The 226643-nt window shown below is 69.1% G+C and carries 210 protein-coding genes, 9 tRNA genes, 1 other RNA gene, 1 pseudogene and 1 riboswitch (2 of these 222 cut by a window edge); of the genes and pseudogenes, 88 read left to right on the forward strand and 133 right to left on the reverse strand.

Going from position 1 to position 226643, the window contains the following annotated elements; genetic code table 11:
- From MNQ95_RS00805 to MNQ95_RS00815, 3 genes are all read right to left on the reverse strand, one after another.
- A protein-coding gene (locus MNQ95_RS00805; RefSeq protein WP_241953523.1) for an N-acetylmuramoyl-L-alanine amidase crosses the window boundary here: on the reverse strand, positions 1–969 show its 5' portion. The gene continues 591 nt to the left of window position 1, outside the view; 969 of the gene's 1560 nt are visible here — the first part of the coding sequence; it begins with the start codon at positions 967–969; its stop codon lies off the left edge, out of view.
- A gap of 81 nt (positions 970–1050) precedes the next feature.
- Entirely contained in the window at positions 1051–1530 is a 480-nt protein-coding gene (gene tsaE / locus MNQ95_RS00810; RefSeq protein WP_162409072.1) for a tRNA (adenosine(37)-N6)-threonylcarbamoyltransferase complex ATPase subunit type 1 TsaE, read from the reverse strand.
- Positions 1527–3023 (reverse strand): NAD(P)H-hydrate dehydratase, encoded by a 1497-nt coding sequence (locus MNQ95_RS00815; protein ID WP_241953524.1) that lies wholly within the window; start codon positions 3021–3023, stop codon positions 1527–1529. Before MNQ95_RS00815 ends, tsaE begins: the two co-directional genes overlap by 4 nt.
- A gap of 102 nt (positions 3024–3125) precedes the next feature.
- Between MNQ95_RS00815 and queG the strand changes: the two genes are divergently transcribed.
- From queG to MNQ95_RS00835, 4 genes are all read left to right on the forward strand, one after another.
- Positions 3126–4214: a tRNA epoxyqueuosine(34) reductase QueG gene (gene queG / locus MNQ95_RS00820; protein WP_162409068.1), complete on the forward strand. Its 1089-nt coding sequence runs from the start codon at positions 3126–3128 to the stop codon at positions 4212–4214.
- 126 nt (positions 4215–4340) lie between these two features.
- Entirely contained in the window at positions 4341–5696 is a 1356-nt protein-coding gene (gene xseA, locus MNQ95_RS00825; protein ID WP_162409066.1) for an exodeoxyribonuclease VII large subunit, read from the forward strand.
- Positions 5697–5813: 117 nt separating this feature from the next.
- Positions 5814–6971, forward strand: coding sequence for a glycosyltransferase family 4 protein (locus tag MNQ95_RS00830; protein WP_241953525.1), 1158 nt, complete (start codon positions 5814–5816; stop codon positions 6969–6971).
- Positions 6952–7533 (forward strand): phosphatase PAP2 family protein, encoded by a 582-nt coding sequence (locus tag MNQ95_RS00835; RefSeq protein ID WP_425605690.1) that lies wholly within the window; start codon positions 6952–6954, stop codon positions 7531–7533. Before MNQ95_RS00830 ends, MNQ95_RS00835 begins: the two co-directional genes overlap by 20 nt.
- A 67-nt stretch (positions 7534–7600) precedes the next feature.
- On the opposite strand, the gene MNQ95_RS00840 is transcribed toward MNQ95_RS00835, so the two are convergent.
- The 11 genes from MNQ95_RS00840 to rpoE form a co-directional block, all read right to left on the reverse strand.
- Complete coding sequence (locus MNQ95_RS00840; protein ID WP_241953526.1) at positions 7601–8491, reverse strand: carbon-nitrogen hydrolase family protein; 891 nt, start codon at positions 8489–8491, stop codon at positions 7601–7603.
- Positions 8488–9099: a GNAT family N-acetyltransferase gene (locus MNQ95_RS00845; RefSeq protein ID WP_241953527.1), complete on the reverse strand. Its 612-nt coding sequence runs from the start codon at positions 9097–9099 to the stop codon at positions 8488–8490. The genes MNQ95_RS00840 and MNQ95_RS00845 overlap by 4 nt, the downstream gene beginning before the upstream one ends.
- A gap of 38 nt (positions 9100–9137) precedes the next feature.
- Positions 9138–9869 carry a DNA repair protein RecO gene (recO, locus tag MNQ95_RS00850; protein WP_241953528.1) on the reverse strand — a complete coding sequence of 244 codons (732 nt, stop codon included), beginning with the start codon at positions 9867–9869 and terminating at the stop codon, positions 9138–9140.
- Between the two features lie 27 nt (positions 9870–9896).
- On the reverse strand, positions 9897–10820 hold the full coding sequence (gene era, locus MNQ95_RS00855) for a GTPase Era (RefSeq protein WP_238390285.1): 924 nt from the start codon (positions 10818–10820) through the stop codon (positions 9897–9899).
- 26 nt (positions 10821–10846) lie between these two features.
- The gene (gene rnc, locus MNQ95_RS00860; protein ID WP_162409052.1) at positions 10847–11542 is read right to left on the reverse strand and encodes a ribonuclease III; all 696 of its coding nucleotides are present in this window, start codon (positions 11540–11542) and stop codon (positions 10847–10849) included.
- Positions 11526–11906: a DUF4845 domain-containing protein gene (locus tag MNQ95_RS00865; RefSeq protein ID WP_162409050.1), complete on the reverse strand. Its 381-nt coding sequence runs from the start codon at positions 11904–11906 to the stop codon at positions 11526–11528. The genes rnc and MNQ95_RS00865 overlap by 17 nt, the downstream gene beginning before the upstream one ends.
- Before the next feature lie 75 nt (positions 11907–11981).
- A complete protein-coding gene (gene lepB, locus MNQ95_RS00870) occupies positions 11982–12782 on the reverse strand; it encodes a signal peptidase I (protein WP_162409048.1) in 801 nt (266 codons plus the stop codon).
- A gap of 87 nt (positions 12783–12869) precedes the next feature.
- Positions 12870–14663, reverse strand: a complete 1794-nt coding sequence (gene lepA / locus MNQ95_RS00875; protein WP_241954455.1) for a translation elongation factor 4 — start codon at positions 14661–14663, stop codon at positions 12870–12872.
- Positions 14664–14815: 152 nt separating this feature from the next.
- Complete coding sequence (locus MNQ95_RS00880) at positions 14816–16354, reverse strand: DegQ family serine endoprotease (RefSeq protein WP_241953529.1); 1539 nt, start codon at positions 16352–16354, stop codon at positions 14816–14818.
- A gap of 121 nt (positions 16355–16475) precedes the next feature.
- Entirely contained in the window at positions 16476–17327 is an 852-nt protein-coding gene (locus tag MNQ95_RS00885) for a sigma-E factor negative regulatory protein (protein WP_241953530.1), read from the reverse strand.
- A complete protein-coding gene (rpoE, locus tag MNQ95_RS00890; protein ID WP_162409042.1) occupies positions 17324–17953 on the reverse strand; it encodes an RNA polymerase sigma factor RpoE in 630 nt (209 codons plus the stop codon). The genes MNQ95_RS00885 and rpoE overlap by 4 nt, the downstream gene beginning before the upstream one ends.
- 292 nt (positions 17954–18245) lie before the next feature.
- Between rpoE and MNQ95_RS00895 the strand changes: the two genes are divergently transcribed.
- Positions 18246–20327 (forward strand): 3-hydroxyacyl-CoA dehydrogenase NAD-binding domain-containing protein, encoded by a 2082-nt coding sequence (locus MNQ95_RS00895; protein ID WP_241953531.1) that lies wholly within the window; start codon positions 18246–18248, stop codon positions 20325–20327.
- Positions 20328–20407: 80 nt separating this feature from the next.
- Here MNQ95_RS00895 and MNQ95_RS00900 read toward each other — a convergent pair whose 3' ends face one another.
- The 14 genes from MNQ95_RS00900 to MNQ95_RS00965 form a co-directional block, all read right to left on the reverse strand.
- Positions 20408–21490, reverse strand: a complete 1083-nt coding sequence (locus MNQ95_RS00900; protein ID WP_241953532.1) for a DUF4380 domain-containing protein — start codon at positions 21488–21490, stop codon at positions 20408–20410.
- A gap of 10 nt (positions 21491–21500) precedes the next feature.
- Positions 21501–22085, reverse strand: coding sequence for a hypothetical protein (locus tag MNQ95_RS00905; protein ID WP_241953533.1), 585 nt, complete (start codon positions 22083–22085; stop codon positions 21501–21503).
- A 37-nt stretch (positions 22086–22122) separates the two neighbouring features.
- Complete coding sequence (locus MNQ95_RS00910) at positions 22123–22476, reverse strand: PilZ domain-containing protein (protein ID WP_162409034.1); 354 nt, start codon at positions 22474–22476, stop codon at positions 22123–22125.
- On the reverse strand, positions 22473–23435 hold the full coding sequence (locus MNQ95_RS00915; RefSeq protein ID WP_241953534.1) for a DNA polymerase III subunit delta': 963 nt from the start codon (positions 23433–23435) through the stop codon (positions 22473–22475). The genes MNQ95_RS00910 and MNQ95_RS00915 overlap by 4 nt, the downstream gene beginning before the upstream one ends.
- Positions 23432–24106 (reverse strand): dTMP kinase, encoded by a 675-nt coding sequence (gene tmk / locus MNQ95_RS00920; protein WP_241953535.1) that lies wholly within the window; start codon positions 24104–24106, stop codon positions 23432–23434. The genes MNQ95_RS00915 and tmk overlap by 4 nt, the downstream gene beginning before the upstream one ends.
- On the reverse strand, positions 24103–25224 hold the full coding sequence (gene mltG, locus MNQ95_RS00925; RefSeq protein ID WP_425605691.1) for an endolytic transglycosylase MltG: 1122 nt from the start codon (positions 25222–25224) through the stop codon (positions 24103–24105). Before mltG ends, tmk begins: the two co-directional genes overlap by 4 nt.
- Before the next feature lie 36 nt (positions 25225–25260).
- Complete coding sequence (locus MNQ95_RS00930) at positions 25261–26619, reverse strand: aminodeoxychorismate synthase component I (protein WP_241953536.1); 1359 nt, start codon at positions 26617–26619, stop codon at positions 25261–25263.
- 130 nt (positions 26620–26749) lie between these two features.
- Positions 26750–27988 (reverse strand): beta-ketoacyl-ACP synthase II, encoded by a 1239-nt coding sequence (fabF, locus tag MNQ95_RS00935; protein WP_241953537.1) that lies wholly within the window; start codon positions 27986–27988, stop codon positions 26750–26752.
- Positions 27989–28141: 153 nt separating this feature from the next.
- The gene (gene acpP / locus MNQ95_RS00940; protein WP_162409022.1) at positions 28142–28381 is read right to left on the reverse strand and encodes an acyl carrier protein; all 240 of its coding nucleotides are present in this window, start codon (positions 28379–28381) and stop codon (positions 28142–28144) included.
- A 181-nt stretch (positions 28382–28562) separates the two neighbouring features.
- On the reverse strand, positions 28563–29315 hold the full coding sequence (gene fabG / locus MNQ95_RS00945) for a 3-oxoacyl-ACP reductase FabG (RefSeq protein WP_162409488.1): 753 nt from the start codon (positions 29313–29315) through the stop codon (positions 28563–28565).
- Positions 29316–29384: 69 nt separating this feature from the next.
- Complete coding sequence (gene fabD / locus MNQ95_RS00950) at positions 29385–30326, reverse strand: ACP S-malonyltransferase (protein WP_241953538.1); 942 nt, start codon at positions 30324–30326, stop codon at positions 29385–29387.
- 189 nt (positions 30327–30515) lie between these two features.
- A complete protein-coding gene (locus MNQ95_RS00955; protein WP_241953539.1) occupies positions 30516–31496 on the reverse strand; it encodes a beta-ketoacyl-ACP synthase III in 981 nt (326 codons plus the stop codon).
- A 91-nt stretch (positions 31497–31587) separates the two neighbouring features.
- Entirely contained in the window at positions 31588–31782 is a 195-nt protein-coding gene (gene rpmF / locus MNQ95_RS00960) for a 50S ribosomal protein L32 (protein ID WP_052629941.1), read from the reverse strand.
- A gap of 97 nt (positions 31783–31879) precedes the next feature.
- Positions 31880–32401, reverse strand: a complete 522-nt coding sequence (locus MNQ95_RS00965; RefSeq protein WP_162409016.1) for a YceD family protein — start codon at positions 32399–32401, stop codon at positions 31880–31882.
- 120 nt (positions 32402–32521) lie between these two features.
- Here MNQ95_RS00965 and MNQ95_RS00970 point away from each other — a divergent pair, with 120 nt between their 5' ends.
- Positions 32522–33088: a Maf family protein gene (locus MNQ95_RS00970; protein WP_162409015.1), complete on the forward strand. Its 567-nt coding sequence runs from the start codon at positions 32522–32524 to the stop codon at positions 33086–33088.
- Positions 33089–33103: 15 nt separating this feature from the next.
- Here MNQ95_RS00970 and MNQ95_RS00975 read toward each other — a convergent pair whose 3' ends face one another.
- Genes MNQ95_RS00975 through MNQ95_RS00985 form a run of 3 tightly spaced genes read right to left on the reverse strand, consistent with a single transcriptional unit; the run spans position 33104 to position 37890 of the window.
- Positions 33104–34927 carry a glycosyltransferase 87 family protein gene (locus tag MNQ95_RS00975; RefSeq protein ID WP_241953540.1) on the reverse strand — a complete coding sequence of 608 codons (1824 nt, stop codon included), beginning with the start codon at positions 34925–34927 and terminating at the stop codon, positions 33104–33106.
- Positions 34928–34952: 25 nt separating this feature from the next.
- Positions 34953–35990 carry a glycosyltransferase family 2 protein gene (locus MNQ95_RS00980; protein WP_241953541.1) on the reverse strand — a complete coding sequence of 346 codons (1038 nt, stop codon included), beginning with the start codon at positions 35988–35990 and terminating at the stop codon, positions 34953–34955.
- 34 nt (positions 35991–36024) lie between these two features.
- Entirely contained in the window at positions 36025–37890 is a 1866-nt protein-coding gene (locus MNQ95_RS00985; RefSeq protein WP_162409012.1) for an ArnT family glycosyltransferase, read from the reverse strand.
- 44 nt (positions 37891–37934) lie between these two features.
- Here MNQ95_RS00985 and MNQ95_RS00990 point away from each other — a divergent pair, with 44 nt between their 5' ends.
- From MNQ95_RS00990 to MNQ95_RS01005, 4 genes are read left to right on the forward strand one after another with little or no spacing between them, the layout of a single operon-like run.
- A complete protein-coding gene (locus MNQ95_RS00990) occupies positions 37935–38891 on the forward strand; it encodes an AAA family ATPase (RefSeq protein ID WP_162409010.1) in 957 nt (318 codons plus the stop codon).
- Complete coding sequence (locus MNQ95_RS00995; RefSeq protein WP_241953542.1) at positions 38891–39847, forward strand: DUF58 domain-containing protein; 957 nt, start codon at positions 38891–38893, stop codon at positions 39845–39847. Before MNQ95_RS00990 ends, MNQ95_RS00995 begins: the two co-directional genes overlap by 1 nt.
- Positions 39844–41802, forward strand: coding sequence for a transglutaminase TgpA family protein (locus MNQ95_RS01000; protein WP_241953543.1), 1959 nt, complete (start codon positions 39844–39846; stop codon positions 41800–41802). The genes MNQ95_RS00995 and MNQ95_RS01000 overlap by 4 nt, the downstream gene beginning before the upstream one ends.
- A 16-nt stretch (positions 41803–41818) precedes the next feature.
- The gene (locus MNQ95_RS01005) at positions 41819–42361 is read left to right on the forward strand and encodes a Slp/YeaY family lipoprotein (protein ID WP_241953544.1); all 543 of its coding nucleotides are present in this window, start codon (positions 41819–41821) and stop codon (positions 42359–42361) included.
- A gap of 536 nt (positions 42362–42897) precedes the next feature.
- Here the strand turns inward: MNQ95_RS01005 and MNQ95_RS01010 are convergent.
- The 4 genes from MNQ95_RS01010 to dnaX all read right to left on the reverse strand — a co-directional run bounded on the left by MNQ95_RS01010 (position 42898) and on the right by dnaX (position 46848).
- Positions 42898–43248, reverse strand: coding sequence for a histidine triad nucleotide-binding protein (locus MNQ95_RS01010; RefSeq protein ID WP_162411585.1), 351 nt, complete (start codon positions 43246–43248; stop codon positions 42898–42900).
- A gap of 534 nt (positions 43249–43782) precedes the next feature.
- Positions 43783–44379, reverse strand: coding sequence for a recombination mediator RecR (gene recR / locus MNQ95_RS01015; protein WP_241953545.1), 597 nt, complete (start codon positions 44377–44379; stop codon positions 43783–43785).
- Positions 44380–44472: 93 nt separating this feature from the next.
- Positions 44473–44793, reverse strand: a complete 321-nt coding sequence (locus MNQ95_RS01020) for a YbaB/EbfC family nucleoid-associated protein (RefSeq protein ID WP_162411583.1) — start codon at positions 44791–44793, stop codon at positions 44473–44475.
- A 3-nt stretch (positions 44794–44796) separates the two neighbouring features.
- Positions 44797–46848 (reverse strand): DNA polymerase III subunit gamma/tau, encoded by a 2052-nt coding sequence (dnaX, locus tag MNQ95_RS01025; protein ID WP_241953546.1) that lies wholly within the window; start codon positions 46846–46848, stop codon positions 44797–44799.
- A 143-nt stretch (positions 46849–46991) separates the two neighbouring features.
- Between dnaX and MNQ95_RS01030 the strand changes: the two genes are divergently transcribed.
- Positions 46992–47084 (forward strand) — tRNA-Ser (locus tag MNQ95_RS01030).
- A gap of 306 nt (positions 47085–47390) precedes the next feature.
- The gene (locus MNQ95_RS01035) at positions 47391–48284 is read left to right on the forward strand and encodes a BRCT domain-containing protein (protein WP_162411539.1); all 894 of its coding nucleotides are present in this window, start codon (positions 47391–47393) and stop codon (positions 48282–48284) included.
- A gap of 380 nt (positions 48285–48664) precedes the next feature.
- Here the strand turns inward: MNQ95_RS01035 and MNQ95_RS01040 are convergent, their stop codons facing one another.
- Complete coding sequence (locus tag MNQ95_RS01040; RefSeq protein ID WP_241953547.1) at positions 48665–48883, reverse strand: polyprenyl synthetase; 219 nt, start codon at positions 48881–48883, stop codon at positions 48665–48667.
- A 531-nt stretch (positions 48884–49414) separates the two neighbouring features.
- On the opposite strand from MNQ95_RS01040, the gene MNQ95_RS01045 reads away from it, so the two are divergent.
- Both MNQ95_RS01045 and MNQ95_RS01050 read left to right on the forward strand, forming a co-directional pair.
- The gene (locus tag MNQ95_RS01045) at positions 49415–49945 is read left to right on the forward strand and encodes a hypothetical protein (RefSeq protein WP_162411537.1); all 531 of its coding nucleotides are present in this window, start codon (positions 49415–49417) and stop codon (positions 49943–49945) included.
- A gap of 143 nt (positions 49946–50088) precedes the next feature.
- Positions 50089–50343 (forward strand): hypothetical protein, encoded by a 255-nt coding sequence (locus tag MNQ95_RS01050; protein ID WP_241953548.1) that lies wholly within the window; start codon positions 50089–50091, stop codon positions 50341–50343.
- Between the two features lie 540 nt (positions 50344–50883).
- On the opposite strand, the gene MNQ95_RS01055 is transcribed toward MNQ95_RS01050, so the two are convergent.
- From MNQ95_RS01055 to MNQ95_RS01070, 4 genes are all read right to left on the reverse strand, one after another.
- Positions 50884–51363, reverse strand: coding sequence for a hypothetical protein (locus tag MNQ95_RS01055; protein WP_241953549.1), 480 nt, complete (start codon positions 51361–51363; stop codon positions 50884–50886).
- A gap of 951 nt (positions 51364–52314) precedes the next feature.
- Entirely contained in the window at positions 52315–53226 is a 912-nt protein-coding gene (locus MNQ95_RS01060; RefSeq protein WP_241953550.1) for a bifunctional GNAT family N-acetyltransferase/nucleoside diphosphate kinase regulator, read from the reverse strand.
- Between the two features lie 135 nt (positions 53227–53361).
- Positions 53362–53838, reverse strand: a complete 477-nt coding sequence (locus MNQ95_RS01065; protein ID WP_241953551.1) for a GNAT family N-acetyltransferase — start codon at positions 53836–53838, stop codon at positions 53362–53364.
- A 100-nt stretch (positions 53839–53938) separates the two neighbouring features.
- Positions 53939–54286 carry a DUF6404 family protein gene (locus MNQ95_RS01070; protein WP_241953552.1) on the reverse strand — a complete coding sequence of 116 codons (348 nt, stop codon included), beginning with the start codon at positions 54284–54286 and terminating at the stop codon, positions 53939–53941.
- A gap of 599 nt (positions 54287–54885) precedes the next feature.
- Here MNQ95_RS01070 and MNQ95_RS01075 point away from each other — a divergent pair.
- The gene (locus tag MNQ95_RS01075; RefSeq protein ID WP_241953553.1) at positions 54886–56040 is read left to right on the forward strand and encodes a hypothetical protein; all 1155 of its coding nucleotides are present in this window, start codon (positions 54886–54888) and stop codon (positions 56038–56040) included.
- A gap of 528 nt (positions 56041–56568) precedes the next feature.
- Entirely contained in the window at positions 56569–57972 is a 1404-nt protein-coding gene (locus tag MNQ95_RS01080) for a metal-dependent hydrolase family protein (RefSeq protein WP_241953554.1), read from the forward strand.
- Positions 57973–58247: 275 nt separating this feature from the next.
- Here MNQ95_RS01080 and MNQ95_RS01085 read toward each other — a convergent pair whose 3' ends face one another.
- From MNQ95_RS01085 to MNQ95_RS01110, 7 genes are all read right to left on the reverse strand, one after another.
- Positions 58248–58970 (reverse strand): response regulator, encoded by a 723-nt coding sequence (locus MNQ95_RS01085; protein ID WP_241953555.1) that lies wholly within the window; start codon positions 58968–58970, stop codon positions 58248–58250.
- A gap of 13 nt (positions 58971–58983) precedes the next feature.
- A complete protein-coding gene (locus tag MNQ95_RS01090) occupies positions 58984–61617 on the reverse strand; it encodes a sensor histidine kinase (protein WP_241953556.1) in 2634 nt (877 codons plus the stop codon).
- 32 nt (positions 61618–61649) lie between these two features.
- A complete protein-coding gene (gene kdpC / locus MNQ95_RS01095) occupies positions 61650–62273 on the reverse strand; it encodes a potassium-transporting ATPase subunit KdpC (protein ID WP_241953557.1) in 624 nt (207 codons plus the stop codon).
- 9 nt (positions 62274–62282) lie between these two features.
- On the reverse strand, positions 62283–64361 hold the full coding sequence (kdpB, locus tag MNQ95_RS01100) for a potassium-transporting ATPase subunit KdpB (protein WP_241953558.1): 2079 nt from the start codon (positions 64359–64361) through the stop codon (positions 62283–62285).
- Positions 64362–64371: 10 nt separating this feature from the next.
- Positions 64372–66078: a potassium-transporting ATPase subunit KdpA gene (gene kdpA / locus MNQ95_RS01105; protein ID WP_241953559.1), complete on the reverse strand. Its 1707-nt coding sequence runs from the start codon at positions 66076–66078 to the stop codon at positions 64372–64374.
- Entirely contained in the window at positions 66071–66205 is a 135-nt protein-coding gene (locus tag MNQ95_RS15805; RefSeq protein ID WP_277884372.1) for a hypothetical protein, read from the reverse strand. The genes kdpA and MNQ95_RS15805 overlap by 8 nt, the downstream gene beginning before the upstream one ends.
- A gap of 310 nt (positions 66206–66515) precedes the next feature.
- Positions 66516–67157 carry a trypsin-like serine protease gene (locus tag MNQ95_RS01110; protein WP_338423346.1) on the reverse strand — a complete coding sequence of 214 codons (642 nt, stop codon included), beginning with the start codon at positions 67155–67157 and terminating at the stop codon, positions 66516–66518.
- A 617-nt stretch (positions 67158–67774) separates the two neighbouring features.
- Here MNQ95_RS01110 and MNQ95_RS01115 point away from each other — a divergent pair.
- Positions 67775–69115: an ABC transporter permease gene (locus tag MNQ95_RS01115; protein WP_241953560.1), complete on the forward strand. Its 1341-nt coding sequence runs from the start codon at positions 67775–67777 to the stop codon at positions 69113–69115.
- A gap of 10 nt (positions 69116–69125) precedes the next feature.
- The gene (locus MNQ95_RS01120; protein WP_241953561.1) at positions 69126–70349 is read left to right on the forward strand and encodes an ABC transporter permease; all 1224 of its coding nucleotides are present in this window, start codon (positions 69126–69128) and stop codon (positions 70347–70349) included.
- 102 nt (positions 70350–70451) lie between these two features.
- Here the strand turns inward: MNQ95_RS01120 and MNQ95_RS01125 are convergent, their stop codons facing one another.
- Entirely contained in the window at positions 70452–72953 is a 2502-nt protein-coding gene (locus tag MNQ95_RS01125) for a glycoside hydrolase family 9 protein (RefSeq protein WP_241953562.1), read from the reverse strand.
- A gap of 554 nt (positions 72954–73507) precedes the next feature.
- Here MNQ95_RS01125 and MNQ95_RS01130 point away from each other — a divergent pair.
- The 3 genes from MNQ95_RS01130 to MNQ95_RS01140 all read left to right on the forward strand — a co-directional run bounded on the left by MNQ95_RS01130 (position 73508) and on the right by MNQ95_RS01140 (position 76197).
- On the forward strand, positions 73508–74584 hold the full coding sequence (locus MNQ95_RS01130) for a sensor histidine kinase (RefSeq protein ID WP_241953563.1): 1077 nt from the start codon (positions 73508–73510) through the stop codon (positions 74582–74584).
- The gene (locus tag MNQ95_RS01135; RefSeq protein ID WP_241953564.1) at positions 74581–75342 is read left to right on the forward strand and encodes a LytR/AlgR family response regulator transcription factor; all 762 of its coding nucleotides are present in this window, start codon (positions 74581–74583) and stop codon (positions 75340–75342) included. The genes MNQ95_RS01130 and MNQ95_RS01135 overlap by 4 nt, the downstream gene beginning before the upstream one ends.
- Positions 75343–75648: 306 nt before the next feature.
- Complete coding sequence (locus MNQ95_RS01140; protein WP_241953565.1) at positions 75649–76197, forward strand: ester cyclase; 549 nt, start codon at positions 75649–75651, stop codon at positions 76195–76197.
- 183 nt (positions 76198–76380) lie between these two features.
- Here the strand turns inward: MNQ95_RS01140 and MNQ95_RS01145 are convergent, their stop codons facing one another.
- The 3 genes from MNQ95_RS01145 to MNQ95_RS01155 all read right to left on the reverse strand — a co-directional run bounded on the left by MNQ95_RS01145 (position 76381) and on the right by MNQ95_RS01155 (position 78303).
- On the reverse strand, positions 76381–77067 hold the full coding sequence (locus MNQ95_RS01145; RefSeq protein WP_241954457.1) for a hypothetical protein: 687 nt from the start codon (positions 77065–77067) through the stop codon (positions 76381–76383).
- Positions 77068–77222: 155 nt separating this feature from the next.
- Positions 77223–77492 (reverse strand): coiled-coil domain-containing protein, encoded by a 270-nt coding sequence (locus MNQ95_RS01150; RefSeq protein ID WP_162411528.1) that lies wholly within the window; start codon positions 77490–77492, stop codon positions 77223–77225.
- A gap of 439 nt (positions 77493–77931) precedes the next feature.
- Positions 77932–78303, reverse strand: coding sequence for a YciI family protein (locus MNQ95_RS01155; protein WP_241953566.1), 372 nt, complete (start codon positions 78301–78303; stop codon positions 77932–77934).
- Positions 78304–78526: 223 nt separating this feature from the next.
- Here MNQ95_RS01155 and MNQ95_RS01160 point away from each other — a divergent pair, with 223 nt between their 5' ends.
- Both MNQ95_RS01160 and ffs read left to right on the forward strand, forming a co-directional pair.
- Entirely contained in the window at positions 78527–79747 is a 1221-nt protein-coding gene (locus MNQ95_RS01160; RefSeq protein ID WP_241953567.1) for a DUF418 domain-containing protein, read from the forward strand.
- Positions 79748–79966: 219 nt separating this feature from the next.
- Positions 79967–80063, forward strand: an RNA gene (ffs, locus tag MNQ95_RS01165) — signal recognition particle sRNA small type.
- 135 nt (positions 80064–80198) lie between these two features.
- On the opposite strand, the gene MNQ95_RS01170 is transcribed toward ffs, so the two are convergent.
- The 8 genes from MNQ95_RS01170 to MNQ95_RS01205 form a co-directional block, all read right to left on the reverse strand.
- A complete protein-coding gene (locus tag MNQ95_RS01170) occupies positions 80199–81089 on the reverse strand; it encodes a TolB family protein (protein ID WP_241953568.1) in 891 nt (296 codons plus the stop codon).
- A 206-nt stretch (positions 81090–81295) separates the two neighbouring features.
- Positions 81296–82336, reverse strand: coding sequence for a Vgb family protein (locus MNQ95_RS01175; RefSeq protein ID WP_162411525.1), 1041 nt, complete (start codon positions 82334–82336; stop codon positions 81296–81298).
- Positions 82333–82824 (reverse strand): molybdenum cofactor biosynthesis protein MoaE, encoded by a 492-nt coding sequence (locus MNQ95_RS01180; RefSeq protein ID WP_162411524.1) that lies wholly within the window; start codon positions 82822–82824, stop codon positions 82333–82335. Before MNQ95_RS01180 ends, MNQ95_RS01175 begins: the two co-directional genes overlap by 4 nt.
- 1 nt (position 82825) lies before the next feature.
- On the reverse strand, positions 82826–83071 hold the full coding sequence (locus MNQ95_RS01185) for a MoaD/ThiS family protein (RefSeq protein ID WP_202922912.1): 246 nt from the start codon (positions 83069–83071) through the stop codon (positions 82826–82828).
- Positions 83068–83505, reverse strand: a complete 438-nt coding sequence (gene moaC / locus MNQ95_RS01190) for a cyclic pyranopterin monophosphate synthase MoaC (RefSeq protein WP_241954327.1) — start codon at positions 83503–83505, stop codon at positions 83068–83070. Before moaC ends, MNQ95_RS01185 begins: the two co-directional genes overlap by 4 nt.
- A gap of 72 nt (positions 83506–83577) precedes the next feature.
- Positions 83578–84600 (reverse strand): GTP 3',8-cyclase MoaA, encoded by a 1023-nt coding sequence (gene moaA, locus MNQ95_RS01195; RefSeq protein ID WP_162411521.1) that lies wholly within the window; start codon positions 84598–84600, stop codon positions 83578–83580.
- Entirely contained in the window at positions 84597–85355 is a 759-nt protein-coding gene (locus MNQ95_RS01200) for an MBL fold metallo-hydrolase (RefSeq protein ID WP_241953569.1), read from the reverse strand. The genes moaA and MNQ95_RS01200 overlap by 4 nt, the downstream gene beginning before the upstream one ends.
- Positions 85355–86107: a 3-deoxy-D-manno-octulosonic acid kinase gene (locus MNQ95_RS01205; RefSeq protein ID WP_162411519.1), complete on the reverse strand. Its 753-nt coding sequence runs from the start codon at positions 86105–86107 to the stop codon at positions 85355–85357. Before MNQ95_RS01205 ends, MNQ95_RS01200 begins: the two co-directional genes overlap by 1 nt.
- A 31-nt stretch (positions 86108–86138) precedes the next feature.
- On the opposite strand from MNQ95_RS01205, the gene MNQ95_RS01210 reads away from it, so the two are divergent.
- Positions 86139–87188: a glycosyltransferase family 9 protein gene (locus tag MNQ95_RS01210; RefSeq protein WP_241953570.1), complete on the forward strand. Its 1050-nt coding sequence runs from the start codon at positions 86139–86141 to the stop codon at positions 87186–87188.
- A 31-nt stretch (positions 87189–87219) separates the two neighbouring features.
- Here MNQ95_RS01210 and MNQ95_RS01215 read toward each other — a convergent pair whose 3' ends face one another.
- Positions 87220–87627, reverse strand: a complete 408-nt coding sequence (locus tag MNQ95_RS01215; protein ID WP_241953571.1) for a DUF6165 family protein — start codon at positions 87625–87627, stop codon at positions 87220–87222.
- Between the two features lie 112 nt (positions 87628–87739).
- Positions 87740–87830 (reverse strand) — tRNA-Ser (locus MNQ95_RS01220).
- A gap of 188 nt (positions 87831–88018) precedes the next feature.
- Between MNQ95_RS01220 and MNQ95_RS01225 the strand changes: the two genes are divergently transcribed.
- Complete coding sequence (locus MNQ95_RS01225) at positions 88019–88723, forward strand: PP2C family protein-serine/threonine phosphatase (RefSeq protein ID WP_162411516.1); 705 nt, start codon at positions 88019–88021, stop codon at positions 88721–88723.
- 21 nt (positions 88724–88744) lie between these two features.
- Here MNQ95_RS01225 and dnaQ read toward each other — a convergent pair whose 3' ends face one another.
- The 3 genes from dnaQ to MNQ95_RS01240 are packed head-to-tail and all read right to left on the reverse strand — an operon-like array spanning position 88745 to position 90618.
- Positions 88745–89482, reverse strand: a complete 738-nt coding sequence (dnaQ, locus tag MNQ95_RS01230) for a DNA polymerase III subunit epsilon (protein WP_241953572.1) — start codon at positions 89480–89482, stop codon at positions 88745–88747.
- Between the two features lie 6 nt (positions 89483–89488).
- On the reverse strand, positions 89489–89941 hold the full coding sequence (gene rnhA / locus MNQ95_RS01235) for a ribonuclease HI (RefSeq protein ID WP_162411514.1): 453 nt from the start codon (positions 89939–89941) through the stop codon (positions 89489–89491).
- Between the two features lie 20 nt (positions 89942–89961).
- Positions 89962–90618 carry a hypothetical protein gene (locus tag MNQ95_RS01240; protein WP_241953573.1) on the reverse strand — a complete coding sequence of 219 codons (657 nt, stop codon included), beginning with the start codon at positions 90616–90618 and terminating at the stop codon, positions 89962–89964.
- 11 nt (positions 90619–90629) lie between these two features.
- Between MNQ95_RS01240 and gloB the strand changes: the two genes are divergently transcribed.
- Entirely contained in the window at positions 90630–91391 is a 762-nt protein-coding gene (gene gloB / locus MNQ95_RS01245) for a hydroxyacylglutathione hydrolase (RefSeq protein ID WP_241953574.1), read from the forward strand.
- Positions 91388–92578: a lytic transglycosylase domain-containing protein gene (locus MNQ95_RS01250; RefSeq protein ID WP_241953575.1), complete on the forward strand. Its 1191-nt coding sequence runs from the start codon at positions 91388–91390 to the stop codon at positions 92576–92578. The genes gloB and MNQ95_RS01250 overlap by 4 nt, the downstream gene beginning before the upstream one ends.
- 171 nt (positions 92579–92749) lie before the next feature.
- On the opposite strand, the gene MNQ95_RS01255 is transcribed toward MNQ95_RS01250, so the two are convergent.
- The 8 genes from MNQ95_RS01255 to tig all read right to left on the reverse strand — a co-directional run bounded on the left by MNQ95_RS01255 (position 92750) and on the right by tig (position 101733).
- Entirely contained in the window at positions 92750–94726 is a 1977-nt protein-coding gene (locus tag MNQ95_RS01255; protein WP_162411510.1) for a peptidyl-prolyl cis-trans isomerase, read from the reverse strand.
- Between the two features lie 184 nt (positions 94727–94910).
- Positions 94911–94987, reverse strand: a tRNA-Asp gene (locus MNQ95_RS01260).
- Positions 94988–95035: 48 nt separating this feature from the next.
- Positions 95036–95110: transfer RNA gene (locus tag MNQ95_RS01265), tRNA-Val, on the reverse strand.
- Between the two features lie 11 nt (positions 95111–95121).
- Positions 95122–95394: an HU family DNA-binding protein gene (locus tag MNQ95_RS01270; protein ID WP_162411509.1), complete on the reverse strand. Its 273-nt coding sequence runs from the start codon at positions 95392–95394 to the stop codon at positions 95122–95124.
- 212 nt (positions 95395–95606) lie between these two features.
- Positions 95607–98078: an endopeptidase La gene (gene lon, locus MNQ95_RS01275; protein WP_241953576.1), complete on the reverse strand. Its 2472-nt coding sequence runs from the start codon at positions 98076–98078 to the stop codon at positions 95607–95609.
- A 180-nt stretch (positions 98079–98258) separates the two neighbouring features.
- Positions 98259–99548 (reverse strand): ATP-dependent Clp protease ATP-binding subunit ClpX, encoded by a 1290-nt coding sequence (clpX, locus tag MNQ95_RS01280; RefSeq protein ID WP_162411507.1) that lies wholly within the window; start codon positions 99546–99548, stop codon positions 98259–98261.
- 151 nt (positions 99549–99699) lie between these two features.
- Entirely contained in the window at positions 99700–100323 is a 624-nt protein-coding gene (gene clpP, locus MNQ95_RS01285; protein ID WP_425501380.1) for an ATP-dependent Clp endopeptidase proteolytic subunit ClpP, read from the reverse strand.
- Between the two features lie 114 nt (positions 100324–100437).
- A complete protein-coding gene (tig, locus tag MNQ95_RS01290; protein WP_241953577.1) occupies positions 100438–101733 on the reverse strand; it encodes a trigger factor in 1296 nt (431 codons plus the stop codon).
- 269 nt (positions 101734–102002) lie between these two features.
- Between tig and MNQ95_RS01295 the strand changes: the two genes are divergently transcribed.
- The 6 genes from MNQ95_RS01295 (at position 102003) to MNQ95_RS01320 (ending at position 103702) form a co-directional block, all read left to right on the forward strand.
- Positions 102003–102079, forward strand: a tRNA-Pro gene (locus tag MNQ95_RS01295).
- 36 nt (positions 102080–102115) lie between these two features.
- Positions 102116–102192 (forward strand) — tRNA-Arg (locus MNQ95_RS01300).
- Between the two features lie 34 nt (positions 102193–102226).
- Positions 102227–102303: transfer RNA gene (locus tag MNQ95_RS01305), tRNA-His, on the forward strand.
- Positions 102304–102387: 84 nt separating this feature from the next.
- Positions 102388–102463: transfer RNA gene (locus MNQ95_RS01310), tRNA-Lys, on the forward strand.
- Positions 102464–102555: 92 nt separating this feature from the next.
- Positions 102556–102641 (forward strand) — tRNA-Leu (locus tag MNQ95_RS01315).
- A 302-nt stretch (positions 102642–102943) separates the two neighbouring features.
- Positions 102944–103702 (forward strand): Bax inhibitor-1/YccA family protein, encoded by a 759-nt coding sequence (locus tag MNQ95_RS01320; RefSeq protein ID WP_241953578.1) that lies wholly within the window; start codon positions 102944–102946, stop codon positions 103700–103702.
- A gap of 83 nt (positions 103703–103785) precedes the next feature.
- On the opposite strand, the gene MNQ95_RS01325 is transcribed toward MNQ95_RS01320, so the two are convergent.
- The 4 genes from MNQ95_RS01325 to grxC all read right to left on the reverse strand — a co-directional run bounded on the left by MNQ95_RS01325 (position 103786) and on the right by grxC (position 107086).
- Positions 103786–105108, reverse strand: coding sequence for a Na+/H+ antiporter NhaC family protein (locus MNQ95_RS01325; RefSeq protein WP_241953579.1), 1323 nt, complete (start codon positions 105106–105108; stop codon positions 103786–103788).
- 131 nt (positions 105109–105239) lie between these two features.
- Positions 105240–106244, reverse strand: coding sequence for an isocitrate dehydrogenase (locus MNQ95_RS01330; RefSeq protein WP_241953580.1), 1005 nt, complete (start codon positions 106242–106244; stop codon positions 105240–105242).
- A gap of 150 nt (positions 106245–106394) precedes the next feature.
- Complete coding sequence (locus MNQ95_RS01335) at positions 106395–106796, reverse strand: carboxymuconolactone decarboxylase family protein (protein WP_241953581.1); 402 nt, start codon at positions 106794–106796, stop codon at positions 106395–106397.
- Positions 106793–107086 (reverse strand): glutaredoxin 3, encoded by a 294-nt coding sequence (grxC, locus tag MNQ95_RS01340; protein WP_241953582.1) that lies wholly within the window; start codon positions 107084–107086, stop codon positions 106793–106795. Before grxC ends, MNQ95_RS01335 begins: the two co-directional genes overlap by 4 nt.
- Before the next feature lie 152 nt (positions 107087–107238).
- Here grxC and MNQ95_RS01345 point away from each other — a divergent pair, with 152 nt between their 5' ends.
- The 6 genes from MNQ95_RS01345 (at position 107239) to MNQ95_RS01370 (ending at position 116767) form a co-directional block, all read left to right on the forward strand.
- Complete coding sequence (locus MNQ95_RS01345) at positions 107239–108879, forward strand: M48 family metalloprotease (RefSeq protein ID WP_425605692.1); 1641 nt, start codon at positions 107239–107241, stop codon at positions 108877–108879.
- 90 nt (positions 108880–108969) lie between these two features.
- Positions 108970–109659: a phosphate regulon transcriptional regulator PhoB gene (gene phoB / locus MNQ95_RS01350; RefSeq protein ID WP_241953583.1), complete on the forward strand. Its 690-nt coding sequence runs from the start codon at positions 108970–108972 to the stop codon at positions 109657–109659.
- An 85-nt stretch (positions 109660–109744) separates the two neighbouring features.
- Positions 109745–111091 carry a phosphate regulon sensor histidine kinase PhoR gene (phoR, locus tag MNQ95_RS01355; protein WP_162411544.1) on the forward strand — a complete coding sequence of 449 codons (1347 nt, stop codon included), beginning with the start codon at positions 109745–109747 and terminating at the stop codon, positions 111089–111091.
- A gap of 22 nt (positions 111092–111113) precedes the next feature.
- Complete coding sequence (gene ppk1 / locus MNQ95_RS01360; RefSeq protein ID WP_162411497.1) at positions 111114–113222, forward strand: polyphosphate kinase 1; 2109 nt, start codon at positions 111114–111116, stop codon at positions 113220–113222.
- A gap of 52 nt (positions 113223–113274) precedes the next feature.
- Positions 113275–114813 carry an exopolyphosphatase gene (gene ppx, locus MNQ95_RS01365; protein ID WP_241953584.1) on the forward strand — a complete coding sequence of 513 codons (1539 nt, stop codon included), beginning with the start codon at positions 113275–113277 and terminating at the stop codon, positions 114811–114813.
- Positions 114814–114988: 175 nt separating this feature from the next.
- A complete protein-coding gene (locus MNQ95_RS01370; protein WP_241953585.1) occupies positions 114989–116767 on the forward strand; it encodes a vWA domain-containing protein in 1779 nt (592 codons plus the stop codon).
- 37 nt (positions 116768–116804) lie between these two features.
- Here MNQ95_RS01370 and MNQ95_RS01375 read toward each other — a convergent pair whose 3' ends face one another.
- The 3 genes from MNQ95_RS01375 to MNQ95_RS01385 form a co-directional block, all read right to left on the reverse strand.
- Entirely contained in the window at positions 116805–117749 is a 945-nt protein-coding gene (locus MNQ95_RS01375) for an aspartate carbamoyltransferase catalytic subunit (protein ID WP_162411494.1), read from the reverse strand.
- Between the two features lie 117 nt (positions 117750–117866).
- Complete coding sequence (gene ruvX, locus MNQ95_RS01380; RefSeq protein ID WP_162411493.1) at positions 117867–118340, reverse strand: Holliday junction resolvase RuvX; 474 nt, start codon at positions 118338–118340, stop codon at positions 117867–117869.
- Complete coding sequence (locus tag MNQ95_RS01385) at positions 118333–118902, reverse strand: YqgE/AlgH family protein (protein ID WP_162411492.1); 570 nt, start codon at positions 118900–118902, stop codon at positions 118333–118335. Before MNQ95_RS01385 ends, ruvX begins: the two co-directional genes overlap by 8 nt.
- A 78-nt stretch (positions 118903–118980) precedes the next feature.
- On the opposite strand from MNQ95_RS01385, the gene MNQ95_RS01390 reads away from it, so the two are divergent.
- A complete protein-coding gene (locus MNQ95_RS01390) occupies positions 118981–119541 on the forward strand; it encodes a DNA-3-methyladenine glycosylase I (protein ID WP_241953586.1) in 561 nt (186 codons plus the stop codon).
- A 68-nt stretch (positions 119542–119609) separates the two neighbouring features.
- On the opposite strand, the gene MNQ95_RS01395 is transcribed toward MNQ95_RS01390, so the two are convergent.
- The 3 genes from MNQ95_RS01395 to MNQ95_RS01405 form a co-directional block, all read right to left on the reverse strand.
- On the reverse strand, positions 119610–120284 hold the full coding sequence (locus MNQ95_RS01395; RefSeq protein ID WP_162411543.1) for a YitT family protein: 675 nt from the start codon (positions 120282–120284) through the stop codon (positions 119610–119612).
- Between the two features lie 259 nt (positions 120285–120543).
- A complete protein-coding gene (locus tag MNQ95_RS01400; protein ID WP_241953587.1) occupies positions 120544–121674 on the reverse strand; it encodes a PilT/PilU family type 4a pilus ATPase in 1131 nt (376 codons plus the stop codon).
- Between the two features lie 50 nt (positions 121675–121724).
- Positions 121725–122762 carry a type IV pilus twitching motility protein PilT gene (locus MNQ95_RS01405; RefSeq protein WP_162411489.1) on the reverse strand — a complete coding sequence of 346 codons (1038 nt, stop codon included), beginning with the start codon at positions 122760–122762 and terminating at the stop codon, positions 121725–121727.
- A gap of 113 nt (positions 122763–122875) precedes the next feature.
- On the opposite strand from MNQ95_RS01405, the gene MNQ95_RS01410 reads away from it, so the two are divergent.
- From MNQ95_RS01410 to MNQ95_RS01425, 4 genes are all read left to right on the forward strand, one after another.
- The gene (locus tag MNQ95_RS01410; protein WP_241953588.1) at positions 122876–123556 is read left to right on the forward strand and encodes a YggS family pyridoxal phosphate-dependent enzyme; all 681 of its coding nucleotides are present in this window, start codon (positions 122876–122878) and stop codon (positions 123554–123556) included.
- Between the two features lie 43 nt (positions 123557–123599).
- Positions 123600–124439, forward strand: coding sequence for a pyrroline-5-carboxylate reductase (proC, locus tag MNQ95_RS01415; RefSeq protein WP_241953589.1), 840 nt, complete (start codon positions 123600–123602; stop codon positions 124437–124439).
- Complete coding sequence (locus MNQ95_RS01420; protein ID WP_241953590.1) at positions 124436–124906, forward strand: DUF4426 domain-containing protein; 471 nt, start codon at positions 124436–124438, stop codon at positions 124904–124906. Before proC ends, MNQ95_RS01420 begins: the two co-directional genes overlap by 4 nt.
- Positions 124907–125107: 201 nt before the next feature.
- On the forward strand, positions 125108–125530 hold the full coding sequence (locus tag MNQ95_RS01425; RefSeq protein ID WP_162411486.1) for a hypothetical protein: 423 nt from the start codon (positions 125108–125110) through the stop codon (positions 125528–125530).
- Positions 125531–125646: 116 nt separating this feature from the next.
- Here the strand turns inward: MNQ95_RS01425 and MNQ95_RS01430 are convergent, their stop codons facing one another.
- The 11 genes from MNQ95_RS01430 to MNQ95_RS01480 form a co-directional block, all read right to left on the reverse strand.
- Complete coding sequence (locus MNQ95_RS01430) at positions 125647–126501, reverse strand: pirin family protein (RefSeq protein ID WP_162411541.1); 855 nt, start codon at positions 126499–126501, stop codon at positions 125647–125649.
- A gap of 124 nt (positions 126502–126625) precedes the next feature.
- Positions 126626–127291, reverse strand: a complete 666-nt coding sequence (locus MNQ95_RS01435; protein WP_241953591.1) for a DUF2306 domain-containing protein — start codon at positions 127289–127291, stop codon at positions 126626–126628.
- Positions 127292–127306: 15 nt separating this feature from the next.
- Positions 127307–128668 (reverse strand): NAD-dependent succinate-semialdehyde dehydrogenase, encoded by a 1362-nt coding sequence (locus MNQ95_RS01440; protein ID WP_241953592.1) that lies wholly within the window; start codon positions 128666–128668, stop codon positions 127307–127309.
- 112 nt (positions 128669–128780) lie between these two features.
- Positions 128781–129626 (reverse strand): ABC transporter permease subunit, encoded by an 846-nt coding sequence (locus MNQ95_RS01445; RefSeq protein ID WP_162411483.1) that lies wholly within the window; start codon positions 129624–129626, stop codon positions 128781–128783.
- Positions 129623–130534, reverse strand: a complete 912-nt coding sequence (locus tag MNQ95_RS01450) for an ABC transporter permease subunit (RefSeq protein WP_162411482.1) — start codon at positions 130532–130534, stop codon at positions 129623–129625. Before MNQ95_RS01450 ends, MNQ95_RS01445 begins: the two co-directional genes overlap by 4 nt.
- Positions 130531–131664 (reverse strand): ABC transporter ATP-binding protein, encoded by a 1134-nt coding sequence (locus tag MNQ95_RS01455; protein WP_241953593.1) that lies wholly within the window; start codon positions 131662–131664, stop codon positions 130531–130533. Before MNQ95_RS01455 ends, MNQ95_RS01450 begins: the two co-directional genes overlap by 4 nt.
- A gap of 65 nt (positions 131665–131729) precedes the next feature.
- Positions 131730–132872 (reverse strand): polyamine ABC transporter substrate-binding protein, encoded by a 1143-nt coding sequence (locus MNQ95_RS01460; RefSeq protein WP_241953594.1) that lies wholly within the window; start codon positions 132870–132872, stop codon positions 131730–131732.
- 194 nt (positions 132873–133066) lie between these two features.
- Complete coding sequence (locus tag MNQ95_RS01465; protein ID WP_241953595.1) at positions 133067–134209, reverse strand: polyamine ABC transporter substrate-binding protein; 1143 nt, start codon at positions 134207–134209, stop codon at positions 133067–133069.
- Between the two features lie 58 nt (positions 134210–134267).
- Positions 134268–135647: an aspartate aminotransferase family protein gene (locus MNQ95_RS01470; RefSeq protein WP_162411081.1), complete on the reverse strand. Its 1380-nt coding sequence runs from the start codon at positions 135645–135647 to the stop codon at positions 134268–134270.
- A 23-nt stretch (positions 135648–135670) separates the two neighbouring features.
- Positions 135671–137059: a glutamine synthetase family protein gene (locus MNQ95_RS01475; protein ID WP_162411082.1), complete on the reverse strand. Its 1389-nt coding sequence runs from the start codon at positions 137057–137059 to the stop codon at positions 135671–135673.
- On the reverse strand, positions 137056–137841 hold the full coding sequence (locus MNQ95_RS01480; protein WP_162411083.1) for a gamma-glutamyl-gamma-aminobutyrate hydrolase family protein: 786 nt from the start codon (positions 137839–137841) through the stop codon (positions 137056–137058). Before MNQ95_RS01480 ends, MNQ95_RS01475 begins: the two co-directional genes overlap by 4 nt.
- Positions 137842–138029: 188 nt before the next feature.
- On the opposite strand from MNQ95_RS01480, the gene MNQ95_RS01485 reads away from it, so the two are divergent.
- From MNQ95_RS01485 to MNQ95_RS01495, 3 genes are all read left to right on the forward strand, one after another.
- Positions 138030–139415 (forward strand): glutamine synthetase family protein, encoded by a 1386-nt coding sequence (locus tag MNQ95_RS01485; protein WP_241953596.1) that lies wholly within the window; start codon positions 138030–138032, stop codon positions 139413–139415.
- A 261-nt stretch (positions 139416–139676) separates the two neighbouring features.
- The gene (locus tag MNQ95_RS01490) at positions 139677–140957 is read left to right on the forward strand and encodes an NAD(P)/FAD-dependent oxidoreductase (RefSeq protein WP_277884373.1); all 1281 of its coding nucleotides are present in this window, start codon (positions 139677–139679) and stop codon (positions 140955–140957) included.
- Between the two features lie 93 nt (positions 140958–141050).
- Positions 141051–141512, forward strand: a complete 462-nt coding sequence (locus MNQ95_RS01495; protein WP_162411086.1) for a bacteriohemerythrin — start codon at positions 141051–141053, stop codon at positions 141510–141512.
- Positions 141513–141617: 105 nt separating this feature from the next.
- On the opposite strand, the gene MNQ95_RS01500 is transcribed toward MNQ95_RS01495, so the two are convergent.
- Positions 141618–142880 carry an MFS transporter gene (locus MNQ95_RS01500; protein WP_241953597.1) on the reverse strand — a complete coding sequence of 421 codons (1263 nt, stop codon included), beginning with the start codon at positions 142878–142880 and terminating at the stop codon, positions 141618–141620.
- Between the two features lie 339 nt (positions 142881–143219).
- Between MNQ95_RS01500 and MNQ95_RS01505 the strand changes: the two genes are divergently transcribed.
- Together MNQ95_RS01505 and MNQ95_RS01510 are read left to right on the forward strand one after the other, a co-directional pair.
- On the forward strand, positions 143220–144419 hold the full coding sequence (locus tag MNQ95_RS01505; protein ID WP_241953598.1) for an efflux RND transporter periplasmic adaptor subunit: 1200 nt from the start codon (positions 143220–143222) through the stop codon (positions 144417–144419).
- Between the two features lie 86 nt (positions 144420–144505).
- A complete protein-coding gene (locus tag MNQ95_RS01510) occupies positions 144506–147667 on the forward strand; it encodes an efflux RND transporter permease subunit (protein ID WP_241953599.1) in 3162 nt (1053 codons plus the stop codon).
- Between the two features lie 66 nt (positions 147668–147733).
- On the opposite strand, the gene MNQ95_RS01515 is transcribed toward MNQ95_RS01510, so the two are convergent.
- The gene (locus tag MNQ95_RS01515) at positions 147734–148030 is read right to left on the reverse strand and encodes a hypothetical protein (RefSeq protein WP_202922887.1); all 297 of its coding nucleotides are present in this window, start codon (positions 148028–148030) and stop codon (positions 147734–147736) included.
- A gap of 185 nt (positions 148031–148215) precedes the next feature.
- On the opposite strand from MNQ95_RS01515, the gene MNQ95_RS01520 reads away from it, so the two are divergent.
- From MNQ95_RS01520 to MNQ95_RS01530, 3 genes are all read left to right on the forward strand, one after another.
- The gene (locus MNQ95_RS01520; RefSeq protein WP_162411090.1) at positions 148216–148425 is read left to right on the forward strand and encodes a hypothetical protein; all 210 of its coding nucleotides are present in this window, start codon (positions 148216–148218) and stop codon (positions 148423–148425) included.
- 193 nt (positions 148426–148618) lie between these two features.
- A complete protein-coding gene (locus MNQ95_RS01525) occupies positions 148619–149050 on the forward strand; it encodes a hypothetical protein (protein WP_241953600.1) in 432 nt (143 codons plus the stop codon).
- A 111-nt stretch (positions 149051–149161) separates the two neighbouring features.
- Positions 149162–150022 carry a PA4780 family RIO1-like protein kinase gene (locus MNQ95_RS01530; protein WP_241953601.1) on the forward strand — a complete coding sequence of 287 codons (861 nt, stop codon included), beginning with the start codon at positions 149162–149164 and terminating at the stop codon, positions 150020–150022.
- A 383-nt stretch (positions 150023–150405) separates the two neighbouring features.
- On the opposite strand, the gene MNQ95_RS01535 is transcribed toward MNQ95_RS01530, so the two are convergent.
- The 4 genes from MNQ95_RS01535 to dapA all read right to left on the reverse strand — a co-directional run bounded on the left by MNQ95_RS01535 (position 150406) and on the right by dapA (position 153862).
- The gene (locus MNQ95_RS01535; protein ID WP_241953602.1) at positions 150406–151143 is read right to left on the reverse strand and encodes an rRNA pseudouridine synthase; all 738 of its coding nucleotides are present in this window, start codon (positions 151141–151143) and stop codon (positions 150406–150408) included.
- Positions 151144–151221: 78 nt separating this feature from the next.
- Positions 151222–152160, reverse strand: coding sequence for a transporter (locus MNQ95_RS01540; RefSeq protein ID WP_241953603.1), 939 nt, complete (start codon positions 152158–152160; stop codon positions 151222–151224).
- A gap of 102 nt (positions 152161–152262) precedes the next feature.
- Positions 152263–152937 carry a membrane protein YczE gene (gene yczE, locus MNQ95_RS01545; protein ID WP_241953604.1) on the reverse strand — a complete coding sequence of 225 codons (675 nt, stop codon included), beginning with the start codon at positions 152935–152937 and terminating at the stop codon, positions 152263–152265.
- Positions 152938–152959: 22 nt separating this feature from the next.
- The gene (dapA, locus tag MNQ95_RS01550; protein ID WP_241953605.1) at positions 152960–153862 is read right to left on the reverse strand and encodes a 4-hydroxy-tetrahydrodipicolinate synthase; all 903 of its coding nucleotides are present in this window, start codon (positions 153860–153862) and stop codon (positions 152960–152962) included.
- Positions 153863–154125: 263 nt separating this feature from the next.
- Here dapA and MNQ95_RS01555 point away from each other — a divergent pair, with 263 nt between their 5' ends.
- Together MNQ95_RS01555 and MNQ95_RS01560 are read left to right on the forward strand one after the other, a co-directional pair.
- Entirely contained in the window at positions 154126–154821 is a 696-nt protein-coding gene (locus MNQ95_RS01555; protein ID WP_241953606.1) for a CHAD domain-containing protein, read from the forward strand.
- Positions 154822–155181: 360 nt separating this feature from the next.
- On the forward strand, positions 155182–156516 hold the full coding sequence (locus MNQ95_RS01560; protein ID WP_241953607.1) for a tyrosine/phenylalanine carboxypeptidase domain-containing protein: 1335 nt from the start codon (positions 155182–155184) through the stop codon (positions 156514–156516).
- A gap of 530 nt (positions 156517–157046) precedes the next feature.
- On the opposite strand, the gene MNQ95_RS01565 is transcribed toward MNQ95_RS01560, so the two are convergent.
- Both MNQ95_RS01565 and MNQ95_RS01570 read right to left on the reverse strand, forming a co-directional pair.
- The gene (locus tag MNQ95_RS01565; RefSeq protein ID WP_241953608.1) at positions 157047–158549 is read right to left on the reverse strand and encodes an aldehyde dehydrogenase; all 1503 of its coding nucleotides are present in this window, start codon (positions 158547–158549) and stop codon (positions 157047–157049) included.
- A gap of 244 nt (positions 158550–158793) precedes the next feature.
- Positions 158794–159342: a cupin domain-containing protein gene (locus MNQ95_RS01570; RefSeq protein ID WP_162411100.1), complete on the reverse strand. Its 549-nt coding sequence runs from the start codon at positions 159340–159342 to the stop codon at positions 158794–158796.
- Positions 159343–159494: 152 nt separating this feature from the next.
- On the opposite strand from MNQ95_RS01570, the gene aptA reads away from it, so the two are divergent.
- The 6 genes from aptA (at position 159495) to MNQ95_RS01600 (ending at position 166310) form a co-directional block, all read left to right on the forward strand.
- Positions 159495–160859: an omega-aminotransferase AptA gene (gene aptA, locus MNQ95_RS01575; protein ID WP_425605693.1), complete on the forward strand. Its 1365-nt coding sequence runs from the start codon at positions 159495–159497 to the stop codon at positions 160857–160859.
- 220 nt (positions 160860–161079) lie between these two features.
- On the forward strand, positions 161080–162198 hold the full coding sequence (gene ald / locus MNQ95_RS01580) for an alanine dehydrogenase (protein ID WP_162411102.1): 1119 nt from the start codon (positions 161080–161082) through the stop codon (positions 162196–162198).
- A gap of 381 nt (positions 162199–162579) precedes the next feature.
- Complete coding sequence (locus MNQ95_RS01585) at positions 162580–163872, forward strand: DUF445 domain-containing protein (protein ID WP_425605694.1); 1293 nt, start codon at positions 162580–162582, stop codon at positions 163870–163872.
- A gap of 314 nt (positions 163873–164186) precedes the next feature.
- The gene (locus tag MNQ95_RS01590) at positions 164187–164555 is read left to right on the forward strand and encodes a response regulator (protein ID WP_162411103.1); all 369 of its coding nucleotides are present in this window, start codon (positions 164187–164189) and stop codon (positions 164553–164555) included.
- A gap of 39 nt (positions 164556–164594) precedes the next feature.
- A complete protein-coding gene (locus tag MNQ95_RS01595; RefSeq protein WP_241953609.1) occupies positions 164595–165443 on the forward strand; it encodes a cyclic di-GMP-binding domain-containing protein, MshE-related in 849 nt (282 codons plus the stop codon).
- A gap of 81 nt (positions 165444–165524) precedes the next feature.
- Positions 165525–166310, forward strand: coding sequence for an EAL domain-containing protein (locus tag MNQ95_RS01600; protein WP_241953610.1), 786 nt, complete (start codon positions 165525–165527; stop codon positions 166308–166310).
- Positions 166311–166346: 36 nt separating this feature from the next.
- On the opposite strand, the gene rlmKL is transcribed toward MNQ95_RS01600, so the two are convergent.
- The 3 genes from rlmKL to MNQ95_RS01615 all read right to left on the reverse strand — a co-directional run bounded on the left by rlmKL (position 166347) and on the right by MNQ95_RS01615 (position 169726).
- The gene (gene rlmKL / locus MNQ95_RS01605; RefSeq protein WP_241953611.1) at positions 166347–168602 is read right to left on the reverse strand and encodes a bifunctional 23S rRNA (guanine(2069)-N(7))-methyltransferase RlmK/23S rRNA (guanine(2445)-N(2))-methyltransferase RlmL; all 2256 of its coding nucleotides are present in this window, start codon (positions 168600–168602) and stop codon (positions 166347–166349) included.
- Positions 168603–168692: 90 nt separating this feature from the next.
- The gene (locus MNQ95_RS01610) at positions 168693–169223 is read right to left on the reverse strand and encodes an alpha/beta hydrolase (RefSeq protein ID WP_162411107.1); all 531 of its coding nucleotides are present in this window, start codon (positions 169221–169223) and stop codon (positions 168693–168695) included.
- Positions 169220–169726 (reverse strand): MOSC domain-containing protein, encoded by a 507-nt coding sequence (locus tag MNQ95_RS01615; RefSeq protein WP_238390403.1) that lies wholly within the window; start codon positions 169724–169726, stop codon positions 169220–169222. The genes MNQ95_RS01610 and MNQ95_RS01615 overlap by 4 nt, the downstream gene beginning before the upstream one ends.
- 24 nt (positions 169727–169750) lie before the next feature.
- Between MNQ95_RS01615 and MNQ95_RS01620 the strand changes: the two genes are divergently transcribed.
- The 3 genes from MNQ95_RS01620 (at position 169751) to MNQ95_RS01630 (ending at position 172057) form a co-directional block, all read left to right on the forward strand.
- Complete coding sequence (locus tag MNQ95_RS01620) at positions 169751–170320, forward strand: N-acetylmuramoyl-L-alanine amidase (RefSeq protein WP_162411108.1); 570 nt, start codon at positions 169751–169753, stop codon at positions 170318–170320.
- A 286-nt stretch (positions 170321–170606) separates the two neighbouring features.
- Positions 170607–171530: an acyl-CoA thioesterase II gene (gene tesB / locus MNQ95_RS01625; RefSeq protein WP_241953612.1), complete on the forward strand. Its 924-nt coding sequence runs from the start codon at positions 170607–170609 to the stop codon at positions 171528–171530.
- Positions 171531–171532: 2 nt separating this feature from the next.
- Positions 171533–172057 (forward strand): hypothetical protein, encoded by a 525-nt coding sequence (locus tag MNQ95_RS01630; RefSeq protein ID WP_162411110.1) that lies wholly within the window; start codon positions 171533–171535, stop codon positions 172055–172057.
- Positions 172058–172097: 40 nt separating this feature from the next.
- Here the strand turns inward: MNQ95_RS01630 and MNQ95_RS01635 are convergent, their stop codons facing one another.
- A complete protein-coding gene (locus tag MNQ95_RS01635) occupies positions 172098–172679 on the reverse strand; it encodes an EF-hand domain-containing protein (RefSeq protein WP_241953613.1) in 582 nt (193 codons plus the stop codon).
- A gap of 167 nt (positions 172680–172846) precedes the next feature.
- On the opposite strand from MNQ95_RS01635, the gene MNQ95_RS01640 reads away from it, so the two are divergent.
- Entirely contained in the window at positions 172847–173584 is a 738-nt protein-coding gene (locus tag MNQ95_RS01640; protein WP_241953614.1) for an arginyltransferase, read from the forward strand.
- 64 nt (positions 173585–173648) lie between these two features.
- The gene (locus tag MNQ95_RS01645; protein WP_241953615.1) at positions 173649–174857 is read left to right on the forward strand and encodes an endonuclease/exonuclease/phosphatase family protein; all 1209 of its coding nucleotides are present in this window, start codon (positions 173649–173651) and stop codon (positions 174855–174857) included.
- Positions 174858–174887: 30 nt separating this feature from the next.
- Here MNQ95_RS01645 and purT read toward each other — a convergent pair whose 3' ends face one another.
- Positions 174888–176078, reverse strand: coding sequence for a formate-dependent phosphoribosylglycinamide formyltransferase (purT, locus tag MNQ95_RS01650; protein WP_241953616.1), 1191 nt, complete (start codon positions 176076–176078; stop codon positions 174888–174890).
- 172 nt (positions 176079–176250) lie between these two features.
- On the opposite strand from purT, the gene MNQ95_RS01655 reads away from it, so the two are divergent.
- The 9 genes from MNQ95_RS01655 (at position 176251) to MNQ95_RS01690 (ending at position 180814) form a co-directional block, all read left to right on the forward strand.
- Complete coding sequence (locus MNQ95_RS01655; protein ID WP_162411115.1) at positions 176251–177126, forward strand: SPFH domain-containing protein; 876 nt, start codon at positions 176251–176253, stop codon at positions 177124–177126.
- A gap of 10 nt (positions 177127–177136) precedes the next feature.
- A complete protein-coding gene (locus MNQ95_RS01660; protein WP_241953617.1) occupies positions 177137–177412 on the forward strand; it encodes a hypothetical protein in 276 nt (91 codons plus the stop codon).
- A 2-nt stretch (positions 177413–177414) separates the two neighbouring features.
- Positions 177415–177594: a type II toxin-antitoxin system antitoxin gene (locus MNQ95_RS01665; protein ID WP_162411117.1), complete on the forward strand. Its 180-nt coding sequence runs from the start codon at positions 177415–177417 to the stop codon at positions 177592–177594.
- A complete protein-coding gene (locus MNQ95_RS01670; protein ID WP_162411118.1) occupies positions 177591–177770 on the forward strand; it encodes a DUF4177 domain-containing protein in 180 nt (59 codons plus the stop codon). The genes MNQ95_RS01665 and MNQ95_RS01670 overlap by 4 nt, the downstream gene beginning before the upstream one ends.
- A 12-nt stretch (positions 177771–177782) precedes the next feature.
- Positions 177783–177905 (forward strand): hypothetical protein, encoded by a 123-nt coding sequence (locus MNQ95_RS15810; RefSeq protein ID WP_274379416.1) that lies wholly within the window; start codon positions 177783–177785, stop codon positions 177903–177905.
- Positions 177906–177929: 24 nt separating this feature from the next.
- Positions 177930–178745 (forward strand): CPBP family intramembrane glutamic endopeptidase, encoded by an 816-nt coding sequence (locus tag MNQ95_RS01675; RefSeq protein WP_241953618.1) that lies wholly within the window; start codon positions 177930–177932, stop codon positions 178743–178745.
- Positions 178742–179338, forward strand: coding sequence for a PH domain-containing protein (locus MNQ95_RS01680; RefSeq protein WP_241953619.1), 597 nt, complete (start codon positions 178742–178744; stop codon positions 179336–179338). The genes MNQ95_RS01675 and MNQ95_RS01680 overlap by 4 nt, the downstream gene beginning before the upstream one ends.
- Positions 179339–179347: 9 nt before the next feature.
- Complete coding sequence (locus MNQ95_RS01685; protein WP_241953620.1) at positions 179348–180151, forward strand: M15 family metallopeptidase; 804 nt, start codon at positions 179348–179350, stop codon at positions 180149–180151.
- Between the two features lie 93 nt (positions 180152–180244).
- Positions 180245–180814: a cytochrome b gene (locus tag MNQ95_RS01690; RefSeq protein ID WP_241953621.1), complete on the forward strand. Its 570-nt coding sequence runs from the start codon at positions 180245–180247 to the stop codon at positions 180812–180814.
- Here MNQ95_RS01690 and MNQ95_RS01695 read toward each other — a convergent pair.
- From MNQ95_RS01695 to MNQ95_RS01720, 6 genes are all read right to left on the reverse strand, one after another.
- Entirely contained in the window at positions 180795–181469 is a 675-nt protein-coding gene (locus tag MNQ95_RS01695; RefSeq protein WP_241953622.1) for a DNA-3-methyladenine glycosylase family protein, read from the reverse strand. The genes MNQ95_RS01690 and MNQ95_RS01695 overlap by 20 nt on opposite strands.
- A gap of 2 nt (positions 181470–181471) precedes the next feature.
- The gene (locus MNQ95_RS01700; RefSeq protein ID WP_241953623.1) at positions 181472–181834 is read right to left on the reverse strand and encodes a DUF423 domain-containing protein; all 363 of its coding nucleotides are present in this window, start codon (positions 181832–181834) and stop codon (positions 181472–181474) included.
- Between the two features lie 107 nt (positions 181835–181941).
- A complete protein-coding gene (locus tag MNQ95_RS01705; protein ID WP_241953624.1) occupies positions 181942–183102 on the reverse strand; it encodes a polyketide cyclase in 1161 nt (386 codons plus the stop codon).
- Positions 183103–183383: 281 nt separating this feature from the next.
- Positions 183384–183527 (reverse strand): transcriptional regulator, encoded by a 144-nt coding sequence (locus MNQ95_RS15860; RefSeq protein ID WP_162411125.1) that lies wholly within the window; start codon positions 183525–183527, stop codon positions 183384–183386.
- 8 nt (positions 183528–183535) lie between these two features.
- The gene (locus MNQ95_RS01715) at positions 183536–184177 is read right to left on the reverse strand and encodes a response regulator (protein WP_162411126.1); all 642 of its coding nucleotides are present in this window, start codon (positions 184175–184177) and stop codon (positions 183536–183538) included.
- Positions 184174–185370, reverse strand: coding sequence for a sensor histidine kinase (locus MNQ95_RS01720; protein ID WP_162411127.1), 1197 nt, complete (start codon positions 185368–185370; stop codon positions 184174–184176). The genes MNQ95_RS01715 and MNQ95_RS01720 overlap by 4 nt, the downstream gene beginning before the upstream one ends.
- Before the next feature lie 148 nt (positions 185371–185518).
- Between MNQ95_RS01720 and MNQ95_RS01725 the strand changes: the two genes are divergently transcribed.
- The 5 genes from MNQ95_RS01725 to MNQ95_RS01745 all read left to right on the forward strand — a co-directional run bounded on the left by MNQ95_RS01725 (position 185519) and on the right by MNQ95_RS01745 (position 188572).
- Positions 185519–186115, forward strand: a complete 597-nt coding sequence (locus MNQ95_RS01725) for a GNAT family N-acetyltransferase (protein WP_162411128.1) — start codon at positions 185519–185521, stop codon at positions 186113–186115.
- Positions 186116–186122: 7 nt separating this feature from the next.
- Positions 186123–186896: a septum site-determining protein MinC gene (gene minC, locus MNQ95_RS01730; RefSeq protein ID WP_241954332.1), complete on the forward strand. Its 774-nt coding sequence runs from the start codon at positions 186123–186125 to the stop codon at positions 186894–186896.
- 72 nt (positions 186897–186968) lie between these two features.
- A complete protein-coding gene (minD, locus tag MNQ95_RS01735; RefSeq protein ID WP_162411129.1) occupies positions 186969–187778 on the forward strand; it encodes a septum site-determining protein MinD in 810 nt (269 codons plus the stop codon).
- A gap of 2 nt (positions 187779–187780) precedes the next feature.
- Positions 187781–188035, forward strand: a complete 255-nt coding sequence (gene minE, locus MNQ95_RS01740) for a cell division topological specificity factor MinE (protein WP_162411130.1) — start codon at positions 187781–187783, stop codon at positions 188033–188035.
- Positions 188036–188095: 60 nt separating this feature from the next.
- Entirely contained in the window at positions 188096–188572 is a 477-nt protein-coding gene (locus MNQ95_RS01745) for a hypothetical protein (protein ID WP_241953625.1), read from the forward strand.
- 141 nt (positions 188573–188713) lie between these two features.
- On the opposite strand, the gene MNQ95_RS01750 is transcribed toward MNQ95_RS01745, so the two are convergent.
- Together MNQ95_RS01750 and MNQ95_RS01755 are read right to left on the reverse strand one after the other, a co-directional pair.
- Complete coding sequence (locus MNQ95_RS01750) at positions 188714–190000, reverse strand: sensor histidine kinase (protein WP_241953626.1); 1287 nt, start codon at positions 189998–190000, stop codon at positions 188714–188716.
- Positions 189993–190700 carry a response regulator transcription factor gene (locus MNQ95_RS01755; RefSeq protein ID WP_162411133.1) on the reverse strand — a complete coding sequence of 236 codons (708 nt, stop codon included), beginning with the start codon at positions 190698–190700 and terminating at the stop codon, positions 189993–189995. Before MNQ95_RS01755 ends, MNQ95_RS01750 begins: the two co-directional genes overlap by 8 nt.
- 197 nt (positions 190701–190897) lie before the next feature.
- Between MNQ95_RS01755 and MNQ95_RS01760 the strand changes: the two genes are divergently transcribed.
- From MNQ95_RS01760 to MNQ95_RS01770, 3 genes are all read left to right on the forward strand, one after another.
- Positions 190898–191668 (forward strand): phosphatase PAP2 family protein, encoded by a 771-nt coding sequence (locus tag MNQ95_RS01760; RefSeq protein ID WP_241953627.1) that lies wholly within the window; start codon positions 190898–190900, stop codon positions 191666–191668.
- Positions 191665–193320: a phosphoethanolamine transferase gene (locus tag MNQ95_RS01765; protein WP_162411135.1), complete on the forward strand. Its 1656-nt coding sequence runs from the start codon at positions 191665–191667 to the stop codon at positions 193318–193320. The genes MNQ95_RS01760 and MNQ95_RS01765 overlap by 4 nt, the downstream gene beginning before the upstream one ends.
- Before the next feature lie 84 nt (positions 193321–193404).
- Positions 193405–195414 (forward strand): M2 family metallopeptidase, encoded by a 2010-nt coding sequence (locus MNQ95_RS01770; protein WP_241953628.1) that lies wholly within the window; start codon positions 193405–193407, stop codon positions 195412–195414.
- A 233-nt stretch (positions 195415–195647) separates the two neighbouring features.
- Here the strand turns inward: MNQ95_RS01770 and MNQ95_RS01775 are convergent, their stop codons facing one another.
- Positions 195648–196073, reverse strand: coding sequence for a hypothetical protein (locus MNQ95_RS01775; protein WP_162411137.1), 426 nt, complete (start codon positions 196071–196073; stop codon positions 195648–195650).
- A gap of 22 nt (positions 196074–196095) precedes the next feature.
- A complete protein-coding gene (locus MNQ95_RS01780) occupies positions 196096–197328 on the reverse strand; it encodes a multidrug effflux MFS transporter (protein ID WP_425501370.1) in 1233 nt (410 codons plus the stop codon).
- Between the two features lie 336 nt (positions 197329–197664).
- Positions 197665–197784: riboswitch (glycine riboswitch) on the forward strand.
- A gap of 46 nt (positions 197785–197830) precedes the next feature.
- Here MNQ95_RS01780 and gcvP point away from each other — a divergent pair.
- Together gcvP and MNQ95_RS01790 are read left to right on the forward strand one after the other, a co-directional pair.
- On the forward strand, positions 197831–200707 hold the full coding sequence (gcvP, locus tag MNQ95_RS01785) for an aminomethyl-transferring glycine dehydrogenase (protein WP_241953629.1): 2877 nt from the start codon (positions 197831–197833) through the stop codon (positions 200705–200707).
- A 226-nt stretch (positions 200708–200933) separates the two neighbouring features.
- A complete protein-coding gene (locus MNQ95_RS01790) occupies positions 200934–202460 on the forward strand; it encodes a S1 family serine peptidase (RefSeq protein WP_241953630.1) in 1527 nt (508 codons plus the stop codon).
- A gap of 93 nt (positions 202461–202553) precedes the next feature.
- Here the strand turns inward: MNQ95_RS01790 and MNQ95_RS01795 are convergent, their stop codons facing one another.
- Entirely contained in the window at positions 202554–202814 is a 261-nt protein-coding gene (locus MNQ95_RS01795) for a hypothetical protein (RefSeq protein WP_241953631.1), read from the reverse strand.
- A 138-nt stretch (positions 202815–202952) separates the two neighbouring features.
- A complete protein-coding gene (locus MNQ95_RS01800; RefSeq protein ID WP_241953632.1) occupies positions 202953–204917 on the reverse strand; it encodes a TIR domain-containing protein in 1965 nt (654 codons plus the stop codon).
- 221 nt (positions 204918–205138) lie between these two features.
- On the opposite strand from MNQ95_RS01800, the gene MNQ95_RS01805 reads away from it, so the two are divergent.
- The 3 genes from MNQ95_RS01805 (at position 205139) to MNQ95_RS01815 (ending at position 209208) form a co-directional block, all read left to right on the forward strand.
- Positions 205139–206086: an aminotransferase class IV gene (locus MNQ95_RS01805; RefSeq protein WP_241953633.1), complete on the forward strand. Its 948-nt coding sequence runs from the start codon at positions 205139–205141 to the stop codon at positions 206084–206086.
- On the forward strand, positions 206083–206832 hold the full coding sequence (locus MNQ95_RS01810; RefSeq protein WP_241953634.1) for a sulfotransferase: 750 nt from the start codon (positions 206083–206085) through the stop codon (positions 206830–206832). Before MNQ95_RS01805 ends, MNQ95_RS01810 begins: the two co-directional genes overlap by 4 nt.
- A 204-nt stretch (positions 206833–207036) precedes the next feature.
- Positions 207037–209208 carry a catalase gene (locus tag MNQ95_RS01815; protein ID WP_241953635.1) on the forward strand — a complete coding sequence of 724 codons (2172 nt, stop codon included), beginning with the start codon at positions 207037–207039 and terminating at the stop codon, positions 209206–209208.
- 78 nt (positions 209209–209286) lie between these two features.
- Here MNQ95_RS01815 and MNQ95_RS01820 read toward each other — a convergent pair whose 3' ends face one another.
- On the reverse strand, positions 209287–210651 hold the full coding sequence (locus tag MNQ95_RS01820) for an amino acid permease (RefSeq protein ID WP_241953636.1): 1365 nt from the start codon (positions 210649–210651) through the stop codon (positions 209287–209289).
- Between the two features lie 189 nt (positions 210652–210840).
- Between MNQ95_RS01820 and MNQ95_RS01825 the strand changes: the two genes are divergently transcribed.
- A complete protein-coding gene (locus tag MNQ95_RS01825) occupies positions 210841–211233 on the forward strand; it encodes a hypothetical protein (RefSeq protein ID WP_425605695.1) in 393 nt (130 codons plus the stop codon).
- On the opposite strand, the gene MNQ95_RS15865 is transcribed toward MNQ95_RS01825, so the two are convergent.
- The 14 genes and pseudogenes from MNQ95_RS15865 to MNQ95_RS01890 form a co-directional block, all read right to left on the reverse strand.
- Positions 211230–211373, reverse strand: a complete 144-nt coding sequence (locus MNQ95_RS15865; protein WP_425605696.1) for a hypothetical protein — start codon at positions 211371–211373, stop codon at positions 211230–211232. The two genes, MNQ95_RS01825 and MNQ95_RS15865, sit on opposite strands and share 4 nt — an antisense overlap.
- Before the next feature lie 75 nt (positions 211374–211448).
- The gene (locus MNQ95_RS01830; protein WP_241953637.1) at positions 211449–212060 is read right to left on the reverse strand and encodes a GIY-YIG nuclease family protein; all 612 of its coding nucleotides are present in this window, start codon (positions 212058–212060) and stop codon (positions 211449–211451) included.
- 215 nt (positions 212061–212275) lie between these two features.
- Positions 212276–212854 (reverse strand): annotated as a pseudogene (locus MNQ95_RS01835) (alpha-ketoglutarate-dependent dioxygenase AlkB family protein); the annotation flags it as partial.
- Between the two features lie 2 nt (positions 212855–212856).
- On the reverse strand, positions 212857–216168 hold the full coding sequence (locus MNQ95_RS01840) for an error-prone DNA polymerase (protein ID WP_162411150.1): 3312 nt from the start codon (positions 216166–216168) through the stop codon (positions 212857–212859).
- Positions 216165–217631, reverse strand: coding sequence for a Y-family DNA polymerase (locus MNQ95_RS01845; protein WP_162411151.1), 1467 nt, complete (start codon positions 217629–217631; stop codon positions 216165–216167). The genes MNQ95_RS01840 and MNQ95_RS01845 overlap by 4 nt, the downstream gene beginning before the upstream one ends.
- Before the next feature lie 9 nt (positions 217632–217640).
- Positions 217641–218273, reverse strand: coding sequence for a translesion DNA synthesis-associated protein ImuA (gene imuA, locus MNQ95_RS01850; RefSeq protein WP_162411152.1), 633 nt, complete (start codon positions 218271–218273; stop codon positions 217641–217643).
- Position 218274: 1 nt separating this feature from the next.
- A complete protein-coding gene (lexA, locus tag MNQ95_RS01855) occupies positions 218275–218931 on the reverse strand; it encodes a transcriptional repressor LexA (protein WP_162411153.1) in 657 nt (218 codons plus the stop codon).
- A gap of 84 nt (positions 218932–219015) precedes the next feature.
- Positions 219016–220233: a glycoside hydrolase family 5 protein gene (locus tag MNQ95_RS01860; RefSeq protein ID WP_241953638.1), complete on the reverse strand. Its 1218-nt coding sequence runs from the start codon at positions 220231–220233 to the stop codon at positions 219016–219018.
- A gap of 265 nt (positions 220234–220498) precedes the next feature.
- The gene (locus MNQ95_RS01865; protein WP_241954333.1) at positions 220499–221908 is read right to left on the reverse strand and encodes a glycoside hydrolase family 30 protein; all 1410 of its coding nucleotides are present in this window, start codon (positions 221906–221908) and stop codon (positions 220499–220501) included.
- Positions 221909–222028: 120 nt separating this feature from the next.
- Positions 222029–224368, reverse strand: coding sequence for a patatin-like phospholipase family protein (locus MNQ95_RS01870; protein ID WP_241953639.1), 2340 nt, complete (start codon positions 224366–224368; stop codon positions 222029–222031).
- A gap of 253 nt (positions 224369–224621) precedes the next feature.
- Positions 224622–225155 (reverse strand): DUF4199 domain-containing protein, encoded by a 534-nt coding sequence (locus MNQ95_RS01875; protein WP_241953640.1) that lies wholly within the window; start codon positions 225153–225155, stop codon positions 224622–224624.
- A 206-nt stretch (positions 225156–225361) separates the two neighbouring features.
- Positions 225362–225817, reverse strand: coding sequence for a helix-turn-helix transcriptional regulator (locus tag MNQ95_RS15815; protein ID WP_162411156.1), 456 nt, complete (start codon positions 225815–225817; stop codon positions 225362–225364).
- A gap of 115 nt (positions 225818–225932) precedes the next feature.
- Positions 225933–226190: a hypothetical protein gene (locus MNQ95_RS01885; RefSeq protein WP_241953641.1), complete on the reverse strand. Its 258-nt coding sequence runs from the start codon at positions 226188–226190 to the stop codon at positions 225933–225935.
- Positions 226187–226643, reverse strand: the final stretch of a protein-coding gene (locus tag MNQ95_RS01890) for a glycoside hydrolase family 94 protein (RefSeq protein ID WP_241953642.1). The gene runs 8180 nt beyond the window's last position; 457 of the gene's 8637 nt are visible here — the last part of the coding sequence; the start codon falls outside the window, past its right edge — the gene reads right to left on this strand; the stop codon is at positions 226187–226189. Before MNQ95_RS01890 ends, MNQ95_RS01885 begins: the two co-directional genes overlap by 4 nt.

The raw sequence follows: 226643 nt of genomic DNA on the forward strand, positions 1-226643 counted from the left end.
CGATTCGCGCACCAGGAATGCCTTCAGGCCCGGGATCGCATTGACCTGGCGCGCCAGTTCGCGGGCCATCGCCAGGGTGACGTCCTTCTCGCGCTTCCCGGTGGGTCCGATCGCGCCTGGATCCTGGCCACCGTGGCCAGCGTCGATGGCCACCACCAGCGTGCGCATGCCGGCGGCGGAAATCGACGGACGCGGCAGCGGGGCGACGGGGCCGGACGTCACCGGCGCGGGCGTGGCCACCACCGGAGCGGGCACGGTCACCGTGCTCATGCTGGCCACGGCCGGCGTGCTCATCCCGGGGGCAGCGGTTGTTGCGCGCCCCTCGAGGATCGCCTGCGGCGATGCGGCCGGAACCGTTGCCGGCGTCGGAGCGGGGGAAGTGTCTGCCGGGCGGTTGAGGGCCTGGGCGACCTGTGCCGTCAGCAGCGCCGTGGCACGGGCGGCTTCCTCGCGCGGATCCTGGGCCGGAGCCGTGGCGACCGCGGGGGCGCCAGTCGCCGGCACGGACGTCGGCGTCGGGACCGGAGTGACCGGGACCGGCGCGGGGGTCGCGGCAACCACCGGACTATCGCCGGGCCACTCGATCAACAGGCGCGCACCGCCGCTGGAGGGCTCCATGCGCAGCGGCAGGGCAGCCACTGGCGCGGCGAGTTCGAACACGATGCGCAGCGTGCCCGGCACGGGCTGGCCGGTACGCACGGACGTGACCACGCCGGCCGGCGCCGGCAGCTTCAGCCCGCGCGCGGCCTGGGAATCGGGAAGGTCAAGCACGAGCCGGTGCGGTCCGGCGAGCGAGAGGGTCTTGTACTGGCCGGCGCCCTGCAGCTGGACCTCGGCGCGGGTGCCGGTGGCGCCCTGCTCCAGCGCCACCGCACTGACCTGGCCAGCCTGGACGGTGCCGGCAAACGACAGCGCGGCGAGCACGAAGCCCACCGTCCACCGTCCGAACCGGTCTATCCCTTGGCGCATGGCCGGGATTCAAGCACCATGCTCCAAGGATTGCAAGCCCTTTTCCCTTAATAATCCGGGACCTGGACTACCTTCCTAGGGTCACTCGACAGAAAGGCCCTGCAACCGACCGGTTTCGGCGACGGAGGCCAGCCAACCACCGCCCGCGAGGGTCCCGGCCTCCAGCCTTGCACTCCGCCCGGCCCCGTCCATCGCCAGATGCACGTGGAGGTCGGCCAGCGGCAGCGCCGCCGCGCCCCGCTCGGGCCATTCGACCAGCCACAGGGTGGCTTCGTCCCCGTCCAGGCCGAGGAAATCGAGCTCGCCCGCGTCACCGATCCGGTACAGGTCCAGATGCCACGCCTCCCCGCCCGGGACCGGATAACGCTCGACCAGCGTATAGGTCGGGCTGCGGATCGGTCCGTGCACCCCGAGTTCGCGAAGCAGCGCGCGCGCCAGCGTGGACTTGCCGGCGCCCAGGTCGCCATGCAGGTGCACCACCGCAACGGGCGGGCGCGTGCTGGCGAGTGCTCGCCCGAGCACCGCCGTGGCATCGGCGTCGACCAGTCCGAATCGCATCATTCGTCCCCCGGATTTGCGAAATGCCGCAGCCATGGCAGCAGGTCCGATGGCATCAGCCCGCGTTGCCCGCCGTGCGCGGCCGCGGCATCGCCCGCGAGGCCGTGCAGCAACGCACCCGCACAGGCCGCCTCGAAAGCGGGCAGGCCCTGCGCGCGCATCGCCGCGATCGTCCCGGTCAGCAGGTCGCCCATGCCGCCGGTGGCCATGCCGGGATTGCCCGCAGCCAGCACGCAGGGAACCTGGCCGGGCGCACCGACCAGCGTGCCTGCGCCTTTCAGCACCACGGTGCAGGCGTAGCGCTCGACAAGGCGCGCGAGTGCGGCGAAACGATCCCGCTGGACAGTGGAGGTATCGGTGCCGAGCAGGCGCGCCGCTTCGCCCGGGTGCGGGGTGAGGATGGCATCGGCCGGCACCGGCAACGCGCGCGACGCGGTCGCGAGCAGGTTGAGCGCATCGGCGTCGAGCACCAGTGGACGTCCACTTGCGAGCACGCGCCGGAACAGCGCGCCGCCCCACTCATCCTGGCCAAGCCCGGGACCGCAGGCGACCACGCCGGCCGCTTCGAGCATGGGTGCGAATTCGCCGGTGCCTTCGACGGCACGCGCCATCACCTCCGGGCATCGCGCCACGATCGCCGGCACGTGCCCGGCACGGGTGGCGACGCTGGCCAGGCCGGCACCACCCCGCAATGAAGCCTCGGCGCAGAGCACGATCGCACCGCCGCCGCCATGATCGCCACCGACGCACAGCACGCGGCCGGACTGGCCCTTGTGGGTATCGCGACGACGCCGAGGCAGCCATGCGCGCAAGGCTGGCGCGGCCAGCAACGCAGCGGCAGCGGGCGCCGAGCCTTCGTACCGCGTCGCATCGACCTCGAGCGGATCGAGCAGCAGTTCGCCGGCGTGGTCCAGCGCCGCACCGGTATGCAGACCGGCATGGGCGACGATGAACTGCAGCGTGCACTGCGCGTGGATCGCCGCGCCGGGCGCACTGCCACGGTCGGCGTCGATGCCGCTGGGCACGTCGAGCGAGAAGACCGGCGCTCCCGTGTCGTTGAGCGCCTGGATCAGCGCCGCCGTGCCGTCGCGGGGTGCCTGCGCCAGGCCGATGCCGAACAGCGCATCGACGATCACGTCGGCGTCGTCCAGCCCTGCCGGGAACACATCGACGTGGCCACCAATCGCCACGTACTCGGTGCAGGCGCGCTGGGCCAGCGGCGTGCGCGGACCGCCGTCGGCCGGATGGACCACGCGCACCCTGCGACCCGACTGCAATGCGAGCCGCGCCAGCACGTAACCGTCGCCCCCGTTGTTGCCGCTGCCACAAGCCACCAGCACGCGCTGAGCCTGCGGCCAGCGCTGCAGCAGGACGCGCCAGGCGGCCATGCCGGCGCGCTGCATCAGCACGTAGCCATCGCCCCCCAGCGCCAGGGTCGCCTGGCGATCGATCTTGCGGGCGGCAGTCGAATCGTGGAGGACGGGCATGGCGGGCATCGGGCGATTCTAGCCGCTCGCCTGCGTCCCGGCCGGCGGCACCGTCGTCACGGCGACGGCGGATCGCCCATGCCTGGCGGAGCCAATCCCTATAATTCGGCCATGCCCCTGGCACCATCCGACGCCGCGCCCGCCTCCCCCGCCGATCCGTTCGCGGCGGCACGGCGCGTGCGCGAACTGGCTGGCGAGTTCGGCTTCCAGCGTTGCGGCATCGCCGGCATCGAACTGGGCGAGGACGAAGCGCACCTGCGCGACTGGCTCGCCCATGGCCTGTACGGAACCATGGACTGGATGGCCGCGCATGGCGACAAGCGCTCGCGGCCGGGCGAATTGATTCCGGGCACGTTGCGGGTGATTTCGGTCGGCCTGGATTACGGCCGCAACGACGGCGAGGAGGCGTGGGATACGCTCGCCGACAGCGGGCGCGCCTACGTGGCCCGCTACGCGCTGGGCCGCGACTACCACAAGCTGATGCGCAACCGCCTGCAGAAGCTGGCCGAGCGCATCCAGCAGGAGATCGGCCCGTTCGGCCACCGCGTCTTTGTCGATTCCGCACCCGTGCTGGAACGCGCGCTGGCACGCAATGCCGGGCTGGGCTGGATCGGCAAGCACACCTGCCTGATCGACCGCGACGGCGGCTCGTGGTTCTTCCTCGGCGAAATCTACGTAGACCTGCCGTTGCCGGTGGACGCACCGGCGAGCGCGCACTGCGGTACCTGCACCCGTTGCATCGACATCTGCCCGACCCAGGCCATCGTCGCCCCGTACCGGCTGGACGCACGGCGTTGCATCTCCTACCTGACCATCGAGCACGAAGGCGCCATCCCCGAGGACCTGCGCCCGGCGATCGGCAACCGGATCTTCGGTTGCGACGATTGCCAGCTGGTCTGCCCCTGGAACAAGTTCGCCAGGCGCAGCGACGAACCCGACTTCCGCGCGCGCAACGACCTGGACACGGCGACCCTGCCGCAGCTGTTCGCTTGGGACGAACCGGAGTTCCTGCAGCGCACCGAGGGCAGTCCGATCCGTCGCAGCGGCCATGAGCGCTGGCTGCGCAATATCGCCGTGGCGCTGGGCAATGCACCGACGACGCCCGCAACCCTGGCGGCGCTCGAGTCGCGACGCGAGCACGCGTCGGCACTGGTCCGCGAACACGTGCAGTGGGCGCTGGCGCGGCACGACGCGTCGTAGCGGGCGCCTGCTCTTCACGGGATAACCGGATCGACTACCGCGGGACGAACTTCGCCCGGTGCCAGCACGGCTCCGGCGCGACCTGCTCCTCCGCGCTATCCTGTCCCGCCGCGCCACGCGAGCCCGATGTCCCAGCAGAATCCCGTCCTGACCCCGAGCCAGCTCAACACGCTGGCGCGCGACCTGCTGGAAAGCGCATTTCCGCTGGTCTGGGTCGAAGGAGAGCTGGGCAACATCACCCGCCCCGGTTCAGGGCACCTGTACTTCACCCTGAAGGACGCGCGCGCGCAGGTGCGCTGCGCGATGTTCAAGCCCAAGAGCCAGTGGCTGAAGTTCGTACCGCGCGAAGGCCTGAAGGTGCTTGGCCGCGGCCGGCTCACCCTCTACGAGGCGCGCGGCGATTACCAGCTCGTGCTCGACCACATGGAGGAAGCCGGCGAAGGCGCGCTGCGCCGTGCCTTCGACGAGCTGAAGTCCCGGCTTGAAGCGGAAGGGCTGTTCGATGCCGCGCGCAAGCGTGCGCTACCCGCCTACGTGCGCCGGCTGGCGGTGATCACCTCGCCCACCGGTGCGGCCGTGCGCGACGTGCTCAGCGTGCTGGCGCGGCGCATGCCGCTGCTGGACGTGGAGATCCTGCCCAGCCTGGTCCAGGGCGAGAGCGCCGCAGCGCAGATCACCGACCTGTTGCGCCGCGCCGGCGCCAGTGGCCGGTACGACGCGGTGCTGCTGGCGCGCGGCGGCGGATCGCTGGAAGACCTGTGGGCGTTCAACGACGAACGCCTGGTCCGCGCGATCGCGGCCTCGCCGGTGCCGGTGGTGTCGGCGGTCGGCCACGAGACCGACTTCACCCTGGCCGATTTCGCCGCGGACGTGCGCGCACCGACGCCTTCGGTCGCCGCCGAGCTGCTGGTTCCAGACCAGCGCGACCTGCAGGGACGGTTGCGTGCGCTGCACGCGCGGCTGCTGGGCGTGCAGCGGCAACGCCTGCGCCAGGCGATGCAGCGCGCCGATCGCGCCGTCCTGCGCCTGCAGGCGCAATCCCCGCAGGCCCGGCTGCGCCTGCTGCGGCAGCGCCATGCCGAGTCGCTGCGCCGGCTGCAGGCCTTGTGGCGCGAGCAGCTTCAGCAGCGGCAGGCCCGGTTGCGGCACGCCGATGCGGTCCTGCGCGCGCACCATCCCTCGCGCCGCCTGGCCCAGCTGCAGGCACGCCTGCAGCGCCTGCAGGCGCGCCCGCAGGCAGCCGTGGCCCGCGTCCTGCAACGCGATGCGCTGCAGCTGCGCGCACTTGCCCGCTCGCTGGAGGCCTGCAGTCCGCTGGCGACGGTGGCGCGAGGCTATTCGATCCTCACCCGCGCCGACGACGGGCGCCTGGTCCAGTCGGCGGCGCAGGCTGCGCCCGGTGACCGCCTGCAGGCGCGCGTCCGCGACGGCGTGATCGCGCTTTCGGTGACGGGCGTGACAGCAGCCGATCCCGAGCGCTGACGCAACGCAACTCCTGCAATCCGTCGCGCCGACCCCACGGTCATGGCGCGGTCACCTTCCGGTAACCGCCGGTGCACGGATGCGGCGCACGCTGCCGAAAACCGGGAGCCGCCACGCATGCGCTACGCCCTCGTCACCGAGACATGGCCGCCGGAGGTCAACGGCGTCGCCCTGACCGTGCAGGGCCTGGCCCATGGCCTGCGCGCGCGCGGCCACGCGGTCGAGGTGGTGCGGCCGCGCCAGCCCGCCGATCCGCTCGACGATGCGGAGCGCGATGGCACGATCGCGACCCTGCTGCTGCGCGGCGCCGCGCTGCCGGGTTATCCCGGCCTGCGTTTCGGCCTGCCAGCGACGCGCACCCTGGTGCGCCACTGGAAGCATTCGCCGCCCGACGCGATCTACGTCGCCACCGAGGGTCCCCTCGGATGGTCGGCGTTGCGCGCGGCCGCGCGACTGGGCATGCCGGTCGCTTCGGGGTTCCACACCCGCTTCGACCATTACATGCGCGACTACGGCATGCCCTGGCTGGAGGGCATGGCGCTGGCGTGGATGCGGCGCTTCCACAACCGCGCCGACGCGACCCTGGTCCCGACCACCGAACTGCAGGATTTCCTGCGTGCGAGTGGATTCGAGCGCGTCGTGCGGCTGGCACGCGCGGTCGATGCCTCGCTGCTGTCGCCCGCACGGCGGAGCGACATGCTGCGCGCCTCGTGGGGCGCCGGCGCGGATACGCTGGTGGTGATCCATGTCGGCCGGATCGCCCCGGAGAAGAACCTGGACCTGGCCGTGCGCGCTTTCCGGGCAATCCAGCAGCAACGGCCGCAGGCGCGCATGGTCTGGGTCGGCGACGGACCGGCGCGCGAGGCGCTGGCCCGGGCCAACCCCGACTTCGTCTTCTGCGGCGTGCAACGCGGGACCGACCTGGCCCGCCACTTCGCCAGCGGTGACCTGTTCCTGTTTCCCAGCCGCAGCGAGACCTTCGGCAACGTGACCCTGGAAGCGATGGCCAGTGGCGTGCCGACCGTCGCGTTCGACAGCGGCGCCGCGCGCGAGCACCTGTGCGATGGCGTGCATGGCGCCGTGGTGGCGCGCGATGAGGACTTCATTGCCGGCGCCGTGCGCCTGGCCGATGACGATGCCGCCCTGCGCGCGATGGGCCAGGCCGCGCGCGCGGCGATGCTGCGCCTGAGGCCGGAGCAGGTCGCCGCGGATTTCGATGCGCTGCTGGCGGGGCTGGCCCGCCGTGGAGAAAACCATGCCGCTGTCGCCGCCTGAGCGTACCCACGCGCCATTTCCAGCCCCCCGCCGCCGGCCCACCGCGCTCCTGCGCGCCCGTGATCGCGGCTGGTGCGTGCGCGCCAACCGCTGGGGCGCGCGCGGCGTGGTGCGTCGTTACTTCGCCACGATCAGCCGGCTGGGCGACGGCGTGTTCTGGTACACGCTGATGGCCGTGCTCGTGGTCGCGGACGGACTGGCCGGGCTGGCCGCCTCGCTGCACCTGGCCCTTACCGGCGTGGTCGCGCTCACCCTGTACCGGCGGCTCAAACGCTGGACGCGGCGACCGCGGCCGTTCGCCGCGGATGGCCGCATCCAGGCCTGGGTCGCGCCGCTGGACGAGTTCAGCTTCCCGTCCGGGCACACCTTGCACGCGGTGACATTCAGCGGGGTCGCGCTGGCTTATTACCCTTGGCTGGCGACGGTGCTGGTTCCGTTCACCGCCTCGGTGGCGGTATCGCGGGTGGTGCTGGGCCTGCACTATCCGAGCGACGTGCTGGCGGCGACCGCGATCGGATCGCTGCTGGCCGGTGCGTCGCTGTGGCTGGGTTCGCTGCTGTAGGCCTGGCTGCTGGATCGCATCCACGGATCCGGCCGACGTTCGCCGCGCGAGCGCTATAAGGCCGCACCTAGTACGACTTGAATCCTTCGACACGCGCCCGGGCCAGTGCCGGCATGTTCTGCCCCGACCAATCGCGGTCGTTGGCCACCTGCGCGCGACCGCGCGTGCCTTCGAGCAATCCGAAATCCAGGTCCGCGATGGCCCACACGTCGTCGTCGCGCGTGCGGGCCAGGATGCCATCGGCCGGGAAGCCCGCGTCCATCGGCGCGTACAACGTGGCTTCGCCGGTATTGTCGTCCAGCGCCGGGCTCCACGGCGCCTGCCCCGCGGTGACCGCCCGGGCCACGAACATCCTGTTCTCCAGCGCCCGCGCAAGGCAGCCGACCTGCACCCGCGTGGCGCCGGCGTCGGTGTCGGTGCAACTGGGTACGAGCAGCAGCCGCGCGCCGGCCTCGTACTGGGCGCGCACGGGCAAGGGGAATTCGCTGTCGTAGCAGATGGCTGCGCCGGCACGGATGCCCTCGATCTCCGTCACCTTGAGCGCATCGCCGCCCTCGATCACGCCGGTGGCCTTCTCGAAACCCGTGAGTTGCAGCTTGTCCTGCCACAGGTGGGTGCCGTCCGGCGCGAACACGTCGCATCGATTGCGGCAACGGCCGTTGCCTTGCGCCAGCAGGAACGTGCCGGCGACCACGTGCATGCCTGTCTCGCGTGCGAGGGCCGAAAAGAGCGCCAGCCACGGCGCGCGCAGGGCCTGGATCGCCGCCAGGGAGGCCACCAGGTCGCCGTGCACGTCGGCCGGGAAGTTCGCGGCCAGCTCCAGCGAAAGGTATTCCGGCAGCACGGCGATCCGCGCGCCCCGCGATGCGGCCGCGCGCAGCAGGTCGCGTTGCGTGCGCGCGAAAGCGTCGAAATCGCCGGGCTGGCCGACCCGGTACTTGCAGGCGGCCACCCTCATCGCCCTGCTCTCCAGTCGTGCAGCCAGAACGTCAGGGGATGCTGCACCTCGCCCTTGCCGATCTCGTTCCAGGGCAAGTGTGCGGTCATCCCGGGCAGTCGCGTGTAGCCGCGCCGGTGCCAGAACGAATCGTTGGAGCGGTAGTCCGGCGGCCGGCGTGGATCTCCCGGATCGCGATCCACCGAGCAGAACGCGGTCCAGCGGAAGCGATCCAGCTCGCGGACGTGCGCTTCGCGTTCGTCGAAGAACGTGTGGCCCACGCCCAGTCCGCGGTAGCCCGGCAGCAGCACCGACTCGCCGAAATAGAACACCTGCGGCACCGGCAGGCCGGCCTTGCGCAGCGGCGCGGAGAACGCATCGGGATCGTGCGCCAGCGGCAGGCCGGTGGCCGCGCCGACCACGCGCCCGCCATCCAGGGCCAGCACCAGCACGCTGTCGGGCGAAGCGACGTAGGCGGCGAGGTATTCGCGTTCGTAGGGATCGTCGCGGTCGCCGTCGTAGAGATAGGGCCAGTCGCGGAACACGGCGATGCGCAGGCGCGCGACGTGGTCGAGCCAGGGGGCTATTTCCGCGCCGCGGAAACGGCGGATTTCAGGCTGGGTCGGCATGCCCGGATTCTAGCCGGCACGCGGCGCCGTAACCGCGATCAGCGCGATACCACCAGCCTGCCTAGCGAGGCCGCCATCTCCCACGACTTCAATCCACGCGCCCCCAGGTGGTGCGCGAGCACCGCGCGCAGCGGCAGGCGCAGGCTGGAAAGATCGGCCGCCTCCGGTCGAGCGTCGGCGGCCAGGGCCAGCAGGGCGCGACCGGTGGCGGCGGCATTGCGCTCGGCCTGGCCCCGATCACTGAGCAGCCGTCGCGGGCCGTGCTCGGGATCGAGCCGGTAGCGCGCGGCCGGGTCCACCGCCTCGCCATCCCCATCGCAATGCAGCTCGAAGCCCACGCCCAGCGCACCGAGCAGGTCGCGTTCGAACCGACGCAGGGTCCAGGCCAGTGGCTCGCCGGCGCGCAGGCGCTCGCGCGTCACGGCATAGGCGATATCCAGCTCGGGCAACGGGTCCTGGCGTGGCGCCAGGCGCAGCACCAGTTCGTTGAGGTAGAACGCCGCCAGCAGCGCGTCTCCACCCAGCTGTGGTGCGGCGTCCAGGGCTTCGGCGGCGCGCAACTGGGCGAGCTCACCCACCAGCACCGCATCGAAACGGATGTGCTGCAGGGGCTGCAGCGCGGCACGCAACACGTGCCGCTTGGGCGAAGCCACGCCGCGGGCCACCAGCCCCAGCCGGCCGTGGCCGGCGCTGAGAACTTCCACCAGAAGGCTGGTTTCGCGCCATGGCCGCGAATGCAGGACGAAGCCGGTCTCGCCCTCGATCCTCATGGCTGCAACCGCGCCGCCACCGCCGCGTCAGTTGTCGCCGTAGCCGAAGGCTTTCAGCGCCGCCTCGTCGTCGGACCAGCCTTCGCGTACGCGCACCCAGGTTTCCAGGAACACCTTGCGGCCGAACAGGCGTTCCATCTGCTGCCGCGCCTTGCTGCCGATGTCGCGCAGGCGCGTGCCGCCCTTGCCGATCACGATCGGCTTCTGGCCTTCGCGCTCGACCCAGACCACCGCACCGATGCGCAGCAGTTCGCCATCCTCGGCGAAGCGCTCGATCTCCACCGTGGTCGCGTACGGAAGCTCGTCGCCGAGCTGGCGCATCAGCTGCTCGCGGACCAGCTCGCCGGCCAGGAAACGCTGGCTGCGGTCGGTGATCTCGTCTTCCTCGTACGCCGGCGGCGCCTCGGGAACCAGCTTCAGCAGGTCGGCCAGCAACTGCTCCAGGCCCTTGCGCTTGAGCGCCGACACCGGATGGATCGCGGCGAAGTCGCGGCCTTCGCTGACCTTGGCCAGGAACGGCAGCAACGCGCTCTTGTCCTTCATCCGGTCGACCTTGTTCACCGCCAGCACCACCGGGATGCCGCCCTGGCGCAGCACGTTGAACACGAGGGTGTCCTCGTCGTCCCAGCGACCGGCCTCGACCACCATCAGCGCGGCATCGACGTCCTCGACCGCGCCACGGGCGGTGCGGTTCATCACCCGGCTCATCGCCGAGGCCTTGAACCGGCCTTCGCCGCGATGCAGCCCGGGCGTGTCGACCAGCAGCAGCTGGCCGCCCTCGACCGTGGCGATGCCCAGCAACCGGTGCCGGGTGGTCTGCGGGCGATTGGAAACGATGCTGACCTTGGCGCCGACCAGCGCGTTGACCAGGGTGGACTTGCCGACGTTGGGCCGGCCGATCACCGCGACGCTGCCGCAGTGGTGGGTGTCTTGGGTGTGTTCGGAATTCACTTTGAACTTAGGCTGGAGAGAACCGCTCATGGATGCCGGAGCGAGGGCTCCAGCCGTTCCAGCACCGCCGCCGCCGCCGCCTGTTCGGCCAGCCGGCGCGAGGTGCCCTCTCCCTCGGCACTCACCGGGGGTTCGCTCAGGTTACACCTGCAGAGGAAGACCTTGGCGTGCTCCTCGCCGCTCTCGGAAACCAGTTCATATGCCGGCAATGGACGCTGCCGGGCCTGCAGCCATTCCTGCAGGCGGGTCTTGGCGTCCTTTTCCGGCCTTCCGACCGGCAAGGCGGCCAGCGACTGCTCGAACCAGGGAAGCACCACGCGCCGGCAGGCCTCGTACCCGGCATCCAGGTAGATCGCCGCGACGACCGCTTCGAGCGCGTCGGCCAGGATCGAATCGCGGCGGAAGCCGCCGGACTTCAGTTCACCCGGCCCCAGGGTCAGGCGTTCGCCCAGCTCCAGTTGCCGGGCGATGGTGGCCAGCGAGGCCTCGCGGACCAGTTCGGCCCGCGCCCGGGTCAGCACGCCCTCGTCGGCGGTCGGCCAGCGCAGGTACAGCGCCTCGGCCGCGAACAGGTTGACCACCCCGTCGCCGAGGAATTCCAGGCGCTCGTTATGCGGGGTGCCGGCGCTGCGGTGGGTCAGCGCCTGCTCCAGCAGCGACGGATCGGCGAAAACGTGGCCGATCCGGTCGCGGATAACGGTGCGATCAGTCCCCACCACCATGCCGGGTCAGGTCCTGGGTCCTGTCGAAGCGGCCGACCACGTCGAGGTTGCCGACCAGCGGACGACGCACCTCGTAGTTCACCCGCATCCGCCAGCCGCCCTCGGTGCGCTCGAACTTCACGTTCTGCGGCTTCACGTTCTCGGAGTAGTTGATGTACAGGCGGCGGAAGAACAGGTCCTGGACCTTGTGCGGATCCATGTCCGCCACGCCCGGCTCGTTGGCCAGGCCCTTCATCGCCGACTGCACCGAGTAGTACTCCTGGTACATCGGGAACAGCTTCATGCCGATGTAGGCGGCGAAACCGACCACGGCCAGCACCACCAGGAACCCCAACAGGCTGAGCCCGCTTTGCTTGCGCTTCATTGCCATTCCCCTTGAGCTTGGATGCGTGCACGCACGCCGGACGAACATGCCGTTGTATCTGGATCCGGCGCCGCGTTACTTGATCGCCGTCCCGATCCGCGAAGGATCGAAACTCCCCTTGCAGAACCACCCCTCGCAATTCAGCCAGATCAGGAACGCCCTGCCCCGCAGGTTCTCCTCGGGCAGGAAATGGGTCTGGGTCCAGAACCGGCTGTCCTCGCTATTATCACGATTGTCGCCCATTACGAAATACTGGCCCGCCGGCACCGTCCACTCGCCCTGCCCGGCCGGGTTGGCGCGGTCCAGCCATTCCAGCACCTGATGCTCGCGCCCGGGCAGCTTCTCCAGCAGCAGGCTGGCGCCGGTCATCTCCGCGCCGCGGCCCTGGCCGATGAACTCGCCCAGGTTCTCGTACTGCACCGCCTCGCCGTTGATGTACAGGGTGTCGCCGTGGAAGCCGATGCGGTCCCCGGGCAGCCCGATCACGCGCTTGATCCAGTTCTGGTCGGGCGCGTGCGGCGGCTTGAACACCACCACGTCGCCGCGTGCCGGCTCGCCCAGGGCCAGAAACTTGTGGTTGTTCACCGGCAGGCGCAGGCCATAGGTGAACTTGTTGACCAGGATGAAGTCGCCGATCAGCAGGTTGGGCATCATCGAGCTGGACGGGATCTTGTAAGGCTCGGCGACGAAGCTGCGCAGCACCAGCACCAGCGCCAGCACCGGGAAGAACGCGCGCGAGTAGTCGACGATCACCGGCTCCTCGTCCAGCAGTCCGCCGGCGGCGGCACGGCGCTTGGCGAAGAACAGCCGGTCGACCAGCCAGATCAGGCCGGTGGCGAAGGTCAACACGACCAGTCCGAGCTCAAACCATTTCATTCGTAGTCCTTGGCGATGGAACGCAAAACCTGAACGGGAGTGGGAGCGCGAACGCGGGCCGGTACCGGCCACATGGCCGCGCCCGGATTACTTGCTGTCCACCTGCAGCACGGCGAGGAACGCCTCCTGCGGGATCTCGACGCGGCCGACCTGCTTCATCCGCTTCTTGCCCTCCTTCTGCTTCTCCAGGAGCTTCTTCTTGCGGCTGATGTCGCCGCCATAGCACTTGGCCAGCACGTTCTTGCGCATCGCCTTGACCGTGGACCGGGCGATGATCTGCGAGCCGACCGCGGCCTGGATCGCCACGTCGAACATCTGCCTCGGAATCAGTTCGCGCATCTTCTCGGTCAGCTCGCGGCCGCGCCGGTCGGCGTGGCTGCGGTGCACGATCAGCGACAGCGCATCGACGCGGTCGCCGTTGATCAGCGTGTCCAGGCGCACGAACGGGCCTTCCTGGAAGCGCAGGAAGTGGTAGTCCAGCGAGGCGTAGCCGCGGCTGACCGACTTGAGCTTGTCGAAGAAGTCCAGCACCACCTCGGCCATCGGCAGCTCGTAGCTGATCTGCACCTGGCTGGCCATGTAGGTGATGCTGATCTGCATGCCGCGCTTTTCCTCGCACAGCTTGATGATGTTGCCGATGTAGGCCTCGGGCGTGAGGATGTTGGCGCGAATGATGGGCTCGCGCACTTCCTCGATCAGGTTGGCCTGCGGCAGCTTGGCCGGGTTGTCCAGTGACATGACCGTGCCATCGGTGCGCAGCACTTCGTACACCACCGTCGGCGCGGTGGAGATCAGGTCCAGGTCGTATTCGCGCTCCAGGCGCTCCTGCACGATTTCCATGTGCAGCATGCCCAGGAAGCCGCAGCGGAAACCGAAGCCCATCGCCTCCGAGCTTTCCGGCTCGAAGCGCAGTGCGGCGTCGTTGAGGCGCAGCTTCTCCAGCGCCTCGCGCAGCGCCGGGTAGTCCTCGGCATTGACCGGGAACAGGCCGGCGAACACGCGCGGCTGCATTTCCTGGAAACCGGGCAATGGCTTGAGCGCCGGATCGCCGGCCAGGGTCAGGGTGTCGCCGACCGGCGCGCCGTGCACGTCCTTGATCGAGGCGTTGATCCAGCCCACTTCGCCCGCGCCCAGCTTGGCGGTCTCCTTGCGCTTGGGGGTGAACACGCCGACCTTGTCGACCAGGTGGGTGCGGCCGGTGGACATCACCAGGATCTTGCTGCCCGGCTTGATCTCGCCCTGCATCACGCGGACCAGCGAGACCACGCCCAGGTAGTTGTCGAACCAGGAATCGATGATCAGCGCCTGCAGCTTGTCGGTGTCGCGCGGCACCGGCGGCGGGATGCGATGCACGATCGCCTCCAGCACGTCGCCCACGTTCAGGCCGGTCTTGGCGCTGACCGCGACCGCGTCGCCGGCGTCGATGCCGATCACCGCCTCGATCTCGGCCTTGGCCCGGTCGATGTCGGCGGTCGGCAGGTCGATCTTGTTGAGCACCGGCACCACTTCCAGGCCCTGCTCCACCGCGGTGTAGCAGTTGGCCACCGACTGCGCCTCCACGCCCTGGGCCGCGTCGACCACCAGCAAGGCGCCTTCGCAGGCCGCCAGCGAACGGCTGACTTCGTAGGAGAAGTCGACGTGGCCGGGGGTGTCGATGAAGTTCAGGAAATAGGTATTGCCGTCCTTCGCCTTGTACGGCAGCGACACGGACTGGGCCTTGATGGTGATGCCGCGTTCGCGCTCGATCGGGTTGGAGTCGAGCACCTGCGCTTCCATCTCGCGCGCTTCCAGCCCGCCGCACAATTGGATGATGCGGTCGGCGAGCGTCGACTTGCCGTGGTCGACGTGGGCGATGATGGAGAAGTTGCGGATGAACCGCATGGAATCGGAAGACATGTGGGGGCGGCGGTCTGCGCCGTCGTCGGACAACGTCGGATTATCGCACGCCGGGCCGCCTCCGGACCCGGACCCCTCACGCGGGGCCGCCTCGCGCCAGCCATGCCCGTCGGGGCATGGCCGGCGTGGGCATCGTTTTACTCGCCGTCACCCACGGCCAGGGCGATGAAACTGGTCTGGCCGGCGGGAGTGCGCACCAGCAGCATCACCACGTCGCCGGGACGGGTGCCGCGCAGCTGGCGCTCCAGCTCGGCGACGCTGCCGACCGGCGTGCGGCCGACCTGCACGATCGCCATGCCCGGCAGCAGCCCGGCCTCGCGCGCCTCCGCGCCGGTCACACCGGTGATGCCTACGCCCTTGCCGGCCTCCAGGCCCAGCTGGCTGCGCGACCGCGCATCCAGTTCGGCCACCCGCAGGCCCAGGCCTGCCAGGGCCGAAGCCTGGGCCGGACCGGCGTCGGCGTCATCCGGCGCGGCAGCGGCACGCTGCGCGTCGCTGGCCAGTTCGCCCAGGGTCACGGTCAGCTCGCGCGGCTTGCCGTCGCGGATCACGCCGATCTTCGCCTTGGTACCCGGCGGCAGCATGCCCACCATCGGCGGCAGGTCGGCGCTGGTGCTTACGGGGCGCCCGTTGACCGAGACGATCACGTCGCCGACCTCGATGCCGCCCTTCTCGGCCGCGCTGCCCGGCTCGACGTTGTTGACCAGCGCGCCATTGCTGTCGGCCAGGCCCAGGCCCTTGGCGCGGGCCGCGTCGATCCCCTGGATCTGCACGCCGAGCATGCCGCGGCTCACCTTGCCGCCCTTCTTGATCTGCTCGACCGCGCCCATCGCCAGGTCCATCGGGATGGCGAAGCTCACCCCCATGTAGCCGCCGGAATTGCTCAGGATCTGCGAATTGATGCCGACCACCTCGCCGGAGGTGTTGAGCAGCGGGCCGCCGGAATTGCCCCGGTTGATCGCCACGTCGGTCTGGATGAAGGGCACGTACTGCTGGCCCGGGCCGCCGGTGCGGCCGACCGCGCTGACGATGCCGGCGGTCACCGACTGGTCCAGGCCCAGCGGCGAACCGATCGCGACCACCCACTGGCCCGGCTTGATCGCCGAGGACTGGCCCTGGCGCAGCGTAGGCAGGCCCTTGCCGTCGACCTTGAGCAGGGCCACGTCGTAGGTCTCGTCGCTGCCGATCAGCTTGGCGGTGAACTCGCGGCGGTCGGACAGGCGCACGGTGATGCTGTCGGCCCCGTCGACCACATGGTGGTTGGTGAGGATGTAGCCATCGTTGGAGATGATGAAGCCCGAGCCCACCGAACGGCCCGAAGGCGCGTCCTGGCCCGGATCACCAGGCTCGCCCGGCTGGCCCGGGAAACCCGGACCGAAGAAGCGGCGGAAGATTTCCGGCATCTGCTCGTCGCTGGGCATGCCGCCGCGGTTGCGCGCGGACGGACGCCGGCTGATCCGCGCCTCGATGTTGACCACGCCGGGGCCGACCTGTTCGACCAGGCGGGTGAAATCGGGCAGGCCGGTGACCAGGGGCGCGGCGGCAACCGCCGGGGCGGCAGCAGGCGCGGTCTGCGCGGAGGGCGAACTGCTGGCTTCCGGCGCACGGGCGCACGCCATGAGCGGCGCGGTCAGGACCAGGGCGGCGAGGAGACTGGGACGGACACGGGAATTCATCGGGTATGCCTTCAGGGGGAGGAGCGGCCGCGGTCGACCGGGCCGTGGAACACGGGACGGATCAGGGGTTGATCGGGAAACGGGGAGCGAGCGGAACGGAGTGCGGGAACGCGCGGGCAGATCAGCGCCCGTCGTCTTCCGGGGGCGCCGGCAGCTCCTGGTCGTCCGCTGGCACCGGCGCGGCGGCTTCGACCGGCGGGCTCGGCTCGAACGGATAGAAGGGGCGTGCGACGGGCGACTCGCCGAGGCTTGCGGTGAATCGACCCGATGACGGCTGCGCCAGGTCGGCACGCGGCCACGGGCGCGCCTGCAACGGCGCCGCCGAGGCGAAGGGATCGGCCGGCAGCGCACTCGCGCCGCCCGCATCGGCCACTGCGGTCGTGGGTTCCGTGGCGATGGCCGGCGATGGCCGCACGCGATTCACGGGCCGCGGCTGCTGCCGGGCCGGCGGCGCAACGGCGGCGACTTCACGCTGCGGCAGGGCCGGCGCGACCGGGGCAGCCGGCAGGCGGGCCTCGGTGGACGGCAGGGTCTGCATTGCAAGCGCGGGAATGGGAGCAGCCGCCTGGTCCGGTGCGGCCGGGCGACCGACCAGCATGGCCACGACGGCGACGGAAGCGGCCAGTGCCGCACCACCCCCGCCCCAGCGCGTCCACACCGGGGCACGTCCACCGGCAGCGGCCGCCGGCTGCACGCCGTGCCCGGCTGCAGTGTCGCCGGCGATGGCAGCCGCAATGCGTTCGCTCAGATCCGCCGCGGCGACGCGCTTGACCTGGCCACGCAGCACGTCGCCACCCAGCTGCCAGCGCTCGAAGCGGCCGGACAGTTCGGTGTCGTGCTGCAGCCGGCGCAGCAGGAAGCGCGCTTCGTCCGGTGACAGCTCGCCGTCCACCAGCGCCGACAGCTGGTGCCGGGTGTGGAGTTCGAGTTTGTCGACGTTGGCGTCGGTGGGGATGCTGGGTTCTTGGCTCATGGACGGTTTCGTTCGCGAGTGGCGCTCTGGATGTCGAGCAGGGGCCTCAATTCGGCGTCGATGGCTTCGCGCGCCCGGAAGATGCGCGAGCGCACCGTTCCGATCGGGCAATCCATCTTCTGCGCGATCTCGTCATAGCTCAGGCCCTCCACCTCGCGCAGGGTGATGGCGGCCCTCAGTTCCTCCGGCAACGCATCCACCGCCTTCATCACCGTCCGTTCCAGCTCCTCGCGCATCGCTTCGCGCTCGGGCGTATCGGTGTCGCGCAGGCGCGCACCGGCGTCGTACTGCTCGGCGTCGCTGGCGTCGATGTCGTCCGTGGGTGGACGGCGGTTGTGGGCGACCAGGTGGTTCTTGGCGGTATTCACGGCTATCCGGTGCAACCATGTATAGAACTGGGCGTCGCCGCGGAAATTCCCCAGCGCGCGGTAGGCGCGCATGAAGGTGTCCTGGGCCACGTCCTGGCATTCGCTCCAGTCCGAGATGTAGCGTCCGATCAGCCCGGTGATCCGATGCTGGTACTTGCGCACCAGCAGGTCGAATGCCGCGCTGTCGCCACGCTGCACGCGGCGGACCAACTCGAGGTCCAGCTCCTGGGTCGGATCCTTTGGCGTTCCTTCGGCCATGCCGGGCCACACTCCTGTCGGCCCGACGTTCCGGACCCTGTGACCGCCGTTGCCGGAAAAAGTTCAGCGACTGGCGGAAGCCGCTGTCCGTATGGGCCACATCATGCAGCTGGGGCCGTTGTCCCGCGCCCGACCCGCGGCCGGGGCGACATGCAGGACCTTAACCGCAGGGCAAGTATGGTCGGGCACGCCGCTGTCCGCGACGGCCTGCATTCCTTCATGGGATTTGACGCAGCGGAAACAACCTCGGGATGATAGCGGTCTCTTCCATACACAACCGGATGGTCAGGCCATGCTCCCAGGCTTCGATGGACTGCGATTCAGCCACTGGCAAGCCGCCCAGCGCGACGACGGGATCGTGGTGCTGTCGCTGGACCGCCAGGGCGCCCCGGTCAACGCACTCTCGCAGGACGTGCTGATCGAACTGGGCGACATCGTCGAACGCCTGGCCATCGATCCGCCCAAGGGCGTGCTGTTCCGTTCGGCCAAGGCCTCCGGCTTTATCGCCGGCGCCGACCTGAAGGAATTCCAGGACTTCGATCGCAAGGGTACGGTCAACGACGCCATCCGCCGCGGCCAGGCCGTGTTCCAGAAGGTGGCTGAACTGCCCTGCCCGACGGTGGCGGCGATTCACGGCTTCTGCATGGGCGGCGGCACCGAGCTGTCGCTGGCCTGCGACTATCGCGTGGCCAGCAGCGACCCGTCCACGCGGATCGGCCTGCCCGAGGTCAAGCTCGGCATCTTCCCCGGCTGGGGTGGCAGCGCACGCCTGCCCCGCCTGGTCGGCGCGCCGGCGGCGATGGACCTGATGCTCACCGGGCGCACGCTGTCGGCCGCGTCCGCGCGCGGCATGGGGCTGGTCGACAAGGTGGTCGAGCCGGCCCTGCTCGAGGACGCCGCTGCGGCGCTGGCGCTGAAAGGCACGCAGCGTCCGTTCAAGCAGCGCTTCGCCGGCTGGGCGACCAACTCGTGGCTGGCGCGGAAGATCCTCGCCCCGCAGATGACCAAGCAGGTCGCGCGCAAGGCGAAGAAGGACCAGTACCCGGCGCCGTATGCGCTGATCGGGGTCTGGCAGCGCGCCGGCGGCAGCGGCATCCAGGCGCGCCTGGACGCCGAGCGCAAGGCGGTGGTCAAGCTTGCGGGCAGTCCGACCGCGCGCAACCTGATCCGCATCTTCTTCCTGACCGAGCGGCTCAAGGGACTCGGCGGCAAGGATGGCGGCGGCATGCCGTCGCCGGGCATCCGCCACGTGCACGTGGTCGGTGCAGGCGTGATGGGCGGGGACATCGCCGCCTGGTCGGCCTACAAGGGATTCGAGGTGACCCTGCAGGACCGCGAGCAGCGCTTCATCGACGGCGCGCTGGGCCGTGCGCAGGAACTGTTCGGCAAGCGGGTCAAGGACGAGAGCAAACGGCCTGCCGTGGCGGCGCGCCTTAAGGGCGACCTCGCCGGCGCCGGCGTGGCCGAGGCCGACCTGGTGATCGAAGCGATCATCGAGAACCCCGAAGCCAAGCGCGACCTGTACCACCTGCTCGAGCCGCGGATGAAGGACGACGCGCTGCTGACCAGCAACACCTCCTCGATCCCGCTGGACGAACTGCGCGAACACATCGCCCGCCCGGACCGCTTCGCCGGCCTGCACTACTTCAACCCGGTGTCGATGATGCCGCTGGTGGAGATCGTCCAGCACGACCGCCTCGATCCGGCGGTAGTCAAGCGGCTGGCGGCCTTCTGCAAGGCGCTGGACAAGTTCCCGGTGCCGGTCGCCGGCACCCCGGGCTTCCTGGTCAACCGCGTGCTGTTCCCGTACATGCTCGAGGCGGCCACCGCCTACGCCGAAGGCATTCCGGGCGTGGTGATCGACAAGGCCGCGGTGAAGTTCGGCATGCCGATGGGCCCGATCGAGCTGATCGACACGGTCGGCCTGGACGTGGCGCAGGGCGTGGGCGCGGAACTGTCGCCCTTCCTCGGACTGCAGGTGCCGGCGACGCTGGCCTCGGTCGAACCGGGCAAGCGCGGCAAGAAGGACGGCCAGGGCCTCTACAAGTGGGACAACGGCAAGGCGGTCAAACCCGAAGCGCCTGCGGGCTACCAGGCCCCGTCGGACCTGGAGGACCGCCTGGTCCTGCCGCTGCTCAACGAAGCGGTGGCCTGCCTGCACGACGGCGTGGTCGCCGATGCCGACCTGCTCGACGCGGGCGTGATCTTCGGCACCGGTTTCGCCCCGTTCCGCGGGGGTCCGATCCAGCATATCCGCGCCACCGGCGCCGACGCGCTGTTCGAGCGGCTCAAGGCACTGCAGGCCCGCCACGGTGATCGCTTCGCGCCGCGCCCGGGCTGGGACAACCCGCTGCTGCGGCAGGCGCCGGAGTAACCGTTGCGGCGGCGTGGAGCGGCGCTTTGCGCCGCTGCTCGCCTCCAGCGGGTGTGGGTTGCTGAGGGGCCAGCCCCGCTCTATTCGATGTCCGCGTCCGCCAGCATCCGCTGCAGGAAGGCGACCTGCGCATCACGCCTGTCCGGACCGTCGTAGCGGCGCACCACCCACCATTCGTGCGCGGTGGTGGACGTCCCGGCTGCCAGCGTCGCGTACGGCGCATGCACCTCCAGCTCCATCAGGCCGGTGTCGGCCTGTCCGGGTCGCCAGTCCAGGTACAGCTCGACCTGGCCCTGGTCCGGATGGATGCGTTCGAGGGGCTCGAGCTCGAAATGGATCAGGAAGGCCTGCCCGGCCGCGAAGCCGGCGATCCAGCCGGCGCGCGGCTGGATGAACACCTTGCCGCGGCGGCCATGCAGGCCCTCGGACGGCGGCAGCAGCTCCAGCGAGAACAGGCCATCGGCGCTGCTGCTGACCAGCCCGTCGAAACCGTCGCTGGCATCGGAACGCACGCGCACTCCGCTGCCATCGCGCGCCACCGGCACGAATACGCGTGTTTCCGGATGTACCCGCGTGTTGAACCAGATATCGCGCGATATCGGCACCTTGCGGATGTTGCGCATCTCCACCGCCAGTTCGGCGGTACCGGGTCGATCGGCCGCGATCGAGAACGTCTGCACCAGTTGAACGCCACTGACCGGACTGGCCGCGCCCTCCAGCACCAGGCGGTCACCGTCGTGCACGATCACCTTCGCAGGCGCATGCGCCAACCACGGATCCGGTGGCCATTGCGCCGCCGCCTTGCGCCGCGCCGGATTGACGGTCTGGTCGCGCCACCAGTCGGCCTGCGGGCCAACCCATATTTCGTGGCCGAGATAGGCGATGTTCTCGCCGCCAGCCTCCACGCGCGGCTCCGGTTGCGACACCGTCGCCTCGCCCACCTTCAACAGGTTCGGCGCCCCGGGAATGGAGAAATGCAACACGCGCCCGCCGAGTCTCGGCGAAACCTCCATCCGAAGCTGCGCGCTCTCGAGGCGCAGGCGCGACGGTGCGGGATCGGCGGCGATGGCGAACCCCGGATGGAAGGTGCCGGCCACGCACGCGGCCACGACGGCGACATGCCGCAGCAGATGCAGGGCGGCGGCATGCGCACGCCCCGTCACGCTGGCCGTATCAGCCGGTCCCATCGACGTAGGGCTGCTTTTCGAACTTGCCGGAAGCGGCGTTCCACAGATAAAGCCGGCCCATGTCGTCGCAGGCCATGCATGAAAAGATGCGGAAACCGGCACTCGGATCGGCCCGCAGGTACTGGAACACGGCCCTGTCGGCACTGATGCTTTCCACTTGGACGACGCGCGCATCGCTGCGCTCCGGCGCGATCACCGCGAGGAAGTTCCGGGTCTCGCCGGAGCAGGTCCGGTAGGCGCCCAGGATCACTTCCAGCGGCTCGCCGGCACCGAAATCGCCGCCCAGCGCGAACGGGGACCCCGCCACCGGGTCCAGTCGGTCCAGCGGCCACGAGCCATCGGTGCGGATCGCCGCGAGGAAGGCATCGAGCGTGATTTCGTCGGCGGCGCACCAGCCGGCATCGAATTCGCGAAGGGGAATGCCACGGACTGCATCGCCGCCGGGCACCAGCGTGGTGTGCATCCACCACGTCTGCGATCCGGCATCAGGCGCAAGGGCCACCTGCAATCCTGGCCCGGCGATGGCGCCCGTCGACAGCAGCGAGAGGAAAACAGCGATCAATCCACGCATCGACGCTTACTCCCGGGCTATCGCCTTCAAGGGGCGGTCACATCGTCTGGGTCGGCTTGTCCGCGTTGAGCGTTCCGGCCAGCAGGGTCTCGACCCGGTTCTTCACCGCCTCGCCCTCCGCGCCTTCGGGGAACTGCACGCCGATGCCGGCGGTGCGGTTGCCCTGCGCGCCGGCCGGGGTCACCCAGACCACCTTGCCGGCGATCGGCAGGCGATCGCTGGAATCGGGCAGGGTCAGCAGCAGGAACACCTCGTCGCCCAGGAAATACCGCTTGGGCGTGGGCACGAAGATGCCGCCATGCCGGATGTAGGGCATGTACGCGTTGTACAGCGCGGCCTTGTCTTTCACCGCCAGCGACAGGATGCCCTGGCGACCGCTTGCAGCACTCATCGGTTGTCCCCTTTGCCCGCCTGCTGGCGCGATGCGTCGCGCCAGGCCAGCAGCAGATCTGTCATCACGAGGTCGGCGCGCACCGTGCTGCGCAGCAGTTCACGTGCACGGTTGGCGGCGTCGAACCAGGCCGCCAGCTTGTGCAATCGGTCCGGATCGGTCAAGCCGGCACGGCCGGCCTGGTCGCGGACGTGTTCGGCGGCATGCGCCAGCCGCTCGACCGCACGCTCGTCCGCGCTCCAGCGCAACGCGGCCTCCAGCGGATCGGCCCGGCCGGTTTCCAGGGCCCCCAGGTCGGCGGCGACCTCGCGCCGCAAGGCCAGCCCATCGCCGCGCAGCCACACGTCGGCCAGGCCCGGATGGTCCTGCGCGGCCTGCAGCGCGTCGCTGGCCGCCGCCGCGGCATGGCCGCGCCCCTGCAGCCAGGCCAGGCCCTCCTCGCGTGGCGGCAGGCGGAACTCCAGGCGCTGGCAACGGCTGCGGATGGTCGCCGGCAGCCGTCCCGGCCGCGCACTCACCAGCCACAGGTAACGTCCGGGGACGGGCTCTTCCAGGGTCTTGAGCAACGCGTTGCCGGCCGAACCGTTGAGCGCGTCGGCCGGATCGATGATCGCGACCTGGGCCCGGCCGTATTGCGGAGTCAGCGACAACTGCCGGCCAAGCTCGCGGATCTGCTCGATCACGATCTCGGTGCGCAGGCGCGTGCCTTCGCGGTTGGGCATGAACGAGACCACGTGCAGGTCCGGATGCGTGCCCGCGGCGATCAACGGCCGGTTGCGCGCTTCGGCGACCGGATCGCCTGCGGACAGCACGTAGGCGGCCATGCGGTCGGCGACTGCCCGCTTGCCGAGCCCGGACGGGCCGCACAGCAGCAGCGCGTGGCCCAGGCGCCCGGCGGCCAGCGTTGCCAGTGCCTGGTCGTGGACGCGTTGCTGCCACGGTGCCAGTGCTTCACTCACGACGCTCGCTCCAGCCAATCGGTGAGCGCGGCGGCCACCGCCTCGCCCACTTCGCCGGGCGTGCGCGCGGCATCGACCACGCGGAAGCGTTCCGGCTCGGCGGCCGCGCGGCGGCGGAAGCCGGCGCGGACGCGCTCGAAGAAATCGTCCTGCTCGCTCTCGATCCGGTCCGGCCACAGGTCGCGGCCGGCGATACGGGCACGGCCCTCGCGCACATCCAGGTCGAGCAGCAGGGTCAGCGCGGGCCGCAGGCCGACCGCACGCCGCTCCAGTTCCGCGATCCAGCCCATGTCCAGGCCACGGCCGTCGCCCTGGTAGGCGTAACTGGAATCGGTGAAGCGATCGCTGACCACGAACACGCCGCGTTGCAGCGCCGGCCGGATCACCTGGCGCACGTGCTGGGCACGCGCGGCGAACACCAGCAGCAGTTCGGCTTCGGCCGACAACGGCTCGTCCTCGTCGCCATCGCCACGCAGGGCCTGGCGATTGTCGAGCATCAATGCGCGGATGCGTTCGGCCAGCGGGGTGCCGCCGGGTTCGCGCGTCAGCAGTACTTCATGCCCACGCTTTTGCAGCACGTCGCGCAACGAGGCGATCGCGGTGCTCTTGCCCGCGCCCTCGCCGCCTTCCAGGCTGATGAAGCGCGGATGCGCCAGGATCGCCTCGCTCATCGCCGCAGCGCTCCCTCGGGTGCCTGTGCCGGCGTCGCGGCGGGCGTGGCCGGGCAACGCTTGCGCTGGTAGCAGTCCACCGCGGCGCGGTGTTCGGCATAGGTCGCCGAGAAGATGTGGCTGCCGTCGTTGCGCGAGACGAAGTACAGAGCGTCGCCGGGCGCCGGGTTAACCGCCGCCTGCAGTGCGGCGCGGCCGGGCATGGCGATGGGCGTGGGCGGCAGGCCGGCGCGGGTGTAGGTGTTGTAGGGCGTGTCGGTGGTCAGGTGGCGCCTGCGGATGTTGCCGTCATAGCTGCTGCCCATCCCGTAGATCACGGTCGGATCGGTCTGCAGGAGCATGCCCTGCCGCAGCCGCCGGGCGAACACGCCGGCGATCTGCGGGCGCTCGTGCGCCTGCCCGGTTTCCTTCTCCACGATCGACGCCAGGACCAGCGCGTCATCGGCCGTCTTCAGCGGAACATCCGCCGCGCGCGATTCCCATGCCTGCGCCAGCGCCTGCACCATCGCCGCGTGCGCACGCCGCAACACGTCCAGGTCGCTGTCGCCGCGCTGGTACAGGTAGGTCTCGGGGAGGAAGCGGCCTTCGGGGTGCTGGCCCGGCTGGTCGAGCGCGGCCATCAGCGCCGCGTCGTCCATGCCGGTGGTCTCGTGTTCCAGCGGATCGGCGGCGGCCAGTGCGGCGCGCACCTGGCGGAAGTTCCAGCCCTCCACCAGGGTGACGCGGTACTGGACCACGCGCCCGTCGCGCATGCGCTGCAGCAGTTCGCGCGGGGTCAGGCCCGGATCGAGCGCGTACTCGCCCACCTTCAAGCGGCCGGCGGCATCCATGTGCCGCGCCAGCAGGCGCCACTCGATGTCGTGCCCGGCATCGATGCCGGCCTCGCGCAGACGCCCAAGCACGGTGGCGAAGCCGTCGCCGCGCTCGATCCGCAAGCTCGCCGCGGTCTCGCCGCTGGCGGCCGGCGCATCGGCGAAGCGCTGGTAATGCACCCAGCCCCAGGCCGCCACCGCGGCCATGGCGAGCAGCAGCAGGCACAACACCCCCAGCCCCCAGCGCAATGCGCTTCGACGTCCGTCAGCCACGATCACCTCTTCGATTCCGATGGCGGCCAGCATACCGCGCCGACATGCCGACCCTGGTGGCGACACTGCTCATGCCCAAGGCTCCAGCGCACGCAGCAGGCCGCGCGCCTTGGCCCGCGTCTCGTCCAGTTCGCGCCCGGGCACCGAGTCGGCGACGATCCCGGCGCCGGTGCGGAATACCGCCTCGCACCCCTGGACCTCGGCGCTGCGGATCAGGATGTTCAGGTCCAGGTCGCCATCGCGACCCAGCCAGCCGATCGCGCCGGTGTACGCACCGCGCGGGGTGGCTTCCAGCTCGGCGATGATCTGCATGCAGCGCACCTTCGGGCAGCCGGTGATCGTGCCGCCCGGATACACCGCCGCGATCACCTGCCCCGGGGTGGCGTCCTCGCGCAGGATGCCGCGCACGTTGCTGACGATGTGGTGCACGTGCGCGTAGCTTTCCACCGTCATCAGCTCGTCCACCTGCACGCTGCCCGGCTCGCAGACGCGGCCCAGGTCGTTGCGTTCCAGGTCGATCAGCATCACGTGCTCGGCGCGCTCCTTGGGGTGCCCGACCAGCTCGCGTATCCGCGCGGCATCGTCATCGCCCTCGAACCGCGGGCGGGTACCGGCGATCGGCCGGGTCTCGGCCACGCGGCCGCGCACCGACACCAGGCGTTCGGGCGAGGAACTGGCCACCGCCCAGCCATCTCCGGCGAACAGGCCTGCGAAGGGCGCCGGATTGGCCTGGCGCAGTCGCGCGTACAGCGCAGCAGGATCCAGTGGCGCGTCGAAACGCGCGCGCCAGCTGCGCGAGAGATTCACCTGGAACACGTCGCCGGCGCGGAGGTACTCGAGGATGCGCTCGACGCCATCGAGGAAACGCTGCGGGTCGTCCTCCGAGAGCTCGATCGGAGGTTGCCAGCACGGCAACGCCGGCAGGTCGCCTGCGGCCCGCAGGTCCGACGCGATGGCATCGAGCAGTGCGGCATGCGGTTCCTCGGCCAGCGCGACGCATTCGCCACTGGCTCGGTCGCGCAGCACGGCCGCCGGGCAGCGCAGCGCCAGCGCCGGAGGACGTCCGCCCGCGGCGCGCGCCGGCAGCGCGAGCACCGGTTCGACCTGCGCGGCCAGCTCGTAGTCCAGCAGCAGGGCCCAGCCACCGTGGAACGGCCAGCGTGGCTCTTCGGCCGGCGTCCGCGCCTGCTGCCAGTGCGCGTCGAGTGCTTCCAGGAACGTCCCGGCCTGGGCGACGCCCGCCAGGTCGCGGGTAACACCATCGGCATCGAGGCGCAGTCCGCTCCCGTCGGCGACCAGCAGCAGGTCCCAGCGCCCCTGCACGGTGCCCGACGCCACCGATTCCATCAGCAGCGGATAGCGCGCTGGCGCCTGCCGGTGCAGCGCCAGCAGGTCGGTGTCGGCGGGAAGCGGTTGGAAGCGGAGCATCGTGTCCCTGTACGACGTGCGGTGCGGAAAAGACGCGGGGCCGGTGCCGTGTTCCGCGCGAAGACCGTGGCCGTCGTGCGGGGCGGCGCCAGCCCCGGTGGTGATGGACGCGCCTGCGCGTCCCGGGCAATCAGATCCGCTTGAACACCAGCGTGCCGTTGGTGCCGCCGAAGCCGAAGCCGTTGGAGACCGCAACATCCACCTTCGCCTGGCGCGCGACGTTGGGCACGTAGTCCAGGTCGCAACCCTCGCCCGGGTTCTCCAGGTTGATGGTCGGCGGGACGATGCCGTCGTGGATCGCCAGCACCGAGAAGATCGCTTCGATGCCGCCGGCCGCGCCGAGCAGGTGGCCGGTCATCGACTTGGTCGAGCTGACCATCATCTTGTAGGCGTGGTCGCCGAACGCGCGCTTCATGGCCAGGGTCTCGGCCAGGTCGCCCAGCGGCGTGGAGGTGCCGTGCGCATTGAGGTAACCGACTTCGGACGGATCGACCTTCGCGTCGCGCATCGCGGCGCGCATGCAGCGCGCGGCGCCGTCGCCGTCTTCGCTCGGGGCGGTCATGTGGCTGGCATCGGCGCTGGCACCGAAGCCGACCAGCTCGGCATAGATGCGCGCGCCGCGGGCCTTGGCGTGCTCGTACTCCTCCAGCACCAGGATGCCGGCGCCGTCGCCCAGGACGAAGCCGTCGCGCTCGGCGTCCCACGGGCGCGAGGCGCGCTCGGGCTCGTCGTTGCGGGTGGACATGGCCTTCATCGAGCAGAATCCGCCCATCGAGGTCGGCGAGGAACCGCGCTCGGCACCGCCGGCGACCATCACGTCGGCGTCGCCGTGCTGGATCATGCGCATCGCCGTGCCGATCGAATGGTTGGAGGTGGCGCAGGCCGACACCGCCGAGAAATTGGGGCCCTTCAGGCCACGGATGATGCTCAGCTGGCCCGGCAGCATGTTGATGATGGTGCTGGGCACGTAGAACGGGGAGATCTTGCGCGGGCCACCGTCCAGATACTTGGCGGTCTGCTCCTCGATGCCGAGGATGCCGCCGATGCCCGAGCCGATGATCGCGCCCACGCGCTCGGCGTTGGCTTCGTCGATCACCAGCCCCGAGTCGTCCAGGGCCATGAAAGAAGCCGCCAGGCCGTAGTGGATGAACGGCTCCATCTTCTTCGCGTCCTTGGGCGACACGAAAGCGGTCGGATCGAAGTTGCGGATCTCGCCGGCGATCTTGGTGGTGAAGCCGGTCGAATCGAAATGCGTGATCGGACCGATGCCGGACCGGCCGTTGACGATGCCATCCCAGCTGCTGGCCAGGTCGTTGCCCAGGGGCGTGACCGCACCCATGCCGGTGATGACGACGCGACGGTGGCTCATAGGGGGCTCCTGCTGTTCCGGATCGGATTCTCTGGATCGGTGTTGCGTCCGGCGCGCTGGCAGGGAGCCAGACGCGCCCGGGGCCGCACGCAGCGGCCCCGGTTTTGCTGCGGCTCCGCGGACCGCACTGGACGGTCCGCGGCGCGGCGCGCGTCAGCTCTTGACGTGCGCCTTGATGTAGTCGATCGCCTGCTGGACGGAGGTGATCTTCTCGGCCTCTTCGTCCGGGATCTCGCACTCGAACTCTTCTTCCAGCGCCATCACCAGCTCGACGGTGTCGAGCGAGTCGGCGCCCAGGTCGTCGACGAACGATGCGCTGTTGGTCACTTCATCTTCCTTGACGCCGAGCTGTTCGACGACGATTTTCTTGACGCGCTCTTCGATGGTGCTCATGGGTTTGCTGCTCCAGGCGGAGTTGTTGTCGATACGATGCGCCGACATGCGTCGACGCGGGGTTCACTGTCCACAGGGCGGATAGTGTAGTCAAAAGCCGCGGCGGCGGGCACTGCCCTGCAACCGCAACCGGATCAAAAGCTTACGCGGCTTTTGAAATCCTTGTTCTGGCGACCGGCCGTCAGGCCATGTACATGCCGCCGTTCACGTGCAGGGTTTCGCCGGTGATGTACCCGGCATCCGGGCCGGCCAGGTAGGCGACCGCACGGGCGATGTCGGCCGGCTCGCCGAGGCGGCCGAGCGCGATCTGGCCGAGCATGGCGTTCTTGGCGTCCTCGGGCAGGTCGCGGGTCATGTCGGTGTCGATGAAGCCCGGCGCCACGACATTCACGGTGACGTTGCGGCTGCCGATCTCCTTGGCCAGCGACTTGGAGAACGCGATGATCCCGGCCTTGGCCGCGGCGTAGTTGGCCTGGCCGGCGTTGCCGGTCGCGCCGATCACCGAGGCGATGTTGACGATGCGGCCCTTGCGCGCCTTCATCATCCCGCGCATCACCGCCTTGGAGGTGCGATAGACGCTGGTGAGGTTGGTGTCCAGGATCGCCTGCCAGTCTTCTTCCTTCATCCGCATCAGCAGGTTGTCGCGGGTGATGCCGGCGTTGTTGACCAGGATCGAGACCGCGCCGAATTCCTTGCCGATCGCGTCGATCAGGGCTTCGACCGCACCGGCGTCGGTGACGTCGAGCTTGCGGCCATGGCCGCCATGGGCGGCCAGGCGACCGCCGATGGCCTCGGCACCACCGTCGCTGGTCGCCGTGCCGATCACGGTCGCGCCGCGCGCGGCCAGTTCGTCGGCAATGGCCGCGCCGATGCCACGGCTGGCGCCGGTGACCAGCGCGATCTCGCCGGCGAGGGGCCGGCTGTCAACAGGCATGGAACTCATGATGGGCCTCGTATGTCCAGGAGTGGCGGTGCGGCGTGATCCGCGGCGCCGCGTAACGTATCAGCGCCAGTCGGCCAGTGCCGATTCGAAGTCGCCGACCGCGCCGATCGCGCGGGCGTCGAGCGACTTGTCGATGCGCTTGGCCAGGCCGGCCAGCACCTTGCCCGGACCGCACTCGGCCACCCGGGTGGCACCGCGTGCGCCCAGCGCCTGCACGCAATCGGTCCAGCGCACCGGCAGGTACAGCTGGCGCACGAGTGCATCGCGGATCGGGTCCAGTCCGGCATGCGATTGCGCGTCGACGTTCTGCACCACCGGCAATGCCGGCGCGTGCCAGGCCATGCCTGCCATCGCTTCGGCCAGGCGGTTGGCGGCTTCGCGCATCAACGGCGTATGCGAGGGCACGCTCACCGCCAGCTTCACCGTCTTGCGCACGCCGCGTTCGGCCAGCAGCGCCAGCGCGCGGTCCACCGCCGCAGCATCGCCGCCGATCACGATCTGTCCCGGCGAGTTGTAGTTGGCCGGGACGACGACCTGGCTGCCGGACGCCTGTTCGCAGACTTCCAGCACCACCGCGTCTTCGGCGCCAAGCACGGCCGCCATGGCGCCGGTGCCGGCGGGTGCGGCGTCCTGCATCAGCTGCCCGCGCAGGCGCACCAGGTGCGCGCCGTCCCGCAGCGACAGTGCGCCAGCGGCCACCAGCGCGGTGTACTCGCCCAGGCTGTGGCCGGCGAGCAGCGCAGGCTGCGCCCCCCCCTGCGCCTGCCAGGCACGCCACACCGCGATGCCCGCGGCCAGCAGTGCCGGCTGGGTGTATTCGGTGCGGTTGAGCATCTCTTCCGGGCCGCCCTGCGACAGCGCCCAGAGGTCCACGCCGGCGCCATCGGAAGCTTCGGCGAAGACTTCGCGGACCTGCGGGTGCAGCTCGGCCAGTTCGGCGAGCATGCCGACGGACTGGGAACCCTGTCCGGGAAATACAAAAGCGAGCGTCGGATCGGTCACGCGCAGCCGCAGATCGAGAAAGAGCGGCGATGATACGGGCGATCCCGCGCGTTTGTCTGTACCGCGCCGTATGTGCGCGAACCACGCGAATGCCCGCATGCGGGCCCAAAAAAGCGGAAGGCCGCGCAATGCGCGGCCTTCGTCAAACAGGTTCGCAGCTCCATCGGAGCGCGGCAGTCAGCCCGCCGGTCAGTAGCGCAGCAGCGCCGAACCCCAGGTGAAACCGCCGCCGAACGCTTCGAGCAGCAGCAGCTGGCCGCGCTGCACGCGACCGGACCGGACCGCTTCGTCCAGCGCGAGCGGCACCGAACCGGCCGACGTGTTGCCATGGCGATCGACGGTGACGATGACGCGATCCATCGGCATGTCCAGCCGCTTGGCGGTGGCCTCGATGATGCGCAGGTTGGCCTGGTGCGGGATCAGCCAGTCCAGGTCGTGCTTGTCCAGGCCGTTGGCCTCGAGGGTCTCGTCGACCACCGAATCCAGCGCCTTGACCGCGTGCTTGAACACATCGTTGCCGGCCATCTGGATGCGCACGCCGGCATTGGGCTCGTTTTCGCTGAATCCGGCGGACACGCCCACCGGGCAGCGCAGCAGGTCCTTCTTGCTGCCATCGGCGTGCAGGTGCGTGGACAGGATGCCGGTCTCGGCGTCGGCCTTGAGCACGACCGCACCGGCGCCATCGCCGAACAGCACGCAGGTGGTGCGGTCGGTCCAGTCCACCATCCGAGTCAGGGTTTCGACCCCGATCACCAGCACGGTCTTCGAGGTGCCGGTGCGCACGAACTTGTCGGCCACGCTGAGCGCGAACACGAAACCCGAGCAGGCCGCATTGACGTCGAACGCCGCGCAGCCGGCCACGCCCAGCTTCTGCTGGATGAGGCAGGCGGTGGACGGAAACACGTAGTCGGGCGTGGTCGTGCCGACCACGATCAGGTCGATGTCCTCGACCGATACGCCGGCCGCTTCGATCGCCTTCAGCGCAGCCTGGTAGCCCAGGTCGCTGGAAGTCTGGCCCTCGGCCACGACCCGGCGCTCGCGGATGCCGGTGCGGGAGTGGATCCATTCATCGCTGGTGTCGACGAGCTTGGCCAGGTCGGCGTTGGTCACCACCTTCTCCGGCAGGTAGCTGCCGGTTCCGGCGATGCGCGAATAGATCCGCTCGCTCATGCGCATTCCCGCTTGAGGCTCCACGCGGGAGCCGGGATTTTTCCATGCACCGCAGGCCGGGCGCGTGCAGCACGCGCCCGACGGGTCAGGCTCAGTCTTCCTCGACCGCCGAGGTCTTGGTCGCGATGACCTTCTTGCCGCGGTAGTAGCCGTCGGCGGTGACGTGGTGGCGCAGGTGGATCTCGCCCGTGGTCGGGTCGGTCGCCAGCTGCTTGGCCGTCAGCGCATCGTGGGAACGGCGCTGGCCGCGGCGGGACGGGGTGACACGGGATTTCTGCACAGCCATGGGATTGCTCCAAACTCGTTTGATTGCGTATGTGTGTGGGACCTTGAAGCCACCCGCCGGTGTCGTTCCAGGGCGCCTTCGGCGGCGGCGCGGCCGTCTACTTCTTCTTCAGCGAAACCAGCGCCGCGAACGGGCTGGCCGCCTGCAATTCCTCTTCACCGGCAGACCAGGTCTGCTCGACCGGCTCGCTGCCCGGCGCCAGCGGAACCACCGGCAGGGCAAGCACGAGCTCGTCCTCGACCAGCTCCGCCGGCCGCAGCTGCCCATCCTCGGGCACCAGCAGCGGCTCGTATCCCGGCGGCAACGCGGCCTCTTCCGATTCGTCGCGGATCAGGCCGAGCCTCTGCACGGTCCTCACCGGAAAAACGAACCGCTCCAGGCTGCGCTGGCACAGCAGCGGCAGTCCCGCTTCGATCGACAGTTCGACGAAGGGTACCTGCAGCACGTCCTGGCCGAATTCCAGCGTGAAGCTGCATTCGCCCGCGGTGTCGGCAAGGCTTCCGGCCAGCCGGGACATCGCCGACAACGGCATGCGACCCTCGAACAGCCGCCTCGCGGCGACCATCCGCCAGGCATCCAGCGTTTCAGGAACCTGCACGGCAGACGCACCCGCGGACATAAGCCGCTGAATGTTAAGGATCGGACCGCCCCCTGTCAAACCGACAAAACCCGTGACGCAACGCATTTGCCCACGACCCCGCCGCGATCGACACTAGGCCCCCCTCCCCCGCGACCGGCCATGCTGATCCTCGCCTCGACGTCCCCCTACCGCCGCGAGCTGCTGCAGCGCCTGCGGCTGCCGTTCGAATGCGCCCGGCCGGACGTGGACGAGGCGCCCCTGCGGGCGGAAAGCCCGGCCCAGCTGGTCCGCCGCCTGTCCCTGGCCAAGGCCGATGCGGTCGCCGGCCGGCACCCGGAAGCCTGGGTGATCGGGTCCGACCAGGTCGCCGACCTGGATGGCCGGATCCTGGGCAAGCCCGGGGGCCGGGACGCCGCCGTCGCCCAGCTGACGGAGATGGGCGGGCGTTCGGTGCGCTTCCATACCGCCGTCTGCCTGCGCCGCGGTGCCCATGCACTGGTCGCCGTGGACCTGACCCAGGTCCGGTTCCGCGCCCTGGCCGCAGCGGAGATCGAGCGCTACGTCGATGCCGAACAGCCGTTCGACTGCGCCGGCAGCTTCAAGTGCGAGGGCCTGGGCATCAGCCTGTTCGATGCCATCGAATCGCACGACCCCACCGCGCTGGTCGGCCTGCCCCTGATCGCGCTGGCCGGCCTGCTGCGCGAAGCCGGCTACGCCGTGCCCTGATCCCGACGGCGCGGGTCACCCCGGGAGCGGCACCGCACGACACCAGTGGTATGGATGGGACTGCGCGCCGATCCGGCTGTCCACGACCTTGCATCCGGCCCCGTCCAGCTGCAGCCCGTAGCGCGCCAGTACCGTCGTGGCCTCGTCGAGGATCGCCTGGTTGGCATTGGCCGTATCGACGCGGCGGCCGGCGGCCTGGGCGAGCTCGCAACGCCCGCCCGGCGACTGCGCCGGCTCCACCAGCACCAGGCTGCGGCTGCGGCCGACCAGCCAGCGCATCACCCTGCAATCGCCCGTATCCAGGCCCAGCGTGCCGGCCCAGCGGTTGCGCCTGCCAAGGCTCTCGGCGCGCCGGTCCATCGCCACCGGCAGGATCACGCCCACCTCTCCCCCGCGCGCCTGGATCATTCCGGTCACCCGGTCCGCATACGCGGGTGACTCGGGGAAATTGGAACCCAGCGACGCGTAGGCCGGTCCCGGCGGCAGGAACGGCACCCGCCAGGCCTGGGGTTCGCCCCCGACCAGCAACACGGTTCCCGGCATCGCCGCCGTAGGCGCCTCGACGCGGAATGCGGTGCGCGACCAGCCCGCGTGGCCCCAGTCGTTCCAGCCGGCGAGCGCGACGGCCGATGCGGCCGCGATCGCGATCGCGGCGATCCGTCCCGCCCGGCGCGGCGGGAAAACGGCATGCAGCAGCAGCCACAGGACCAGCGGCGCGAGCAGTTCCAGCACCACCAGGTAGCGGTGGATGCTGAACATCGACAGCCAGGCCACGAAAGCGACCAGGAAGAACACCCCGAGCATGCGCCGCACGCCCGCGCCCGCCGGTACGGAAGCCGCGGCGTCCGATGCGCGACGCCTGCGCGCCAGCCAGACCACCGCCGCGGTGATCGCGACCACGTACAACAGGGCCCACATCACCTGCAGCAGCGCGATCTCGCTGACCAGGTATGGATTGGCGGTGAACAGCAGCGGGCGCAGCAGCGCTTCGACCCAGCCTTGCGGCAACCAGCGCGTGTCGGCCACCGCCACCGGCTGGGCCAACGGCGCCTGGAACGAAGCGTTGAACTGCGGGAACAGGGGATTGCCGAAAGTCTCCCACAGGCGATACAGCCATGGCCCCGCCATCAGCGCGAACACCAGCAGCGCGACCAGGGCCAGGCCTGCGCCGGCACCGATCCGTGCGCGCCAGTGCGCGCGCGCGGCCAGCACCGACAGACCCAGCGCGAAGGCGTAGATCGCGTTGGTCAGCTTGGACGCCACCGCCATGCCGAGCAGCACGCCCGCTGCGACCACGGCGCGCGTGCGCCAACGTCCGTCCTCGTCCGGCATGGTCAGCGCCAGCGCACCGAGCACCAGCGGCGCCGTGCTGTTGTCGCCCATGGTGTTGCCCAGCTCGGACAGGAATGCGGCGCTGGCCAGTCCGGCCAGGCCCAGCACTGGCGCCAGCCAGTCGCGGCGGGGATCGCCGGCGAGTGCGCGCCACGCGATCCAGGCCACCGGCAGGAACACCAGCCCGTGCAGCAGGCCGAGCAGGAAGCCGGCCAGGGGGGCCGGCGCATGCTGGACCAGGAGGAAATACGGCACGTCCAGCAGCGGCACGAAATAGCTCTGCATCTGTGCCGGCGCGAGGTCCAGGCCCAGGCGCCCTTCCAGCAGTGCCCAGCCGTTGTACACGTGGTAGTTGCGCAGGTCCCAGTTCGCATCCTGACCGCGCAGCAGCGAAACCAGGCCGCACACCAGGGCCACGACGACCGTCGCGTTGATCACGCCCCGTCGCGTGGTGAAACCGAACGTGCGTCCGAGCGCGGCGAACACTCCTGCGAAGCGTCGGCGCACGCCGCCGCGGACCGCACCTCCCACCTCAACCCCGCCCATCGGGCGCCACCGTGCCGGCGACAGGAAGCCCTGCGGGCGTCGTGGACGCCTGCGGCAACGCGCCGCGCGTGGCCGGGATCGCCAGGTAGGCCAGGCGCTTGGCCTCGATGCGCCCGCGCGTCACCGTGTCCAGGATCAGGCCGCAGGCCAGCAGCAATGCCGACAGCAGCGCCAGCGCCGAGCACAGGATCGCCGTGGGGAAGCGCGGCACCAGTCCCGTCTCCAGGTAGGTCAGCAGCAGCGGCACCGCCAGCAGCACCGACAGCAGCAGGCTGGCGCCGGCGCCGATCGAGAAGAACAGCAACGGCCGCTCGGCCTTGAACAGGCGCGCGATGGTGGCGAGGATCCGCACGCCGTCGCGATAGGTGTTGAGCTTGCTCGCCGAACCTTCCGGACGCGCCCCGTAGGCGGTCGGCAATTCGGCGACCGGCATGCGCAGCTGCAGCGCGTGCACGGCAAGCTCGGTTTCGATCTCGAAACCGGCAGCGTGCGCCGGGAACGACTTCACGTAGCGCCGCGAGAACACCCGGTAGCCGGAGAGCATGTCGTCGAAGCTGTCGCCGAACAGGCGCGCCACGCAGCCGGTCAGCAGGCGGTTGCCGAAACGGTGGCCGGCACGGTACGCCGCGGGATCCTGGTCGACCCGCGCGCCGACCACCATGTCCAGCCCGTCCGCCAGCAGCCGCTCCACCAGCACGGGCGCGGCGGCTGCGTCGTAGGTCGCATCGCCATCGACCATCACGTAGACGTCGGCCTCGATGTCGGCGAACGCGCGGCGCACGACATTGCCCTTCCCGCGCAGGCCCACCGGGTGCACGGTGGCACCGGCTTCGCGCGCCAGCACCGCGGTCGCGTCGTCGGAACGGTTGTCGAACACGTGGCAATGGGCGGCGGGCAGGCTTTCGCGGAACGCGGCGACGACTGCGGCGACGGTCGCCGCCTCGTTGCGGCACGGCACCAGCAACGCGATCCGCAAGGGCGATGCCCTGCCTTGTCCCGGCGAATCGATATCCGCGCTGCGCATCGCGCCCTGCTCCTGCTTCTATTGGGCGCGCATGTTACCTGCCAGCCGCGGCGGGGACGATCTCCACCGGCTGCCGGGGCCATTCCTCGACACTGCCGTCGGTACCGTGCAGTCGCAGACCGAGCCAGCGGCGGCCCGCCTGGCTCTCGGGCAGGTCGACCTGCGCGCGGAAGCCGATGTGGGGCAGGTGCGGGTCGGTGGCTTCGGGGAAATAGCTGCTGACGTCGGCCAGGGAACCGTACTGCGCCTGCGCGACAACGGCATCGTCCAGCACGATCTCCACGCTTGAGAGCCCGACGCCCTCCTTGAATGCCCAGCCCTTCACTTCGAACCGCGGCGGCAGCGCCTGCCCGGGCACGGGTGCGTCGATCCAGGCCATCGCCGGCGCGATGCACGCGCCCGGGTAAGGCGGTGCCTGCGATGCCGGTGGCAGTCGCACCAGCAGGAAGCGCTGCGCGCCATGGTCAACCAGCACGCTGCGCACCAGTGGCAGCGGGCCCAGTGTCTCGCACAACCGGTGGTAGTGCTGCAGCCACTGCCGGAAAGGCAGGTCGCCGGGTGCCAGCACCAGCAGGGCCGGCGTTGCCGGCGGGTCGCCGACGTGCAGGTCCCACAGGCGCAGCTGCGGGGCGCGGCCATGCGCATGGTTGAGGGGATGATCGAGCACCGCGATATGCGGATCGCCCAATGCGAATCCGAGTTCGGCGCCGATCTTGAAATCGTCCACCAGCAGGCGCGTGTCCGGCGGCATCGCCGCCAGCTCTTCGCGCACGGCCGTGGCCAGCGGTTCCCAGCCTGCGAAATTGCGCGGGTAGTGCTTGGAACCCGCGGCCTCCTGGCGCAGCGCGGGCGATGCCACCGCAAGGCACCAGGCCAGCGCGGCCAGCAGGCCGACGGCAGCCGTCGCCCACGCCAGCCTGCGCCAGCCCACCGGCCAGCCTTCCAGCATCATCGCGGCGGCAGGCAGCAGGGCCAGGTAGGCCGGCACCGGCCAGTGGAAGCTCACCCGCTCGCTGTCGGCGAAGAACCCCAGCACGAACAGGCCGGCCAGCACGATCGACCCGAACAGGGCCAGGAAACGCCATTGCGGTCGCGCCGGCCGCCGCTTCCATCCGGTCAGGAACGCCGCCTGCAGCATCGCCCACGCCAGCAACGGGGTGACCACCAGGGCCTGCAGCGCCAGGAAGGCCAGGCCGCCTGCATGCAACGTCCACGGATGCCGGTCCAGCAGCTGGAAGCGCAAGCCGGCCTCGCCGTTCTCGAGGTTCCACAGCAGCAGCGGCAGCCACGCCAGCAGCCCCACCACCAGCGCCAGCAGCACCCGCGGATCGCGCAGCAGGCGCCGTCCCTGCGGCAGCCACAGGATGACCGCGGCCCCGACCACGACCACGCCTGCGAACCGGTAATGGCTCAGCGCACCCAGCGCCAGGCCCAGGGCCAGCTCCAGCGCGGCGAACGGAGTGACCTGGTGCAGCAGGCGCGCGCCCGCATGCAGGCACAGCACCGTCGCGAAGGCGAGCGGCACGTCGGGCAGGGCGAGCACGCCGAGCATGCCCAGCAAAGGCAGCAGCACGGCCAACGTGCCGGCCCTCCAGCCCGGGATCGCGCCGAACCAGCGCCGGCCGATCCGCGCGACCCACCACGGCAGCAATGCGCCCATGACCAGGAACGGCATGCGCAGGGCCAGCGGATGCTCGCCGCCCAGCACCTCGCCCAGGCGCACCAGCCACGCGGTCATGCCCGGCAGGTCCGAATACGCGGACGCCAGGTGCCGCCCTTCCTGCCAGTAGAAGGCCTCGTCGACGAACAACGGCAAGCGCACCGCCACGACCAGTTTGAGCACGCAGGCCAGCGTCCACCATGCAATGAACGCACGCCGCGCGCGATGCTCAGCCTCCATCTGTGCCGCTACACTCCCTATCGAAAACACACTGCAGGAAGACGATGACGCAGTCCGCGGAACCCTCGACCACCATCCTACCTGACGCCTTGCGCGAGTCGCTCATGCAGGCGCAGCGCCAGGTCAACAGCCTGGTGCTGGGCAAGCCGCAGGAGGTCCGGCTTGCGTTCGTCGCCCTGCTGGCCGGCGGCCACGTGCTGATCGAGGACCTGCCCGGGCTGGGCAAGACCACCCTGGCCCACGCGCTGGCAGCGACCGTCGGACTGGCGTTCCAGCGCATCCAGTTCACCTCGGACCTGCTGCCGGCCGACGTGCTCGGCGTCTCGGTCTACGAGGCCGGCTCGCGCCAGTTCCAGTTCCATCCCGGGCCGGTGTTCACCCAGGTGCTGCTGGCCGACGAGATCAACCGCGCGCCGCCGCGCACGCAGAGCGCCTTGCTGGAGGCGATGGCCGAACAGCAGGTCACCATCGACGGCGTCACCCACGCCCTGCCCGATCCGTTCTTCGTCATCGCCACGCAGAATCCGGTCGACCTGTCGGGCACCTTCCCGTTGCCCGATTCGCAGCTGGACCGCTTCCTGCTGCGCTTCTCGCTGGGCTATCCGAATGCGGAATCCGAGCGCGCGCTGCTGACCGGTGCCGACCGTCGCGAGCTGATCGCACAGGCCATGCCGGTGCTGGCCGATGGCGACGTGCAGGCGTTGCGTCGGGCCGCCGAACAGGTCCATGCCAGCGAGGCGCTGGTCGGTTACGTGCAGGCCCTGCTCGCGCGCAGCCGCCAGCATCCGGGCGTGCGCGTGGGCCTGTCGCCGCGCGCCGGCCTGGCCCTGCTGCGCGCCTCGCGCGCCTACGCCCTGCTGCTGGGCCGTGGCCACGTGCTGCCCGAGGACGTGCAGGCCCTCTTCATCGCCGTGGCCGGACATCGCCTGGTCGGCGAAGCCGAGGCCGGAAGCGGCACCAGCCTGGCCAAGGCGGTCCTGCACGCCGTTCCGGTGGATTGATGCGGGCGGCATGGCGCGAGCTGCGCACCTGGCTTGAATCGTTCGAGCGGCCACGCGCGCCGGAGCCATTACCGGTGCGGATCGGGCGCCGCCGCATCTACGTGCTGCCGACCCGCTTCGGCCTGTTCTATGCGCTGCTGGTGCTGGCCATGGGCCTGGGCGCGCTGAACTACAACAACAACCCGGCGCTCATGCTGGCCCTGTTGCTGGGCGCGTCCGGCCTGGCCAGCCTGATCGCCAGCCACCTGCAGCTGTCGGGCCTGCAGATCGATGCGATGTCCGCCGAACCGGTGGCGGCCGGCGAAACGTCGTGGTTGCGCCTGGCGCTGTCCACGCGCGATGGCCGGCGCCGGCGCGGCCTGCGCGGCGACCTCGACGGAGCCGTGGGCTGGGCCGGCACCGGCGAGGACGGCAATGCCGAGCTCGCCCTGCCCGTGCCCACGCACCGACGCGGCTGGCTCGATCCCGGACGCATCCGCCTGTCCACGACCCAGCCGCTGGGCCTGGCCCGCGCCTGGTCGCGGGTGTGGCCGCGGCAGCCCCTGCTGGTCTATCCGCGCGCCGAAGCCCATCCGCCGCCGCTGCCCGATACCGGCATCGACGCGCAGCGCAGCCGCGTGCATCCGCAGGGCGAAGAGCCGCACCAGCTGCGCGCCTACCGCAGCGGCGACGCGCCGCGCTCGATCGCCTGGAAGCACAGCGCGCGCCGCGACACCCTGGTGGTGCGCGAATACGAACGCGCGCAGCAGCAGGACGTCCTGCTCGACTGGAACACGCTGCGCACGCTGGGATACGAAGCGCGGATCTCGCGCCTGGCCGGATGGGTCGACCTCGCCGAACGCGACGGACGCCGCTATCGCCTGCGCCTGCCAGGCCAGCCGCACCTGGGCCCCGGCCGCGGCCCCGAGCACCACCACGCCTGCCTGCGCGCCCTGGCCCTGCTGCCCGACGCATGAGCGCCCTGACCGCCACCGCCGACGCGCAGGCGCACGTATTGCTGGACCGCGGCAGTCGCGGCTGGGCGCTGGCCGCGGCCGCGTTCGCCCTGCTGCCGCTGCTGCTGAACCTGCCTTCCAGCCTCGGCCTGGGCTTCGGCCTCACCGCACCGGTGATGGCGCTGCTGGCCTGGCGCAAGCCGCTGCCGGCCTGGCTGCGCGCGGTGCTGGCGCTGGCCATGATCCTGGCGGTCCTGGCGGTACTGGGCACGCGTCCGGGCCGTGACACCGGCTGCGCGCTGCTGGCGGCGATGCTGGCGATCAAGCCCAGTGAACTGCGCACCCTGCGCGACGCGCGCAGCCTGGTCGGATTCGCGCTGTTCGCGCCGTTCGCCGCGTTCCTGCTCGACCAGGGCCCGCTGGTGATGCTGCTCGCAGTGGCCGCGTTCCTGGCCGGGCTGCTGACCCTGCAGCGACTGGCCGACCTCGAGGCGGGCATCGCGCCGCCGACGCTGAAGCAGCGCCTGACCACGACCGGACGTCTGGTCGCGATCGGGCTGCCGCTGGCGCTGGTCGCCTTCTGGCTGTTCCCGCGCCTGGGCACGCCGCTGTGGGGCGTGCCCGAACGCGCGCTCGCGCGCCCGGGCCTGTCCGACAGCATGAGCCCGGGCGGCTGGCTCGACCTGCTGGCCGACGACACGCCGGCGATGCGCGCGCAGTTCCATGGGGCGACACCGCGCACCGACCAGATGTACTGGCGCGGACCGGTGCTGCTCGATTACGACGGCCGCACCTGGACCCGTTCGCGCTGGCTGGAGGGGCTGCCGCCCCCGCCGGTCCAATCCGGTCCGGCGCGCTGGTCCTACGAGCTGGAAGTGGAAGCCACCGATCGGCGCGACCTGCCGGCGCTGGACCTGGTGACTGCCCCGCCGCAGGACGTGCAGCTCAGCCACGGCTTCAGCCTGGTCACCGCGCGTCCGCTGTCGGTGGCCGCACGCTGGCAACTGCAGTCGGCACCGCCCGCCACGTTCGATCCGAAGCTGCGTCCGATCATGCGCCAGCACGCGCTGGCGCTGCCGCCCGACCACGATCCACGCACCCGTGCGCTGGGCCGGCAGTGGCGACAGGAAGCCGGCGACAACGACCAGGCGATCGTCGACCGCGCCCTGGCTTGGATCCGCGCCGACTTCGCCTACACGCTCGACACCGGCCTGCCGGGCCGCCACGCCGTCGACGAATTCCTGTTCGACACGCAGCAGGGCTTCTGTGAACACTTCAGCTCGGCGTTCACCGTGCTCATGCGCTCGGCGGGCATCCCCGCGCGCGTGGTCACCGGCTACACCGGCGGCTACCGCAATCCGTTCGGCGACTACTGGATCGTGCGGCGCATGGACGCGCATGCCTGGGTCGAGGTGTGGCTGGACGGTCGCGGCTGGGTGCGCGTGGATCCCACCGCCGCGGTCGCGCCCGAGCGCATCTACGACACCCTCGAGCAACGCGCCGCCAACGCCGGCGGCGGCATGGAAATGCTTGGAATAAGCAGTTTTGGCGACCTGGCCGACTGGATGCGACGCGGCTGGAACGACCTGGTACTGGGCTTCGACGCGACCCGTCAGCAGGCGTTGCTGAGCCCGCTGGGCCTGGGCAAGCTGCAGCCTTCGCAGCTGCTGGCACTGTTCATCGCATTCGCCGCCTTCGCCCTGGCGGGCATGGTCTGGCTGCTGGCCCGCGGCGAGCGCGAGCGCGACCCGCTGCTGCGCGCCTGGCACCGGCTCGGCCGTCGCTACGCCCGGATCGGGCTGGGCCGCCCGGCGCACGAACCGGCGCTGACCTGGGCCACCCGGGTCGCTGCCGCCCACCCCCGCAGCGGGCAAGCCCTGCTCGCGCTCAGCCACCGTTTCGCTGCAACGCGCTACGCTCCAGTCCAAGGGGGGATGCGCAAGCTGCTGGACGACCTGCAGCGGCATCGCCCCTGATCATCAGGAGGCCACCATGTCCGCCCGCATCCCTTCATTCCGGATTGCCCTCGCCGCCGCCACGCTCGCACTGCTCAGTGCCTGCGCGAGCGCGCCCCAACCGCTGCAGGGCACTTTCCTCGGGGTGACGCCCGAGCAGGCCGTCGTCGGACAGCAGATCGGCGCGAGCGTGCGCTGGGGTGGCCGCATCGTGCAGACCCTGCCCGGTCCGGACAGCACCTGCTTCCAGGTCGTGGCCACGCCGCTCAACGCCACCGGTCGTCCCGACAGCAACCTGGCCGACTCGGCGCAGGGCCGCTTCGTCGCCTGCCGCGCCGGCTTCTACGATCCGGAAGTGTTCGCGCCCGGTCGCGAAGTCACCTTCGTCGGCCGCGTGCAGGACACCGACTCGGTGCGCATCGGCGAATACGACTACCGCCTGCCGCGGATCGCCGCCGACGTGGTCTACCTGTGGCCGGTGATCAACGAGATCCGCGTCGTCTCCGATCCGTGGGGGCCTTGGGGCCCGTGGGGTCCGTGGGGCGGCCCGTGGGGACGCTGGGGCTACTGGGGCTGGTAAGCCCAGCCGCGCGATCGCAATGCAGAACGCCGCCTACAGGGCGGCGTTCTGCTTTTGGGGTCAGGACGCTATCGATCGGGGCGCAGGTGCCATGGGGTCGGGGCGCTGCTGGTTCCGGAACGCCTTGGGGTCGGGGCGCACTTGGCGTCGGGATCACCTGGCGTCGGGCGCACTTGGCGTCGGGAGCACCTGGCGTCGGGAGCACCTGGCGTCGGGAGCACCTGGCGTTGGGAGCACCTGGCGTCGGGAGCACTTGGCGTCGGGAGCACCTGGCGTCGGGAGCACCTGGCGTCGGGGGCACTTGGCGTCGGGAGCACCTGGCGTCGGGAGCACTTGGCGTCGGGGGCACTTGGCGTCGGGGTGCACCTGGCGTCGGGAGCAGTTGGCGTCGGGACTTGACGTCTAAGCACCCTGGCGGCGGGCGCATTTTGCGTCGGAGCGCTCTCGGCGTCAGGACGCCCTCGGCGTCGGTGTTTTGGGGCGTCGCTTCGGGATCCGGGTGCGGGGATCGGCGCGTCAACGCGCGGCAGGCGCGCTCACGGCGTGCCGAAATGGCCCAGCGGCGCGCCGGCCAGCAGGTGCAGGTGCACGTGGAATACGGTCTGGCCGGCGTGTTCGCGGCAGTTCATCACCACGCGATAGCCATCCTCGGCGAAGCCCTCGCTGCGCGCGTACGCCGCCGCGGCGAGCATCAGCCGGCCGAGCAGTCCGGCCTGCGCCGGCGTGGCGTCGTCCAGGGTCGGGATCGCCTCGTGCTTGGGAATGAACAGCACGTGCACCGGCGCCTGCGGGGCGATGTCCTTGAACGCGAGGATGTCCTCGTCCTCGTAGACGATCGTGGCGGGGATTTCGCGGCGGATGATCCTGCCGAACAGGGTGTCGCTCATGGGGGGCGTCCGGTGGCTGAAGCGGAACGGGAAGGATAGTCCGGATTGCCGGCGATGCAGGTGTCGATGGGCGGCGAGGATCGCCGGTGGTGGAGGAATCCAGCGCGGCGAATCGATCGGCAGGTTCGAATGCGCATCCTCCGGGCAGGTCGCGTTGAATGCCGGTGCGCCCGACCACCTCGGTGTCGCGGTCGTGCCCGCTCCTACAAGGCGGGATGTCGGGGGTGAAGCACATGGGGTCTACGTGGCAATGCATCGCGCACGGTCGTTGTAGGAGCGGGCATGACCGCGACACCGAGGCGGCCAGACACCCCCGCCCACACCGCAACACCCCCGTTCGCCCCCACGGCGCATCGCCGTTCGTCGCACGACGCACTGCCCTTGCAGGAGCGGGCACGACCGCGACACCGAGGCGGTCAAACGTCTTCGGCCCGTACCCCGCACATCGCGGTTCGACGCGCGCGACTTACGGCCTTTGTAGGAGCGGGCACGACCGCGATACCGAGGCCGTCGCACATCTCCCGGGCCGCCGCCCTACAGCGGCATTTCCCCACGCGAACCAAACGCGTGCGACAGCGTGCCGCGATCCACGTATTCCAGCTCGCCCCCCAGCGGCAGCCCCTGCGCGAGCCGGCTCGGGCGCACGCCATGGCGGCGCGCCAGTTGCGCCAGGTAATGCGCGGTGGCCTCGCCTTCTACGGTGGCACTCGTAGCCACGATCAGCTCGACCACTTCACCGCCGCCCAAACGTTCCACCAACGCATCCAGGCCCAGTTCGCGCGGGCCCACGCCATCGAGCGGCGACAGCCGTCCCTGCAGCACGTAGTACAGGCCGCGGTAGCCGGTGGCGGTATCGATCGCCAGCCGGTCGGCGGGCGATTCGACCACGCACAGCTGCTGGCGATCGCGCCCGCTGCTGGCGCACACCGCGCACACTTCGCTTTCGCTGAAATCGCGGCACTGGCTGCAGTGGCCGATGCGCTCGACCGATTCGGCCAGCACTTCGGCCAGCCGGCGGCCGCCGTCGCGGCCGCGTTCGAGCACGTGGTAGGCCATGCGCTGCGCGGTCTTGCGGCCGACGCCCGGCAGGACGCGGAACGCTTCGATCAGCTGTTCGAGCAGGACGGACATCGGCGGGGTCGTTGTCGGTGCGAAGTCACGGGCGAGCGGCTCGCATGGCAGGGATCAAGCAGGATCCCCGCCCCGCACGCCGCCACCTGCGCATCAGAACGGCAGCTTCATGCCCGGCGGCAGCTGCATGCCCGCCGAGGCGGCGCCCATCTTCGCCTTGGACTCGGCGTCGACCTTGTTGGACGCGTCGTTGAACGCCGCGGCGATCAGGTCCTCGGCCATTTCCTGGTCGGCGAGGATGCTCGGGTCGATCCGCACCTTGCGGCACTCCTTGGTGCCGGTGAGGGTCACGCTGACCATGCCGCCGCCGGCGCTGCCGGTGACCTCGATCTGGGCCAGTTCTTCCTGGGCGCGCTGCAGGTTTTCCTGCATCTTCTGCGCCTGTTGCATCAGTTGGGCGATATTGCCGCGCATGGTTCAGTTCTCGTCGATAGGTCGGATGGAATCAGGCACGACGCGGGCGCCGTGCTGTTCGATCAGGCGCTTGACGCCCGGATCGTTGAGGAAAGCATCCTCGGCCGCGCTCTGGCGTGAATCGCGCTCGCGGTCGCGGCGCTGGTTGAGCGTTTCCGCCTGCGCCTGGCCGGTCTGGATCACGATCTGCGGCGACGCGCCCAGCGAAGCGGACAGCGCCTCGGCCAGCGCGCCCGTGGAGCGCTCGGTGCGCAGGTATTCGAAGCCCGGGTCCAGCGCCAGGGTCAGCACGCCCTCGGCATGGCCGACGAAGGCGGTATGCGCCGCCAGTTCGCGCGCAGGACCCTTCAGGTCGCACATGCCCACGCGCCGCAGCCAGTCCTCGGCATCGAGCACGCGGTTGCCGCTGTCCACGCCAGCGTTGCGTGCCGGCGCCGGCGACGGCGCAGCCGCGGCGGGTGACGCCGAAGCGGCCGGCGATACGGCCGGCGCCGCCGGGATCACGATGCCCGGATCCAGCGCGGCCGCCGCAGCGGGCATCGCACTGCCGGTCGGCTGACGCGACGGCGACGCAGCCGCGCCCGCGCGGGCCGACGGCGCCGGATCGACGGCAGGCGCAGGCGCCTCCACGACCGGTGATCCGGAACGGACCGCAGCCGACGGCTCCGGCACGTCCCACGGCGGCGGATCCAGCGCCGGCGCAGCGGCGACAACGGCCGGCGCACGCGCTGGCGGCTCCGCGGAAGTGCCCGCTGCCACGCCCTCATTCGATGGCGCACGGGCAGCAGCCGCTGGCGTCGCATTCGAAGACGGCCTGGCGCCAGCCACCTCATCAGGCGCAACTGAAGACGGCCCCGCAGCAGCACCCGCAGTGGAGGCCCCCGAAGACGCCCTCGCACCCGCCGCCCCACGCACCGCCCCACCCGCATCCGCCCCCGTGCCCGCACCCTGCCCGCCCGCCATCGGCCCGGCATCGGCCTCCGGGCGGAACGCCAGCATGCGCAGCACGCTCATTTCAAAGCCAATGCGCGGCGCCGGCGCCAGTTCCAGGTCGCGACGCCCGTTGACCGCCATCTGGTACCAGAGCTGGACCACTTCCGGGCGCAGGCGCGCGGCATATCCCGAGACGTCCAGGCCCTCGTCGTCGCGCGACGCGCCCGGCACCAGCTGGCGCACCTGGATCCGGTGCAGGGCCTCGGCCAGCGCCTCCAGCACGTTGCCCCAGTCCGGCGCGAACCCGGCCACGGCCTCGATCGTGGCCAGCAGCCGCTGACCGTCGGCATCGGCCAGCGCATCCAGCAACGCCGCGACCTGGGTCCGGTCGACGCTGCCGAGCATGGTCCGCACCGCAGCCTCGTCCAGCGCGCCGCCGGCATAGGCGATCGCCTGGTCCAGCAAAGACAGGCCGTCGCGCAGGCTGCCATCGGCCGCGCGCGCCAGCAGGCGCACCGCCCCGGCATCGGCGCCGATCTCCTCGGCGGCCAGGATCTTGGTGATCTGGCCCTGGATCTGGTCCTCGTCCAGCCGCTTGAGGTTGAACTGCAGGCAGCGCGACAGCACCGTCACCGGCAGCTTCTGCGGGTCGGTGGTGGCGAGCAGGAACTTCACGTGCCCCGGCGGCTCTTCTAGCGTTTTCAGCAGCGCGTTGAACGCCGCCTTGGACAGCATGTGCACTTCGTCGATCAGGTAGACCTTGTACTGCCCGCGCGAGGGCATGTACTGCGCGTTCTCGATCACCTCGCGGACGTCGTCCACGCCGGTATTGGAGGCCGCGTCGATCTCCAGCAGGTCGATGTAGCGCCCCGAATCGATGTCGGTGCAGGCCGCGCAGACCCCGCACGGCTCGGCGCTGGTGCCCTTCTCGCAGTTCAGCGACTTGGCGAAGATCCGGGCGATGGTGGTCTTGCCCACCCCGCGGGTGCCGGTGAACAGGAAGGCGTGATGGACCCGCCCGGTATCCAGGGCGTTACCCAGCGCGCGCACGACATGTTCCTGCCCGACCAGCTCGGAAAACCGCTTCGGGCGCCACTTTCGGGCGAGGACGAGATAGGACATCGGACACCGTTTCGACCGGAAACGGCATTGTGCCACGCCCGCCCCCGGGCCGGTCCCGGACCCCGACCGCGCTTGTGGCAAGTGCCCGCGGGCGCTAGAATTCGCGGCCCTGACCGGGCCCTGCGGGGCTCCAGACAGGATCCGGAGAGGTGTCCGAGCGGTTGAAGGAGCACGCCTGGAAAGTGTGTAAGCGTCTAAACCGCGCTTCGGGGGTTCGAATCCCCCTCTCTCCGCCAGTTGCGCAAAAGGGCCCCTCACGGGGCCCTTTTCTTTTGCGCAACTGGCGGAGAGAGGGGAGCTTGATTCGAACTCCCCGGTTCGACCATCCGCGCAGCGGGTGGACACGACGGCGAAGCCGTCGCCCCGAAGGGGCAAGGCGCAAAGCGCCGCAGTGCATCCCCCTCTCTCCACCTTGGCCACTGCACCTGCTTTCCTGCCGTCTGGTAAAGCGATTGCAGCTGCGTCGGGATTGCAGCAGAGTCCGTACCGTCAAGGCGACTGGGGAGTCGCTACTGGCTTTCGTGGTACTCGGGAGGGTGATCATGCATCCGGATCAGAAGAGATTCGCGAAGTTCACTGGCAAAGCTCGCTTGGACAAGTCGATCAATTCCCTCTTAGGCATCATCGAGGGAATTGCAATCGATGGCCGTATCAACGAGTTGGAAATCAGCTACCTGGCGTTATGGCTCTCAGAGCATCGAGAGATAGAGAACCTTCACCCGTTCAATGAACTGGTACCGCGCGTCGCAGCGGCCATGGCGGACGGCGTACTCGACCAGGAAGAACGAGAAGACATCCTTTGGTTGTGCAAGCGGCTTCGATCACGGGAGTTCTACGACCAAACCACTACTGACCTGCAGCGCCTCCATGCCATTCTCGGCGGCATCGTTGCTGACACCCGAATATCAGAAGAGGAGCTGCGCGGACTTTCGGACTGGATGGAAGAGCATCCCCACCTGAAAAGTTGCTGGCCGTTCGACGAGATCGGCAGCCTCATAACCGCTGTGCTTGCGGACAAGAAGATCGATGAGAAGGAGCACGAGATGCTGCATGCGTTCTTCTCGGAATTCACCGCGCTCCTGGACTCCAGAACCATAACCAAGGCTCCCATTGCCGAATCGGGGCCGATCCGCGGCCTATGCGCTGTCGATCCAGAAATTACCTTCCTCGAACGCGGCTTCTGCTTTACCGGCTCTTCGCCGCGATTTACGCGGCCGCAGATTGAGGAACTCGTCCAGGAGCTAGGTGGGACAGCTCACGCCACTCCATCCAAGAAGGTCCACTACCTAATCATTGGCGCCGAGGGAAACCCTTGCTGGGCTTTCTCGTGCTATGGGCGGAAGGTAGAAAAGGCCGTCAAGCTCAGGAAGGCAGGAGTACGCGTGGTCATCGTCCACGAATTGGACTTCCATGATGCAGTCGCGGACCACCGCTGAACTCTCCAACTGCATGCTGCAATCAGGGCACCGGCGTGCATCTGACAAACAACCCGACCTGACGTGAACCTGACCCAATCTTGATTGCGTTGCTGTGCGCGCACTAATGAGTGAAATGGCAGAGATCCTAACGTCGAATAAGCCGGAACAATCACAAGGTGCAAGCGCCGAGCTTGGGTCTTAGAAGCGGAAACAGAGTCGAACCTTGGGAAGAACGAGGTCAGGTTTGAAAACAGGGGTCAGAGTGCACTTTCCCTGGATGCTGATCCGCGACGACGACATACCCAGCCTGGGTCAACTCCGGAAAGTGCACTCCGACCCCCGCTTCCAGATCCCGCTTCCAGTGCCTGAATTGGGCCCGGGTGTCCGTCGCAACGGATTCAGCGCTTCAGGCCCGCTACGATTTCCGGAACGCTGAGCCCGATCTCGAGCTGCACGCGTACGTAATCACGCTCCTTGCGCGACAGCGGGCGGCCGACCTCCAGGCGGATGTCCTCCGCCTGCAGGATGCGCATGATCCTGGGGAGCGCCGAGCCGATGGCGTCCTGGCCGTAACCGGCTTCGCGGAGAGCGGTGTGGATCAGTGCTTCAGCGTCCATGGAGCGTCCGGATGATGATCGGCGCCGCATTGTGCGCCATCTGCGAATCATCCGGCGAAGAATGGGGTCAGGTTCACTTTGACTCCAGTCCGCCCCCATCTGGGACAAGAACTGAACAGGGGTCAGAGTGTGCTTTCCCCGGTTGCTTGTCCGCGACGACATACCCGGCCTGGGCCGACTCCGGAAAGTGCACCCTGACCCGCGTTTCTGGCAGGGCGCTTGCGCTTGAGGCGTGTTCCAGCTGCACCGTGAGCCGACCCTCTCCCCACTTCAAATGATGCCGCCGCGAGCGCGGCCATCAAGTTTTGGGGTGCCTCACAGTGACGTAACCGCGCCAGGTCCACTGTGGATGCGAGCGGAAGGCTCAGGGCCAGGCGTCGGACGAAGGCGGAAAGCAAAAGGTCTAGATGTGCCGTCGCATGTTATATGGAAGGCCGCGCACTGCGCGGCTTTTTTGTCAGCCGAAGTCGACAACCGCAAAGGTCGGCACCGGGCCTTGCCCTCGCTTCTTCCCCGCCACAGGCTCGCAGCATGACCACCGGAATGTCGATCCGACCCTACAGGACGCGTGAAAAATTCGAACACGAATTCCACGCGGTGATGGAGTGGCTGCGTTCCTACAACGGCAACGACAAAACTTACCGGCAGTTCGAGGACGAGTATCAGAAGGCGGCCAAGACCCTTGAGACCTTGTTCAAGCTCAGGGATCTTCCGGAGGACCTGCGGACCTGCCGCCATGAGCTATACGACACTATCGCCAGTCTCGGCCTCAGTCGCTTCGCGCAGAGCGGCGAACCCCCGGACGAAGAGCTGATTCGCAACCACCAGATTCCGGGCGGCATGCCAGTTAACCGGCACCGATCCCCGCCGCGACCGGACATCCTGCGCATGCTGGCTGACATCGAGTTCGGGAACCCGGGAGCGCAGCCGACCATGCTCGGAGATCGCATCGGCAAAGGCAGGCTCCATTTCGCCGCGCTCTGGCTATCCGAACAGGATGCAGCCTGGATTGAGCACGAGTTGCAGCGAATGGGGCTGATTCCAGGACAAGACCACGAATGACCCCACTGGCGGCCGGAGCTGGTGCATCCGTGAGATAAAGCGGGAGCGAGACACGCGAAGCGAGCCACCCGGTGCCACCCTGGCCGCGTTCCGTCCCGTTCTCGATAGCAAGCGCCCCCCTACTGCGAACACCGGAAGGCTGCATGAGCAATACGCCCGCCCTGCTTGACAAGCTCCACGACTGGATCGTCGCGTGGGATCCGACGGGAAAGACCTCCGCTGAGTTCGACAACGAACTGAGAGCCGCGAACGCCAAGCTGGAAGGACGCGTCGACCGGGACGAACTCACCCCCAAGGAGGTGGAGACCTACAGCGTCCTGATGTCGTTGGCCGACGCCCGCGGATTCTTCCGGGTCGACAAGTCGCCAGACGATCTGAACGGCTCCACGCCCCCGTGAAGTGAAGTGAAGTGAAGTGAAGTGAAGTGAAGTGAAGTGAAACAGGGGGTCAGGGTGCACTTTCCCCAGCCAGCAGCTTCGTAGCTCCGGTCACTGGCCCGCCCGTTCCAATCACCGAACCCCCGGCGCTCGGTGCCCCCCGCGCATCGCCCGAACCCACGCGCCAGTCCTCAACACTCACGCACCACCATTTTCCATACGCCCATGCATGGAAAACACTCGCGCACCCGTTCCAGGCACTCACGCATGAGTATTTTCCATGCGCGCACGTATGGAAAATACTGACACGCCAGTTCCCAACACTCGCGCATGAGTGTTTTCCATGCATTCGCGTATGGAAAACACTGGCACACCAGTTCCCGGAACCCGCGCGCCAGTTCCAGACACTCGCGCCCCGGTTCCCGACACTCGCGCGCCAGTGCCGGGAACTCGAACCCCCCGCCCCGCCTGCGTTCCCCGCCATCCGGGCACGAAAAAGCCGGGCGGAGTCGCCTCCGCCCGGCTTCGGTCAACCAGCTGCCCGGCCGCACCGGGCAGCGATCACACCGGCTCGACCGCCTCCTCGTCCTCGTCCTCCTTGCGCCCGGCGCGCGCGAACCGGCTGCCCAGCTCGCGCCGCTGGTCCTCCAGCCCACTCGCCCGCCCGCTGACCTTCAGCAGCGCATAGCCCTCCAGCGCCGCCGACATCACGTCCGCGCCCAGGGCCAGCAGGGTGTCCTCGCCGCGGGTGGTGAGCAGCTTGAGCCGGCGCAACCGCGGGCGCAGCGCGTCCAGCGCGGCCAGGTCGTCGTTGGCCTCGGGCAGGCCCAGGGCCGGGGTGACCACCTGCGGGTTCTGCTGCAGCACCTGCAGCACGCTGCGGCAGAACACTTCGGACTTCTTACCCATCTTGGCCAGGCCACGCACCTCCGCGGTGGTGAGCGAGACCAGGCCGCCCAGCTTCTGCTCGATCACGAGCAAGGCGGCATCCAGCGCGGCCAGGTCTTCGGCCGAAAACGACAGCGATACGAGGTTCTTCATGTGCAGGTTCCTTTGCATCGGGAAGGGATGCCCCCGCTCCTGGCCACCGGCGCCGCCGCTCGCCCGCCGGTGCCAGGTCGATGGGGGGATTCCAGTCCCCACCGCGGGTGGCGGCACAAGGATGCCGACGCTGCGGAAGTTCGATATCAGGGAAAGCGGTCCCCGCACGTAGGAGAAATGCCCGGCGGGATTCGGAGTTTTCCTACAGGCGGTCGGCGGTGGCGCACGCGGGCGCCTGCGGCTGCGCGGGAATCCCGGACGGGGCCCGCACGGGTTCGACAGCCCGCCCATCGGAGGGCGATGTCGCAAGGGGTCGGAAGCGGACGCTCGGTGGGAGGGTTGGATCCGGTTGGCCGGAACCCTCGCGGCCTCGCTGCCGTGCGCGGCCACGCTGCCCGGACTGGCGTGGCTCGGCAACGTCGCGACCCTGGTCCCGGTAATGCCGCACCGGGTTGCGGGCGAGCGCCGCGCCACTCGGAGTAACCAGCGGCCCTGCCTACCGGGGAAAGTAGGCAGGGCCCGCGCGCAGGCTCATCCGGACAGTTCACGGCGACACGCGGTGCTGGTGCGCGCACTATCCGCTTGTGAAGGCTCGCCGCCTATCGGGGAATGCCTGACATCACGTAGGGAAAATCCCGATCGCACGCACCCCGCGCGCGGCCGGTTGCAGCGCTCTTCATCGCGCCCATCGCCGAATTCTGCGGATGCGTCTCCGCCCAGGCCATTACCGTCAGGCTTGGCTCTCAAGGACGCGAAGATGGCCCCCGTGCTGATCGTGCTTGGGTTTGCCGTCCGTTGGGGCTGGTTGCGAGCGTCCTGCGTCCGCGCCACATCCAACGTTAGCGCGTCTGTCCCCCTCGACGACGGGAAGGTGGCAGCCTTCGGCCAGGAGCGGACTGTCGAATGGCCATCGTCTCCAGGCCATCTCCTCCCAGGTCCGCAGCGCGCAGGCTAAAGGTGGAAATTGCCCGTGGCTTCGGGCTGGTAGAGCACTTTCTCGATCCGGATACGGCGGGTCCGGTCCGGCATCCGCCAGTCGAGGGCGTCTCCCTCCCGGTAGCCCAGGATCGCGGTGCCGATGCCCGAGCAGACCGACAGTTTCCCGGCGCTGCAGTCAGCGTCCTCCGGGTAGACCAGGGTCACCTCCACGGCTTCGTCATCGAGCTGGAGCAAGGCCCTGGAGTTCATCGTGACCACATCACCCGGCACCTGCCCGGGATCGACCACGGTGGCGCGCTCGATCTCATGCTCCAGTTCGAAAACAGCCGGGTCCCGCACGAATGCGAGCAGGCTGCTGAGCCGATCCTTGTCGATCTCCGTGATGTGGATGTTGGCGGCATGCCCGGCAGGGGTTTCGCGCAGGAATTGGCGATAGCGCATCGCGGTCATGGCGAAGGACTTCAGGGCAGGTGCCTGGCTTTCAGCCACGAACCCGCAGCGCTCGAAGGCTCTCAGCGAACGCGCGTTGTCCGGGTGGATCCTGGCGATGAGCCTCTCGGCGCGCATCTCCAGGAAGGCGAGCTTCATGCTTTCGCGGATCGCGGCGGCGCCGAGCTGGCGTCCCCAGTCGTTGCGGTTGCCGATGACCAGGACCATCTCGCAATCCGGCCCGGTCTTGACCAGGCGGACGAAACCCACCCGCGCGTCATGCCGGTCGTAGGCGATGAAGAACCGGCCGCCCTGGTTGAAAAGCGGGGTCAGGATCGGCGACTGGACCCGGCCGATGACCTGCGCGATGAACCGCGAGACATGGCGCGAATCGCTCAGGTAGCGGGTGACGCATTCGTCCTCCAGCCAGTCCATCAGCGTAAGCGCGTCAGTCCGGGTGATTTCCGGACACAGCGAAATGAAAGGCCTGTTCATCTTCACCCAATGGGAGCAGCAAGAATGAAAGCCCTTCATGGCCCGGCCATGACGGTTCTTTCGACAAAGGAATTTTAACCCGGCGCACCGGCGAGGTCACCCGATGCTTTGGGTCGCCCCGTGCGTCATGTCGCATCACCTCATCTGATGGCGCAGTGCCTTGCACATGCGCGCATTTGCCAGTTCGACACCTGCGACGGCCACCGTCTGACGCTCAACCACAACAAAACCATGCTTGGAGAAGAACGGCTCCGCAGAAAGACTTACGTCGGCAGACAGCTCGGAAATGCCGCGCCTGGCGGCAACGCCACAGATGTGACCCATGAGAGCGTTGCCAACGCCACGGCCGGCGAATCTACCCGATACAAAGAAGTGATCGATGTAGCCAGGCCCCTGGAGGTCTGCGTAGCCGACTACCTGACCCTCCGACACTGCGACGAATGGCCGCAGTCGAGCAAGCTTGCTGGCCCACTCCTGCCTGTCATAAGCGATGGGCGCCCATGCGTTGATCTGTTCTGGCGTGTAGAACTTTGCGGCCAGATCGTGCACCGACGACACAAAGACACCCCGCAAAGCCTCTTCTTCGCCTGGCATGAAGTTGCGGATGATCATGTCAGCAGGCCAACTACCTTATAGGGCAAACATGGAACTGGCCGACGAGAACCAGTAACGGATCATGGCGACCAGCCCGGTAATGCCCAGAACCAAGACCCTACTGGAAGTCTCGCCAAAGAGGGAAGCGGCTGTTTCGTTGCTGACTCTTGAAAACTGCGGCCATGGCCAGCCCGTAGAGAACTCCTCCGACAATAGCCCCCACAACCGTGGCCATAGGCGATTCGATCGGTGACCAGTACGGCGCGTTGAGGACAAAATACATCGCCAGCCCGAACATGCCGCCGAACAGCAGGGTGAGTCCAGCAAAGCTCATACACAGGGGTGGGGCTAGCGGAATGCCCAGGCGCCACGCCAACCTGTGAAGCGGAGGGGCTGCTTGCCACCGATTGATCCCCAAAGCTTCGGCCTGGGCCAGGTAGCTCTTCAGTTTTTCCTCGCGGCGCATGGATTCCCCTTGATCGCCAATACGACAACCGCTGAAGTCCCGCGCGGCGTCCAGTCCGGCTTCACCGAAAGATTACGCAGCTGATGGGCGAACCGTCCCAAGGCATTGACTGGACAGGCTCCGCGGTAACTCGCGGGGATCCGCACCCTTGGTTGAGCCTGATCTTAGGTGGCCTACTGCTGATCAACAAGCAAACGGCAAGGTGGACGAGGCTTGCCACCTTTGCCGGGCAAGGATGTCCGCTTCGAGTCGGAAGCGGACACTGGCTGGTCGGCGCTGGGAGGGTGGTCGGCCGGCTCCAGCTGAACTCTATAACCGGCTCCCGTAGATCCCGATTTGGATCGGAATCGAGCCTCGCTGATCGGCCCCGTCCGGCGGTCAGCCACCGCTGGAGCGGTGAAGCAGGGCCCCAGTGCACGCAGCTTCAGCGCGCGCTTGGAATCCCGGCAGCAGACGGCATACACTGGCCGCGGCGCCCGCCCTGCTTGCACACGAGCAAAAACAGGCCGTAACCCCTGATCGACTCTTCTTCTGGCCAGCTGCCGGGGACTTAAACGTGTGCGCCTGACCCGGATCGGCTTGGCCGTCGAGGACGAGTTATGACCATCAAGCAGTATGCGTTTCGTGTCCATGGGCACCTTCGGGCACAGGGCTCTGCGTCACTTACCCGCAGCCAGGTCCACGAGCTGCTGGCGGCCGCCGCCGGATTTGCTACCCATGCCGCGTTCCATCACCAGGCCGCGTGGTGCGACGTGGCTTGGCGCGATACCGGCCTCTCGCCGGATGAGGACCGCGTCATCCAGCGGTGCCTGCACTTTGGGCTGACACCCGAGGAGGCCGCACGCGTAGCCCAAGGCCTGGCCAGCTTCCTCGGCGTATCCGGCTACGCACCGGTGCGCTTTGAGGAGCTAATTGATGCGCTTGATAGCGATGAAGACGAGTGGGCGGAGGATGACGAGGCGGAGTCGCCTGTCACTTCCCACTGGCTGTCGATCGCCCTAATCAGCCGCATGCGGCAAGGCTTTGATGCGCTGCTGAGCGAGCTTCCATTGCTGCTCGAAGGGTTGGAGGCGGCCGCGGCGCGCGACATAGCCGCTGCGCACTTGGCGACGGCATATATGCTCGAGCCGTATGGGGGCCTGCCAGAAGAGGACGATCACCGTTTCGGTCGCGAACTGCGCCGGCGTGGTCAGTGGTCGGCCGAGCCAGTGGGCTTCGCGGAGATTGCCGCGGGCGCAGACGGGTTCGTTCGGGTCGTGGCCAAACATCGGTACCACCTCCTTGCGGCGGCACGGGGCGGGGATAGGCGCGCAATGCTGCTCACCGCGGAGCGCTACGGTGATCCTGGGGCGCTCGAGCTCGAGCCATCGGATGAAATGGATCCGTACGACATGGCTGACTTGGCCGATGCGCACGGTCGACCCGAACTGGCCTACCAATGGCTGAGCGTGCTCGCACGCGAGGGTGATGTATCTGCCATGCGCGAGCTCATCGAAGACCGGGGCGAGACACCGTTCCGCGCTTGGGTCTGGATGCACCTGTCGAGCATGCTCGGACGTGACCTGAGCCAGGACCGGCATGAAGCGATCAACGAGGACGGCACTCCGTATGACGACGATGTTGGGGGGGCAGTGTATGTCGGGGGCGTCGACGGAATCGAATTGGCGCCACTCACGGCCGAGGAGAACAGGCGCGCCAAAGAAGAGGCTGCTCAGTTGTTCGCCGCAATCGAGGCGCGCTACGAACTGACCTGATCAAGTTCGGTCATGGGCGGGCTCCCGCTCAGGGGGCTCGCCCGGATTCTCGCGTGGACGTGCACCATGCGCGCACCGTCAGATTGGTCTCACGCGCCGGGGGCAAGCAGGTTGCGTCGCTGCAATCGACCAGGTCCGCTTCCGGCCATAAGCGGACGTCGAACGCCTGAGTCAAGCCGACCGGCGAAGCCGGTTCGGCTTGAATGAATTGTCAGGCACCTGCGCCACGAAGTCTCGCGTGCACGGCCTCGGGCACCATTACGGCGGTACCCGCCGGAAGTGCGCCTGGTCCAGGGAAGTGGGCCACCTGAAACCGATTGCTGGCGAAGGCATGACCTGTTTCCTGTCTCGTACCTGCATAGACATGCTCCCGTCGTCGTTGTCGATGAACTGGGTGCCATGGATATGCGACTTGCCCCTTTTGGCGTAGAACGCGACCGGCAAGTAGCGCAAAGTTGCTAGGCTCAGCCTCACTCCGGTCCACTGAATGTGTCCGCCCAACGGGCCGACCGCCCAAAAGGAAGAACCATGCACCCTGCGTACTCCGCTCAAGGTAGCAAGCTTGTCGGTTTGCTGGTTTGCGCCATCGGGATTCTGGCTCCCGTCAATGCAATTGCGCACCAGGCGCCCCGGGATCTTTCCACCGAAAATCCTGTCGCGGCGAGCGCGCACCAAGCGGTGCTTTTCCGCAATGTGCGGGTCTTCGATGGACGCTCCGGCGAGATCTCGCAGCCCAGTCACGTACTGGTACGCGGCAACCGAATCGAGACCATCTCGGTCGAGCCGATCGACGCTTCAGGCAAGCAGGTAGTTGAAGGCAACGGTCGCGTGCTGATGCCCGGCCTGATCGATGCCCACTGGCACACGATGCTGGTCGGCCTGCCGCTACAGGTAGCGATGACCGCCGACCCCAACCACCTTGCAGTCACCAGCAGCGTCGAGGCCACGCGCACCCTGATGCGTGGCTTCACCACGGTGCGCGACTTGGGCGGATCGTCCTTTGGCCTCAAGCGGGCGATCGACGAGGGTGCTATCCCGGGTCCACGCATTTACCCGTCAGGGGCGATGATCAGTGTCACCAGCGGTCATGGCGACTTTCGCCAAGCCGCAGACCTGCCGCGGATGCAGGGGGGGGCCGGCTCGCGCTTCGACCTGCTGGGGCACAGCGCGATCGCCGATAGCCCTGACGAGACACGGATGCGGGTACGCGAGCAGCTGATGCAGGGCGCCAGCCAGATCAAACTCACGGCCGGCGGCGGGGTTTCATCGCCTCACAGTCCCCTGGACGCGGTGACCTTCACCCCCGAGGAACTGCGCGCCGCAGTACAGGCCGCCACTAACTGGGGCACCTATGTCGGCGTCCATGCCTACACCCACGAAGCCATCAGCCAGGCGGTTGCCGCCGGCGTGAAGGTCATCGAGCATGGCCACCTGATGGACGAACAGACCGCCCGGCTGCTGGCGCGCGAGGGCATCTGGCTGAGCATGCAGCCGTTCCCCGACCAGGTGTCGGATGCCTTCCCACCCGGCTCGGAGCAACACGCACAGGCACAGGCGGTGCGGGCCGGCGTCGGGAGCACCTACGAGTTCGCGCGCCGCCACCGGATCAAGACCGCGTTCGGTACCGATATCCTGTTCTCCAGCACACTTGCGCGCGCGCAAGGCCAGCTGTTGGCGAGCCTGACCCGCTGGTATACGCCGGCCGAGACGCTGGTGATGGCTACCGGAACCAATGGCGAACTCTTGCAGCTGACTGGCAAGCGCAATCCGTACCCGGGGGAGATTGGTGTGGTTCGCGAAGGGGCGCTAGCCGACTTGCTGCTGGTCGATGGCGATCCGGTCGCCGACATCTCTCTGGTGACCCGGCCAGAGCAGAGCTTCAAGGTCATCATGAAGGATGGCGTGATCTACAAGAACACGTTGCCCGATTGATCGCGGCACGCCAACCGCATCGCATGTGACGGAACAACGTCGCTCAGAGAGAGATCAGGACCCCCCGTTGACCCCATCCTTTGGCCGGCGAGACTGTGGACCTCGATTGGCTGATACGTACAGAGATGCGCCGCAGTTTCTTTCATGAGCCTCGGGATTACGACTCGATTGCTGGCGACGACCTGTTTTACCGAAAGCGCCCCTCCTGCCCCCGATAAATCATCACAACACCCTCCCCCGCCGATGTCCGCTTCCTGCCAGGAGCGGACATCCGGCTAGGACGGCACGAAGCGCAAACCGACCCCGGGCTCGGTGGCGATGTAGCGCGGCGCGGTAGCGTCATCGCCCAGCTTCTGCCTCAGCTTGCCAACGAGGATGCGCAGGTAGTGCGTGTCTTCCTGATGGTCCGGGCCCCATACCTCGCGCAGCAACTGCGGCTGGGTGACCACGCGTCCTGGATGGCGCATGAGCGCCGCCAGCAACGCGAATTCCTTGCGACCCAACGTGACGGATGAACCGTCCACGCGGACTTCGCGGCGCAGCAGGTCCACGTGCAGGTAGCCGTCATCGAAGACCGGGGTGTCTGCACCGGCCGGTGCGGCATGCGTGCGCAGCAGGCCGCGGATCCGCGCCATCAGTTCCTCGATGCCGAAGGGCTTGGTCACGTAGTCGTTGGCGCCGGCATCCAGCGCGGCCACCTTCTCCTGCTCGCCGCTGCGCACGGTGAGCATGATCACCGGCACCTGCGACCATTTCCGAAGCTCCCGCAGTACCTCGTGGCCGTCGATGTCCGGCAGGCCGATGTCCAGCACCACCAGGTCCGCGCCATGCGCGGCCAGTTCCGCCAGCCCGGCATGGCCGTTGCCCGCCAGCACGACCTGGTAGCCCTGGCTGCGCAGGCTGATGTCCAGGAAGCGGCGGATCTGCGGCTCGTCGTCGACCACGAGGATGCGCGTCGCCGGCACGGCGCCCGGGTTCGCGGGGTTCACTGGAGGCATGGCAGGCGTGCGGTCATGTCGTCGGCGCGAGAAGCGGCAGGGTAATCCGGATCATCGTGCCGTGTCCGTCGCGTCCTGGCAGCGCCTGCACATCGCCGCCATGCGCACCGACCATGCCCTGGCAGATCGTCAGGCCCAGGCCGGTTCCCTGCCGACCCCGGTCGCCGCGCTCGACGCTGTAGAACATGTCGAAGATGCGGCTGCGCTCTTCCTCCGGAATGCCAGGCCCACGATCGCGCACGTCGATGCGCAGCGCTCCGTCGACGAGCTGGGCCTCGACCTCCACCGCCTCGCCCGACGGCGAGAACCTCGCCGCGTTCTCCAGCACGTTGAAGACCGCCTGTTCGAGCAATGCCGGGTGCACCCAGATGGGAGGCAGGCCGGGGGCGATGACCGTCCTCACCCTCGCCTCCGGCTGGTAGCGCTGCAGGCGCGCGACCGCCGAGCCGATCAGCTCGTCCACGCCGATCCAGTCGCGGTTGAGGGTCAACCCGCTGTGGCCGAGCCGGGTCATGTCGAGCAGGTTCTGGATGTAGCGGTCCAGCCGCTCGCCTTCCAGCCGGATCGTGTCGAGCAGGCTTCGCCTGTCGTCCTCGTCCATCGCTTCGCCGTAGTTGGCCAGGCTGCCCGCCGCGCCGATCATCGATGCCAGGGGCGAGCGCAGGTCATGCGACACCGAGGACAGCAGGGCCGAACGCAGGCGCTCGGTCTCGCTGCCGACCCGTGCGGTTTCCAGGGCGGCCACCAGCTGCACCCGCGATACCGCCTGGGCGATGTCCTCGACCATGGCCTCGGCCAGTCGGCGCTGCTCCAGCGTCAGGCTGCGTCGCCCGGCATCGAAACGCAACGCGGCCACGCCGATCACGCCGCTGCTCTCGCGCATCGGCAGGTACCACCACGGCGAGCCTGACAGGGTGTCGGTATGGCGACCCGCCGCTTGTCCATGGGCGCGCACCCAGTCGACCGCACCCGGATCGATGCCCGCAGGTGCATCGACCGGCCCGCCTGCGGGACCTGCCTGCAGCCAGGCCTCTGCATCGAGGTGACGGGCGAGTGCCTGCCGGCCGGCGTCCAGCACCTGATCGAGGTCCGCGGCCGCGCCGAGCCGCCTTCCGAGTGCCTGCAGCACCGTGGCGTGCGCATTGGCAGCGCGCAGGGCCAGCACCTGCATGCGCAGCTTCGAGGCCAGGCGGCCGGCGACCAGCGCGGCCGCCAGGAACAGGAACACGGTGATCACGCCCTGGCGGGCACTGATGAGGAAGGTGAAGCGCGGTGCGAGGAAGAAGAAGTTGTAGGCAAGGAAGCACAGCGCGGCGGCCAGCGAGGCGGCGGCCAGGCGGGTCCGCGAGGCGACCAGCACCACGGCCAGGATGAAGATCATCGACAAGTCATCCAGCCCGACCCAGCGCTCGCTGGCCCATGCCAGCGCCACCGCGCCGCCGGTGGCGGCCAGCACCAGCCCGGCCTCGTGACGGTCCAGCGGAGCGCCCTGCAGTTCGTAGCCGCGCCGGGCACGGGCGCGTGCGCCGGGCGAGCTGATGATCACCAGTTCGTAGTGCGCTCCGCGCCGCAGCAGCTGCTGGGTCAGGGTGCGGTTGAACATGCGCGCCAGCGGGCGTTCGCGGGTGCGCCCGACCACCAGGGTCGATGCACCCTCGCGCTCGCCATGGTCCAGCAAAGCATCGGCGATACTCGAACCGTGCAGCACCGCCGTATCGGCACCCAGGCCGCGGGCCAGGGCGAATGCGCGGTCAAGTTCGGCCTGGCGGGATCCATCGACGCCTGCACCCGACTGCACCGTCACCACGCTCCACGGCGCATCGCGGCGCTCGGCAATCCTGCGGCCGGACCTGACCAGGTACTCGGAGCTTCCCAGTCCGTCGATGGCCACCAGCACGCGACGGCGCAGCGGCACGCCCGGCAGGCCGCGCGCGGCCTGCGCCTCGCGCGCATCGCCATCGACCCGGTCGCTGGCGGCCTGCATGGCCAGCTCGCGCAATGCGGACAGGTTGGCCGGCGAGAAGAAGGCCTGCAGCGCCTGTTCGGCCATCCCGGGCAGGTAGACCTTGCCCTGCTGCAGCCGCTCGATCAGTTCGCGCGGCGGCAGGTCCACCAGGCGGATGTCCCGCATCCGGTCGAACAGCGCATCGGGCACGGTCTCCGATACGCGCACGCCGGTGATGCGATGGACGATGTCGTTGAGGCTTTCCAGGTGCTGGATGTTGACCGTGGTGAAGACGTCGATCCCGGCATCGAGCAGTTCGGCCACATCCTGCCAGCGGCGTTCGTGGCGACTGCCGGGTACGTTGCGATGGGCCAGCTCGTCCACCAGCACGACCTGCGGCCGCCGGGCGAGGATCGCGTCCACGTCCATCTCGTCGAACCGGCGCGCCTGGTACTCGACCTGCCGGCGCGGCAGGACCTCCAGCCCTTCGAGCAGCGCCGCGGTCTCCTCGCGTCCATGGGTCTCGACGATGCCGACGGCCACCGCGACACCCTGCCGCTGCAACTCGCGCGCACGCGCCAGCATCGCGAACGTCTTGCCGACCCCGGGCGCGGCGCCCAGGAACACGGTGAGCCGGCCGGTCTCCTGCCGGCGCAGTTCGCCGGCCAGCGCGTCGGCCACCGCTTCGCGGGGTGCTTTCATGGGCGCAGTCTAGTGGCGGGTGTCGCGGCCGCCTATCGCACGACCGGGGGAGCGGCGTCGAGGGCGAGGTTGAGCTCAAGCACGTTGACCCGCTCCTGGCCGAACAGTCCCCACTGCGGGGCCTCGGCATGCGCGCGCACCTGCGCCGCCACGGCACCGGGATCCAGCCCGCGCACCCGCGCCACGCGCGTGACCTGCAGGAGCGCGGCCTCCGGCGAGATGTGCGGGTCGATCGCACCGCCGGACTGGGTCACCAGGTCGCCCGGCACGCGAGCGGACGGCACGCCCTCGCGCGCAGCCACGGCCTCCCGGGCGGCGTCGATGCGCGCACGCAGCTCCGGATTGGTGCGGGCCTGGTTGCTGCCGGCCAGGGCCATCAGGTCGTAGCCGGCGGCCGATGGCCGCGACTGGAAATACCCCTCGCCCACGAACGGCTGGGCGACCAGGGTCGAGCCCACGACCCGACCGTCCCGCTCGACCAGGCTGCCCGATGCGGTGTGCGGGAACAGCAGGCGTCCCAGGCCGACGCCGACCAGCGAGTAGGCCAGGCCGAACCCCAGCAGGGTGACGAGCGACAGGCCCAGCGCGCCGCGCAGGAGATGTCCGCTGCCGATGCCGGGGTGGACGCGGACGGACGTGGAATCGATGACAACCATGGGGCCTCCTCAGGCGCCGAACGTGGCGGCGAGCGCCATGTCGATGAACTTGATCGCAGCGAACGGCAGCAGTACGCCGCCCACGCCATACACCAGCATGTTCCTGCGCAGCAGCACCGTGGCGCTGGCGGGACGGAAACGCACGCCGCGCAACGCCAGCGGGATCAGCAGCGGGATGATGAGCGCGTTGAACACCAGCGCCGCGAGCACCGCATTGGTCGGGCTGGACAGGCGCATCACGTCCAGCGCGGCCAGCGAGGGGATCGCCGCGGCGAAGAGCGCCGGCAGGATCGCGAAGTACTTGGACACGTCGTTGGCGAGCGAGAACGTGGTCAGTGCGCCGCGGGTCACCAGCTGCTGCTTGCCCACGCGGACCACGTCCAGCAGCTTGGCCGGGTCCGAATCCAGGTCGACCATGTTCCCGGCCTCCTTGGCCGCCTGCGTGCCGGAGTTCATCGCAAGGCCCACGTCGGCCTGGGCCAGGGCCGGGGCGTCGTTGGTGCCGTCGCCCACCATCGCCACCAGCCGTCCGCCGGCCTGCTCCTGGCGGATGCGGGCCAGCTTGTCCTCCGGGCGGGCCTGGGCGATGTAGTCGTCCACGCCGGCTTCGGCCGCGATCGCCGCGGCGGTCAGCGGGTTGTCGCCGGTGATCATCACCGTGCGGATGCCCATCGCCCGCATCTGCGCGAATTTTTCCCGGATCCCGTGCTTGACCACGTCCGACAGCTCGATCACGCCGAGCAGGTAACGGCCATCGGCCACCACCAGCGGCGTGGCGCCACCGCGCGCGACCTGTTCGACGCGCCCGGCAAGTTCGGCCGGCACCTCGCCGCCGAGCCCGCGAACGTGTTCGACGATCGCGTCCATCGCACCCTTGCGGATGTGCCGCATGCCGGTGCCTTCCGCGGGCAGGTCCACGCCCGACATCCGCGTCTGCGCGGTGAAGGCCACGAAGCTGGCGCCGGCCGGGGCCTCGAGGGTAGAGCCCGGCGATCGTGCCAGGCGGACGATCGACTTGCCCTCCGGCGTCGGGTCGGCCAGCGATGCGAGAAGCGCGGCCTGTTGCAGCTGGTCCAGGTCGACCCCGGCCAGTGGATGGAACGCGGTGGCCTGGCGGTCGCCGTGCGTGATCGTGCCGGTCTTGTCCAGCAGCAGCACGTCGACGTCGCCGGCGACCTCCACTGCCTTGCCCGACTTGGCCAGCACGTTCGCTGCCAGGGCGCGGTTCATGCCGGCGATGCCGATGGCCGGCAGCAGCCCGCTGATGGTGGTCGGGATCAGGCAGACCAGCAGCGCGACCAGCAGCAGCGGATCGAGCCGCGCGCCGACGAACCCGGCGATGAACGGCAGGCTCACCACCACGATCAGGAAGGTCGCCGTCATGGTGACCAGCAGCAGCCCGAGGGCGACCTCGTTCGGCGTCTTCTGCCGATTGGCGCCTTCGACCAGGGCGATCATCCGGTCCAGGAAGCTGTGGCCGGGCTGCGCGGTCACCCGGACCACGATCTCGTCCGAAAGGACCTGGGTGCCACCGATCACGCCGGAGCGGTCGGTGCCGGCCTCCCTCAATACCGGTGCCGACTCGCCGGTCACTGCCGACTCGTTGATCGTCGCCAGTCCGCGCACGATCTCGCCATCGGCCGGAACCTGTTCGCCGGCCGAGACGACGACAAGGTCGCCCAGGCGCAGTTCGGCGGCCGGGATCCGCTCCTCGCTGCCGTCAAGTGCGGTGCGGACACGCCGCGCGACCAGGTCCTTGCGCGCGCGTCGCAGCGAGGCCGCCTGGCCGCGCCCGCGCGCTTCGGCGACCGCTTCGGCGAAGTTGGCGAACAGCACGGTCAGGAACAACAGGGCGGTCACCGCCCAGCCCAGCACGGCCGAACTGGCCTGTCCGGCCAGTGTCATCGCGGCGGTCAGCACGGTGCCCAGCCAGACCACGGCCATCACCGGGTTGCCGAAGGCATGGGCAGGGACGAGCTTGGCGAACGAGGCGACGATCGCCTGGCGCAGGCCGGGACCGTCGAGCACTGCGATCCGCGGCAAGCGCGGTGCCACGGATGCCGCGTCTCTCGGAAGGGGGGGGATCATTTCGATTTCCTCAGGAAGCCATCAGCGCGAGGTGGTCGGCCACCGGGCCGAGCACCAGCACCGGCATGAACTGCAGCAGGGTCAGGACCACGACGATCGCGATCAGGGTCAGGGCGAAAGTGGGCGTCTCCACCTGCAAGGTTCCCGGCCCCTCGGGCGCTGCACGCTTGGCGCCCAGTTGCGCGGCGATCACCAGCGGCAGGACCAGTGCGGCATAACGGCCCAGCGCGAGCACCAGCGCACAGGTCAGGTTCCACCACCCCGTCGCGTCACCCAGGCCCTCGAAGCCGGAGCCGTTGTTGGCGAAGGCCGAGGTGTACTCGTAGAAGACCTGGCTGATGCCGTGGAAGGACGGGTTGGAGTTGCCGGTGACCGAGGGCAGGGCCAGCGTCGCGGCGGTCAGGCCCAGCAGGACCAGCGGCTGCAGCAGCACCAGCACGGCCAGCAGTTTCACTTCCCCGGCCTCGATCTTGCGGCCGAACAACTCGGGTGTGCGTCCGGTCATCAATCCGGCCAGGAACACCGCCAGCAGCAGGTACACCAGGAACTGCTGCAGGCCGCAGCCGACGCCGCCCCAGATCGCGTTGACCAGCATGTTGGCCATCGCCACCAGTCCGGTCAGCGGAGCGGCGGAGTCGTGCATCATGTTGACCGAACCGTTGTTGACCGAGGTCGTCAGCGCCGCCCACAGCGCGGAAGGCTCGACGCCGAAGCGGACCTCCTTGCCTTCCATCAGCGCGATGTCGTGCGCGGTGGAAGACCACGCTTCGGACCACAGGGCCGCAGCCGTGGTCGCCAGCGACATCGCCAGCATGGTGCCCACCACCAGCGCGCTGAATTTCCGCCGCCCGGTGAACGGGCCGACCATGAAGGCGACAGCGACCGGAATGAGGACGATCGCCAGCATCTGGATCACGTTGGACAGCGGCGTGGGGTTCTCCAGCGGCACCGCGCTGTTGGGCCCGTACCAGCCGCCACCATTGCTGCCCAGCTGCTTGATCGCCACCATCGGCGCGACCGGCCCCAGCGGGATCTTCTGCGCCCTCATCTCGGCCTGTGCATCCAGCGGTGTGGCCACCGGCCCGCCTTGCAAGGTTGCGGGCACACCCTGCCAGGTCAGCAGCAGCGAGAACACCAGGCACAGCGGCATCAGGAAGCGCACCGTCGGCCGCAGCACGTCCGCCCAGTAGTTGCCCACGTCGACAGAGTCGGCGCCACCATCGACCTGCCCGCGGCTGTTCGCGCGGCCGCCGAACAGGCCGCGCAGCGTCGCCACCACCAGCGCCAGCCCCATCATCGGCGTGATCACCTGCAGGCCGACGATCCCGGTCATGTGCGCCAGGAACGACAGCTGCGCCTGCCCGGAGTAGTGCTGCTGGTTGGTGTTGGTCAGGAACGAGACCATCGTATGCAAGGCGAGGTCCCAGCGCATGCTGGGTGCCTGGTTGGGATTGAGCGGCAGCCAGGCCTGGATCATCAGCACGACCCACACGATCATGCCGATCACAAGGTTGCTGAGCAGGAATGCCGCGGCGTAGGTCTTCCAGCCCATGCCGAGCGCAGGGTCGGTGCCGAGCAGGCGGTAGACCGGCCATTCGATCCAGCCGAACAGGCGGTCGCCACGCGTCGGCACGCCGCGCATGACCGCTGCCAGGTAGTGGCCCAACGGCCAGCCGAGCGCGATCGCCAGAGCGAAGACGACGAGAAACTCAGCCATGGGAACCCCCCCGCTTCCTGCCCGCTGCGCGGGCGTTCACGTGGCGGGTCAGCAGGAGGAACAGGAAGCCGACGCCGGCGAACAGACCGGCCAGTGTCAGCAGCAGAAGGAAGAAGTCGGTGGCCATGGACGTGATCGGGGCGGAACCATTACGCCGGTCACGAAAGTCTGGGAGCAGCCCCCGTAAAGGCTCCATCGGAACCTGCAGCCGGGCCGTAAATTCTTCGTAACCCCAGGCAGTGATCCAGGCCAGTCGCACCGCCGGCGCTCACACGCATCCGATCCGCCCTGGGTCGGAACAGCCCCCTACCCCCGCAAATCTTCCGAATCCCTTGTCGAACTGAAGTCCGCTTCGGGCCAACAGCGGATATCAACCAACGCCTGAGTTAAGCCGCGCCGCGAAGATGTGTCGGCGTGAATGAATTATCAGCCCACGCCTAAGGCTGTTCGGAGGTCACGCTTCCAATCCAGTCGACGGAGTGACTCAAACGTACATTGCACGGCACCTGGCCATAGCGACCGTACTTGGCAGACAGTACATGGCCTTCAATCGATTTCCAGGAGGCCAGCCCGGACAAAAGCCACTGATCTTCGACCCGGGTAAGCGTGGGGCCACCACTATCCCCGTTGCCAAGAGCGCCCTCGAGGGGCAAGGCCGATGACGGTTCGTCGAACCGATAGCAGAACCAGCGATCGTCAACACGGCTGATTTCGTTGTAGGCCCGACGAAGCTCCGTCCGGCTAGGCACACCGAGACTGTATCCGGTAGCTCCGCTGCCAGTCGTTCCTTTCCCAATGATCTTGACGATCTCGCCGGGCCGCGGGCTGTCTTCGTAGAGTGCAGCCGGGGCGACGTCCGTCACCGGTTTTGCCAGCTTGACGAGCGCGATGTCGTCAGACGACGAAGCAAATTCCACGAGCAAGGTTGCTTCACCAGTGGCTACCGCTTGGTCGATCAGCTCCTGTGGCAACCTCTTGTACCCGTCATGAATTACGACACACTCAACGCGCCTGGACTTCCCGTTGATACTTACTTTCTTGAGCCTGGAGCGCAGCGGGATCGTATGGGCTGCGGTGATGACCCACTGCGGGCAATCAGCACGCCATGCCCCGACTTGGGCATGTCAACCAGCGCAGGGAACTCGGACGCCGGAACACGATATTCCGAGTCATCAACATCATGGCGAATGACGATGGCACCGGCAGTGGAAGGCAGCGCGAGAAAAAGTACGAGCAGAGAAAACTGGATCAAAAACCAGACTCCTGCAGGGGGCAAACTGCCTGATGGACGGGCCCTGGCGTCCGGTTATACAGCTTCTGCGGGCCGCGGCCTCTTGATAATGTCCGCTTTGGGTCGGAAGCGGTCATTCACAGGCAGCCAGATTCCGCCGAGGAGGACGTTCCGTGCGCCTCCGGATTACTCCAGAGGCGCGATATCCTCACGGTGCCAAGTCTTGCAGAAGAATTGCTCGACCGGTCAGTGGAAGCGAAAGGTGGGAACCATTCCCTGCCTAGCACCATCCTGATCCTGTTGGCAGAATCTTTCGGCTGGTCCGTCCCCTGAGGTGCGGCTGACACGCCATACGCTACGGAACTGCGTCACAAATTAGCTGATTACTTCTAGTCTCTCGACGTGCTTAAAAACACAGTGACACAATTGCCTGCCCGCTCTCGCGGGAGTAGCTGGAGCCACGGTATGTCGTTGACCTACGCAGCCAGCCTGGGCTTGCAGGGATTGCAGCGCCATCCACGGACAATGGTCTTGGCGGTTCTGACCCTGGCGCTGGGGTTGTCCTCCTCAATGACAATGATCACGCTGCTGGCGATGCTCTCGGCCGACCCATTACCCGGCCTCAGTCAGCGCCTGCATTTGGCCTGGGTTGATTCGCGGCAGGCACAACGGAGTGGCGTGCGCGAGGGCAGCGGCGCCCGTCCGCCGGCGTTGTGGAAGCTTGCAGATGTGCAGGCGATGGCGCGACTGCGTCCGCAGGTACGCCAGGTTGCATTGGTCAGCACGCCAATGACGATGGGCTCCATGGATGGCAAGCGCAATGAGCAACTTAGCGCGGTGCTGGCCTTGGGTCCGATGACGTCGATGTTCGGTGTTCCACTTCTACGGGGGCGGAGCTGGACCGTCCAGGAGGAACAAGATCGGATGCCGGTGATCGTGCTCGGTCGGAGGGCGAGCCTGCGGCTGCTCGGCACCGAGGACGGCGTGGGGCAAGACGTCCTCATCGGCCAAACGCCGTTCCGGGTGATCGGCATAAGCGACAGCTGGGGACCACGGCCGCGCGCGCATTACCTGCAGGCCGGCGACAACTCGCAAATGTGGGGTGACGGCCGCGGCGAAGAAGCTTTCTTGCCCGCAGCGGCAGCACTGGATGCCGGTTTGGCGCCGATGGGGGCTCGAGTGTGCGACGACACCCGCCCGGATGGCCTCCGCTTCGATGCGGTGGACTTGCATGCCTGTCGTTGGTTGATGCTGTGGGCTGAACTGGACAGCTCGGAATCTGTGGAGGATTACCAACAAGCACTGCTTGCCTATGCACGCGATCGCCATGCCGCCGGCACGTTCGAGCGCCTACCACATGCCGAACTACACGGTATGGCTGATTGGCTAAAGATCAACCGTGTGGTGCCATCATCGGTCCGGCTGAACCTGTGGATGGCACTAGCATTGCTGGGTTTGTGCATACTCAATGTCGCCGGCTTGTTAACCGCGCGCCTCCTGCGCCGCACCGGCGAAATGGGCGTGCGGCGTGTGCTCGGTGCGTCACGGCGCTCTGTCGTGGTCCAGTGCTTAGTCGAAGCTGGCGCGGCCAGCCTGCTCGGTGGCCTGCTGGCGCTGCCATTGACCTGGTTTGCCCTTTGGGTGGTGCGCATGCAGGACCGCGGCTACACCGACATGGCGCAGTTGCAGCCTGCGCTGTACTTGGCACTGCTGGGGCTGTCGCTGTTGGTGGGGCTGCTGGTGGGTTCGATACCGGCCTGGCGTGCATCGCGACTGGAACCGGCGCTGCAGGTCAAGAGCCTCTAGGAGCCGACGAATGCCCGCCCTCGCCCACATCGTTTCGGCTGCCTGGCGTCAGCGTCTGATGCCGGCGCTAATCGCACTGCAGGTAGTGTTCGCCAGTATGATCCTCGTCAACGCGCTGTACTTGTTCTGGCAACAGCTGGCACCAATGGCGGTGCCGGACGGCATCGCGCCGAAGCAGGTGCTGGTGGTCGACCAGCTGGTCGCCCGCGATGGCCGGTGGAATGCCGCCCAAGTCCAGGCCGGCGCTCAGCGCCTGCGTGCGTTACCCGGCGTGCGCGCCGTCGCGCCGGGCATCGGCGTGCCGATGCGGGAGTCGATCAGCTTCGAATTGGAACTGGGCGCAGAAGGCGGTCCACTGGCCAACGCCAGCGCTTATGCCGGCGAGGGCCTGATCGATGCGTTGGGCTTGGAATTGATCCAGGGCCGCGACTTCAAGCCGGACGAGCATTTCGATTTCGACCTGTCTGGCGATCGGCCCGCACTGGCGCCGGTGATCCTCACCCGGGCGCTGGCCAAGCACCTTTTTCCGGAGGGCGATGCGCTAGGCGCTCAACTCGGCGATGGTGACCACCAACTGGTCGTGGTCGGCGTTGTCCGCCACCTGCTGCGCTACCAAGTCGGCGAACTGGACGATGGGCGCGCCGAATTCGCCCTGCTCCTGCCCGCCCGTGTTACCGGAACGCCGGTCCTGTCATACGTGGTGCGCACCGAATTGCACAGGCTCGATGCGGTGGAAGAAGCGATTCCCGACGCGCTGCGCCAGGAATTCGGCGCAGCGATAGCGCCCGGCGTCCCGCCGGCCGTGGCCAGCTATGAACGCCTGCGCGCGCTTGCATTCCAACCACGTCGCGCAGCGCTGTGGCTACTCGGCACGGTCTGCGCTGTGGTGGCACTAGTGACCGGCCTGGGCCTTGCCAGCCTCACCGCCTACTGGGTGGAACAGCGCACCCGTCAGATCGGCATCCGCCGCGCCCTCGGCGCGACCCACCAGCAGATCCTGCGCCACTTCCAGCTCGAGAACCTGCTGCTGGTCGGCCTGGGCGCCGCCATCGGCGTGCCGCTGGCGCTGGCGGCCAACCAGTGGCTAATGCAGCACTACGAACTGCCGCGCCTGCCGCTGCCATGGCTGCCGGCGGGCGCGATAGTCCTGTTGTTGCTTGGCCAACTCGCGGTCTGGGCGCCGGCACGGCGTGCCGCGTCGATCCCGCCGGCTATGGCCACGCGCAGCGCCTGACCTGACTGGCGCCCACAGCCTCACATGTCGTCACTGATAGTGGTGACCGCAATTTGGCTTGTATTTGCAACGCCCCCTGCCACCCATTCGATCCGATGTCCGCTATCGGCCAGGAGCGGACGTCGGCCGCTTGAGCAGGCTCCCACGCTGCGCCGCTGCGAGCGCCAGGAACATGAAATTCTCGGCGCCGCCGCCGATGACGTACTCGCGCTGCTGCCAGAAATACGGCCACACCTTCAGTTCCGGCAGGTCCGGGCGGATCAGCGCGGTCCCGGAGATGACGCCGCCGGGGATGTAGCTCCAGTCGCCGCGGTTGGTGCCGTAGGCCACGACCGCCGAGTTCGCGCCCACGCCCGAGGCGAACGATTCGGTGCGGTTGCCCGGATGCACGCCCAGCACGAAGTTGAGCGCCTGCATCTGCAAGGTGTCCGGCGTGTGCTGCGGCCAGGCCTTGCGGAAGAAGTACTGGTCCACGCCGAACTTCTGGATGTCCCAGCCTGCGCCCCAGATGTGCGGCACGTACGGCACGCCGTAGGGGGTGTGCGTGGCGGCTTCGGCCAGCTTTGCCTGATGCGCCTGCACCGCCGCGTCGACTTCACGCAGGAAAGCCGCGTCCTTGACCAGCGGCAGGGCTTCGGCCAGCAACGGACCGGTCTTGTCGATGGCCGCCACGATCCGGGGTTTCATCGCTACCAGCCGCGCCACGTAGGCGGCATCGCCCGTGCTGCGGGCCAGCTCCGACAACGCGAACACCTGGGCGTCGACCTTCGTGCCCCGGTCGATCGCGCGGGCGGTCAGGTCCACCGCCGCGGCCAGCGCCTCGGCGGCCATCTGTGGATTGTGCTGGCGCAGCACGCGTGCGGCGGTGGCCAGTCCGGCAGCGGTGGCCAGTTCGCGGTCGGGGTTGTCCTCGGTGAACACCCAGCGGTCGTCGGGCACCGAGGAGGACGTCGCGGTGCGCGCACCGGGCGCCAGCGCGGGGTCGTAGTCGAGGTTGTCGGTCTGGGTGGCGACCTCGCCCAGCAGCACGTACTGCTCCAGGGTCGGCTCGATGATGCCGCGATAGGTGCGTCCGAGCGCCCTGTAGCCGCCCAGTACGCTGAGAAGGCCATGCTCGATCTGCTGGAGTGCGTCATTGACGCCATCAGGCCGCAACAGGCGGGCCTCCTTCCTGGCCTGGTCGATGGTGGTCGTGTCGTAGTCCAGGCCGAACTCCTCGACCATCTTGGCCAGCAGCCAGACCGTGCCCATCTGGCTTTCCACGCGCAGGTCGTAGTCGCCGGCGTCGTGCCAGCCACCGCTTGTCAGACCGGGCACGCGATCGCCGGGCCTGTAGCGGCTCAGCATGTCCGGGCCCTGGTCGTAGCCGTCGAAATGCACGCCGACCTGGGCCATGCGCGCATCGTCCTGGTGGTCCAGGCCATGCCAGGTGCGGTAGTTCTCGGTCACCCGCATGTGGCACATCTGCGCCGGCAGGAAATATTCCAGCGTCGGCTGCCACACGCCGCGGTCGTAGACGTCGTCGGCGATGCGGAACGCATGCGTGCGGCGGCCGCGATACTCCAGTTCGTACATGCCGGGCTCGGTGACCGCATCCAAGTCGGCAGTCAGGTACTGGTAGCGCAGGAACCGGCCCCACGGCTTGGGTTCGTAGCGCGCCACCTGGCGCGCCCCGCTTTCGGTCATCCGGTACAGGGTCAGCGGATCGGCGCGTCCGTCGCGCTTGTCCTGCTCGATCACCACGGTCTTGGCCTGGCCCGGGCGATAGCCGACCTGCGAGACCTGCACCACCGGCGCGTAACGCCAGTCCGGATCGACATGCGGGGTGACGATCCAGGACACCGCCTCCTTCGTCGCACCGGGTCGGGTGATCTCGCGCACCACGTACCAGCCATTGTTCATGGTGCCGCGACCGTCGAGCAGCTCGAGCCTGCCGGTTCGGCTGTGGATTTTCAGCCGCTGCAGGTCGCTCTCCGGCGCCACCACCAGGGTCCGGCCACTCGCCATGGGCGTGGCGATCAGTTGCCCGTGCACATCCTGCACAGGACCATTGGCCTGCCGCGGGAAGATGCCCGAGGCATCGTCAAGCAACCACGACTTGCCGAACAGATCGGTCGGGAACAGCTCGAAGTTGAAACCGACCTTGCCCTCCCAGTCGGCCGGCAACGGCTTGTCCAGGTCGACCGACACCTTGAACGCGTAGCCCTCCATCGGCGTCACGCTGACCCGATAGCCGAAGGCCAGGTCGGGATAAACGATCGGGTTGAAGCCCTTGCGATTCTTCGACTCGTCCGGATACCGCAGGGCCTGGGTCACCGTGCCGGTGGCCACGTCGACAACCGGCTTGCCGTCGCCGGCTGGCATCGGCGACCACTGCCCTGGCGAAGGCTCCAGTCGCAGATCGCCATTGGCCGCGACCCGTTCGCCGTGCTGGATGACGGTCACGCCGGTCTGGTGCCCATCCGGATAGATGTCGGCAAAGACGGTCACGTTCAATCCGGGCGCCTCGAAGTAGCCCTGCTCGTTGAGCTTGAGCTGGGCTTGCCCTTGCACGTTTCCGGCAATGACCAGCAAGCCGGCGGCCACCAGGGTCGCGTGCTTCATCCGTTCTCCTCGGGCGATGGTTGCGTCGGAAATTGTGGTTGGCCGTGCGCGGGAGCACCGGCCGACCCGTTCGGACTCTAATGGAGCCCAAAGCGGGCTTTCAATCTGTATCGCGGCGGAGACGGGGGAATCGATTACCCGGCCCCAAGGCGCAACTCTCCAGCAGCGTGCCCTCCTCACGCCGCAGCCTCCACTCATCCCGCTGCGGCCCCCAGTCATCACAGTCCCTGGACCCGGGGCACCGGCAACCGGGGACGATGTCGCCAGGCATCGCGCCTGGGAGACGGTCACGCCCCGCAATACCCGGCTGCCAAGCGAGCCGTTTGCGGGCTCGGCGGTGATCGTCGGCGCCCACGCGGCAGGAACCGGCGGCCGTGCACGCGATGCCAGGCAGGACCGCCACCGGGGCCCCGCCCGGTACTGACGGATGGCGGCGCGCTCCGACGGACGAAGCGAATGGGTATGCTCCCCACGCCGGCGAAGGGGATATGCAAAGGGGGCCGCCGGCCTGTGGTGCAGTTCACTGGAGAAGAACGGGAGTGACGACACCGGCGATGGAGAACGGGTCCGGAATCGGCCGCCGGGGCGTGGCCATCCTCGGCGCATGGGCGCTGGTCGCGATGCTGTTCGCCGGGCAGGCCTGGTTCGCCGCACAGGTGCGAGGTGAACCACTGGCCTGGGCCCGCGCCAGTCTCATCTGGCTTGTCTGGGCCGCCGTCTGGGCCAGCCTCACGCCTGCCGCCCTTCGGCTTGCGGCTCGGTTCCCGCTCCGGCGACCCCGGCTCGTCCGCGCGATCGCAGTCCACGGCCTGGCCTCGGCGGTCTGCGCCGTGATCAACCTGGCGATCTTCGCGCTGGCGGCACCGATGATCGGTGCGACCCAGGTGGAGCCCACCTGGTTCGGCACCCTCAGCCGACTGCTCGGCACGACGTTCCTGCTGAACCTCCCGGTGTACTGGCTCATCGTCGCTGCGGCGCACGTGGAGCGCCTGGTGCGGACCGCCACCGAGAACGATCGCCGCCAGCTGCGCCTCGAAGCCCAACTGGCGGACGCACACCTGCAGACATTGCGCACCCAGCTGCAGCCGCACTTCCTTTTCAACGCCTTGAACACGATCTCCGTCCTGATGCACGAGAACGTGGAGTCGGCAGATCGCATCCTCCTGCAGCTCAGCGCCCTGCTGCGCCGCTCGCTCGACCGGAGCGAGGCGCATGAGGTTGCGCTTGGCGATGAGATCCGTTTCCTGGAAAGCTATCTCGGGATCGAGCAGGCCCGCTTCGGGGAGCGCCTCAGTTACCGGCTTTCAGTCCCCGACGAGGTACTTGGGGCCCGCGTCCCCAACCTGATCCTCCAGCCCCTGGTCGAGAACGCGTTGCGCCATGGACTGGCCACGCGTGCCGGTCCGGGGCACGTCGAGATCGCGGCGAGCCGGAGGAACGATACCCTGCTGCTGAGCGTTTCCGACAACGGACAGGGGCTGCCACCGGCGACGGCCGAACGCATCGGCCTGGCGAACACACGGGTGCGGCTGCGCCTGCTTTACGGGGACAGCCAACGCTTCGAGGTCAGGAATCTCGATGGCGGCGGCGTCATCGCGCAGATCGAGCTCCCCTGGAATCCTGTCGCATGACCATCCGCGCACTGATCGTCGATGATGAACCCGTCGCCCGTCGCGGAATAGCGCGACTGCTGCGGCAGGAGCCTGACATCGAGATCGTCGGAGAGTGCGGTGACGGCGCGGCGGCCATCTCGGCGATCACCGCGCACTCGCCCGACCTCGTCTTCCTCGATGTGCAGATGCCCGAACTCGATGGCTTCGCCGTCATCGAAGCCATCGGCGACGACCGCATGCCGGCGATCGTGTTCGTCACCGCATTCGATCAACACGCCGTACGAGCATTCGATGCCCAGGCGATCGACTACGTGCTCAAGCCGATCGATCCGGAGCGCTTTCGGCGTGCACTTCAGCGCGCCCGCTCCCACCTCGCCCATCCCGACGCCGACTTCGTGCGCCGCGTTTCCGAGGCGCTGGAATCGATCGACAGGGGTGCGCTCGAACGCTACCCGTCGCGGCTCGCCATCCGGTCCGAGGGCCGGGTTCGACTGCTCGATGTCGAGGAAGTCGAACACATCGTCGCCGCGGGAAATTACGCCGAGATCCACGCAGGCACGAAACGCCACCTGCTACGCGAGACCATGACCCATCTCGAGGCCCGCCTGGATCCGCGGCGCTTCATCCGGATATCCCGCGCGGCGATCGTCAACGTCGCCCGGATTCGCGAAATCCAGCCGCTCTTCAACGGCGACTTTGTCGTCCTCCTGAAAGGCGGCGCTCAGGTCAACGGCAGTCGCCGTTATCGGGCGGCGATCGAAGGATTGCTTCGCTGAGCGTTGCCTTCCTTCCAGGGCCCTTGCGACGCCTAGCCACCCGGTAGAGCGCCATCCAGCAGGGCGTCACCGCCATGACGGGTGGCCACGACTGCACGGGCGCGCGCCTTGATCGCGCATCGGAATCGCCACCGATCAGCCCGTGGCGACGCTCATCCCGCATCCGGGAACCGCGATGGGCCATGCCCCCGTCACCGCACAGCCGCTACCCATCCCACCACCGCCTCCACCCGGCACCAGCGGGGCGCCGGCGGTGATTCGAGCGCCCATCATCCCCGACACGCAATCCGCGCCCAGGAGATGACCATGAAAATCCGCAACATCCTGATGTCCGCAGTGACCGCCTTCGCCGCCGCCACCGGGCTGGTTCCATGCAATGCAGCTGTCCCCGACAGCGTGCACGCCGAGTCCCTGGAGCTTCACAAGTCGATTACCCGCAAGGTGTACGAGGAAGGCCTCAATCAAGGGCGATTCGACGTGCCGTACAGCGAAGACTTCGTCGGGCACGGCGGCCGCAAGACCTTCACGCATGCCGACGGCATGGCCGAGGCCAAGGGATGGCGGGAAGCATTCCCGGACCTGGACATCACGGTTGACAAACAAGTGGCCGAGCGCGATCTAGTGGCCGTGCGCTGGAGCGCACGGGGAACCAACACCGGTGACGGCAACGGCATCCCGGCAACCGGTCGCGCAGTGCAGATCACGGGCACGACGCTGTTCCGGATGGCGGACGGACGAATCGCCGAGGAATGGACCTGCGCCGACTCGCTTGGACTGATGAAACAACTGGGCCTGTTGGCACCCCCGGCAGCGGCACCGGCTGCCGGAGGCAACGCGGCCTCCAGTACTCCCTGAGCCGGGCGGGTGCGGCGCCTCGTTCAGTCGAGGCGCCCAACCGGTCTCACGCTGGCTGCACTGTCAGCACGGATGCCGGACCCTGCAAGGAAGGCCCAGCATTGCGCCGCAGAAGTGGCCGGGCCACGAGCAGCGTCAGTCGCGGCTGCCTCGCACGCCACCGGCAATACGCCAACGTGCCCGTCAATGGCGGGCGGGCCGTGCGCGCTTTCCATCGTCGCGTTGCGCAGTCCCGTTGCTTTGCACGAATTCCGGGAAGGTCTCGGCCAGTGACGCCTTGTCCGGCAGGATGTAAAACACCCCGCCCCGCTCGAACGTCGGACGGATGACCTGCTCGTAGAAATCGGGTGCGACGTTGATGCAGCCATGGGTGACGCGGTTGTCGTCCGGCGAAGGCGATGCCAGGCGTTCGGCGCGCCTCTCGGCCGGGACGCCGGTCGCCGTGGGGTGCATGGAAACCGCGGAATCGTAGTCCACCCACAGGACGCGTCCGGCGTCGGTCGATGGGCCATACCCGCCGACGAAGCGACCTGCAGGCGTGGTGCGATCCCGGCCGGGAATCTCGCGAAGCGCCAGGCCGGCGATGCCGGGCGCCGCATGGTCGCCGGTCGCCGAGCCGAACAGCCCAGGCGCCGCGCCGCGAAGCCGGCCGTCACCGCCGAACACCAGGATCTGTGCAGCGGCCTTGTCCATGACCGCGAATGGATAGCCTTGGCTGTCGCCGCTTGCGACGACCCAGCCGGCCAGTTCGATCACCGTGTCGGACACTTCCTGGCCAGGAGGAAGCTGGTCGACGGCGGCCCCGCTTTGCGCGGGCGCGGGGGCAGGCGCGGCGTCGGCCACGCCGACGTTGGCGAACGACAAGGCCAACAGCAGCGCACCACAAGCGCCCCGGATAGCAGGATGTATGGACGTACGGATGGGACAATTCCTCATGAACGGGATCGGGCAAGGAAGGAGACCGGTTGCCAGCAACGGCAACCGGTCCCAGGTTCAAACCTTGGTCACAAATCGCGGAAGAGCGACTAGCCGCGCGGCGCGCGCTTGGGTGCGCTTTCGAGCTGCTGGACGCGGCCTTCAAGCTGGTTCAACCGCTGGTTGGCCTGCTGGGCGGACTGGTTGGCGGATTCGGCACTCTGGGCCGCGCCCTGCACCCTCGTGTCGAGTTGATCGAGGCGCGAGTTGATTGTTGCGAACTCGTCGTCATAGGTGGCGCAGCTGGCGAGACCCAGGGCGGCGACGAGTGCCACGCCGAGCGTACGCGCCGTTGTGAGATGTTGCTTGGTCATGAACATTTGCAATCCTCCTTCGTGTGGGACCCCGGGAATATAGCGGCCTTTTAGCCGGAGCCATGACTCGCCTTCATCTGACGTTGGAGTACGTATATGGACTGTGAAGAGGTGGTGATTCGCGACCGGCCGCTCGAACCATCCGTCGCCGCGAACCCAGGGCATTCGATCGGCCGTCACGGCCCTGCCACGGCAATGCCCCGGTGAACGGAAAACCTTAATAGGCAAGCAATTCTTCCAGCGACGGATGTTCCGGGACCTCTTCGACTCCTCGCAATCATCAGCCAGGAAGGCCATACCGGTCTTCCAATGTCCAGGCGGTCGGCATGGTCTCGCCGCCCTCACTTTTGCCCCGCACGCCGTGCTGCCAGGCCGCCTGCGGCGGAGCCAGAAGTGTGTCGGCGTGCACATCCATGCGCCGGCCAGGTGCAACTTCGCCAACGCCTCACCACCCCCGATAGAACTCCAGCGGCACCAGCTCCACCGTCCACCCGCATTCCTCGCCCAGCGTCGCGGCTGGATGCATCGACGCGATCCGCAGCGCCTCGTCTTCGCTCTCCGCCTCGATGACGAACAGCCCGCCGACGACCTCCTTCGCTTCGGTATACGGCCCGTCGCTGACCTGCGTCCTGCCGCCGTGCGGGCGCAGCGTGCGCCGGGTGTGCGGTTCGCCCAGCGAAGCAGACACCCGCATCTTCCCGGTCGCATGCATCTTCTCGTCCAGTGCGGGGCACTGGCGGGTCAGCGACTCGACCGCTTCCGGCGTCATCGCCGCGAAGGCTTCGGGGGTGTAATAGGCCAGGCCGAGGTACTTCATTGGGATGTCCTTGTTGGAGTGGGATGCAGGGACGACGAGACGGGGCATCCAGGATCGACGGGGCGACGCCGCATTGCGCGGGCGGGCGGGATCGATTCAAGCGTAACCGGATCACCCTCGCCGCCCGCCGCCCGCCCCGCTATGCTCGCCGCACTGGGAGCAACACCGTGGACGTGCCTGCCTGCGCGGCGGGTGGCGTGTTCGCGCCTGGACGGGGAACCCCATGCAAGACACCACCTACACCCCGCGCATGGAAGGGCTCGACGCCCTGCGCGGCTTCGCCCTGTTCGGGCTGTTCATCGTGCACATGCCCGAGCTGTTCGAACTGTACTGGGCGCATCCAGCCACCGATCCTTTCCAGCTGGCCGTGCACGACGCGGTCTGGCTGGTGTTCGCCGGCAAGGCCTTCGCCCTGCTGGCGCTGTGCTTCGGGGTGAGCTTCTTCATCATCATGGACCGCGCCGCAAAGCGCGGCGTGGACTTCACCGCGCGCTTCGTCTGGCGGCTGGTGCTGCTGGCGGCGATGGGCCTGCTGCACGGGCTGTGGTACCGCGGCGACGTGCTCGAAGTGCTGGCGGTGATGGGCCTGTTCCTGCTGCCGTTCTACCGGGTGCGCTCGAACCGCGTGCTGCTGGCGGTGGCGGTGCTGTTCCTGCTGCAGCCGCTGATGCTGGTGCGGATCGTCGCCGGCCTCGCGGGTGCCGACTGGGCCAACCAGCCGCTGCGCTTCTGGAGCGCGACGATCCCGCAGGTCTACCTGGATGGCGGCTTCGTCGACACGCTGCGCATGAACGTCGCCGAAGGCTGGGCGTTCAAGTGGCTCTTCATGTACGAATCCGGGCGCCTGAGCCAGATCCTGGGCCTGTCGCTGGTCGGCATGCTGCTGGGACGGATCGGCTTCTTCAGCCGGCCGCAGGAGTTCGTCCGCGCACGCGTGATCGGCCTGCTGATCGCGCTGGGCGTGGCGGTGGCGCTGTACTTCGCGCGCGAGCCGCTCGCCGCTTGGGTGCCAGCGAGCGAGGCGATGCCCATGCCGCGCGCGCTCACCGGCGCGCTGCTGGGCAGCCTGTTCGACCTGGCGGTGATGGCGGTGCTGATGCTGGGCTTCGTCGCGCTGTACTACGGCGGCGCGCACCGGGCGCTGGGCGTGCTCGCCCCGGCCGGGCGGATGACCCTGACCCTGTACATCGCGCAGTCGCTGCTGTTCGTGCCGGTGTTCTACGGCTACGGCCTGGGCCTGCATGCGTCGATGACCCAGGTGCAGGCTTTGCTGCTGGGGCTGGCCGCGTTCGCCGTGCAGATGCTGTTCGCGCACCTGTGGTTCCGGCGCTTCTATTACGGGCCGCTGGAATGGGTGTGGCGCGCTGGCACCTACCTGACCGTGGACGTGCCGTTCGTGAAGCGCGGCAACGGCGCGCCGGGCAAGGAACGCGTGCCGGCCTGAGCCGGGCAGCGGAGGCATGCGGCGGGGCGTGCGGCGGGATCCGCCGCCGCGCCCCTTGCCGCTGAACGGCCGGACCGCGCACACGGGCCGCCGGCATGGCGGCGCATCGCCGGGATCGGCTAGAATTCGCGTCCCCGCTCGCGCGGCGGCCGCCCCAGGTGGCCTGCCCCGCCCGCCGGAACCATGGATCGCCCCGCGCGCTCCAGTCCTATGGTGGCCCCGTCGGCCCCTCGCGACGCTAGATCGAAAATCCCGCCAGGGCCGGAAGGCAGCAACGGTATCGGTCGATGCGGGCGCCGAGGTCAGCCGGCGGGGCCGCCACCTTTTTGGGCCGCGGAAAAGTGCGGCAGTTTCCCGATGCCGCATGGCTGCGGCGCTGGCCCAAGCGATCTCGCACGGGTAGCACCACGCGCTGGGCGCGGAGATCAGCGGAAGGCGCCATCTTCCCAGGCTATTCGCCGCAGACCGGCGGCCATCGCGGATCGGCACCCGGCGCCAGGTCCACGAGGAAGAATTCGCCCGACGCCGCGCCATCGGCCTGCGCGAACAGCAGCCGCCTTCCGTCCGGCGACAGCAACGGTCCGACCTGGAACACATCGGCGTAGGCCGGCACGCGGCCGCGCTCATGCCAGGCTTCACCCTCGCCCTCGCGGTCGTACACGTACAGGTGCGAACGCGTGCCGCGATTGGCGACCACGACCAGCACGCGGCCATCGGCGGACAGGTCGGCCTCGTACTCGTCCTGCGGCGTGTTGACCGGCGCAGGCAATGTCGCGACGTCCCAACCACCGCCGTCGCGTGGCGTGGCCAGGTAGACATCGCGCCCTCCCATGCCACCCGCGCGATGGGAGCCGAGCAGCACGCGCCCATCGGCCAGCGGCCGCGGCAGGAGTTCGGCCTGCGCCGAGTTCACCGGTGCCGGGAGCCGCTCCGGCTCGCCCCAGCTGCCGTCGCCAAGGCGCGGCACCCGCCAGATGTCCAGGTCGCCCGGGTGGGTGCGGTCGCTGGCGTAATACAGCCACGCGCCGTCGGGGCTGTAGGCCGGATCCGTTTCCAGGGCTTGTGCCGGACCGGCGAACGCCGGGGCGCGCGGCGCGCCCCATTGCGCCCCCTCGCAGCGCGAGTGCAGGAGACGGTAACGGTCGAAGGCTGGTGGGGCGCGGAAGAAGAACAACTCGCGGCCGTCGGGCGAGAACACCGGCGAGGATTCGTACTGGTCGGTCGACAGCGCCGGCGGCGTCCAGCGTGCGGGCGGCGGGACATCGAGATCCTGCGATGGCCCCGTGGCGCAAGCCACGGCCGGCAACAGGCAGAGCACGGGCAACAGCGGGCGCACGGGCATGAAGGATCTCCTGGGGATCGCCGCGACCTTAGCCGGCCGCGATCACGGTGCGTAGCGGAGATTCCACAAGCCAGCCTTGAGCGTGGCTCATGCTGCCGATCAGCGTGGGTCAGTCGTCTGCATTGAGCGGGTGAAATCGCCGCTGATGGCGGACCCGTGCCAGATCACGCGGCGAACGCCTTCGCCCGCTTGCAGGCAGGCGCGCCCTACTTCGCCTTTCCGCGCGCCGGTGCCGCCGGATCCGTGACGATCCCCAGCGCATCGGGCTCGTCGCCGGTCGGCCAGCGTTCGACCACGCTCCAGCTTGCGGTGTCGACCACGGCGATCTCGTTGCCGCCGCTGATCGCGACGTAGACGCGTTTGCCCGAGGGATCGGAGATCACGCCGATCGGCAACGCGGCGCGGCCGAGCATTGTTTCGCGGTACTCGGTGCCTGGTTTGGCCAGAGCGACCACGGCGACGGGCTTGCGCGAGACGGTATCGAACACCGCCAGCGTCGCGGCACGCGCGTTGGTCACCAGCGCATGGCGGCCGCTGGGGGTGAAGCCGACCCGGATCGGGAAACCGTCGCTGTCGAGCGTATCGTGGACGTCCAATGTCGCCGGATCGTGCACGGTCACCGAGCCGTCCTCGCGGTTGCTGACCCAGACGCTGCCATCGGGCGCCACGCCGATGCCTTCGGCACCGGCACCCGCGGGCTTCTCCAGCGTGGCGCCATCGGCCAGGTCCACGCGCACCACGGTGCCGGCGCCGACCTTGCTGACGTAGGCGACCTTGCCGTCCCGCGACAGCGCGACCATGTGGCCCTTGCCCGGCCCCAGGTCGATCGCGCGATCGACCTTGCCGGCGATGTCGACCACGACCAGTGCGTCGCTGCCTTCGGTGGTGACCAGAAGGTGCTGGCCATCGGCGTCGAAGCGCATGCCGTGCGGCCGCGAATGCGTGCCCAGGTCGATCCGCCGCAGCAGGTGGCCGTCGGTGGTGTCGTACACGCCCAGGGTGTTGCCGGACGCCTGGCGGCCGTACTCGCTGACCACCGCCAGGCGGCCGTCGGGACTGACTGCGATCTCGTGCGGGCCGGGTGCGGTCGGCGATTCGCCGAGCTTGCGTCCATCCTCCAGGGACAGGCGCCAGAGCGTATCGGCGGACTTGTTGCCGACCAGCAGTTCGGCCGCGCCTGCGGCGGGAGCCGCGAACAGCACAACCAGCAGCCCTGCGGCCAACCCGCTTCTTGAGATGCGATTCATCGCGCGCCTTCTCCACGCGGTTCGTCAGTGCTACCCGCGGCAGCCGGCTCCGGATGCAGCCACTGAAGGTCGCCGTCGGCGTAGCGTTCGTGCTTCCAGATCGCGACCCGCGATTTCACTTCATCGATCACGAACCTGCACGCGTCGAAGGCCGCGCCACGGTGCGCGGCGCTCACGCCTACCCATACCGCCAGGTCGCCGATCGCCAGGTCGCCGGTGCGGTGCACGCAATGCACGCCGGTGATGGCGAAGCGCGCAACGGCTTCCTCGACGATGCGCCGCCCCTCGGCCGAGGCGAGCGCGGCATAGGCCTCGTAGCGCAGGCCCAGCACGGGGCGGCCATCGTTATGGTCGCGGACCCAGCCTTCGAAACTCGCATAGGCGCCGGCCGCGTCGCGCAGCAGCTGCGCGCGCAAGGGCTCGACTTCGAAACGTGCGTCGGCCAGTTCAAAGCGGGCGACAATCGTTCCAGCAGCGTGAGCAGTCATGTCAGCCTCCCGAAACCGGCGGGATGAACGCGACTTCGCTGCCATCGCGAAGCGCGTCGTCCCACTGCGCGAACGCGCCATCGACCGCCACGCGCAGGCGCTCGCGCGGCCAGGCCAGTGCGTGCCGGGCTGCGGCCTCCGCATACAGCGTGGCCAAGTCGGGCGCGGCGCTGTCCACGACTTCCACGTCCTGCCCCGTCGCTTCGCGCAGGCTGGCGAAGTACAGCAGTCGCACCTTCGCCATCATGCCTGCGCCCCGAAATCGCGCTTGCCGCCGCGCTTGCCGAGCAGCTTCGCCGGACCCAGCACGATGGCGTGCGACAGCGCCTTGCTCATGTCGTACACGGTCAGCGCCGCCACGGTCGCGCCGGTCAGCGCTTCCATCTCCACGCCGGTGCGCGCAGTGGTGCGTGCGCTGCACTCGATCCGCAGCTCGCGCTCGCCGTGCCAGTCGATGGAAATACGCAGGCCCTCCAGCGGCAGCGCATGGCAGAACGGGATCAGTTCATGGGTGCGCTTGGCCGCCAGGGTGCCGGCGATCACCGCGGTCTCGACGATGCCGCCCTTGGACCCGCGCAGGCCATTGGCTCGCAGCTGCGCGGCGACTTCGGCCGGGAAGCGCACGCGGCATTCGGCAATGGCACTGCGCGCGGAGACCGCCTTGGCCGAGACATCGACCATCGCCGGGCGTCCTTGGGCATCCAGGTGGGTCAGGTGCGGCGGTGCCGGCTTGGGGGACGTGCGGGTAGCCACTCAACCTCCGATCAGGTACATCTCGATGTGCTTGCGCGGGGCAAGCGGATTGCCGCGGATCTCGCTGTAGCGATCCTCGCGCCGGCTCCACAAAGCGGCCACGTGCGCCGCAAGCGCCGCTTCGCCCTGCTCCAGCGCCGGCTTGAGATCATGCCCGTCGCCGGCGAACAGGCAGGTGTAGATGCGGCCGTCGGCCGAAACGCGGGCGCGATGGCAGTCGCCGCAGAACGGCGCGCTGACCGAACTGACGAAGCCCAGTTCGCCGGCGCCGTCCTCGAAGGCATACCGCTCGGCGACTTCGCCGCGATAGCGCGATTGCAGCGCGCGCAGCGGCCAGCGCGCGGCGATGCGGTCGCGCAGCTGCGCCGAGGACACCACCTCTTCGCTGCTCCAGCCGTTGCAGGTGCCCACGTCCATGTATTCGATGAAGCGGACCACGTGCCCGCTGCCGCGGAAGTGTTCGAGCAGCGGCAGCACCTGGTCCTCGTTGGCGCCACGCTGGACCACGCAGTTGATCTTCAACGCGGTGAAACCGGCGGCCTCGGCGGCGGCGATGCCGTCCAGCACCGCGGCGATCTCGCCGCGTCCGCCCGACATGGCGCGGAACACCGCCGGGTCGATCGCATCGAGGCTGACGGTGATCCGGTGCAGCCCGGCCTCGCGCAGCGCGCGTGCCTGCGCGGCCAGCAACGAACCATTCGTGGTCAAGGCCAGGTCGTCGATGCCGGGAATGCGCGCCAGCCGCGCGACCAGCTCGGGCAGCCGCTTGCGCAGCAAAGGCTCGCCGCCGGTCAGGCGCAGTTTGTGCACGCCCACCGCGGCAAAGCCCCGTACCAGCGCTTCGATCTGGTCGAACGACAGGCGCCCGGCGGAATCCAGGCCGTGGTCGTCCGGGATGCGGTCGGCGGGCATGCAGTAGCCGCAGCGGAAATTGCAGGCATCGATGACCGACAGGCGCAGGTCGCGCAGCGGCCGTCCGAGCTGGTCGTGCGGCAATGCCTGCAGCGGCCGGGCCAGGTTCATGGCAGCGCCAGCATCGCGGTGGGCTCGGCCAGCGGCCACGACTCGCCCGGTCGCGCCACGCGGTAGCCGCGCGCGACCATCGTGGCCGCATCGGCGTGCCCGGCGTAGTGGTAGAGCAGCATGCGCTTGCGCAGCGCATCGGAATACTCGCGTTCCAGGTCGTCCAGCCCGGTGTGGGATGGATTGCCGTGCAGCGCGCAGTCGTGGGCGATGAGCTCGCCGGCATCGGCGTGGCGCGCCAGCATTTCGGGAATGGGCCGGGTATCGCCACTCCACACGACGCTGCCGCGCAGGCGCAGGCCGAACGCGGTGTCGGGCCAGTGGTGGCGGACCGGGAACACTTCCAGGCGCAGGCCGTCGTGCCAGAACGCATCGCTGACCGGGACCAGCTGGAACGCGTCCCAGAAATTGGCGCCGCCCTCGGCCAGCACGTTCGGGTAGTCGCCCACGCGCCGCTGCAGCAAGGGCACCACCGGCGCGGGCACGTACAGGCGGATGCGGCCACGGCGCTGCGGATCGAAATAGCTGGACACGAACAGCCGTTCCAGACCGGCGACGTGGTCCAGGTGCACGTGGGTGATGAACACTGCGTCGGGCGGGCGGCCGTACAGGGCCTCGAACGCGGTCAGGCCCTCGGCACCGCAATCGATGGTCAGCCAGGGCCGCCCGTCGCGCTCGATGCTGGCCATCGCCGAACCCAGCTCCACCGCCGATGCGTTGCCGACCCCATGCAGCTGCAGCGCCCAGGCGGCCATCAGCAGCCCCGCTTCCAGGCCAGGTCGTAGGCGCGGCGCAGGCGGGCGTAATCGGCCTCGACCTCGTCGGAGGCACGCTCGCCGCGCAGCTTGAGCAGGGAACGCAGCAGCCGCCGCAGGTTCTCCTCGCGCCAGTGGGTGGCGGGGATGCGCAGGCGGCCGCGGTCGAAATCGATCATCCAGCCGCGGCCGTTGCCGTCGAACAGCAGGTTGTGGGCGTTGAGGTCGGCATGGTCCAGGCCTTCGCGGTGGAAGCGCGCGATCAGCCGGCCGGCTTCTTCCCACGGCGCGCCGTTGCCGGCGACCAGCGCGCGGTCGGCCAGCGAGCGCACGTCCATCAGCCGTTCCAGCAGGATCGCGGCGCGGTACTGGAAGCCGCCGTCGCGCACGTAGCTGGCCGCCAGCGGGCGTGGCACGGGCAGGCCGCGCATCAGCAGTTCGCGCATCAGCCGGAACTCGGCGAAGCTGCGCGTGTGCGCCGCGCCGCGCCACAGGTAGCCGTCGCGGCTGAAGCGCGCGGCCAGCCCGCCGCGCAGGTACTGGCGCAGCACGCTGGGGCCGAACGGCGCATCGACGAACCAGGCGCCACCGCGGCCACCGGAGGTCACCGGCCGCGCTCGCTCGCCCCAGGCCGCCGGCGAGAACAGCTCGGCGCCGGCTTGCCGCAGCCGATGACGGTCGAAGAGAATGGCCCCGTATCCGCGCTCGGCACGGTACGGCGTCAAGGCTTCGCTGGCGTCGAATGCGACCATCCGCACGAGTCTAACAACACACTGCAAGCGAATGCGCCCATCACTCTGCCTGCTGCGCCTGTCCGCCCTCGGCGACGTGACCCATGTCGTACCGCTGGTGCGCACCCTCCAGCGCGCCTGGCCCGGCTCGCCGGACAGGACGCCGCCGCTGCACTGGATCATCGACCCTGCCGGCAAGCGCCTGCTCGACGGGCTCGAGGGCGTGGTCTTCCATGTCTATGACAAGCGCACCGGCCTGGCCGGCATGCGCGCCCTGCGCGCCGCGCTGCCGCCGGAAGGCTTCGACGTGCTGCTGCAGATGCAGGTGGCGTTCCGCGCCAACCTGCTGTCGGCGCATGTCCGCGCGAAGCGGCGGATCGGCTACGACCGCTCGCGCTCCAAGGACCTGCACGGGCTTTTCATCAACGAGCGCATCCCCGACCGGCCGGGCATCCACGTGCTCGATGCGATCGGCAGCTTCTGCGAACCCCTGGGCCTGAAGCAGACGGAAGTCACCTGGGACCTGCCGGTGCCGGATGCGGCGCGCGAGTGGGCCCGGGCGCAATGGCCCGAGGACGGCACGCCGGTGCTGATGATCTCGCCCTGCTCCAGCCACGCGCGCCGCAACTGGTATCCCGAGCGCCATGCCGCACTGGCCGACCACGCCGTCTCGCGCGGCTGGCGGGTGGTGCTGTGCGGGGGACGCAGCGAACTCGAGCGCAGCACGGCCGATGCGATTTTGGCGGCGATGCGCGGCCCGGCCCTGGACCTGGTCGGCAAGGACACGCTCAAGCAGCTGCCGGCCCTGCTCGAGCGCGCCCGCCTGCTGGTCACCCCCGATTCCGGACCGATGCACATCGCCAATGCGATGGGCACCAAGGTGCTGGGCCTGCATGCGGCCAGCAACCCGGCCCGCAGCGGCCCCTACTCCGACCGCCGCTACTGCGTGGACCGCTACGACGACGCCGCGCGCAAATACCTGGGCAAGCCTGCGTCGGCGCTGAAGTGGGGCACCAAGATCGAGCACGACGGGGTGATGGACCTGGTCACCGTGGATGACGCGATGGGGGCGTTCGAGCGCTACCGGGCCGACCACGGCTGAGCCGGCGCGGGTCGCGGCCCGCAAGGGCCGCTCAGGGCGCGACGCCGCTCCGGTAGTCCTGGTACGACTTCTCCTCGACGTAGGCCGAGCCCAGCGCCAGGTTGATGTCCTTCTTCACCCGCGCGCGCTCGTCGTTCTCGAAGTAGACGCTGCGCGCCAGGCGCACGAATTCGTCGTCGAAGGCCTGGGCCTTCTCCTTGATCCGGACCTCGTCCTCGATGTCCCACAGGCGCTCGTTGACCGCCTTGAGCTGCGCCCGCAACAGGGTGATGTCGCCGCCGGCCGCCGGATGCTGCATCCAGGTTCGCTCCAGCGCGGACAGCTCCTTGTGGACATTGGCCAGCTTGGCCGGATCGGTCATCCGCTCGGCCTTGATCTGCAGGATCGAGATCTTGTCGAGCAGTTCGCCGAACGAGACGGGCACGATGATTTCGGACATGGGTCGATGCGTCTATGGGATCGACGCCAGTCTACCGCCCCCATCCGTGGGGTCCGCGTAACGGCCCCAAAACAAAAGGGGTCACGCCGGAAGCGCAACCCCTTGAATAATCTGGCGGAGAGGGAGGGATTCGAACCCTCGAGGCGCTATAAACGCCTGCCTGATTTCGAGTCAGGTACATTCAACCGCTCTGCCACCTCTCCGCGGTCCCCGGCATGACCGGGGCCGTGCATGATACGGATACGGCCTGCCCGGGACAAGCTGGCCCTACCCCCGCGACACCGTCCGAATGACGTGCCGGCACGCCATCGCGTAACCTGCCTTGCCCGTTGTCCTGTCCGTCCGGATCATTGCGTATGCATTTCTTGAGCACCCCGGCCCGCCGGCAGACATGATCGAATTCGGACACCTGACCCACGTCGGCCTGCGCCGCCAGCTCAACGAAGACACCTATTACGGCGACAGCGAGCTGGGACTGTGGCTGGTCGCCGATGGCATGGGCGGACACGCCTGCGGCGAAGTCGCCAGCGCCCTGGCCCGCGAGACCATCGTCCGCGAGATCCGCAGCGGCACCCCGCTGACCCAGGCCATCCGCATCGCCGACGAGGAGATCATCCGGGTCTCGCGCCGGCGCAACGACGCCCTGCCTATGGGCACGACCGTGGTCGCCGCCCGGGTCCAGGGCCAGCGCTTCGAGGTGGCCTGGGTCGGCGACAGCCGCGCCTACCTGTGGCGCGACGGCAAGCTGGCCCAGCTCAGCCAGGACCACAGCTACGTGCAGGACCTGATCGCGCAGGGCACGCTCACGCCCGAGCAGGCCCGCTCCCATCCGCATCGCAACGTGGTCACCCAGGCGCTGGGCGTGACCGACCCCAACCACCTGAACGTGTCGACCATGGCCGGCGAACTGCGGCCGGGCATGCAGCTGCTGCTGTGCAGCGATGGCCTGACCGAGGAAGTGGACGACCGTCATATCGCTACCACCCTGGGCGAGCAGGAATGCAGCGCCCAGGAATGCGTCGACACGCTGGTCGCCGCCGCCCTGGACGGTGGTGGGTCGGACAACGTCACCGCGGTGCTGGTGCGCTGCCAGTAGCGCCCGGCACGCGGCGGCGGCTCAGGCCGGCACGCCGTCCGTGACGGCCGGCGATTCCACGACCGCATCCCACACTGCCCGCCCCGCCTTCTTGCGCAGGGTCTCCAGTCGGCGCAGGTGCGCCTCCAGTTCGCCCGGCAGCAGGCCGATGCGCGGACGCTCGCCAGTCGCGGGGATGAAACTGGCCGCCGCGGCCGGCCGCGCGTCGTGCGCCTGCGCGTCGCCGAAGCCGATCTCCTCCTGGCCCGAGGTCAGGGCGACGTAGACGTCGGCGAGGATCTGGGCGTCGAGCAGCGCGCCGTGCAGTTGCCGGTGCGAGTTGTCCACGCCCAGCCGCTTGCACAGCGCGTCCAGCGAATTGCGCTGGCCCGGATACCGCTGGCGCGCCAGCAGCAGCGTGTCGACCACCGTGGTGCGATCGGCCATCCGCCCGTACTGGCTACCCGCCCGCGACAGTTCGTTGTCGAGGAAGCCCAGGTCGAAGGCCGCGTTGTGGATGATCAGTTCGGCGCCATCGATGTAGGCGAGGAACTCTTCGACGACATCCTCGAACACCGGCTTGTCGGCGAGGAACTCCAGGGTCAGGCCGGTGACTTCCTGCGCACCGGGTTCGAAGTCGCAATCGGGCTTCAGGTAGCGGTGGAAGTTGCGGCCGCTCGGGCGCCGTTCCAGCAGCTCGACGCAGCCGATCTCGACCACGCGGTTGCCCTTCTTCCACTCTAGTCCGGTGGTTTCGGTATCGAGGATGATCTGTCGCATGCGCGATCAGTGTACCGCGCCGGCGTCGCGCACCTGCTCGGCGGCGGTACGCGCGAGCACGTCAACGCGCTCGTTGTCCGGATCGCCGTTGTGGCCCTTGACCCAGCGCCAGTCGATCCGGTGGCGGCTGGCGGCAGCGTTCAGGCGCTCCCACAGGTCCCGGTTCTTGACCGGGTCGCCGCCGGCAGTCTTCCAGCCGCGCCGCACCCAGCCGGCCATCCACTCGGTGATGCCCTGGCGTACGTACTGCGAGTCGGTCTGCAGCATCACTTCGCATGGTTCGCTGAGCGCCTCGAGGCCGCGGATCGCCGCCATCAGCTCCATGCGGTTGTTGGTGGTATCGGGTTCGCCGCCGGCCAGCTCGCGTTCGTGGGCGTTGTAGCGCAGCAGTGCGGCCCAGCCGCCGGGACCGGGGTTGCCCAGGCAGGCACCGTCGGTGTGGATTTCGATCTTCTTCATTGTTTTCCTGTGGTTCTACTTCATGCCGCGGGTGCGGCACCGTGGCGCCAGCCCCGGGGCGCAGGCGCCACCGGCGCCAGTCCACGCTTCTCGGCCACGATCACGCGACAGGCGCGCAATGGCGACACGCCGCTGCCGGGTCCGTCGCCGGCATCGTCCTGCAGCATCCGCCAGCATGGCCCGATGAAGCGCGTCATGTCGACCTGCAAGCCCTCGTCGCGCAGCCGCTTCTGCCATGGACCTGCCGCGGAAGCCGGAAGGTCGCGCAAGCAACGCAGGCGGTAGGGACTCCACGGATTGGCCAGGAACAGCCACAGGCGGCCGCCATCGACCAGCACGCGCGCGCACTCCTCGATCAGCGGCCCTGCATTGCACGCGCCGGGATGCTGCAACACCACGTCGCCCAGGCACTCGCTGGGCAATGGCAGGGGCAGCCCGCAGCGCACCGTACCGGCATAGGCGCCGCCTTCCGGCCGGAGCAGCAGGCCACGCGGTGGCGGCGTGACCCAGTCCGGCGCCGATTCCGACGGCGGAACCAGCCACAGCCAGGGGCGGGCCGGTCGCGCAGCCAGCTGGGTCGCAAGCCAGCGCCGCTCTTCGGCGAGCAGCCATTGCGCCTCCTTCCCGCTGAAGCGGATCGAGGCGCCGGGTTGACGGCTAGGCGCGGCGACGGGCATCGTCGGATTCTATGCGACTGAGCATGCTGCCCGCATTCGAGGACAACTACATCTGGGTCCTGCGGGACTCACGGCGTGCGTTGCTGGTGGATCCGGGCGATGCGGCGCCGGTGCTGGCCGCCGCGCGCGAGGGCCTGGAACCGGCCGCGATCCTGCTGACCCACCACCACCCGGACCACTGCGGCGGCGTGCCCGCGCTGCTGGAGCGCTGGCCCGGGCTGCAGGTGTTCGCGCCGGACGACGAGCGGATAGCCGTGGAGTGCGAACGTGTCGGCGAGGGCTCCCGCTTGCGCATACTCGACAGCGACGTGCAGGTGATGGCCGTGCCGGGGCATACGCGCAGCCATGTCGCATACGTGACCGATGGCCATCTGTTCTGCGGCGATACGCTGTTCAGCCTCGGCTGCGGCCGCATGTTCGAGGGTACGCCCACGCAGATGCACGATTCGCTGCGGCGGCTTGCGTCCCTGCCCGGCGACCTGCAGGTGTGCTGCGGGCACGAATACACCCAGGCCAATGCGGCGTTCGCGTGCGAGGTCGAACCCGGCAATCCCGACCTGGCCGCGCGTCGCGCCCAGGTGCTGCGCCGCCGCGCGGCGGGTTTGGCCACGTTACCCACCACTCTCGAGAGCGAGCGCGCCTGCAACCCGTTCCTGCGTTGCGACGTGCCGGCGGTACGCGAAACCGTCGCGCGCCGGCTCGGCCATGCGCCCGCCACCCCGGTGGAAACCTTTGCCGCGCTGCGCAGCTGGAAGGATGGATTCCGCGCATGACCCTACCCCGTCGCGCCCACGTGCCGTGCCTGCTCGCCGCGCTCATGCTGACCGCGTGCACTACGCCCGCTGTCCGGTCGCCGGATGCGGGCACCCCGTCACCTGTCTCGCCCACCCCGTCACCTGCTCCATTAGCCGTCTCCACCGAACCGCCAGCCCATGGGGTACAAGCGGCGGAAGCGGCAGGCCCATCCCCCGGCAACGGGCTGGCCATCTACGAAGACTTCCGTACCGGACTGGCCGAGCCGCAATGCGGCAATTCCCAGGCCCGTTGGCGCAAGCATTTCGCCCATGCGCCCCAGCGCCTCGGCGATCCGGGTACCGACACGCTGCTGCTGTTCGCCCATGTGGTCGAGTCGCTGCGCGCAGCCGGTCTGCCGACCGAGTTCGCCCTGATCCCGTTCGTGGAGAGCGGTTACGCCCCCGGCGCCCGCAGCAAGGCCGGTCCCGCGGGCCTGTGGCAGTTCATCGCGGCGACCGCACGTGGCCATGGCCTGCGGGTCGAGCCCGGCTACGACGGACGGCTTTCGCCGGCCGAGTCGACCCGCGCGGCAGTCAGCTACCTGAAATCGCTGGACGATACCTTCGACGGCAACTGGCGGCTTGTCGCGATGGCCTACAACGCCGGCGAGTACCGCGTACTGCAGGCGCTGCGACGCAGCGGCGCCAACATCTCCAGCGCCACGCCTGAAAGCATCAAGGGCCTGTCACCGGTGACGTATGCCTACGTCGAGAAGCTGCATGCGCTGGCCTGCCTGCTCGAAGAATCGGGCGAGCGCACGCAGTGGCGCGCCGGGCTCGACCAGCCGGTCCCGCGCCTGCGTGCCGTGCCCTTGGAGAACGCGAAGTCGCTCGATGCCTGGGCGGCAAAGAACGACCAGGATGCGAAGGTGCTGCGCCGGTTCAATCCAGCACTGGCCGGCCACTGGCCCAGCCGCGGCGTGCCACTGGCCCTGGTGCCTACTGGCGTCCAGGGCGACATGCCGGTGGCTGCAGCCACGTCTGCGCGCAGCGGCACTGACGAGGCGGATGCCACTGCCGGCTCGGCCACGCACACCGTCCGCAAGGGCGATTCGGCCTGGAGCATCGCCAGGCACTACGGCGTGACCACGCGCCGCCTGCTGGAACTCAACGACTTGAAAGCCAACAGCGTGCTGCGCCCGGGCATGGTGCTGCGCCTGCAGTGATCGCTGGGGCGCTCATCCGCCCTCCCCAGGATCGTGCGAGCAGGGCGCCGGGATCGCTTGCATGCGGCCGCACCAGCGACAGTCGCATCGGCCCTCCCATCCCATAAGCGAGCAAGGCGCGGAAGAAAACTCTTCCGCGCCTTGCCTGCGACTGATGCATCGCGTGGATGCTTACAGCTGGCTTTCCTCGATCACGATGTCGAAGCTCTTGCGGATCTGGCGGACGTAGGCTTCCGCGGCCGCCGCACCGTCGATCTGTGCGAACTGCTTGCGCAGCTGCTCGCGCTGCTCGGGCTGCAGTTCCGCCACATCGCCCGGATGCACGCCGGTCACTGCGAACAGCGCTAAGCGTCCATCGGGCATTTCGAAATGACCCGCAGCGACCTTGCCCTCGGCCGGCGGAGCGACCGCGAAGATCTCGCGGTTGGCCTCAGGCGACGGTGCCGGCACGCCACGCGGCAGGCCCGGCAGCGGCATCACCTGCGCACCCACCGAGGCGGCCACGTCGGCCATGGTCTCGCCTGCCTGCACGCGCTTGGCCAGCGCATCGGCGGCGGCGCCGGCGGCAGCCTGCCGTCGATCGACGCGGATCGCCGCAACTACCTGGTCCTTGACCTCGGCCAGCGGTCGCGGCTGTTCGGGAGCGTGCTCGATCACGCGGATCACGACGCTGTGCTCCGGGCCCAGCTGGATCGGATCGCTGGCCGTGCCGTCCTCGATCAACGCTTCGGAGAAGGCCGCCTTCTTGACCTCGGGCGAAGCGCCGATACCGATCGTGTCCTCGCGGGTGAACGGACCCAGCTTCTGCACCTGCAGGCCCACCTGCTCGGCCGCGGGAGCCAGCGATGACGGGTTCTGGTAGACCAGGTCGGTCAACCGGCCGGTCAAGTCGCTGAAGGCCCGCTCGCGATCCACCTGTGCCTGTTCGCGCGCCAGTTCCTCGCGCGCCTCCTCGAACGACACCTGTGCACCCTGCTTGAGTTCGCGCAGCTGCAGCACATGGAAGCCGAAGTCGGTCTTGACCGGACCGCGGACTTCGCCGGACTGCATCGAGAACAGGGCCTCCTCGAACGGCGCAACCATCGCGCCGCGCTCGACCCAGCCCAGGTCGCCGCCACTGTCGCGCGAACCCGGATCCTCCGAACTGGCCTTGGCCAGCGCGGCGAAGTCGGCGCCCGGCGCCTTGGCTTCGGCCGTCAGGCGCTGTGCCTTCTCTTCGGCCGCCTTCAGTGCAGCCGCGTCGGCATCCGGTTCGACCCGGATCAGGATGTGCGATGCCAGGCGCTGCTCGGGCTCGACGAAGCGCGCTTTCTCGTCCTCGTAGCGCTTGCGCAACGTCGCCTCGTCGGCGGGAACGGCCGGCGGCAAGCTGTTTCCATCCACCTCGACGTATTCGATCGTCACCGATTCGGGACGGACGAAATCAGCCGGGTGCGCGTCGTACCACGCCTGGATTTGCGCTTCGTCCACCGCGGCGGTGTCTTCGGGCACCTCCGGCAGCAACGCGAGCTCGACGTCGCGCTTCTCGCCGGACAGGCGCAGGATGCGGTCGAACTCGGCATCGGTCACGAACGCCGACGTACCCAGGCCCACGGGGATCAACGACTGCTGCAGCGAATCGCGCACGAGCAGTTCGAACTGCGTCGGCGTCTGCGCCGGCACCTGCGATGCGAGCGCCAGCTGGTAGCGGTTCGCGTCGAACTTGCCTTCGACCTGGAAAGCCGGGATCGATGCGATGTAGTCCCTGACCGCGGCATCGCCGACCACGACCCCGGCACGCTCGGCGGCGAGTTGCAGCGCCTTCTCGTCGACCAGTTGGTCCAGCACCTTGCGCTTGTTCTCCACCGTCTCGAAAGCGCGAGGGTCGAACGCCTCGCCCTGCTCCTGGCGGACGCGCATGCGCTCCTGCTCGAAACGCTGGCGGAATTCGTCCACGCCGACTTCGCGGTGCTCCCACAGCGTCGACGCCGGCCACCATTTCGGGGCGCCTTCCCACCACGTCGGCGGCGCCTTGACCTGGGCCACGTTGTTGGCACCCATGCCGCCCATGTAGCGCTGGTCGATGACGAACAGGAACGGGACCATCAGCAGCGCGATGATGATTGTGGCGACCCAGCCCGATGTCCGGTCGCGGAGCTTCTGCAGCATTGTTGCCTGCCTGGTGATTAAGCGGGAAAAGTAAGCGGCGCAGTTTAACCCGTCGGGACCGGCCCTGGCGCCGTGTGGAACGGACCCAGTCTGGCGGCCTGGGCATGGGCCCGGCCCTGGTCGGCCCTGGAGCGGATGCACAAAGAGAAAGGGCCCCTGGTTTCCCAGGGGCCCTTTCGGATAGTGGCGGAGTGGACGGGACTCGAACCCGCGACCTCCGGCGTGACAGGCCAGCATTCTAACCGACTGAACTACCACTCCGCTTTTGAAACTCGCCAGCACCGAAGTACATGCTGGTGTCGGGTGACTTGGTGGGTGCTGAGGGTTTCGAACCCCCGACCCTCTCCGTGTAAAGGAGACGCTCTACCGCTGAGCTAAGCACCCGAGCGAGACGATCAGTTTACTGCATCCTTCAGGGCTTTGCCAGCCTTGAACGCCGGATTCTTCGACGCCTTGATCTTGATGGTCTCGCCAGTCTTCGGGTTGCGACCGGTACGGGCGGCGCGCTTGCGCACCTGGAACGTACCGAAGCCCACCAGCGTCACCGCGTCGCCCTTCTTCAGCGCCTTGGTCACGCTGTTGATCACCGCGTCGACCGCGCGTGCGGCTTCCGCCTTGGTGAGCTCGGCATCGTTGGAGACGGCGTCGACCAGATCGGTTTTGTTCATTCTTCTTTGCTCCCTGTGCGGCCTTGCCGCGAGATGAGTGACCGGATCCGCGCCATGCAGGGCGAACCCGTAGGTCCGGTGCCACCGCACGGTCTGGACCGTCGGCAGGTGCGCCCGTTATACAGGGCGCCGCCCCCCTGCCGCAAGCCGGAAATGCAGCAACGGCGCGGGTTTTTGCCTTCCGCACTGCCGCGATTCCAGCACGCGGTTGATCAGTGCTTGACGCCCGTCCGGTCCTCCGCGGCCCGCTGGCGGCGTCCACCGGATTTGCCACTGCGACCGCCGGTCTTGCCGGCCTCGGGTCGCAGCGGACGCTCCAGGGCCAGGTCGAGCACCTCGTCGATCCAGCGCACGGGTACGATCTTCAGACCCTCGGTGACGTTGGCCGGGATGTCGGCCAGGTCCTTGCGATTCTCTTCCGGGATCACCACGGTGCGGATGCCGCCGCGCAGCGCAGCGAGCAACTTCTCCTTCAACCCGCCGATCGCGGTGACCTTGCCGCGCAGGGTGATCTCGCCGGTCATGGCGAGGTCCGCGCGCACCGGAACCTTGGTCAGCGTGGAGACCAGCGTGGTGACCATGGCGATGCCTGCGCTGGGACCGTCCTTGGGCGTGGCCCCGTCCGGCACGTGCAGGTGCACGTCCTGCTTCTGCAGGAAGTCGACTTCGATCCCGAGCCGTTCGGCACGCGAACGAACCACCGACAGCGCCGCCGAAGCGGACTCCTTCATCACGTCGCCCAATTGGCCGGTCAGGATCAGCTGGCCCTTGCCCGGCACCAGCGTGGCTTCGATCTGCAGCAGGTCGCCACCCACCTCGGTCCATGCCAGCCCGGTGACCAGGCCGATTTCGTTCTGCTCCTCGGCCCGACCGTAGTCGAAGCGGCGCACGCCCAGATACCTGTCCAGGTTCTTCGAGGACACCTGCACCAGCGGCGCCTTCGGCTTGCGTGCCGGAGTCTTTTTGCCCGCGGCCTTCTTCGCCGGCTGCGGACCCTTGAGCGCGATCTCCTTGACCACCTTGCGGCAGATCTTGGAAATCTCGCGCTCCAGGTTGCGTACGCCGGATTCGCGCGTGTAGTAGCGCACGATGTCGCGCACCGCATCCTCGGCGATCGACAGCTCCTCGGGCTTCAGGCCGTTCGCCTTGAGCTGCTTGGGCACCAGGTAGCGCAGGGCGATGCTGAGCTTCTCGTCCTCGGTATAGCCGGGGATGCGGATCACTTCCATGCGGTCCAGCAGCGGGCCCGGGATGTTCAGCGAATTGGACGTCGCCACGAACATCACTTCCGAGAGGTCCAGGTCGACCTCCAGGTAGTGGTCGTTGAACGAGTGGTTCTGCTCGGGATCGAGCACCTCCAGCAGCGCCGACGAGGGGTCACCGCGGAAGTCCATCGACATCTTGTCGATCTCGTCCAGCACGAACAGCGGGTTCTTCGTGCCGACCTTGTTGAGGTTCTGCACGATCCGGCCCGGCATCGAACCGACGTAGGTGCGACGGTGGCCGCGGATCTCGGCCTCGTCGCGCACGCCACCCAGGCTCATGCGCACGAACTTGCGGTTGGTGGCCTTGGCGATCGACTGTCCCAGCGATGTCTTGCCCACGCCAGGCGGGCCCACCAGGCACAGGATCGGGCCCTTCATCTGCTTCACCCGCGTCTGCACCGCCAGGTACTCGAGGATGCGGTCCTTGACCTTCTCCAGCCCGTAGTGGTCCGCGTCCAGCGTGTCCTGCGCGGCAGCGAGGTCCTTGCGCACCTTGCTGCGCTTCTTCCACGGCACGCCCAGCAACCAGTCCAGGTAATTGCGCACCACCGCGGCTTCGGCGGACATCGGCGACATCTGCTTGAGCTTGTTGAGCTCCGCTCGTGCCTTCGTTTCGACAGCCTTCGGCATGCCGGCCTCGGCGATGCGGCGCACCAGCTCCTCCATCTCGCCCGGGGAGTCGTCCAGGTCGCCCAGTTCCTTCTGGATCGCCTTCATCTGTTCGTTGAGGTAGTACTCGCGCTGGCTGCGCTCCATCTGCGACTTGACCCGCCCGCGGATGCGCTTCTCCATCTGCTGCACGTCGATCTCGCCCTCGACGAGGCCGACCAGCAACTCCAGCCGCTCGCCGACGTCGGCACTTTCCAGCAGCCGCTGCTTGTCGGCCAGGCGCACGCCGATATGGGCGGAGATGGTGTCGGCCAACCGCCCGGGCTCGTCGATGCCCGACAGGGTCTGCATCAATTCCGGCGGCAGCTTGCGGTTGGTCTTGACGTACTGCTCGAACAGGCTGGTCAGGGTGCGCGCCACCGCCTCGACCTCGCGCTCGCTGCGACCGCTGCCGGCTTCGATCAGTTCACCGCGGCCATGCAGGGCACCGTCACGCTCGACGATCTGATCCACATGCACCCGGGACGTACCCTCCACGAGCACCTTGATCGTGCCGTCGGGCAGCTTCAGCAACTGCAGCACCTGGGCCAGGGTACCGACCGCATACAGGTCACCGGCATCCGGATCGTCGGTTTCGGCCGACTTCTGGGCCACCAGGAGGATCTGCTTGTCGGATTCCATCGCCCGTTCCAGGGCGCGCATGGACTTGTCGCGGCCGACGAACAGCGAGATGACCATGTGCGGGAACACGACGACATCCCGCAAAGGCAGGACGGGCAGCTCCAGGGCGTCGGATCTGTTGCGGGACATGAAGACTCCGGGATGTGGGGGTGACGGCTGTTGCCATCCTGCCCCCCGTTATGGGGGCAAGCCCCAAGGGATGCAAGAAGGACTCCAATGTCGTTTCCGATCATGCAGATACAAGAAGCCCCGGGAGGACCGGGGCTTCTTCAACTTCCTGAACGTCGCGCCCGTCAGGCGCCGCCTGCGCTACTCGGCGGAGGCGACCTTCGGCGCGGGGGCCGCAGGCGTCTGGTAGATCAGGTACGGCTCGGTCTTGTGTTCGATGACCGACTCGTCGACCACGACCTTGCTGACGTTCTCCTGCGACGGCAGGTCGTACATGGTATCCAGCAACACCGACTCCACGATCGTACGCAGGCCGCGGGCACCGGTCTTGCGCTTGAGCGCCTTGCGGGCGATCGCCGCCAATGCGTCGGGCCGGAACTCCAGTTCCACGCCTTCCATCTCGAACAGCTTGCGGAACTGCTTGGTGATGGCGTTCTTCGGCTCGGTCAGGATCTTGACGAGGGCCGGTTCGTCCAGCTCCTCCAGCGTGGCGACCACCGGCAGGCGGCCGACGAACTCGGGGATCAGGCCGAACTTGATCAGGTCCTCCGGCTCGACCTCGGCCAGTAACTTGCCGGTGTCTGCCTTGCGCGCCTGGCTCTTCACCTTGGCGCCAAAGCCGATGCCGCCGGCCTCGGTGCTGCGCTGCTGGATGATCTTGTCGAGCCCGGCGAACGCGCCACCGACGACGAACAGGATGTTCTTGGTGTCCACCTGCAGGAATTCCTGCTGCGGATGCTTGCGCCCGCCCTGCGGCGGCACGCTGGCCACGGTGCCTTCGATCAGCTTGAGCAACGCCTGCTGCACGCCTTCGCCGGACACGTCGCGGGTGATCGACGGGTTCTCGCTCTTGCGCGAGATCTTGTCGATCTCGTCGATGTACACGATGCCCTGCTGCGCCTTGTCGACGTCGTAGTCGCACTTCTGCAGCAGCTTCTGGATGATGTTTTCCACGTCCTCGCCCACGTAACCGGCTTCGGTCAGCGTGGTCGCGTCGGCGATCGTGAACGGCACGTTGAGCAGGCGCGCCAGCGTCTCGGCCAGCAGCGTCTTGCCCGAGCCGGTCGGGCCGACCAGCAGGATGTTGGACTTGGCCAGCTCGACGTCCTCGTTGCGCTGGCGGCTCTCGATCCGCTTGTAGTGGTTGTACACGGCCACGGCGAGCGTCTTCTTCGCCCGCTGCTGGCCGATCACGTACTGGTCCAGCACCTCGAGGATCTCGCGCGGCTTGGGCAGCGAGCTGCGCGCCGACTGCGCCTTCTCCTCGAGTTCCTCGCGGATGATGTCGTTGCAGAGCTCCACGCATTCATCGCAGATGAACACGCTTGGACCGGCGATCAGCTTGCGCACTTCATGCTGGCTCTTCCCGCAGAAAGAGCAGTAGAGGATCTTGGTGCTGTCGCCGGAACGGCCCTGGCGGTCTTCGCTCATGCTTGGTGTGTCCAGTATCGCAACCCGTGTGAGACGGGTTCCGGTTCGAGAATAACACAGGGTCGGAACCGCGCCAGCGGCGCGCCGGACCCTGCGGAATGCGGTGGCGGAACCCCGGGCCGGCGGTTCCGCGGGAAGGCCGACGCTTGGCTCAGCCGGCCTGGATCGACTCGTCCGTACGACGCTCCAGGACTTCGTCCACGAGCCCGTAGGCCTTGGCATCGGCCGCGCTCTTGAAGTTGTCGCGCTCGGTGTCGCGGGCGATGGTCTCGATCGACTGCCCGGTGTGGTGGGCCAGGATCTCGTTCAGCCGCGCGCGCATGCTCAGGATCTCGCGGGCGTGGATGTCGATGTCGGTGGCCTGGCCCTGGAAACCGCCCAGCGGCTGGTGGATCATCACCCTGGAATTGGGCAGCGCGTAGCGCTTGCCCTTCGCGCCCGCCGCCAGCAGCACGGCACCCATGCTGGCCGCCTGGCCGACGCAGATCGTGCTCACGTCCGGCTTGATGTACTGCATGGTGTCGTAGATCGCCATGCCGGCCGTGACCAGGCCACCGGGCGAATTGATGTAGAGACTGATGTCCTTCTCGGGGTTCTCGGCCTCGAGGAACAGCATCTGGGCGATGATCACGTTGGCGACATGGTCTTCGACCGGGCCGACCAGGAAAATCACGCGCTCCTTCAACAGCCGCGAATAGATGTCGTACGCGCGCTCGCCACGGCTGGTCTGCTCGACCACCATCGGGACCAGGTTGAGGGCTTTGGTCGGGATCATGTTCATCGGTGCGTACGCTCCTGGGCGTGCCTGTCTTGGGGGTGGCGCCCGGGATTCCGGACGCCCTTGGGCAGGGTAACGGGCGCGGCGGTCATGCCACACCCGTCGTCGCCGTCATCCCCGGATCGCTTCCTGGAACGACAGCGGCGTTTCGGTGTGCTGGGCGCGCTCGGCGATCCAGTCGATCACCTGCTCTTCCATCACACGACCCTGCAGTCCCTGCATCAACTGGGGGTCGTTGCGGTACATCTCAATGACCTGCTCGGGCTGCTCGTAGGTCGAAGCGATCAGGCGCAAGGTCTCGTTCACGCGCTTGGGGTCCAGGCGCAGGTCGTGGCGGCGGGCGACCTCGCCCACCAGCAGGCCGGCCAGGACGCGCTTGCGCGCCGGTTCCAGGAACGCTTCATGGGCGTTGGCCGGGGGCTGGCCGGGGTCGCGACCGCCGCGGCGGATCTGCTCCAGCTGCTGGGCCAGCATGGCCCGCGCCTCGTTCTCGACCAGCCGTGGCGGCAGTTCGACGTGGGCGTAGGTGGAGGTCAGCTGCTCACCGACCTCGCGACGCAGGCGACCCATCAGCGCGCCCTTGAGCTCGCGCTCGAGGTTGCTGCGGATGTCGTCCCGGAACTTGTCCTTGTCGCCACTGCGCACGCCGAAGCTCTTGACGAAAGCCGCGTCGACGTCCGGCAGCACCGGCTCGGACACCTGGGCCAGGGTCACGTGGACGCTGGCGGTCTTGCCGGCCAGCTGCGGCTGGCGCCAGCTCTCCGGGAAAGCGACGTCGATGACCGTTTCCACGCCGATCTCCAGCCCGGCCAGCGCGTTCTCCAGCGCGGGCAGCAACTGGGCGGAACCGATCGCGGTGGTGAACTGTTCCACGCCCTCTGCCGGCTGGCGGAAATCCTCGACCTGGGTCCACAACGAGCCGGCGACGAGGTCGCCCTCCTTCGCGGCGCGTTCGACCTTGTTCCAGGTACGGCGCTGCTGGCGAAGGTTCTCGATCATCTGGTCGATGTCGGCGTCGGTCACCTCGGCGGTATTGCGCACGACGGTGAGCTTGGCGACGTCGACGTCACCGAAGTCCGGCACGACCTCGAAGGTGGCGACAAAGTCCAGGTCGCCCTCGCTGGCCCGGTCGATGCGCGGATTGCCGGCCAAGCGCAGGTCGTGCTCGCGCACGGCCGAATCGAAGGTCTGGCGGACCAGGCCACCCAGCACTTCAGCCTTGACCTGCTCGCCGTAGCGCTGCTCGATCACCTTGGCCGGCACCTTGCCGGGGCGGAAGCCCTTCATTTTCGCGGTGCGCGCGATCTCGCGCAGGCGCCCGCTGACGCCGGACTCCAGCTGCTCCGCCGGCAGGCTGAAGTTCATGCGGCGTTCGAGATTGCTGGTGGATTCGACGGAAACTTGCATGGTGGTCTGGCTCCTGCCGCCGGGGCTCCTGCCCACAGCGCAAATCAACGGGTTTTCGAGGGTCAGGCACCGGCTTTCCTGCCGGCCCCGCGGAACGCGCTAGTTTCGCCTATCGGCAGCGGCTGCGCCAGCCTGCAGCTGTTCCCGGCATTGACAGGCCCGGCGCGCTTCCCGAACAATAGCCGGCCTTCCTGAGGCCCACTGGGCAGCATGAAGCCGGGACCGGCAGGCCGGACTCAGTGGACTGACGCCGGACCGACCCAGCACACCGGGGTATAGCGCAGTCTGGTAGCGCGCCTGCTTTGGGAGCAGGATGTCGGGGGTTCGAATCCCTCTACCCCGACCATCCCGCCGCAGGGCGGGTGATGTGAGACCGCGTTGTGCGCCCGTAGCTCAACCGGATAGAGCACCGGCCTTCTAAGCCGGCGGTTGCAGGTTCGAGTCCTGCCGGGCGCGCCATCACAGGGCGTCGGCGGATACAGGTTTTTTTGTGGTGGCTGTAGCTCAGTTGGTTAGAGTACTGGATTGTGATTCCAGTGGTCGGGGGTTCGAATCCCCTCAGCCACCCCACTTGTTCTGACGCGGCGCATGCCGCGGAGCTTGCCAGGAAAGCGTAATTCGCTAGAATGTGCAGCTCGGTTGTACGGGTTCATCGGGCCGTTAGCTCAGTTGGTAGAGCAGTTGACTCTTAATCAATAGGTCGAAGGTTCGAATCCTTCACGGCCCACCATCCCGAAGAAAGCGCCCGGCCTGTCCGGGCGTTTTTGTGTCCGCCTCACCCCCGCGCGATGATCGGCGGCACGGTTAGAATGCGGGCGAACTGCGAAAGTGGCGGAACTGGTAGACGCACTGGATTTAGGTTCCAGCGGGTAACCCCCGTGCGGGTTCGAGTCCCGCCTTTCGCACCAGCCCGGGAATGAATCTAACCCCGGGCCACGACACCTTGGAAGCGCACAGGCTCCCTACCGCTGCCGCCGGGCGACCAGCCTGACGACGACGGCCACCCGCCGCCCAGCGACCCCGTGTTTACGCATCGCCCGCATGTCGTCGGCAACTTGCCGCCTCCAAGTCGAAACACCATGCGCGAGCCACAGCGAGCCATCGCCCCCTCTGCGATGCGGACAGGTAGCCCTGCAGGCGATCCGACCGACCGCCCCGCTGCGTGTATCCTTGGTCGATCGACTTACCATACCGACGGAGCGACTCCACGATGCGCAGCGGAAATCCGGCTTTCAAGGAATCCACTTTCCTCGACCTTGGCAGCGGCGCGGTCGTTTCGCGCGATGGCGGTGCGATGACGCTCGCCGGCACCAGCAACAAGACCGGCCTGCTGCTGCTGCTGGCGGTACTTACCGGCAGCTGGTCGTGGAGCCAGGCGTTCGGCGCCGACGGCACGGTCAACCCGAACATCGGCCTGTATCTGTGGGGCGGCCTGCTCACCGGCTTCGCGCTGGCCCTGGCCACCATCTTCAAGAAGACCTGGGCACCGGTCACCGCGCCGCTGTATGCGCTGGCCCAGGGCGTGTTCCTTGGCGCGATCTCGGCCATGTACGACGCCCGGTTCAACGGCATCGTCATGCAGGCGGTCCTGCTGACGATGGGCACCCTGTTCGCGATGCTCTTCGCCTATCGCAGCGGACTGATCAAGGCCACCGAAAACTTCAAGATGGGCGTGGTCGCCGCCACCGGCGGCATCGCGCTGGTCTACCTGGCCACGATCATCCTGGGCTTCTTCAACATCCAGATCCCGCTGATCCACGAGTCGGGCATCATCGGCATCGGCTTCAGCCTGTTCGTGGTGGTGATCGCGGCGATGAACCTGGTGCTGGACTTCGATTTCATCGAGAACGGCGTCGACCAGGGCGCGCCCAAGTACATGGAGTGGTACGGCGCGTTCGGCCTGATGGTCACCCTGGTGTGGCTGTACCTGGAGTTCCTGCGCCTGCTGTCGAAGCTGCAGTCGCGCTGAGCCCCGGCGGCACCGCTGGACATGGAACGGGGCGCCTCGGCGCCCCGTTTCCGTTCCGGCACTTCAAACACGGGCCACCGCCCTCAATCGGCCGGCGAGGCCGGAGTCGACGCCTTCCGCGCGGGCCAGAGCATGAACGCGATCGCCGACAGGGCCAGCAGCCAGCAGTAGTGCACGCTGCCTGCCAGGGCCAGCGGCGAGACCGCGGCGAGCGATGCGGCCAACAGGATCTGCGCACCGTACGGCAGCACGCCCTGGACCACGCAGGCGAAGATGTCGAGGATGCTGGCGGCGCGGCGCGGGCTGATGCCGTGGCGCTGGGCGATGTCCCTGGCGAGGCTGCCGGTGACCAGGATCGCCACGGTGTTGTTGGCGGTCAGCGCGTCGGTGCCGGCCGCAAGCGCGGCGATGCTGAACTCGCCGGAGCGGCGGCCGGTATGGCCGCGGGCGAACCTGGCGATCGCCTGCGCCAGCCAGGCCAGGCCGCCGGTCGCCTTGATCAGCGCCGCCAGGCCGCCGATCAGGATCGACAGCAGGGTGATCTCGACCATGCTCTCGAAGCCGGCATAGATGTCGCCGACGAAATCGACGGCTCCATACCCGGGCGCCATCGCCAGGCCGAAGCCGCCGGTCACCACCAGGCCGATCCCCAGTACCAGGACGACGTCCAGCCCGGTCAGCGCCAGGACCAGCACCAGCACGTAGGGCAGCACCAGCCAGGGCGATGCCTCCGCCGCTTCAGGCACGGGCACGCTGTCGCCCAGCGTCGCCAGCAGGATCACGGTCGCGATCGCGGCCGGCGCGGCGATCTTGAAGTTCTCGCGGAACTTGTCGCGCATTTCCGCGCCCTGGCTGCGGGTGGCGGCGATGGTGGTGTCGGAGATGATCGACAGGTTGTCGCCGAACATCGCACCACCCAATACTGCACCCAGCACCAGCACGCGGTCCAGTCCCGAGGCATCGGCCACGCCCAGTGCGATCGGTACCACCGCCGCGACCGTGCCCATCGAAGTGCCGATCGACAACGAAACGAATGACGCCACCAGGAACAGCCCTGGCAGGATCAGCGCGGCAGGCAGCGCACCCAGCCCGAGCGCGACCACCGCGTCGACCGCGCCGATCGCCTTGGACACCACGGCGAAAGCGCCCGCCAGCAGGAAGATCAGGCACATCAGCATGACGTTGCTGTCGCCCATGCCGGCCAGCAGGGTCGGCTGGGCCGGGACGCCGCGACGGCGCGCCAGCCACAGGCCCAGCGCAAGGGCCGGCAGGATCGCCACCGGCGCGCGCAACTGGTAGAAGCCCATCGGCTCGCCCTGGGCGGTGTAGTACAGCCCGGCGCCGAAGAACAGCGCCAGGAACAGCAGAAGCGGGGTCAGCGCCAGCGCGCTGGGGCGGACGGACATGGCCGGGCCTCGGATGCGGGCCGGGGATTGTGCGTCGCATCACGGCGCCGGCCAACGCCATGGATGGCACAGCCTCCAACAAAAACGGGACGCTGTGCGTCCCGTCGTTGCGTATCGCCGCCGGCGCCGGATTACAGGCGGGTGGCGATCGCCTGGGCGAAGCCCATCGTGGTACCGCTGCCGCCCAGGTCGCCGGTCAGCGAGTCCTTGGCCTCCAGTGTGGCCACGATCGCCTTGCGCAGGCGCTCGGCGTTCTGCGGCTGGCCGATGTGGTCGAGCATCTGCGCGGCCGCCAGCAGCAGCGCGCAGGGGTTGGCGATGCCCTTGCCGGCGATGTCCGGCGCGGTGCCGTGCACGGCCTCGAAGATGGCCGCGTGCTCGCCGATGTTGGCGCCCGGGGCCAGGCCCAGGCCGCCGACCAGGCCGGCGCACAGGTCGGAAATGATGTCGCCGAACAGGTTGGTGGTGACCAGGATGTCGAACTGCTCGGGGCGCATCACCAGCTGCATGCAGGCGTTGTCCACGATCATTTCCTGGAACTCGATGTCCGGGTACTTCGCCGCGACCTCACGCGCCACGGCCAGGAACAGGCCCGAGGTCGACTTGATGATGTTGGCCTTGTGCACCGCGGTCACCTTCTTGCGGCCGGTGCTGCGGGCCAGTTCGAAGGCGTAGCGCACGATCCGCTCGGAGCCCTTGCGGGTGATGCGGGTGCCGGAAATGGCGGTCTCGCCGTCGGCCGACACTTCCTGGCCCTCGGCCAGGTAGGCACCCTCGGTGTTCTCGCGCACCGTGATCAGGTTGATGTCCTCGTAGCGGGACTTCGTGTTCGGGAACGAGATCGCCGGGCGTACGTTCGCGTACAGGTCGAAGTGCCGGCGCAGGCTGACGTTGATCGAGGTAAAGCCACCACCGATCGGGGTCGACAGCGGGCTCTTCAGCGCGACGGTGTTGCGCGCGATCGAGTCCAGGGTCTCCTTGGGCATCAGGTCGCCGTGCTTCTCGAGCGCGGCCACGCCGGCCTCGGCGAATTCGTACTCCAGGCCGGCGCCGAGCTGGTCGAGCACGTACAGGGTCGCGTCCATGATCTCCGGGCCGATGCCGTCGCCGCGGATGACCGTGATCTTCTGGGTCATGGGTAGTGTTCCGGAACAGGCGCGCCGGCCCTGGAAGCGGGCACGGCACGTGGGGAAGGGAAAGTTTGTCGTGAAATTATGCCCGATCCCCGGTGAACACCCCACATCGACCTTGGGAGGGTGCGCGGACGGGAAGGCCCGCGGACCGGCTCAACCGTGGTCGTGGGCAGGTGCCGCGGGGTCCGCCGCCCCTGCTTCCAGCTGGTCCAGGAAGTCCACCGCCCGGCGCAGGTGGGGGATCACGATCGAGCCGCCCACCACCAGGCCGACCGAGAAGGTCTCGAAGAACTCGTCCCGCGAGACCCCGGCTTCCTTGCACTGGGCGACGTGGTAGCTGATGCAGTCGTCGCAGCGAAGCACCATCGAGGCCACCAGGCCGAGCAGCTCCTTGGTCTTCAGGTCCAGCGCACCGGCCTGGTAGGTCTGCGTGTCCAGGGCGAAGAACCGCCTCACCACCTGGTTGGGCTCGGCCAGGATCCGCTGGTTCATGCGCTGGCGGAATTCGGTGAACTCGCGGACGCGGTCGGCGCCGTCCTCCCCCTGCCCGCTCACGCCGAAGCCTCCGGGGCCTGGCCGTGCCCATCGAGAAGCGGCAGCAGGCCGCCCTTGCGATGCAGCGCCATCATGTCGTCGTAGCCGCCGACATGGACCTCGCCGACGAAGATCTGCGGCACGCTGGTGCGGCGCGCAAGGTCGATCATCTTCCGGCGCTCTTCCAGGTCGAGGTCGACGCGGACCTCGGTCCACTCGCGCCCCTGGCTTTTCAGGAAATTCTTGGCGGCCACGCAATACGGGCAGATGGCGGTGGAATAGATCACGATCGGAGGGGCAGACGGGGACACGGGAAACTCCGCGGGACGATTGGGGTCAATACCGATATGGTAGCGGCGGCGCCGCAGGCAGCCTCCACGGGTGGAACACAGCGGGTTAACCGCCGATTCACCCGCGCCCCAGGCGCCGCCGCCATGCTCACGCCGACCGTCGGAGAACCCGTTTGCGCTACCTGCTGCTGGCTGCCGCCCTTACCTTGGCCTTGGCCCCGATGCGCACGGTGGCGCAGGACGAACCGCGCCTGCCGGACATCGGCTCGTCGGCGGGCGAACTGCTGAACCCGGCCAAGCAGGCCGAGTACGGCGGGATGATGCTGCGCGAACTGCGCAATTACGGCTACCTGCTCGAAGACCCCTTGCTGGACGACTGGCTGCAATCCATGGGCAACCGGCTCGGCTCCAACAGCGACCGGCCCGAACAGCCGTACACGTTCTTCATGCTCAAGGACCGGCAGATCAATGCCTTCGCCACCCTGGGCGGCTACATCGGCATGAACGCAGGGCTGGTCCTCACCGCGCAGCGCGAAGACGAGGTCGCGGCGGTACTGGCCCACGAAGTCGCCCATGTCACCCAGCAGCACGTGCTGCGCGGCGTGGAACGCGCGCAGCGCGACCAGATCCCGATCCTGCTCGGCATGCTCGCCGCGATCGTCGCCGCGCAGGCCGCCGGCGGCAGTTCCGCCGGCGAAGCCTCGGAGGCAGCCGTCGCCAGTGCGATGGCGCTGATGCAGCAGAACCAGATCGACTACACCCGCTCCAACGAATCGGAAGCCGACCGGCTGGGCATCCGCACCCTGTCGCGCAGCGGCTACGACGTCGACGCGATGGCCGGCTTCTTCGAGCGCATGTCCTTCGCCATGCGCGGCAACGAAGGCGGGTACAGCGCGCCGGACTACCTGCGCACCCACCCGGTCAATACCACCCGTATCAGCGAGGCCAAGCAGCGCGCCGAACAGCTCAAGCGTGGTTCGGTCACCGCGGTCACCTCGGTCCCCGGGGGGGGCGAGCGGATCGAGCGCATGGATCCGTTCAAGGTCCAGGCCCCTCCTCCCTCCAGCAGCAATCCACTGCTGCCGGCCGGATTCCGCATCGACCCGTTCGACCCCACCGCCGAGGCCGTGGGCGCGCAGTTCGGATGGGCCCAGGAACGCCTGCGGGCGTTGACCGCCAACACCCCCGACGAGGCGATCCGCGAGTACGAATCCCTGCGCCGGTCCGGTCCGAAGGGCCTGTCGGACGCGCAGCAGTACGGCCTGGCCCTGGCCCGGCTGAACCGCCAGCCCGCCGCGGCGGCAGTCGAACTGTCGCGCCTGCTCGACGCCCATCCCGACAACCTGTGGCTGGAACTGGCCCTGGGCGAGGCCGAATCGCGCTCGGGCCATGCCGCCGAGGCCAATCGCCGCTACGACGAGCTGCTGCGGAAGATGCCGGGCAGCCGGCCGGTCGCCCTGACCTACGCACGTGTCCTGGTCGAACAGGGCGGCAAGGAGGCCGGACGACGGGCCCAGGAAATCCTGCGCCCGCAGCTCGCCCGTTCAGGCAGCGATCCGGTGTTCCAGCAGACCTTCGCCCGCGCCAGCGAACTCGCCGGCGACACCAGCCGGGCCGCGGAGGCCTACGCCGAGGCCGCCTACCTCAATGGCCGCCCCGAGCAGGCCCTGATCCAGCTGGAAACGCTGAAGAAGCGCGGCGACCTGGATTACGTCACCCGCGCCCGGGTCGACGCCCGCATCGTCGCCATCACGCCCACCGTGCTGGAACTGCGCCGCCAGGGCATCCGTGACCCCGACATGCAGCGCCGCTGAAAAACGGCGCCCACGCCTCGAAGGCGCTGTCACAATTCGGTCATCGGACGGTAGTCTAATTCCGCCGTCGCCCCTACCTCCGGGAAAGCCGTGCAGAAGCAGATCCTGATCGTCGATGACGAGCCCGCGATCCGGGACATGGTCGCTTTCGCCCTGCGCAAGGGCGACTACGCGCCGGTGCATGCCGGCGACGCGCGCGAGGCGCAGGCCGCCATCGCCGACCGCGTCCCCGACCTGATCCTGCTGGACTGGATGCTGCCCGGCACCAGCGGCCTGGACCTGGCCCGGCGCTGGCGCCGCGAGGCCCTGACCCGCGAGGTCCCGATCATCATGCTCACCGCCCGCGGCGAGGAGAACGACCGGGTCGGCGGGCTGGAAGCGGGCGTCGACGACTACGTGGTCAAGCCCTTTTCGGCGCGCGAACTGCTGGCCCGGATCCGCGCGGTGATGCGGCGCGCACGCGAGGACGACGAGGACGGCAGCATCGCAGTCGGCCTGCTGCGCATCGACGGTGCCGCGCACCGCGTGTTCGCCGGCGACGCGGCCGTGCCGATCGGCCCCACCGAATACCGGCTGCTGCATTTCTTCATGACCCATCCCGAGCGCGTCTACAGCCGCACGCAGCTGCTGGACCACGTCTGGGGCGGCAGCGTATACGTGGAGGAACGTACGATCGACGTGCACATCCGCCGCCTGCGCAAGACGCTGGAACCGTTCGGCGTGGAGAACATGGTGCAGACCGTGCGCGGCGCCGGCTACCGCTTCTCCACCGCCACCTGAGTGCCCGGACGCGCCGCACCGGATGAACGATCCCAACGCCACGCCTGCAGCGCGCACCCGGAACGACGCCAGCCTTGACGGGCGGATGCCGCCGCACCTGCGCGCGGCATGGCGACGCACCCTGGCGGTGCTGGCGGGGCTGCTCGGCGCGGCGGTCCTCGTGGGCCTGGCGATCGGCCAGGTCGGCTGGGTGCTCGCGATCACCGCCCTGGGCGTGCTGGCATGGCACTACTGGCGCCTGCGCCGTGTCCTGCTCGGCCTGACCGCCCGCCGCCGCTGGGAACCGGCACGCGGCAGCGGGGCCTGGAACGAACTGGACCACCTGCTCCATCGCAACCAGGTCGAGATACGCGCGCGCAAGCGGCGCCTGCTGGACATGCTGCGCGCCTACCGCGCCGCCGCCGCAGCGCTGCCCGACGCGGTGGTAGTGGTCGACCGCAACACCCAGCGCACGATCTGGTTCAATCGCGCGGCGACCGACCTGCTCGGGCTGCGCCACCCGCACGATCTCGGCGCACCGGTGGTCGAGCGCCTGCAGCCGCTGCCCCTGGCGCGCTGGCTCGTGGCCGGGCGCAACGCCGAACCGATGCTGGACGCGCCCTCGCCGGTGGACGAGCGCATGCGCCTGAACCTGCGCCTGATCCCCTATTCCGAGGACTACTGGCTGCTGGTCGCGCGCGACGTCAGCAAGCTGCTGCGCCTGGAGCAGATGCGCCGCGATTTCGTCGCCAACGTCTCCCACGAACTGCGCACGCCGCTGACCGTGGTCCATGGCTATCTCGACATGCTCGACCCGGCCGACTTCCCGCCCTGGCAGCCGATGCTGGCCGAGATGCAGAAGCAGTCGCAGCGGATGACCCGGCTGGTCGAGGACCTGCTGGCCCTTTCGCGCCTGGAGTCGCGCGACAGCCTGCCGGAGGAACCGGTGGCGATGGCGCCGATGCTGGCCACGCTGCGCCGCGAGGCGGAGGCCTACAGCCAGGGCCGGCACGCCATCGAAGTGCACGACCACGCCGGCTGCGACCTGCTGGGTTCCACCCAGGAGCTGCACAGCGCGTTCTCCAACCTGGTGACCAACGCGGTCCGCTACACGCCTGCCGACGGCCGGGTGGAGGTGGACTTCGCGCGCACGCCCGATGGTGGTGCAGTGCTGTCGGTGCGCGATTCCGGTTACGGTATCCCCGAGGCGCACATCCCGCGGCTGACCGAGCGCTTCTACCGGGTTTCCAGCAGCCGTACGCGCGAGAGCGGCGGCACCGGCCTGGGGTTGTCGATCGTCAAGCACGTGCTCGGCCTGCACCAGGCACGCCTGTCGATCGAGAGCACGGTCGGCCAGGGCAGCGTGTTCGCCTGCCACTTCGGTCCCGAGCGCGTGCAGGCGCGCCAGGAAGACCCCCTTGCCCTGCCGGCGACCGAACATGTCGCCCGCTGACCCCCTCCCCGGCCCGAGCCCCATGGACAACGACAGCCGCCAGCACGAATCCCACGGCACGCACGAACACGACGGCGGCGCGGATGCCCTGCGCGACCCGGCGCTGTACCTCAACCGCGAGCTGTCGCAGCTGGATTTCAATTTCCGGGTGCTGGCCCAGGCCCAGGATCCGCTGGTGCCGTTGCTCGAACGGCTGCGCTTCCTGTGCATTTCCTGCACCAACCTCGACGAGTTCTTCGAGATCCGCGCCGCCACGGTACGCCATGCGCTGGACCTGGGCCTGCCGGCGCAGTCCGATGGCATCGCCCCGGCGCAGCTGCTGGACCTGATCCACGACCGCGCAGCCGAGCTGGTCGACGCGCAATACCGATGCTGGAACGAAGTCATCCGGCCGGCGCTGGCCGACGCCGGCATCGGCGTCCTCGGCCGCAACAGCTGGAACGCGCGCCAACGCCGCTGGCTGCGCGCCTACTTCCGCAACAAAGTCATGCCGGTGCTGTCACCGCTGGGCCTGGACCCATCGCACCCGTTCCCGCGCATCCTCAACAAGTCGCTCAACGTGGTGGTCGTGCTGGAGGGCATGGACGCGTTCGGCCGGCCTGGGCACCTGGCCATCGTGCGCGCGCCGCGTTCGCTCAGCCGCATCGTCGAGCTGCCGCCGAGCCTGGCCGGCAAGGGCAAGCAGGCGTTCGTGCTGCTGTCCTCGATGCTGGCGGCGTTCGTCGACGAGCTGTTCCCGGGCATGACCGTGCGCGGTGCGTACCAGTTCCGGGTGACGCGCAACTCCGAACTGGTGGTGGACGAGGACGAGGTCGAGAACCTGGCTTCGGCGTTGCGCACCGAACTGGTCGGCCGCGGCTACCGGCCCGCAGTGCGCCTGGAGATCGCCCACGACTGCCCCAAGGCGATCGTGCGCACGCTGCTGCTCAACTTCGAGCTGGGCGAGAACGCGGCGTACTACATCGACGGCCCGGTCAACCTCAACCGGGTGATCCAGGTCCATGACCTGGTCCAGCGACCGGAGCTGAAGTACCCGCCGTTCACCCCGCGCAACCGCCTCGAAGGCGCGGAAGTGTTCAAGACCGTCGCCCGTGGCGACGTGCTGCTGCACCATCCTTTCGACTCGTTCTCCGGGGTGCTGGAACTGCTCGCGCAGGCATCGGTCGATCCGGATGTGCTGGCGATCAAGCAGACCCTGTATCGCACCGGCAAGGATTCGGCGATCGTCGAGGCGCTGGTCCAGGCCGCGCGCAACGGCAAGGACGTGACCGTGGTGGTCGAGCTGCGGGCACGCTTCGACGAGGACGCCAACCTGGGCGTGGCCGATCGCCTGCAGGAAGCCGGCGTGCAGGTCGTGTATGGCGTGGTCGGCTTCAAGACCCACGCCAAGATGCTGCTGATCGTGCGCCGCGAAGGCCGGCGCCTGCGCCGCTACGTGCACCTGGGCACCGGCAACTACCACAGCGGTACCGCGCGGGCTTACACCGACCTGAGCCTGCTGACCGCCGACGTGGACATCGGCAACGACGTGCACCTGCTGTTCCAGCAACTGTCCGGCCTGGCGCCTTCGAACCGGCTCAAGCGCCTGCTGCAATCGCCGTTCACCCTGCACAGCGGGATCCTGCAAAGGATCGAGCGCGAGACCCGGCTCGCGGCCTCCGGCCGGCCGGGAAGGATCGTGGCCAAGATGAACGCCCTCAACGAGCCGCAGGTGGTGCGCGCGCTGTACGCCGCCTCGCAGGCCGGCGTGTCCATCGACCTGATCGTGCGTGGCGCCTGCACGTTGCATCCGGGCATCCCGGGCGTATCGGACAACATCCGGGTGCGTTCGATCGTGGGCCGGTTCCTCGAACACAGCCGGGTCTACTGGTTCGGCAACGACGGCAAGCCCGAACTCTACGGCGCCAGCGCAGACTGGCTGGAGCGCAACCTGCTGCGGCGGGTGGAGACCTGCTTCCCGATCCTGGATCCGGCGCTGGTGGACCGCGTCGGCCGCGAAGCGTTGCAGAACTACCTGGCCGACAACACCAACGCGTGGGAGCTCGGTGCCGACGGCCGCTACCGCAAGTGCGTACCGGCCGAGGGCGAAGCGCCCTATTCGGCGCAGCAGGCGCTGCTGGACGCGTTGTAGCGTGACCGCGCGGGGGGAGGAATGGCGGCGGCCATCCGCTACCATTCCCACCATGCCCAGCACCTCCAGCTCGCGCGCCGCCACCCTTGCCCCGGTCCAGGACGGCGATGCGCTGGCCGCGATCGACCTGGGTTCCAACAGCTTCCACATGGTCCTGGCCCAGCACATGCTCGGCCAGCTGCGGGTCGTGGACCGGCTGCGCGAAACCGTGCGCATGGCCGACGGCCTGGACGGCAAGGGCGGGCTGTCCGAGCCGGCGCGCCAGCGCGCGCTGGATTGCCTGGCCCGCTTCGGCCAGCGCCTGCGGGGAGTCCCGCGCCTGCACGTGCGCGCACTGGCCACCAATACGGTGCGCCAGCTGCGTGATCCCCAGGCCTTCCTTGCGCCGGCCGAAGCGGTGCTGGGCTATCCGATCGAAGTGGTCTCCGGCCGCGAGGAGGCGCGCCTGATCTACCTGGGCGTGGCCCATGCGCAGCCGCCCAAGGACGGGCAACTGCGCTTGGTGATCGACATCGGTGGCGGCTCGACCGAGTTCATCATCGGCCGCGGCTTCGAACCGGTCGAACGCGAGAGCCTGCAGGCAGGCTGCATTGCCAGTACCCGGCGTTTCTTCCCCAACGGCCGGCTGTCGAAGAAGAAATGGAAGGATGCGCTGACCGAGATCAGCACGGAGTTCCAGCGGTTCGCCGGGCTGTATCGCGCACTGGGCTGGCAGGAAGCGCTGGGCTCGTCCGGCACGCACAAGTCGATCGGCGAGATCTGCGCGGCGATGAAGCTGACCAAGGGCGCGATCACCGCCGAAGCGCTGCCGCAGGTGCGCGAGCGCCTGCTGCAGGCCGAGAGCATCGACCAGATCGACCTGCCCGGCCTGTCCAGCGACCGCCGTCCGATCATCGCCGGTGGCGTCCTGGTGCTTGAGGCCGCGTTCCAGGCGCTTGGACTGCAGAAGCTGCTGGTCAGCAAGGCGGCCATGCGCGAGGGCATCCTCTACGACATGCTCGGCCGCGGCGGCGTCGACGACCCGCGCGATGCCTCGGTGGATGCGCTGACCCAGCGCTACGGGATAGACGAAGCGCAGGCGGCCCGCGCCGAGGCCACGGCGATGCGGCTGTACGAGCAGGTCGCCGGGACCTGGGGCCTGGACGACGACGATGCGCGCATGCTCGGCTGGGCCGCACGCGTGCACGAACTGGGCCTGGCCATCGCCCACAGCCAGTACCACGTACATGGCGCGTACGTACTTGAGCACTCCGACATCGCAGGCTTCTCGCGCCAGGAACAGCAGGTGCTGGCCGCCCTGGTCCGCACGCACCGCCGCGGCGTGCCCAAGAGCGCCTTCGACGCGCTGCCCGACCGCCTCCTGCTTGCCGCCAAACGCAAGGCGGCTCTGCTGCGCCTGGCGGTGCTGCTGCACCGTGCCCACGACAGCGACGAGATCCCCCGTCTGGAACTGGCTGCCGACGGCGACCGGTTGCAACTGGTGCTGGAACGCGACTGGATCGGGACGCGCCCCTTGCTGCGCGCCGACCTGCTGATGGAAAAGGAAGGCATGCCCGGGTTGGGCATCGACTTCCAGCCGATGGTGGCCTGACCCGCACGGGCGTCCGGCACGCGCGGCAGGCTTGCCGTCGCACCGCCTCCCGCGGCCTGGGCCAGGTCGCCCTTGATCCCGGCTCGCCGCGGATGCGTGGTCCCGCCCGCGCCGGGCCAAACCCCATCTCCACCGTCCGCGCGTTCGATCTTCCGTCCTAACCGGGAGTATCGATATGCGCACCGCACCGCTGTCCACGTTTCCCACGCTCGCCCTCGCCGCCGGCAGCACCCTGCTGCTGGCCCTGTCGCTGTCTGGCTGCCGCACGGGGCCGGCATCCTCGCGCGCCGATGCCGCCGCGCCGCCCCCCGCGAAGGTGGTGGCCGATGTGGCCGAGCCCCGCCCCACCGATGTCTTCCACGCGCCCGCACCTCCCGCGCCACCGATGGCGCAGGCGGCGCGGGCCGAGTCCGAACGGCAACGGCGACAGGCGATGGCCCAGCAGATGCAGGCCGCTCCCGCCATCGCATTCGCACCGGCCACGCCCGTGGCCGGGATCGTCGGGGCAGCCAACACCGAACGCTACGAGGCGCGCCAAGACAATCCGGTCCAACGCGCCAGCGAACAGCCGCTGTCGACTTTTTCGATCGACGTGGACACCGGCAGCTACGCCAACGTGCGACGCATGCTGCGCGAGGGCGTGCGTCCGCCCGCCGATGCGGTCCGGGTGGAGGAATTCCTCAACTACTTCAGCTACGGCCACCCGGCACCACTCAACCGCGACGTGCCGTTCCGGGTGACCACCGAACTGGCGCCGTCGCCGTGGAACGCGAAGCGGCAGCTGCTGATGGTCGGGATCAAGGGCTACGACGTGCCCAAGGCCGTCCTGCCGCCGGCGAACCTGGTGTTCCTCGTCGACACGTCCGGCTCGATGCAGTCGCCCGACAAGCTGCCGCTGCTCAAGCAGGCCTTCGCCCAGCTGGTATCGCAGCTGCGCGCGCAGGACCGGGTCTCGATCGTGGTCTATGCCGGTTCGGCCGGGCTGGTGCTGCCGCCCACGGCGGGCGACCGTCGCGGCGAGATCCTCGACGCGCTGGATCGACTGGAGGCCGGCGGCAGCACCAACGGCGGCGATGGCATCCGCCTGGCTTACGCGGTGGCGCGGCAGGGCTTCGTCGAGGGCGGCGTCAACCGGATCCTGCTGGCTACCGACGGCGATTTCAACGTCGGCACCGTCGATCGCGGCACCCTGGAAACCTGGGTCGCCGACCAGCGCAAGTCGGGCATCGCGCTGTCGACGCTGGGCTTCGGCCAGGGCAACTACCACGATGCGATGGCCGAACGCCTGGCCGATGCCGGCGACGGCAACCACGCCTACATCGATACACCCGAAGAGGCGCGCAAGGTGCTGGTCGAGCAGATGCAGTCGACGCTGCTGACCATCGCCAACGACGTGAAGATCCAGATCGAGTTCAATCCGGCGCTGGTGGCCGAGTACCGGCTGGTCGGCTACGAGAACCGGATGCTGGACCGCGAGGATTTCGCCAACGACAAGGTCGATGCCGGCGATATCGGCGCCGGGCACGAGGTCACCGCGCTGTACGAGGTCGCCCTGGTCGGCTCCGGTGGCGAACGGCTGCCGCCGCTGCGCTACGGCGGCACCGCAACGCCGGGCGGCGCATCCAGTGGCGAGATCGCCCACCTGCGTCTGCGCTACAAGACGCCCGGACAGGCGCACAGCCAGCTGATCGAGACACCGGTGCTGCGTTCGTCGCTGCGGCGCGAGCCGGGCGAGGCGCTGCGTTTCGCCAGCGCCGTCGCCGGCTATGCCGACCTGCTGCGTGGCGGTGGCAACGTGGGCGACTGGAACTGGGACGATGTCGCCGCCCAGGCCCGCGCTGCGAGCGGCGATGATCGCTGGGGCCTGCGTGGCGAGTTCAGCGGACTGGTCGAATCGGCCCGCCGGGTGACCGCCGCGACAGGCACGCCGGTGCAGGCAATCGCGGTGGAGTGACGACGAGGCGACGCGGCCGGGGAACCGGCCGCGTCGCTCAACCCAGCAGGTGTTCGAGCACCGCCATGCGTACGGCCACGCCATTGGCGACCTGGCGCAGCACCCACGACTGCGGCCCGTCGACCACTTCGTCGGTGATCTCCACGCCGCGGTTGATCGGTCCCGGGTGCAGCACCGCCGCGCCCGGTGCGGCACGCTTCAGCCGGTCGGCGGTCAGGCCGTAACGGGCGTGGTAATCCTCGAGCGAGGGCACCAGGCCCTCCTCCATGCGTTCGCGCTGCAGGCGCAGCATCATCACCGCGTCGACGCCCTCGAGCATCGCATCGAGGTCGCTGCCGACCTGGCAGCCCGCCGTCGTATCGGCATCGGGCAGCAGCGACGCCGGGCCGCAGACCCGCACTTCGCCGGCACCCAGCGTGCGCAGCGCATGCAGGTCCGAGCGCGCCACCCGCGAGTGCTTCACGTCGCCCACGATCAGTACCTTCAGCCGGGCGAAATCGCCGCCGCAGGCCTGGCGCAGGGTGAGCATGTCGAGCAGGCCTTGGGTCGGATGCGCGCTGCGACCGTCGCCGGCGTTGACCAGTGCGGTGCCCTCGCCGGCCACGTTGGCCAGCGCCTGCACCGCGCCGTCGTCGGGATGGCGGACGACGAAGCCGCGCACGCCCATCGCCTCCAGGTTCTTCAGCGTGTCGCGCGCGGTCTCGCCCTTGCGCGTCGACGATGTGGACGCATCGAAGTTGAGCACGTCGGCACCCAGCCGCTGCGCTGCCAGCTGGAACGAGCTGCGCGTGCGGGTGGACGGCTCGAAGAACAGCGTGCACACCGCGCTGCCCGCGAGCACGGTGCGCTTGCCGACGCGCCCGACCGCCGCGTCGCGGATCTGGCCAGCGCGATCGAGCAGCTGCACCAGGGTGCTGCGCGGCAGCCCCTCAAGGGTCAGCAGATGGCGAAGGCGACCGTCGGAATCGAGTTGTTGGGTCATGGCGTCGTTCGGATTCTCTGGTGGGAGCCGGCAGGGGCCGGCGACACGTGCGGTTCCAGTTGCGGGATGTAGCGGCGATCAAGGGCCTGGCAGGCATCGAACGGATCCGGGGCCGCCCTAAACCGGTGTTGCGTCGCCGGGCGCGGCCTGCCAGCGCTCGATGATGACCGCTGCCGCGGCGGCATCGAGGGTGGCGGCATCGCGACGGCGGCGATTGCCCGCGGCACGGTCGCTGGCGAAGCGCTGCGCCGCCTCGACCGAACTCGAGCGCTCGTCGACCAGCACCACCGGCAGGCGGTAGCGCGCCTTGAGCTCTCCGGCGAACGCGCGCGCGCGACGGCGGATCGGCTGGTCGCCGCCATCCAGGGTCATCGGATCGCCGACCACCAGTCCACGCGGACGCCATTCCCCGTGCAGGCGGTCCAAGGCCTTCCAGTCCGGCGCGCCATCCCGCACGTCGACCACCGCTACCGCGCGGGCACCGCCCAGGCTGCTGCCGACGGCCACGCCGATCCGGCGCGAGCCGACGTCGAAACCCAGCACGATCGCGTCGACCGGGGGCATCGTGGCGATCGCGGACGGCTCAGGCATGCCCGCTGTAGTCGGCCAGCCGGAACAGGTCGTCCACCCCGATGCGGCCGGCGGCGGTCTGCCAGCGCCGCTCCAGCGGGAGCTCGAACAGCAGCTCCGCATCCACCGGCGCGGTCAGCCAGGTGTTTTCGCCCAGCTCGTATTCCAGCTGCCCGGCGCCCCAGCCGGCGCAGCCCAGCGCGACGACCGCGTGCGCCGGGCCCTCGCCCGCCGCCATCGCCTCGAGGATGTCGCGCGAGGTGGTGAGGAACAGGCCATCGGCCACCTGCAGGCTCGACTCCCACTCCTGCCCGCCGTCGTGCAGGACGAAGCCGCGCTCCTGGTGCACCGGTCCGCCATGCAGGACCGTGCTCGCGCACAGCGCCTCGTCGTCGCTGCCGATCCCCATCTGCGACAGCACCTGGCCCAGCGTGTACTCGGAAGCGCGGTTGACCACCACGCCCATCGCGCCCTGCTCGTCGTGCTGGCAGATCAGGGCGACGGCGCGGGAGAAGTTGGGATCTGCCAATGCAGGCAGTGCGATCAGCAACTGGTTGGCCAGGTTGTCGTTCGGTGCGGACATGCCTGCATTCTAGCGCCGCCGTGCCGGATGCGCCCCGCGGCTTGCGATAATCGACACGCGACCTTCAGGGAACCCGCCATGTCCGGCTACTGCGACTCCGCTCCGGGCCATCCGCTGCACGGCCCTTACCACGACAACGAGTACGGCTTCCCGCAACGCGAGGAATCCGTGCTGTTCGAGCGCCTGCTGCTGGAGATCAACCAGGCCGGATTGAGCTGGGAAACGATGCTGAAGAAACGCGAGGGCTTCCGACAGGCCTATGACGGCTTCGACGTCGACAAGGTCGCGGCCTATGGCCAGGCCGACCGTGCGCGCCTGCTCGCCGATCCGGGCATCATCCGCAACCGGCTCAAGGTCGACGCCGCGATCCACAACGCCGGCGTGATCGGCACGTTGCGTGTTTCCCATGGTGGTTTCGCCGCCTGGCTCGATGCCCATCACCCGCTGGACAAGGCCGGCTGGGTCAAGCTGTTCAGGAAGACTTTCCGCTTCACCGGGGGCGAGATCACCGGTGAATTCCTGATGAGCCTGGGCTACCTGCCCGGCGCGCACCGCGAAACCTGTCCGGTGCATGCGCGCATCGCCACGCTGGGACCGCCCTGGCTCGCGCAGATCAGGGCCCACCCCGCTGTGCGCTGATGCTTCCGGCCCTGCCGCTGCGCCAGCATGGGCGACCGGGCACGGCCGGCTCCATGGCATCGCTGCGACTACACGCCCATGTAGCGGTGCGGACGGTGGTTGAACATCAACACCACGCTCAGCATCACCGCGCCCAACGCCGAGTACATCACCTTGGACGGTGACAGCACGAAGAACGCCGCGCACATCAGCAGCGCGTCGAAGGCCAGCTGCACCTTGCCCGCGCTGATCCCGCGTTCGCGCTGCAGGTACACCGCGAGGACGCCGATGCCGCCCAGGCTGGCGCGATGGCGTATGAAGAACAGGACTCCCAGTCCGCACAGCGCGCCACCGACCAGCGCCGAATACAGCCCGGTCATGTGCGACCAGCCCGCCCAGCGCGGCAGCAGGCCGGTGAGCAGGCCGCAGGCGCCCACCGCCAGGAAAGTCTTGAGGGTGAACTCCCAGCCCATCCGGCGCACGGCGATCCAGTAGAACGGCAGGTTCACCAGTACGAACAGCAGGCCGAAGTTCCAACCCAGGGTGTAGTGCAGCAGGAACGACACCCCGGCCATGCCGCCGATCATGATCCCGCCCTGGGCGAACACGGTCAGCCCGAGCGAGGCGACCAGCGTGGCCAGGACCATGCCCTGCACGTCCTCGGCCACCGAATGGTGGAAGGCACGGCCGTCGGCCGGAGTGCCCGCCGAATCGGGAGGCGGGGTCAGCGGGCCGGCGGTGACGACGGCGCCGTTTTCGGGCAGCGGTTCCTGCCCGGGCCGGAGGTCCGGATCGGTGGTTTTCACGGGAGTCGGCGACGCAGTGGGGGCGCGCATTCTAACCGAGCCGCCCCGCCGCACCGGCGGACGCCAGCGCCCCGGAACGCCGGCACGGCTTCCCGAGACGCAGCTGTTTCGCCAGGCGAACTGCCGCTTCGCGCGGTAAAAGGAGGCGGGCTCCCGAGCCCGGAAAAGCAAGGGCCGCCTCGCGGCGGCCCTTCGATCCACTGGACCCGATCCCGGGTCAGCGAACCTCGGCGATCTCCACGCCGTCCAGCCCCTGCGCCAGGGTCCGCGCATCGCCACCCTGGGAGAGCTTGATGCGCAGGCGCACCTCGTTCTGCGAGTCGGCGTAGCGCAGCGCATCCTCGTAGGAGATCTCGCCGGCCTGGTACAGCTCGAACAGGCTCTGGTCGAAGGTCTTCATGCCGAGGTTGGTCGACTCCTTCATCACTTCCTTGATCTTGTGGATCTCGCCGTCGCGGATGTAGTCCTGCACCAGCGGCGTGCCAAGCAGGATCTCCATCGCCACCCGGCGCCCCTTGCCGTCCGGCGTCGGGATCAACTGCTGCGCTACAACGCCCTTGAGGTTCAGCGACAGGTCCATCAGCAGCTGGCTGCGACGGTCTTCCGGGAAGAAGTTGATGATGCGGTCCATCGCCTGGTTGGCGTTGTTCGCATGCAGGGTGCACAGCACCAGGTGGCCGGTCTCGGCGAAGGAGATCGCGTGGTCCATGCCCTCGCGGGTACGCACCTCGCCGATCATGATCACGTCCGGCGCCTGGCGCAGGGTGTTCTTGAGCGCGTTCTCCCAGGTGTCGGTGTCGATGCCGACTTCGCGCTGGGTGATGATGCAGCCCTCGTGCTTGTGCACGAATTCGATCGGGTCCTCGATGGTGATGATGTGCCCGGTCGAATTCTGGTTGCGGTAGCCGATCATCGAGGCCAGCGAGGTCGACTTGCCGGTGCCGGTGGCGCCCACGAACAGGATGATGCCGCGCTTGGTCATCGCCAGCGTCTTGATGATCGGCGGCAGGTTCAGTTCTTCGACCGTCGGGATCTTGGTCTCGATCCGGCGCAGGACCATGCCCACCTGGTTGCGCTGGTAGAAGCACGACACGCGGAAGCGGCCCACGCCGGCCACGCCGATCGCGAAGTTGCACTCGTGGGTCTTCTCGAACTCCTCGCGCTGCGCCGGCGTCATCACGTTCAGCACCAGGTCGCGGCTCTGCTGCGGGGTGAGCGGCGTCTGCGTGATCGGGCTGATCTTGCCGTGGACCTTCATCGACGGCGGCATGCCGGCGGTGATGAACAGGTCCGACGCCTTCTGGTGCGCCATCAGCTTGAGGAACGAGGTGAAATCGATGCTGCTCATGGCGGTGCTCCTGGAATGCGTGGGTGTCGAGCCGGGCTATGCCGCTGCCGTCACTCGAACAGGCGCTTGTCCCTGGCGTATTCCTTGGCCTGGTGGCGCGTGATCAGGCCACGCTTGACCAGGTCCTGCAGGTGCTGGTCCAGGGTCATCATGCCGTACTGCTGGCCGGTCTGGATCGACGAGTACATCTGCGCGACCTTGTCCTCGCGGATCAGGTTGCGGATGGCCGGGGTGCCGACCATGATTTCCCACGCCGCGGTACGCCCGCCGCCGACCTTCTTCAGCAGGGCCTGCGAGATCACCGCGCGCAGCGATTCGGACAGCATCGAGCGGACCATCGGCTTCTCGCCGGCCGGGAACACGTCGATGATGCGGTCGATGGTCTTGGCCGCGCTGGAGGTATGCAGCGTGCCGAACACCAGGTGGCCGGTCTCGGCGGCGGTCAGCGCCAGGCGGATGGTTTCCAGGTCGCGCATTTCGCCGACCAGGATGTAGTCGGGGTCCTCGCGCAGCGCCGAACGCAGCGCCTCGTTGAAGCCGTGCGTGTCGCGGTGCACTTCGCGCTGGTTGATCAGGCACTTCTGCGAGGTGTGGACGAACTCGATCGGGTCCTCGACGGTGAGGATGTGCCCGTACTCGTTCTTGTTGATGTGGTCGACCATCGCCGCCAGCGTGGTCGACTTGCCCGAGCCGGTCGGGCCGGTGACCAGGATCAGGCCCTGCGGCTGGTCGATCAGCTCGCGGAAGATCGGCGGGCAGCCCAGGTCTTCCAGGGTCAGCACGTCCGACGGAATGGTGCGGAACACCGCGCCGGCGCCACGGTTCTGGTTGAACGCGTTGACGCGGAAGCGGGCCAGGGACGGGATCTCGAACGAGAAGTCGACCTCGAGGAACTCCTCGTAGTCGCGGCGCTGCTTGTCCGACATGATGTCGTAGACCAGCGCGTGGACCTGCTTGTGGTCCAGCGCCGGGATGTTGATCCGGCGCACGTCGCCATCGACGCGGATCATCGGCGGCAAGCCGGCCGACAGATGCAGGTCGGAAGCCTTGTTCTTGACCGAAAAGGCCAGCAGTTCGGCGATATCCATGCGCGTGATCCCCCGTGATCCACTGATAGCCCGCGATCCCCGCAGGCTGGAACGATACATCCCCGCGGGGCAGTATAGCGCTCCCGCTGCTGGCGCCAATGGCCCGTCCATCCATGTCCAACGACCGCCTGCGCGACGTGACGCAGCGCATCCTGAACGCGGCGGACGCGGCAGGCCGGCCACCGCCGCGCCTGCTGGCGGTCTCCAAGACGCAGCCAGCCGACGCGGTGGCCGCCTTGGCCACCGCTGGCCAACGGGCGTTCGGCGAGAACTACGTGCAGGAAGCGGCGGCCAAGCGCGAAGCGCTGGCCGGCACGCATCCGGGCCTGGAATGGCACCTCATCGGCCACCTGCAATCGAACAAGGCGGCGCTGGCCGCCGAGGTGTTCGACTGGGTCCAGAGCATCGACCGGCCCAGCCTGGTCGATGCCCTCGCCCGCCATCGCCCGACCACGCGCGGACCGCTGAACGTGCTGGTCCAGGTGAATGCCGAAGGCGAAACCGGCAAGGCCGGCTGCCGCCCCGAAGACCTTCCCGCCCTGGCCAGGCGCATCGCCGCCGAGCCGCGGCTGCTGCTGCGCGGCCTGATGTCGATCCCGGTGCCGCACGCCGACCCGGAGCAGCGCCGGCCGGCCTTCCAGCACATGCGCCAGCTGTTCGAGGCCCTGGCGGCAGACCATGCGCATGTCGATACCCTGTCCATGGGGATGAGCGACGACTTCCCCATCGCCATCGCCGAAGGCGCCACCCTGGTACGGATCGGCACCGCGCTGTTCGGTGCGCGTACACGATGAGCGCCAGCCTGACCCCGCCCCCTTCCGACGGAACCCTGCCCCGATGACCGACTCCACGACAGCGCACGACGGCCTGGCCTTCATCGGCGGCGGCAACATGGCGCGCAGCCTGATCGGCGGCCTGGCCCGGCGTGGCGCCGACACCCGCCGGATCCGCGTCGTCGAGCCGGTCGCCGCACTGCGCGACGCGCTGGCCTCGGACTTCGGCGTACAGGTGTTCGAACGCGGCGAGGATGCCGTTGCCGGTGCCGACTTGTGGCTGCTGGCGGTCAAGCCGCAGATGATGCGTGCGGCCTGCGAACCGCTGGCCTCCGCGGCGCGGACGCAACGGCCGCTGGTGGTATCGATCGCCGCGGGCATTCCGGTCGCCCGGTTGCGGCAGTGGCTGGGAGGGGACGTGCCGGTGGTGCGTTGCATGCCCAACACCCCCGCCCTGCTCGGCGCTGGCGTGACCGGACTCTATGCCGATGAAGGCGTGGACCCCGGGCAACGCCGGCGCGCCGAAGACCTGCTGTCCAGCGCCGGCGCAACGGTCTGGGTCCAGTCCGAGCCGCTGATCGACGCGGTCACTGCCGTCTCCGGCAGCGGCCCGGCCTACGTGTTCCTGCTCGCCGAGGCCATGGAAACGGCAGCGGTGGCCGAAGGCCTGCCTGCCGCCGATGCACGCACCCTGGTCGTGCAGACCCTGCTGGGCGCCGGGCGCATGCTCGACGAAGCCGGCGAGGCACCGGCCGAACTGCGACGGCGGGTCACCTCGCCCGGCGGCACCACCCAGGCCGCGATCGAGGCGTTCCAGGCGGGCGGCTTCGAGGCCCTGGTCACCCGTGCCGTCCACGCCGCGCGCGAGCGCAGCGCCGCGCTGGCCGCGGCGGGTGCGCAATGAGCGGCCCACGGATGGCCCCGCTGGCGGCGCTGGCCCTCGCGCTGTGCCTGTCCGCATGCGGCGGGCGGGCGCCGGAACCGGCGCGCTTCGTCCCGCCGCCGCCCAGCGTCACCGACCTGGAAGGCCCGCTGCGCGCCCGCTACAACCTGCTGCCGACCCTGGCCCTGGGCGAGGCGGTCGCGCGCGAGTACCGGGTAACCCGCGACGCCGGTTCGGCCCTGCTGGTCGTGGCCCTGCGCCGTCCGACCGCCGACGGCGACGAAACCGCGGCCGAAGGCGAGGTGACCGCCGAAGTGGTCGACCTCGCCGGCCGCCGGCAGATCGTGGCCCTGCGCAGGGTCGCTACCGGCAGCTACGTCGACCACGTCGGCACGGTGCGGATCGGCCCACACGAAACCTTGCGCGTCGAGGTCGCCGTGGTCGCCGATGGACGCCGTCAGGAATTCGACTTCCAGCGCAGTTTCTGAGCCGGATGTTTGCATCACCGCGCCACGCTGGGTAAGTTCGGTGCGGGGGCCGGGGTGCGGGAGAACCGGCGAAGGGGGGAAAGCAACGTGCGGGCGCTGCGAATGCGCCGGCGACGGCATGCATCGCCCTCGCCACGCGGCCATGCCGCCCGCACGCGATCCGTCAGTACGCCTGCGACGCGCAGGCAAGGGGAATGCGTGATGAACAAGTTCTACTGCCTGGGACTGCTGCTCGCAGCGTCGCCGACCTTCGATGCCCGCGCGCAGGACGCCGCCGCGTGTCCTTCGCTGCCGGCAGGATCGAACCTGCACTGGGAAGCGAAGGCCGGCAACGGCTTCACCGTCTGCCGGGCACTGGACGGCGAACGCCAGGTGCTGGGCCTGATGCTGACGAGTCAGCCGACCGTCAACCTCCTGCGCCGCAATCGCGAAGAGCAAGGCACGATCGGTGCGCACGAAGTGCGCTGGTACCAGCCGGAGGTCGCCGTGCAGGGTTCCGAACGCCGGCGGATCACGATCGTCGAACTGGGCGACGACCGATACGCGCAGGTCTGGGTCGACGCCAGCAACGATTATGAACTGCAGCAGTTGCTGTCGCTGGCGCAGGGCATCGCGCTGAACTGAACCGACGCCCCGGCGCGGGGACGGCCTCGCGCGACTCTCCCGCGTCCCAGGGAGCCTGCCCTAACGTCGGCAGGCATGCGGCGGGCGCGAAATCCGGCCCGCCGTCCACCGCGGCGTCAGAACTTGCCTTCCTGGAAATCGACAAAGGCCTGCATGAGCTCCTGGCGGGTGTTCATCACGAACGGCCCGTGCCGCGCCACCGGCTCGCGCAACGGCGTGCCCGCGACCAGGATCAGGCGCGCGCCGCTGGCGCCCGCGCGCAGGGCCAGCGCGCTGCCACCGCCGATCACGCCCATCTCGTGGGTTTCCAGTGCGCGTGCACTGTCGCCCTCGCCCACCGTGGCGGCGCCCTCGAATACGTAGGCGAACGCGTTGTGCCCCTCGGGCAATGCGTACGTCCATGCCGTATCCGCTTCCAGCGCGATATCGAGATAGAGCGGGTCGGTCGCCGGCTGCGTGATCGGGCCGGCGACGTCGCCGACGCGGCCGGCAATCACCTTCACCGTCACGCCGACGTCCGGCTGCACGACCGGGATCCGCTCCGGCGCGAACTCCTGGTAGCGCGGGTCGGTCATCTTCTCGCGCGCCGGCAGGTTCACCCACAGCTGGAAGCCGCGCATGCGGCCGGACTCCTGCTCGGGCATCTCCGAATGCACCAGGCCACGCCCGGCGGTCATCCACTGCACGCTGCCGGGGGTGAGCAGGCCCTCGTTGCCGTGGTTGTCCTTGTGGCGCATGCGCCCGTCGAGCATGTAGGTCACCGTCTCGAAGCCACGGTGCGGGTGGCTCGGAAAGCCGGCGATGTAGTCCTCGGCCTTGTCGGTGCCGAACTCGTCCAGCAGCAGGAACGGATCGAGCTCGGGCAGGTCGGGGCCACCGATCACCCGGGTCAGCTTGACCCCGGCGCCGTCGGACGTGGCACGACCGTGGACCTTGCGGACGACGCGCGCGGGGGTGGTATCGATGGTCATGCTCATGGGTCTGTTCCGGTTCCAGGTACGTGGAACATGATGCCTGCGGTGCGGCAACGGAACCGCACGCGCGGCAACCGACTGTTCCATCGCCGGCAGCGATGCAGGCTGGACTGGGGCCGGATCAGGACCGGAGGCGCTCCCCGATCCTCCGCCAGTCGGGCGGGAGGCGGCTGGCTGCAAGCATCTCGCGCGCATGCCTCGAGCGCAGGAACAGGATCGCCAGCAGCAGGTTCGGCACCCAGCACAGCCAGGCGATCACCGGGTATGCGACGGTGAAGGAGATTCCGGCGACCTGGCTGGCGGGCAGGTAGATCCGCAGCGTCACCGCCGCCAGGGTCAGCGCGTAGCTGCACACCATCCAGTCGCGATGCGACGACAGTTGCCGCCGGCGGATCGCGCGGACCGCCAGGGCGGTTGTTGCGAGCCAGGCCAGTCCCAGCAATGCGAAGCCGCTGGCGGCCACGGCGCCGGTCATGGCATGCGGCGCAAGCGACAACGCAGCCATTCCGCCGACAGCGACCGCCACGACGTACGTACGACCCAGCCCGCGGTGCAGCCCCAGCCAACGGTTGCGCATGCCGCCGTTGAGCTGGAAGGCACCGGTCGCCAGTGCGACCCCACCGCCGACGAAGTGCCCCCATGCCGCCAATGGCCGCTGTGCGAACAGGTCGCGCACCAGCGGCGGCCGCCAGTCAGGCATGAAGGAAATGGCGAACGCGTAGGCGGCCACCAGCAGGGCCAGCACTGTCATCACATACCAGCCGAATCCTCTCCAGCGCGTCGCCATGCCTCGCTCCCCGATTCAGGCCACGTAGACGGACTTGATGTTCATGAACTCGTGGATGCCGTGGTCTGCGAGCTCCCGGCCGAAGCCCGAGCGCTTGGTTCCGCCGAACGGCAGGCGCACGTCGCTGCGGACGATGGTGTTGACGAAAGCCGCGCCCACCTGCAACTGGCGGGCCACCCGCTCGCCGCGCGCGGCGTCGCCGGTCCATACGCTGCCGCCTAGCCCGAACGTGGTGTCGTTGGCGACGCGGACCGCCTCGGCCTCGTCGGCTACCCGCAGGATGCTGGCGACCGGGCCGAACAGCTCTTCGTCGTAGGCCGGCATGCCCGGCTGCACGCCATCGAGGATCGAGGCCGGATATCCGGCGTGCGAATCGTCGGGTGTGCATCCCAACAGCACGGTCGCGCCGGCGGAAATGCTGTCGCGCACCTGCTTGTGCAGTTCGTCGCGCAGGTCCTGGCGCGCCATTGGCGCCAGCGTGGTGCCCTCGTCCTGCGGATCGCCCAGGCGCAGTTTCGCAGCGGCCTGGACGAAGCGCTGCACGAATGCATCGGCAATGCCTTCAACCACGATGAAACGCTTGGCCGCGATGCAGGTCTGCCCCGCGTTGCCGAAACGCGACGCCACCGCGCCGGCGACGGTCTTGTCCAGGTCTGCGTCCTCCAGCACGACGAACGCGTCGCTGCCGCCCAGTTCCATCACGCACTTCTTCAGCTGCTGGCCCGCGTTGCCGGCGACGGAACGGCCGGCGCGCTCGCTGCCGGTCAGGGTCACCGCCACCACCCGCGCGTCGCGGATGACCCCGGCGGCCTGCTCGTTGTCGATGTGCAGCACGCCGAACACGCCCGCCGGCAACCCGGCCGCATCCAGCACCTGGCCGATCAGGTCGGCGCAGCGCGGCACGTTGCTGGCGTGCTTGAGCACCGCCACGTTGCCAGCCATGAGGGCGGGGGCGAGGAAGCGGAACACCTGCCAGAACGGGAAGTTCCACGGCATCACCGCCAGCACGCAGCCCAGCGGCTCGTAGCGCACGTAGCTGCGCTGCGCTTCAGTGGCGATCGCCTGGTCGGCCAGGTAGCCGTCCGCATGGGCGGCGTAGTAGTCGCAGGCATCGGCGCACTTGTCGATCTCGGCGAGCGCTTCCTTGCGCAGCTTGCCCATCTCGGCGCTCATGGTCCGTTGCAGGTCCTCGCGGCGGCGGCGCAGTTCGGCCCCGATCGCGCGCAGCATCCCACCGCGCTCGGCCAGGCTGCGCTGCGACCAGGCGGGAAACGCCGCCTGCGCAGCCCCCAGCACCGCATCGACCTGGGCCGCGGTCATCAGTTCATGCCGGTATTCGACCTTGCCGGTCGCGGGGTTGATCGTCTCGACGGTCATCGTTGCATGGCCTCTTTCGCCGGGCGTCCAGTATGGCCGCGGCAGGTTAGCGCGCCGTGTCCGGCGCCCACCGCACCGGCAACAGGCGCTCCGGTGGACCTGCGCGCGGCACTCAGCCGTTGTCCTGCAGCGCCATCTGCATGTCGCGCTGGCGGCGCTGGTCCTCGCGGAACATCAGCCACCAGCCGATGACCGCGGCGATCGACACGGCCATGATCATCAGCGTGGCGATCGCGTTGATCTTCGGGCTCACGCCCAGGCGCACCGAGGAGAACACCTTGATCGGCAGCGTGGTCGAATCGGGCCCGGCGACGAAGCTGGCGATGACCACGTCGTCCAGCGACAGGGTGAAGGCCAGCAGCCAGCCCGAGACCAGCGCCGGCGCGATGATCGGCAGGGTGATCAGGAAGAACACCTTGAGCCGGTTGGCGCCCAGGTCCATCGCCGCCTCTTCCAGCGACTTGTCCAGTTCCTGCAAGCGCGAGGACACGACCACGGTGACGAAGGACACCGTCAGGGTCACGTGCGCGATCCAGATCGCGACCATGCCCTTGGACGGGATGCCCATCGCCGCGCCGACCGAGACCAGCATCAGCAGGATCGACAGGCCGATGATGACCTCGGGCATCACCAGCGGCGCGGTGATCAGCGCACCGAACACGGTCTTGCCGGGGAAGCGCCGGAACCGGGTCATCACCATCGCGCCGAGCGTGCCGATGACCGTGGCCGCGCTGGCGGTCCAGAACGCGATTCGCAGGCTGACCCAGGCTGCATCGAGGATCTGCCGGTCGCGCAGCAGCTCGCCGTACCACTTCACCGAGAACCCGGCCCAGACCGTGGCCAGTCGCGAGGAATTGAACGAATAGACGATCAGCAGCAGGATCGGCAGGTACAGGAAGGCGAAGCCCAGTACCAGGACCGACCAGCGCAGGATCCGCTGCCCCAGGGTCGAGTTCATGTCAGCCGGCCCTCCAGGTCTTTCTGCTGGTAATGGTTGAACACCAGGATCGGCACCAGCAGCAGGAGCAGCATCACGATGGCGACTGCCGATGCCGCCGGCCAATCGCGGTTGTTGAAGAACTCGCCCCACAGCACGCGTCCGATCATCAGCGTATCCGGCCCGCCCAGCATCTCCGGAATCACGAATTCGCCGACCGCCGGGATCATCACCAGCATGCAGCCGGCGATGATGCCCGCGCGCGACAAAGGCACGGTGATCCGCAGGAACGCCTGCCATGGCCGCGCGCCCAGGTCGTAGGCCGCCTCCAGCAGGCGGGTGTCCAGCTTGACCAGGTTGGCGTACAGCGGCAGCACCATGAACGGCAGGTAGCAGTAGACGATGCCGATGTAGGCGGCCAGCGGCGTATAGAGGATGCGCAGGGGCGTGTCGATCACGCCCAGGCCCAGCAGTGCGCGGTTGAGCAGGCCGTTGGCGTCGAGGATCCCGACCCAGGCGTAGACCCGCAGCAGGAACGAGATCCAGGACGGCAGCACCACCGCCATCAGCGCGATGTTGCGCGTCGACGGCTTCATCCGCGCAATGAAGTACGCCATCGGATAGCCGATCAGCAGGCAGAACAGGGTCGAGACCGCGGCGATCTTGATCGAGCTCAGGTACGCGACCACGTACTGCGAGTCGGTGAACAGGGCCACGTAGTTGCCCAGGTTCAGGCGCAGGGTCAGCGCCTTGTCCACGTACTCGATGATCGGCGTGTACGGCGGCATGGCGATGGCCAGCCGCGAGAACGAGATCTTCAGCACGATCAGGAACGGGATCGCGAAGAAGACCACCAGCCACAGGAACGGCACCGCGATCACGGCCCAGCGGCCGCCCGGCACGAGGCGCTTGAGCGCGCGCACGTTCATGAGGTCAGCACCACGCCGTCGTTGTCGCCCCACCACAGCCAGACCTCGTCGCCCCAGGTCAGGGCCTCGCTGGCCCAGCGCTGTTCGTTGGCGAAGTTGGCCATCAGCTTGATGCCGCTGGGCAGGCGCACGTGGTAGACCGAATGGCTGCCGAAGTAGGCGATGTCCTCGATGACCCCGCGCGCCTTGTTGTTCGGCTGCTCTGGCACTTCCTTGCCGATGCCAAGCTTCTCCGGGCGCACGGCGAAGGACACCGCCTGCCCTTCGAAGCCGGTGATGCCGTGGCCGATGTGGATCGGTGCTTCGAACGCCGGCGTCTTCAGGGTCACGTAGTCCGGCTCGTCCTCGTCGATCACCGCGTCCAGCAGGTTGACCGAACCGATGAACTCGGCGGCGAAGCGGTTGGCCGGCTGCTCGTAGATCTCGTCGGGCTTGCCGACCTGCTGGATCCAGCCCTGGTCCATCAGCGCGATGCGCGTGGCCATGGTCATCGCCTCTTCCTGGTCGTGGGTGACCATCACGCAGGTCACCCCGGAGGTTTCGATGATGTTGACCAGCTCCAGCTGCATGCGCGAGCGCAGCTTCTTGTCCAGCGCGCCCATCGGCTCGTCCAGCAACAGCATCTTCGGGCCCTTGGCCAGCGAGCGGGCCAGGGCCACGCGCTGCTGCTGGCCGCCGGAGAGCTGGTGCGGCTTGCGCTTGGCCAGCTTGCCGAGCTGGACCATCTCCAGCATCTCGCCCACGCGCTTCCTGATCGCGTCCTTGGCCATCCCGTCCTGCTTGAGCCCGAAGGCGATATTCTGCTCCACGGTCATGTGCGGGAACAGCGCGTAGGACTGGAACATCATGTTGATCGGCCGCTCGTACGGCGGCAGGTCGTTCATGACCTCGCCGTCGAGCACGATCCTGCCCTTCGTCGGCCGCTCGAAGCCGGCCAGGCAGCGCAGCAGCGTCGACTTGCCGCTGCCCGAGCCGCCCAGCAGGGCGAAGATCTCGCCCTTGCGGATGTCCAGGCTGACGTCGTCGACGGCGACGAAGCCGTCGAACTCCTTGCGCACGCCTTCGATCCGCAGGTAGCGCTCGGCGCCGGCATCAGGCGGGGATCCGTTCGTGCGTTCGTTGCTCGCCATGGCTGCTCCAGGTGGGGGTGGGCGGGCCGCCCCGGGGGCGACCCGCACCTGTGTCGCGTTCCAGCCTAGCGGCCGGTCTTCAGTTCGGTCCACAAGCGGGTGAACTGGCGGTCCACCTCGGGCGGCAGGATCGCCAGGGTGAACAACTTGGCGGCCGTCTCCGGCGGCGGATAGATGGTCGGATCGTTGCGGATCGCCTCGTCCACCATCGGCAACGACGCCGGCACCGGGTTGGGGTAGCTGACGTAGTTGCTGTTGGCCGCCGCGACTTCCGGACGCAGCAGGTAGTCGATGAAGGCGTAGGCGTTGTCCAGGTTCTTCGCGTCGCTGGGGATGGCGAGCATGTCGAAGAACAGCGCCGTGCCCTCCTTCGGGATCGAGTAGGCGACCTTTACACCATTGCCGGCCTCGTTGGCGCGGTCGCGCGCCTGCAGCACGTCGCCGGACCAGCCGATCACCAGGCAGGCGCTGCCGTTGGCCAGCGCGTCGATGTACTGCGAGGAGTGGAAGGTCTGGATGTAAGGGCGCAGGGTCTTCAGCAGCACTGCGGCCTTCTCGATAACCGCAGGATCGGTGCTGTTGGGGTCTTCGCCCAGGTAGTTCAGCACGACCGGAACCACCTCGGACGGCGCGTCCAGGAACATCACGCCGCAGTCCTTCATCTTGGCCAGGTTCTCCGGCTTGAACACCAGGTCCCAGCTGTTGGCGATATCGGTGCTGCCGAAGGCCTCGGTGAGCTTGTCGACGTTGTAGCCGATACCGGTGGTGCCCCACAGGTACGGGACCGCGTACTGGTTGCCGGGATCCTGCACGGCGATGCGTTTCATCAACTCGGGGTCGAGGCCCCCGTAGTTCTTCAGCCGCTCCTTCTGCAGCGGCTGGAACACCCCGGCCTGGACCTGCCGGCCGAGGAACTGCAACCCGGGCACGACCACGTCGAAGCCCGAACCGCCCGCCAGCAGCTTGGCTTCCAGCACCTCGTTGCTGTCGAACACGCCGTAGTTGACCTTGGTCCCGCGCTCGCGCTCGAACGCCGGCACGATGTCCTCGGCGATGTAGTCCGACCAGTTGTAGACGTTCAGCGTGCCCGCGTCGGCGGGGGCCGGCGCTCCGTCGGCGGTGGCCGCCGGCTCTTCCTTCCTGCCGCATCCGGCCAGCGCGACCGCCACCAGCGCAACGCACAGCAACTTCGGTGTCCACGTGCTCATCGCCGCTTCCCCTTGCCCCGCAGGGCCGTTAGGTTGTCCACGACGCCGCCGACGGGCAGGCGTCCCCGGGTTCCCCTCCCCTTCGACTCCCACACCTCTACCGCCTCGACTATTACCGTCCGCGGAAGCGTGCTCCCGCGGGTCCAGCCTGTGGCCAGCCGCGTCCACGGCCGGCATCCCGCATTCGACCGCGCTCAGCGGCCGGTCTTGATCTCCGTCCACAGCCGCGTGTACAGCTTGTCGGTCTCCGGCGAATTGATCGCGTAGGTGAATAGCTTGGCCTTGACCTCGTCCGGCGGGTAGATCGTGGGATCGGTGCGGATCGGCTCGTCGACCAGCGGCGTGGCCGTGGTCACCGGGTTGGCGTACTGGATGAAGTTGGTGTTGTTGGCGGCCACCTGCGGTTCGAGCAGGTAATTGATGAATGCATACGCATTCTCCGGATGCTTCGCGTCGGCCGGGATAGCCAGCATGTCGAACCACTGCGGCGCGCCTTCGACCGGGATCGAGAAGCCGACATTCACGCCGTTGCCCGCTTCTTCGGCGCGGTCGCGCGCCTGGATGATGTCGCCCGACCAGCCCACCACCAGGCAGGTGGTGCCATTGGCCAGCGAGCTGACGTACTGGCTGGAGTGGAAGTTCTGCACGTACGGGCGGATGCCCTTGATCAGGTCGGCCGCCTTCTGGATAACCGCCGGGTCGGCGCTGTGCGGATCCTCGCCCAGGTAGTGCAGCGCGATCGGGATCATGTCCGAAGGCGTGTCGAGCAGCGTTACGCCGCAATCCTTGAGCTTGCTGATCTTGGCCGGGTCGAACACCAGGCTCCAGCTGTTGGCCACGTCGGTGCTGCCGAAGGCGGCGGTCACCTTGTCGACATTAAAGCCAATGCCGGTGGTGCCGGACATGTACGGCACGCCGTACTTGTTGCCGGGGTCCTGCGCGGCGATGAGTTCCATCACCCGCGGGTCCAGGTTGGCCAGGTTCGGGATCCTGGACTTGTCCAGCGGCTTGAACACGCCAGCCTGGATCTGGCGGCCGAAGAAATTGAGCGTCGGCACCACCACGTCGTAGCCGCTGGAACCGGCCAGCAGCTTGGTCTCCAGCACCTCGTCGCTGTCATAGACGTCGTAGGTGACGCGGACGCCGGACTGCTTCTCGTAATTGGGGATGGTGTCCTCGGCGATGTAGTCCGAGTAGTTGTAGACATTGAGCACCTTCTCCTCGCCGGCGGCGGCCGTGCCGCCGGTCGCGTCGCCCTCCTTGTTGCCGCAAGCGGCCAGCAGGGCGGCAGTGATGCCGGCAATGAGGAGGCGCGGGGCCGACAGGCGCAGGTTCATGGGGGTATTCCTCGTCACGTCGTGGTCGTGGGATCGGATCAGCGTACCGCCGTGCCGTTCATTTGCCCAGTTCGAGGGCGGTCTCGTCCAGCGCCTTCCAGGCCTTGTCGAAAAGCTCGTCCACCTGCCCGCGGCTGATCACCAGCGGCGGCGACAGCAGCATCGAATCGTAGGTCGCGCGCAGGATCAGCCCGTTGCGCAGCGCGATGTCACGGCACAGCGCGCCCACCTTGCCGCGCTCCTGGAAAAAAGCGCGCCGGCCCTTGTCGGGCACCAGCTCCAGTGCCCCCATCAACCCGGCGATGCGCGCCTGCCCGACCAGGCGGTGCTCGCCCAGTTCGGCCCAGCGGCCGGCCAGGTACGGGGCGACGTCGTCGCGTACGTGCTCGACGATCCGCTCCTCCTGCAGGATGCGCAGGTTCTCCAGCGCCACCGCCGCGCACACCGGGTGCCCCGAATAGGTGGCACCGTGCGCCAGCTCGCCACCGGCGTCCTTCAGCACGCCGGCCACCCGGTCGTTGAACATCGCCGCACCGAGCGGGATGTACCCCGAGGTGATGCCCTTGGCCACCGGCATGATGTCCGGCTGGAAGCCGAAGTACTGCGAACCGAACCACTCGCCGGTGCGGCCGAACCCGCAGATCACCTCGTCGGCGACCAGCAGCACGTCGTACTTGCGGCAGATCCGCTCGATCTCCGGCCAGTACGTCATCGGCGGGATGTAGACGCCGATCGCGCCCATGATCGGCTCGCCGATGAACGCGGCGACCCGCTCCGGGCCCAGCTCCAGGATCTTCTCTTCCAGCCGGCGCGCGGCGACCAGGCCGTACTCGTCCTCCGGCAGGTCGCCGCCATCGGCGAACCAGAACGGCGGGTCGATGTGGTGGATGTCGGGGATCGGCAGGCCACCCTGCCCGTGCATGCCCTTCATGCCGCCCAGGCTGGCGCCGGCCATGGTGGTGCCGTGGTAGCCGTTGTGGCGGCCGATGAAAATGTTCTTGCGCGGCTGGTCCTGGACCGCCCAGAAGTGGCGGACCAGGCGCAGGATCGTGTCGTTGGCCTCCGAACCGGAGTTCATGAAGAACGCGTGGTTGATGTCGCCCGGCGCCAGCTCGGCGAGCTTGGCGGCCAGGCGGATCGTCGGCTCGGTCGTGCACTGGAAGAAGCTGTTGTAGTAGGCCAGCTGCGTCATCTGTCTCGACGCGGCCTCGCCCAGTTCGGGGCGGCCGTAACCGATGTTGACGCACCACAGTCCGGCGAAGGCATCGAGCAGCTTGTTGCCGTCGGCGTCCCACACGTAGCAGCCCTCGCCGCGGGTGAGCACGCGCGTGCCGCGCTGGGCCAGCGCCGCGTTGTCGTTGAACGGGTGCAGGTGGTGGGCGGCGTCCAGGCGCTGCAGTTCGCGCAGGTCGGCAGCTTCGATGGGGTGCGGGTCCATGCGGGGTCCGTGGTCGGGGGGCGTCATACGTTCAGCAGCAGGAACTCGCGTTCCCATGAGCTGATCACGCGGAAAAAGGTCTCGTACTCCTTGCGCTTCACCGAGACGTAGGCGCGGACGAAGCGCGGCCCGAGCATCTCATGCAGTGTCGGACAGCCTTCCAGCCCGTCCAGCGCCTCGCCCAGCGAACGCGGCAGGGCGAAGCCTGCGTCCTGTGCGCTCTGCGACATCGGCGGCATGGGCTGCAATTTCTCGCGGATGCCCAGCAGTCCGCAGGCCAGGGTCCCGGCCATGGCCAGGTAGGGATTGGCGTCGGAGCCGGCGAAGCGGCTTTCCACGCGGGTGTTCTCCGGCGTGTCCATCGGCACGCGCAGGCCGCAGGTGCGGTTGTCGTAGCCCCAGTGCACGTTGATCGGTGCGACCTGGCCCAGCGCCAGGCGCCGGTAGGAGTTGACGTTGGGCGCGAAGAACGCCATCGCCATCGGCACGTACTTCTGCAGGCCGCCCAGGTAGTGCAGGAACGTCGCGCTCAATTCGCCGGCCTTCTTGCCGGCAAACACGTTCGCCCCGGTCTTCACGTTCACCAGGCTCTGGTGGATGTGCATGGCGCTGCCGGGCTCGTTCTCCATGGGCTTGGCCAGGAAGGTGGCGTACACGCCGTGGCGCAGCGCGGCCTCGCGCATCGTGCGCTTGAACAGGAACACCTGGTCGGCGCGCGAGAGCGCGTCGGCGTGGGTGAAGTTGACCTCGAGCTGGGCGGCACCGGATTCGTGGATCAGCGTATCCACGTCCAGCTCCATCGCCTCGCAGTAGTCGTACATCAGGTCCAGGATCGGATCGAACTCGTTGACCGCGTCGATCGAATACGACTGCCGCGCCGTCTCCGGGCGGCCGTTGCGGCCAGCCGGCGGCAGCAAGGGGAAGTCCGGGTCGGTGTTCTTCTGCACCAGGAAGAACTCCAGTTCGGGCGCGACCACCGGCTGCAGCCCCAGCGCCTCGTACTCGGCCAGGACCCGGCGCAGCACGTTGCGTGGCGCCAGCTCGTGCGGCTGCCCGTCCTTGGTCTGGCAGTCGTGGATGATCTGCGCGGTCGGGTCGGTCGCCCACGGCACCATCCGCACCGTGTCCGGATCGGGGCGCAGCAGCATGTCCGAATCCGACGGCGAGGTCAGGTCGTAGTAGTCGTCCGGGTAGTCGCCGGTGACGGTGGTCGCGAAGATGCCTTCGGGCAGGCGCGTACCGTAGTCGTGGCTGAACTTGGCGGCGGGGATGATCTTGCCGCGCGCATTGCCGGTGATGTCCGGCACCAGGCACTCGACCTCGGTGATGTGCCGCTCCTTGAGCCAGCGCCGCAACGAGCTTTCCTGCTGTGCACTGCTGGCGGGTTTGCGTCGGGTGGGACGGGTGCTCATGCGGATTCCGTGAGGTGCAGGCGGGCGGTGGATGCGCGCCGCGCGGCGTAGGCGCGGCAGGCATCGCCGAAGGCGCGGAAGATGCCGAGGTAGAAGGGGTCCTGCGTGACCTGCCATTCCGGGTGCCACTGCAGCCCGAGCAGGAAGCCGCCCCCGTCGCGGCGGAAGGCCTCGATCGCACCGTCCGGGGCGATCGCCTCCACCACCAGCCCGTCGCCGAGCCGGGCCACGCCTTGCCCGTGCAGAGAATTGACCCGTGCCTGCGTGCCGCCGGCGATCGCGGCCAGCAGGCCGTCTTCGGCCAGGCGGATGTCATGCGAGGGCGCGTACTGCACCTCGAGCGGATCGTCCGGGTTCTCGCGGTGGTCGTCGAAGCCGATGGCCTCGTGCAGCTTCTGGAACAGGCTGCCGCCGAAGGCGACGTTGACCTCCTGGAACCCTCGGCAGATCGCCAGCACCGGCAATCCCAACGCGACCGCGCGCGGGATCAGCCCCAGCGTGGTCGCGTCGCGGGCCGGGTCGTGCAGGTTGCCTTCGTAGCTGGGTTCGTTGCCGTAATGGTGCGGCTCGATGTTGCTGACCGCGCCGGTCAGCAGCAGGCCATCCAGCCGCGACAGCCATTCGTCCGCGGCGACCGGCGGCTGCAGGGCCGGCAGCAGGACCGGGGTCGCGCCGGCACCGTCTACCAGCGCGCGCACGTACTTCTCGCCAACCGCGAGGAACGGATGCAGGCCGATCTGTTTGCGGTCGGTGGGCAGGCCAACCAGGGGCGGCAGGGCCATGCGCGGAGGGTTCCGGTGGCGTTCTGGCAACTTACCGCGGCCGTTTTATTTTTACAACACGACACCCCCCGAACCGCCCCATGCCCTGCTTTGGTGCACAAATCCGCCCCTGCAGCCCGGCAGGCCGTTGAGTATTCTTGACGACGCACCCTCCTGTTACTCTCGTCCGGCACCTGCCGAGGTCTTCGATGAACCGCGAATCCGCCCTGTCCGCGCTGCCGCCCGAGGACCTGGACACCCTGCGTGCCCTGCCCGGCCACGAGGACGCGCACGTGGACCTGCTGCTGCCCGACTGCAACGGCGTGCTGCGCGGCAAGCGCGTCACCGCCGACACCCTGGACAAGGTCTACGGCGGGGGCGTCTGCCTGCCGATGTCGCTGGTCGCCGCCGACATCACCGGCAATACCGTCGAGGAAACCGGGCTGGGTTACGACATCGGCGACGAGGACCGGATCTGCCGGCCGATCCCGGGCAGCCTGCGGCCGGTGCCGTGGTCGCCGCGGCCGGCGTTGCAGTTGCTGCTGGCGATGGAAGACGGCGCCGGCGGCTGGTTCCAGGCGCACCCGCGCCGCGTGCTGCAGCGGGTGCTCGACCGCTACCACGCCCTGGGCCTGACCCCGGTGGTTGCGGTGGAACTGGAGTTCTACCTGTTCGACCGCCTGGCCGACGCCGACGGCCGCCCGCAGCCCACCCTCAACGCAAGCGACGGCGCGCGCAACGCCAGCACCCAGGTCTATTCGATCGACGACCTGGACGAGAACGCCGGTTTCATCGATGCCGTGGCCCGCGCCTGCCGTGCGCAGCGCATCCCTGCCGACACCGCGGTGGCCGAGTACGCGCCGGGCCAGTTCGAGATCAACCTCAAGCACCGCGCCGACGCGCTCGCCGCCTGCGACGACGCCCTGCTGCTCAAGCGCGCGATCAAGGCGATCGCCCTGCAGCAGGGCACGATGGCCAGCTTCATGGCCAAGCCGCTGCATGGCCAGGCTGGCAGCGGCCTGCACCTGCACGTCAGCCTGCTCGACGCCGACGGTCGCAACCTGTTCGCTGGCACCCCAGATGCACCGGCCGATGCGTTGCGCCATGCGGTCGGCGGCCTGCAGGCCAGCGCGCGCGACAACCTGTTGCTGTTCGCGCCGCACGCCAACAGCTACCGGCGCTTCGTGACCAACGCCTTCGTACCGCTCAACGACAGCTGGGGCTTCAACAACCGCACCGTGGCCATGCGCATCCCGCACAGCGATGCGGCCAACACCCGCATCGAGCACCGCATCGCCGGCGCCGATGCCAATCCCTACCTCGTCGCCGCGGCGGTGCTGGCCGGCATGCTGCACGGCATCGGGCAGCGCCTGGACCCGGGGCCGCCGGTTATCGGCAATGCCTACGAGCAGTTCGAGGTGCGCACGCCGCACTGGCGCGATGCGATCGGCGACTTCCTCGACAGCGGTTTCGCCGCCGAGTGGTACGGCGAGGAGTTCCGCCACATCTACGGCCAGCAGAAGCTCAAGGAGATGCGCGACTTCCACGCCCTGGTCCCGGACCTGGACTATGCCTGGTACCTGCGCACGGTGTAGCGCGCCACGAAGCAGGAGCGGTGGGGTGACGGAAGAGGTCCATTGCGACACCTCCCGATTCCATGTCCCCCGGCCACGACCTATGGCCGCGGCCTCCTCCTTTACTTCCATCGGGAGGTATCGCAACGGACCTTCCGGACGTGGCTTGGCGCCCTTCGTTGCGGAGCCGCTTCAGAAATTGCGAGGACTCCATGCCATCAAATGCGGTAGCTCGGCCTGGAAATTCCCTGGGACGTCCTTTTTCCGCGGGAGGGTGATGCCGTGACCAGTCCCTATCCATCCAGCTGGTACGCCGCCAGCGCCAGGCCGCTGCCGCAACAGCCGGCGCTGCAGGGCGCACTGACCGACGTCGACGTGTGCATCCTCGGCGCCGGTTACACCGGCCTGTCGGCTGCGCTGGAACTTGCCGAAGCCGGGTACCGCGTGGTCGTACTGGAGGCGCAAAGGATCGGATGGGGCGCTTCGGGCCGCAACGGCGGCCAGGCCATCGTCGGCTACGGCTGCGAGCAGTCGAAGCTGGAGGGCCTGCTCGGCCAGGACGCCGCGCGCGTGCTGTTCGATCTTTCGCGCGAAGGCATGGACCTGCTGCGCGCGCGCATCGACCGCCATGGCATCGAATGCGACTGGCGTGAAGGCCACGCCCACGTGCCGATCAAGCCGCGACAGGAACGCGAGCTGCGCGCCGGCATCGTCGAGATGGCCGAGAAGTACGACTACCCGCTGCAATGGTGGGACCGGCGACGCCTGCGCGACGAACTCGAGAGCGACCGCTACCTCGGTGCGGTCTACGACGCGGCCAGCGGCCACCTGCATCCGCTCGAATACGCTTTCGGCCTGGCCCGCGCCGCGCTGGCGGCCGGGGTGCGGATCTTCGAGCACTCGCCGGTGGTCGAGCTGGTGCGCGGGACCCGACCGCGGTTGCGCACCGCGCACGGCGAAGTCATGGCCGATTTCGCGGTGATCGCAGGCAACGCCTGGCTGCGCGGGGTCGCGCCGGAACTGGAGTCGCGGGTGATGCCGGTGGGCACGTACATCGCCGCCACCGCGCCATTGGGGCCGGAGGCGGCACACGCGCTCATCCGCAACGACATGGCCGTGGCCGACGTGAACTGGGCGCTGGACTATTTCCGCCTCAGCCGCGACCACCGCCTGCTGTTCGGCGGCCGCGCCAGCTATTCCAGCTATCCGCCGCCGAACCTGCGCGGCGTGATGCGCAAGCGCATCCGTGCCGTATTCCCGCAGCTGGCCGAAGTTCCGGTCGAATACCTGTGGGGCGGTTATGTCGACATCTCGCTCAACCGCGCCCCGCACTGGGGCCGGCTGGCGCCGAACGTGTACTTCGCGCAGGGATTCTCCGGGCACGGCGTGGCCAGCACCGGCCTGGCCGGCAAGCTCATCGCCGAGGCGATCCGCGGGCAGTCGCAGCGGCTGGACCTGTTCGCCAGGATCCCGCACCACCCGTTCCCCGGCGGACGCGCGCTGCGCACGCCGCTGCTGGTACTGGCGATGGCCTGGTACCGGATGCGCGATGTGTTGTGGTGATTGCCAGCGGTGCGTCCGGCAATTGATCGCGATCAAGGCAACACGCGCCACCGCCCCCTAGCCTGCGCGCACCCCCCGCATTCCGGAACGCGCATGGCCCTGCTGCTCTGGCAAGACGACCTCAACACCGGGATCGAGGTGATCGACGACCAGCACCGTCGCATCGTCTCGATGATCAACCAGCTGCACCAGGCGCAGATCGGCGCCTCGGCATTGGTGGTGGCCGACGTGATCGACGAACTGGTCGACTACACCCTCTCCCACTTCGCCTTCGAGGAAGAGCTGATGGAGGAGGCCGGCTACCCGTTCTGCTCCGCGCACAAGCGCGTGCACGAGGTGTTCACCAAGCGGGTCACCGAGTACCGGATGCGCTTCCAGGCCGGCGAGGACGTGGTCGACGAATTGAAGAGCATGCTCTCGCGCTGGCTGTTCAACCACATCCGCAACGATGACCGCGCGTACTCGGAACAGGTGCGCCGCCACCTGGACCGCTTCGCCCGCGAGCACGAGCAGGGCGGCTGGCTGACGCGCACGGTCAGGCGCCTGTTCCACTGAGTACCGGGAGGGACGGAGCCGGGCCAGCCCGGCTCTACAGCCAGGGCGCGGGACGGCTTCTCGTAGAGCCGGGCTTGCCCGGTTGCACCGCGCCGGAGCGCGCGATCAGTCCAGCGGCTCCTTCGGCACCCAGAACAGCGCCAGCAAGGTCAGCGCCGCCATTCCACTCAGGTACCAGCCGACCGCGGCAATGCCATGGCTGCCGGCCAGGCGCGTGGCGATGTACGGCGCCGGCGAGGCGCCAAGGATGCCAGCGAGGTTGAACGCCAGCGAGGCGCCCGTATAACGCACGGGCGTGGGGAACATCTCGGCCAGGATCGTGCCGCACGGCCCGTAGGTCAGCCCCATCAGCCCCAGCCCCAGGCACAGGAACAGCAGCACCTGCACCGGGTGGCCGGCGGCGAACAGCGGCTCGAACAGCAGGCCGAAGGCGATGATTCCCAGCGTGGCCAGGATCATCGCCCGGCGCCGGCCGCTGCGGTCGGCATACACCGCCGACAGCGGGATGGTCGCGGCGAAGCACAGCACGCCCACCATCTGCAGCAGCAGGAACTCCTGGCGGCCGTAGCCCAGCTGCGAGGTGCCCCAGCTCAGCGCGAACACCGTCATCAGGTAGAACAGGACGAAGGTCGCCATCAGCGACAGCGTGCCGACCAGCAGCATGCGCGAATGCCGGCGCAGCACGGTGGCCATGGGCAGGCGCTCGCGCTCGTCGCGGTCCACGGTCTTCTGGAACGCCGGGGTCTCGGTGATGCGCAGGCGTACCCACAGCCCGACCAGCACCAGCGCGGCGCTGGCGATGAACGGGATGCGCCAGCCCCAGGCCATGAACTGCGCTTCATCCAGGAACGCGGCCAGCAGCAGGAACATGCCGGTCGAACACAGGAACCCCAGCGGCGCGCCCAGCTGCGGGAACATGCCGTACCAGGCGCGCTTGCCCGGCGGCGCGTTCTCGGTCGCCAGCAGCACCGCACCGCCCCACTCCCCACCCAGGCCCAGGCCCTGGCCGAACCGGCACAACGCCAGCAGCGCCGGTGCGGCCACGCCGATCTGCGCATAGGTGGGCAGCAGGCCGATCAGGACCGTGGAGATGCCCATGGTCAGCAGGGCCGCCACCAGGGTGGCCTTGCGCCCGATCCGGTCGCCGTAATGGCCGAACAGCGCCGATCCCAGCGGCCGGGCGAAGAAGGCCAGGGCGAACGTGGCCAGCGACTGCAGGGTCGCCGCCGCCGGCTCGGCGCTCGGGAAGAACAGGTGCGGGAACACCAGCACCGCCGCGGTGGCGTAGATGTAGAAATCGAAGAACTCGATCGTCGTACCGATGAGGCTGGCGAACAGGACGCGGCGTGGAGAAGCGGGTGCACTCATCGGTGGCTGGCGGCGGCGGCGTGAAGTCGGACCGATTCTGGCAGATATGCGGCGGCCGCAAGGTCGGACCACCCGGTCCCGGGAGAGCCGCTCGCGCGGCCCCGTGCGACCGACCCGTCACCCACCGTCGGCTGCCCACGGAATCGGCCGTGGCGCAAGCGTTGCCCGGCGGACGCTGGCCCGTCAGAATCCGCATCGCCACGTCGCACCGCGGCCGCAGCCGGTCCCGCCCGCCTCCCGCCGCACGCAGAATCACTTGACGCAATGCCCTCCACGGGCCGATGACGCCGCGCGCGTCCGAACGCCCCGCCCCCCGCCTGAACGCAGAATGGAATCGCCATGGCCTCACGCAATCCGACCATCCAACCCGCTCGCAAGCCGTCGTTTGCGCAGCGCATGACCCTGATGCTGATCGGCGTCGCCGTGATCTTCGGTGGCGTATTCGCAATCAAGGCGTTCATGGGCAAGGCGACCAACGATTTCTTCGACAACATGCCGCAGCCGCCGGTCGAGGTCAGCACCTTCGACACGCGCGAAGAGCAGTGGAGCGGCAATGCCGAGGCGGTCGGCACGCTGGTGGCCGACAACGGCACCGACGTGACCACCGAGGCCGGCGGCGTGGTCCAGTCCATCGCCTTCGAGTCCGGGCAGGCCGTGCGCAAGGGCGACCTGCTCCTGCAGCTGAACACCGCCAACGAACAGGCCCAGCTCAAGGCACTTGATACGGCCGCCCGCCTGGCCATCACCCAGCGCGACCGCTGGCGCGAGCTGGGCGAGCAGAAGCTGGTCTCGCGTTCGGAAGTGGACGAGCGCATCGCCGATGCGGCCACCACCCAGGCGCAGGCCGAGGCGCAGCGCGCCCTGATCGCGCAGAAGACCATCCGCGCCCCGTTCGACGGCGTGCTGGGCATCCGCAAGGTCAACCTCGGCCAGTACCTCAATCCGGGCGACCCGATCGTCAGCCTGCAGGCCCTGGATCCGATCCACGTCGACTTCACCCTGCCCGAGCAGCGCATGAACCAGGTCGCGATCGGCACCCCGGTGCGGCTGGACGTCGATGCCCGGCCCGGCGAGCCGTTCGAAGCCAAGGTCAGCGCCATCGAGCCTTCGGTGGACGCCAGCACCCGCAACTTCAAGGTGCGCGCGTCCCTGGCCAACCCGGACGGCGAACTGCGTCCGGGCACCTTCGGCCGGGTCGGCTTCGACCTGGGCCAGGCCAGCAACGTGGTCGTCGTGCCGCAGACCGCGGTCAGCTTCAATCCGTACGGCAACTCCGTGTATGTGGTCGTCGACGCACCGAAGCCGGCCGCCGGTGCGGAGCCCGCCGAGGGCATGCCGCAGCCGACCCACGTGGTCAAGCAGCGCTTCGTCACCACCGGCCCGTCGCGCGGCGACCTGGTCGGCATCACCGACGGGCTCAAGCCCGGCGAGGTGGTGGTGACCAGCGGCCTGCTGCGCCTGCGAAATGATGCGGGCGTGACCATCAACAACAAGGTGCAGCCGGCGGCGCAGGACAAGCCCGAGCCCGAGAACCGCTGAACCGTCGCGACGGCGCGCGCGCCTGGCGCCGCGCCGCCCTTACCTTCTTTCCGGCCGACTCCCCTCGGGAGCGGCGGAGGACCCGGATGAAATTCACCGATATCTTCATCAACAAGCCGGTGCTGGCGATGGTCGTCAGCCTGTTCATCCTGCTGCTGGGGCTGCGCTCGTTCAACGAACTGAACGTGCGCCAGTACCCCGAGCTGCAGAACGCCGTCGTCACGGTCAACACCGCCTATTACGGCGCCGACGCGGACCTGATGCAGGGCTTCGTCACCACGCCGCTCGAGCGCGAAGTGGCCAGCGCCGAGGGCATCGACTACCTGACCTCGACCAGCGCCGCGGGCATCAGCACGATCCAGGCCTACATCCGCCTGGACCATGACGCCAACGAGGCACTCACCCAGATCGCGGCCAAGGTCAACAAGCTGCGCAGCCAGCTGCCGGCCGAATCCGAAGACCCGGTGATCGACCTGCAGCAGGGCCAGCAGATCGCGGCGATGTACGTGTCCTTCGCCAGCGACCAGCTCAACAACAACCAGATCACCGACTACCTGATGCGCGCGGTCGAACCACGCATCGCCACGATCCCGGGCGTGCAGCGCGCCGACATCCTGGGCGCCGGCACCTTCGCCATGCGCGTGTGGATGAAGCCCGACCGCATGGCCGCACTGGGCGTGACCGCCAGCGACGTGCATGCCGCGCTGCAGGCCAACAACGTGCTCTCGGCGCTGGGCTCGACCAAGGGCCAGATGGTCTCGGTCGACCTGACCGCGCGCACCGACCTGCGCAGCGCGGAGGAATTCCGCCAGCTGATCGTGCGCGAGCAGGAAGGCGCGATCGTCCGCCTGGGCGAGATCGCCGACGTGGAACTCGGCTCGGAGAACTACGGCACCTCGGTGCGAATCAACGGCGATGCCGCCACCTTCATGGGCATCTTCGTCTCGCCCGACGCCAACTCGCTGGAAGTGATCGAGGAGGTCCGCAAGGTCTGGGACAGCGAGATCGTGCCGCAGTTGCCGGAAGGCATCGTCGCCAGCATTCCCTACGACAGCACCGAGTCGATCCAGGACGCGATCAACGAGGTGGTCAAGACGATCATCGAGGCGGTGGTCATCGTGATCGTGGTGATCTTCCTGTTCCTGGGCTCGCTGCGCAGCGTGATCATCCCGGCGGTCACCGTGCCGCTGTCGCTGGTGGGCGCGCTGTTCCTGATGCTGCTGATGGGCTTCACCATCAACCTGCTGACCCTGCTGGCGATGGTGCTGGCGATCGGCATCGTCGTTGACGACGCGATCATCGTGCTGGAGAACATCCATCGCCACATCGAGGAGGGCATGAGCCCGCACGACGCCTCGATCAAGGGCGCGCGCGAGCTGGCCTGGCCGGTGGTGGCGATGACCACGACCCTGGTCGCGGTGTACCTGCCGATCGGCTTCCAGGGCGGCCTGACCGGCGTGCTGTTCACCGAGTTCGCCTTCACCCTGGCCGGCTCGGTGCTGCTGTCGGGCATCATCGCCCTGACCCTGTCGCCGATGATGTGCGCCAAGCTGCTCAAGCCGCACAGCGAGCACGGCAAGACCCGGCTCGAGAGCTGGCTGGATGCGCGCTTCGAATCGCTGCGCACCGGTTACGAGCGGCGCCTGCACAGCGCACTGGAGACCCGCGGCGTGATCGCGGTCTTCGGGGCACTGGTGCTGGTCTCGTGCGTGTTCCTGTACATGACCGCGCCGAAGGAGCCGGCCCCGCTGGAGGACGAAGGCTTCATCTTCGCGGTCGGCAGCGCCGACGCGTACACCACGCTGGACTACGTGGAGCGCTACACCGAAGAACTGGAAACCGCGGTCAAGGACATCCCCGAGATCAACGACTTCTTCCTGTTCAACGGCGGTTTCGGCGGCGGCGGCGGCGCCAGCAACAGTGCCATGGGCGGCTTCGTGCTCAAGCCCTGGAGCCAGCGCGACCGCTCGACCAACCAGATCCTGCAGCAGGAACTGCAACCCAAACTGGCTTCGATCACCGGCCTGAACACCTTCGCCCTGGTGCCACCCTCCCTGCCTACCGCCGGCGGCGACGGTGGCGGCGGCGAGTTCCTGGTCCTGGGTATCGGCTCCCTGGCGCAGCTCAGCGAGCTGTCCGACGCGATCCTGCAGAAGGCGATGGAGAGCCGCCGCTTCATTTTCCTGGACAAGGACCTGAAGATCGACAAGCCGCGCATCGAGGTGCAGATCGACCGCGAGAAGGCGGCCCTGCTCGGCATCGACATGCGCACCCTGGCCGCGGACATGGCCGCGATGCTCTCGGGCGGCTACGTCAACCGCTTCGCGATGGAGAACCGCTCCTACCGGGTCATCCCGCAGGTGCAGCGCAGCGACCGGCTCAATGCCGCGCAGCTGGAGAACTACTACACCCGCACCCGCGACGGCGAGCTGGTACCGCTGTCGACCCTGGTAACGCTGAAGGAAACCGCGCAGCCGCAGACGCTCAAGCGCTTCCAGCAGCTCAACGCGGTCGGCATCACCTTCGCCCCGCGTCCCGGCGTGTCCAAGGGCGAGGCGCTGCGCGTGCTGGAAGAGGCCGCGGCCGAAGTGCTGCCGCAGGGCTACAGCGTCGACTACGCCGGCGAGTCGCGCCAGTTCAAGCAGGAAGGCGCGGCGATGCTGGTCACCCTGGCATTCGCCCTGATCGCGATCTTCCTGGTCCTGGCCGCGCAGTTCGAGAGTTTCCGCGACGCGCTGATCATGCTGATCACCGTGCCGATGGCGATCTCCGGCGCGCTGCTGGTGCTCAACGCGCTGGCTTTGCTGGCCGGCGTGCTGCAGTTCTCCGGGATCGAGGCGTTCCCGGGCATGAGCATCAACATCTACACCCAGGTCGGCCTGGTCACCCTGATCGGCGTGATCGCCAAGCACGGCATCCTGATCGTGGAGTTCGCCAACAAGCTGCAGCAGCAGGGCCTGTCCAAGCGCGAGGCGATCGAGCAGGCCACCGGCATCCGCCTGCGCCCGGTGCTGATGACCACCGCCGCGCTGGTGTTCGCCATGTTCCCGCTGCTGATCGCCAACGGCCCCGGTGCCGCCGCGCGCTTCTCGATGGGCATGGTGATCGCCGCCGGCATGACGATCGGCACCGCGTTCACCCTGTTCGTGCTGCCCGCGGTCTACCTGTACCTGGCCCGCGACCACAGCCACGACCGTGCGGCCATCGAAGCCGAACCCGGCGAGGCGCCGGAACCGCAGGTGTACTGAGGTCCATCGCCACGACGGCTCCCCCGGGAGTCCGTCGTGGCGCCCTTTGAACGACCACCTGACGGCCTAGTCGAAGATCCCCACCGCCAGCTCCGCCCAGACCAGCGCGAAGGCCAGGCCCACGGCCGCGATCGCAAGGAGCCGGCTTGGCCGGTTCTTGAACAGCCGCACCGCCACTTCGCACGCGCTGCACGCCGCCAGCAGCATCGCGCCGAAAACCAGGAAGTCCCCGGGACCCCAGGTGACCTCGCGGGTGAACTGCATCGCCAGCGCGGGCAATGCAAGCAGGATCGCGGCCCCGCCCCACATCAGCCGGCGCCAGCCGCGGCCGGACCGAGCCGGTATTTCGCTGTTGCCTTCCATCGTCGCCTCTCCCGTGTATCGGTGCGCAATCGGCCGGCCGCGGCGATGGCGCCCTCGGTCCGTCCGGGTCGGCAGCTTCGCCGATCGCGGCGAGTCCGGCGCGGTCCGAAGGTGAAGCGTGGGCGAAGTCGCCGGCCTGCGTTATCCTCGGCCGCGATGCCTTCCCCCGGACATGGGCACGCCAGATGGACGAAGCCGATCCCGAAGTGGTCGCGATGCTCGATGCGCTGGAGGCAGGCCTGCCGCGGCTGATCATGGACACCCCGCCGTACGAACTGATGGATGCCTTCGCCGACGCGGCCGAGGCGATCGCCGGCGTGGCCGGGCCCGAGCACGCGTCCTACGTGAGTGCACGCCTGCAGGCGATGGCGGCGACGCTGCCGCTGGGCTACTAGCGGGACGCAGTCCCGGGTTTCCGCGCAGGCGCCCGAACCGGCGCGTGCCCGCCGGCCCGACCGCTCGTGTCGCGCCGCGAACACGTGCGGGCGGCCACCGCCCTACCCTGCCGCTGGTCTCCCCACCTCCGGCACATGGCCCGGCGATGGCGGCGGTCTATCTTCGATCCAGCCTGGACCCGGGAATCCCTCGATGCCACAGATTTCGACCTTGCGCCTGTGCCTGCTGCGCGGCATGTACCTGCTGATCGCCGTCGGGCTCGGACTGACGATCTGGCCTTCGATCATCGCGCCCTCCAGTCCGGCCGCCGATCCGCATTCGGTGATCCGCGCCCTGCTCGGCGGGCTTTCGCTGATGTGCCTGCTGGGCCTGCGCCATCCGCTGAAGATGCTGCCGCTGCTGCTGTTCGAACTGGCCTGGAAGGTCATCTGGGTGGTCGCCTCCGCGCTGCCGGCCTGGCGCGCCGGCACTTTGGATGCCTACGGCAGCGAAAGCCTGTTCGCCTGCCTGATGGGGGTGGTGCTGGTGCCGCTGGTGGTGCCATGGAGCCATGTCTGGCGCACCTATGTGCGGGGTCCGGGTGAACCGTGGCGTGTGCGCGGTGGGGCCGCCGCCCCACGCTGACAGCCACGCGGCGGGGCCGCGCCGGGACTGCGATTGGCCGCGGCGGACCGGAGATGCGAAAATCACGCATCCACGGCCGTGCCCGCCACGGCCCCCACCTTCCGGAATCCAGTGAGAACACCCCAAGGCCTGCAGGCGCTGATCGACGACGGCGTCATCGACGAGGTGCTTCGACCGCTCAAGAGCGGCAAGGAAGCGGCGGTCTACGTCGTCCGCAGCGGCGGCGAAGTGCGCTGCGCCAAGGTCTACAAGGACATGGCGCAACGCAGCTTCCAGCAGCGCGTGCAGTACCAGGAAGGCCGCAAGGTCCGCGGCAGCCGCGAGACGCGCGCGATCGGCAAGGCGACCAAGTACGGGCGCAAGCAGCAGGAGACGGCCTGGAAGAACACCGAGGTCGACGCGCTGTACCAGCTGCGCGCCGCCGGGGTGCGCGTTCCCGAACCGTTCGGCTACTTCCACGGCGTGCTGGTGATGGAACTGGTCACCGATGACCAGGGCTTCAGCGCGCCGCGCCTGGGCGAGGTCGAACTCGAGGCCGACCAGGCCCGCGCGTACCACAAGGTGCTGGTCCGGCAGGTGCAGCTGATGCTGTGCTGCGGCCTGATCCATGGCGACCTGTCCGCCTACAACGTGCTGGTCGGGCCCGACGGCCCGGTGGTGATCGATTTCCCGCAGGTGGTCAGCGCCGGCGGCAACAACGCCGCCCGCACGATGCTGCTGCGCGACGTCAACAACCTCACCGCCAGCCTCGGCCGTTTCGCGCCGGAGCTGCTGGACACCTGGTTCGGCGAGGAGATGTGGGCCCTGTTCGAGGCCGGCGAGCTGCATCCGGATACCGTGCTGACCGGCGAATTCACCCCGGACGAAAGCAGCATCGACCTGGACAGCGTGCGCCACGCGATCAACGACGCCCGCGAGGAAGCGCTGATCCGGCAACAGGGGCGCGAAGCGGCGGCGGAAGACGACGCGTAGAAGGAAGCACGGTCGGCGGCGGAAGACGACGCGTAGAAGGGCGTGATCGGCGGCGGAAGACGACGCGTGGCCACAAGGCGCGACTGGTCGCGGAACGCGACATTGGGGTGGTCCGGCACGGCGGAAATACGGCGCTGCGTAGGCCACGGCCCCGGTGTCGCGGTCGTGCCCGCTCCTGCAAGGGGACAGCCGACGCTCTTGCAGGAGCGGACTTCAGGCCGCGAAGCCGACGCCCTCGGCAGAGCAGCACCCTAAAGTTGCCGACGTCCCCGCCTCCGCACGCTCGACACCATCGTGATTCAGTAGCCCCCGGTGTCGCGGTCATGCCCGCTCCTACACAGGCGACCGGCCCCTCGTGGGAGCGGACTCCCGGCCGCTTACGCTCAAAATCGCTCGCCGGCGGGCAGGTAGCGCCAGGCGCCGGGCGGCATCGCCCCGTCCGGGCCCTTGCCCAGCGAGATCTTGCCGATCCGCAGGCGCCGGATCGACACCACCCGCAGGCCGACCTGGCGACACATCTCGCGCAGCTGCCCGCCCTGCACGCCCTTGATCGCGAACCGCAGCCGGGTCTCGTTCTGCCAGCTGACCTTGCATGCCGGCAGCACGCGGCCGTTGTACGACAGCCCCTGGCCGAGCTTGTGCATGCCGTAGGGGGCCAGCTCGCCATCGACCTCGACGATGTACTCGTGTTCGATCTCGTCGCCGTCCTCGGTGAGCCGGCGCCAGACCCGTCCATCCTGGGTCAGCACCATCAGTCCGCTGGCTTCGGCATCCATCGACACCAGTGGCGTCAGCCGGTGGAAGTGGCGCTGCAAGGGGCGGATGCCGGACGGATCATCGGCCCAGCGGTTCTCCGGCGTCACCAGCGCGCTGGCCGGCTTGGCCCCGGAGATCGCATTCCAGCCCGAAGGCTTGTGCAGCAGGATCGTGGCCGGCTCCACCGCTTCCAGGGTGGCGTCCGGATCCAGCTCGACGCGCTCGTCCGTCACCCGGTGCTGCGGCGCCTCCACCACCTGGCCATCCACGGACACCCAGCCGTTGCGGATGTACTGCTCGGCATCGGCGCGCGAGCAACCGAGCAGCTCGGCGACGCGATGGGCAAGGCGGACCGGGTCGGACATGGCGGGCATCGCGGACAGGGGCACGCAGTTTAACCACCTGCGGCGATGGCGGCTCCGCGGCGCGGACGCCGACGGTCGCTACACCCCGCCACCCCATCGATGTTGCCAGGTCACCGCCAGGGCATCGAACTCGTTGCCGGTGCGCGCGTACACGCCACTGCTGATCGCGAATTTCACCGAATTCCTGCGATCCACGGGCAGCGACAGCGAGGCGCCGACGCGCCAGTTCTGCTGCAGGTCCCGATTGTGCAGGCCATCGACCTGCGAGCGCCCGCCGGCGAAGTAGGTGGCATCCAGCGACCACCACGCACCCGACGCCAGGCCGCGGATCAGGTTGCCCTGCAGCGCGTACAGCGGATCCTGGGAGCGGGTCGTGCCGCCGTAGAACGCGTCGTTGTCGGTGTAGAAGGTCGCCGCCAGCTTCAGTTCGGTGATCCACGGCCCGGATGCCTTGGACAGGCCAAGCTCGGGTTTGAACGACCAGCGGTTGCTGGCGATGTTGACGATGCGGTCGGGGTCGTACTGGCCCAGCGGCGGCGCGACCTGCAGGCTCGCACCGACGATCAGGTCCTGCTTCCAGTCCTTGAACCCGGCCATGTCCATCGCCGGCGCGCCGAGGAAATTCACCGACAGGCGCATCGCTGGCCGGCCGAAGCCGCTGACCTTGCGCTCGATCGGCATGCCGCTATAGTCGGCGCTGCCGCTCAGCCGCGTGTACGGCACGCCCACATCGAACTTGGCCGACTGGCCCCACAGCGCGAACGCGCGCGCATAGCCCGTCACCAGGCTGGTGGTTTTCAGGTCCTCGTTCGTGATCGGCACGGAGGCATCGAAACTCAGGCCGCCGCGCGTCTGCACCGCGCCGGCGACCAGGAAATTCACCCCGATCGGCACGTTGGAATAGGAGCGCGGCTCGATCTCCTGCGCGGCGGCACGCCAGGGCAACAGGGCGAACGCCAGTGCGGCGAGATACCGCAAGGCGATCGGGAACCGCATATCCACCCGTGGCGAATCCATGGTCACCCGCTCCCTCCCCCGTGGCACCGAGTCTATCCCGCCGCCGTCGGCGATGCGGAGCTGCGAACCCGGGCGCCGATGCGCCGCTACGCCAGCGCGACGTCAGCCGGCGTCGCCCTCCGCCGCTCCGTTGGCCGGCGGCTCCAGGCGCACCACCAGCCCGCGCAGGAACCACTGGGTCAGCGGGCCGACGCCGAAGGCGAACACCACCGTGCCCACGCCCACCGTGCCGCCCAGCAGCACGCCGACCGCCAGCACGACAAGCTCGATCAGCGTGCGCACGCGCCGCAGTGGCCAGCCGCTGCGGCGGGTCAGCCCGGTCATCAGTCCATCGCGTGGTCCCGGCCCCAGCTGCGCGCCGATGTACAGGGCGGTGGCGAAGGCGCAGGCGACCACGCCGGCGAGCATGAACATCGTGCGCAGCCACAGCGCATCGGGCGTCGGCAGCAGATGCAGGTTGATGTCGGCGAACGGTCCCAGCAGGAGCGAGTTGGCCACCGTGCCCAGGCCGGGCATCTGCCGTAACGGGATCCAGGCCAGCAGCACGACCACCGAGGTGATCACCATGACCGTGCCGAACGACAGCGGCACCCGTCCGGACACGCCCAGGTGGAATACGTCCCACGGCGCCGCCCCCAGCCCGCCCTCGATCATCAGCGCCGCGGCCAGGCCATAACACCACAGGCCGGCCAGCAGGCGCAGCACGCGCTCGGGCAGGCGCCCGGCGCGCAGCTGTTCCATCGGCCCGAGGTTGAGCAGGCCTGCCGGCCGCGTCATGGGCCGCACCTTCGAAGGCCGCTCACGAGTCCAGCAGTCCCGCTTCGCGCAGTGCTGCCTCGACCGGCGCCTGGTTGCGCGGTTCCAGCTCGGTCATCGGCAACCGCAGCGTGCCGCCGCAGCGCCCCAGGCGAGCCATCGCCCACTTCACCGGGATCGGATTGGCCTCGACGAACAGCTGCCGGTGCACCGGCAGCAGGCGCCGCTGGATCGACATCGCGGTCGCCACGTCGCCGGCCAACGCAGCGGCGCACAGCTCGCGCATCAGGCGCGGCGCCACGTTGGCGGTGACGCTGACGTTGCCATGGCCACCGCACAGCATCAGCGCCACCGCGGTGGCGTCATCGCCGGAATAGATGGCGAAATCTTGCGGTGCCTCGCGGACCAGCCACTGCGCGCGCTCCAGGTTGCCGGTGGCTTCCTTGATGCCGACGATGCCCGGCACCTGCGCCAGGCGCAGCACCGTGTCGTGCTGCAGGTCGGCCACGGTGCGGCCGGGCACGTTGTAGAGCACGATCGGCAAGTCGCCGGTGGCTTCGGCAATCGCCTTGAAGTGGCGGTACTGCCCTTCCTGCCCCGGCTTGTTGTAGTACGGCACCACCTGAAGCTGGCTGTCGGCGCCGACCTCGCGCGCGAACCGCGCCAGCGCGATCGCTTCGGCGGTGGAGTTGCCGCCGCAGCCGGCCATCACCGGCACGCGCCCGGCCGCCTGTTCGACGGCGACCTTGATGATCTCGCAGTGCTCGGCCACGTCCACCGTCGGCGATTCACCGGTGGTGCCGACCACACCGATGCAATCGGTGCCCTCGGCCACGTGCCAGTCGACCAGTTTCCGCAGCGCGGCGTAATCGACGCTGCCGTCCTCGAGCATGGGGGTGACGAGGGCGACGATGCTGCCGCGCAGGGGCGTGGACGATGCGGTCATGCGGAAAGGGGCCTGCCGTGTGGGAGCGTCGATTCTAATCGGGCGGACGATCGAGGAAGCAGCGGGAACGCAGGCGCGTGCGCGGCGTGGAGCGGTTGCCGCAGCAACCAACCGCGCGCGACGTCCGGCTGCGTCAGTCCCGGCCCGGTTGCAGCCGGCGGCGGGGGGAGTAGCATCGCCGGCCGGACCGTTCGCACGGGTCGTGTATGCCTTCCGCCTCCCATGGAAGCAGGCTGGGCCGACTGCTGCAGCACGAATGCGAGGTGGCCGCCCAGACACTGGCGGAGACCGGCGACGTGCACGCACGCGTGCATGCGGCGCGCAAGGCGATCCGCCGCGCGCGCTCGCTGATCGCCCTGGTCGAAGCGGAGCTCGACGTCGAGGCGGCCGACCGGGCCCTGCGCCGCGTGTGCGAAAGCCTGGGGTCGCTGCGCGACGCGCGGGCGATCGCGCTTGCCGCGGGCACGCAGGGCCGCAAATCCCGGGACAACCGCTGGAAACAGGCCAGCGACGCCCTGGAACAGCGTGCCGACCGCCTGGCCCGACGCGAGCAGTCCGCCGATCCCGGCTTCGCGAAACGGCGGCGCGCGCTCGCGCGTGCGGCACGCCTGCTGCAGGCGTTGCCGTGGGACGCGCTGGCCAGGCCGGGTATCCGTGCCGGGCTGGTGCGCCAGACCCGGCGCGTGGAAAAGGCGGCACGCCGGGCAAAGGCCACCGCCACCCCGGAGGACCTGCATCGCTGGCGTCGCCGCACGCGCCGCCTGCGCATGCAGATCGATGCCCTCGCCGGACTCAGGCTCGACATCATCGGCCAGGACACGACCGCATCCACGCGCCTGCACCGGCTGAGCGATGCCTTGGGCGAACGCCAGGACCGGACGCTGCTGGCGGCCACGTTGCGGCGGATGCGCACGCTGGAGCACCGGCGGGCCCTGCTGGAGCAGCTGGAGCGCAGCTAGTGGTTGCGCTGTCCGGTGAAGCTGCCTGCGCGGGGCGCGCCCGCAGCGCGTGCGCGTGCCCAGCCTCGCGCCGCCAGCGCCAGCGCGACCGCATCCGCACCTGCGGCGAAATGCAGCGCAGCGGACACATCGCGTGCAGCACGCCAGACCGCTTCGGCCAGGTCATCCGCATGGGGATTCCCTGAAGCGGAAATGCGCACGCCCGCCGGCGTTGGGCCAAGGCCCCATTGAACCTCCCCGGCCGGCGCGCAACGCTAAGGTGGCAAGTGGCACGCCCGCGGCCCGCTGTGCCGGTTCCACGTTCTGCAGCGCTCCGGCGCCGGTCGCATCCGTTCTTGACGCCTACGGGATGGAAACCTCATGCACGCCCTCGATCCAGGCACCGCGAATCCCGCCCGTGCGGACCCCGCCCTTTCGCCGCTGTTGGAATTCGACGCGCGGATCGCCAAGATCGGCAGCAAGGTCCGCGTGCTGTCGGGGCTGGCGTGGCCGGTCGCGATGGAGGCGCGCTTCCTCGAACGCTGGCGCGCCGGCAGCCCGGAAATGCCCGCGCCACCCACCCAGCCGGTCGACCATGCCGCGACCATCGAGGCGCTCGATGGCATCCTGCCCCGGCTCGACCGCGGCCATCCGATCGGCGACTGGCTGTACAAGACCGCGTGGAGCTACCGCGTCGCCGCGCTCATGCTTTCCAGCGTGGGCACGCCCCGGTTCACGGAGTGCTCGGCGCTGCTCTACGGGCATCCGGCCACGCACTACCGTTCACAGGACGCCACCACCACCCAGTCCGCCGCGAAGATGCTGGAGATAACCGACCAGCTGATAGATTCGCGCTTCGTTCCCGACGTGCCGTACGACATCCCCGCACCCGACTTCGCCGCGCGCCTGCGCGAGCGGATCGATCCGTTCTTCACCGACGATCCGGTGCAGGTCGTGCTCGACCCCGAGCTCGCTTCCAAGGCGGCGGCGGGCAGCAAGGTCATCCGCATCCGCGCCGATGCGATGTTCTCCGACCTGGACCTGGACCAGCTGGTCGAGCACGAGGCGTTCATCCACTCGGCGACGATGCTCAACGGCAAGCACCAGCCGTGGCTGCGCTGCCTGGGCACCGGCGCGCCGCGCACCACGCGCACCCAGGAAGGCCTCGCCACGTTCTCCGAGATCATCACCGGCGCCATGGACATCAACCGCCTGCGGCGCCTGGCGCTACGCGTCCTGCGCCTGCAGGAAGCGCTGGCCGGCGCCGACTTCATCGAAGTCTTCCGCGCGTTCCTGGCCGCCGGGCAATCGGAGGTGGACAGCTACCGCAGCGCTGCGCGCATCTTCCGCGGTGGCGATGTCCGCGGGCGCGTCTGCTTCACCAAGGATGGCGCCTACCTGGAAGGCCTGCTGCTGGTGACCGCCTTCGTCAAGCGCGCCCTGCACGAGAACCGCGGCGACACCCTGCGCCTTCTGTTCTGCGGACGCGTCACCCTGGGCGACCTGGTGACCCTGGCCACGTTCCGCGACAGCGGCCTCGTCGCCGCGCCGCGCTACGTGCCGCCGTGGGCGCGGCATCCCGAACGCGTGCTGGCCACGCTGGCGTTCTCCACCGCGGCGCAGTCGCTGCGCCTGGATTCGTTCTCGCTGCAGCGGTTCACCGAGTACGAGGACGAGGTCCTGGCCGAGGCGGCGTGGAGCGCTCCTTCCGCCTGACCGGGCACCCGGTTTCCGCGCCGATGCCGGGGAAATTTCCCCGATGCCCGCCAGGCGGGCACGACCGCCGGGACGCTAGGGGCGACGCGCCGGGCATTCCGTGCGACGCCTGCGGCTTTCTGCCCGGATGCCGCGCCTGCGAACGGCACGCGCCGGCCAGCAAGCCGCCCGCCCGGGCCTCCGGGTTCGAAGCCTGCAGCGTTTTGCCCGATCCGCAAGGAAAAAAGCTCCACCCGTCGGGCTTTTTGCCTTGCGCGCAAGGCACGGACGCTGCGCGCAAGGCGAATCGGTTTGCGAGTCCCAGGCAAACGGGCTCGCGCGCAAGGCTCATCGGCTTGCACGCAGGGCAAACCGGGCCGGTATCGGCGCTGGAAGACCCTTCGCAAGCTGCCAGACGTCGCGATCGCAAGGCTCCGGGCCTTGCGCGCAAGGCAAAAAGCCCGACGGCTGGAGATATTGGCCTTGCGACGCCTTCGACGCGGCGCAGGCCGTACCGGCCGAAGCTCCCGGAACCGGGGAGCCGGCCCGGTTCAATCCCCGAGGTTGATCCAGGTCGCCTTCATCTCGGTGTACTTGTCGAAGGCGTGCAGCGACTTGTCGCGGCCGTTGCCTGACTGCTTGTAGCCGCCGAAGGGCGCGGTCATGTCGCCGCCGTCCCAGTAGTTGACCCAGACGCTGCCGGCACGCAAGCCGCGGGCCATGCGGTGGGCGCGCGACAGGTTCGCCGTCCACACGCCGGCGGCCAGGCCGTACTCGGTGTCGTTGGCGATGCGCAGGGCCTGGGCTTCGTCGTCGAACGGGATCACCGCCAGCACCGGCCCGAATATCTCCTCGCGGGAGATCGCATGCTCCGGGCGCACGTCGTCGAACACGGTCGGCTCGACATAGCAGCCGCCTTCCACGGTCTGCAGGCGGTTGCCGCCCAGCGCCAGGCGCGCACCCTCGGCCTGGCCCTTGGCGATGTAGTCGAGCACGCGCCGGGTCTGCCCTTCGTCGACCATCGCACCCATCGGCGCGCCGGGCTCGAGCGGATGGCGGGGCTGCATCTTCCGCCCCGCTTCGACCACGCGGGCGACGAACTCTTCCTGGATGCAGCGCTCCACCAGCAGGCGCGAAGCGGCGGTGCAGACCTCGCCCTGGTTGTAGAAGATGCCCGACGCCGCGGCCTCGGCCGCCTTGTCCAGGTCCGGCGCATCGGCGAACACGACATTCGGGCTCTTGCCGCCGCATTCCATGTAGGCGCGCTTCATGTTGGACAGGCCGGCGCACTGCAGCAGGCGCTTGCCCACCGCGGTCGATCCGGTGAAGACCAGGCCGTCCACGTCCATGTGCGAGGCCAGCGGTTCGCCGGCCTCCTTGCCGAAGCCGGGCACCACGTTGAACACGCCATCGGGGATGCCGGCTTCTGCGACCAGCTCGGCCAGGCGCAGCACGCTCAGCGGCGACTTCTCCGAAGGCTTGATCACGACCGAATTGCCCATGGCCAGCGCCGGCGCCAGCTTCCACGCGGCCATCAGCAACGGGAAATTCCAGGGAACAATCGCCCCGACCACGCCCAACGGCTCGCGGGTGATGAGGCCCAGCTCGTCGTTGCCGGTGGGCGCCACTTCGCCATACACCTTGTCCAGCGCCTCGGCGGTCCAGCCGAAGCAGCGGATCGTGGCGGCGATGTCCACGTTGCGCGCATCGTCGATGGGCTTGCCCATGTCCAGCGATTCCAGCAGCGCCAGCTCGTCGGCATGCCGCTCGATCAGCGCCACGAGTGCCTGCAGGGTCTTCTTGCGCTTCACCGGCCGGGCCTGCGACCAGCCACCGGCCTCGAAGCTGCGCCGCGCCGCGCGCACCGCGCGGTCGATGTCGGCCTCACTGCCCGACGCGACCTTGCCCAGCACCCGGCCATCGATGGGGCTGACGCAATCGAACGTCCTGCCGTCGGCGGCATCGACATACCTGCCGTCGATGAAAGCCTGCGTGCGCAGGACCAGGCCATCGGCCATGGCCTGCCAGTCGGCGCGGGTGCGGGGGTTGCTCATTGGAATCTCCAGATCGTCAGCGATCGTGTCCGCGCAAGCGGAAACCGTATGCGTTATCCAGCGGCCTCGCCACGCACCAGCGATCCGGTGCGAGGCCTGCCGACGGCAAGTAGAGGAGGAGGCTGCGGCCGCAGGCCGGAGCCGGGGGACATGGACGTCGGCAGGCTTCGCGCCGGATCGCCGCCAGCCGCCCATCCCCGCGCTGGAAGCGCCCGAGGACCACAAAGGGACGAACTGCAGTCCATCAGAACGTCGCCGGCGTATTCGCGCTGACGATCACCGCCTCGGTGTCGCCCACGTTGCGGAAGCGGTGCGGGACCTTGCTCTCGAAGTAGTACGCCTCGCCCGGCCCGAGCACGCGCACCTGCGCGCCAACGGTGACCTCCACCTGGCCGGAAACGATTACCCCACCCTCCTCGCCTTCGTGCTCGATCATCGACTCGCCGGTGTCGGTGCCCGGCGGCATCACCTCGCGCAGGATGCACATCTGCCGCTGCGGGCGGTGCTGGCCGACCAGGTAATAGTGGATGTCGTTGTTGCCCACGTCCGGCAACTCGTCGGCGGCGTAGAACGGCTGCTCCGGCGGGCCCGGGTCCAGGTCCAGGGTGAAGAAATCGGCCAGCGAGATCGGCAGCCCGTCGAGCACCTTCTTCAACGAGCTGACCGACGGACTGACCTTGTTCTGCTCGATCAGCGAAATGGTGCTGTTGGTGACGCCCACCCGGCGGGCCAGCTCGCGCTGGCTCAGGCCGCGGGCCGTGCGTACCCGCTGCAGGCGTGCACCGATGTCCATGCGTCTGTCGCTCCCGCCGGCCACTGGCCGGACGTGTTGCGGATACTTTACATACCGCCCCGTGCAGGTCAATTTTTGGCGTAGACTCGGCCGCAGCGTTGAATTTATCGAACGGCGCCCGCGGCGCCCCGTCCCCCGATGGAGCCTGCCCCATGAGTCGCGACGACGACGCCATCCGCACCGCCCTGGCCGACCACTACGCCGCGCAGAACCAGGCCACGCCGGCGGCCATGGATGCGTTCTGGATGCCGTTCACCGCCAACCGCCAGTTCCGCCAGACCCCGCGCCTGCTGGCCAGCGCCGAAGGCATGTACTACCGCGACGTGGAGGGCCGGCAGATCCTCGACGGCACCGCCGGCCTGTGGTGCTGCAACGCCGGCCATGCCCGGCCGCGGATCGTGGAAGCGGTGGCCCGCCAGGTCGCGACGCTCGACTTTGCGCCGAACTTCCAGATGGGCTCGCCTTTGCCGTTCGTACTCGCCGAGCGACTGAGGGCGATCGCGCCGCGACCGCTGGACCATGTGTTCTATACCAACTCCGGATCGGAGTCGGTCGACACCGCGCTGAAGATCGCCATCGCCTACCACCGCGCCCGCGGCGAAGGCCAGCGCATCCGCCTGATCGGCCGCGAGAAGGCCTACCACGGGGTCGGCTTCGGTGGTATTTCGGTGGGCGGCCTGCCCAACAACCGCAAGTGGTTCGGCCCCGGCCTGCCCGGCGTGGACCACCTGCGCCACACCCTGGACATCGAGCGCAACGCGTTCTCGCGCGGCCTGCCACAGCACGGCATCGAACTGGCCGAGGACCTCGAGCGGCTGGTGCAGCTGCACGATGCCAGCACCATTGCTGCGGTGATCATCGAGCCGATCTCCGGATCGGCCGGCGTGGTCCTGCCGCCACCGGGCTACCTGCAGCGCATCCGCGACATCTGCACCAGGCACGGCATCCTGCTGATCTTCGACGAGGTCATCACCGGCTTCGGCCGCGTCGGCGAGGCCTTCGCGGCGCAGCGCTTTGGCGTGACGCCCGACATGATGACCGTCGCCAAGGGCCTGACGTCCGGCTGCGTGCCGATGGGCGCGGTGTTCGCATCGACCGGGATCCACGACGCCTTCATGCAGGGGCCGGACAACGCGATCGACCTGTTCCACGGCTACACCTACACCGGCCATCCGCTGGCCTGCGCCGCGGCACTGGCCACGCTGGACACCTACGAGGAGGAAGGCCTGTTCCAGCGTGCAGTGGAGCTGGAGCAGTACTGGCAGGACGGCCTGCATGCCTTGCGCGGCCCGAACGTGGTCGACATCCGCAACTACGGCCTGATCGGCGCGGTCGAACTGGCACCGCAGGGCGCACCGGGCACGCGCGGCTACCAGGTGTTGGAGCGCGCTTTCCGCAAGGGCCTGCTGGTGCGCGTGACCGGCGACACGGTCGCGCTGTCGCCGCCGTTGATCGTGGAACGACGCCACATCGACGACATGTTCTCCATGCTCGGCGAGGTGCTGGCGGGAGTCTAAGCCGATGTGGCGGCCGGGAGCTCTGGCGGACAGCCTCTTGTAGGAGCGGACTTCAGGCCGCGAAGCCTGCGTCCTCGGCCCAGGCGACGCCTTCGCGACTGCAACGTCCCCGGCTTCGCGGCCTGAAGTCCGCTCCTACAGAAAAAACGCGGCACAGCCAGCAGCACACCAAACAACAGACGACAACGCCCCCGCGCCTCGCAATCCACGGAGATCCACCATGCTGATCGGCGTCCCGAAGGAAATAAAGAACCACGAGTACCGCGTCGGCCTTACCCCCAGTGGCGCACGCGAACTTTCCTCGCGCGGCCACCAGGTGCTGGTCGAGCGCGATGCCGGCGCCGGCATCGGCCTGGCCAACGAGGCCTACGAGGCCGCGGGCGCGCAGATCGTCGACAGCGCTGCCGAGGTCTATGGCCGCGCGGAGATGGTCATCAAGGTCAAGGAGCCGCAGCCGGCCGAGTGCGCGATGCTGCGACCGGGCCAGGTGCTCTACACCTACCTGCACCTGGCCCCGGACCCGGAGCAGACCGCGGCGCTGCTCGCCTCCGGCTGCACGGCCATCGCCTACGAGACCGTCACCGACGACCGCGGCGGCCTGCCCCTGCTGGCGCCGATGAGCGAGGTCGCCGGGCGCATGTCGATCCAGGCCGGCGCGCACGCACTGGAGAAAGCGCAGGGCGGCTCCGGCATCCTGCTCGGCGGCGTGCCGGGGGTGAAGCCCGCCGAAGTGCTGGTGATCGGCGCCGGTACGGTCGGCATCAACGCGGCACGGATGGCGATGGGCCTGGGCGCGCACGTCACCGTCCTGGACCGCTCGCTGGATCGGTTGAAGTACATCGACGAGCTCTATGGCGACCGGCTGACCACGATCTACTCGACCCGCGACGCGATCGAGGACCGCCTGCCCTACACCGACCTGGTGATCGGCGCGGTGCTGATCCCGGGCGCGGCCGCGCCCAAGCTGCTTTCTCGCAACCATCTCAAGCTGATGCGGCCGGGGTCGGTGCTGGTGGACGTGGCGATCGACCAGGGCGGCTGCTTCGAGACCAGCCGCGCGACGACCCACCAGGAACCGACCTACGAGATCGACGGGATCATCCACTACTGCGTGGCCAACATGCCCGGCGGCGTGGCCCGCACGTCCACCTTCGCCCTGACCAACGCGACCCTGCCGCATGCGCTGGCACTGGCAGGCAAGGGCGTGGTGCAGGCCCTGCTGGACGACGTGAACCTGCGCAACGGATTGAACGTGCACGCGGGCAAGCTGACCTACCGCGCGGTGGCCGATGCGCTCAACCTGCCCTTCACTCCGGTCGCCGAGGCGCTGTCGCTGTAGGAGCGGGCTTCGGGCTGCGAAGCCGGCGCCGTCGCGTTTACGGCGTCGTCGGTGTCGCGGTCATGCCCGCTCCTACAAGGGCGAAACCTTCCACGGGCTGAGGTATTTGGGCGGCAGTCGACCTCCTGCAGGAGCGGACTTCAGGCCGCGAAGCCGACGCCCCCCGGATCGCGATGACTTCGGAATCGCGACGCCCTCGGTTTCGCGGCCATGCACGCTCCTGAAAAGGCTGCCCTTCCGGGTTGGCACCCGCAGCGACGTTCGGCTTCTGTGTAGGAGCGGACTTCAGGCCGCGACGCCGAGGCCGTCGGAATCGCGTCGATGGGGCGTGCACGCACGGGCCGCTACACTGCATCGCGCCTCCCTCCCTGACGTGCACGCATGATCGACGACCCACGCCGCGCGCAGTTGCGCCGCATGAAGGCCATCGCCCTGGTGATGCTGCTGGCGATGCTGGCCGGCTTCGTGCTGAGCCATGTCATGGGCAACCAGGGCGTGTGGGCATGGGTCTCGGCGTTCTGCGAAGCGGCCACGGTCGGCGCGCTGGCCGACTGGTTCGCGGTGGTGGCGCTGTTCCGCCATCCGCTGGGCCTGCCGATCCCGCACACGGCGATCATCCCGCGCAGCAAGGCACGCATCGCCGACAGCCTGGCCGCCTTCGTGCGCGACCACTTCCTCGAACCGAAGACGCTGCTGGCCAAGCTCGAAGTGTTCGATCCGGCGGCGAAACTCGGCGAATGGCTGGGGCGCCCGGAGCAGTCGCAACGCCTGGCCCAGCTGGCCCGCGGCTGGGCTTTGCAGGCGCTGGACCTGCTCGACGAGCGCGCGGTGCGCGAGGCGATCCAGGGTTTCGTTATCGCGCGCCTGCGCAACTGGAACGCGGCCGCCAGCGCCGGCGACGTGCTCGGCCTGCTGACCGCCGACGGCCGCCACCAGGTCCTGCTCGACGAAGCGCTGCGCCGGCTTGGCACCTACCTCGACGACGAATCGGTGAAGCAGCGCGCTTCCGAACTGCTGGTCAAGCATGCGCGCAAGGAATGGCCGCGACTGGTCGGCACGGTGGATTTCGTCAAACCGGTGGAAGGCATCGCCGACAACCTCGCCGACCGCATCGCCCGGGCCTTGCTCGACGAGCTCAACGAAATCCTGTCGCAGCCGCAGCACCCGCTGCGCCGTGACTACGAGCGCTGGCTGCAGGGCTACGTGCGCAGGCTGCGTCGCGATCCGGCCCTCGCGGAGAAGGTCGAGGCGATCAAGCAGAAGCTGATCGAGCACGAGAGCGTGCAGGATTACGTGCGCGGCCTCTGGGACCAGATCCACGCCAGTCTGCGCACCGACCTGGAACGCGAGGACGGCGTCCTGGCGCGCCACCTGCAGCATTCCCTGGGCGGACTGGGCCAGGCGCTGGAACGCGAGCCGGCATTGCGCGAGGCGATCAACCAGCACGTGATGGGCGGTGCGGAAAAACTCGCGCTGCGCCTGCGCGGCGGCGTCACCGACTACATCGCCCAGACGGTCAAGGCCTGGGACGAGCGCCACCTGGTCGAGCAGCTGGAACTGAGCGTGGGTCGCGACCTGCAGTACATCCGCTTCAACGGCACCCTGGTCGGCGGCCTGATCGGGCTGCTGCTGCATGCGGTGATCGTCTTCCTGGATCGCAGCCCGCCACTTTAGGCGCAGATGGCACGGGGCGTGCCTGTTGTAGGAGCGGGCACGACCGCGACACCGAAGGCGCCGCGATTCCGATGTCGATGGGATTGCGAGGACGCGAGTCTGGAAGGTGATACCACCCGGATCGAAGAGCCTGGCCAGAACCCGTCCGGCCCGGGCAACGCTCTCGCGATTCCACCGGCGTCGGTGTCGCGGTCATGCCCGCTCCTACGAAGTCCTGCGGCGCGTACGGTTGCGCCCCCTAAAGAACCTCACCCCCCCGGCCGCTATCCCACAACGGGCCGCTCATGCGGTCGCCTTCCAACAGGGGAAACGACATGACCGCACGACCGACCGTGCTGCTTTGCGACGATTCGCGCGCCTTGCGCATGCTGGCGGCCGGCCAGTTGGAAGAAGCGGGTTTTCAGGTGGCGGGCGAAGCCGGGAACGGCCACGATGCGGTCAGCCAGTACCAGGCGCTGAAGCCGGACCTGGTGTTGCTGGACCTGGTCATGCCCGAATGCGACGGCCGCCAGGCGCTGGCGAAGATCCTCGAGCTGGATCCGCAGGCGAAGGTGGTGATCCTCAGCTCGCTGGGCGCGCAGAGCGACATCGAGGAGTGCCTGCGCCTGGGCGCACGCTCCTACCTGCAGAAGCCCATCGACCCCGATGCGATGGAGCGTGTCCTTCGCGACGCGCTCGCCTGACCAGCGGCTATCATCCGGACAATCGCAGAGGGGCATCGAATGGCTGTCAAATTCCTGGGCCAGTTCCTGATGGAGCGTGGCGTGATCACGCCCCAGCAGCTGCTGGCGGCAACCGAGGCGCAGCGCGCTTCCAACCCTTTGCTGGGCGAACTGGCCGTGCGCCAGGGCCTGCTCACCGAGGCACAGGCACGGCGCATCAACGATCGCCAGCGCGCGGATGATCGTCGCTTCGGCGACATCGCCCTGGAGCTGGGGCTGCTGGAACCGGCCCAGGTCGAAGTCCTGCTGGCCGCGCAGAAGGCCGGGCGCAAGCTGTTCGGCCAGGTGCTGGTGGAACAGGGCGTCGTCGATGCGGCAACCCTCGAGTCGGAACTGGCGGTGCACCGCGCCGACCAGGACGCCGCGAACCATGCCCTTGCCGTGGGCGTGGCCGACCACGCCCTGGCCGATTTCGCCAACGGCGCCATCGCCCTGTGCGGACGCCTGTTCCCGCGCATGCTCGACAGCCAGTGCCAGCCCGCCGGCCTGCTCGGTCCCGGGCAGCTGGCTGCCTATCCGCACGTGGCGCACGTGCGCATCGATGGCGAGCAGCCGCTGTTCATCGGCATGGCCTGCGACCTGTCCACGATGCGCGCGATGGTCTGCGCATTCCTGAAGATCGGACCCGAGCGTTGCGATGACGCGCTCGCGCTGGACGGGCTGGGCGAAGTGGTCAACGTGCTGATGGGCTACGTGGTTCGCAACGTGCTGCCCGACGATGTGCAGTACCGCGCGTTCCCGCCCGACCTGGCCACGCCGGCCGCGCAGCTCGTCGCAGACCGCGATCGCAGCCTGGCCCTGCAGATGAACTCCCAGATCGGGCCGTTCGTGCTGCTGATCGGCGACTGAGGGCCCCTGCCCGCAGCCCCGGACGGGGCGCCGCGCCGCCGCCGGACCCCTGCTATTCTGGGTCCGGCAGCAGGAGGCGCCATGATCACTCCGGAAGACATCCAGGCAGGCCTGGAACGCGGGGAGTTCTTCCTCCAGTACCAGCCCATCGTCTCGCTGGTCGATGGACGATGCGTCGGCTGCGAAGCGCTGCTTCGCTGGAAGCGGCTGGGTCGGATGGTCGGCCCGCGCGACTTCATTCCGCTGGCCGAGGAAAGCGCGCTGGGCGGCCTGCTGACTTACCACGCGATCGAGACCGCCGCGCGCGAACTCGGCCCCTGGCTGCTGGAACGCCCGCACGTGTTCATCGGCATCAACGTGCCACCGGCCCTGCTTGGCCGCGGCGGCATCGAGTACGCCGCGATGAAGACCGGCTACCAGCAGACCCTGCGCGAGCAGCTGGTACTGGAAGTCACCGAGCGCGGCATTCCCGATGGCATGGGCATGGCCGAGATGGAGGAAGCCGCGCGCAGCGGCGTGCGCTTCGCCCTGGACGACGTGATGCTGGACAGCGCCAACCTGGCGATCCTGGCGCGCTGCAAGTTCCACATCATCAAGATCGATCGCACGCGGGTCGCCGGCATCGCGCCCGGGCAGCCTCGGCCGGAATGGCTCGAAGGCCTCGCCGCCCTGCTGGCGACCACCAACCTGCAGGTGATCGCCGAGGGCGTTGAAACGCCGGAGCAGGCCCAGGTCCTGCGCGACGCCGGCATCCCGATGGCGCAGGGATTCCTGTACGGGCAGCCGCTGGCCGCGCGCGCGCTGCAGGCCTTCCATGCCTGGCACGAGCCCGGCGGCCACGGCGTGGAGCGCGCGACCGGGCCCTGATCTTTCGCGACCCTTCCCCGGGCCGCCGTGGATCGATCAGGTCGCCGGGTGCTGCAGGCGCCAGGCACGATGGATGCGCGCGTTGCGCTCGAAGTCCGGCGGAATGGTCCGCGCGCTGATCTCCTCGCATTGCGCGAACTGCGCCACGGCCGCTTCGTCCAGGCGGAAGCGGCGGAAGTTGTTGGAGAAATACAGCACGCCATCGGGAACCAGCCGCGCCATCGCCGCCTGCAGCAGGCGCACGTGCTCGCGCTGGATGTCGAAGTCGTCGGCGCGCGCGGAGTTGGAGAACGTCGGCGGATCGCAGAAGATCACGTCGTAGCGGTGCCGCTCCGCGTCCAGCCAGGCAAGCACGTCGGCCTGGACCAGCCGGTGCTTCTCGCCACCGATCCCGTTCAACGCCAGGTTGTCGGCGCACCACTGCAGGTAGGTTGCCGACAGGTCGACGCTGGTGGTCGACGCGGCGCCGGCCACCGCGGCCTGCACGCTGGCCACGCCGGTGTAGCAGAACAGGTTGAGGAAGCGCTTGCCGCGCGCCTCGACGGCCATCCGCCGGCGCAAGGGGCGATGGTCCAGGAACAGGCCGCTGTCCAGGTAATCGAACAGGTTCACCCACAAGCGCGCGCCGTTCTCGCGAACGACCATGCGCTCACCCTGCTGCTGGTACTTCCCGTACTTGGAGCCACCCTTGCCGCGCTCGCGCGTCTTCAGTGCGACCCGCTCGGCGGGTACGGCGAAAAACTCGCGTGCGGCGGCGACCAGTTCGCCTCGGCGCCGGCGCACGTCGGCCTCGGGAATTTCGGCCGGCGGCGCGTATTCCTGCACGTGCAGGAACGTGCGCTGCTCGCCCCCGTCCTCGGCATAGACGTCGATCGCCGACGCGTACTCGGGGATGTCGGCGTCGTAGGCACGGAAGCAGGTCACGCCCTCGCCGCTGCGCCAGTTCTTCAGCTTGCGCAGGTTGCGCTGCAGCCGGTTGGCGACCATGCGCGCGCCTTCTGACAGTTCGCGCGGCACGACCTCGCGCTGCGGCGGGCGTACCGGGTCGCAGATGATCAGCGCGCACTCCAGCGCACCGTTGAACAGCTGGTATTTCTTCGCCGCACGCAGGCCCGTGGCGTGGGCAAGTTCGGCGTCGCCGCAGAGCAGGCTGGCGCGCCAGTCAGGCACTGCGCGCTGCAGGGCCTGGCCCAGGCGCCGGTACAGCGCGCCATCGGCCGCCAGGCGGCGGTCGTAGGGCGGATTGCACACGGCCAGGCCGCGCGCCGTTTCCAGGACAGGAAGCGCGTCGATGTCGCGCACCTGGAAATCGATCGCCACGGCCACGCCCGCCGCCTGTGCATTGGCACGCGCCGCGGCGATGGCCTGGGCGTCGATGTCGTTGCCATGGAACGCCGGGCGCAATGCGGCCAGGCCGGCCTGCGCACGCGTGCGCGCCTCGGCCACCAGGGCCGACCACGTGACGGTGTCGAAACCGGTCCAGCGCGTGGGCACGGGCGCATCTATCGCCGGGTCCGGGACCTGCGCCTCCGAGGAGGGTGCCACGTGCTCCATCGCCGCCTGCCACGGGCCGGCTGCGGTGCCGCTCGCCGCACCAGGCGCGGCTTCCTGCACCTTCGACATCCGCCCCAGGCCGGGCGCCATGTCGGCAGCGATCAGCGCGCCTTCGATCAGCAAAGTGCCGCTGCCGCACATCGGATCCAGCAGAGCGCCGCCTTCGGCGTAGATCGCCGGCCAGCCGCCACGCAGCAGCACGGCCGCGGCCAGGTTCTCCTTCAACGGCGCCTCGTGCTGCGACGCGCGCCAGCCGCGGCGATGCAGCGGACCGCCGCCCAGGTCCACCGACAGCGTCGCCCGGCCCTTGCGCAGCGACAGGTTCAGGCGCAGCCCGGGGGCGTCCACGTCCACCGACGGCCGCTCCAGGCCCTGCGCACGGAACACGTCGACCACCGCATCCTTGACCCGCTGCGCGGCGAAGCGCGCATGGGTGATCGCCTCGCCGGACACGTGCGCATCGACCGCGAGGGTGTCGCCCTCGCGCAGGTGCTCGTGCCAGGGCAGCCTGGAGGCGCCGTCGTACAGCGCCTGCTCGTCCGGGCAATCGAACTCGGCCAGCGGCCAGAGCACGCGGCTGGCCAGTCGCGACCACAGCACCGCGCGCTGCGCATCGGCCAGCGTGCCCTCGGGGTTGGCGCCGGCAATGGTGGCGGTGGCTTTTTCCGCACCCAGCGCGACCAGCTCGTCGGCCAGCAGGTATTCCAGGCCCTTGGCACAGGAGACGAAGAACTTCACGGCAGACCTCGAATGAAAACAGGGAACGCCGCGCGGGCCGGGCCCGGCGGCGGGAAAGCGGCGGCAGTGGCCGCCGCCATGTCGCAGCGGTTACAGGTCGCGCAGCAGTTCGGCGAATGCGCGTGCGGTCGCGTCGACATGCCCGGCCAGGCGGTGGCCGTCGTCGAGCAGCAGCAAACGCGCCGAACGCGCGCGCGCCCAGTCGATCACCTCGTTCGCCGGGATCAGCTCGTCGTGCCAGGCATGCACCACCGAGGTCGGCACGGGCGCGGCATCGAGCGCCGGCATCGGGCCCATCCGCAAGGGCGGCACCATCAGGAACAGCGCGCGGGTCGGCACCTGCAACGAAGCGATCGCCGAAACATAGGCGCCCAGGCTGGAGCCGCCCAGGACGACCGGACCTCCGCGCGCAACGGCTGCGCCGGCGATGTCGAGCAGGCGCTGCAGTCGGGCCGGGACGTCGCCTACGCGGCTGATGTCCTGGCGCGCATCCAGGTCGGTGAAATCCGGGCGCTCGGTGGTCCAGCCCAACTGTTCGGCGGCTTCGGCCAGCGCGGTCACCTTGGTCGCGTCCGGGCCGCTTTCGAAGCCATGCGACAGGATGCAGTGGCCGCGACTCACAGCGCCTGCACCGTGTCGCCCAGGCGCAGGGTGCCGCCCTCGACGATGCGTGCGCACAGGCCGCCGTGTCCGCGCATGGCGTTGAAGCCGCCCGCGCCCAGCGCCTCTTCCATGCGCGAGCACGGATCGCAGGATTCGGTGCCCTCGAGCACCAGCTCGCCGATGCGGAAGCGGCGCCCCTTCAGCGCTACCAGCGGGATGCCGGAAACGACCAGGTTGCGGCGCAGCGTGGCCGGGGCGACCTGCGCATGCCCGGACAGGGCCGCGATCACCGGCAGGTGCTCGGCCTGGATCAGGGTGATCCCGCGCTTGCCGCTGCCGCTCTTGTAGCGGTCGCCCGCCAACCCGGCGCCAGCCGTGGCCTCGACCGCGTCGACCTCGATCATCGCGGTTTCGCGGGCCGGCCGCAGGCCGATCCATTCCACGCGACCGCCTTGCGGCAGGGTCGCCATCAGTTTGCCGAGCGGGCTGTCCGGATCGGGGCGCGAAGAGAGTGCAGGCATGCGTGAATGCTAGCATCCCGGCCCATGTCGACCCTGCACGCACTGACTGTCATCGACGCCCCGCTGCCGTACGTGGAACGCCTGGAAACGCGCCCGCTGGCGCAGGTGGACCTGGTCGTCATCCACTGCACGGAGTTGCCCGACCTGGCCACCGCTCGCGAGTACGGCGAGCGCGTGCTCTACGACAGCGGCACCGGCAACAGCGGCCACTACTACATCGACCGCGACGGCACGGTGCTGCGCTACGTGCCCGAGGACCGCAGCGCACACCACGTGCGGGGCTGGAACCCGCGCGCGATCGGCATCGAGCTGGTCAACACCGGGCGCTATCCGCATTGGCTGGACTCGCGCCACCAGGCGATGGCCGAACCCTATCCGGACGCCCAGGTCGACGCTTTGGTCGCGCTGCTGAACCGTCTGGCCGGCGACCTGCCCGGGCTGCGCCACGTCGCCGGCCACGAGGACCTGGACCGCGACCGGGTGCCGGCCAGCGACGATCCGGCCGTGCTCGTGCAGCGCAAGCTCGATCCGGGCCCGCAGTTTCCGTGGGATCGCGTGCTGGCGGCGGTGCCGCTGCCGCGCCTGCCCCTGTAGGAGCAGCGTTCAGTCCGGCCGGGGCACGCGTTCCCATGACTCGGGTGGCGGCCTCGCGACCCAGCGGCCCTCGGTGTCGCGGTCATGCCCGCTCCTACGGGAGCCACGCAGCCTTGTAGGAGCGGGGCTTAGCCCGCGACACCGACGCTGCCCGCACGGCGACGGCAGGGCGGTTTCGAGTCCGGCGAGGTCGGCACGGGCCCGGCCATCATGGCCCTGGGGCCCGCGTCTACGCCCGCCGGGACACGGTCACCGCGCCGGTATAATTGCCCCCTCACTCCCGTGCATGGCTCCGCCCTTGTCTTCCGCCCTTGGCCCCGTGGTTTCCGAACTGATCGACCTGCTCGCCCTGGAACGGCTCGAAGACGACCTGTTCCGTGGCCAGAGCCGCGACATCGGCACCAAGTACGTGTTCGGCGGGCAGGTGCTGGGCCAGGCGCTGGCGGCCGCACAGGCCACCATCGACAACGGCCGCCGGGCGCATTCGCTGCATGCCTATTTCCTGCGCGCCGGTGACATCGAGCATCCCATCGTCTACGACGTGGACCGCACCCGCGATGGCGGAAGTTTTTCGGTGCGCCGGATCACCGCGATCCAGCACGGCAAGGTGATCTTCTTCTGCGCCGCTTCGTTCCAGGACGACGAGCCCGGCGCCGAGCACCAGCTGAAGATGCCCGAGGTTCCGCAGCCGGAGGACATCATCCCCGCGCCGCCGGTGCCGCCGGAGGTGATGGCCACTTTGCCGACCAAGGTCCAGCGCTGGCTGTCGCGCGGCGGTCCGTTCGAGTTCCGCCATGTCTATCCGCGCGACGAACTCAATCCGCCCAAGCGTCCGCCCTACCAGCAGGTCTGGTTCCGCCTGCGCGAGAACGTCGGCGAGATCCCGGTCCAGCTGCACCAGGCCCTCCTGGCGTACGCCTCGGATTTCCACCTGCTCGGCACGGCGACCTTCCCGCACGGGATCAGCTACTACACGCCCAACGTGCAGATGGCCTCGCTCGACCACGCGCTGTGGTTCCACCGTCCATTCCGTGCCGACGAGTGGCTGCTGTATTCGCTCGACAGCCCGAGCACCGAGGGCTCGCGCGGCCTCGCCCGCGGCCAGGTGTTCGATCGCCAGGGCCGCCTCGTGGCCAGCACCGCCCAGGAGGGCCTGATCCGCGTGGTGCCCGATCCGGACAGCGCGCGCCTGGTCCCGGCGAAGGACTGACGATGCGCCAGGTCTTCACCAGCCAGCGCCTGGAAACCGTGGAAGGCGTCGCCCGCCTGCTGCAGGACGCGGGCATCGACATCTACATCAGCCAGCCGCGCTCCTATCGCGGCCGGCGCCGCGGCCAGTTCAGCTACTCCGAACCGGTCCCCGCCAACCAGCAGCCGGCGGTGTGGGTGCGCAAGGCCGAAGACCAGCCGCGCGCACGCGAACTGCTGCGCGAGGCCGGCCTGCTGGCGACCACGCGCACGTCGTATTCGGGCCTGCCCACGCCGGCGACCGAAGCGCTGCCCTCGCGCTTCGACGCCACCGAAGGCGGCGACAAGCGCTGGGCCTGGCGCGTGCGCATCGGCCTGCTGCTGGGGATCGCAGCGGTCGCGATGTTCATCTGGATCGGGCGCAAGCCGCATCCGCCGGTCGCGCCCGCCACGCCGGAAGCGTCCACCGCGCAGCCGGCCCCGGGAACGGAAGAAGCCGGCGACGACGAGGAAGTGCGCGTACGCATCACCCCGCCGCCCGCCGGCTGACGGGCCCGCCTGCGCGGGCCCGGACCACCGTTCGACGCGTTTACTTCGCGCTGGCTTGCTTGGCCGGGCTGCCGCCGGCGCCGTGACCGCGTCCGCCCCGCTCACCGCCACGCTTGGCATGCGCGGCGTCGTACTCGGCGCGGCTGAGGCTGCCGTCCTTGTTGATGTCGGCCGCAACGAACCATTCGTCACGGCGCTGCTTCCTCGCCACCTCGCGATCGGCGCGGTCGACGAAACCGTCCTTGTTGGCGTCCATGCGCTCGAAGCGTTCGGCGAACTTCGGTTCCGCCGCGGCTTCGGCCTTGCTGATGCGGCCGTCCTTGTCCTTGTCCAGGTCGGCGAACGGCTGTCCGTGCCGCTTTCCGTCGTGCGAACGGCGCGGCATCTCGCCACGATCGAGCTTGCCGTCCCTGTTCTTGTCGAGCGTGTCGAACTGCGCGGCCAGGCGCGGATGCGCGGCGGCTTCGGCGCGATCGACCAGGCCGTCCTGGTTGGTATCCAGCGGCTTGTGCGCCTTCACCGGTTGCGGCGTGCCGGCAGCGGCAGGCTGGGTTTGCGCCAGGGCAGCGCCGGCGGTGATCGCCAGCAGCGCCACGGCGATCAGGGAAGGGGTCTTGTTCACGGGGTTCTCCAGAAGTCGTGGACTCGATGGCCACACCGGGGAAAACGTCGGTGGGTCCCCGCCGTTGACCGCCCGCCGGTTCCGTTCAGCCAGCAGCTGGCCAGATCCGCACGGCACCCACCCTCGCCGACGGCGCTATGCTGCGGCCATCCGTCGACCGCACTGCCATGGGCAACGACTCCTCCCCGACCGACGACCTGCGCCTGTTCCAGACCGGAGGCCATCCCTGCGGCTACTGGCCCGAGCGCAGCGCGCGCGACCTGGTGCTCGATCCGCGCGACCCGCGCCTGCCCGACATCTATCCGCAGGCGCTGGACTGGGGTTTCCGCCGCTCCGGCGACCTGGTCTACCGGCCGCACTGCGCGCATTGCCGGGCCTGCGTGGCCGTGCGCATTCCCGTAGCCGCGTTCGAACCCGACCGCAGCCAGCGCCGCTGCCTGGCGCGCAACGCCACGGTCCAGACGCGGATCGCAACTGCGCGGCGCACGAGCGAACACTTCGCGCTGTACCAGCGCTACCTGGGCGCACGCCACCGCGACGGTGGCATGGACGGCCATGGCACCGCCGAGTTCGACCAGTTCCTGGTCGGCAGCTGGTCGGACACGCGCTTCATCGAAATGCGCGAGGCCGGCGAAGATGGCCCCGGCAGGCTGCTTGCGGTGGCGGTCACCGATCGCGTCGGCAGCGGCCTGTCTGCGGTCTACACCTTCTACGATCCGGACCTGCCGGAGCGCGGGCTCGGCACGCTGGCGATCCTGCACCAGATCCAATGGGCACAACGCGAGGGCCTGGAGCATCTCTACCTGGGCTACTGGATCCAGGACCACGCCAAGATGGACTACAAGCGACGCTTCCAGCCGCTGGAGGCGTTCGACGGGCGGCGCTGGCGCCGGTTCACCGGCTGAGGCGCGTGGAGACACCTCGACTGCCTGTCGCATCCGCGCCACCCCGGCGTGCCAGAATCCGCGCATGCCGACCTCCGCCCACCTCCTGCTTGCCGCCCTCGCCTTGATCCTGTCCGCCTGTGCCGGCAACGGCACCGTCCCTGAAACGCCCGCCGCCGCCGCGACGCTGCGCGTAGCCACCTACAACACGTCGTTGTACGACGACGCCGATGGCGGCCTGGTGCGGCGCCTGCAGGCCGGCGACGCCGGCGCCCGCAAGATCGCAGCGGTGCTGCAACAGGTGCGTCCGGACCTGGTCCTGCTCAACGAGTTCGATTACGACGCCGGCGGCATGGCCGCCGACCTGTTCCAACGCGACTACCTGGAACGCCCGCAGGCTGGCGGCGGCGAGCCGCTTCATTACCCGTACCGCTATTTCGCCGAAGTGAACACCGGCGTGCCCAGCGGCCTGGACCTGGACCACAACGGCACGATCGGAGGCGAAGGCCGCGACCGTGGCAACGATGCCTGGGGCTACGGCCTGCACCCGGGGCAGTACGGGATGCTGGTGCTGTCCAAGCATCCGATCGACGCTGCGCAGGCGCGCGGTTTCCGCCTGCTGCGCTGGGCGACGATGCCCGGCACGCAGCGGCCGGTCGATCCGAAGACCGGCAAGTACTGGCACGACGATGCGGTCTGGGAGCAACTGCGCCTGTCGTCGAAGTCGCACTGGGACGTGCCGGTGCGCACGCCGTCGGGCACCGTGCATTTCCTGGTCTCGCACCCGACCCCGCCGGTCTTCGATGGCCCGGAAGACCGCAATGGCTTGCGCAACGCCGACGAGATCCGCCTGTGGCGCGAGTACCTTTCGCCGGGGACGCAGGCCTGGCTGTGCGACGACGCGGGCCGCTGCGGCGGCCTGGCCGGCGATGCGCGCTTCGTGATCGCCGGCGACCTCAACAACGATCCGGCCGATGGCGACGGCCACCACGACGCGATCGTGGAACTGCTCGAGCATCCGCGCGTGCTGCGCATGGCCACGCCGCGTTCGGAGGGCGGTGCGGAAATCGCGCGCGCATACGCGGCCAAGGGCCTGCAGCGGCGCGGCGCGCCCGAGCACGTGACCGGCGACTTCGGACCGAAGGCCGGCGCGATGCGGCTGGACTACGTGCTGCCGTCGACCGGCTTCGAACTTCGCGGAAGCGGCGTGTTCTGGCCCGCGTCGACCGACCCGGCCGCCGCCATCGCCGACGGCAGCGACCACCACCTGGTGTGGGTCGACCTGGCGTTGTGAGGGCCACGGCGGCGCGGCGAGCGCCCCCGGTTATTCCGGCAGGACTTCGATTCCGATCGCGGCTGCCGCATCACGGGCCACGGCGCGCGCGGCATCGATGCCGTCGGCGCGCGCCAGGGTCACGCCGACGCGGCGATGGCCTTCCACGCGCGGCTTGCCGAACAGGCGCAATGCGGTGTCGGGAACCTGCAGCGTAGCGTCCACGTTCGAGAACACCGGTACGCCGTGGCCGTGCGCCAGCAGCGCGCACGAGGCCGAGGGTCCGTTCTGTCGGATGACCGGGATGGGGAGCCCCAGGATCGCGCGCGCATGCAGGGCGAACTCGCTCAGCTCCTGCGAAACCAGCGTCACCAGGCCGGTGTCGTGGGGTCGCGGCGAGACCTCCGAGAACCACACCTCGTCGCCCTTCACGAACAGCTCCACGCCGAACACGCCCCAGCCGCCCAGGTCGTCGGTGACCGCGCGGGAGATCGCCTGCGCGCGTTCCAGCGCAAGTGGCGACATCGGCTGCGGCTGCCAGCTCTCGCGATAGTCGCCGTCACGCTGCAGGTGCCCGACCGGCTCGCAGAACGAGGTGCCGCCGGCATGGCGCACGGTCAGCAGGGTGATCTCGTAGTCGAAGTCGACGAAACCCTCGACGATGCAGCGCCCGGCGCCGGCGCGGCCGCCGGTCTGTGCGTACTCCCAGGCCGCCTCGACCTCGTGCTCGGTGCGCACCGTGCTCTGGCCCTTGCCCGAGGACGACATGACCGGCTTGACCACGCACGGCAGGCCGACCAGGGCGATCGCGGCACGGTACTCGTCTAGGGTGTCGACGAAGCGGTAGGGCGAGGTCGGCAGGCCCAGGGTTTCGGCGGCCAGCCGGCGGATGCCCTCGCGGTCCATGGTCAGTCGCGCCGCGCGCGCGGTCGGGATCACCTTCTGCCCGTGCTCCTTCTCCAGCTGGATCAGGGTCTCGGTATGGATCGCCTCGATCTCCGGGACGATCAGGTCCGGCTGTTCCCGTGCGATGAGTTCGCGCAGGGCGAAGGTGTCGAGCATGTCCAGCACGTGGCTGCGGTGGGCGACCTGCATCGCCGGCGCATCGGCATAGCGGTCGGCGGCGATCACTTCCGCGCCCAGCCGCTGCAGCTCGAGGGCGACTTCCTTGCCCAGTTCGCCCGACCCCAGCAGCAGGACACGGGTGGCGTGGGGGGATAGCGGGGTTCCGATGCGGACCATGGCGGCAGGACGGGAGTGAGGGCCGGACAGTTTAGCCGGGGGAGTCCCTGCGCCCGGTCAGGCACGCTCCGCGGGCTGGCAGGCCCCGGATCAGCTCCAAGGCCCTGTACCCGCGGCCGTTGACAACTGATATCACAATGATATCTTTTGTCGGCGACCCAGGAGATCCGCCATGAAAGAGCTTCCGATCCGTTCCCTGCCCGGCATTCCCGTCCTCATCGTGGCCCTGCTCGCCAGTCTGGCGGCGGCCTGGCTGTTCGCCCGTGGCGTCGGCGTGGCCGGCATGGAGGGCGGCGGCATGTCCGTCATCGCCTCGGCCGTGCTGGCCCTGGCCATCATCCTGGCCATCACCGGCCTGTACTCGATCCAGCCCAACCAGGCCGCGGTGCTGAGCCTGTTCGGCAAGTACGTGGGCACGGTCAAGGAAGCCGGCCTGCGCTGGAACAACCCCTTCTACTCCAAGCGCAAGATCAGCCAGCGCGTGCGCAACTTCGAGAGCGGCAAGCTCAAGGTCAACGACCTGGACGGCAGCCCGATCGAGATCGCCGCGGTGATCGTGTGGCAGGTGGTGGATGCCTCCGAGGCGGTGTTCAACGTCGACGACTACGAAAACTTCGTCCACATCCAGTCCGAATCGGCGCTGCGGGCGATGGCGGCCAGCTATCCCTACGACCAGCACGACGAGGGCCAGACCGCGCTGCGCAGCCATCCGCAGGAAATCTCCGACCACCTGCAGGCGCAGATCGCCGAACGCCTGGGCACCGCCGGCGTCGAGGTGATCGAAGCGCGGATCAGCCATCTGGCGTACGCGCCGGAAATCGCCCAGGTGATGCTGCAGCGGCAGCAGGCCAACGCGGTGATCGCCGCACGCACGCGGATCGTGGCCGGCGCGGTGGGCATGGTCGAGATGGCCCTGGCCGAGCTGCAGAAGAACGGCGTGGTGCAGCTGGACGAGGAGCGCAAGGCGCAGATGGTCAGCAACCTGCTCGTCGTGCTGTGCGGCGAACGCGGCATGCAGCCGGTACTCAACGCCGGCTCGTTGTACTGAGGCGCCGCCGGTGGAAGCCCTCGTGCCACTGGTCATCGCCATGAGCGGAATGCCCGCACTGGGTATCGCCGCCTGGTACGCGCGCGCCGACGATGCGCACAGCCGCGGCGCGGCGCTGCGCTGGGCCCTGGTCGCCCTGGCGATGCTGGGCGGCGCGATCGGCCTCTACTTCGCCGACGGCAGCACCACCGCCGTGACCACGGTGGTGGTGGCGATGGTGGTGGCGGTCAACGCGCTTCTGGTGTCGGTGGTCCTGCACCTGCGGCGTAGCGGCGGGAAGCGCTGACGATGGCGGAGAAGAAGGCCTATCCCCTGCGGGTCAACGCCGACGTGCTGGCGGCGGCGCAGCGGTGGGCCGACGACGAGCTGCGCAGCCTCAACGCACAGATCGAGTACGTGTTGCGCGACGCACTGCGCAAGGCAGGCCGGCTGCCCAGGCCGGCCGATGACCAGGAGGACGAAGGATGAGCACGCGCTGGCAGTACCAGGTGGTCGAATTCAAGCCGAGCCTGATGGGTTCGTTCAAGCAGGACGCATTGCAGGAAGCCCTGGCGCGCCAGGGACAGCTGGGCTGGGAGCTGGTCCAGATCGTATCGCCCGGCCCGATGATGGCGCTGCTGGCGGTGTTCAAACGCGAAGCCTGACGGAGTACGCCCATGCTGCATATCGTCCACCTGATCGAACGCCGCCATGGGTCCCGCGCGAGGCCGCTCATCATCGCGCTCGTGGTCGCTTCGGGCAGCGCGCTGCTTGCCGGCGTGGCGCTGGCGCTGCGCTGACCCGCGCAGTATTCGAGGCCGCCCGTGCCGCACGCGCACCCGAGCTCCATCGCTCCCGCCTCGGCGATCGATGACCTGAAGATCGCCGCGGCCTGGGGCGTGCTCGCCGGCCTGTCTGCCGCCGCGCTGATGCCCTACCTCGCCCAGACCATGCCAGACGCCTTCGCCCGGGTCCGCTTGCCGCTCGGCGTAATTGCCGCCGCGCAGGGCGCCCAGGCGCTGGTACTGGTCGGCCTGCTGGCGTGGGCCGGGCTGCGCATGGGCCACCGCGTGGGGCTGGGCAGCCCGGTGCTGCACGCCTGGCTGGTGGCGCGGCGGCGCCCGGACTGGGCGCGCCTGAAACCGCTGCACGCCGTGCTCCTGGGCATCGCGGCCGCACTGGCGATCCTGGCGGTGGCACCGCTGCTCAACCGGGCGATGCCGCCGATGCTGCATCCGCCCGCGTCGGCGACCGCGGGCCTGTCAGCGTTCAACGGCTTCCTTGCGTCCTTCTACGGCGGCATCGTCGAGGAATTGCTGCTGCGGCTGTTCCTGATGACCCTGCTGCTCTGGATTGTGGCGCGGCGGCGGCGGACAGCGCTGCCGGATTGGGCCTACTGGCTGGCCATCGTGATCGCCGCGTTGCTGTTCGGCGCCGGACACCTGCCCGCAGCGGCGAACATCTGGGGCCTGGAGCCGGTGGTGGTGCTGCGCACGCTGCTGCTCAACGGCATCGCCGGGCTCGCCTTCGGCTGGCTGTACTGGAAGCGCGGCCTGGAGATGGCGATGCTCGCGCACTTCAGCGCCGACATCGTGTTGCACGTCGCCGTTCCCCTGCTTTGGCCCGGAGCCCTGCCATGACCTATCGCCGCGACGACGCATCCTTGAACCTGGCCGTGCCCGGCAGCCGCGCCGGCTTCTGGCTGTTCGCGCTGACCTTCGTCCTGCCGGTGCTGGTCACCACCCTGGCAGTGGCTGTACCGGTGCTCGCCGGTGGATCGCTGAAACTGATCGCGGGCAGCCTGCCACTGACCCTGATTGCCACCCTCGGCGGCATCGCCCTGCTATGCGGCCTCCTCTGGTGGGTACTGGCGAGGCTCATGCGCCGGCAGGCCCTGGTCCTGTCGCCGGAGCTGCTGGAAGTACGCTCCAGCTTCTACCGCTGCCGCATCCCGCTGCGCGAGCTGAAGCTGGACCAGGCCCGCATCGTCGACCTGGACGAGCACACCGAACTGCGCACGATGCTCAAGACCAACGGCTTCGGCCTGCCCGGCTTCCACAGCGGCTGGTTCCTGCTGCGCAACCGGCGGCGCAGCTTCGTCGCCATCGCCGACGGCCGCCGCAAGCTGTGGCTGCCCGGCAGCGGCAAGCACGACCTGCTCCTCGAAGCGACCGATCCGGCCGCACTGCTCGCGCGCCTGCGCGCGCTGGCGATGTCGGGCGGGCGTGGCTAACCTGCGTCGATGCGAACGTACCCCGCCCCGCTCCACGCCCGCCTGCTGAACACCGCCGACATCGAACTGTGGCCGGCGGCGCTGCTCCGGGCCCGCGGCAATGCCGACGCGCGCGCGCTGTCGCGCGCCCATGCCGTCCTGCGGCGCAAGCGCGATGGCCGCTACCTGGCCGCGGCGCTGCCTGAAGGCCTGCTGCCGCTGGTGCCGCGGCTGGCGAGCGAAGCCGGCATCGACGAGGCGCTGGACCTGCTTGAAGCCGATGGCAGGCGCGGTCCGGCGCGTGCGCCGCGGACGCTGCCGCTGCACCGCCTGCAGGAACGGCTGGAGGCGCTGGGTATCGACGACGGTTATGCGCGTCGCACCGGACTGTCGCTGGTCGCCGAGCCGGAGTGGCTGCTGCTGGCCGACTTCGATCGCTATCGCCGCCCCTTGTGGCTGCAACCGGTCGCAGCGCGATCCTGGCAGGCGATGCGTCGCGCCGCCGCGACGGACGGCATCGTGCTCGAATCCATTTCCGGCTATCGCAGCCACGACTACCAGCTGGGCATCTTCGAGCGGAAATTCGCACGCGGCCAGTCGCTCGCGCAGATCCTCGCGGTGAATGCCGCTCCGGGCTACAGCGAACACCACGGTGGTCGCGCACTGGACATCGGCACCCCGGGCGAGCCGGCGGCGGAGGAATCGTTCGAGGCCACGCCGGCGTTCGCCTGGCTGTCGACCCATGCCGCCGCGCACGGGTTCACGATGAGCTACCCGCGCGCAAACCCGCACGGCATCGTCTACGAGCCGTGGCACTGGAGTTTCGCCGGTTGAACCAGCGCCGGCGCTGGTCGGCTTGACCTGGATCAAGAGGCCGGGCCTGGATGGGCAGATACTCCAGCCCATCCCCATCGCCATGCCGCCGCCGTGCCCCAGCAGCCACCTGCCCGTTACCCGCGTGGAATCATCGCGCTGCACTGGATCACCCTGCTCCTGCTGATCGCGGTCTACGCGACGATGGAACTGCGCGGCGTGTTCCCGCGCGGCAGCGCACCCCGCGACGCGATGAAAACGGCGCACTACTTCCTGGGCATTGCGGTCTTTGCCCTGACCTGGCTGCGCCTCGGCCTGCGCCTGTCCGGCCGCATTCCGCCGATCACGCCACAGCCGCCGAAGTGGCAGTCGATGATGGCCGCGCTCGTCGCACTCGCGCTGTATGGCCTGCTGCTGGCGATGCCCGTCATCGGCTACCTGCTGCTGAATGCCGAAGGTCACGCCCCGGCCATCGCCGGGATGCAGCTGCCGCTCCTGATTCCCGCGCAGCCGGGCCTGGCCGAAAGCCTTGAGGGCTGGCACGAACGCATCGCCGTGGCGGGCTACTGGCTGGTCGGATTGCATGCGCTGGCGGCCATCTACCACCACCACGTACGCCGCGACGATGCGCTGTGGCGGATGTCGCTGCGCCGCCGGGCTCCAGTCAATCCTGGGAACGGTTGACGGGCTTCTTCGCTTCGGCGGTGAAGTCGGCGATGCGCCACAGGTACAAGCTGGCGTAGCTGCGGTAAGGCCCCCACTTCTCGCCGCGCGCGAGCAGCTCCTTCGGCGTCGGCATCGCTTCCTGCCTGTCCACCTTCTGCGCACCCTTGCGGATGCCCAGGTCGTCGATGGGCAGGACGTCGGGCCGCCCGAGGCGGAACATCAGCATCATCTCGACCGTCCACCGGCCGATGCCGCGTACCGGCACCAGCGCGGCGACGATCTCGTCCTGGTGCATGGTCGACATGCGACGCAGGTCCGGGATCTCGCCCTGCGCCTCACGCGCGGCGAGGTCGCGCAGCGCAAGGGCCTTGTTCCCGGAAACGCCGCAGGCACGCAACGCGGTGTCGTCGATCCGACCCAGGGTGTCGTGGTGCAGGCGGGCACTGCCGATCGCGGCTTCCACGCGACCGACAATGGTCGAAGCGGCCTTGCCCGACAGCTGCTGGAACAGGATCGCGCGAGCCAGCGCATCGACCGGATCGAATGGTTTGCGCCAGCGCGGTTCGGCCGGCAGCGGCCCCAGTCGCTTCATCCACGCGCCGAGCTTGCGGTCGCGCCGCGACAGGTGCTCGTAGGCGGCGTCCACGTCGAACCCGCGCGCATGGCGGGGCATGGTCAGCGCCTCACCGAATCGACGGCCAGCAGGATCCAGCTGGCCATCAGCAGCGTGCCGCCGAGCGGTGCCAGCCGCGTGGGCCAGCCCAGCAGCGCGCCCCCGGCCAGGCTGCCGGCGAACAGGAGCGTGCCCAGCAACAGGCCCGCCAGGGCCAGCCAGCGCAACCGGCGCGCCGGCGCCTGGGCCAAGGCCGCCAGCATCGCGCCGTGGGCGAACGCGTAAAGGCTCGCGGTCTGCAGGTTGCCGCGCGCGTGCGCAGCGGCGATGCCATGGGCCGCGTATGCCGAGGCTCCGATCGCCAGCGCGGCCAGTACCGCACCGCTCGCCGCAAGCCAGGCTCCCGCCGGTCCGTTCCGCTGCATCACCCTGCCCCGTCGTCATCGCGCTGGCCGCGAGCCTAAACGAAAAAGCGCCGCTTGCGCGGCGCTTTTCGTGGATCCGTATCCCGGCCGGCGATGCCGGCCCCGGGTTACTTGATGGCCCAGTAGATGTCGTAGGTGCCTTCGGCGGTGAAGGACTTGTCGATGCCACCCTTCCATATCTCGTACGGACGATCGGTCACTTCGTAGCCGTGGGTCAGCGACCAGGCACGCAGCGCGTTGCGGGCGGCATCCAGCTCGGCCATGTAGCCGGTGTAGGACGCGAACGCGGCGCGGCGCGGCTCGGTGCGGATGTACTCGACCGGAGCGCCTGCCGGCACCGTCACCTTCAGCGGCTCGCCTTCGGCGGCCAGCTGCTCGGCGACATTTTCGGCCGCGGTATCGGTCTCCGGCTCCGGCGTTTCGCCGGCCAGCGGGGCCTGCACGGCCTGCGCGACCTTGCGGCGGACCGGCACGGCCACGTCGAACGCGTACTTCTCGGCGCCGAAATCGGTGGTGATGATGCGCACCGGACCCGCAGCTTCAAGACCCGGGTTGGCTTCAAGCGTGCGCTTGATCCATTCCTGGTTGTTCTTGATGGACTGCTTGATCGCCTCGTTGTTGCGCTCGATGTTGCCGGCGTTGACCACCAGCAGGTCCAGCGCGGGCACGTCGACGATCTTCAGGCCGGTCAGCGGAACGCCTTCGGCGCGATAGTCGAAGTTCGGCACCGTCGCCAGCATGTTGGCCATGCGGCTCAGACCCAGCTTGACGTCGTCGCCGACGTGGCGGCTGACGTACAGGCCCGCGTAGCGGCCCAGCAGGTTCCAGCCGTAGTTGACGTCGTAGGTCTGGGTGATCTTGACGTTGCGGTTGTTCTTGCCGGTCGGCTCGAGCAGGAACTGCACGGTCTTGTCGCTGCCGCGGCGTTCGTCCTCGACCTTGATCACGACCTTCTCGTTGGGAACGCTTTCGACGATCTCCCAGCTGCCCTGGCCGACGTGCGCTTCGGTGGAAGCGTAGTCGAGGCGGGAGCCGACGCCGGACTCGGCACCGGTGACGTTCAGCTGCATCTTCGGATCGCGCAGGACCAGCGGGTTCCAGTCCTTGAAGCGGCGAAGGTTGTTCACCGTGTCATAGGCGATGGTCATCTTGCGGTTGGTCTCGACGCTCTCCGAAATGTGCCGGTGCGAAGGCAGAACCAGACCGACCGCCAGGGCCAGAACAGCAACGATGCCCAAGGCGATCAGGAACTCGATAATGCGGGTCATTCAGCAGTCTCCGGCGCCGATCCACGGCAAGTTGGCAATGCGAGCCGCGAATCGTAGCAGGCTTCGCCGTCCGCGCGCAGCCAGCAGCGAGGACGGAGCCACGATAAACGGAATTCTTACACCCGGCTCGCCGGATGTCCCCCATGGACAGGGCGGGCGCGCCCAAGTTCCTGCCCGGGCCGGACGCCCGCTGAACGGACCTGTGTCCGCGCAATCGCAGGCTGCCCGGCCGCCCTGGCCCCGAGGCCCGTCGCGCTGCGGCGGGCCGGACATCCTGACCCTCAGACCCGTTGGAGCTCGAACGCCTTGAGGACCGCGCGGGTGCGGTCGCGCACGCCGAGCTTGCTCAGGGTGAGCGGGCGCGGCTTGCGAGCCCCCGGCTCGCGCGCCTGCGAACGCCCGCCGCGCTGCGGCGGGCCGGACATCCTGACCCTCAGACCAGCTGCAGCTCGAACGCCTTGAGGACCGCGCGGGTGCGGTCGCGCACACCGAGCTTGCTCAGGATGTTGGACACGTGGTTCTTGATCGTGCCCTCGGCCACGCCCAGCGAATTGGCGATCTCCTTGTTGGAGAAGCCCGACGCCATCAGCCGCAGGATCTCGGTCTCGCGGTCCGTCAACGGATCCGGCCGGTCCAGGCTGACGAAATCGTTGCGCATGTGCTCCAGGCCCGAGAGCAGGCGCTGGGTGACCGCCGGCTGCACCAGCGAACCGCCGTCGGCCACCGTCCGGATCGCGCCGACCAGCTGCTCCAGCGAGACGTCCTTGAGCAGGTAGCCCTTGGCCCCGGCCTTGAGCCCGGCCAGCACGAGCTGGTCGTCATCGAAGGTGGTCAGGATGATGGTCGGCGGCAGTTGCTCCAGGCGCGAAAGCACCTGCAGGGCTTCCAGCCCGGACATCGCCGGCATGCGCATGTCCATCAGGACCACGTCCGGCTTGACCTGCGGGATCAGCTCGACCGCCTGGCGGCCGTCGCCGGCCTCTGCAATCACTTCGATACCGCCATCGAGCGCCAGCAGGGAACGGATGCCCTGGCGGACCAGGGTCTGGTCGTCGACCAGGCAGACTCGGATCATGGAAGCGCTCCTTCGATGGCCGGGTGGGCCGGGGTGGAGACGGGAATGGACAGGCGCAGCCGGAAGCCGGCGCCCCTGCGGGTCTGGATTTCGAGGGTACCGCCACACTGCTGGAGCCGTTCGCGCATGCCGCGCAGGCCATTGCCGGGCACCAGGCCATCCGCCCCCTGGCCATCGTCGACGGCCTCCAGCAGGATCGCCCCGGCCTCGCGCCAGACCCGGATCGACAGGTGGCGGGCGCTGGCGTGGCGCACGGCATTGGTGATGATTTCCTGGGTGCAGCGCAACATCACGTGGGCGCGTTCGGGATCATCGATGGCCAGCGGCGACTCGATGTCCAGGGAGATGTCCAGCGCGGGCACGTGGTCGGCCAGCGGCCGCAGCGCCGCCGACAGGTCGATGCCCCCGCTGGCGTCGCGCAGCTGGCTGACCGCCTCGCGCACGTCGGTCAGCAGCAGCCGCGCCAGGGTCTTGGCCTGGCGCACGTGCTCCTGGGCCCGGCCCTCGGTCAGGTGGCTGGCTACTTCGAGGTTCAGGCTCAGCGCCGTCAGGTGATGGCCGAGCAGGTCGTGCAGCTCGCGCGAAATCCGGGTGCGCTCGTTGACCCGGGCGCTCTCTGCCAGTAGCGCGCGGGTGGCGCGTAGTTCGGCGTTCAGCCGGCGCTGGTCGTCGCGGGCCTGGGCCTGCTGCTTGGCGACCAGGCTGGTCACGTAAATGAACATCGAGAAGCCGCCGTACAGCAGCGACTGCATCAACGCCTCGAACAGGGGCATCCGGAAGACGTTGTAATAGATCGGGAGCACGGCCAGCTGGCTCGCCAGCAGCAGGACGACGCCCGCGGTGGCCGGCAACAGCCACGGGATGACCCCGGCCGCCACCATCAGCAGGATGCTGCCCAGCCCGGACTCGTTGAAATAGCTCACCCCCAGGGCAAGCACGGTCAATACCAGCAGCAGCACCCGGTCCGTCCAGTTGGCCGCCGCATGGCCCAGCCCGCGGGTCAGCCACCAGTAGCAGGCGCCGAAGCCGAGGTAGCAGCCGAACAGCCAGGCGGTACGGCCGCTGTCTGCGGCGAGGTTCTCGCTGCCATAGGCCGGCACGTACTGCGAATACACCAGCGGCACGCCGACCATCGCCCAGGTGAACAGGCCGGCATAGCGCAACAGGCGGGTATGGCTGAGACGTCCGAACATGACCGCATCTTACGGGGCCATTCGCCGCGCCGCCGCGGACGGAAGTCATGCCCTCGCCCGGGCTTGGCCCCCGTGCGATAATCCCGGCTGGTCGCACCGCCGGCCCCGCTACAGCACCAACGCCCCTCACGGAGTCGGCTTTACCCCCATGTCCATCGTCATCCGCGACGTGCGCGAACACGAGCTGGACTCGGTCCTGGCGCTCAACAACAACGCCGGCTCGGCGATCCTGCCCCTGGATGCCGCCAAGCTGCGCGGCTTCTTCGACAGCGCCGAGTACTTCCGGGTCGCCGAGCGCGACGGCAACCTGGCCGGGTTCCTGGTCGGTTTCGGCAGCGATGCCGAACACGACAGCAGCAACTTTGCCTGGTTCAAGGCGCGCTACCCCCACTTCTTCTATATCGACCGGATCGTGGTGGCCAGCCGGCGCCGTGGCGGCGGCGTGGGCCGCGCGTTCTACGCCGACGTGCAGAGCTACGCCGAACTGCGCTACCCGCAGCTGTGCTGCGAGGTGTTCCTCGACCACGGCGCCGACCCGGCCCTGCTGTTCCACGGCAGCTTCGGCTTCCACGAGGCCGGCCAGAACGTGATGCCGGACGTGGATGTGCGCGCCAGCATGATGACCAAGTCCCTGTGCAGCTATCCGTGGGTCCACGAGACCTACGGCGACAACCTGCCCGACCTGCCCTGGGTCGGTCGCTCCCGCCGGCAGCAGCCGCGCGACAGCCGTGCGACGGGTACCTGACGTGGGGTTGGCGGCGAACGACTACGAACAGGCGGGCGAACTGAAGATCGGCCAGGTCGGCATCGCCAACCTGCGCATCCGCACCCTCGACGTCGAGCAACTGGTCCGCGAGATGCGCGAGCGCGTCGAGCGCGCACCCAAGCTGTTCGGCCGCGCGGCGGTGATCGTCGATTTCGGCGGCCTGGCCCAGACCCCGGACCAAGCCACTGCCCGCGCCCTGATCGATGGCCTGCGCGACGCGGGCGTGCTGCCGGTGGCACTGGCCTACGGCACCCGCGACAACGACGCGCTCGCCGAGGCCCTCGGCTTGCCGGTCCTGGCGAAATTCCGCGCACAGTACGAGCGCGCCGAAGGGGCGCCTGCCCCCGCGCCAGCCCCTGCACCGCGCGAAGCGGCGCCGGCCGCCGCACCGCGCGCGACCGCCAAGGCCGTGCCGGCCGAGCAGCCGCGCGCGCCGGGCCGCATGCAGAAGACCGCGGTCCGCTCGGGCCAGCAGCTGTATGCCGAAGGCTGCGACCTGACCGTGCTGTCCACGGTCGGCGCCGGTGCGGAAGTGATCTCCGACGGTTCCATCCACATCTACGGCAGCCTGCGCGGCCGGGCCCTGGCCGGCGCGCAGGGCAATACCGACGCACGGATCTTCTGCCGCGACTTCCAGGCCGAGCTGGTGGCCATTGCCGGCAACTACAAGGTACTGGACGATGTCCCCGAAAAATTGCGCGGCAAGGCCGTGCAGATCTGGCTGGAAAACGGCCAGCTGAAGCTGTCCGCACTCGAATGACCCTGTCGCGCCGGCTGGCGCGCTCGCCCACCGCATGCAGCAACATCGCACCCCGCATCCAGGAGACATCCATTGGCTGAAATCATCGTAGTCACATCCGGCAAGGGCGGCGTGGGCAAGACCACCTCTAGCGCCAGCATCGCCCTGGGCCTGGCCAAGCGCGGCCACAAGGTGGCCGTGATCGATTTCGACGTCGGCCTGCGCAACCTCGACCTGATCATGGGTTGCGAGCGGCGCGTGGTGTACGACTTCGTCAACGTCGTCCACGGCGAGGCCACGCTCAAGCAGGCCCTGATCAAGGACAAGCGTTTCGACAACCTGTTCGTGCTGGCCGCATCGCAGACCCGCGACAAGGACGCACTGACCAAGGAAGGCGTGGAGAAGGTGCTCAAGGACCTGGCCGCCGACGGCTTCGACTACATCGTCTGCGACTCGCCGGCCGGCATCGAGAAGGGCGCTTTCCTGGCCATGTACTTCGCCGACAAGGCGGTCGTGGTGGTCAATCCGGAAGTGTCCTCCGTGCGCGACTCCGACCGGATCATCGGCCTGCTCGATTCCAAGACCCGCCACGCCGAGAACGGCGGAACGGTCCCTTCGCACCTGCTGCTGACCCGCTACAGCCCCGCGCGCGTGGCCACCGGCGAGATGCTCAGCATCACCGACGTGGAGGAGGTGCTGGGCCTGAAGGCCGTCGGCGTCATCCCCGAGTCCTCGGACGTGCTCAACGCCTCCAACAAGGGCGAGCCGGTGATCCTGGAGTCCGAATCGGAGGCCGGCCAGGCCTATGACGATGCGGTCGCCCGCCTGCTCGGCGAAGAACGGCCGATGCGCTTCATCACGCTGGAGAAGAAGGGTTTCTTCAGCAAGCTGTTCGGAGGTTGAGCATGGGACTGTTCGATTTCCTGAAGGCCAAGAAGGACACCGCGGCGACGGCGAAGAACCGGCTGCAGATCATCATCGCGCAGGAGCGCAGCAGCCGCGGCGCGCCGGATTACCTGCCACTGCTGCGGCGCGAGCTGCTGGAAGTGATCAAGAAGTACGTCAATGTCGACGTGGACGCGGTCAAGGTCGACGTGATCAAGGACGGCGACCACGACGTGCTCGACATTTCGGTGGCGCTGCCCGAAGGCCAGGGCTGACGCGACGGCGCGCATTCCGGTGCGCGCCAGTCATTGCCCGCCGCCGGACCGCTCCGCCCGATGGACTCCGCGCCCCCGCCCGGCATCCTGTGCCTGCGCGACATCGCGCTGGCCGATGCCGCCGCGCTGCTCGACGGTCACGGATTGACCCTGGTGCTGGTGGAGGACGGCGCGCCGATCCCGGGCAGCTACTGGGGCGAACCGGAAGCCGGGATCATCGGCAGCACCGTCCATGTGCGCGGCGACACGCCGGTGCACTCGATGCTGCACGAGGCCTGCCACCTGATCGTGCTGCCGCCCGAACGCCGGGCCACGGTGCACACCGACGCGACCGATTCGGTCGCCGAGGAAGACGCCACCTGTTACCTGCAGATCGTCCTGGCCGACACGTTGCCCGGCGTGGGCAGCGCGCGGCTGATGGCCGACATGGATGCATGGGGGTACACGTACCGCTTGGGATCGACGCGGGCGTGGTTCGAGGGTGATGCCGAAGACGCGCGGCGGTGGCTGGTCGAACGCGGGCTACCGCCGGCCTGAGCGTCGCATGGCGGCCGTTCCGCAGCGCGTGGCGACGCGCCAATCCTGGACAGCGCCTGCGTTCCGCAGCAGCGCGGTTCGCGAAGCCGGCGAAAGCCGCCTGCCGGGACCTGCCGCACGCCCGCGCGCCGCCAACCCGGCCTAGCCTGGCGGCGCCCCGCCCAGGTCGAGTACCGCCCGCGTTCCCTGCGGCTGGCGCGAGGAAATGTGCAGCTTCCAGCCCAGGTGTTCGCAAAGCCGCGCAATGAGTTCCAGGCCGATGCCATCGGCCGCCCCGCCAGGGGACTGGCGCGCAAGGCGCGCGTGGATGGCGCTGATTTCCTCCGGGCCCATGCCATGCCCCGGATCCTCGATGGTCGCCACCCCCGCCGGCGACAGCGACACCGTGACCACGCCGCTGTCGCTGTTCTCGATCGCGTTGCGCAACAGGTTCCCGATCGCCGCCGCCACCACGCCGGGGGGCGCCACGATCGTGCAGGGACTCACCTGGCCGTACTCGATCGCCAGTTGCTTGTCGCCGAGCAGGTGGCGATGGTCGTCCACGATGTCGGCCAGAAGGCTGTCCAGTTCGATCTTCTCCGACATCGCGGCCAGGCGCGCCGGATCGCGCGCCAGCACCAGCAGCAACTGGAACAGCTGCTCCACGCCCTGGAGCGTGTGCAGCACGCGCCGCATCTGCTGTCCCGCCCGCGGCGACAGGCCCGGCTGTTCGAGCGCCAGCTCCGTCGCGCCTGCGATCACCGCCATCGGCGTGCGCAGCTCATGGCTTGCCGAGGTGATGAACGCGCGTTCGCGTTCCACGAAATGCGCATTGCGCTCCAGGTAATCATTGAGCGCACCGGCGATCACGTACAGCTCCGAGCTGGCGCCGCGCGGGACCTCGATCCGCTGCCTCGGCGCACCGGGCCGCAACTGGCCGATGTCGGCGGCCAGCGCCGCCAGCGGCCGCACGATGCGTCCGACGCCAAGCCAGGCGGCGAGCCCGGTCACCACGATCAGGACCAGGCTACCCAGCAGCGCCGAGCGCTCGGCGAAGGATTCCAGCTCATGGAAATCCTCGATATCCAGCACCAGCGCCAACCGCCCCATCCTCTCGGATGGACGCACCATGACTACGCTCAACCGGTCCCCGACCACCACGTTGTCGTGCAGTCCGTCATGCAGTCCGCGCAAACTGGCCGGAACCCCGGAGGCATCGTCCAGCCGGTAAAGCCTGAGCGTGTCCGAGTCCTGCCAGCGATAGTCGGGGTCGCGCGCGCTGTGATCCTCGATGGCGGCCAGCTCCGATCGCAGCAGCGAGCGCCAGGCCGCATGCTCGGCGTGCTCGTGCACATTCGTGCCGATCGCGAACACGAGCAGCGAGACCACGCTGCTGAAGACCAGCAGCCACAGCACCATCCGCCGCCGCAAAGACATCGGGCTACGCATCCGCTGCTCCGCCATCGGATGCCGCGTCGACGATGGCCAGGCGATACCCGACGCGCGGCAGGGTGTGGATCAGCTTGGCCTCGAACGGTCCGTCGACCACCCGGCGCAGCTCGTAGACGTGCGAACGCAGGAGGTCGCCCTGCGGCGGCTCGTCGCCCCACAACGCGAACTCCAGCTCGCCGCGCGCAACGGCGGCGGGACTGGCGCGCATCAGCACCTCCAGCACCTTGCGGCACGCGGGATAGAGGTGCAGGAGCTGGCCGTCGCGACGCGCCTCGAGCGTGGCAAGGTCCAGCACCAGTCCACCGACTTCCAGCACCTTCCTCTGTTGCCGGCCCCGGGCGCGCGTCAGCAATGCCTCCAGGCGGATTTCCAGTTCCGGAAGCGCGAACGGCTTGGTCAGGTAATCGTCTGCGCCGGCCCGGAAACCAGCGATCTTGTCGGGCAGTTCGTCGCGCGCGGTCAGCATGACCGCCGGAAGTTCGGAGTGGTGCTGTTCGCGCAACAGGCGGAGCACCTCCGGCCCCTCCATGCGCGGCAGCATCCAGTCCACCACCATCGCGTCGTAATGCTGCGTGGCGGCCAGGTGCAGGCCGGTCACGCCGTCAGGAGCCACGTCGAGCACATGACCGCGCGCCTCGAAGTAGTCGAACAGGTTCGCGACCAGCTGTCGGTTGTCCTCGATGACCAGCAGCCGCATGTGCGGAACGCTCCCGGGTGGCGAAGGGCCATCTTACCGCCGCAGCCGTCGGAATCCGGTCGGAATGCCGGGGTCGACAGGAGACCTCGCGCCTTCGCTGAACCGCCACCTGGCCGTTAACCGGAACGGAACACTGCTCCGACTGCTGTCCGACAGCGGCAGCCACAGCATGGCCGCACCTTTCCAGACCAGTACCCATGAGTACTTCGTTGCCCGTGCTGCGCTTCCGCGACGATGCCAGCGCCTTCCCGCCCGGCTTCTTCTCCCGCCATCTGCTGGTCCCGCTGGCCCTCGCCCTGCTCTGCAGCGCTGCACTCAGGCAGGCAGGCGGCGATCTCTGGCTGGCCGACGCGATCTTCGACCTGGAAGGCGGTCGCTGGATCCTGCGCGAACACTGGTTCACCAGCGGCGTCATCCATCAAGGTGGAAAGTGGGCCAGCGCGCTGGGCGCCCTGCTGGTCCTGGGTGCATACGCGTTCGCGGCGCGCCGCCACGACTGGCGGCACCTGCGGCAGCCGTTGCTGTACCTGGCGCTGGCCACTGCACTCGGTGCCGGCTCGGTATCGCTGCTGAAATCGCTCACGCACGTCGCCTGCCCCTGGGACCTGGCGCGTTACGGAGGACCGCAGGCGACGGCGGCGCCCGTGTACGCCACGCGCGAGGCGGCAGGTGCGGCGGGCCACTGCTTCCCTGCCGGCCACGCCAGTGCGGGCTATGCATGGGTGGCGCTCTATTTCGCCGCATTGCTGTGGCGGCCACGGTGGCGCTGGCATGGCCTGGCGATCGGCGTCGCCACGGGCCTGCTGTTCGGCGCGGGCCAGCAGTTGCGCGGGGCGCACTTCCTGTCCCATGACCTGTGGACCCTGGTCGTGTGCTGGACGATGTCGCTGGCCCTGTACTGCGTGTTCGTCCGAGACCAGCCGCATCCGGTGATGTCGCCGGCCAGCCCCCCTGGAACCACGCCATGAGCACCCGGATCCAGCGCCGGCCCGCACGGCAGGCACTTTCGGGCCTGCGGCACTGGCGCCCGCAACTGTCGACCGAGCACGCGATCCTGGGCGCGGCGCTGTTCTTCAGCCTGGCCTGCAACGGGTTGTTCTGGCGCAGTGCCCTGGTCGTCCATCCGGGCAACCTGCGCCTTGCACTCGCCCTGTTCGGCACCCTCACCGGCTTGCACTGCCTGCTGATGGGGCTGGTGGTGTGGCGCTGGAACGCCAAGCCCGTCCTGGGCGCACTGGTGATCGTGTCCCTGCTGGCCGCGCACTACATGGGCCGCTACCACCTGTACCTGGACGTGGACATGCTGCGCAACGTGCTGGCCACCGACCGCAGGGAATCGGGAGAACTGCTTACGCCTGCCCTGCTGCTGCCCCTGCTGCAGGCCACGATCCCCCTCGCCCTGCTGTGGCGCATCCGGCTGCGCCCCGCTCCGCTCGCACGTGCCGTGCTGCGCCGCTCCGCCTTTCTCCTCGGGGCGCTCGTGGTCACCGCCGGCAGCGCGCTGCTCGCGCAGCAGGACCTGTCGGCGCTGCTGCGCAACCAGCGCGAAGTACGCTACCTGGCCACGCCGGCCAACGTCCTGGTCGGGCTGCCGCGCGCGCTGCAGGGGGACAGTCCGCTCCGGCACGCGCCGAAGCTGCCGATCGGAACCGATGCCCACGCCGTGCCGCGCGAAGCGGGCGGAAAGCCGCGACTGCTCGTGCTCGTCGTCGGCGAAACCGCGCGTGCGGCCAACTGGGGACTGGACGGCTACGCGCGCCAGACCACGCCGGAACTGGACCGCATGGGCGTGGTCAACTTCCCGGACATGCATGCGTGCGGCACGGCGACGGAAGTCTCGCTGCCGTGCATGTTCTCGCCCTGGGGCCGGCACGATTACGACGAGGACAGGATCCGCGGCCACCAGTCGCTGCTGCACGTGCTGGAAACGGCGGGCATCACGACCCTGTGGCGCGACAACCAGTCAGGCTGCAAGGGCGTGTGCGAGGGCCTGGCGGTGCAGCGCCTGGATGCCGGCGACGATCCGGCGCTGTGCCCGGGCGGACGCTGCCTGGATGGGATCCTGCTGGACGACCTGCCCGCCCAGGCGCGGGCGCGCCCGGGCGACCGGGTCATCGTGCTGCACCAGCTCGGCAACCACGGGCCCAGCTACTTCGAGCGCTATCCCAGGCAGTTCCGCCACTACACGCCGACCTGCGACACCCCCGAGCTGGGCGACTGCAGCCGCGAGCAGATCGTCAACAGCTACGACAACGCGCTGCTCTACACCGACCACCTGCTGGCCCGCTCCATCGAGCAGCTCGGTCGGATGGACGACTACGATACGGCGATGATCTACCTGTCCGACCACGGCGAGTCGCTGGGCGAGAAGGGGCTTTACCTGCACGGCGTGCCCTACGCGATCGCGCCGGACGAGCAGACCCGGGTTCCGATGGCGATGTGGTTCTCCTCGGGCTTCGCCGCCAACCGCAAGCTCGACGTGGCATGCCTGCGCGCGCGCGCGGAGCGTGCCGCCGACCACGACAACCTGTTCTCCTCGGTGCTGGGCCTGATGCAGGTGGATACCGCGCTGTACGACCGGAGCCGGGACCTGTTCGCCGGCTGCGTGCCCGCGGGCTGACCCGGCAACGCCCCCCCTTTCGCGCTTGCGGCGACCGCCGGCAGCCACTAGCCTGCCGGCACTGCATTCCTCCGGGGAACCTTCGTGAAACAACGCCACCTGCTGCTCCCGCTCGCGATCGCCGCGTGCGTGCTTTCGCTGTCCGCCTGCAAGAAGGAAGCCTCGCCCGAAGGCGCACCGACCGCCACGACCCCGGCCAGCTCCGGCGAGACCGCCGACGAGTTCGTCGCCCGGATCAACGCCGAATACAAGACCGCCCTGCCGGAGATCAGCGCGGCGCAGTGGCTGTCGCAGACCTACATCACCGAGGACAGCCAGCGGGTGGCGGCCAAGGCCAACGAGCGCGCGCTGACCCAGCTCAACGTGTGGATCGAGGAAGCCAGGAAGTTCGAAGGCCAGCCGATGTCGGAGGACAGCAAGCGCACCCTGGAGCTGCTGAAGCTCATGAGCGCCATGCCCGCGCCCAAGGATCCGGCCAAGCTGGCCGAGCTGACCACCATCGCGGCCAAGATGGAGGGCGCGTACGGCGCCGGCAGCTACTGCACGGGCGAGGGCGAGGCGAAGAAGTGCCGCCAGCTCGGCGAGCTCGAGGACGTGCTGCGTTCCAGCCGCGACTACGACGCCCAGCTCGACGCCTGGCAGGGCTGGCACTCCACCGCCATGCCGATGCGACACGACTACGCGCGCTTCGTCGAACTGGTCAATGAAGGCGCCAAGGAACAGGGCTACGCCGACGCTGGCGCGATGTGGCGCAGCGGCTACGACATGGCCCCCGACGCCTTCGCCGCCGAAACCGATCGACTGTGGGACCAGGTGCGACCGCTGTACGAGCAGTTGCACTGCTTCGCGCGTGACCGCCTGCAGCAGACCTACGGCGTGGAGAAGGGCCAGGTCGGCGCCGGGCTGGTGCCTGCGCACCTGACCGGCAACATGTGGCAGCAGGACTGGGGCAACCTGTGGGACATCCTGCAGCCCTACCCGGGCGCCGGCAGCCTGGACATCACCAGCTCCCTGGAGAAGCAGTACCAGCAGGACCTGGGCGCGGCGCTGTACAAGCGCGGCCCCGGTGCCGATGCCAAGGCCCGCTTCGAGGCCGAGCGCGAAGCGCAGCTGCAGGTCGCCAAGCAGATGACCGAGCGGGCGCAGGATTTCTACGTGTCGCTGGGCATGCCCAAGCTGCCTGAGAGCTACTGGGCCAAGACCCAGTTCATCAAGCCGCTGGACCGCGACGTGGTCTGCCACGCCAGCGCCTGGGACCTGGACATGGCCGGCGACGTGCGCACCAAGATGTGCATCAAGCCCAACGAGGAAGACTTCACCACCATCTACCACGAGCTGGGCCACATCTATTACGACCTGGCCTACAACCCGCAGCCGCCGCTGTTCCAGGGCGGTGCCAACGATGGTTTCCACGAGGCCATCGGCGACACCATCGTGCTGGCGATGACCCCGAAGTATCTGGAGTCGATCGGCCTGGTCGGCGCGCAGCAGCAGAGCCAGGAGGCGCTGATCAACGCGCAGATGCGCATGGCCCTGGCCAAGGTCGCGTTCCTGCCGTTCGGCCTGATGATCGACCGCTGGCGTTGGGGCGTATTCGACGGTTCGATCGCCCCGGACCACTACAACCAGGCCTGGTGGGACCTCAAGGCCAAGTACCAGGGCGTTGCGCCGGCCGGCGCGCGCGGCGAGGAGTTCTTCGATCCGGGTGCCAAGTACCACGTGCCGGGCAACACCCCGTACACGCGCTATTTCCTCTCGCACGTGCTGCAGTTCCAGTTCTACAAGTCGCTGTGCGAAGCCGCCGGCCAGACCGGCCCGCTGTACGAATGCACCTTCTACGGCAACCCGGAAGCGGGCAGGAAGTTCCAGGCCATGCTCGCCCATGGCTCCAGCCAGCCGTGGCAGGCCACGCTGAAGGAACTGACCGGCAGCGAGCAGATCGACGGCGGCGCGGTGCTGGAGTACTTCGCCCCGCTGCAGGAATGGCTCAAGCAGCAGAACCAGGGCAAGCAGTGCGGCTGGCAGGCGACGGCGGCCATCCCCGCGGCTCCGCAGGCGCCGGCGGCGCCGGAAGCGCCGGCCAAGAAAGGCTGAGCCAGGGCGTCACCCGTGGAAACGACGAGGCCGGCATTGCCGGCCTCGTTTTTTGCGGCTGGCGGGCTGCTCCTGTAGGAGCGGGCATGACCGCGACACCGAGGTGGCCGGAGTCGCGGGGACATCGCCCGTGCAGACGGCGTCGGTGTCGCGGTCATGCCCGCTCCTACACAGAAACCATGCTGCGACCTGCCATTGCAGGCCCCGCCCACTCGTGTACGAAAGAAGATCCTTCAGTGCGCCGGTGATGCCGGCGCGTCGTCTCCGGTCACCGGCTGCGCCGCGGCCATCTCATCTTCCAGCTGCTTCTCGTAATCGGCCAACGACTTGCCCTGGGTGGCGGCCTCGAGTTCGGCGTCGTCGCGCAACGCATCGGAGTAGACCAGTTTCACCGGCATGCCCTGCTCGTCATGCAGGCGTTGCGCGCGCCGGATCAGCATCAGCATCTGCGCCGCGCTGTCGCTGCTGCCGACGATGCGACCGTCCATGCCCAGCACCCACACCCCGGACTGGCGCACGACGCCGGCCAGAAGGTTGCCATCGCGATCGCGCAGTTCGGCATGCGGCTCGATCGGCTGTGCTTCGCCGCGCGACTGGTTGCGCTCGCGCAGTTCCTTGCGCTTGCGCGCATCGCGCTTGGCCTTGGACTGGATCGACATCGAGGTACTCCGTGGGGGAAGGTCAGAGCTGTTCGCCCGGTTCCAGCGTAGGCGAGGATGGCGGCGGCGGGAACCGCGCCGAGACCCGTGCCTCCCAGCGCCAGAACAGCCAGCCCAGCAAGGTGAATCCGGCCATGCCCAGCGCCAGGTGAAGGCCATGGTGGCTCAGCAGCGGGGACAGCACGCCTGCAACGGCCGCGTTGAGCGCCAACTGGGTGAAGGCCTGCAGCGAGGACGCCGATCCGCGCTGGCGCGGATACATGTCCAGGATCGCCAGGGTCAGCACCGGGAACACCAGGGCCACGCCGAACGCGGCCAGGCTCATCGGCATCACCGCCCAGGGCAGCGCCAGTCCGCTGGCGAAGGCGGTGTAGAGGACATTACCCAGTGCCGCCGCGCCCATGCAGGCATAACCGACGCCGACCTGGTACTGCGGCTGCCAGCGTCCGGCCACGCGCCCGGAGACGAACGCGCCCAGGGTCATGCCGCCGATGGTCGGGATGAACAGCCAGGCGAACTGCTGCTCGCCCAGCCCCAGCAGGTCCATCACGAACGCCGGCGCCGAGGCGATGTACAGGAACAGCCCGGCGAAACCGAAGGCACCGGCGGCGGCCAGGCGCTGGAAGCGTGGATTGATCGCGATGGCCACGTAGTCGCGCGCCAGCCGGCCCGGACGCAGCGGCATGCGCGACTGCGGCGGATGGGTTTCCGGCAGCCACAGCGCGGTGCTGGCCAGCAGCAGTACCGAGAACGCGGCCAGGAACCAGAAGATCAGCGGCCAGCGCCCGGCGCCCAGCATCCAGCCGCCGATGATCGGCGCGATCGCCGGGGCGATGCCGAAGACCATCGACACATGGCTCATCAGCCGCTGTGCGTCGCTGCCATGGAGCACGTCGCGGATCACCGCGCGGCCGACGATCAGCCCCACGCCCGCCGACAGGCCCTGCAGCGCGCGGAATGCCAGCAGCGTGGCCAGGTCGCGCGACAGCGCGCAGCCGACCGAGGCGACGATGAACACCGACAGCCCCGCCAGGATCACCCGGCGCCGGCCGATCGCATCGGACAGCGGCCCGTGGACGATGCTCATCAGCGCGTAGGCGGCCAGGTAGACGCTGATCGTCTGCTGCATCGCCAGCTTGTCGGCGCCGAACTGCGCGGCCATCTGCGGGAAGGCCGGGAAGATCGTGTCGATCGAGAACGGGCCGAACATCGCCAGCCCGCCCAGCAACAGGGCCAGGCGGCGGTTGGAGGGCATGGGGCGCCCGATCATGGCCACACCGCCCCCCGCCCGCGGCGGGCAGGCACGACGACACCCGCCCCGGGCCATGCGGCCGGTGCCTGCGGGGTCGGTACGGTGGAGTCCTGCATGCGGTCCCTCGGCAGATTCCCGCCACCCGGGCGGGCCGGCGCCGGCGATGGCCCCCGGGCGGACCGGTGGCGGCGCTGAATACGGCGCCATGGTAAGCCATCGTCCCGAGCCGGCGGGCGACGGTGGGGCGTATAATTCCGGCATACGGTGGGAGAAGCGGGGCGACCCGCTGCCGAAGGCGCAAACGCCCGTAATCGCTCAGGCTCCCATACCACCGTACCGAACACACACTCTGGAGAGACCGGCCACCCGCGAGGGTCGCGCCGGCGCCGAAGGGGCACGAAGCCGCGACCTCGTCCGCGCAGCTTCCAAACTCTCAGGCAAAAGGACAGAGGGGCACCCTGTCGCGCGACCGCGCGGCATCCCTGCCCCTGTCCGGACCGCCTCCATGTCCCAGAACGCTTCCTCCCTGCGCGAACTCGAGCAGCACGACGCCTTTGTCGGCCGTCATATCGGCCCCAACGACGCCGAGATCGCCACGATGCTCGAATCCGTCGGCCATGCCTCGCTCGAGGCGCTGACCGACGCGATCGTTCCTTCCAGCATCAAGTCCGCCGCGCCGCTGGCGCTGCCCGACAGCCTCACCGAGGAAGAAGCGCTGGCCCGGATCCGCGCCATCGCGCTGAAGAACCAGGTGTTCCGCCACTTCATCGGCCAGGGTTACCACGGCACGCACACGCCCAAGGTCATCCTGCGCAACATCCTCGAGAACCCGGCCTGGTACACCGCCTACACCCCGTACCAGGCGGAGATCTCGCAGGGCCGCATGGAAGCGCTGATCAACTTCCAGACGATGTGCGCCGACCTGACCGGCATGGAGATCGCCAACGCCTCCCTGCTGGACGAAGCCACCGCCGCCGCCGAAGCGATGACCCTGGCCAAGCGTTCGGCCAAGTCGAAATCCGACACCTTCTTCGTCCATGACGCGGTGCATCCGCAGACCCTGGAAGTGCTGCGCACGCGCGCCGAGCCGCTGGGCATCGTGTTGCGCGTGGGCACGCCGCAGGAGGCGCTGGAGGCCGAATCCTTCGGCGTGCTGCTGCAGTACCCGGATACGTTCGGGCACATCGGCGACCACAAGGCGCTGGCCGAAGCCGTGCACGCGCGCGGCGGCCTGGTCGCCGTGGCCACCGACCTGCTCGCCCTGACCCTGATCGCCGCGCCCGGCGAATGGGGCGCCGACATCGTGGTCGGCAACTCGCAGCGCTTCGGCGTTCCGTTCGGCTTCGGTGGCCCGCATGCGGCGTTCATGGCCTGCCGCGACGCCTACAAGCGCTCGATGCCGGGTCGCCTGATCGGCGTGTCGGTCGACGCGGCCGGCAACGCGGCCTATCGCCTGACCCTGCAGACCCGCGAGCAGCACATCCGCCGCGAGAAGGCGACCTCCAACATCTGCACCGCGCAGGTTCTGCTGGCGGTGATGGCTTCGATGTACGCCGTGTACCACGGCCCGGACGGCCTCAAGCGCATCGCCACGCGCACCCATCGCCTCGCGGCGATCCTGGCCTCGGCTCTGCGTGCGGCCGGCGTGCAGGTCGGCGAGCGCTTCTTCGACACCCTGCACGTCAAGGACGTCGACGCCGCCGCGATCCACGCCAAGGCACGCCAGGCCGGCATCAACCTGCGCGAGATCGACAGCGAGGCCGTCGGCATCAGCCTGGACGAAACCACCACCCGCGCCGACGTCGTCGCGCTGGCCGCGCTGTTCGGAGCCGCGGCCGACGTGGACGCGCTGGATGCGGCCACCGCCGACGCGCTTCCGCTCGCGCTGCTGCGCAGCAGCGCGTTCCTGCAGCACCCGGTGTTCAACACCCACCACAGCGAGCACGAGCTGTTGCGCTACATGCGCGCCCTCGCCGACAAGGACCTGGCGATGGATCGCACCATGATCCCGCTGGGCAGCTGCACGATGAAGCTCAACGCCACCGCCGAGATGATCCCGGTGACCTGGCCGGAGTTCGGCGCGATCCATCCGCTGGCCCCCGCCGCGCAGACCGTCGGCTACCGCCAGCTGATCGGCGAACTGGAAGCGATGCTGGCCGAATGCACCGGCTACGACGCGGTAAGCCTGCAGCCCAATTCCGGCGCGCAGGGCGAGTATGCCGGCCTGCTGGCAATCCGCGCCTACCACCGCTCGCGCGGCGAAGGCCATCGCGACATCTGCCTGATCCCGGATTCGGCGCACGGCACCAACCCGGCCTCGGCGCAGATGTGCGGCATGAAGGTCGTGGTCACCAAGACCGACGGCAACGGTAACGTCGACGTCGAGGACATCCGCGTCAATGCCGAGAAGTACAGCGACCGCCTGGCCGCGATCATGATGACCTACCCGTCCACGCATGGCGTGTTCGAGGAGGAAGTGGTCGAGATCTGCGAGATCATCCACAAGCACGGCGGCCAGGTGTACACCGACGGCGCCAACATGAATGCCCTGGTCGGCGTGGCCCAGCCGGGCAAGTGGGGGTCGGACGTCTCCCACCTCAACCTGCACAAGACCTTCTGCATCCCGCACGGCGGCGGCGGCCCCGGCGTGGGTCCGTGCGCGGTGAAGTCGCACCTGGCCCCGTTCCTGCCGCGCACGCTCGGCGGCGAAGGCGACGTCGGCATGGTCAGCGCGGCCAGCTTCGGCAGCGCCTCGATCCTGCCGATCAGCTGGATGTACGTGACCATGATGGGCGCGGGCGGCCTGCGCAAGGCGACCCAGGTCGCGCTGCTCAATGCCAATTACATCGCCCGGCGCCTGGCCCCGCACTTCAAGACGCTGTACACCGGGCGGAATGGTCTTGTCGCGCACGAGTGCATCCTCGACGTGCGGCCGCTGGAGAAGACCAGCGGCATCGGCGCCGAGGACATCGCCAAGCGCCTGATCGACTTCGGCTTCCATGCCCCGACCCTGAGCTTCCCGGTCGCCGGCACGCTGATGGTCGAACCGACCGAGAGCGAGTCGCTGCACGAGCTCGACCGTTTCATCGACGCGATGATCCAGATCCGCGACGAGATCCGCGCGATCGAGGACGGCCGCCTGGACCGCGAGGACAATCCGCTCAAGCATGCTCCGCACACCGCGGTACAGGTGTCGGGCAGCGAGTGGACCCATGCCTACCCGCGCGAACTGGCCGCCTTCCCGCTGCCGTCGCTGAAGCTGCAGAAGTACTGGCCGCCGGTCGCGCGCGTGGACAACGTCTACGGCGACAAGAACGTGTTCTGCGCCTGCATCCCGGTCAGCGAGTTCGCCGAAGCCGAGGCTTCCAGCGACGCCGGGTGACGCGGCACGCGACGTCGATGCGTCGATCAAGGGCCCCGCGATGCGGGGCCTTTGTTTTTCCACACACCGGCACCGGCACTCACCCGCGCATCGGGCAGGGTAAGAAGAACGCATGTTGCAACGGGCGGCGGCCACGCTCTCCGAAGCCATCGCTTTTCGTCCGGATGGGCTTGACTCCCCCTTGGCCGCGGCGCCCAATCGGCGCACTCCCGGGGAGGATGTCGCAATGCTCAGGCCCATGCATGCCGGCAGCCGACTGCTGGTCACCGGTCTGGTGACCGCGCTGCTCGGCGTCCCGTATCCCGCAAGTGCGGTGTCGCCGCTGTCGACTCTTTATTTCTCCGCTTCCGTCCAGGACGAGGACGAAGAAGGGATCGAAGAGGAGGAAGAGGTCCAGGACGAGGAAGACGCGCAAGAAGAGCCGGTCGAGGAAGACGCGGAAGAGGAGGCCGTCGAAGAAGAGGCGGAAGAAGAATCCGTCGCGGAGGAAGACGATGCCGCGGACGCCGAAGACGAGGCGCAGGAAGAGCCTCCCTTCGTGGACGAAGAAGACGACGCCCTAGACGACGCGAACGCCGCCACGGATGAGGAAGACGCCGATACCGATACCGTCGCTGGAGAAGACGGAGCTGACGACGTCGACGACGAAACCCTGGCCTACGAGGCCGACGAGGCACCGGGTGACGACTACGAGGACGACGCGTCGTGGGCGGCCACCTGGGCTTCCGTGGAGAGCAACGAAGCCGACGACGCCATCCCGGTGGGCCACGGCCACTACGGCCGCGACACGATCTGGGAAGTCGTCGAGATCGACAGCGCGGACCGAGGCGACGAGGACTCCGTCGGCAGCGGTTCGCTGCTGTCGGTGCGTTCGGGCAAGCAGGCGCCACGCGGCAAGGGCAAGCCCCGTCGCGCGCAACGCGATCCGGGTGACGACGACGTCCCCTACTCGTTCGGTGGCCTTCCCGTCGCCGCGCTGTCGGTGCCGTGGCAGGCGCAGATCTTCTATCCCGCCGCGCCTGCGAAGCACGGCGACACGCGCGCCGCATGGCAACGCCAGCATTATTGCGGCGGCGCGCTGATCGCCCCGGACTGGGTGGTGACGGCCGCGCACTGCATCACCCAGCAGATGGTCGACCTGGGCTTCAAGGTGCGACTGGGCATGCAGGATCTCTCCAAGGGCGATGGCGTCACCTACAGGATCGACCGCATCGTGCGCCATTCGCAGTACAACGCCGAAAGCAACGACGTGAACCATCCGCCCAACATGTACGCCAACGACATCGCCCTGGTCAGGATCGTGCCCGAGACCGGTGCCGCACGCATCGATCCCAGGCGGATCCGCCAGATCCCGATCAACCGCAAGCCGCTGGCGGGCGGCGTACCGGTATCGGCGACCGGCTGGGGCGTGACCGGCGACGGCAGCGCCGATGCGATCAACGCGGTGATGCTGCGCGTGGACCTGCAGGCGATGCCCAACGCGGTCTGCCAGAAGCGTCCCGGCTACAGTCCGCAGAAGATCCAGGACGCGGTCTTCTGCGCGGCCAACCCGGTGCAGTCGACCTGCCGCGGCGACAGTGGCGGTCCGGTGGTGCTGACCAACGGCAGCCCGACCCTGGTCGGCCTGGTCAGCTGGGGCAAGCGCAAGTGCGCAGGCGACGGCCGGCCCGGTGTCTACACACGGGTGGACCGCTACGCGCAGTGGATCGACCAGGCGATGAAACTGCCTCCGGGCACCAACAGCCTGCCCTGATCCACGGACCGGCGGGCTAGTGCCCCGACGGGTTCAACGCGGGCCGGTCGGTGCGGAGCGCACCTTCCCGGCCCGCCACCTCCATGCCGGATGTCAGTTCGGCGCGACCTTGTCGCCGCCCGAATGCGGCGTATCTTCCTCTTCCGCGGTTGCGTCCGCCGGCGCGGTGGCCGGTGCGGCCGGATCGGTCACCGGCGCAGTCGCCGGCGCCGGCTCGGCCACGGCAGGTTCGGCGACCACCGGCGCAGTTTCCACGGCAGGAGCGGCCGGCTCCGGCGGTTTGCAGCCGGACAATACGCCGCCTGCCACAACAGCAAGCAGAACCAGCGACCACTTCGAGTCCACGATCTTCATGACGTACCCCTTGGTGACGAGAGTCCAGACCGGTACAGCCCCGTTTGCGGCACCACGCAAAGCGTGACGCGCTTAGCATTCTTGCACTAATGGATTCACCGCTGCCATAGCGCCAGCGGAGGCCGCGAATGCGGCCAGTCAGGCGTCGAAACCGATACCGTCCAGCAGCGCACGCATCCGGGAATCGCCGCGCAGCGGATCAAGGAACGGGTCGTTGCGCGCATACACCAGCCCGGAGTCGCCCAGCTCCCGCGCCTTGAGCAGGCGCCCGATGGCGGCCTCGACATCGCCCCACTGCGCGAACACCTGCGCCTGCTGGTAGAGCACCCGGTCGCCCAGCTCGGTGACCAGCCGGTCCATCGCCTTGCGCGCCGCGCCCCTGTTGCCGTCGAGGTGTTCCACGATCGCCAGCCCGGCCAGCTGGAAATCGCCGACCGGCTCGCTGGCGTATTCGTCGCGGGCCTGCGCCAGCTCGCCCAGGTTGACCAGCGCATCGCCGATGGCCGCATGCGCGCGCGACATGTGCGAGTTCATCTGCAGGGCCTGCCGCAGCGGCGCGATGGATTCGGCGAAGCGGCGTGCGGCGTACTCGATGGAACCGGCGGCACGGTGGATCAGCGGATTGAGGCGATCGCGCGCCAGCGCGTGCTGGATCGCCTCGGCGGCTTCGGCGGCGCGACCGGTCCGCGCGCAGTACTGCGCCCAGCGCGCCTGCACCGTCGCCTCGCCGGCGCCGAGCACGGCCGATTTTTCGAACGGCGCCCGCGCCGCGCGCGCATCCAGGCGGCCCTGGAACAGCACGAACCCCAGGGTGGAATGGCCATCGGCGAAGGCCGGCGCCAGTTCCACCGCGCTTCCGGCGGCGGCCGCGGCCTGCGCGTAGAGGTCGGCATGCTCCTCGACCGCGGCGTACTGGTTGGCGATCGCGGTCAGCGAACGCGCGCGTGCGGCATGGGCCGCCGCATAGCCCGGATCCAGCGCGATGGCCATGTCGAACTGGGCCAGCGCCGCCCGTTCGGAAGCTTCGTCCGCGCTCAGGTCGTAGAGCGAACGGCCGCGCAGGTAGGCATCGAATGCGGCCAGGTGCGCAGTGCCCCCGGAGGCCGCGCGCTCGTCCTCGGGCGTGCCCGGCGCGGCAACCTGCACGGCCAGCGCCGAGGCGACCGTGTTGGCGATCTCGCTCTGCACGGCGAACACATCGTCGATGCGCCGCTCGAAGATCTGCGTCCACGTACTGAAACCGGTGCGTCCATCGATGAGATCGGCCGCCACGCGCACCTCTTCGCCCGACCAGCGCACGCTGCCATCGAGCAGGTACGCCACGCCCAGTTGCTCGGCGATGCGGATCGCATCCTCGTCGCTGTCGCGGAACTTCCCCGACGAGGTCTGCGCCATCACTTTCAGCCCCTGGTTGCGGGCCAGGGTCGCGCGCACTTCTTCGGACAGGCCATCGGAGAAATAAGCCTGGTCGGGATCCCCACTGAGGTTCTCGAACGGCAGCACCGCCACGCTGCTGCCCAGCGCCTTCGCCGTGTCGAACCAGCCACGGCGCCAGCCCAGCAGCCCGACGGCGGCCGCGGCCACGGCGACACCGCCGCCGACCAGCAGGCCTCGGCGCGTGGCATCGGGCCTCGACGCCGGCACCGGGGCCAGCGATGGACGCGGCAGGGCCTCGCGACCGGCCAGCGGCAGCACGGCGCGCAGGACGGCATGCAGCGACGCTTCGCTGATGGCGGCCCCCTCGGGTCCGCCCAGGGTGATCGACTGGTACTGGCGGAAGCCCAGCGGCGGCTCGGTCCCGTCGATCGACAGCGGCACCAGCTTCTTCAGGTCGCGTCCGCGCGCGGCCTCGTCCAGCACCCAGTCCGACCGGATCGAATGGCGGGACCAGAGCACGATCACCGCATCGCAGGCGGCCAGGGCTTCTTCGATCGACTTGGCGAAAGCCGCACCGCCCTCGATCAGGGTGTCCCACCACACATCCAGGCCGGCCTGTTCGAGCGCCTGCGCCAGGTGGCGCGCCTGGGCCTGGTCGGAACGGGAATAGCTGAGGAACACGGTCGGGCGCGCGCGCTCCTGCTCGATTCCCTCCCCGCTGGACATGTCGTTGCCGCCGCCCCAGGAAGCAGCCAGCTTACTCCAGCGCCGGCGCACGCGGGCATTCCGGAAGGGCCAGGAAATGCAGGCTCCCGCAGGGCGTGCGCCCGCGCCTGAGCGCGCTGGCCGTTGCATCGGACCGCTGCCGATCGTGGACCCGTACGACAACCGCTGGCGCCTGCGGCTACCATCGAACGGACGCAAAGGCACGCCACAGGAGCGCACGCATGACACAGGGCACCCAGCATTCGGCCGAGGACGCGCGAAACGCCGACGTCCGCATCTACGTCAACGGAGCGCTGAAGCACCGCAGCGAGGCGATGGTGTCGGTGTTCGACAGCGGCTTCGTGCTCGGCGATGGCGTATGGGAAGGCTTCCGCGTCGTGGGCGGGCACCCGGCGTTCCTCGATGCCCACCTGGACCGCCTGTACGAGGGCGCAAAGGCGATCATGCTCGACATCGGCCTGGACCGCGCCGGGCTGACCCGCGCGATCTACGACACGCTCGACGCCAATGGCATGCACGGCGATGGCGTGCATGTGCGGCTGATGGTCAGTCGCGGGGTCAAGAGCACGCCCTACCAGGATCCGCGCGTCACCATCGGCCCGGCCACGGTGGTGATCATCCCCGAGTACAAGACCGCATCGGCCGCTTCCACGCGCCGCGGACTGTCGCTGTACACCGTGCACGTGCGCCGTGGCTTCCCCGACGTGCAGGATCCCAAGCTCAACTCGCACAGCAAGCTCAACTGCATCACCGCCTGTATCCAGGCCCATGGCGCCGGCGCGGACGAGGCACTGATGCTCGACCCGCACGGCTTCGTCGCCACCTGCAACTCGACCCACTTCTTCATCGTGCGCAAGGGCGAGGTCTGGACCTCGACCGGCCAGTACTGCCTGGGCGGCATCACCCGCGCCAACGTGATCGCGCTGTGCCGCGCCAACGACATCCCGGTGTTCGAGAAATCCTTCAGCCTCACCGACGTGTACGGCGCCGACGAGGCCTTCGTCACCGGCACGTTCGCCGGCGTGGTCCCGGTGCGCACGGTCGACCATCGCGACATCGGCTGGGAGCCGCGAGGAGAGGATGCCCGTGGTCCGATGGTGCAGAAGCTGCAGGCGCTGTACCAGGCGCTGGTCGCCAGCGAAGTCGCCGCGCGCGGACCGCGCACATGAGCGCGGCGCCGGTACGGGTGGCGATGTGGTCGGGCCCGCGCAACATTTCCACGGCGATGATGCGCGCCTGGGAGAACCGCGGAGACTGCGCGGTCAGCGACGAACCGCTGTACGCGCACTACCTGGATCACACCGGCCTGGACCATCCGGCGCGCGATGAAGTCATCGCCGACGGCGACACCGACTGGCGACGCGTGGTCGATGCCCTGCTCGGCCCGGCGCCCGGCGGTGCCGCGGTCTGGTACCAGAAGCACATGACCCACCACCTGCTGCCGCACATGGACCACGACTGGATCGCCGGCTTGCGCAACGTGCTGCTGATCCGGGATCCGCGCCAGGTGGTCGCTTCCTACGTCAAGTCGCGCGCCACCGTCACCGCCGCGGACATCGGCCTGCCGCAGCAGGTCGCGTTGTACGACGAACTGGCGGCGCGCGGCGCGGCGCCACCGGTGATCGATGCGGGTGATTTCCTGCGCGCCCCCGAAGCGCACCTTCGGGCCCTGTGCGACTGGCTGGGCATCGCCTTCACTCCGCGCATGCTGTCCTGGCCGAAGGGGCCTCGCGCCAGCGACGGCATCTGGGCGCCGCACTGGTACGCCCAGGTCTGGGACTCCACCGGTTTCGCGACACCACTGGAACGGGACGACGAACTGGCCGGAGTCGCCGCGCAGGTCGCCGGAGAGTGCCGTGGCCACTACGAGCGCCTGCATGCGCTGCGCCTGCACGTGGATGCCGCGCCACGCTGACCGGCCGCCATGCGTTGACCGCCGCTGCGCCGGCGAGCGCCCGGGAGCTGCACCGCATTCGATCACGCCCACCAGGGGCACCCTTGCGTGGCACGTGCAGGACGTACCGACAAGCGCGTGTGCCATGCTTCGGCACGCCCACCCAGACACCGCCTTGACGCCGCACTGGGGACTATGGGGGCCCCGCGTCGCAGAGGTGATCCCATGGCCAGCCGCAAGACTCCCACCGCCACGGCCCCGGGCCGCAAGCCCGACCGCAGCCCCACGCCGGCCAAGCCCAAGGCGGCGGGAACCACCGGCCGCAAGGCCGGCCCGGATCCGGATGCCGGTGGTCCGCGCGGCGATGGCGACGAACTGCAGCAGCAGGCCGGCGGAACGCATCCGCCGCTGACCACCAACCAGGGCGTGGTCGTCGCCGACAACCAGAACTCGCTCAAGGCGACCCCGAAAGGTCCAACGCTGCTGGAGGATTTCATCCTCCGCGAGAAGATCACCCATTTCGACCACGAACGCATTCCCGAGCGCATCGTGCACGCGCGTGGCTCGGCCGCGCACGGCTATTTCGAGCTGACGAAATCCCTGAAGCGCTACACCACCGCCAGCCTGTTCACCGAGGTGGGCAAGCGGACGCCGGTGTTCACCCGCTTCTCGACCGTGGCCGGCGGCGCCGGTTCGGTCGACACGCCGCGCGACGTGCGCGGGTTCGCGGTGAAGTTCTATACCGACCAGGGCAACTTCGACCTGGTCGGCAACAACATCCCGGTGTTCTTCATCCAGGACGCGATGAAATTCCCGGACGTGGTCCACTCGGTGAAGATGGAACCTGACCGCGCCTTCCCGCAGGCGGCCAGCGCGCACGACACGTTCTGGGACTTCATCTCGCTGACCCCCGAATCGATGCACATGATCATGTGGGCGATGAGCGACCGCACCATCCCCCGCTCGCTGCGCATGATCGAGGGCTTCGGCGTGCACAGCTTCCGGCTGCTCGACAAGGCCGGGCGCAGCACCTTCGTCAAGTTCCACTGGCGACCCCGGCTGGGCATCCAGTCCACGATCTGGGACGAGGCGTTGAAGCTGCAGGCGGCCGACAACGATTTCCACCGGCGCGACCTGTTCGAGTCGATCCAGGCAGGCGCCTACCCGGAGTGGGACCTGGCGGTGCAGCTGTTCACCGAAGAGGACGCCGAGGCCTTCCCGTTCGACCACCTCGATCCGACCAAGCTGGTGCCCGAGTCGCTGGTGCCGCTGCAGGTGATCGGCCGCATGGTGCTGGACCGCTGGCCGGACAACTTCTTCGCCGAGACCGAACAGGTCGCGTTCTGCCCGGCCAACCTGGTGCCGGGCATCGACTTCTCCAACGACCCGCTGCTTCAGGGCCGGCTGTTCTCCTACCTGGACACCCAGCTCATCCGCCTGGGCGGCCCCAACTTCCACCAGATCCCGGTCAACCAGCCCCGTTGCCCGTTCGCCAACCACCAGCGCGACGGCCACATGCAGATGCAGGTGCACCGGGGGCGGGTCAACTACGAACCCAGCTCGCTGCAGGCGGACAGCCCGCGCGCCGACCAGCGCGCGGGTTTCCAGAGCCACGCCACGCAGCCCGACGACGGCGCCAAGGGCCGCATCCGCCCGGAAAGCTTCGCCGACCACTACAGCCAGGCGCGGATGTTCTTCACCAGCCTGGAGGCGCCCGAGCAGGCGCACCTGGCATCGGCGCTGGTCTTCGAGCTTTCCAAGGTGGAAACGCCGAAGGTGCGCGAACGCATGGTCGGGCACCTGCGCAACATCGACGACGGACTGGCGCAGCGCGTGGCCGATGGCCTGGGCCTGGACGCACTGCCGCCGCAGCCGCCGTGCGCGGTCCCGGCCCAGCGCATGCCCGCCGCGCCGGAGGTGCGGATCATCGGCCGCATGAAGCAGACCCTGGAAGGCCGCTGCGTCGGCATCCTGTTCGACGAGGGATCGGACGCGACCGTGCTGCGTGCCCTCGTGCGCGCGGCAGAGGGCGCCGGCGCGATGGTGAAGCTGGTCGCTCCGCGACTCGGGGGCGCGGTCCTTTCGGATGGACGCCGCCAGGCCGCCGACGGCCAGCTGGCAGGCACGCCTTCGGTGCTGTTCGACGCGGTGGCCGTGGTGCTGTCGGCGGAGGCCGGCGCGAAGCTGTCGCGCGAGGCGGCAGCGGTGGATTTCGTTCGCGATGCGTTCGGCCACCTCAAGGCCATCGCCGCCGATGCCGGTGCGCAGGCGGTGCTCAAGGCCGGCGGCATCGGCAAGGATGGCGGCGTGCTTGAAGCGACCGATACCCGGGCGTTCGTCGATGCCGCCGCGACGCGCCAGTGGGCGCGCGAGACGAAGGTGCGCACCTTGGCGTGATCGGGGACGGGTGCGGCGATTGCCGCACCCGTCCATGCCTGGCGACGCAGGTTCGGCCGCCACGCGATGTGGCGGCGGCTATCGCCCGCGTCGGGCCAAGGCGCTGCCTGCGGCAATCAACGCGGTCAGTGCCACCATCGACAGGAACTGCGCTCGCGTCTGTGGACCGGCCAGCAGCAGGACGAAGATCACGACGAGGATCGCCAGCGCCATCAGCGTCAGCACGGGGAAGCCGGCCATGCGGAACGGCAGCCGGATCCCGGCCCGGTCGGCGCGACGACGCAGGATCAGTTGCGACAGCAATGCGATGGTCCAGACCAGCAGGCAGGTCGAGCCGACGATGTTGAGCAGCGTCGGCAGCACCCGTTCGGGAAACATCAGTTCCAGGCCGGCGGCGACGAAGCCGAACAGCACGCTGGCCAGCACCGCGGCCACCGGCACCAGGCGCGCGTCGGTACGTCCGAGCAGCGCAGGCGCCTCGCCGCGCTGGCCCAGCGACTGGATCATGCGCGACGCGCCGTAGAGGTTGGCGTTGAGCGCCGACAGCAGCGCGATCACCGCCACCAGCGTGATCGCGGCGGCGGCACCCGGGATGTTCGCTATCTGCAGCACGGCCGCGAACGGCGACTTCAGCGCAGGGCTGGTCCACGGCACCACCGCAACGATCACGCTCAGCGAACCCAGGTAGAAGACCACGATGCGCCAGGCCACGGTACGGATCGCGCGGGCGACGCTGCGCTCGGGATCCTCGGTCTCGGCCGCGGCCACGGCCACGATCTCGGTACCGCCGAACGCGAACACCACCACCAGCAGGGCCGCGCCGATCCCGGCCAGGCCGGCCGGAGCAAAGCCGCCATGCGCGGTGAAGTTGGACAGGCCGGGGGAAGCCACGTCCGGAAGCCAGCCCAGCAGCAGCGCGACGCCGACCAGGATGAAGGCGATGATCGCCGCGACCTTGATGATCGCGAACCAGAATTCGAACTCGCCGAAGTTGCGTACGCCCAGCAGGTTGATCACGGTGAACGCCGCCATGAACAGCAGCGCCAGCGCCGGCACCGACAACCCGGGCCACAGGCTGGCGAGCAACCCCGCCGCGCCCACCGCTTCGGCGGCGATCACGATCACCAGCTGCACCCACCACAGCCAGCCGACGGTCGCGCCGGCGGTGGCACCCATCGCATCGGCGGCATACACCGAGAACGCACCGCGGTTCGGGCGCGCGGCGGCCATCTCGCCCAGCGCGTGCATCACGATGATCACCAGTGCGCCGGCCACCACGTAGGACAACAGCACCGCCGGGCCGGCCAGCTGCACGCCCACCCCGGACCCCAGGAACAGTCCGGCGCCGATCGCGCTGCCCAGGCCCATCATGACCAGCTGGCGCGGCTTGAGCGTGTGCGTGTTGCGCCCGGTGTCGGAGGTGCTGGAACGGTCGGCGGACATCACGCGGCTACTCGCTGAAAGACGGCACACGATACAGGCACGACGCCCGGATCCGCAGCCCGGCGACGGGCCAGCCCGGGCGCTCCCCTGGCCTGCCCCCTCGGCAACCCTGCCCGGATTTTTCACGACCGCCTTACCGCGCGTTGCGTTAGCTGGGCCTGCACGATGGGTGCACCCCGGAGACCCCCCATGCCCCGTGGAGACAAGTCCAGCTACACCGGCAAGCAGCAACGTCAGGCCGAACATATCGAAGACAGCGAGAAGGAAAAGGGCCGCAGCCAGGAAGACGCCGAACGCATCGCCTGGGCAACCGTGAACAAGCAGGATGGCGGCGGCAAGCAATCGGGCAGTGGCCGCAAGACCGCGACGAAGAAGGCCGTCAAGAAGACTGCAAAAAGAGCGACGAAGAAAGCGACGACGAAGTCGGAAACGAAGAATCCTGCCAGGAAGGTGGCGAAGAAGGCCACGAAGAAGGTAGCGAAGAAGGCGACACGGAAGACTGCAGGGAAGTCGACAACGAAAGCGGCCAGCAGGACGACCAGGATGGCAACCGCCTCACCGGCGAAGAAGGCGACCCGCTAGGCTACGAAGAAGACAGCGAAAAAAGCGACGAAGAAGGTTGCCCGCAAGGCGGCCACGAAGACCACGAAGAAGTCCGCACCTGGCAAGGCACCACGCAAGGCCACGAAGAACATCTCGAGCCGGAGCTCGGCGACGCGCAAGGCCACCCCGCGAAAGACTGCGCGCTGAGGCCCCGGCGAGGAAGCGACAGCCGCAGGGACTTCGCGCGTGGCAGGTCACCGTTCGCGGGCGCGCAGGTACCAGGCGAGCACCACCGGTGGCAGCCGCGCCTCGACCGGTATGTGCAGCGCGCAGCAGGCATCGAGCGCAGCGAGTACCCGCCGTTGCGCCGGCGTCTGCCCCACGAGGCCCTCGAGCTCGTCCACCGAAAGCTGGGCCACGGCCCACTCGTGGAGCCTGTCGGCGCGATCGAGCAGTGCGGTATGCAGCCAGCCGTCGAGTGGATGCACGCGGTAGCCACGCCCATGCAGCACTGCGACGCGTGCCTCAAGTACGGCTTCCGCACCGCGGAACCACTCGGTATGGCCGCCGGCGCCGGTGGCGATGGCCAGCGGCGCCGGCGCGTTGTGCTCGCCCAGTCCGCCGCGCAGTTCCAGCTCCAGGTCGCGGGCATCGCGCGTGGATTCGGCTTCGACCAGCGTTCCGCGCTCCAGGTCGAAGAACTCGAACCAGCGCGGATGCAGCGCGTTGATGCGCGCAAGCGGATCGTTCGAGAACCCGATCTTGCAGTGGTCTTCCCAGCGACAGGGGAACACATAGGCGAAACAGCGGCCGTCGGTCGGGACGGCACCGGCCCGGTCGCCCCCCGCTGCTGCGCGCGCGCTCACGGGATCGACGAGAGCGGCGCAACGCCCCGTCCTCATTGCCCGCCGACCCTGGAGGGCGGCGCGGCCGAGGGCGTCCCTGCGTCCAACCTCTGTGCATCGGCCTCCTGCCGCCCCTGCCCCGCCGATGCGGGCCGCTGGCGGTGCAGCGCCTGCGCCGGGGTGAAGCTGCGACGCATCTCCCCGTTTTCCGGACGCGCCTGCAGGTGCGGCGACATCGCCGGACGCGCCCGGTACACCGCGCTCATCCGTGGCGCCGCCGGCCTCGCCGTCTTGGGGATGCCGTGTTCGTGGGTGACCTGGCTGGCATGGCTCATCACCAGCAGGCTGCCCGGTTCCAGGTCGATCCCGAGCGCACGCCCGCCGGCCTTGGCGCGTATGTTCATCCGGCGCGGGGCGCCCAGGGACACCAGCGCGATCGGCTGTCCCGGCACCAGCATGTGCAGCTTGTCGTTGTGCATGGCGACGCTGTCGTGGCCGTCGCGATAGAGATTCAGCCCCACCGAGTTGTAACCGCCGGGCACGGAGGCCTGCACGCGCGCCAGCATCTTCGCCAGCGGCAGGCTGGCGGGGAGGCCCTCGTGCGAGTCCTGATCGAACGGGTACCAGGCCTGCAGCCGCGGCACGTCGACCACGCGGTCGTACATCGGCCGCCGCTGGTGCTGCCATTCGCAATGGGCGCACAGGGCCTGGAACCATGCCTCGGCCTCGCCTTCATCGACGAACGCGGGCCAGTAGCGGATGCCGCCCTCGGCATCTTCGACGAGCTGGATCGGGGTGGCGGCGAACAGGTCCATGCTCAATGGAAATCCCTCGAATCGACCGGCAGGCCACCGAGCAGGCCGCTGAGATCCTCCATCTGCCCGGCCACAAGGTGTTCGACGCCATCGACGCGTTCCCAGCGCCCGCGCACGGCCAGCAGTCGCGACTGCAGCAGCGGCTTGCGCTGGCGGATGGCCAGGTGCGGCCACACGATCACGTTGACCATGCCGTGCTCGTCCTCGAGGGTGACGAAGATCGTGCCCTTGGCCGTGGCCGGTCGCTGGCGCTGGGTAACCAGGCCGGCGACATGCACGCCGCTGCCGTGGGGCCGTCCGCGCAGTTCGCGCGAGCCGAGGATGCGCCGCTGCACCATCTGCGCGCGCAGCAGCGCCATCGGATGGGTGCGCAGGCTCAGCCCGGTGCTGCGGTAGTCGGCGGCCAGTTCTTCGCCCAGCCGCGGCGCCGGCAGTTCGATCCGCGCTTCTTCCGGACTGCCGGGCAACAAGGGCCGGTGCTGCTCGACGCCTGCCACCGCCCAGCGCGCGGCGTTGCGGTGGCCGGCCAGTGCGTCCAGCGCACCGGCTTCGGCCAGCGCGTTGCGCGCTTTCGCATCCAGCCCCGCGCGCAGGCACAGGTCGCGTATGTCGGCGAACGGCCGCTGCGCGCGCGCGGCCGTGATCGCATCCGCTACCCGCTCCGACATCCCGGCCACCTGGCGCAGGCCGAGGCGCAATGCGGGCTGCCCGCCATCGTCGGCTCCGGCGCGCACATGTCCGCCTTCCAGCGTGTTGTGCCAGTCGCTGTGGACCACGTCCACCGGCCGCACCTCGATGCCGCGCCGGTCGCCGCGCCCGCGCCGCGCGTCCTGCACGATCTGGCTGGCTGAGTAGAAGCCCATCGGCTGCGCGTTGAGCAGGGCGCAGGCGAACGCCGCCGGCTCGTGCCGCTTCAGCCAGCAGCTGATGTAGACCAGCTTGGCGAACGAGGCGGCATGGCTCTGCGGGAAACCGTAGGAACCGAAACCCTTGATCTGCTCGAAGATCTGGTCGATGAAGTCGGAGGCATAGCCTTTGCCTTCCATCAACTCGCGGATGCGGATGCGGTGCGGCTCCATGTCACCGCCGCGCTTCCAGGCGGCCATCGAGCGGCGCAGGCCGTCGGCCTGGTCGGCGTCGTAGCCGGCATGCATCACCAGCTCCATCACCTGCTCCTGGAACAGGGGGATGCCCAGGGTGTCGCCAAGGATCGCCTTCACTCCTTCGGACGGATAGGTGACGTCCTCCTTGCCCATGCGCCGGCGCAAATAGGGGTGGACCATGCCGCCCTGGATCGGGCCGGGACGCACGATCGCCACCTGCACCACGATGTCGTAGAACTTCGCCGGCCTGAGCCGCGGCAGCATGCTCATCTGCGCGCGCGATTCGATCTGGAACACGCCGACGGTGTCGGCGGCCTGCATCATTTCGTACGTCGGCACGTCGTCGCCCGGGACGGTGGCCATGTCCAGCGCCAGCCCGCGATGCCGCTCGACCAGGTCGAAGGCCTTGCGGATGCAGGTCAGCATGCCCAGCGCCAGGCAGTCGACCTTTAGTAACTTCAAGGTCTCCAAATCGTCCTTGTCCCACTGGATGATGGTGCGGTCGACCATCGCCGCGTTCTCCACCGGCACCAGCGCCGACAGCGGGGTGTCGGAGATCACGAAGCCACCGACGTGCTGCGACAGGTGCCGCGGCCGGCCCTCGATCATCCCCGCCAGCGCCAGCACCTTGCGGACCATCGGATTGCCGGGATCGAAGCCGGCCTCGCGCAGGCGCTGCTCCATAGGCGTTTCGCCATTGCCCCAGCCAAAGCATTCGGCGAGCAGACCGATCTGGTCCTGGGGCAGTCCGAAGGCCTTGGCCACGTCGCGCACCGCGCTCTTGCCGCGGTAGCTGATCACCGTGGCGGCCAGCGCCGCGCGCTGGCGTCCGTACTTCCCGTAGACGTACTGCATCACCTCTTCGCGCCGCTCGTGTTCGAAGTCGACGTCGATGTCGGGGGGTTCCTTCCGCGCGCGCGACAGGAAGCGGGCGATGAGCAGCCGGGTTTCGGCCGGGTTCACCGCAGTGATGCCCAGCGCGTAGCACACCGCCGAGTTGGCCGAGGAACCCCGGCCCTGGCAGAGGATCTGTTTTTCCCGGGCGAACCGCACGATGTCGTGCACGGTCAGGAAGAACGCCTCGTACTCCAGCTCGGCGATCAGGGCCAGCTCCTCCTCGATCTGCGCGCGCGCTTTTTCAGGCACCCCTCCGGGCCAGCGCTCGCGCATGCCGGCCTCGGTCAATGCGCGCAGGTGGCTGGACGGGGTTTCGCCTTCGGGCACCAGTTCCTTCGGATACCGGTACTTCACCTCGCGCATGCTGAAGGTGCAGCGCGCGGCCAGCGCCGCGGCCGCTTCGAGCAGCTGGGCGGGATGGATATTCCCCAGCGCGCGGCGCGTGCGCAGGTGGCGCTCGCCGTTGCGGAACAGCAAGGCGCCGGCTTCGGCCAGCGTGGTCGTGTGGCGGATCGCGGTCAGCGTGTCCTGCAGCACGCGCTCGCGCCGCTGCGCCATGTGCACGTCGCCGCAGGCCAGCGCCGGCAATCGCAGTTCCGCCGCCAACGCCAGCAGGCGCGACAGCCTGGCCGCGTCGTCGGTCTCGCGATGCAGCTCCACGCCGAGGAAGGCGCGGTCGCCGAACACCTGCTGCAGCCAGCGCCCCTGGGCCGGATCAGGTTCCGCGCCGGGGATCCACAGCGCGAACAGGCCGCAGTGCGCCGAGCCGGGCAAGCCCGGCTCTACGCCAGCTTCACCTGCCCAGTCACCTTGCGCGCCTGCCGCGATCACCCGCTCCACGTCCGCACGGGCCAACCGGTAGCCCTTCTTCTCCACGCTGCGCCGCGCGACGGTGATCAGTTCGCACAACCGGGTGTAGCCAGCGTGGTTCTCCACCAGCAGCACGCACTTCAGCCCATCGACCAGCACGAATTCGCTGCCGACCACCAGCGGCACGCCGGTAGCCTCGGAAGCTTCCAGCGCGCGCACGATCCCGGCCAGCGAGCATTCGTCGGTGATCGCCAGCGCGCTGTAACCACAACGCTGCGCACGCTCGAACAACGCCTCCGCATCGCTGGCGCCGCGCAGGAACGAGAAATCCGACACGCAGTGCAGCTCGGCATACGCCGGCAGGCCGTCGTCGGCGCCCGCAGGGTGGGCCACGTCGTCGTTGGCCGCGCGCAGGCCCAGCCGCTGCGCCACTTCCCAGGCGCGTGGCGGACGCCCGCCGGGGGTGTCGCGGTCCACGCCGTCCACGGCTTCGTCCCAGCTCATCCGAACCACCCGTGCAGCATCCAGCCGCCCTGCCCGCTCCCCTGCTCACCGGGCGGCGCGAAGGCCCAGGCCTGCTGCCCCTGCGCGGTTTCCAGCACGTAGTAGTCGCGGCGCGCGTCGGCATCGTCCCACCAGCCGCTTTCCAGCCGCTCCGGACCGGAGAGGATCCGCGTCGCGCCGCGCAGCGGGACGGGCTGCGGCAACAGCCAGCCCGGGCGCGGCGGACGCGACGGTGCGGTGGCGATCTTCGACTCGTCGCCCTGCACGCGTCGCCAGGCCCGTTCCGGGCGCGGATCACCGCCGGGCGCCAGCCGGTACACCGCCTCGTCGCCCAGTCGCGCGCGCAGGCGTTCGCGCAGCTGCGGCCACGGCAACTGCTGCTGGTTGCGGGTGTCGAACAGGTCGCGGCTGGCCGGCACGAACGGCGGCAGCTGGCGCGCCAGCAGGCGCATGGCGACCACCGGCGCGGGAATCTGCACCCGTTCCAGCCGGCTGCGCGCCAGTTCGAACAGCATCGCCTGCTCGCGCTCGGCGGCGAGCAGGCCGACCTCGACATCGGTGTGCGCACTGCCCGCGCCCATGCCCGCATGCCCTGGCCCCTGCATGCGTTCGTGTTCAAGCCGCAACACGAAGCGCTGCACGCCGCCGTCGCGGATCGACAGGAAGGTGCACAGGTCGCCGACCAGGCGACGCAACGGGAACAGCAGCGCGGTGTGGCTTTCGACCTCGTAGCCCAGCTCGACCCGCGCGTCGAAGTGGTCCGGTGGCTGGTAGTACTCGAGCGGATCGTCGGCCTGGCCGTACATCCGGTCCAGGTGCTCCAGCAACGGCAGGCCGAAGCGGCGGCGCAGGGCATCGCGCGGCAGCGCGCGCAGCGTGCGCAGGTCGGTAATCCCCATGCGTTGCAGGCGCGTGCCCAGCCCGTCCGGCAGGCAGGCGCGGCGCACCGGCACCTGGTCCAGTTGCGTGGCCAGGGTCGCCGCATGCGGGATCGCCAGGCCGTCGCGCAGCCCGGCCAGCACCCGCGCCGCGCGCGGCGTCGGCGCCAGCGCGATGCGGTGGCGGAAACCGAGCGCATCGAGTTCCCCGCGCAGCCGCGCTTCGATCCGTGGCCACGGCCCGAGCAGGCTGAAGCTGCCGCGCACTTCCAGCAGCAGGCAGCCCGGCCACTGCATGCTGACCAGCGAACTGTGCCGGTAGGCCCACGCCGCCAGGAACCGGTGCACGCGCGCGACCGAGGCTTCGTCGTACTCGACCATCGCGAAGTCGCGCAGCAGCGCGTGCGCGGCGACCAGGCGCATGCCCGGCGCCAGGCCGGCCGCAGCAGCGGCGGCATTCACCGCATGCAGGGTGCGCAGCTGCGCCGGACCGTCGACCAGGGCCAGCGGCGCCCGCGGATCAGGCCGGCGGCGGAGGACGGCGTCGAGCGCCAGTTGCGGCAGCAGTACACAGGCCCAGAGCATGGCGCCACCTCACGCCGCGCCCAGGGCGAACGCCTGCGCCGGCGCCGGGCCACCACGGCACTTGCGCACCTGCCACACCGGCCGCTGCGCGGCTGTGTCGCGCACGCATTCCAGGCGCAGCGCCGCCGGCGAAGCATTGACCGCATGCTTGCGGTCGCGCAGGGCGAAGCCCAGGCAGGCGCCGCTGTCGGCCGCCACCTGCAGGCGCCGCAGCGCCGCCGCATCGGCCTGCAGCGGCCAGCCCAGCACCGCGGCGCAGGCGCCGCTGCGCAGGCACTGTTCGAATGCCCACAACGCATCGCGCGGTCCGGCCTCGACCACCTGCAACCCCGCCAGGTCCACGCCGGCAGCCTGCCAGGCCGGCGCATACGGGATGTAGGGCGGCGCGACCAGGGCGACGGTGCCGCCGTCGCGGGTGATCCGCGCCAGCGTCGGCAGCAGCAGCGAAAGTTCGCCGACGCCATCGGCCGGCAGCAGCAGCTCGGTCAGCGCACGGCGCGGCCAGCCGCCCTGCGGCAGCAAGGCGTCCAGCGCGGCGTGGCCGGTCGGCTCGCCATCGGCCGGGATCGCGGCCCGGCGGCCGGCATGCCACAGCGTGCGCGCGGCCAGCAGGGATTCGATGGCAACCACGGACGCGGCCATTTCAGCCCTTCCGCACCAGGCCGCAGTACACGCCCTCGATGGCGAAGTCCTGGCCCGGCTCCACCTCGATCGGCGCATGCACCGGATTGCGTGGCAAAAGGCGGATCGTCCGCCGCATGCGCTGCAGCCGCTTGATGGTCAGCTCGCCATCGATCCGGGCGACCACGGTCTGGCCGTCGCGCGCCTCCGGCGTGCGGTGCACGCCGACCAGGTCGCCGTCGAGGATGCCGTCGTCGATCATCGAATCGCCCTGCACACGCAGCAGGTAATCGGGCCGCGGCGAGAACAGGCGCCGGTCCAGCCACAGCTGGCTGTCCGGATCGGTGAAGCCCGCTCCCGCAAGCATCCCGGACCGGGCCATGCCCTCGGCACTGATGGGCGTGCCGGCCGCGACCCGGCCCAGCACCGGCAGCGGCAGCAGGTCGGCGCCACCACCGGGCAGGCGCAGGCCGCGCTTCTGCCCCGGCGCCTGCTCCAGCAGGCCCTCGGCCAGCAAGGCCTGCACGTGCTTCTGCGCGGCGTTGCGCGAGGCGAAGCCGAAGGCCAGCGCGATCTCGGCCAGGCTGGGCGCGCGCCCGGCGGCCAGTTCGGCGCGCAGGAAGGCCAGCACGGCGGCGCGCTGGGGCGGAAGGGTCGGCGGAACGTCGGCGGGGCTCATGGTGTACATTTGTACACCTTCCGGTCTCGCCACGCGAGATCCAGGCCGTTCACGTAGAGCCGGACTCGCCCGGCTGCCCTGGTTTCACTCGCGCATGCGTTCGCGCAGCAGCTTCATCAGCGCGCCATCGCGGGGCAGTTCGGCGGCGCGGCCGGCTTCGGTGAGCCAGTAGAAGCGGCCCGGCGCCAGCGTGGCCGGCAGTTCGTAGTCCATGCCGTCCCACACGTCTTCGCGGAACGCGTAGAAGGCCCAGTGCCCGCCGCGCGCCTGCACCGCGTCGATCACGTCGGTGAGATAGGCGGCGCAGTCGGCCCACAGCCGCATGCAGCCGAACTCGCCCGCGACGATCCGCGTCGGCGGCAATCCCTGTGCCTGGGCCCAGTCGAACGCGGTACCCACATGCGCCGCCACCGCGGCGCGGTCCCAGGCCTGCTCGCGCCCGGCTACTTCGGTGACCGCGCCGGGATAGCGCCAAGGCACCTTGCGCTTCATGTTCGGCGCGCTGGTGGCCGCGTACGGCTCGTACATGTGGAAGGCGTAGAGCACGCGGTCGTCGGCCAGCCGCCGCGGCCACGATGCCAGCGAGCGCGGGTTGGCGTACCAGCCGCCGTCCACCATCACCGGCGTCAGCGCATCGACCTCGCGGATCGCGGCGATGATCGTGTCGTAGAGCGCCGGCAGGTCCCGCGGCGTGCCGGCGTGGGTGGCCTGCCATGCAGCAAGCGCCGCAGGTTCGCCGTTCTCGGCCAGGCCAGTGGTTTTTTCCGGCGCCGGTTCGTTGAGCAGGTTGTACGCGGCGATCGCCGGATGGTCCTTGAGTGCGGCGGCGAGGTCGTGCCAGAAGCGCGCCGACTGCCGCGCATGCTCCGGCTGCGACCACAGGCGGTCGTCGAACCTGCCGCCGTTGTGCTGCGACCAGCGCGCGCCGGGCAGGCTCAGCGGCGCGATCACCACTCTCAGGCCGGCGGCGTGCGCCGCGTCCAGGGTGCGACGCAGCGTGGCGAGGTCTTCCGGCACCAGTCCGGTGTAGGCATCGGCATCACCGATGAGGAAATCCCGTCGGGCCGTCGGCCACTTGCTGAAAGCCAGCCGCACCCAGGTTGCGCCACTGTCGGCCAGCGCGCGGAAGTAGGCCTCGTCCGGGGGAGTAGCGTTGAAGCTGTTGCCGCCGGCGCGCGGCGCCTGCCAGAACGCATCGAGGTCGGCCGCGCGCAGTGGCAGGGACAGGGGCAGCAGCAGGCCCAGGAGCAGGATCGCCTGCAGCGCGAAGCGACTCGGCCGTGCGGGTACCTGGCAGTTCATGCGGCGTTCCCGGGTTGCAGGACGGTAATCGTGCAGGCGTTGTTGAAGAGCGGGCGATGGGGGGTTATCGACGCGGGGTGGACTCTCGGCTCTGTGATGCCCTCGGTGTCGCGGTCGTGCCCGCTCCTGCAAACGCGGCGCGCCTGCGACGAATCTCCACATGCACCGGCTCCCGCGACGCCGGGCCTTTTGTAGGAGCGGGCACGACCGCCACACCGACGCCAACTGGAAAACTGGCGCCCCCATTCCCGACGCCACGCCGCGCTCAATGCACCAGCGTCTGGATCGCATGCGCGGGGATGGTCACCCGGGTCGAGGCGGTGCCGACGTAGTAGTTGTAGGTCAGCTCCACGTCGGTCGGGTTCATCACCACGGTGGCCAGCGTGCCGTCGCCGTTGACGAAGGCGGTCGACAGCAGGTTGCTGCGGCTGCTCGATGAGCTGATCCGCTGCGCGCCCGGGCGCAGGAACTTGCTGAAGTGGCCGATGTACCAGTAGCTGGGCGTGTAGACCAGCTCGCCGGTGCGGGTGTCGGCATGGATCGGCGAGAAGCAGTAGTTGCCGACGTGGTTCGGCCCACCATTCTCGTCCAGCAGCATGTTCCAGTCGATCCAGCCCGACGCCCCGTTGTTGAGGTCGTTGATGATCGAGGTGCCGTAGCGTTCGCCGTTGGCCCAGCGCTGCACCTGCGCCCAGTCGAACTTCTCGACCGTAGCTTCTGTCAGCAGCAGCACCTTGTCCGGATACGACTCGTGCACGCGATGCACGTTCTCGAACATCGGGTCGAAGCCGGCCCAGGTCTCGTACCAGTGGAAGCCCATGCCCCACGCGTACTTCGATGCTTCCGGATCGCCGAAGATCACGTTGGCACGATGGACCATCATGTCGCGGTTGTGGTCCCACACCACGATCTTCGTGTCCGGATGCGCGCTGGCCTTGATGGTCGGGCCAAGGTGGTTCTTGAGGAAGTCGCGCTCCTCCTCGGCCGTGTACAGCATCGACTCCCAGGTCTGCTTGGCCATCGGCTCGTTCTGCAGGCTGATCGACCAGATCGGGATGCCTTCGGCGGTGTAGGCGTCGATGAACTTCGTGTAGTAGTTCGCCCAGGCGGCGGCGTATTCGGGCAGCAGTTTGCCGCCCTGGAGCATGTGGTTGGTGTCCTTCATGAAGGCCGGCGCGCTCCACGGACTGGCCATCATCGGCAGCGTGCCGCCGGCGGCGGCGATCGCGCGCTTGATCATCGGGATCCGGTACGTGCGGTCGTGCCCGATCGAGAAGCTCTTGAGCTCCCTGTCGCCTTCCTCGATGTAGGTATAGCTGCCGCTGGCGAAGTCCGAACTGTGGATGGTGGTGCGCGCCAGCGTGTAGCCGATGCCCTTCTCGGTGTCGTAGTAGGCGCGCAGCAGCTCGGCCTGGCGTTTGGCGTCGAGCTTGGCGAAGGTCTCGGCGGTGGCGTCGGTGATCGCACCGCCGATGCCCAGGAAATTCTGGAAGCGCCTTCGCGGCTCGACGAAGATCGAATTCTCGCCCTCGGTCAGCGCGTGGCCCTGCGCCAGCGGCGCGGTGCGGCTGCGGGCCATCTGCTGCTTCGCTCCCTGCGCCGTGGTGTAGATGGTGACCACTTCGCCTGCACCCGCCTTCTTCGTCTCGGCCGCATGCGCCGGCAGCGCCAGCATGACGAGCGCTGTCATCAGAATGGACTTCACGGCTCCCTCCTCGTTGTCGTGAACGCACGAGGGTAACCGACCACGTCCGCGCCGTGCTCGCTGTCCGCCGGTCGCACTGCCAGGGCCCGCCTAGAACGGCTTGCCGATCTCCAGGAACATCACGCCCTCGCCGCCTTCGCGCATGCCGTAGCCGAACAGCATCGGCCCGATCCACGAATCGAAGCCTACGTAGGCGCTGCCGTTGAAGATGCCGTCGCTCCAGTCCATGTCGCGGCGCAGGTTCCAGGCGTTGCCATATTCCAGGGTGGAACCGACCACCGCCGAGCGGCCGAAGAACGACGCCAGCTGGTAGCTGTAACCCAGCGTCACCACCGCATAGTTCTGGCCGGTCAGCTCGTTGAAGTGGAAGCCGACCAGGCGCCCGCGCCCACCCATGCTGTAGCGCTCGTACAGCGGCAGTACGCCGGACAGGGTGGTCTGGTAACTGGCCCCGTACTGGACCGCGTGGCGTCCGAACGGCACCGCGCCGAGCACGTCCAGCCCGGCCTCCTCGAACTCGGCTTCGCCGCCCAGCCAGCTGGCGGTGGTGCGGTAATCCAGTCGCGCCGAGTAGCCGCTGCGCGGGAAGTACAGGCTGTCGAGCCGGTCGATCGAGACGAAGCCGAACCAGGCGCCGGTGCCGACCTCCAGGTCCGGCAGCGCCGGGTTGCCGACCTCCAGGTCCGAACGCGACTCCGAACGCTGCACGCCGAGCTCGGCCGCACCGAACAGGCCGAACGTACGACCCAGGCTGAGGCGTGCCTCGCTGACGAGGGTGTCGTAGGTGGCGATGCGGTCGCCATCGTCGTTGAACAGCGGCGTGGTCCGGTTCTGCAGGCCCGCGCGCCCATAGAAGTACCAGCGCGCCTGCGGGTCGAACGGGTGGTAGTACTCGCCCCACAGGCCTGCCTGGCTGCCCAGGGCCGCCAGGATCCTCGCTTCGGCGCCGTACTCGGTGACGGGCGAGCGCAGCAGCGCCACGCGCAGGCTCGATTCATAGGTGCCGCTGAAGTCGGTCTGCAGCAGGAAGCCGGCCTGGACATAGTTCGGGCCCTGCGGCTTCTCCCGCGCCGTGACCACCACGCCGGTGCGGCCGTCCTCCTCGACCACCTCGTAGGTGACGCTGGCGAAGGTGCCCTGGCTGTAGGCGCGCAGGGTCGCGTCCTCCAGCTCCTCCGGATTCACCGGACGCCCGACGGGCACGTCGATGATCGCGGTGAGGACCTCGTCGGAGTAACGGCTGTGGTTGTCCAGCCGTACGAATTCGACCACCGGCGTCGGCGGCGCCTTGAACGGGGCCGGCGGCTGGGCGCGGTAGCGCGGCAGCGCGGCCAGCCTGCCCGTGGCCGCCGCCGCGGCCTGGTCGCCGATCGCCAGCGCCTCCTTGGCCTTGGCGAAATCACCGGTGGCCACCACCGATCCCAGCTCGGGCACGATCAGCACATCGGCCTCGCGCAACGCGCCCACCGAGGTCCGGGTGTTGCCGACGGTCAACATGCCGGTCAGCTGCGAGATCACCTGCAGGAGGCTGGCGTCCTCATCCAGGACGGTCAGCGGCGTGCCCACGTCCACCGCGATGACGATGTCGGCGCCCATCCGCCGCACGGTATCGACCGGTACCTGCTCGGCGATGCCCCCGTCGATCAGGACGTGGCCGTCGATGACCACCGGCTGGAAGATGCCTGGCAGCGACATCGACGCACGCATCGCTTGGGCCAGGCTGCCGTGGCCGATCTCCACCACCCGGCCGGTGTTGAGGTCGGTGCCGGTGGCCCGGAACGGGATCGGCAGCTTGTCGAAGTCGCTGACCGTGCTCACCGTCAAAGTCCTGCGTTCGAACATCGACAGGATCCGCTCGCCCTGCAGCATGCCCGGGGAAACCTCGAGCTTGCCCTTGTTCAGGCCCACGCCCAGGGTGGCGACGCTGTCGCGATCATCCTGCTTGCGCCGGTAGGAACGCTCCTCGCGCGGGATGGTGTCGTCGAACAGGCGCTTCCAGTCCGTTTCCAGGACCAGCGCTTCCATGTCCTCGATCGATACGCCCGCCGCGTACAGGCCGCCGACCAGCGAGCCCATGCTGGTGCCGGCGATGCAGTCGACCGGGATCTTCAGCTCCTCCAGCTTGCGCAGCACGCTGATGTGGGCCACGCCGCGCGCACCGCCGCCGCCCAGGGCCACGCCGATCCGCGGCCGCGAGGTGTCGCCGTCGCGCTGCGGGCAGGACTGGCCGGGCGGATGCGCGCCCGTTTGCTGTTCCACCACCGGTGCCGGCGGCACGGGAGCGGCATCGGGTGGCGTTTGCGCCGCCATCGCCGGCGCCAGGCCCAGCAGCAGGCACACGCCTGCCAATACCCTCGCCGCCTGCGTGCCTGCCAGTCGCGCTATTCCCCGGTGACGCCCGCTGCCTTCCGCCATGCTGATGCGCTCCATGATCCTCGAGGGCTCCAATACTGCGTGCGCCGGATTATGCGGATGATGCCGCCCCGATGTACGCAAGGATCCAGCCTGCTTGAAGCCACGCCGCCATCCCATCGGACCAAAGGCGCACGCGCAGGCGCACCGCGTCGCCGACCCCACCCTTTCCACCGGAGCCGCACCCGCCTACGCGCGGCGACCGCCACGCCAGCCGCGTGGAGCCGGGCTCGCCCGGCTGCCGCCGGCGCCCCTCGCCGCGCGCCACGACCTACCGCGCCGGCAGCACCCGCGGATTGCGCAGCACCAGCGCCGAGACCAGCGAGACCAGCACGCCAACCGGGAAGATCTCGGCGAAGGTCATCGGCATGCGCACCAGCGGATTGCGGTACATCGCCTCGAAGGATGCCGCCTCCTCGACCACCCGGGCCAGGTCGGCTCCTTCGACGCCCCTGGCCTTCGCACCTTCGACCATCGAGCTGGCGAAGAACGCGGCGAAGTCCTGGTCCCTCAGCACCAGGCACAGCTCCCAGGCCGCCACGTAGAACAGCCCCGCCACCAGGCTGATCCCCAGGCCCAGCCCGAACGCCGGCCAGAACCGGATCACCCCGCCGCCGGCCTGGTCGCGGTGGTGGCGGATGCCCACGAACACCGCGCTCAGCGCGACCAGCATGCTCGCGAACCCCAGCGCCATGCCGTAGCCACCCGCCGGCGGCTGGCCCTGGAAGGCCAGCATCGTGGCCAGCAAAGCGCCACCGGCGACAAGCCCGGCGATCACGCCGTACTTCAGGAGAGTGCGACCCATGGTGATGTCCTCGATGCGTTGGAAGAAGTCCGGATTGAGCCCGGTTGGCGCGGCCCGGGCAATCGTAGGAAAGGGTGATTCGGCCACCCTCACCCGTTTTCGTCCCGAGGCGTGGGCTTGCCCGGCGGTCGTTCCCTCGCGCGGCTGCACCCTTCACCCCTCGCTGCCGGGCAAGCCCGGCCCTGCGGGATCGCCGGCCACACTTCCTACGGCACCAGTCCCAGCTCCCGTGCCCGCCGCAGCGCATCGGTGCGGCGGCGCGCACCCAACTTCTCGAACAGGCGGGCAACGTGGGTCTTCACCGTGTTGGGCGACACGTGCAGGCGCGCGGCGATCTCCTTGTTCGAATGGCCCGCCGCGATTTCCGCCAGCACCGCCATCTCGCGCGGGCTGATGCCCAGCGCCGCCTGCGCCGGCGGATTGCCGTCGAATGCCGCAGCCGGCCCGCGCCGTCGACCCCACAACCGCGCCCCCAGCCACAGGCCCAGGGCCAGGAAGCCGGCGGCCAGCAGGACGTCATAGACCTGCGCCACATGGCTGCGGACCAGGCGCTGGTAATCCAGCCAGGCCAGCAGACCGGTACCGGCGGCCAGCAACGCGCCATAGAGCACGGCGGGCTTCCACCAGGAGGGCAGGCGCGGACGGGGCGGACGGGACAGCATGGCCGCATGCTAAACCGCAGCGGCGCCGGCCCCATTGCCGACATTGCCTGGCCCTTCCAATGCGCAGCGGGGCTCGAGCGCCATCGCCGGACCCGCCCCGCCTCGCCCATCCGGTTCAATGCAGCGGACGCTGCCCGCCCGGACGCGCGTCCCGGCACCTGCGCAGAAGCTCGCGATGCTCGTTCAGCATCTTCAGCAGCCGGTCTTCCACATGGACCCGGTCCTTGGCCTGCGCATGGCCCAGGATCTCGTGCGCCAGCGCGTCGAACTGCGGCCAGAACTGGGCCGGATGGCGAAGCTGCGTCAGCCACGGCGTGAGCATCGCGGCCAGCCGATCCAGCTCCCGGTCCAGCGAAGCGCGATCGGCGATCACGACGCGCTCCGCGGCCAGCTGACATGCACCTCATGGATGGCGCCATCGTCCACCAGCGCCAGCTCGAAGCCCGCTTGCGCCTGCCCATCGACGCTGAGCCCACCGGCCATGCCATCCACCTGCTCCACCTTGATCCGGTAAACGCTGTCGCCGAAGCGGTACTGCATGCCATAGCCGGGCCAGTCCACCGGCAGGCACGGCTTCAGCGCCAGGCGCTCGCCGATGCGGCGCAGGCCCAGCAGCGATTCCAGCAGCAGCCGGTACATCCATCCGGCCGAGCCGGTGTACCAGGTCCAGCCGCCACGCCCCACGTGCGGCGCCACGGCGTAGACATCGGCCGCCAGCACGTAGGGTTCGACCTTGTAGATCGCCGCCGCCGATGCATCCAGTGCGTGGTTGACCGGGTTGATCATCCGCGCCAGTTCCCAGGCCCGCGACGCATCGCCCTGGTGG

Origin of the sequence: Pseudoxanthomonas daejeonensis (assembly GCF_022637495.1) — a bacterium.
Classification (GTDB): Bacteria; Pseudomonadota; Gammaproteobacteria; order Xanthomonadales; family Xanthomonadaceae; genus Pseudoxanthomonas; species Pseudoxanthomonas daejeonensis.

Bases quoted from the DNA above. Each gene is read 5' to 3' on its own strand.
- tsaE (WP_162409072.1), bottom strand. From the start codon at position 1,530: ATGATGCGATTCGGACTGGTCGACGCCGATGCCACGGCGGTGCTCGGG.
- MNQ95_RS00815 (WP_241953524.1), bottom strand. From the start codon at position 3,023: ATGCCCGCCATGCCCGTCCTCCACGATTCGACTGCCGCCCGCAAGATC.
- queG (WP_162409068.1), top strand. From the start codon at position 3,126: ATGCCCCTGGCACCATCCGACGCCGCGCCCGCCTCCCCCGCCGATCCG.
- xseA (WP_162409066.1), top strand. From the start codon at position 4,341: ATGTCCCAGCAGAATCCCGTCCTGACCCCGAGCCAGCTCAACACGCTG.
- MNQ95_RS00830 (WP_241953525.1), top strand. From the start codon at position 5,814: ATGCGCTACGCCCTCGTCACCGAGACATGGCCGCCGGAGGTCAACGGC.
- MNQ95_RS00835 (WP_425605690.1), top strand. From the start codon at position 6,952: ATGCCGCTGTCGCCGCCTGAGCGTACCCACGCGCCATTTCCAGCCCCC.
- MNQ95_RS00840 (WP_241953526.1), bottom strand. From the start codon at position 8,491: ATGAGGGTGGCCGCCTGCAAGTACCGGGTCGGCCAGCCCGGCGATTTC.
- MNQ95_RS00845 (WP_241953527.1), bottom strand. From the start codon at position 9,099: ATGCCGACCCAGCCTGAAATCCGCCGTTTCCGCGGCGCGGAAATAGCC.
- recO (WP_241953528.1), bottom strand. From the start codon at position 9,869: ATGAGGATCGAGGGCGAGACCGGCTTCGTCCTGCATTCGCGGCCATGG.
- rnc (WP_162409052.1), bottom strand. From the start codon at position 11,542: ATGGTGGTGGGGACTGATCGCACCGTTATCCGCGACCGGATCGGCCAC.
- MNQ95_RS00865 (WP_162409050.1), bottom strand. From the start codon at position 11,906: ATGAAGCGCAAGCAAAGCGGGCTCAGCCTGTTGGGGTTCCTGGTGGTG.
- lepB (WP_162409048.1), bottom strand. From the start codon at position 12,782: ATGAAATGGTTTGAGCTCGGACTGGTCGTGTTGACCTTCGCCACCGGC.
- lepA (WP_241954455.1), bottom strand. From the start codon at position 14,663: ATGCGGTTCATCCGCAACTTCTCCATCATCGCCCACGTCGACCACGGC.
- MNQ95_RS00880 (WP_241953529.1), bottom strand. From the start codon at position 16,354: ATGAATTCCCGTGTCCGTCCCAGTCTCCTCGCCGCCCTGGTCCTGACC.
- MNQ95_RS00885 (WP_241953530.1), bottom strand. From the start codon at position 17,327: ATGAGCCAAGAACCCAGCATCCCCACCGACGCCAACGTCGACAAACTC.
- rpoE (WP_162409042.1), bottom strand. From the start codon at position 17,953: ATGGCCGAAGGAACGCCAAAGGATCCGACCCAGGAGCTGGACCTCGAG.
- MNQ95_RS00895 (WP_241953531.1), top strand. From the start codon at position 18,246: ATGCTCCCAGGCTTCGATGGACTGCGATTCAGCCACTGGCAAGCCGCC.
- MNQ95_RS00905 (WP_241953533.1), bottom strand. From the start codon at position 22,085: ATGCGTGGATTGATCGCTGTTTTCCTCTCGCTGCTGTCGACGGGCGCC.
- MNQ95_RS00910 (WP_162409034.1), bottom strand. From the start codon at position 22,476: ATGAGTGCTGCAAGCGGTCGCCAGGGCATCCTGTCGCTGGCGGTGAAA.
- tmk (WP_241953535.1), bottom strand. From the start codon at position 24,106: ATGAGCGAGGCGATCCTGGCGCATCCGCGCTTCATCAGCCTGGAAGGC.
- mltG (WP_425605691.1), bottom strand. From the start codon at position 25,224: ATGCTGGCCGCCATCGGAATCGAAGAGGTGATCGTGGCTGACGGACGT.
- MNQ95_RS00930 (WP_241953536.1), bottom strand. From the start codon at position 26,619: ATGCTCCGCTTCCAACCGCTTCCCGCCGACACCGACCTGCTGGCGCTG.
- fabF (WP_241953537.1), bottom strand. From the start codon at position 27,988: ATGAGCCACCGTCGCGTCGTCATCACCGGCATGGGTGCGGTCACGCCC.
- acpP (WP_162409022.1), bottom strand. From the start codon at position 28,381: ATGAGCACCATCGAAGAGCGCGTCAAGAAAATCGTCGTCGAACAGCTC.
- fabG (WP_162409488.1), bottom strand. From the start codon at position 29,315: ATGCCTGTTGACAGCCGGCCCCTCGCCGGCGAGATCGCGCTGGTCACC.
- MNQ95_RS00955 (WP_241953539.1), bottom strand. From the start codon at position 31,496: ATGAGCGAGCGGATCTATTCGCGCATCGCCGGAACCGGCAGCTACCTG.
- rpmF (WP_052629941.1), bottom strand. From the start codon at position 31,782: ATGGCTGTGCAGAAATCCCGTGTCACCCCGTCCCGCCGCGGCCAGCGC.
- MNQ95_RS00965 (WP_162409016.1), bottom strand. From the start codon at position 32,401: ATGTCCGCGGGTGCGTCTGCCGTGCAGGTTCCTGAAACGCTGGATGCC.
- MNQ95_RS00970 (WP_162409015.1), top strand. From the start codon at position 32,522: ATGCTGATCCTCGCCTCGACGTCCCCCTACCGCCGCGAGCTGCTGCAG.
- MNQ95_RS00980 (WP_241953541.1), bottom strand. From the start codon at position 35,990: ATGCGCAGCGCGGATATCGATTCGCCGGGACAAGGCAGGGCATCGCCC.
- MNQ95_RS00985 (WP_162409012.1), bottom strand. From the start codon at position 37,890: ATGGAGGCTGAGCATCGCGCGCGGCGTGCGTTCATTGCATGGTGGACG.
- MNQ95_RS00990 (WP_162409010.1), top strand. From the start codon at position 37,935: ATGACGCAGTCCGCGGAACCCTCGACCACCATCCTACCTGACGCCTTG.
- MNQ95_RS00995 (WP_241953542.1), top strand. From the start codon at position 38,891: ATGCGGGCGGCATGGCGCGAGCTGCGCACCTGGCTTGAATCGTTCGAG.
- MNQ95_RS01000 (WP_241953543.1), top strand. From the start codon at position 39,844: ATGAGCGCCCTGACCGCCACCGCCGACGCGCAGGCGCACGTATTGCTG.
- MNQ95_RS01005 (WP_241953544.1), top strand. From the start codon at position 41,819: ATGTCCGCCCGCATCCCTTCATTCCGGATTGCCCTCGCCGCCGCCACG.
- MNQ95_RS01010 (WP_162411585.1), bottom strand. From the start codon at position 43,248: ATGAGCGACACCCTGTTCGGCAGGATCATCCGCCGCGAAATCCCCGCC.
- recR (WP_241953545.1), bottom strand. From the start codon at position 44,379: ATGTCCGTCCTGCTCGAACAGCTGATCGAAGCGTTCCGCGTCCTGCCG.
- MNQ95_RS01020 (WP_162411583.1), bottom strand. From the start codon at position 44,793: ATGCGCGGCAATATCGCCCAACTGATGCAACAGGCGCAGAAGATGCAG.
- dnaX (WP_241953546.1), bottom strand. From the start codon at position 46,848: ATGTCCTATCTCGTCCTCGCCCGAAAGTGGCGCCCGAAGCGGTTTTCC.
- MNQ95_RS01035 (WP_162411539.1), top strand. From the start codon at position 47,391: ATGCATCCGGATCAGAAGAGATTCGCGAAGTTCACTGGCAAAGCTCGC.
- MNQ95_RS01040 (WP_241953547.1), bottom strand. From the start codon at position 48,883: ATGGACGCTGAAGCACTGATCCACACCGCTCTCCGCGAAGCCGGTTAC.
- MNQ95_RS01045 (WP_162411537.1), top strand. From the start codon at position 49,415: ATGACCACCGGAATGTCGATCCGACCCTACAGGACGCGTGAAAAATTC.
- MNQ95_RS01050 (WP_241953548.1), top strand. From the start codon at position 50,089: ATGAGCAATACGCCCGCCCTGCTTGACAAGCTCCACGACTGGATCGTC.
- MNQ95_RS01055 (WP_241953549.1), bottom strand. From the start codon at position 51,363: ATGAAGAACCTCGTATCGCTGTCGTTTTCGGCCGAAGACCTGGCCGCG.
- MNQ95_RS01060 (WP_241953550.1), bottom strand. From the start codon at position 53,226: ATGAACAGGCCTTTCATTTCGCTGTGTCCGGAAATCACCCGGACTGAC.
- MNQ95_RS01065 (WP_241953551.1), bottom strand. From the start codon at position 53,838: ATGATCATCCGCAACTTCATGCCAGGCGAAGAAGAGGCTTTGCGGGGT.
- MNQ95_RS01070 (WP_241953552.1), bottom strand. From the start codon at position 54,286: ATGCGCCGCGAGGAAAAACTGAAGAGCTACCTGGCCCAGGCCGAAGCT.
- MNQ95_RS01075 (WP_241953553.1), top strand. From the start codon at position 54,886: ATGACCATCAAGCAGTATGCGTTTCGTGTCCATGGGCACCTTCGGGCA.
- MNQ95_RS01080 (WP_241953554.1), top strand. From the start codon at position 56,569: ATGCACCCTGCGTACTCCGCTCAAGGTAGCAAGCTTGTCGGTTTGCTG.
- MNQ95_RS01085 (WP_241953555.1), bottom strand. From the start codon at position 58,970: ATGCCTCCAGTGAACCCCGCGAACCCGGGCGCCGTGCCGGCGACGCGC.
- MNQ95_RS01090 (WP_241953556.1), bottom strand. From the start codon at position 61,617: ATGAAAGCACCCCGCGAAGCGGTGGCCGACGCGCTGGCCGGCGAACTG.
- kdpC (WP_241953557.1), bottom strand. From the start codon at position 62,273: ATGGTTGTCATCGATTCCACGTCCGTCCGCGTCCACCCCGGCATCGGC.
- kdpB (WP_241953558.1), bottom strand. From the start codon at position 64,361: ATGATCCCCCCCCTTCCGAGAGACGCGGCATCCGTGGCACCGCGCTTG.
- kdpA (WP_241953559.1), bottom strand. From the start codon at position 66,078: ATGGCTGAGTTTCTCGTCGTCTTCGCTCTGGCGATCGCGCTCGGCTGG.
- MNQ95_RS15805 (WP_277884372.1), bottom strand. From the start codon at position 66,205: ATGGCCACCGACTTCTTCCTTCTGCTGCTGACACTGGCCGGTCTGTTC.
- MNQ95_RS01115 (WP_241953560.1), top strand. From the start codon at position 67,775: ATGTCGTTGACCTACGCAGCCAGCCTGGGCTTGCAGGGATTGCAGCGC.
- MNQ95_RS01120 (WP_241953561.1), top strand. From the start codon at position 69,126: ATGCCCGCCCTCGCCCACATCGTTTCGGCTGCCTGGCGTCAGCGTCTG.
- MNQ95_RS01125 (WP_241953562.1), bottom strand. From the start codon at position 72,953: ATGAAGCACGCGACCCTGGTGGCCGCCGGCTTGCTGGTCATTGCCGGA.
- MNQ95_RS01130 (WP_241953563.1), top strand. From the start codon at position 73,508: ATGGAGAACGGGTCCGGAATCGGCCGCCGGGGCGTGGCCATCCTCGGC.
- MNQ95_RS01135 (WP_241953564.1), top strand. From the start codon at position 74,581: ATGACCATCCGCGCACTGATCGTCGATGATGAACCCGTCGCCCGTCGC.
- MNQ95_RS01140 (WP_241953565.1), top strand. From the start codon at position 75,649: ATGAAAATCCGCAACATCCTGATGTCCGCAGTGACCGCCTTCGCCGCC.
- MNQ95_RS01150 (WP_162411528.1), bottom strand. From the start codon at position 77,492: ATGTTCATGACCAAGCAACATCTCACAACGGCGCGTACGCTCGGCGTG.
- MNQ95_RS01155 (WP_241953566.1), bottom strand. From the start codon at position 78,303: ATGAAGTACCTCGGCCTGGCCTATTACACCCCCGAAGCCTTCGCGGCG.
- MNQ95_RS01160 (WP_241953567.1), top strand. From the start codon at position 78,527: ATGCAAGACACCACCTACACCCCGCGCATGGAAGGGCTCGACGCCCTG.
- MNQ95_RS01170 (WP_241953568.1), bottom strand. From the start codon at position 81,089: ATGCCCGTGCGCCCGCTGTTGCCCGTGCTCTGCCTGTTGCCGGCCGTG.
- MNQ95_RS01175 (WP_162411525.1), bottom strand. From the start codon at position 82,336: ATGAATCGCATCTCAAGAAGCGGGTTGGCCGCAGGGCTGCTGGTTGTG.
- MNQ95_RS01180 (WP_162411524.1), bottom strand. From the start codon at position 82,824: ATGACTGCTCACGCTGCTGGAACGATTGTCGCCCGCTTTGAACTGGCC.
- MNQ95_RS01185 (WP_202922912.1), bottom strand. From the start codon at position 83,071: ATGATGGCGAAGGTGCGACTGCTGTACTTCGCCAGCCTGCGCGAAGCG.
- moaC (WP_241954327.1), bottom strand. From the start codon at position 83,505: ATGGTCGATGTCTCGGCCAAGGCGGTCTCCGCGCGCAGTGCCATTGCC.
- moaA (WP_162411521.1), bottom strand. From the start codon at position 84,600: ATGAACCTGGCCCGGCCGCTGCAGGCATTGCCGCACGACCAGCTCGGA.
- MNQ95_RS01200 (WP_241953569.1), bottom strand. From the start codon at position 85,355: ATGGCCGCCTGGGCGCTGCAGCTGCATGGGGTCGGCAACGCATCGGCG.
- MNQ95_RS01205 (WP_162411519.1), bottom strand. From the start codon at position 86,107: ATGGTCGCATTCGACGCCAGCGAAGCCTTGACGCCGTACCGTGCCGAG.
- MNQ95_RS01210 (WP_241953570.1), top strand. From the start codon at position 86,139: ATGCGCCCATCACTCTGCCTGCTGCGCCTGTCCGCCCTCGGCGACGTG.
- MNQ95_RS01215 (WP_241953571.1), bottom strand. From the start codon at position 87,627: ATGTCCGAAATCATCGTGCCCGTCTCGTTCGGCGAACTGCTCGACAAG.
- MNQ95_RS01225 (WP_162411516.1), top strand. From the start codon at position 88,019: ATGATCGAATTCGGACACCTGACCCACGTCGGCCTGCGCCGCCAGCTC.
- dnaQ (WP_241953572.1), bottom strand. From the start codon at position 89,482: ATGCGACAGATCATCCTCGATACCGAAACCACCGGACTAGAGTGGAAG.
- rnhA (WP_162411514.1), bottom strand. From the start codon at position 89,941: ATGAAGAAGATCGAAATCCACACCGACGGTGCCTGCCTGGGCAACCCC.
- MNQ95_RS01240 (WP_241953573.1), bottom strand. From the start codon at position 90,618: ATGCCCGTCGCCGCGCCTAGCCGTCAACCCGGCGCCTCGATCCGCTTC.
- gloB (WP_241953574.1), top strand. From the start codon at position 90,630: ATGCGACTGAGCATGCTGCCCGCATTCGAGGACAACTACATCTGGGTC.
- MNQ95_RS01250 (WP_241953575.1), top strand. From the start codon at position 91,388: ATGACCCTACCCCGTCGCGCCCACGTGCCGTGCCTGCTCGCCGCGCTC.
- MNQ95_RS01255 (WP_162411510.1), bottom strand. From the start codon at position 94,726: ATGCTGCAGAAGCTCCGCGACCGGACATCGGGCTGGGTCGCCACAATC.
- MNQ95_RS01270 (WP_162411509.1), bottom strand. From the start codon at position 95,394: ATGAACAAAACCGATCTGGTCGACGCCGTCTCCAACGATGCCGAGCTC.
- lon (WP_241953576.1), bottom strand. From the start codon at position 98,078: ATGTCCCGCAACAGATCCGACGCCCTGGAGCTGCCCGTCCTGCCTTTG.
- clpX (WP_162411507.1), bottom strand. From the start codon at position 99,548: ATGAGCGAAGACCGCCAGGGCCGTTCCGGCGACAGCACCAAGATCCTC.
- clpP (WP_425501380.1), bottom strand. From the start codon at position 100,323: ATGATCCCGACCAAAGCCCTCAACCTGGTCCCGATGGTGGTCGAGCAG.
- tig (WP_241953577.1), bottom strand. From the start codon at position 101,733: ATGCAAGTTTCCGTCGAATCCACCAGCAATCTCGAACGCCGCATGAAC.
- MNQ95_RS01320 (WP_241953578.1), top strand. From the start codon at position 102,944: ATGCGCAGCGGAAATCCGGCTTTCAAGGAATCCACTTTCCTCGACCTT.
- MNQ95_RS01325 (WP_241953579.1), bottom strand. From the start codon at position 105,108: ATGTCCGTCCGCCCCAGCGCGCTGGCGCTGACCCCGCTTCTGCTGTTC.
- MNQ95_RS01330 (WP_241953580.1), bottom strand. From the start codon at position 106,244: ATGACCCAGAAGATCACGGTCATCCGCGGCGACGGCATCGGCCCGGAG.
- phoR (WP_162411544.1), top strand. From the start codon at position 109,745: ATGCCGCCGCACCTGCGCGCGGCATGGCGACGCACCCTGGCGGTGCTG.
- ppk1 (WP_162411497.1), top strand. From the start codon at position 111,114: ATGGACAACGACAGCCGCCAGCACGAATCCCACGGCACGCACGAACAC.
- ppx (WP_241953584.1), top strand. From the start codon at position 113,275: ATGCCCAGCACCTCCAGCTCGCGCGCCGCCACCCTTGCCCCGGTCCAG.
- MNQ95_RS01370 (WP_241953585.1), top strand. From the start codon at position 114,989: ATGCGCACCGCACCGCTGTCCACGTTTCCCACGCTCGCCCTCGCCGCC.
- MNQ95_RS01375 (WP_162411494.1), bottom strand. From the start codon at position 117,749: ATGACCCAACAACTCGATTCCGACGGTCGCCTTCGCCATCTGCTGACC.
- ruvX (WP_162411493.1), bottom strand. From the start codon at position 118,340: ATGCCTGAGCCGTCCGCGATCGCCACGATGCCCCCGGTCGACGCGATC.
- MNQ95_RS01385 (WP_162411492.1), bottom strand. From the start codon at position 118,902: ATGTCCGCACCGAACGACAACCTGGCCAACCAGTTGCTGATCGCACTG.
- MNQ95_RS01390 (WP_241953586.1), top strand. From the start codon at position 118,981: ATGTCCGGCTACTGCGACTCCGCTCCGGGCCATCCGCTGCACGGCCCT.
- MNQ95_RS01400 (WP_241953587.1), bottom strand. From the start codon at position 121,674: ATGAGCAGCATCGATTTCACCTCGTTCCTCAAGCTGATGGCGCACCAG.
- MNQ95_RS01405 (WP_162411489.1), bottom strand. From the start codon at position 122,762: ATGGATATCGCCGAACTGCTGGCCTTTTCGGTCAAGAACAAGGCTTCC.
- MNQ95_RS01410 (WP_241953588.1), top strand. From the start codon at position 122,876: ATGTCCAACGACCGCCTGCGCGACGTGACGCAGCGCATCCTGAACGCG.
- proC (WP_241953589.1), top strand. From the start codon at position 123,600: ATGACCGACTCCACGACAGCGCACGACGGCCTGGCCTTCATCGGCGGC.
- MNQ95_RS01420 (WP_241953590.1), top strand. From the start codon at position 124,436: ATGAGCGGCCCACGGATGGCCCCGCTGGCGGCGCTGGCCCTCGCGCTG.
- MNQ95_RS01425 (WP_162411486.1), top strand. From the start codon at position 125,108: ATGAACAAGTTCTACTGCCTGGGACTGCTGCTCGCAGCGTCGCCGACC.
- MNQ95_RS01430 (WP_162411541.1), bottom strand. From the start codon at position 126,501: ATGACCATCGATACCACCCCCGCGCGCGTCGTCCGCAAGGTCCACGGT.
- MNQ95_RS01435 (WP_241953591.1), bottom strand. From the start codon at position 127,291: ATGGCGACGCGCTGGAGAGGATTCGGCTGGTATGTGATGACAGTGCTG.
- MNQ95_RS01440 (WP_241953592.1), bottom strand. From the start codon at position 128,668: ATGACCGTCGAGACGATCAACCCCGCGACCGGCAAGGTCGAATACCGG.
- MNQ95_RS01445 (WP_162411483.1), bottom strand. From the start codon at position 129,626: ATGAACTCGACCCTGGGGCAGCGGATCCTGCGCTGGTCGGTCCTGGTA.
- MNQ95_RS01450 (WP_162411482.1), bottom strand. From the start codon at position 130,534: ATGAACGTGCGCGCGCTCAAGCGCCTCGTGCCGGGCGGCCGCTGGGCC.
- MNQ95_RS01455 (WP_241953593.1), bottom strand. From the start codon at position 131,664: ATGGCGAGCAACGAACGCACGAACGGATCCCCGCCTGATGCCGGCGCC.
- MNQ95_RS01460 (WP_241953594.1), bottom strand. From the start codon at position 132,872: ATGAGCACGTGGACACCGAAGTTGCTGTGCGTTGCGCTGGTGGCGGTC.
- MNQ95_RS01465 (WP_241953595.1), bottom strand. From the start codon at position 134,209: ATGAACCTGCGCCTGTCGGCCCCGCGCCTCCTCATTGCCGGCATCACT.
- MNQ95_RS01470 (WP_162411081.1), bottom strand. From the start codon at position 135,647: ATGGACCCGCACCCCATCGAAGCTGCCGACCTGCGCGAACTGCAGCGC.
- MNQ95_RS01475 (WP_162411082.1), bottom strand. From the start codon at position 137,059: ATGAGCACCCGTCCCACCCGACGCAAACCCGCCAGCAGTGCACAGCAG.
- MNQ95_RS01480 (WP_162411083.1), bottom strand. From the start codon at position 137,841: ATGGCCCTGCCGCCCCTGGTTGGCCTGCCCACCGACCGCAAACAGATC.
- MNQ95_RS01485 (WP_241953596.1), top strand. From the start codon at position 138,030: ATGAACCGCGAATCCGCCCTGTCCGCGCTGCCGCCCGAGGACCTGGAC.
- MNQ95_RS01495 (WP_162411086.1), top strand. From the start codon at position 141,051: ATGGCCCTGCTGCTCTGGCAAGACGACCTCAACACCGGGATCGAGGTG.
- MNQ95_RS01500 (WP_241953597.1), bottom strand. From the start codon at position 142,880: ATGAGTGCACCCGCTTCTCCACGCCGCGTCCTGTTCGCCAGCCTCATC.
- MNQ95_RS01505 (WP_241953598.1), top strand. From the start codon at position 143,220: ATGGCCTCACGCAATCCGACCATCCAACCCGCTCGCAAGCCGTCGTTT.
- MNQ95_RS01510 (WP_241953599.1), top strand. From the start codon at position 144,506: ATGAAATTCACCGATATCTTCATCAACAAGCCGGTGCTGGCGATGGTC.
- MNQ95_RS01515 (WP_202922887.1), bottom strand. From the start codon at position 148,030: ATGGAAGGCAACAGCGAAATACCGGCTCGGTCCGGCCGCGGCTGGCGC.
- MNQ95_RS01520 (WP_162411090.1), top strand. From the start codon at position 148,216: ATGGACGAAGCCGATCCCGAAGTGGTCGCGATGCTCGATGCGCTGGAG.
- MNQ95_RS01525 (WP_241953600.1), top strand. From the start codon at position 148,619: ATGCCACAGATTTCGACCTTGCGCCTGTGCCTGCTGCGCGGCATGTAC.
- MNQ95_RS01535 (WP_241953602.1), bottom strand. From the start codon at position 151,143: ATGTCCGACCCGGTCCGCCTTGCCCATCGCGTCGCCGAGCTGCTCGGT.
- MNQ95_RS01540 (WP_241953603.1), bottom strand. From the start codon at position 152,160: ATGGATTCGCCACGGGTGGATATGCGGTTCCCGATCGCCTTGCGGTAT.
- yczE (WP_241953604.1), bottom strand. From the start codon at position 152,937: ATGACGCGGCCGGCAGGCCTGCTCAACCTCGGGCCGATGGAACAGCTG.
- dapA (WP_241953605.1), bottom strand. From the start codon at position 153,862: ATGACCGCATCGTCCACGCCCCTGCGCGGCAGCATCGTCGCCCTCGTC.
- MNQ95_RS01560 (WP_241953607.1), top strand. From the start codon at position 155,182: ATGCACGCCCTCGATCCAGGCACCGCGAATCCCGCCCGTGCGGACCCC.
- MNQ95_RS01565 (WP_241953608.1), bottom strand. From the start codon at position 158,549: ATGAGCAACCCCCGCACCCGCGCCGACTGGCAGGCCATGGCCGATGGC.
- MNQ95_RS01570 (WP_162411100.1), bottom strand. From the start codon at position 159,342: ATGGACATCGGTGCACGCCTGCAGCGGGTACGCACGGCCCGCGGCCTG.
- aptA (WP_425605693.1), top strand. From the start codon at position 159,495: ATGAGTCGCGACGACGACGCCATCCGCACCGCCCTGGCCGACCACTAC.
- ald (WP_162411102.1), top strand. From the start codon at position 161,080: ATGCTGATCGGCGTCCCGAAGGAAATAAAGAACCACGAGTACCGCGTC.
- MNQ95_RS01585 (WP_425605694.1), top strand. From the start codon at position 162,580: ATGATCGACGACCCACGCCGCGCGCAGTTGCGCCGCATGAAGGCCATC.
- MNQ95_RS01590 (WP_162411103.1), top strand. From the start codon at position 164,187: ATGACCGCACGACCGACCGTGCTGCTTTGCGACGATTCGCGCGCCTTG.
- MNQ95_RS01595 (WP_241953609.1), top strand. From the start codon at position 164,595: ATGGCTGTCAAATTCCTGGGCCAGTTCCTGATGGAGCGTGGCGTGATC.
- MNQ95_RS01600 (WP_241953610.1), top strand. From the start codon at position 165,525: ATGATCACTCCGGAAGACATCCAGGCAGGCCTGGAACGCGGGGAGTTC.
- MNQ95_RS01615 (WP_238390403.1), bottom strand. From the start codon at position 169,726: ATGCCTGCACTCTCTTCGCGCCCCGATCCGGACAGCCCGCTCGGCAAA.
- MNQ95_RS01620 (WP_162411108.1), top strand. From the start codon at position 169,751: ATGTCGACCCTGCACGCACTGACTGTCATCGACGCCCCGCTGCCGTAC.
- tesB (WP_241953612.1), top strand. From the start codon at position 170,607: ATGGCTCCGCCCTTGTCTTCCGCCCTTGGCCCCGTGGTTTCCGAACTG.
- MNQ95_RS01630 (WP_162411110.1), top strand. From the start codon at position 171,533: ATGCGCCAGGTCTTCACCAGCCAGCGCCTGGAAACCGTGGAAGGCGTC.
- MNQ95_RS01640 (WP_241953614.1), top strand. From the start codon at position 172,847: ATGGGCAACGACTCCTCCCCGACCGACGACCTGCGCCTGTTCCAGACC.
- MNQ95_RS01645 (WP_241953615.1), top strand. From the start codon at position 173,649: ATGCCGACCTCCGCCCACCTCCTGCTTGCCGCCCTCGCCTTGATCCTG.
- purT (WP_241953616.1), bottom strand. From the start codon at position 176,078: ATGGTCCGCATCGGAACCCCGCTATCCCCCCACGCCACCCGTGTCCTG.
- MNQ95_RS01655 (WP_162411115.1), top strand. From the start codon at position 176,251: ATGAAAGAGCTTCCGATCCGTTCCCTGCCCGGCATTCCCGTCCTCATC.
- MNQ95_RS01665 (WP_162411117.1), top strand. From the start codon at position 177,415: ATGGCGGAGAAGAAGGCCTATCCCCTGCGGGTCAACGCCGACGTGCTG.
- MNQ95_RS01670 (WP_162411118.1), top strand. From the start codon at position 177,591: ATGAGCACGCGCTGGCAGTACCAGGTGGTCGAATTCAAGCCGAGCCTG.
- MNQ95_RS15810 (WP_274379416.1), top strand. From the start codon at position 177,783: ATGCTGCATATCGTCCACCTGATCGAACGCCGCCATGGGTCCCGCGCG.
- MNQ95_RS01680 (WP_241953619.1), top strand. From the start codon at position 178,742: ATGACCTATCGCCGCGACGACGCATCCTTGAACCTGGCCGTGCCCGGC.
- MNQ95_RS01685 (WP_241953620.1), top strand. From the start codon at position 179,348: ATGCGAACGTACCCCGCCCCGCTCCACGCCCGCCTGCTGAACACCGCC.
- MNQ95_RS01695 (WP_241953622.1), bottom strand. From the start codon at position 181,469: ATGCCCCGCCATGCGCGCGGGTTCGACGTGGACGCCGCCTACGAGCAC.
- MNQ95_RS01700 (WP_241953623.1), bottom strand. From the start codon at position 181,834: ATGCAGCGGAACGGACCGGCGGGAGCCTGGCTTGCGGCGAGCGGTGCG.
- MNQ95_RS01705 (WP_241953624.1), bottom strand. From the start codon at position 183,102: ATGACCCGCATTATCGAGTTCCTGATCGCCTTGGGCATCGTTGCTGTT.
- MNQ95_RS15860 (WP_162411125.1), bottom strand. From the start codon at position 183,527: ATGTCCGGCCCGCCGCAGCGCGGCGGGCGTTCGCAGGCGCGCGAGCCG.
- MNQ95_RS01715 (WP_162411126.1), bottom strand. From the start codon at position 184,177: ATGATCCGAGTCTGCCTGGTCGACGACCAGACCCTGGTCCGCCAGGGC.
- MNQ95_RS01720 (WP_162411127.1), bottom strand. From the start codon at position 185,370: ATGTTCGGACGTCTCAGCCATACCCGCCTGTTGCGCTATGCCGGCCTG.
- MNQ95_RS01725 (WP_162411128.1), top strand. From the start codon at position 185,519: ATGTCCATCGTCATCCGCGACGTGCGCGAACACGAGCTGGACTCGGTC.
- minE (WP_162411130.1), top strand. From the start codon at position 187,781: ATGGGACTGTTCGATTTCCTGAAGGCCAAGAAGGACACCGCGGCGACG.
- MNQ95_RS01745 (WP_241953625.1), top strand. From the start codon at position 188,096: ATGGACTCCGCGCCCCCGCCCGGCATCCTGTGCCTGCGCGACATCGCG.
- MNQ95_RS01750 (WP_241953626.1), bottom strand. From the start codon at position 190,000: ATGCGTAGCCCGATGTCTTTGCGGCGGCGGATGGTGCTGTGGCTGCTG.
- MNQ95_RS01755 (WP_162411133.1), bottom strand. From the start codon at position 190,700: ATGCGGCTGCTGGTCATCGAGGACAACCGACAGCTGGTCGCGAACCTG.
- MNQ95_RS01760 (WP_241953627.1), top strand. From the start codon at position 190,898: ATGAGTACTTCGTTGCCCGTGCTGCGCTTCCGCGACGATGCCAGCGCC.
- MNQ95_RS01765 (WP_162411135.1), top strand. From the start codon at position 191,665: ATGAGCACCCGGATCCAGCGCCGGCCCGCACGGCAGGCACTTTCGGGC.
- MNQ95_RS01775 (WP_162411137.1), bottom strand. From the start codon at position 196,073: ATGTCGATCCAGTCCAAGGCCAAGCGCGATGCGCGCAAGCGCAAGGAA.
- MNQ95_RS01780 (WP_425501370.1), bottom strand. From the start codon at position 197,328: ATGCCCTCCAACCGCCGCCTGGCCCTGTTGCTGGGCGGGCTGGCGATG.
- gcvP (WP_241953629.1), top strand. From the start codon at position 197,831: ATGTCCCAGAACGCTTCCTCCCTGCGCGAACTCGAGCAGCACGACGCC.
- MNQ95_RS01790 (WP_241953630.1), top strand. From the start codon at position 200,934: ATGCTCAGGCCCATGCATGCCGGCAGCCGACTGCTGGTCACCGGTCTG.
- MNQ95_RS01795 (WP_241953631.1), bottom strand. From the start codon at position 202,814: ATGAAGATCGTGGACTCGAAGTGGTCGCTGGTTCTGCTTGCTGTTGTG.
- MNQ95_RS01800 (WP_241953632.1), bottom strand. From the start codon at position 204,917: ATGTCCAGCGGGGAGGGAATCGAGCAGGAGCGCGCGCGCCCGACCGTG.
- MNQ95_RS01805 (WP_241953633.1), top strand. From the start codon at position 205,139: ATGACACAGGGCACCCAGCATTCGGCCGAGGACGCGCGAAACGCCGAC.
- MNQ95_RS01810 (WP_241953634.1), top strand. From the start codon at position 206,083: ATGAGCGCGGCGCCGGTACGGGTGGCGATGTGGTCGGGCCCGCGCAAC.
- MNQ95_RS01815 (WP_241953635.1), top strand. From the start codon at position 207,037: ATGGCCAGCCGCAAGACTCCCACCGCCACGGCCCCGGGCCGCAAGCCC.
- MNQ95_RS01820 (WP_241953636.1), bottom strand. From the start codon at position 210,651: ATGTCCGCCGACCGTTCCAGCACCTCCGACACCGGGCGCAACACGCAC.
- MNQ95_RS01825 (WP_425605695.1), top strand. From the start codon at position 210,841: ATGCCCCGTGGAGACAAGTCCAGCTACACCGGCAAGCAGCAACGTCAG.
- MNQ95_RS01840 (WP_162411150.1), bottom strand. From the start codon at position 216,168: ATGAGCTGGGACGAAGCCGTGGACGGCGTGGACCGCGACACCCCCGGC.
- MNQ95_RS01845 (WP_162411151.1), bottom strand. From the start codon at position 217,631: ATGCTCTGGGCCTGTGTACTGCTGCCGCAACTGGCGCTCGACGCCGTC.
- imuA (WP_162411152.1), bottom strand. From the start codon at position 218,273: ATGGCCGCGTCCGTGGTTGCCATCGAATCCCTGCTGGCCGCGCGCACG.
- lexA (WP_162411153.1), bottom strand. From the start codon at position 218,931: ATGAGCCCCGCCGACGTTCCGCCGACCCTTCCGCCCCAGCGCGCCGCC.
- MNQ95_RS01860 (WP_241953638.1), bottom strand. From the start codon at position 220,233: ATGAACTGCCAGGTACCCGCACGGCCGAGTCGCTTCGCGCTGCAGGCG.
- MNQ95_RS01865 (WP_241954333.1), bottom strand. From the start codon at position 221,908: ATGCTGGCGCTGCCGGCGCATGCGGCCGAGACGAAGAAGGCGGGTGCA.
- MNQ95_RS01870 (WP_241953639.1), bottom strand. From the start codon at position 224,368: ATGGAGCGCATCAGCATGGCGGAAGGCAGCGGGCGTCACCGGGGAATA.
- MNQ95_RS01875 (WP_241953640.1), bottom strand. From the start codon at position 225,155: ATGGGTCGCACTCTCCTGAAGTACGGCGTGATCGCCGGGCTTGTCGCC.
- MNQ95_RS15815 (WP_162411156.1), bottom strand. From the start codon at position 225,817: ATGCTGTCCCGTCCGCCCCGTCCGCGCCTGCCCTCCTGGTGGAAGCCC.